This window comes from Kitasatospora sp. NBC_00458 (assembly GCF_036013975.1).
Classification (GTDB): Bacteria; Actinomycetota; Actinomycetes; order Streptomycetales; family Streptomycetaceae; genus Kitasatospora.
On record NZ_CP107904.1, the window covers coordinates 5,041,314 to 5,270,679 of the forward strand.

Genomic DNA, 229,366 nt, shown 5'->3' on the forward strand with positions numbered 1-229,366 from the left:
GCCCCCGTCGACTCGGCCCGCGCCGCGATGGACCGCATCGTCGCCCGGCTGGCGGCCTGCGGCTGCCACTGACCGGCCACTGTGGCTCCCCCCGGCGGACGAGAGCACGTACGGTGAGGGCATGACGAGCGCGAGCGGCGGTGTTGACATGGTCGACTGGAATCTCGCGGTCGCAACCGCGACCAGGCTGGTGCGGCCGGGACCGGAGGTGAGCCGTGCCGAGGCGGCGGCCGTGGTCGCCGAGCTGCGCCGGCACGCCCTGGAGGCCGAGGAGCACGTCCGGGAGTTCACCGGGATGCGCTCCAGCAGCCTGTCCGAGGCGGTCGCGACCCCGGTGCTGATCGTGGACCGCCCCGGCTGGGTGCGGGCCAACGTGGCGGGCTTCCGCACGATCGTCCAGCCGCTGGTGGCGAAGCTCCAGGCGCGCCGGGCCAACGGCTCCGGCCCCGGCGTCTTCGGCACGGTGGGGGAGAAGGCCACCGGCATCGAGGTCGGCGCCCTGCTGGCCTTCCTCTCCACCAAGGTGCTCGGCCAGTACGAGACCTTCGCCCCGGCCGAGTCCTCGCTGGAGGCGCCGGACAGCCCCGCCGCCCTGTTCGACAAGCCGCGCCTCGGCCCCGAGAGCGCCGGCCCGGGCCGGCTGCTGCTGGTGGCGCCGAACATCGTGCACGTCGAGCGCGAACTGGACGTCGATCCGGCCGACTTCCGGCTCTGGGTCTGCCTGCACGAGGAGACCCACCGCACCCAGTTCACCGCGGTGCCCTGGCTGCGCGACCACATCCAGTCCGAGGTGCAGTCCTTCCTGACCGAGACCGACGTCGACCCGGGCGCGCTGCTCGACCGGCTGCGGGACGCGGCGGGCACGCTCGGCGGAGGCCTGCCCGGACTCGGCGGGCGCGCCGAGAGCGCCCCGTCCGCCGGACTGCTGGAGATCGTCCAGTCGCCCGCCCAGCGCGAGATCCTCGGCCGGCTGACCGCCGTGATGTCGCTGCTGGAGGGCCACGCCGACGTGGTGATGGACGGCGTCGGCCCGGCCGTGGTGCCGAGCGTCGCGGAGATCCGGGAGAAGTTCCAGCAGCGCCGGGACCGCGGCGCCAACCGTCTCGACCTCGTCCTGCGCCGGCTGCTCGGCATGGACGCCAAGCTCCGCCAGTACCAGGACGGCGCGGTCTTCGTCCGCGGCGTGGTCGACCAGGTCGGGATGGACGGCTTCAACCGGGTCTGGACCTCGCCGAACACCCTGCCGACCAAGGACGAGATCCACGACCCGGCCGCCTGGGTGGCCCGGGTCGCGCGGTAGTCCGGGGGTTTCGGCCCGCAGGGTGGTCGCGGATGGTCAAACCCGTTCGTACGGGTGGTCCAGTCGTGCAGATGGCGGGTGAAGATACGTTTCTCCATTCACCCGAACGTGGGACGGTGGTCGTACCGGTGGCGCGGGTGGCGTAGCGGCTGCCTCCTTTCTGCCACCATCTGTGAGCGCCCGGTAACGCGGCGCTCATGGAAGCGCGGCCCCCGCCGCGCCCGCAGCCGTCCTGTCCCCTCAGTCGAGGAGTCGTCCGCCGTGGGCCCACACCCCGCCGTCGCAGCGATACGCCTGGCCGTCCGCCGTACCCTCACCGACCTCGCCGCCGAGGCCGGCTCCACCTTCACCGCTCCGGTCCGCGAGCCGCGCGAGCGCACCAGCGGTGCGCCGCTGGCCGTCGCCGCCGTCGGCACCACGCTGATCGGCAACGCCCACCGCCACCCGTCCGGGCTGCCGCGCACCCCGGCCGCGCCCGGTTCGCCGCTGGTCCTGGTCGCCGTCAGCGGCGGCGCGGACTCCATGGCGCTGGCCATCGCGACCGCCTTCGAGGCCCCCAAGATCGGTCTGCGGGTCGGCGCCGTCACCGTCGACCACGGCCTCCAGGCCGGCTCCGCCGACCGCGCCGCCCAGGTCGCCGAGCGGCTGCGCGAACTCGGGCTCGACCCGGTCGAGGCGATCCCGGTCCGGGTCGGCCGCGAGGGCGGCCCCGAGGCCGCCGCCCGGGACGCCCGCTACGCCGCCCTGGACGAGGCCGCCGAGCGCCACGGCGCGGTCGCCGTCCTGCTCGGCCACACCCGCGACGACCAGGCCGAGACGGTCCTGCTGGGCCTGGCCCGCGGCTCCGGCTCCCGCTCGCTGGCCGGGATGCCGGCCCAGAAGGGCCGCTACCGCCGCCCGCTGCTGGAGCTGGACCGGGCCGCCACCCGGCAGGCCTGCAGCGCGCAGGCGATCCCGGTCTGGGACGACCCGCACAACTGCGACCCGGCCTTCACCCGCTCCCGCGTCCGCCACGAGGTGCTGCCGGTGCTGGAGAAGCACCTGGGCGGCGGCGTGGTCGAGGCGCTCGCCCGCACCGCCCGGCTGTTCCGCGACGACGCCGACGCGCTCGACCAGTGGGCCTCGCTGGCCGAACGCGACCTCCGTACGGGCGAAGGCACCCTGGACGCCGCGAAACTGGCCGAACTGCCCCCCGCCGTACGCCGCCGGGTGCTGCGCCGGGCCGCGCTGCGCGCGGGCTGTCCGGCCGGCGACCTCTTCGCCCGCCACCTCGAAACGATCGACCTGCTGGTCACCGGATGGCGCGGCCAGGGACCGCTGCACCTACCCGGGGGCGTCGAAGCCACCCGGCGGTGTGGCACGCTGGTCTTTCGGCGACAGGGCGACTGACGGGCTGGTGTGCCCCGGGGGAGCCGGCCGCCGGCCATCCAGACCCCGACACGTTTGAGGACGTATCCCCGGTGGACCAGAACGACATGGGCGCTGACCTCGCGAAGGTGCTCATCAGCAAGGACGAGATCGACGCGAAGCTCCTGGAGCTGGCCGAGCGCATCGACCGGGACTACGCAGGCAAGGACCTGCTGATCGTCGGCGTCCTCAAGGGTGCCGTGATGGTCATGGCCGACCTCGCCCGTGCCCTGCACTCGCAGGTCACGATGGACTGGATGGCCGTCTCCTCCTACGGGATGGGCACCAAGTCCTCCGGTGTGGTGCGGATCCTCAAGGACCTCGACACCGACATCGCCGGTCGTGACGTGCTCATCGTCGAGGACATCATCGACTCCGGTCTGACGCTGTCCTGGCTGCTCGGCAACCTGGGCTCGCGCGGCCCGGCCTCGCTGGAGGTCTGCACCCTGCTGCGCAAGCCCGACGCCGCCAAGGTCGAGATCGACGTCAAGTACGTCGGCTTCGACATCCCCAACGAGTTCGTGGTCGGCTACGGCCTCGACTACGCGGAGAAACTGCGCAACCTGCCGTTCATCGGCACCCTGGCCCCGCACGTCTACGGCGGCTGATGACCCCGTTCGGACGACGGGCGGGAACAGTTGGCCGTTCCCGCCCGTTGGGTCGGTGGGGACATAGAAACACGTCGTGTCGCTGTGCTCCCGCCACGAGCGGGTCGTACTGCGGTACGGTCCAATAAAACCGCTCTTCACATGAGCACAGACCGGATGCGCCGGCGGCCCACAGCCCCGCGGCGCCGTTGAGTGGCAGGAGGGACGGGGCGGCAACGCCCCGCATGGATGGACGTCAAGCGATACTTCCGTGCGCCGATCATGTGGATCGTGCTGGCCGTCCTCGCCGTCATCGTGCTGATGCAGGTCGTTTCGGATTCGAACGGCTACAAGACGGTGGACACCGGGCAGGTCGTCGCAGCGATCGACGCGAAGCAGGTCAAGTCGGCGCAGATCACCACGGGTGACTCGAGCACAATCAAGATCCAGCTGAAGGACGGTGCCAAGCTGCCCGCAGTGGGCACCGGCAAGCCGCAGTCCGGCACCAAGTTCCAGGCCTCGTACATCGGCGACCAGGGTGTTGCGATCGCCGACAAGCTGCAGGCCCAGATCAACGACAACGACCAGAGCACGCTCACCGAGGGCTACACCGTCAGCCCGGAGAAGCAGAGCACCCTCGTCAGCCTCCTGCTGTCGATGCTGCCCATCGTGATCATCGTCCTGGTCTTCCTGTTCCTGATGAACCAGATGCAGGGCGGCGGCTCGCGCGTCATGCAGTTCGGCAAGTCCAAGGCCAAGCTGCTGACCAAGGACACCCCGAAGACCACCTTCTCCGACGTCGCGGGCGCGGACGAGGCGGTCGAGGAGCTCCACGAGATCAAGGAGTTCCTGCAGGAGCCGGCCAAGTTCCAGGCCGTCGGTGCCAAGATCCCCAAGGGCGTGCTGCTCTACGGCCCGCCCGGTACCGGCAAGACCCTCCTGGCGCGCGCCGTCGCGGGCGAGGCCGGGGTGCCGTTCTACTCGATCTCCGGCTCGGACTTCGTCGAGATGTTCGTGGGTGTCGGCGCCAGCCGCGTCCGCGACCTCTTCGAGCAGGCCAAGGCGAACGCCCCGGCGATCGTCTTCGTCGACGAGATCGACGCCGTCGGCCGGCACCGCGGTGCGGGCCTCGGCGGCGGTCACGACGAGCGTGAGCAGACCCTCAACCAGCTGCTGGTCGAGATGGACGGCTTCGACGTCAAGGGCGGCGTGATCCTGATCGCGGCCACCAACCGTCCGGACATCCTCGACCCGGCGCTGCTGCGCCCGGGCCGTTTCGACCGCCAGATCGCGGTGGAGCGCCCCGACCTGCAGGGCCGGCTGGACATCCTCAAGGTGCACCAGAAGGGCAAGCCGATCGCGCCCGACGTCGACCTCTCGGCCGTCGCCAAGCGCACCCCCGGCTTCACCGGTGCCGATCTGTCGAACGTCCTGAACGAGGCGGCGCTGCTGACCGCCCGCTCGGACAAGAAGCTGATCGACAACAACATCCTGGACGAGGCGATCGACCGCGTCGTGGCGGGTCCGCAGAAGCGCACGCGGATCATGTCCGAGAAGGAGAAGAAGATCACCGCGTACCACGAGGGCGGTCACGCCCTGGTGGCGGCGGCCTCCCCGAACGCGGACCCGGTGCACAAGATCACCATCCTGTCCCGCGGACGGGCCCTCGGCTACACCATGGTGCTGCCGGACGAGGACAAGTACTCCACCACCCGCAACGAGATGCTCGACCAGCTGGCGTACATGCTGGGCGGCCGCGCGGCGGAGGAGCTGGTCTTCCACGACCCGACCACCGGCGCCTCGAACGACATCGAGAAGGCCACCGCCACGGCGCGGGCCATGGTCACCCAGTACGGCATGACCGAGCGCCTCGGTGCGATCAAGTTCGGCAGCGACAACTCCGAGCCGTTCCTGGGTCGCGAGATGGGCCACCAGCGCGACTACTCGGAAGAGGTCGCCGGGCTGGTGGACGAAGAGGTCAAGAAGCTCATCGAGAACGCGCACAACGAGGCCTGGGAGATCCTGGTCGAGAACCGCGACGTGCTCGACAACCTGGTCCTGGAGCTCCTTGAGAAGGAGACCCTCAACAAGGAGCAGATCGCCGAGGTCTTCGCCCCGATCGTCAAGCGCCCGGCCCGTCCGGCCTGGACCGGCTCCGCCCGCCGGACGCCGTCCACCCGCCCGCCGGTGCAGTCCCCGAAGGAGCTGGCGCTCACCAACGGCGCCGCCGCCGTCGAGGCCGCCCCGTCCGACGTGGTGAAGCTCCCGCCGCTGCAGGCCGACCCGCCCGCCGAGGGCTGATCGACAGCACCGGCACCCCGCGGAATGGATGCCGCGTCACCAGGGTTTGTACCCTGGAGGCGCGGCATCCGTGCTGTTCAGCCAAGTCAGTCCCACGAGACCAGTCCCATGAGAAGCGAGGCCCGCATGATCGACCCGGTGACGCTCGACGGTCCGCCCGCCGTCGGCACCTTCGACCAGAAGCGGGCCGAGAACGCCATCCGCGAGCTGCTGCTGGCCGTGGGCGAGGACCCGGACCGCGAGGGCCTGCTGGAGACCCCCGCCCGGGTGGCGCGGGCGTACAAGGAGATATTCGCGGGCCTCTGGCAGGAGCCCGAGGACGTCCTCACCACCACCTTCGACCTCGGCCACGACGAGATGGTGCTGGTCAAGGACATCGAGCTGACGTCCGTCTGCGAGCACCACCTGGTGCCGTTCCGGGGCGTCGCGCACGTCGGGTACATCCCGTCGACCAGCGGCAAGATCACCGGCCTGTCCAAGCTGGCCCGGCTGGTCGACGTCTACGCCCGCCGGCCGCAGGTGCAGGAGCGGCTCACCAGCCAGGTCGCCGACGCGCTGATGCGGATCCTGGAGCCGCGCGGTGCGATCGTCGTGGTCGAGTGCGAGCACATGTGCATGTCGATGCGCGGGATCCGCAAGCCCGGGGCCAAGACCATCACCTCCTGCGTGCGCGGCCAGCTGCGCGACCCGGCCACCCGGGCCGAGGCGATGAGCCTCATCATCGGGCGCTGACCGGGCCGCCACGGGTCAGATGGCCTCCTGCGCCTCCGCCGCCGCGTGCGGGGGTGCGGGGGTGCCCAGTGCGTCGCGGCGCGCGGGCATCCGCAGCCGCACCATCCGCCGCCAGCCGTAGAGCAGGTCGTACAGGTAGAGCGCGTGCACGCCCGCGGTGACGACGGCCAGCTGCCAGCGCGGCCACCGCAGGATCCGCGCCATCCTGGACGTCACCGCCAGTCCGACGTCCCGGTGGGTGCGGATCTCGCCGCGGGCGCTGGTCTCCAGGACGTGCCGGACGTACGGGCCGTGGCCCTCGGCGACCAGCCGGAGCAGCTCCTCGTGGCAGTAGGCGAGGTGGTTGTCCTCGTCGGCCGAGATCATCCGCATCGCCCGGCCGACGTCGGGGTTGTCCCCGTAGACCTTGACCAGTTGGCGCATCTGCTCGGCCGCGCGCTGCTCGGTGACCCGGCTGTGCGCCAGGTAGGTGATGATCTCGCGTTCGGTCAGCGGGACCTCGCCGGTGAGCCGCTCGTGGGCGAGGCCGACGCCCTGGCGCTCCAGCAGCATGCAGTAGTCGGCCTCGGCGGGGACGTCGATCCTCGGCAGGCCGCGCTTGTTCAGCAGCTGGGTGAAGATCCGGCCGTGCTTGCGCTCGTCGGCGCCGTGCCGGGCGATCTTCGGGGCGAGCACCGGGTCGAGGGTGAGCTCGGTGATCCGCTCGTTCTCCCAGCCGCCCTGGTCCTCGCCGCCGGCTGCGATGCTGCAGAACAGCTGATAGGCCTCGTCGTTCCGGTAGATCTCGTCGAAGAGTGATCGGGTGCTGAGCATGGGGCCTCCTGCCCGGATCCGGGACGGTGCCGGCCGTTGCGGCCGGGCGGTCCCGATGCGTTCCCCCGGCTCGCCGGCCGGTCCGCCCGACCGGCCGGTAATCACCCGGCTGACCCAGTGGACGTGACCCCCGGGGCGCGCCCCGGGCGGTCCGCGGGACGCCTCAGCCGAGGTGGTGGCCCATCCACTCCAGCGAGGCGGGCAGCTCGCGCACCCAGCTCTCGAAGTTGTGGCCGCCGTCGTCCAGGTAGAGCGACTCGACGGTGAACTGCGGATTGGCGGCCGAGACCTGCTGGGCGAGGTCGACGAACTGGACGGTCCGCGGGTAGTCGGCCTCCTTGCGGGTGGAGACCACCAGCATCGACAGGGCCGGGACGAGCAGGTTCTGCAGCCGCCAGGTGAGGTCGCTCTGGTCGGCCAGGGCCTTGTCGCCCCCGAACAGGCTGGCCCCGGTGAACTGGTCCTCGACCACCTTGAAGTCGCCGTGCAGGCCGCCGGCGACGCCGTAGACGTTCGGGAACCGCATCGCCAGCCGGAACGCGCAGCTGCCGCCGGTCGAGTAGCCGAAGGTCCCCCAGGCGGCGGGCGAGCGGCTGGTCCGGTACACGGAGCGCAGGGCCTCCGGGACGTCCTTGGTGAACCAGGTCTCGGCGGCCGGTCCGCCGGGGACGTCCACGCACTCGGTGTTCCGCGGCGCGGCGACGGTCGGACGGGCCAGCACCACGATGGTCGGCTGCATCCTCCCGGTGCGCTGGAGCTCCGCGGCGGTCTGGATGACCGGCAGGTCCTTCATCAGATTGAGCGTCGTGCCCGGGTAGCCGGCGATGGACAGCACCACCGGGAAGCGGACCAGGGCGAACTTCGGGTCGAAGTACTCCGGCGGCAGGTAGACGAACATCTGGTCGGACAGACCGGTCTCCTTGCCGGTGACCCGGACCGACTCGACCTTGCCGCTCTCCTCGGGCGGGCCCTTCGGCAGGTCGCCGACGGTCTCCATGCCGCCCTCCTCGGTCGGCTGGAGCAGTGCGTCCGAGGCCGGCACGCCCTTGTGGGCCTCGTTGCTGGTGAGGGTCAGCTTGGTGCCGCCGGAGCTGAGCAGGTCGTCCCATGTGGTGTAGAAACCGAAGGAGTTGTTGACGGCGAGCGCCAGCACGGCGAGCACCGAGACCTGAGTGACCGTCATCAGACCGACCCGTCCGAGCACCGGGAGCGGGCGCTGCCGCGCCAGCCGGGGCCAGATCCAGAGGGTCGTGACGAGCGCCGCCGAACCCAGGGCGAGGAGCGAGTTCATCAGGGCGTCGCTGGTCAGTTCCATGCCGTGGGCCTTCCGGTGGGACACTGTCGGTGCAGGCTTCATCGTCTGGCGGTGCGTCAGCCGGGGCCAGCGCGGCTAGGCTGTCCGGACGCCGGGAGGGCCCGGGGGACCGCCGGTCCGCGGCACGCAACCGGCGCCCTAGAATGCGGCGTCCACCGTACGTACCGCGTACGCGGGGCCCCGTCGCGCCACGCGGCGAGGAGCCCCGGCACCCACCCCTCGGCTCAATCGCAGTGCCCCCAGAGCGCCGGTCCGCCCTCCGTTTCCGGCTCCTTGGTGTGCGTACTGCCTGATGAAGGAAATGGCATGAAGGTCCATCACGGCTCCTCCCCGGGAGTGACCGGACACCGCTCCGCAGCCCCTACGCTGAACCTCCATGAGCGTTCCCGTGTCCGTTGAGCCGAGCCCCGAGCAGCCGCCCCGCCGTCGCGGCCTGCAGACGCTTCGTACCCAAGCGGCCGCCGTACCGAGGGCCTGGCTGCCCGGTGCGGTCGGCTACGCCTGTCTGCTGATCGGGCTGGTGGACATCGCCAGTGCGGTGTTCCCCAAGCTCCGCCACACCAAGGTGCACACCTTCGCCGGACAGCTGCCCGGCGGCACCACCACCCTCGCCGCCGCCGGCACCCTGATGGTCGGCCTGCTGCTGGTGCTGCTCGCGCACGCGCTGCGCCGGCGCAAGCGGCGGGCCTGGCGGGCCGTCTGCGTGCTGCTGCCGGTCGGCGCCGCGCTGCACCTGCTGCGCTGGCACCAGCTGGGCCCGGCGGTCATCTCGCTGGTGCTGTTCGTGGTCGTGCTGGTCCACCGGCGCGAGTTCTACGCCAAGGCCGACCCCCGCACCCGCTGGCGGGCGCTGGTCAACCTGGTCGTGATGGGCACCGTGAGCGTGCTGCTCGGCCTGCTGGTCGTCTCCACCCGGACCGGGTACGAGCTCGGCCACGCCGGTCTGTACGAGCGGCTGGAGCACGTCGTCTACGGGCTGTTCGGCTTCGAGGGACAGGTCCACTACACCTCGGACCGGGTCTCCGACCTGGTGGCCTACCTGCTCGGCGGGATGGGCCTGATCACCGCCTTCACCACCGCCTACCTGGCGCTGCGGCCGGAGAAGCCCAAGCCGGAGCTGACCGCCGAGGACGAGGAGAAGGTCCGCGGGCTGCTGGAGCGGCACGGCGAGCGGGACTCGCTCGGCTACTTCGCGCTGCGCCGCGACAAGAGCGTGCTGTTCTCGCCCAGCGGCAAGGCGGCGATCTCCTACCGGGTGGTCTCCGGGGTGATGCTGGCCTCCGGCGACCCGGTCGGCGACGTCGAGGCCTGGCCCGGCGCGATCAAGGTCTTCATGGCCGAGGCCCGCGAGCACGCCTGGGTGCCGGCCGTGATGGGCTGCAGCGAGGTCGGCGGCGAGGTCTGGACCCGCGAGGCGGGCCTGGACGCGCTGGAGCTGGGCGACGAGGCGATCGTCGACACCGCCACCTTCTCGCTGGCCGGGCGGGCCATGCGCAACGTCCGCCAGATGGTCAAGCGGATCGAGCGCAACGGCTACTCCTGCCAGGTCCGCCGAGTCTCCGACCTGACCGCCGAGGAGAAGTACCGGATCGCCGAGGCCGCGGCCCGCTGGCGCGGAACCGACACCGAGCGCGGCTTCTCGATGGCGCTCGGCCGGTTCGGCGACCCGGGCGACGACGCCTGCGTGGTCGTCACCGCCCACAAGGCCCCGGAGGAGGGCGAGACCGGCGACGACCTCAAGGCGGTGCTGCACTTCGTCCCCTGGGGGCCGGACGGCATCTCGCTGGAGCTGATGCGCCGCGACCGGGCCGCCGACCCGGGCCTGAACGAACTGCTGATCGTCGCGGCGCTGCAGGCGGTGCCCGCGATGGGCGTCCGCCGGGTGTCGCTGAACTTCGCGATGTTCCGCTCGGCGCTGGCCCGCGGTGAGCGGATCGGTGCCGGTCCGGTGCTGCGGGCCTGGCGCGGACTGCTGGTCTTCCTGTCGCGCTGGTTCCAGATCGAGTCGCTGTACAAGTTCAACGCGAAGTTCCAGCCGGAGTGGGAGCCGCGGTTCCTGGTCTTCCCGAACACCCGCGACCTGCCCCGGATCGGCTTCGCCGCGATGCAGGCGGAGGCCTTCATCACCCTCGGCATGCCCCGTCTCGGCCGCAGGCGGCAGCGCCAGGGCCTGATGCCGGCCGAGGCCAGGCCGGAGGTCACCGAGGCCGCCTGAGCCGTGCTGCGGCCCGCCGGGCCGCCGCGCCCCCTTCCGCCGGCCCCGCCGAGGACCTCCTCGGCGGGGCCGGCGGCGTCCTGCCGGGCGGTGTTCGCGGGTGGGCTGCCGGGTGACCGGCTGGCGTCGGCCAGATAATGGGGTTATGAGCGATTCGGTGCCCCTCCCCCTGCCGGCCGGACTGCCGCGGCTCGACCGCTGCGCCGTCATGGGCGTGGTCAACGTGACCCCCGACTCCTTCTCGGACGGCGGTCTGTGGCACGACCCCGCCCGGGCCATCGCCCACGGGCTGGCGCTCCGGGCCCGCGGCGCGGACCTGGTCGACGTCGGGGGCGAGTCCACCCGCCCCGGCTCGCAGCGGGTGCCCGAGGACGAGGAGCTGAAGCGGGTCCTGCCGGTGGTGCGGGAGCTGGTGGACGCCGGGGTGGCCGTCTCCGTCGACACCATGCGCGCCTCCGTCGCCGAGCAGGCCGTGGCCGCAGGCGCGGTGATCGTCAACGACGTCTCCGGCGGGCTGGCCGACCCGGCGATGGCCCGGGTGGTCGCCGAGACCGGCGCCCCGTTCGTGGTGATGCACTGGCGCGGGCAGTCCGCCGGGATGGACCGGCTGGCGGTCTACGACGACGTGGTCGCGGACGTGGCCGCCGAGCTGACCGCCAGGATGGAGGCGCTGCTGGCGGCGGGGGCCAAGGAGGAGCAGCTGATCCTCGACCCGGGCCTCGGCTTCGCCAAGACCGCCGAGCACAACTGGGCGCTGCTCGGCCGGCTCGACGCGCTCACCGCGCTCGGCCGGCCCGTCCTGGTCGCCGCATCGCGCAAGCGGTTCCTGGGTACGCTGCTCGCCGACCCGGAAACCGGGGAACTGCGCCCGGCCCGAGAGCGCGACGACGCGACCGCTGCCGTGTCGGTGCTGTCGGCCCGGGCCGGGGCCTGGGCGGTGCGGGTGCACGACGTGTCCGGCACGGCGGACGCGGTCCGGGTGGTCGCGGCCTGGCAGCGCGCGGCCCGGCAGGGGTGACCGGCAGGGAGGACGGGAGGGTCATGGCAGGTGACGGCAGGTTGAGCGGGGAGACCGCGGGCCGACGGGCCGCCGAGGCGGACCGGGAGGCGGCCCTGGAGGCCAACCGGGCACTCTACGAGGCACTGGAGAACGGGGACCTCGCGGCGGTCGAGGACGCCTGGCTCGGAGCCGGCGAGGCCGACGACAAGGGGGGCGTGGTCTGTGTCCATCCGGGCTGGCCGGTGCTGCGCGGAAGGGCACAGGTGACCCGGTCGTACATGCTGATCATGGCGAACACCGAGTACATCCAGTTCATCCTCACCGACGAGGAGGCGGAGGTGCACGGCGATGTGGCCCTTGTCACGTGCACCGAGAACATCCTTTCCGGCGGCGAGGCGGAGGAGGAGGGCGAGCTCGGCCCGCTGGTCGGCGGAAAGGTCGTCTCGACCAATCTCTTCCGCCGCACCCCGGCCGGGTGGAAAGTCTGGTCGCACCACGGTTCACCCGTTCTGACCAGCGCCGAAGAGGACGAAGAGGACTGATTCCGCGGGCGGGCGGGAAATGTCGCCCGGTAGTGGCCCGGGAATTCCCGGACGGCCACCGAACGTTCACGTCAAGCGCCATTCCGGCGCGCGTGGCGTCGGTTCGTGCCGGGTAGGACGGTCAGGTGTTGTCGGCGCGCGCGGGTAGATTCGAAAACGGAGCGGCGGGCGCGACGCCCGTCTTCGCCCTGCCTGCCCACATCCTTCCGGGGTGGGGCCCGTCCGACTGGGAGCAGTGATTCGTTTGCTGGACCGCGTCACCCTGCGGGGCCTGCGTGCCCGGGGCCACCACGGCGTCTTCGAGCGCGAGCGGGTCGAGGGCCAGACCTTCGTGGTGGACCTGGTGCTGTACCTGGACACCCGCCCCGCCGCCTCCGGTGACGACCTCACCCGCACGGCGCACTACGGCATCGTGGCCGAGGAGGTCACCGCGATCATCTCCGGCGAGCCGGTCGACCTGATCGAGACCCTGGCCCAGCGGATCGCCGACCAGTGCCTGAAGCACGAGGCGGTCGAGGAGGTCGAGGTGACCGTGCACAAGCCGGACGCCCCGATCACCGTGCCGTTCGACGACGTGACCGTGACCATCCACCGGGCTCGCGGGTGACCGCCGCCGTGCGCCCCGCGGCAGCCGCCGAGCCCGTTCCAGCAGTAGAGGAAGTCCGATGAGCGACCGTAGCGAGCGAGTCACCGAAGGGCCCGTGCGGGTGTCCCCGGCCGGCCGGGACGGGGTGGGCGCGTGAGCACGACCGACCCGACCGCCGCGCCGAGCGCGTTCGACCTGGAGAGCCGGCTGGACTCGGTCGACACGACCCTGCACGGCCAGCGCTGCGCCGTGATCGCCCTCGGCTCCAACCTCGGCAACCGCCTGGACACGCTCCAGGGGGCCGTGGACGCCCTGGCGGACACCCCCGGGCTGCGGATCAAGGCCGTCTCCGCCGTCTACGAGACGGCGGCCGTCGGCGGCCCCGAGGACCAGCCCGCCTACTACAACGCGGTGGTGGTGCTCCGCACCTCGCTGCCCCCGCGCGACCTGCTGGAGCGCGGCAACGCGATCGAGGACGCCTTCGGCCGGGTCCGCACCGTGCACTGGGGGCCGCGCACCCTGGACGTCGACATCCTCGCCTACGAGGGCGTCACCAGCGACGACCCGCAGCTGCTGCTGCCGCACCCGCGCTCGCACGAGCGGGCCTTCGTGCTCGCCCCCTGGCTGGACGCCCAGCCGGAGGCCGAGCTCCCCGGCCACGGGCCGGTGGCCGACCTGCTGGCGGCGCTCGGCGGCCCGGACGCCCAGGGCGTCCGGCGGCGCGAGGACATCGGGCTGACCCTGCCGGAGTAGCGGACGCTCCGCCCCTCCCCGGACCGGTGCCGGCACCGGTCCGGGGAACTCGGGCGGGGTCCCGGCCGTACGAACCGGTGGGCGCCGGTCAGGTGGACGCCCTGGTGCGGGGTGCCTTTCGAGCCCGGCCCGGTACGGTGGCCTGGCGCCGCCGTGCCAGTGCCCGGGGGCGGCCGCCCGTCACCGCTGCCCGGGGAAAGGACCTCGTCCGCGTGAAGCCGCTTCGCCTCCGCCTGCTGGTCGGCATCACCGCCGTCACCACGGCGCTGTCCTGGGCCGGTGCCAAGCTCTGGTCCTCGCTGGACACGCTGCCCGCCGTGCCGGGTGCGGCGCCGGTGGTGCTGGCCGCGGTGGCGGTGATCCTGCTCGCCACCGCGCTGTCGCTGCGCTCGCGGCTGAAGGCGGCGCGCGAGCGGCAGCCCGGCGCCAAGCGGGTCGACCCGCTGGGCGCGGCCCGGGCGGTGGTGCTGGGCCAGGCGAGCGCGCTGGTCTCGGCGGTGGTCACCGGCATCTACGCGGGCGCCGGGATCCACCTGCTCGGTGAGCTGGACGTGCCGGCCCGCAAGGATCAGGCGGTCACCGCCGGCTTCGCGGTGCTGGCCGGCGTCGCGGTGATCGCGGCGGCGCTCTGGCTGCAGCACGTCTGCAAGCTGCCGGAGAACCACGACGACCCGGGGAACCACGGGCCGGCGGCCACCCACCGCTGACCGGCCGCTCCCGCGGTGATCACGGGTGATTTCCCGGGGGCTTCCGGTAAAGCCCGTGCGGTGTCAAGGGCCAAAGCGGACCCTGGGCTGACACGGCCCCAATTCGCACGCTAGTTTCTTGGCATGTCTCGCGGACGCCACCGTCATTCCTCCGTCCTCGGCCGGATCCTCCCCCCCACCGCCGCCGGCGTGCTCATCGTCGCCGCGCTGGCCGCCCTGCTCTTCAGTCAGGACACCGTCCTGGTCCGCTCGCTGGGCGTCGCGGCGGTGCTCGCGACGCTCGGGATCGCGGTGCTGCTGCGGCAGCGCGACCGGGCCGCGCGGGCGGCCGCCGAGGTCTCCGTCGCGCAGCGGCTGCGGGCCGAGGAGCGGTTCGAGGAACAGCTCGCCGAGGCCGAGTACGCGGCGGAGGTGGCCGAGGAGCGGGCGACCCGGTTCGGGCGGCGCCTGACCGCCGAGAAGTCCCGGCTGGCGAAGGCCGAGACGGAGATCGCCCGGCTGCTCAAGGAGCGGGCCGTGACGGTCGCCGAGCAGGCGCTCAAGGAGGCGGAGGCGGCCCAGCGGGCGCTCGCCGCCGCCCGGCCCCGGTACCCGGCCAGTCCGGCCGCGTTCGTCCGTGCCGGGGCCGCGCTGCGGCAGCTGGAGCGGCGCGCGGCGCAGCAGCAGGCGCAGCGGGAGCGGGAGGCCGAGCGGGAGCGCGCGGCGGGCGCGGAGCTCGCGCTGCGGGCCGGTGCGGCCCCGGCGACGACCTCGTCGACGGGTTCCCCGTCGGCTGCCGGGACGGCTGTGGTGGCCGCGGCCGCGGCCCCGGCGGTTTCCCCGCGGATGGTGCCGGCGGTTCCGGCCCCGGTCGCCCCCGCGGTGCCCGCCCCCGGCGTGGCGGGGCCGTCCGCGGCCTCGGTCCGGGCGGCCTCCGCCCAGGAGGGTTCCGGCGTTCCGGCGGTCCGGGCGGTTCCCGCGGCTCCCGCGGCCCCGGTCCGTCCGGTGCTGACGGCGACCGTCGGACAGCTCGGCGGGGCGCCCGCCGTCCCGCCCGCGGGTGCGGCCGAGCGGCAGCGTCCGCGTCCGGTGCAGTCCTCGGCGGTGCGCGGGCAGGGGTTCAGCTTCTTCGGCCGCGGCTCCGCTCCGGCGGTCAGGGCGGCCGCTCCGGCCCCGGCGGTCGGCAGCGTCGCGGAGCTCGGCGAGCGGGCCGACCTGGCGGACGTGGTCGGGGACGAGGCGGTCGCGGCCCAGGCCCGGCAGCAGGCGGAGGCCCGGCGGCAGGCACAGGAGCGGACCCCGGAGCCCGGCACCGTCGCCGGTGGGGAGCGGTCCGAGGCGGAGACCCAGGTGCTGCCGCAGGTCGGGGCCCCGGCGGCGGACGCCGGGGAGGCGGCCGGTCCGGAGGTGGTCGACCTGACCCCGCACGACGAGACCGAACTGATCCAGCTCCCGGAGCTGCGCGCCTCGCGCTGAGCCGGCGTGGGCAGGCCGGCGCGGGAGAACGGCGCGGGAGGACGGCGTACCGTCCTCCCGCGCCGCTCCCGTTCCGGGGCCCGTCTCCCGGACGGCGCCCGGCGGGCGCGGGAACGACGGAGCGCCCGTCCGCCGGGTGGCGGGACGGGCGCTCCGGGGCGTTCGGCCCCGGGCGTCGGGACGCCCGGGGACCGGAGTGCCGGGACGTCAGATCTGGACGCCGAAGTCCTGGGCGATGCCGGCCAGGCCGGAGGCGTAGCCCTGGCCGACGGCGCGGAACTTCCACTCGGCACCGTTGCGGTAGAGCTCGCCGAAGATCATGGCGGTCTCGGTGGCGGCGTCCTCGGAGAGGTCGTAGCGGGCGATCTCCGCGCCACCGGCCGCGTTGATCACGCGGATGTAGGCGTTGCGGACCTGGCCGAAGTTCTGCGACCGGGCGACGGCGTCGTAGATCGAGACCGGGAAGGTGATCCGGGTGGCCTCGGCCGGCAGCGTGGCGAGGCTGACGTTGATCGCCTCGTCGTCGCCCGCGCCCTCGCCGGTGCGGTTGTCGCCGGTGTGGACGACGGTGTTGTCCGGGCTGCTCGTGTTGTTGAAGAAGACGAAGTGCCCGTTGGACAGCACCTTCCCGTCCGCGTTCAGCACGATCGCGCTGGCGTCCAGGTCGAACTCGGCACCGGTCGTGGTGCGGACGTCCCAGCCGAGGCCGATGGTGACCGCGGTCAGGCCGGGGGCCTCCTTGGTCAGCGAGACGTTGCCACCCTTGGAGAGGCTCACTGGCATGGTGTGTGCTGTCCCTTCGATTGCTTTTGCCGTGATAACGCGGGAACCGGCGGGGATGGTTCCACGCGGTGGGCGGATTTCCGCCACCGGCACGGGTTCGGGTATTCCCCGTCAGATTCGACGGAACCGGCCCTGAAGTGACCAGATGGCCGGATTCTCGGCGAGATCGGGGTGCATGTCGAAGAGGTCGGCGAGAGTGTCCTGGAGAAAGTCGCGGGCCTCGCGCCTCAGGTCGCCGTGCCGGACCACGGCGGGCGGCTCGTCCGGCAGCCAGGTGGCGGTGACCTCGACCCAGTTGAACCGGCGGGCGAACCGCAGCAGCTCGGTGTTCTGGGTGAAGTCGAGGTCGGCGGTCTGCACCCGGGCGGCGCGGCCGCCGGCCGGGTCGCGGTCCAGTTCCTCGGCGATGTCGCAGAGGGCCCAGGCGAAGTCCAGCACCGGGACCCATCCCCAGGCTGTGGACAGCTCCGCGCCCTCGGCGTCGAGGTAGACGTCGCCGCAGAAGAGGTCGTACCGCAGCGCGTGGGTGGTCGCGGTCCGGTAGTCGGTCTGCGGGGGGTCGGGGAAGCGGTTGGAGAGGGAGTAGCCGAGCTCGATCACACAGGCCATTGTCCGGGCTGCGCGGCGGGTCGGATAACCGGGTGACCGGCGGGGCCCCGGCGCGGGATGATGGGCGCATGCCCGAGCCCATTCGCGTCCGGGGATCGGTGGTCGTCCCCGACGCCGAGCTCGTCTGGCGCTTCTCCCGTTCCTCCGGCCCCGGTGGCCAGCACGTCAACACGTCCGACACCCAGGTCGAGCTCCGCTACGACCTGGCGGCCTCGGCCGCGCTGCCCGAGGTCTGGAAGCAGCGTGCGCTGGAGCGGCTGGGCGGCCGGCTGGTGGACGGGCGGGTGCTGGTGGTCCGCGCCTCCGAGCACCGCTCGCAGTGGCGCAACCGCGAGGTCGCCGCGGCCCGGCTGGCCTCGCTGCTCGGCGAGGCGACCGCCCCGCCGCCGAAGGCCCGCCGGGCGACCAGGCCCAGCAAGGGCATGGTCGAGCGGCGGCTGTCCAACAAGCGGCACCGCTCCGAGCTGAAGCAGGGGCGGCGCTCGCCGCGGGGCGAGTAGACGCCGCGGGGGGCGCGCCGGCCGCCGTACCGGGCGGGTCTCAGCCCAGGGTGCGGTAGCCGCCGCGGAAGTAGAGCAGCGGGCGGCCGCCCGGGTCGGGGACCAGCGCCTCCAGGACACGGCCGAGCAGCAGGGTGTGGTCGCCGGCCGCGATCCGCTGCTCGGTGCGGCACTCGACGGTGGCGAGCGCCCCGTCGATGAGCGGGGCCCCGCTGAACGGTCCGCGGTGGTGCGGGGCGTCGGCGAACAGCAGCCGGTCGCTGAGCCGGCCCTTCATGGCGAACCGGGAGCCGAGCGCCCGCTGTCCCTCGGTGAGCAGCGAGACCGCCCAGGTGTCGGTCCGCGAGAGCACCTCGTCCATCCTGGAGTCCTCGCGGACGGAGATCAGGACCAGCGGCGGCTCCAGCGACACGGAGAGGAAGGACGTGGCGGTCATGCCGAGGTCCTCTCCGTCCTCCGGGTCGTGGACGGTCACCAGGCTCACTCCGGCGGCGAGCTGGGAGAGCGCCGCCCGGAACTCGTCGGGCGTTGCTTGGGAGGCAGCTTCGGGCTGCGGGGACGAGTACACGTACCGCACGGTAGCCCGGGAGCGGAGGTAACGGCATCGGGCCCTGGTCGTAGGACCAGCGGCGCAGGCGCCGGTGCGGACGCCCGGTGGGCGGGAGGTTACGGTTCGCGGCCGCTCTCACTCGCAGGAGTGAAGGGGAGGGCCTGCCCGGCGGGCAGCCGGCTTCAGTGCGCGGCCCTGGCGACCGACCACCAGAAATGTTCCGATAGCGGCTTATGTCCGCTTAGGGAACGGATGAACTGATTAAGGGCGCATAAGTGTCGTGTGATTTAAGTCACAAGTGATGACCTATTGCTGACCGAGCGTGCCGAACGCTGTGCTCCCTGTGATTCAGTTCTTCTGGCAATCGGACGATAACCAATCAAGACCTATCCGAAGCAGCCGGGGAGCCCCCGCATGGAAGCCGAGTCGGAGCCGTACGTCCGTCTCGCGACCCTCCGCACCTTGCACCGGGTCGTGGCGGACCTCAACGCTGCCCGCAGCCTGGCCGGAACCCTGCAGGCCGTGGTCGAGGGTGCGGTGCACGGACTCGGATTCGACGCCGCGGCGGTCAGCCTGGTCCGGCCGGACGGGGACCTCGTGGTGGCGGCCGTCTGGGAGCTTGAGGAGAGCGCCATGGGCGGCCCCTCCGTACTGCTCGGCCAGGTGGGCTCCCGCGAGTCCTGGGACCGGCTGCTCGGCGTCAGCGACCACTGGGGCACCCTGCGCTTCCTCCCCTACGACCGGGGCTGGGCGGTCGCCAGCGACATCCCGCGCTGGATCGGGGACGGTCCGATGCCGGTCTACGCCAACGACTGGCACCCCGCCGACGGTCTGCTCGCCCCGATGTACAGCGCCGGCGGCGACCTGCTCGGCGTCCTCTCCGTGGACCGCCCGCGCAGCGGCAAGCGCCCCGGGGCCTGGACCCGCGAGGCGCTGGAGATGTTCTCGCTGCAGGCCTCCATCGCGATCGGCAACGCCCGGCTGCGGGCCGAGATGCAGCGCGCCCTGGCCCGCCTGGAGAAGGAGCAGCAGGCCCTGCGGGCCAGTGAGGAGAGCTTCCGCCAGGCGTTCGAGTACGCGCCCAGCGGGATGGCCATCACCGAGCTGCACGGGGCCGGGCGCGGCCAGCTGACCAGGGTCAACGACGCGCTCTGTCGTCTGCTCGGCCGCCCTCGCGCGGTGCTCCGCCAGCAGAGTTTCGCCGACCTCGTCCACCCGGACGACCGGGCGCTGCTGGAGCGCACCAGCGCCGAGAGCGGCCGGGCTGAACTGCGCCTCTCCCGCCGGGACGGCGGCTACCAGTGGGTCTGCCTGCGCAACTCGATCGTCGCCGACGCCGCCGAGGGGCCGAGCTTCCTGCTCACCCACGTCGAGGACATCGAGGACCGGAAGCGGCACGAGCTCCAGCTCGCCCACCGGGCCAGCCACGACGCGCTCACCGGTCTGCCGAACGGTGCCGAGCTCAAGGCCCGGCTCGGGCGGCGCCTCTGCGGCCAGCCCCAGAGCGCCGCCGCCGTCGCCGGGCCCCAGACCGGGCCCGCCGACCTGCCCTACGGGGGCGGCGGCTTCCCGGCCGCCGGCTACCCGGGCGCCGGGTACGCGGTGGCCGACTCCTACAGCGCGCACACCGCGTACGACGGCCTGGAGGGGGGCGATCCGCGCTCCGGACCGGCGCACGGGTACGGCCCCCCGGAGGGGTACCCGCTGCCGGCCGCCGGCGCGGCGCCCGGGCCGGCGGCCGGCTACGGCGAGCACGTGCACGCGGTGGTCCCCGCCGACCACGGATCCGGGAACGAGGCCTGGTCGGGCCCGTTCCGCTCGGGCGCACCGGCCGTCGTCGAGAAAGGGCTGGCCGTCCTCTTCTGCGACCTCGACGGCTTCAAGTCGATCAACGACCGGTTCGGGCACAACGCGGGCGACGCCGTCCTGGTCGAGGTCGCCCGCCGGCTCAGCGGGGCCGTGCGGGACGGCGACACGGTGGCCCGGCTCGGCGGTGACGAGTTCGTGGTGCTGGCCGACGGCATCGGGCGGGACGAGGCCAAGGACCTCGCCCACCGGCTGCGGAACGCGATCATCCCGCCGATGCGGATCGACGGCCGGGCGATGCGGGTCGGCGTCAGCCTGGGGATCGGCTGGGCGGGCTGCGGGATGAGCACCGAGGAGGTGCTGCACACCGCGGACGAGCGCATGTACGACGAGAAGCGGGCCCGGGGAGGCTCGGTGCGCGGGGCCAGGGGCGAGCGTTCGCACCGGCGGGCCGGCTGAGGTCCGGCCGCCCGGAGCGGTGGGGGAGCGCGGCGGACGGGCCCGGACGAGGTCCCCGGCGCGGGCCCCGGGACGGGTCCCGCCGCAGGTCCCGGGCGGGTTTTCGGGCCGCGGGGCGGGCGGTTCCGGACGAAAGCTACCCGCCGGTTGTCAAGGGGTCTTTTCGGGCCGTCGCCGACGGCAGGTAGTGTTCCCGGGTACAAGCGACCACGACCAGCGCCGGGGGCACGGCAGCCCGGCGGCGCGACCGCGATGGGGGAGTTGACCACCGTGACCACCGCCGGCAGCAGCGGAGTGCCCCAGGGCCCGGAGGGCGGCACCCCGCAGGACGACGATCCGTTCGGCTACCTGTACCGTCCGGCCGAAGGGGAGGCGGCCCAGCCGTCCGAACCCCAGCAGGGCGTGCCGCGCACGTCGTACAGCCGCCCGATGGAGGTCGGCCGCGCCCAGTACGGGCAGCAGGCCCGGCCCCAGCAGCCGTACCCGGCGCAGCCCGGCTACCCGCAGGGCCAGGCCGCCCAGCCGTACCCGCCGCAGGGCGAGTACGGCGGCCAGCCCACCCAGCAGGCCGAGTACGCAGGCGCCCCGACCCAGCAGGCCCGGTACGCCGAGCACTCCCGCCCGCAGCCGGGCGAGGAGCGGCCGGGCGGCGGCCGGGGCAAGGGGGCGGTCATCGGTGCGGTGGCGGTGGTCGCGGCCATCGCGATCGGCGCCGGGATAGCCCTCTCCACCGGGGACCCGGACAAGGACAAGGACAAGGACAAGGACGCCAAGGGCGGCACCGCCTCGGTCAGCGCGCCGGCCACCCCGGGAGGCACCGGCAGCGCGAGCCCGACGGCCAGCGCCCCGGCGACGGCCTCGGCGACCGCCACGGCCGGGCCGGGCACGGTCGACGCGAGCCAGCTCCAGGCGCAGAACGCGCCGTCCGGGAACACCGTCAAGGGCGCCAGGTCGGCGGACGGCTCCTACCTGACCCTGCAGCCCGGCGGGTCGGTCAGCTGGACCGGCGACGTACCGACCGCCGGCAGCTACAAGTTCTGGGTGTACTACAACAACCCGGGCGCCGACGTGAAGGGCCCGGCGGCGGTGAACGGCAAGGACTGGCCGGGCGGGCTGTCGTTCAAGAACTACTCGCCGGGGAAGGACCCGGCGTCCTCCTGGTTCAAGACGTACATAACCCCGCCGTTGCAGGCCGGGACGAACACGATCACGATCACCGTGCCGGCGGGCAGCGGGGCGATCCTGATCGACCAGGTGGTGCTGGACACCTCCGGCTGAGCCGGCCGGACCCGGCGCTGACGTGGGACGGCCGCCCGCTCCCCTCGGGGAACGGGCGGCCGTCCCACGCGTGTGCGCGGGGAGCGGACCGGCTCAGCCGGCCGCGATCGGGGCGAAGAGGTCGCCGCCGGTGATCCACTCGCCCTGGCGCATGACGGCGACCAGGTCGTAGGTCGCGGAGTCGAGGACGACGAGGTCGGCGTTCTTGCCGGTCTCCAGCGTGCCGACGGTGTCGGCGAGGCCGAGCAGGCGGGCCGGGACGGTGGAGAGCGACTCGACGGCCTGGTTCGGGGTGAGGCCGTTGACGGTGACCGAGCGCTTGAACGCCACGTCCAGGGTGAGCGTGGAGCCGGCGATCGCGCCGCCCTCGACCAGCCGGGCGACGCCGTCCTTGACCTCGACCTGGAGGGGGCCGAGCGGGTAGAGGCCGTCGCCCATGCCGGCGGCGCCCATGGCGTCGGTGATCAGGGCGACCCGGGAGGCGCCGGCGGTGCCGTAGGCGAGGTCGAGGACGGACGGGTGCAGGTGGACCCCGTCGTTGATGAGCTCGACGGTGACCCGCTCGTCCTCCAGCAGCGCCACGATCGGGCCGGGCGCGCGGTGCGCGATGCCGGGCATGGCGTTGAACAGGTGGGTGGCGACGGTGGCGCCGGCCTCGATGGCTTCGAGGGTCTTGGCGTAGTCGGAGTCGGTGTGGCCGACGGCGGCGATCACGCCGAGGTCGGCGAGCATGCGGACGGAGTCCAGGCCGCCGGGCAGCTCGGGCGCGAGGGTGACCATCCTCGCGTGGCCGCGGGCGGCGTCGACGAGCTTGCGGACCAGGGCGGGGTCCGGGTCGCGGAGCAGGTCGGGGCGGTGGGCGCCGCAGCGGTTGTGGGAGATGAACGGGCCCTCGAAGTGGATGCCGGCGAGGACGCCGTCCTCGACGAGCTCGGAGAGCACGGCGGCCTGCCGGGCCACCTCGTCGATCTCGCCGGTCACGGTGGAGGCGATGGTGGTGGTGGTGCCGTGCTCCAGGTGGGTCCGGGCGACCTTGAGGGCCTCCTCGGCGATCCCGGAGGCGTAGGAGGCGCCGCCGCCGCCGTGCACGTGCAGGTCGACGAAGCCGGGGACGACGGTGTACCCGGTCAGGTCGAGGTCACCGGCCGTGGTGGCGCCGCCGACGCCGGCGATCCGGGTGCCCTCGACGGCGAGGCGGTCGCCCTCGACGATGCCGCCGGGAAGGACCAGCCGGGCACCGGCCAGTGCGGTTCGCCGCGGCAGGGCCGCAGATTGATTCCGCGCGGTCACGCGGTCACCTCCATGGAGAGCAGATCCCAGGCGAGCAGGCCCGCGCCCAGGGACGCGGCGGTGTCTTTGAGCATGGCCGGTACGACCTCGGGGGGCATCTGGAAGGTCAGACGCTCGGTGACCGCGGCGCGCAGCGGGGTGAACAGGGTGTCCCCGGCCTCGGCGAGCCCGCCGCCGACGATCACCGTGGACGGGTCGAGCAGGCTCTGGGCGAGCACGATGCCGTCGGCCAGGGCCTCCACGGCGCCCTGCCAGACCGCGACCGCGCGGGCGTCCCCGGCGTCCACCGCGACGGCGCAGGATGCCGCGTCGGCGTCGGGGTCGCCCACGGCCTCGGCCCAGGCGCGGGAGACGGCGGAGGCGGAGGCGAGGGTCTCCAGGCAGCCGCGGGCGCCGCAGCCGCACGCGGGACCGCCGGGGCGGACCACCACGTGGCCGATCTCGCCGCCGTAGCCGTGGGCACCGGACTCGATCCGGCCGTCGATGCCGATGGCGCCGGCGATGCCGGTGCCGAGGGCGATGAAGAGGAAGCGCCCGACGCCCCGGCCGGCGCCGAGCCGGCCCTCGGCGAGGCCTCCGGACCGCACGTCGTGGCCGAGTGCGACCGGCATCGCGCTGCCGCCCGGCCCGGCCAGGCGCTCACCCAGCAGCTTGCGCAGCGGGAGGTCGCGCCAGCCGAGGTTGGCGGAGAAGACCGCGATGCCGTTCTTCTCGTCGATCGTCCCGGGGACGGCGACTCCCGCCGCCAGTGGGGCGACGCCGAAACGGCTCCGGCCTTCGTCCGCCAGGTCGGCGGCGAAGTCGAGGATGGCGGTGACCACGGCGTCCGTGCCGTGTTCCCGCCCGGTCGGGCGTCGTGCTTCGAACAGCACGGAGCCGTCCTGGGCGAGCAACGCGGCTTTCATGCCGGTGCCGCCTACATCGAGTGCGATGACGTGCTTCACGGGGGACAGTTTCCCTTGGGGGCTCGGAGAGGTCTAGTCCAGTTGTCGGATTGGTCTGGTCCAACAGAGTGAGCTTTGTCGCAGAAGCGTGCGGTGTGCGGCACTTTGCACGAGCCCCGTCAGGCTCCTCGGGGGCGGGTTCGGCAGGTTCGGCGCCGGATTTCGTTGCGCATCGTGCAACGACCTCCGCACTTCGATAACTACCCGGCGCGGACCGGCCAGAGGTGTGGACCACTGAGTGGCGGGTTTGGCACCCTTGCCGCCTCCCCCCGGCCGGATCCCCCCGATCCGGTTCGTCGCTCCCCCAAGACTCCCCCTCGAAGGCGGTACCCGCGTTGGACAGGCGCGCCCAGGTCCCCACCCGGTTGTCCGGCATCGCACTGGCCGGAGCAATGGTGCTCACCGGCTGCGGCGGCCAGGACGACGGTCCGGTCACCATCCGGCTGGTCGCGGCCGACTACGGCGAGAGTGCGGACACCAGCTCCAAGCTCTACTGGGACGACGTCGCCCGCCGCTTCGAGGGCGCCAACCCGGGCATCAAGGTGGACGTCCAGGTGGAGAACTGGACCGACATCGGCAAGAAGGTCGACGACCTGGTCAAGAGCGGCAAGTCCCCCGACCTGCTGCAGACCGGCGGCTTCGCCGACCAGGCCGCCTCCGACCGGCTGTACACCGCCTCGGACGTGCTCTCGCTGGAGACCCAGGCCAACATCATGGAGTCGTTCTCGCACGCCGGGCAGGTACTCGGCACGCAGTACGGCATCCCGTTCGTCTCCTCCTCCCGGGTGCTCTTCTACAACAAGGCGGTCTTCCAGAAGGCCGGCGTCGACAAGCCGCCGACCACCTGGAACGAGCTCAAGCAGGCCGCCGAGAAGATCAAGGCCAAGGTGCCGGGCGTCACGCCGTACGGGCTGCCGCTCGGTCCGGAGGAGGCTCCGGCCGAGTCGATGCTGTGGACGCTCAGCGGCGGCGGCAGCCTCTCCGACGATGTCGGCAACTACACCATCGACAGCAACCAGAACCAGGCGACCTTCAACTGGCTCAAGACCAACCTGGTCGCCACCGGTCTGACCTACCCCGAACCCGGCAAGATGAACCGCACCCCGGTGTTCACCGACTTCGCGGCCGGGAAGGTCGCGATGCTCAACGGGCACCCGACGCTGCTGCGGATGGCCACCAAGGGCAAGATCGACTTCGGTACGGCGCCGATCCCGAAGAAGGACGGCCTGGCGAAGACCGGCAGCCTCGGGGTGGCCGACTGGATGATGGCGTTCAAGGCCAACGGGCACAAGAACGAGATCAAGAAGTTCCTGTCCTTCGTCTACACGAAGGACAACCAGCTCAAGTTCGACGAGACCTACAACCTGCTGCCGGTCACCCAGGACGCCTTCGACGCGATCAGCAAGGACCCCAAGCACGAGGACCTGAAGCAGTTCGCGGCCGGGCTCGGCAACGCGAGCTTCTACCCGTTCGGCGACCCGGCCTGGGCCGAGGTGTCCAACCGGATCAAGGCCGGGATCGGGGCGGCCGCGACCGCCGACCCCAAGCCGGTCCTGGAGGACCTGCAGCAGACCGCCGTCAAGGAGGCCGCCCGGGCCCGCAAGTAGGCTGGCCGGCATGGGCGCGGGTGAGCTGGACGAGCGGGACCGGGCGGTGCTGGAGCTGGAGGGCCGCTCCTGGCGGACGGCCGGGGCCAAGGAACGGGCGGTCCGGGAGGAGCTCGGGCTCTCCAGTACCCGGTACTACCAGCTGCTGAACGCGCTGCTCGACCGGCCGGAGGCGCTGGCGCACGCGCCGGTGCTGGTCAACCGGCTCCGGCGGGTCAGGGACGCCCGGCGCGCGGCGCGGTAGCGCGCGACCGCGCCGGGCCCCGGCGCGCGCTCCGACGGGTGACCCCCGCCCAGCCTGGGTACGGTGCCTGGCATGGGCCTTGCAGACATCGCGCGACCGACGACGGACGACGGACGGGCGGGCCTGGCGGCGCTGCTCGCCGAACCGCGGACGGCGGTGGTCGCCCTGGACTTCGACGGGACGCTGGCACCGATCGTGGCCGACCCGAGCCGCGCCCGGGCGCACCCCGGCGTGGTCGACGCGCTGCGCGGCGTGGTGCCGCACGTCGGCGCGGTCGTGGTGGTGACCGGGCGCCCGGCCGGGCTCGCGGTGGAGTACGGGGGCCTCGCCGCGGTCGGCGGGGTCGTGGTGCTCGGGCACTACGGTGCGGAGCGCTGGGAGGACGGCGAGCTGTCGGCGCCGCCGGTGCACCCCGGGGTCGGCGCGGCGCGGACGGCGCTGCCGGACGTCCTGGCCGCGGCCGGGGCGCCGGACGGCACGTGGGTGGAGGACAAGGGCAGGTCGCTGGCCGTGCACACCCGGCGGACGGCCGCGCCGGCCGCCGCGTTCGAGCTGCTGCGGGAACCGGTCGGCGCGCTGGCCGCCGCGCACGGGCTGGTCGTGGAACCGGGCCGGCTGGTGCTCGAACTGCGGCCGCCGGGGGTCGACAAGGGCGCTGCGCTGGAGGGCTTCCTGCGGGAGCGGGCGGCCCGCTCCGTGCTGTACGCGGGGGACGACCTCGGCGACGTGGCGGCCTTCGAGGCCGTGGAGAAGCTGCGCGGGCAGGGCCTGGCCGGGCTGCTGGTCTGCAGCGGCGCGGTGGGGGACGCGCCGGTGCGGGAGCTCGCCGACCGGGCGGACCTGGTGGTCCCGGGCCCGGCCGGCGTGGTGGAACTGCTGGCGGCGCTGGGGGAGGAGCTCAGCGCAGCGCGTTGAGCTGGTCGAGGAACCACTGCTGGGGCGGGAGCGCCGTCGCGGCGGCGGCGAGCCGCTTGGTGCGGTCGGCGCGCTCGCCGGCCGGCATGGTGAGCCCGGCGTGCAGGGCCTCGGCGGTGGCGACGACGTCGTACGGGTTGACGGTGAGCGCGTCGTCGCCGAGCTCGGCGTGGGCACCGGCCTCACGGGACAGCACGAGGGCGCAGCCGTCGTCGGAGACGACCGGGACCTCCTTGGCGACCAGGTTCATGCCGTCCCGGATCGGGTTGACCAGGGCGACGTCGGCCAGCCGGTACGCGGCCAGCGAGCGCGGGAAGTCGTCGTCGACGTGCAGGATCAGCGGCTGCCAGCCGGGGGTGGCGAACTCCTCGTTGATCTCCTCGGCGAGCGCCCGCACCCGGGCCGTGTAGGCGCGGTACTCGGCGAGGTCGGTGCGGGACGGGTAGGCGAAGGCGATGTGGACCACCCGGTCGCGCCACTCGGGGCGGGTGCGCAGCAGGTGCCGGTAGGCCTGGAAGCCGCGGACGATGTTCTTGCTCAGCTCGGTGCGGTCGACCCGGACGACGGTCCGGCGCCCCCCGACGGCCTCGCGCAGGGTGGCGAGCCGCTCGTCGACGTCGGGGCGGTGGGCGCGCTCGCGCAGGAATCCGGCGTCGGCGCCGAGGCCGTGGACGCCGAGGCGGGTGGTGCGGCCCCCGTGCGTGACGGTGAGGGCGGCGCGGTCGACGGCGGCGCCGAGGACGCTCTCGCAGCAGTCGGCGAAGGCGAGCGCCCAGCGGCGGGTGAGGAAGCCGGCCCGGTCGGCGCCGAGGATGCCGGTGAGGACCGTCCGGGCGACGTCGTCGGGCAGCAGCCGGAAGTACTCGGGCGGCGCCCAGGGGGTGTGTGAGAAGTGGCCGATCCGCAGGTCGGGGCGGGCGGCCCGGAGCAGTGCCGGGGTCAGCGAGAGGTGGTAGTCCTGGACCAGGACGGCCGCGCCGGGGGCGGCCTCGGCGGCGAGGGCCCCGGCGAAGGCGGCGTTGTACGCGGTGTAGGCCTGCCACTCGGTGCGGAAGCCGGCGTCGAAGGCGGGTGCGGTCGGGGTGTCGTACAGCAGGTGGTGGATGAACCAGAGGGTCGAGTTGGCGACGCCGTTGTAGGCCCGCGCGAAGGTCTCCGGGTCTATGTCCAGCATCCGGACGGCCTGCCCGCCGACGTCGTGGCCGGCCCGGTCGAGGCGGCCGTCGGGGGCCTCCCGGGCGGCCCGGCGGTCGGCGTCGGAGAGGGCGGCGCAGACCCAGACGGCGTCCGGGTCGTCGATGGCGGAGAGGCCGGAGACGAGGCCGCCGCCCCCTCTGCGGAGGGTCAGCGTGCCGTCGTCCGCGGTGCCGAACGACACTGGTCCCCGGTTGGACGCCACCAGGACGGGGGCGGTGCCGGTCGGATTCGAACGTTCGGTCGTGAGATCGCCCATGGTTGGTTGGTTGCCGGGGGGTCCGGGCCGCAAACCCGTCGGGGAGGCCCTAACGCCGGGTGGCGTATTCGGGGACGGTGTGCATCGGGGGGCGTTCGGTGGCGGTGACCGGGTGGGTGTGGGCGGTGAAGGCGCGGGTCTCCGGGTCGCGGGTGAACTGGGTGAGCAGCGGGTGGACCAGGTCGGCGGAGGCCTTGAGCCGGTGGGTGCGGTCGAGCCGTTCGAGGGCGGTGCGGTAGATGGTGGCGGCCATCCGGCCGAGGGCCTGGCCGTCCTGGTGGCGGTGGTGGCGGACCCCGACGTCCACCTGGGCGAGCGCGTCGAGTCCGGCCGTCTCCAGGGCGTCGACCAGCAGGCCGAGTTCGACGCCGTAGCCGGTGGGGAAGGGCAGGCGTTCGAGCAGTGAGCGGCGCGCCGCGTACTCGCCGCCGAGGGGCTGGACGAAACCGGCGAGTTCCGGCCAGTGCAGGTTGAGCAGCGGGCGGGCGACCAGTTCGGTGACCCGGCCGCCGCCGGAGGGGATGACGGCGGCGTCGCCCGTGGCGGAGTCGCCCGGCGCCACTGCCAGCGGGCGGTCGTACATGGCCTTGACCAGCTGGATGTGCGCGTCGGTGAGCAGCGGGCCGATGATGCCGGAGACCAGGGCGGGGTCGAACTCGCGCAGGTCGGCGTCGACGAAGCAGACGATCTCGCCGTGGGTGACCAGCAGCGAGCGCCAGAGCACCTCGCCCTTGCCGGGGGCGGCGGGCAGCCGGGGGAGGATCGCGTCGCGGTGGAACACGGTGGCGCCGGCCTCGGCGGCGACCGCGGCGGTGGCGTCGGTGGAGCCGGAGTCGACCACGACCAGCTCGTCGACCAGCGGCAGCCGTTCCACCAGCTCGCGGCGGATGATGCGGACGATGTCGCCGACGGTGGCCTCCTCGTCCAGCGCGGGCAGGACGACGCTGACCGTGCCGGCCGGGCCCAGGGCGCGCTTGGCCGCGAGCAGGAGGTCCACCGGGCGGTCGGCCGCGCTCCACGAGCGCCGGCGCAGCCAGGACGCCGTCTCGGGGAGGAGCTCGGGGATCGGTTCGGCGGGCACTGTTCTCTCCTCGGCGGGTTCGGATGGGACGGGTCATCTCGCGTGGCGGACGGTCCCGTTCGGGGTTGACGCCTTCGGTTACAGTCTTCGTACAGCGGTCGGACCTTCGCACGCCGGGGTCTCCGCTGAGCACGACCACAACTTCACAGAGCTCATCCAGAGGGACTGAGGGAACGGCCCGTCGACGTCCCGGCAACCTTCTCGCGCGGCTGTCTTCGACAGGCCCCGGCGGGACAGGTGCCAATTCCGGCCTGTGGCGCGACCGCGTCACGGGGAAGATGAGGAGAGAGGCCTCCGCCATCATGGCTATCGACACCGCCGCACCCGTCACCGTTGACCTCGGCCCCGCCGCCGCGCTGTCCTGTCGCGAGTGCGGCACCCGGTTCCCGCTCGGCCCCAGCTTCGCCTGTGTGGAGTGTTTCGGCCCGCTGGAGATCGCCTACGAGTTCGGCAGCGAGGGCGCGGAGGAGCTGCGCAAGCGCATCGAGGCCGGTCCGGCGTCGATCTGGCGGTACGCGCCGCTGCTGCCGGTGCCCGCCGACGTCGCCACCAAGCCGAACCTGAACCCCGGGTGGACCCCGCTGGTGAAGGCCGACAACCTGGGCCGCGAGCTCGGGTTCACCGCCCAGCTGCACGTCAAGGACGACTCGGGCAACCCGACCCACTCCTTCAAGGACCGTGTGGTGGCGTGCGCGATCGAGGCGGCGCGGGCCTTCGGCTACACCACCCTCTCCTGCTCCTCGACCGGCAACCTGGCCGGTGCGGTGGGCGCGGCCGCGGCCCGGGCCGGCTTCAAGTCCTGCGTGTTCATCCCGCACGACCTGGAGCAGGGCAAGGTCGTCATGGCCGGTGTGTACGGCGGCGAGCTGGTCGGCATCGAGGGCAACTACGACGACGTGAACCGCTTCTGCTCCGAGCTGATCGGCGACCCGGCCGGCGAGGGCTGGGGCTTCGTCAACGTCAACCTGCGCCCCTACTACGGCGAGGGCTCCAAGACGCTGGCGTACGAGATCTGCGAGCAGCTCGGCTGGCGGCTGCCGGAGCAGATCGTGATCCCGATCGCCTCGGGCTCGCAGCTGACCAAGATCGACAAGGGTCTGCAGGAGCTGATCAAGCTGGGCCTGGTCGAGGACCGGCCGTACCGGATCTTCGGCGCCCAGGCGGCGGGCTGCTCGCCGGTGTCGGCGGCGTTCAAGGCCGGCCACGACGTGATCCGGCCGGTCAAGCCGGACACCATCGCCAAGTCGCTGGCGATCGGCAACCCGGCCGACGGCCCGTACGTGCTCGACATCGCCCGGCGCACCGGCGGTGCGGTGGAGGACGTGACGGACGAGGAGGTCGTGGCGGCGATCCGGCTGCTGGCCCGCACCGAGGGCGTCTTCGCCGAGACCGCGGGCGGGGTGACCGTCGGCGTGCTCAAGAAGCTCGTCGAGACCGGGCAGCTGGACCCGTCGAAGGAGACCGTCGCGATCAACACCGGCGACGGCCTCAAGACGCTCGACGCCGTCTCGGAGGCCGGCATGACCGCCGTGATCCGGCCGACGCTGGCCTCGTTCCGCGACGCCGGCCTGGCGTCGGCCTGACCGGCCCGTTCCGGGCCCTGCGCCCGCCGCCGTCCCAGCCCCGCCCCGCCCCCCCGCAACGAGGAGATGACCCCCATGAGCGCCAACGTCCGCATCCCGACCATCCTGCGCACCTACACCGGCGGCGCCAGTGAGGTGGCCGCCGAGGGCGCGACCCTGGGCGACGTCATCGCCGACCTGGAGAAGAACCACGCCGGGATCGCCGCGCGCATCCTGGACGACACCGGCAAGCTGCGCCGTTTCGTGAACGTCTACGTGAACGACGACGACGTGCGGTTCGCCGAGGGCCTGGCGACGGAGATCAAGGACGGCGCGAGCGTCTCGATCATTCCGGCGGTGGCCGGCGGCTGCTGAGCGCCTTTTCGCCGTTCCCGGCCGTCCGCAGCACGGAATTCCGTGCCGCGGACGGCCGGTCGTATTTTGGCGGGAATATTTTCTGTCCGAGTCGGAGTAAAGTGTCGCTGTACCGGGAACAGCGCCACCCCTCCCCGCTCTCCCCGCGACCCGATCCGCCCGCACCCGTACCGCCGCCGACCGTCCGGTCGTTGAGACCGGCGACCGGGCCGCGGCGGGGAAACATGTCAGGCCGGTGTCAGAATTCTGGAGTGGATTTCGGGCATTCCGTCCGCTATGTCCGGGAGGAAAGGCGGCTTTCCTTCCGATTGCTCCCGGACTGTCCCCCGATTGTCCCGGGGAATTCCCAACCTTTGACCCTGTTGCAGAGGGCGTCGATCCGGATACATTCAGCCGCGGTCGACGCAATCGCCCGTTCGCCGGATGTCCTCCGGCGGCGCCCGGGGGATTGCGGCGTGCACGGCTGCGTCCAGGGGGGGTTCCCCGGGCCGGCCTCCAACCAGACCCGGGCCCGCAGACCTGCGGGCGCGTGAAGGGCCAGCACAGCACTAGGGGAGTTCGGAATGGCTCAGGGCACCGTCAAGTGGTTCAACGCGGAGAAGGGCTACGGCTTCATCGCGGTCGACGGTGGTGCGGACGTCTTCGTCCACTACAGCGCGATCCAGATGGACGGCTACCGCACCCTTGAGGAGGGCCAGCGGGTCGAGTTCGAGATCTCTCAGGGGCAGAAGGGCCCGCAGGCGGACATGGTCCGCGCGGCGGTCTGACCTTTCCGACACCCAGGGGTTCGGCTCGGCCCATCGGCTGGTGCACCTCTCGCTTCACGACGGGCCCGTACGGCACTCGCCGTACGGGCCCGTCGGCGTGCCCGGCCGCGGTCGGAGGGCGGCCGGGGCGGGGCCGTCGGGGCGGTGCGGCGGGGCCGCGGGCGCGGTGTCGAGCGGCCGCGGGCGCGGTGCGCGGGGGTGGCCGGGGCGGCGGGCGGAGGGGTTCGCCGGGGCTCGCGGATCGCCGATTGGGCTTGCACTCGCCCACCCAGAGTGCTAATCATTGGCGTTAGCACTCACAGCTTGAGAGTGATAAGCGGACCGGGTCGGTGAGGCCCCAGGGAGCGGTAGGGGAATGGGACCCCCGCATACCAGGGCCGTCCGTCGCGGGCACCCCTTGGTCCGAGCAGTCGACCGTGTCCCGGAGGACCACTTCAGATGGCCAAGATCATCGCCTTTGATGAGGAAGCTCGCCGCGGCCTTGAGCGTGGCATGAACCAGCTCGCCGACGCGGTGAAGGTCACGCTCGGCCCCAAGGGTCGCAACGTCGTTCTGGAGAAGAAGTGGGGCGCCCCCACCATCACCAACGACGGTGTCTCCATCGCCAAGGAGATCGAGCTCGAAGACCCGTACGAGAAGATCGGTGCGGAGCTCGTCAAGGAGGTCGCCAAGAAGACCGACGACGTCGCGGGTGACGGCACCACCACCGCCACCGTGCTGGCCCAGGCGCTCGTCCGCGAGGGTCTGCGCAACGTCGCCGCCGGCGCCAACCCGATGGCCCTGAAGCGCGGTATCGAGAAGGCCGTCGTCGCCGTCTCCGACCAGCTCCTGGCCCAGGCCAAGGACGTGGAGACCAAGGAGCAGATCGCCTCCACCGCCTCCATCTCGGCCGCCGACACCCAGATCGGCGAGCTCATCGCCGAGGCCATGGACAAGGTCGGCAAGGAAGGCGTCATCACCGTCGAGGAGAGCAACACCTTCGGTCTGGAGCTTGAGCTCACCGAGGGCATGCGCTTCGACAAGGGCTACATCTCGGCCTACTTCGCCACCGACCTGGAGCGCATGGAGGCCGTCTTCGACGAGCCGTACATCCTGATCGCCAACTCCAAGATCGGCTCGGTCAAGGACCTGCTCCCGCTGCTGGAGAAGGTCATGCAGAGCGGCAAGCCGCTGGTCATCATCGCCGAGGACGTCGAGGCCGAGGCCCTGTCGACCCTGGTCGTGAACAAGATCAAGGGCACCTTCAAGTCCGTCGCCGTCAAGGCCCCGGGCTTCGGTGACCGCCGCAAGGCCATGCTGCAGGACATCGCCATCCTCACCGGCGGCACCGTGATCGCCGAGGAGGTGGGCCTGAAGCTGGAGAGCGCCGGCCTCGACCTGCTGGGCACCGCCCGCAAGGTGGTCATCACCAAGGACGAGACGACCATCGTCGACGGTGGCGGCGACGGCGAGCAGGTCGCCGGCCGCGTGAGCCAGATCCGCGTCGAGATCGAGAACAGCGACTCGGACTACGACCGCGAGAAGCTCCAGGAGCGCCTCGCCAAGCTGGCCGGCGGCGTGGCCGTCATCAAGGCCGGCGCGGCGACCGAGGTCGAGCTCAAGGAGCGCAAGCACCGCATCGAGGACGCGGTGCGCAACGCCAAGGCCGCCGTCGAGGAGGGCATCGTCGCCGGTGGCGGCGTCGCCCTGCTGCAGGCCGCCGTCGCGTTCGACAAGCTGGAGCTTGAGGGCGACGAGGCCACCGGTGCCAACATCGTCAAGATCGCGCTGGAGGCCCCGATCAAGCAGATCGCGGCCAACGCCGGCCTCGAAGGCGGTGTCGTGGTGGAGAAGGTGCGCAACCTCCCCGCCGGCCACGGTCTGAACGCCGCGACCAACGAGTACGTCGACCTCATCGCCGAGGGCATCATCGACCCGGCCAAGGTCACGCGCTCCGCGCTGCAGAACGCCGCCTCCATCGCGGCGCTCTTCCTCACCACCGAGGCCGTCATCGCCGACAAGCCGGAGAAGGCTGCGGCTGCCGGCGGCGGCATGCCGGGCGGTGACATGGACTTCTGATCCTCCGGGGTCGGACGGTTCCTCGTTCGCACGGGCGGTTCCCTCCGGGGGGCCGCCCGTGCGGCGTTGTGCGGGGGCGTGCCCCCGGGTTTGGGAGAATGGGCCGATGGCTTCGACTGACGACATCGAGACGGCGCTGCACACCGCACGGGCGCTGATCCTGGCCGACCTGACCGCACGGGACGTGGCGGACGCCGCCGTGGTGTCGCTGGTCGAGCAGGCCGTGACACACCGGCGCTGGTGGCTGGAGCAGTGGCCGGACGGCACCGAGTACGTGCTCGGGCTGGTGGCCCAGGACGTCCAGGACGCGCTGCTGGAGAACTACGGGCGCTGGCCGCTCTGCGCCGAGTGCGCGGCGGACGGCGACCCGCACGCGCTCGGCGTGGAGCCCGAGCTGGGGCCGGAGCCGCACTGGGTCTGCGGCAAGCAGGGCGCGGTGGTGGCGCCCGTCGGGCGGCTCGCCTGACGTCCGGTCCGCCCGGGGCGCGCCGTCCGTCGCGCTGCTCCTCGCCCGCCTCGCCCGCCGCTCCACCTGCTCCGCTCCTCGCTCCTCGCTCCTCGCCTTCGCCGCCGTCGCGCCTCCGGGTGCGGCGGCGGCTTTTCGCTGGTCGGGGCCCCTGTCGTGGTGTGGTCGTGCATCTGCATATGTAGTCTACCGACTTATGCCGGATACTTGAGTCATCCCCCTCGGGCGATGTATACATACTCGGTATGTAGGGCGTCGGTGGCCGCGAGGCCGCCCGCCCCCGCGAAACGAGGGGGAGAACCATGTCCCAGCCAGATTCCGCCCGACCCGTCCTGCACCTGCGGAACGTCATCCGGGTGCACGGACAGGGATCGGTCCAGGTGTACGCGCTGCGCGGCGTCGAGCTGGCCGTCCACCCGGGCGAGTTCGTCGCCGTGATGGGGCCCTCCGGCTCCGGCAAGTCCACCCTGCTCACCCTGGCCGGCGGTCTCGACCGGCCCACCGGCGGGCAGGTGGTGGTCGAGGGCGTCGAACTCGGCGGGCTGAACCGGACCGGGCTCGCGGCCCTCCGCCGCCGCTCGGTCGGCTACGTCTTCCAGGACTACAACCTGATCCCGGCCCTCACCGCCGCCGAGAACATCGCGCTGCCCCGGGAACTGGACGGCACCTCCGGGCGGGCCGCCCGCCGCGAGGCGCTCACCGCCCTGGAGGAACTCGGCATCCCCGAGCTCGCGAACCGCTTCCCCGAGGAGATGTCCGGCGGCCAGCAGCAGCGCGTCGCCATCGCCCGCGCCCTGGTCGGCGACCGCCGCCTCGTCCTCGCCGACGAGCCCACCGGCGCCCTCGACTCCGCCACCGGCGAGGCCGTCCTCGGGGTGCTGCGCGCCCGCTGCGACGCCGGCGCCGCGGCCATGATGGTCACCCACGACCCCCGGCACGCCGTCTGGGCCGACCGCGTCGTCTTCCTGCGCGACGGCCGGATCGTCGACGAGAGCATCGGCCGGGACGCCGAGACCCTGCTGCAGCTGTCCAGCCGGAACGGGGCCGGCCGATGAGACTCCCCGCCCTGCGCGTCGCGCTGCGCATCGCCCGCCGCGACGCCCTGCGAGCCAAGGGCCGCAGCGCCCTCGTCGTCGCCATGATCGCGCTGCCCGTCCTCGGCGTCACCGGCGCCGACGTGGTCTACCGCAGCGGCCAGCTCACCCCCGGCGAGCGGGTCGAGCGGGTGATGGGCGAGAGCGACGCCCTGCTCACCGCCTACCGTCCGGGCCGCTCCGTCGAACAGGCCCCGGTCGCCGAGGACGGCGTCCGGGTGCTGCCGGCCGCCGAGGGGTCCACCGCCGAGCAGCAGCGGGCCGCCGGGACCGCCCCGGCCACCCTGGCCGCCGAGCTGCTGCCGCGCGGCACCGTCCTGCTGCCGGCCACCCCCGGGCCCGAGGTGAGCGCCTCGACCCGGGAGGGCCTCCTCACCACCGCGACCGCCGAGGCCGACCTGACCACGCCGGTCTGGTCCGGCCGGCTCGACCTGGTCGACGGCCGGGCGCCGGCCGCGCCGCACGAGGCCGCCGCCACCCGGGCCTTCCTCGACGAGGCGGGGCTGCGGCTCGGCGACTCCACCACGCTCAAGGGCGTGGACGCGCCGTTCACCCTGACCGGCGTGGTCGAGCACCCCGGTGACCTCGGCAAGGTGGAGCTGATCGGCCGGCCCGGCGAGGTGATCGCCCCGCTCACGGCGGCGCTCGCACCGGCCGGGACCCCGGGGCTGACCGCGTCCGGCACCGACGAGGGCGCCCCGCCCGAGCAGTGGCTGGTGCGGCTGCCGGCCGGCGAACGGCTCGACTGGGACGAGGTCCGGGAGTTCAACCGGTACGGCTTCACCGTCACCTCCCGGGCCGTCACCCTCGACCCGCCGGACCCGTCCGCCGTCCCGTACCGGCAGAACGCGTGGGCGGGCGTCGCGTCCGCCTCCGACGACCGGACCGTCGTGCTCGTCACCGTCGTCGGGATGGCACTGCTGGAGGTCGCGCTGCTGGCCGGCCCCGCGTTCGCCGTGGGCGCCCGCCGCTCGCGCCGCCAGCTCGCCCTGATCGGCGCAGCCGGCGGACACCGCGGCCACGTCCGCGCCGTCGTCCTCGGTGCCGGACTGGTGCTCGGGCTGGCCGGCGCCGCGCTCGGCGTCGGACTCGGCACCGTCCTGGTCGCCGCGGTGCGGCCCTGGGCGGAGGAGGCGGGCGGCAGCCGTTTCGGGCACTTCGCGCTGGCCCCGCTCGACCTGCTGGCGATCGGCGGCGTCGGTGTCCTCACCGCACTGCTGGCCGCCGTGCTGCCGGCCGTCCAGGCCGCCCGCCGCGACGTGGTGGCCGGCCTGACCGGCCGGGACACCGTCACCGCCCCCAGCCGCTGGGTCCCCGTCCTGGGCCTGCTGCTGGTCGGCACCGGCGCGGCCGTGGCGCTCTACGGCGTCGGCACCTACGAGACCGGCGGCATGCCGGTGGTCGGGACCTTCAGCGCCCGGACGCTCTCGGTGCTCGCCGGCGCGGCCACCGCCGAACTGGGCCTGCTGCTCTTCACCCCGATGCTGATCGCCCTGTTCGGCCGGCTGGCCCGCCGGCTGCCGCTCGGGCCCCGGCTCGCCCTGCGCGACTCGGCCCGCCACCGGGGCCGCACCGCACCGGCCGTGGCCGCCGTGCTGGCCGCCGTCGCCGGGGCCGTCGCCGTCGGCGTCTACACCACCGGCACCGAGGCGCAGGACCGCGCCGACTACCGGCCGTCGGCCCCGATCGGCGCCGTCGTGGTCGACGCCGCCCTCAAGGCGGACAGTCCGCAGCTGGCGCGGCTGCGCAGCGGTGTCGAGAAGGACCTGCCGGGCCTCGGCGCCCGCGCCGACGTGTACGACGTCGTCTACGTCTTCTGCCCGGAGTGCTCCTCCAGCGTCCTGCTCAAGGGGACCGGCCGGCCCGAGCCGGGCATGGCCCGGGCGCGGACCCTGGCGGGGGACGCGACCGTCCTGCACAACCTCTTCGGGCTGCACGACCGGACGGCGGAGGAGGCGCTGGCGGCCGGCAAGACGGTCGTCTTCGACCCCGCCTACCTGCACGACGGCCAGGCCGTGCTGACCATGCAGGGCGGTGCCGGGGCGGCTCCGCTCCAGCCCGGCGAGGTGCCGAAGCCGGACCGGCGGGAGGTCGGCGTCGAGGCCGTGCTCGTCGCGAACCCGGAGGCCGCCCGGTTCGGCGCGGCGCTGATGAGCCCCGAGGCGGTGCGGAAGGCCGCCCTCGACGCCCGCCCGGCCGGGTCGGTCTGGCTGCCGGAGACCGCGCCCACCCCGAAGGAGCAGCAGCGGGCCGAGGCGACCGTGGCGCGGATCGTCCCGTTCGCCCGGCTCCAGGTGGAGCGCGGCTACCAGCCGAAGGGGGACCTGAACACCCTCGCGCTCACCGGGTTCGCCGCCGTCGTGGTGCTGGGCGCCGCGGCCGTGGCCACCGGGCTCGCCGCCGCCGACTCGCGCAACGACCAGGCCACGCTGGCCGCGGTCGGCGCGCCGCCGCGGATCCGGCGGGTGCAGGCCGGGCTGCAGTGCGTGCTGATCGCGGGGATCGGGGCGGTGCTCGGCACGGTCAGCGGGTTCGTGCCCGCGATGGGACTGCTCCGGGCGCACGGCGCCGGGCACTCGGGGGCGGCGTCCTTCGCCGCGCCCTGGGGGGTGATCCTGCTGGTCACGGTGGTGCTGCCGGTGGTGGCGGGGCTGGGTGCGGCCGCGTTCACCGGTGGGAGGCTGCCGTTGGCGCGGCGGGCGGGGTGACGGACGGCGCTCCGGCGCCCTCGTCCGGTGGCCCCGCACCGACGGGCCCGGCCGCTTCGGCGGCCGGGCCCGATCCGGTGTCCCGGTCCTCCGGTGTCCCGGTCTTTCGGCGTCCGGTCCTTCGCCGCCCCGGTCCTCCGGCTTGCGGGGCCTCCGGACGCGGGGCGGGGTCAGGCGCCGGTCGGTCCGCTCGCGCCGGTCGGTTCGGCGAGTTGGGCGAGTTGGGCGAGTTCGGCGGTCAGGTTGGCGCGGGCGGGGGCGTCGAACCGCTCGCGCGCGGTGGGCGTGCGGTAGAGCGCGGGGAGCGCGAGGAGTCGGCGGAGCACGGCCGCGCGCCCGGCCCGGAAGTCCGGCTCGGGGACGAAGGCGTACTCCTCCCGGACGGCGGCCGCGTACGCGGCGTAGGCCTCCGGGGTGCCGCCGAGGACGGCGAGGTCGGCGTCGCAGAGCACCTCGCCGTCGCGGTCGCCGGGCCCGGGGTGGTGGGTGACGGTGAGCCGGACCAGCCGGGCGACCTCGTCGACCCGTGCGGCGGGGAGTCCGGCCCCGGCGAGGGCCCGGACGGCGAGGACGGCGCTGCGTTCCTCGTTCTCGGACCGGTCCGGGCGGTAGACGGCGTCGTGGAACCAGGCGGCGAGCCGGACGGCGTCCGGGTCGTCGGCGTGGCCGGCGAGCGCGTCCACGTGGGCCAGCACCGCCCGCAGGTGGCCGGTGGAGTGGTAGCGGCGCTGCGGCTCGGCCCAGCGGCGCAGCAGCTCCCGGCCGGCCGGTTCGGGGTCGTCCGCGGCGCCGCAGCGGCGGAGCAGGGCGGTCCAGGCGGCGAGGAGGTCGGGATCGGGCGCGTCGGGCATGGGGCCATTCTGTCCGGGCCCGGCGGACCGGTGAGCGGTTCTACTGGACTGGATATGCCGGTGGACGGTATATGTAGTCACATGACAGAACGGGCCATGCAGGAGCCGACGCTGCTTCTGCTCACCGCGCTCGCCGACGCCCCCAGGCACGGCTACGCGCTCATCCAGGAGATCGCCGCGATTTCCGACGGCCGGGTCAAGATGCGCACCGGCACGTTGTACGGCGCGCTCGACCGCCTGCTCCAGCAGGGCCTGATCGAGGTCGCCGCCGAGGAGATCGTCGACGGCCGGGCCCGTCGCACCTACGCGCTCACCGAGGGCGGGCGGGGCGCGCTGGGCGCCGAGGCCGAACGCCTGCGCTCCGTCGCGGACGAGGCGCAGCGGCGGCTCGCGGCCGTCCGTCCGGCCGCCGTCCGACCGGCCGGGCCGGCGCGCCCGGCGTTCCTGAGGGTCAGGGGGGCCTTCGCATGACCCATCAGACCTTTCCCGGATTCCTGGCCGAGCCGGTGGCCTTCCGCGCCGCGCTCCGGCTCTACCCGGCCCGCTACCGGCGCGAGCGCGGGGACGAGCTCTCCGCCGTCTTCGCCGACAGCACCGCCGAGTCGGGCAAGCTGGCCACCGCCCGCGAGGCGGTCGACCTCGGGGCGTACGGCCTGCGCATGCGCACCGGGCTGACCTCCTCCTCCGTCGTGGGGCGGCTGCTCGCGGTGGCCGCGCCGCTGATCGCCGGGGCGATCGCCGGACTCGGGGTCGCGCAGGCCCTGGGCAGCGCGCTCGGCCAGCACCGGTACCGGCTGCTGATGACGCCCGACCGGCTCACCCACGTCCCCGGCTTCCTCGCCTCCGTCGGGGAGATGCTCGTCCCGCTGCTGCTGCTGGGCTTCGTGCTGGCGGGCCGCTGGCAGGCGGCCCGGGTGACGGCGCTGGTCGTGGCGCTCGCCGGGGTGCTGCGGATGGTGGAGGTGGTCGGGGTCTCGGACGACGGGTGGCAGCTCTTCGAGGGGTCCAGCGCGGCGACGCCGCAGCTGGTGTCCGGCGTGCTGTTCGCGCTCGCACCGCAGGAGCTGCTGGAGCGGCCGACCTGGCGGGTCCGGGCCGTGGTGGCGGCCTCGGCGGTCGGGGGCGGACTGGTCCTGCTGGCCGAGGACTTCTACAGCTCCTACGTGCTGATGGACGGGCCGACGGCCCTCGTGCTGCTGGCCGTTCCGCTGGTCGCGATGCTCGCCCTGGCGCGCGGGTGGCTGGTGCCGGCCGCGATGGGGCTGACGGTGCTGGCGCTGAGCGCGGAGTTCAGCCTCTTCCGCCTCTGGCAGGTCGTCGGCGGGATGTGGCGGCTGGCGCCGCTGGTGGCCGGCGGTCTGGTGGTGCTGCTGGTGCTCGGCCGACTGCTCGGCCGGGGTGGAGCCGGGGCGGGAGGTGGCCGGAGCCTCGCCTGAGTTCGCTCGGGTCCGCCGGGGACCGTGCGGCCCGACGGGGTCCGCGTGAAACCTGCGGAGCGGGGACGGCCGGGGCTTCGCCGCCCCTGAACGGCCGGACGACCGGTTGTGGGACCGGTCGCCCGGCCGTTCCGTCTTTCCGGGTCCGGGCCGGTGGCTCCGCCGGACGGTTCCGGCGGGCGGCCCGGTCGGGGGGTTCCACCGGGCGCCGCCGGGCGGGCCCGGTCCTCCGGGTGGCTGCACGGGGCTCGCCGGGGGCTGCCCGATGTGGCAGGCTGTCTGATATGTCTAGACCAATTTTCGAAGTCATCGCGCTGACGCCCCAGGACGCCCAGGCCGCCGAGTCGGGCGGCGCCGACCGGCTCGAACTGGTCACGGACATGGCCGCCGACGGGCTGACCCCCTCGGCCGAGGACTTCGCCAAGATCCGCGAGGCCGTCGAGCTGCCGCTGCGCGTCATGCTGCGCATCCGCGACGGCTTCGCGCCCGGTGACCTCGACGAGCTGCGCGCCCGGGCCGCCGCCCTCCGGGCCGAGGGCGCCGAGGAGTTCGTCTTCGGCTTCCTCGACGCCGGGGGCGGCGTCGACCTCGCCGCCACCGAGGCGGTCGCCGACGCGGTGGCCGGCTGCCGCTGGACCTTCCACCGCGCGATCGACCACAGCGCCGACCGCGCCGCGGTCCGCGCGGCCGTCGGCGCGCTGCCCGGACTCGACACCTTCCTCACCTCCGGCGCGGCCGGCGGCGTGGACGCGGGCCGCGACGTGCTGCTCTCCGAGCTGGCCCGGGCCGGCGAGCCCGGTTTCACCCAGCGGATCCTGATCGGCGGCGGCCTGCGCGCCGAGCACCTGCCCGGGCTGCGGGCGGCCGGCTTCGACGCCTTCCACGTCGGCGGCGCGGTGCGGGTCGAGGGGTGGCAGTCGCCGGTGGACGCCGCCAAGGTCGCCGAGTGGCGGGCGCTGATCGACGGCTGAGCACCGTTCGAGCAGGGCCCCGTTCGAGCAGGGCCCCGTTCGAGCAGGGGCCCGTTCGAGCAGGAGCCCCGGAGCGCAGGCGTTCCGGGGCTCCGGCGTTCCGGCCCGCCGTGCCGCCGGGGCCCGCCGCCCGCCGCCCGCCGTCCGTGAGCGGCGGGCGGCCGGGTGTCAGCGCAGCTGTTCGGGCAGCGGCTCCGAGTGCAGCACCTCCAGGCCGGAGACGGCACGGGTCAGCGCCACGTACAGCCGCCGCAGGCCGGTCCGCTCGTCCGGCTCCCCGGCGATCACCGCGGCCGGCTCGTCGAGCACCACGTAGTCGTACTCCAGACCCTTGGCCAGCGAGGCGGGGACGAGCGTCAGCCGGGCGTCCGCACTGGTCTCGGTGCCCGGGGCGAGATGCGGCAGTCCGGCCGCCGCCAGCGCCTCCGCGAGCAGCGGGACGTGCGCGTCGGCCGCGATCAGACCGGTCGACCCCTCGTTCCCCAGGGCCCGGCGGCAGGCCTCGATGACGGCCTCCGTCCGTCCCTCCCCGGCGACGTGGCGGACGGTCAGGGAGCCCGGGGCGTCGCGGACCGAACCGGCCGGGGCCAGGCCGGGGGCGATCGCCGGCAGCAGCCGGGAGGCGTAGGAGATGACCTCCTCCGGCACCCGGAAGCCCTTGGTCAGCTCCTCGATGTGGGCGCCGGACTTGCCCAGGTGGTGCAGGGCCTCCGGCCAGCTCGCGGTGGCCCAGGGGGTGGTGCCCTGGGCGAGGTCCCCGAGCACGGTCGCCGAGCCGGTGGTGCAGCGGCGGCCGACCGCGCGGTACTGCATCGGCGAGAGGTCCTGCGCCTCGTCCAGGACCACGTGGCCGAGCGAGGGCGTGCGCTGCACCAGGTCCGTCGCCTCGTCGACGAGCACGGCGTCGGCGGCCGTCCAGCGGGCGGTCCTCACCGAGCGGCCCGGCTTCGGCCACAGCACGGCGGCCTGCTCCCCGGGGGTCAGCACGCCCTCCGCGCAGGCGGCCAGGAACTCCGGGTCGGACAGCAGCCGCAGCACCAGCTTCGCCGGGTCGACCTGCGGCCAGCACTCCTTGACCACCGCCTTCACCGCGGCGTTGCGGGCCACCGCGTCCTGCACCCGGTCGTCCGGGGCCTCGCCGCCCTGCTCCATCTTCAGCAGCACGGCGTGCGAGATCCGCTGCGGCAGGGCGTCCCGGGCGGCGCCGTACCGGATGTCACGGTCCTTCAGTTCCTCGATGATCGAGACCAGTTCGTGCACCGGGACGCGCCAGCGGCGCGAGCCGCGGACCACCACGCACGGCTCGGTGGGCAGCGCGATGCCGGACCGGACCGCCCGGCGCAGCACCTCGGCCATCCGGGCGTCGCCCTTCAGCCGGGCCGCCTCGGCGGGCTCCTCGGCCCGCACCTCGACGTGCCCGACCAGCTGCTGCACGGTCGCCTGCGCGACGTCCAGCTCGCCGAGCGCGGGCAGGACCTGCTCGATGTAGGAGAGGAAGGCGCTGTTCGGGCCGATCACCAGGGTGCCGGTCCGGGCGAGCCGCTCGCGGTGCGCGTACAGCAGGTACGCCACGCGGTGCAGGCCGACGGCGGTCTTCCCGGTGCCGGGCGCGCCCTGCACGCAGAGGCTGCCGGAGATGTCGGCGCGGACGATGACGTCCTGCTCCGGCTGGATGGTGGCCACGATGTCGCGCATCGGGCCGACGCGGGGCTTCTCGATCTCGGCGGCCAGCAGTGCGGAGGAGGTGTCGTGCTCCGCGGGGTCGGTGAGGTGCTCGTCCTCGTACGCGGTCAGCTCGCCGCCGGTGTAGCCGAACCGGCGGCGCCGTTCGACGTCCAGCGGATCGGTCCGGCTGGCCCGGTAGAACGGCTGGGAGACCGGCGCGCGCCAGTCGATCACCATGGGGTCGCCGTCGGCGTCGTGCACGTGCCGGCGGCCGATGTAGAAGCTCTCGCCGCCGGAGCCCTCGGACAGTTCCTCGCTGATCGCGTGGAGGTAGTCGAGGCGGCCGAAGAACAGCGGGGTGTGCGAGAGGTCGGCCAGGGCGGCGATCCGGGCCTCGATCTGGTTCTGGAGCACGACGGCGGTGACCCAGGTGCCGGTGACGTCGCTGATGTCCAGCGACTCGACGTCCTCGCGCATCGCGCGCAGGGCGGCCCGGGAGGAGGCCAGGTGGTCGCGTTCGCGCTGCAGGGGGTCGGTGGTGGGGGTGGCGGGCACAGCGAACCTTTCCGGCTGCCCCGGACGCGGCGCAGCGGATCGTAGGAGCTCACGGTGGATACGGCCGACCGGTTGCCGAACGGTCGACGCCTCCCCCGGCTGCCTGCGCGACTACAGCAGGTACCACGGTGCGGGAGGGGGCAGACGGACGATCCTAGTCCGGTCGGCCTCCGGGTTCCAGCCCCGGGATCCCCCGGGGCCTCCGTACTCCCGGAGGACGACCTCCGTCCTGTCGGACACGGCCTTTGGGGTGATGTGCCCGGCGTGTCCGGAACCTACCGTTGAAGCATGAGCTCCGTACACGTCACGGCGCCCCGAGTGCCGTCCCAGAAGTCCACCGACCGCCCCGCCGGCGCCACCGCGACCGGCACCCCCGGCCGCCGCCGCGGCCCCCTGACCACCGCCGTCCGCAACGTCGGCATCGCCCTCGACACCGCCGCGCGCGTGGTCCTCCTCGGGCGCGACGGCGTCGGGTACTGAGCGTCCCCGCGCGTTACAGCACGTCGTCCGCGTCGATGATGCGGTAGGCGTAGCCCTGTTCGGCGAGGAAGCGCTGGCGGTGGGCGGCGAAGTCCTGGTCGACGGTGTCACGGGCGACCACGGAGTAGAAGTGCGCCGCGTGGCCGTCGGCCTTGGGGCGCAGCACGCGGCCGAGGCGCTGGGCCTCCTCCTGGCGGGAGCCGAACGTGCCGGAGACCTGGATCGCGACGGTCGCCTCGGGCAGGTCGATGGAGAAGTTGGCGACCTTGGAGACGACGAGGACGCTGATCTCCTTGTTGCGGAAGGCGTCGAACAGCTTCTCGCGCTGGGCGTTGCTGGTCTCGCCCTTGATCACGGGCGCGTCCAGGGTCTCGCCGAGCTCGTCGAGCTGGTCGATGTACTGGCCGATGATCAGCGTCTGGTCCTTCTCGTGCTTCTTGACCAGGGCCTCCACCACACGGCGCTTGGTCGCGGTGGTGGCGCAGAAGCGGTAGCGCTCCTCGGGTTCGGCGGTGGCGTAGGCGAGCCGCTCGGAGTCGGTCAGGGTGACCCGGACCTCGCAGCAGTCTGCGGGGGCGATGTAGCCCTGGGCCTCGATCTCCTTCCACGGCGCGTCGAAGCGCTTGGGGCCGATGAGCGAGAAGACGTCGCCCTCGCGGCCGTCCTCGCGGACCAGGGTGGCGGTCAGGCCGAGCCGGCGGCGGGCCTGGAGGTCGGCGGTGAACTTGAAGACCGGCGCCGGCAGCAGGTGCACCTCGTCGTAGACGACCAGGCCCCAGTTGCGGGCGTCGAAGAGTTCCAGGTGGGCGTAGACGCCCTTCCGCTTGGTCGTCATCACCTGGTAGGTCGCGATGGTGACCGGGCGGATCTCCTTCCTGGTGCCGCTGTACTCGCCGATCTCGTCCTCGGTGAGCGAGGTCCGCTTGACCAGCTCGTGCTTCCACTGGCGGGCCGAGACGGTGTTGGTGACCAGGATCAGCGTGGTCGACTTGGCCTGTGCCATCGCCGCCGCGCCGACCAGGGTCTTGCCGGCGCCGCAGGGCAGCACGACGACGCCCGAGCCGCCGTGCCAGAAGCCCTCGACGGCCTGCGCCTGGTAGGGGCGCAGCTGCCAGCCGTCCTCGTCGAGCTCGATGGGGTGCGCCTCGCCGTCGACGTAGCCGGCGAGGTCCTCGGCGGGCCAGCCGAGCTTGAGCAGCACCTGCTTGATCTGGCCGCGCTCGGAGGGGTGCACGACGACGCTGTCCGGGTCGACCCGGGCCCCGACCAGCGGGGCGATCTTCCTGGAGCGCAGCACCTCCTCCAGCACCGGGCGGTCGGTGGTGGTGAGCACCAGGCCGTGGGTGGGGTGCTTGCTCAGCCGGAGCCGCCCGTACCGGGCCATGGTGTCGGCCACGTCGACCAGCAGTGCGTGCGGCACCGGGTAGCGGGAGTACGTGACCAGGGCGTCGACCACCTGCTCGGCGTCGTGGCCGGCGGCGCGCGCGTTCCACAGGCCGAGCGGGGTGACCCGGTAGGTGTGCACGTGTTCGGGCGCGCGCTCCAGTTCGGCGAACGGCGCGATGGCGCGGCGGCACTCGGCGGCCTTGGGGTGGTCGATCTCCAGGAGGAGAGTTTTGTCGCTCTGGACGATGAGTGGTCCGTCGTTCACGCGGGGGAGCCCTCCACTGGCTGACAGGTCTGCAGGGACGCAGACCCTCCAGTGTCGCGCATCCGGCGGTGTGGTCGGGAGGCTACTTCCACTCGTGGTACTTGCCGGTGGACGTGCCGTCCGGGGCGACCTCGTACTCGAACAGTCCGACGAGGCCGTTGAGGCGCTCGAACTGCGGTGACGCGGTGGAGAAGAAGAGCGATCCGCGCCAGCTGGTGCCGCCGCCCTCGGTGAAGTGGCCGACGCCGATGCCGTGCCAGGTGATCGTCTGGCCGTCGGCGGTCATGTCGACGCCCTGGCCCTCGCCGCGGAGGGTGCCGTCGGCGCGGAGCTCGGACTCGTAGGTGCCGAACCCCTTGACGGCGGTCCCGTAGTAGTCGCCGCTGCCCTCGAACGAGACCTCGACGACGACGTGTCCGTCCTCGGCGGCGAGGACTCGTCGGCCGGTGTCGCGGTTCCTGGTTTCACCGATCGGGTCGCCGAGCATGATGGCTCCTTCCGTCGCCCCCTCCCCCCTGTGCCCTTCCTCCGGACTACGCCGCCGGGCGGTGCGCGTCAACCGCAGCGCAGGGCGGACGGGGGCCGGGCCGGGGCGGGGACGGGCTCCGGCGCCCCGGCGTGCGGCGCGCGGGGGCGCGCGGGACGGGGTGACCAGGGTCGGGGCGGCTCGTTGATGCGGGTATGAACAAGTCGAAGCGCGTTCTCACCGCTCTCGCCCTGGCCGGCACGGCCTTCGCCGCCACCGCCTCCTCGGCCACCTCCGCGCACGCCCTGGCGGGTATCGGCGAGGGGCCGGGCGGTCCGCTCGCGGCGCCCGCGTTCCTGCTCGCGGACCTCGCCGGCGCCAACTCCGTGATGCCGGTCGGGCAGGGCGACCTCGCCGCCATGGCGGACAAGGCGATGAAGGAGAAGCAGGCGGAGCAGGCGGCCCAGCAGCAGGGGCACTGACCCTCCGCCGGTCGGCCCTCCGCCGGTCGGTCCGCCGTCGGCCGGCCCGGCCGGCGGCTACTCGTCGAGCTCGGCCACGCCGGTGATCCGGTGCAGCGCGAAGGTGCGCAGCTCCCCGTCGTGGTGGTCGAAGGCGGTGACGAAGCCGCCTTCGACCTTGACCGGGTCGATGATCCGCTGGCTGGCGAGGCCCTCCGCGTTGAGGTAGCCGATCCACATCCGTTCGCCGAGCAGGACGGCCGTCTGGAGCGAGGCGAGCGTCTCGGCGGCCGCCGTGCGCGGGAGTTGGCGCCCGGCGGTGGCGGTCGGCTCGCGGCGGGCGGCGGTGGCGGCCCGGTCGCCGGCCCGGATCGCCTTGATCGCGGCGGCGAGCAGCGTGTCGTCCGGCGTGGGCGGTCCGTCCGGGACGGGCACGGGGGCCGTCCGGGGCGGGGTGCGGTGGCTGTCGGGGCGGGTGATCAGCACGTCGCCCTCGGCGGACTCGGCGGCCGGCGCGTACCCCATGGTGCGCAGGGTGGCGAGCAGGACGTCGGGCGGGGCCTGGGAGGCCAGCACGGTGGGGGCGAGCAGCCGCAGGCGCAGTTCGGCGGAGCGGCGGTCCGCGAGCACCTCGTTGAGCAGCGCGGGGTCGTCGCAGCGCAGGTACGAGGAGGCGGCGCCGACCCGCAGGATGCCGTGCCGCCGGGCGACGTCGTCGATCAGGTAGCCGAGCGGCTGGGGGACCGGGGTCCGGGAGTGCTGCTCCAGGAAGGCCCGCAGGTCGGCGGCGCTCCGTCCGGCGTCGAGGGCGCGCCGGACCGACCCGGGGGTGAACCGGTAGACGGTGGCGCCGCCCTTGGACTCGATGTCGGCGCAGAGCGCGAGCGCGTGGGCGAGCGGGGTGAGCAGCGGGCCGGGGGCGACCGCGGTGAGGTCGGGCTGGAGGATGACGTGGTCCAGCGGCTGCGGCAGCAGCGGCGCCAGGACCTCGGCGGGGTCGGCCTCGGCGGTGAGCAGCGCGCGGGCGGGGGCGGCGAGGGCGCCCCGGCCGGTGACGCCGAGGAGTTCGGCCTCGGCGAGGGTCCAGCCGGCGAGGTCGTCGCGCAGGTCGCGGCCGTCGGGCGCGGTCGGACCGCCGCGCAGCGGGCGCTGCCAGCGGAGGGTGGGCAGCAGTTCGGCGGCGGTGGCCGGGGTGCCGGGCGGCAGCTCGGCGAGCAGGGCGAGGGCGGCGCGGCGGACGGACGGGGCGAGGGTGCGGTCCAGCTCCGGGCCGAGGACGGCGCGCGGCTTGCCCTTGCTGTCGGCGCTGCCGGCGAGGGCGGGGACGCGGGTGGCGGCGAGCCAGGCCTGGGCGAGGACGGTCCAGCGGGCGGCGGTGCCGAGGTGGAGCCAGTCGTCGTAGGCGGGGGTGGGCGCCCAGCGTTCGTCGGCCTCGCCGTCCGGGGCCAACAGGCCGGAGGTGTGGGCGAGTTCGATCCAGAAGGAGGCGAGCTGCTCGGTGGTCTCCAGCGCCTGCGCGGTGCGCTTGAGGTCGCGGACGCCGAGACCGCCGGCGCGCAGGGTGGGCGGCGGGGTGAGGCCCCAGAGGTCGAGCAGTTCCTCGACGGTGCGGACGGCGGTGTGCGCCTGGCCGGCGGCGGCGTTGTCCACAGCCTGTGGATCGCGCGGTGGAGCGGCGGGCGCGGGCTCGGGCTGGAGCGGTTCGACGACGCGGTGCGAGCGGCCGCCGCGCAGGTGGAGGGCGAGCTCGCGGGGGAGGACGACGCTGCCCGGGCTGGTGGGCAGCAGCAGGCCGCGGGCGAGCAGCCACTCCACCGGGCTCTGCGCGTCCTCGGCGGTGACCGGGCGGGTGGCGTCCGGGACGGTGCCGGTGGGCGGGCCCCAGACGAGCCGTTCGAGCAGCCGCAGCGCCGGTTCGGGGGCGGTGGCCAGCAGCCGGTCGCAGCGGGGGCGGTCGGTGAGCAGCGCGGCGAACGCGGCGACGGCGGAGACCGGGTCGGGCGTCGGGGGCTGCCCGGCGGAGTCGAGCAGCTGTTGGAGGCGGGCCGGGGACATCCCGGTGCTGGCCTCGGCGAAGGTCGGGCCGAGGCCGGTGCGGCCGGGGTTGGCGGCGGTCGGGGCGAGCGCCTCGCGGGCGGCGATGACCAGGCGCAGGCCGTTGTCGGGGCCCCAGAGCAGTGCGCGGTCGCGCAGGGTGGCGAGCGCGCGGGGGAGTGCGGCGGCGACGGCGGAGCGGTCGGCGGGGGTCAGCGGGGTGGCGCCGGGGTGCGGCTTCACCTTGGCCGGCCCGGCGAGCAGGGTGCGGACGGCGGTCGGGGTGGCGCCGTCCGGGAGGGCCGCGAGCGCCTCGGCGACCTGCAGGGTGAACCGGTCCAGCCGCTCCAGTGCGCGCAGGGCGGAGGCGCGGGAGGAGAGTCGGGCGGCGAGCTGGGTGAGGTCGCCGGGGACGGGGTTGAGCAGGTCGGGGCGGGACCGGAGCAGGGTGGCGAGGTCGTCGTCGGGCCGCGTGCGGAGTTCCTCGGCGAGGGTGCGGGGGCCGGCGGCGGACTTGGCCTGGCGTTGGGGGCCCTGCTGTGTGGTCATTCGACCTAGGTTAGTCGGGCCGGGGCGGGGTGGGGGATGGGGCGGAGGGCGGTTGGTGCGGGTCGCTTCGGCGGGGAGGCCGGGTCGGCTCGCGGTCCGGCCTACGGTCCGGCGGGGGGCCGCGGCGGGGGTTCGGAGCGGCGTCCGGTGTGCGGTTCGGCTCGCGTGGCGGGACGGCGGGTGGGTACCGTCACGGGCAGCGAGGACGGGGACGGGTTCCGGTCCGGGTTCGGGCAAGGCGGGGTGTGGTGGGGATGTCGGACGGCGAGTGGTGGCGCAAGCAGGGACCCTGGAGCGAGCCACCGGGCTCGGGGGGTGCCGCGGGCCAGACCGGAGCTGGTGACGGGGACAGCGTGTACGCCCAGGAGCCGGCGCCCGGGACGCCTCCGCGCCCGTCGGCACCGCCGCGCCCCGCCGCGCCGCCGCCCGCGCCCCCGTCCGCGCCGCCGTCCACGTCTCCCGCTCCGTCGCTGCCGTCGCCGTCCTCCGGCACCCGGTCGCTGGCCGCGCCGCCGCGCGGCGGGGACTCGTACGGCGGGGACTCGCCGTGGGTGGCGAAGCGGGTGGAGGGGGCGCCCGACGACCCGGAGGCGCTGCCCGCGCCGTACCGGGCGATGAGCACGGGCGACTGGGACTACGTGTCGATCGACTTCGGGGAGGGGCCGGCGGCGTCCGACAGGCCGATCCCCGGGCAGCGGACCGCCGAGGACGGCTCCGCCCCGGACGGGACCGCCGAGGAAGGCCCGGACGGTGCCGCCGGTACCGGCGGCGGTGCCGCCGAGTCGGGGGCCGCTGCCGCCCCCGGGAAGGGCAAGGCGGGCAAGGGCAAGGCGGGCAAGGGGCGGGCGGGGCAGGGCGAGGGCGCGTCCGGCAAGGGCGCGCCGGGCCGGTCCAAGGGCCGGAAGGCCGCTGCCGCTCCCGACGCCGCGGCCCCCGGCCCAGCGGCGAAGGCCGGGGCGGGGGCGGGCCGACGCCCCGCGCCCCTGCTGCTGCTGGCCGCCGCCGTCCTGGTGGGCGGAGCCGTCACCGGTCAGCTGATCGCCATGCTGGTGGGCTGGGCGCTCGGCTACCTGTCCCGCCACCTGACCGACTTCGCCCGCAAGTTGGCCGTCTTCGGGATCCCGCTGATGACGGTCAGCGGCAGCTCCCTCTGGTTCTGGGGGCGCGCACAGGGGCGTTGGGGCAGCGGACTGGAGCAGGGGCAGCAGCCCACCGACGCCGTGTGGAGCGCCGCGCCCGACGTGCTGCGGCTGGCGGCGGTGCTGTCGGCCGTCTTCCTGCTGGCGATGGCGGTCCGGCGGCGCCGGGCGGCCGAGCCGGCCCAGTAGACGACGGGCCAGTAGACGACGGGTCGGTGGACGGCGGGTCGGTGACGGCGGACCCGTGGACGGCGGACCGGTGGGCGGCGCGACGGCGCCGCCGCCGGGCGGGCCCGGGCCGGACCGGGGCGCCCGCGGGGTCAGGCGCCCAGGAAGTGCTGCAGCTCCGTCAGGACGTAGTTGGCCCCCGTGTAGCCGATCCCCTGGAACCACAGCTGGTCGTCGACCGGGAACGCGCGGTGCGCCCTGACCGCGCCGAGCCCCTGCCAGGCCGGGCTCGCCAGCGCGGCCGTCGTGCCGGCCCGCTCCGGGTCGCCGTACGTCGCGTACAGCAGCAGGTCCCCGTCGGCCCTGGCGAGCTGGTCCGCGGGGAGCTCCACCTCGGCCTGGTCGGTGTTCTGCGCGTCCGGCCGCCCCACCTGGGCGTCGGTCAGCACCGACCCCGGGAAGCTCTGCCTCCCGTACAGCCGGATGCCCCCGCCCTCGACGAACCGGACCAGGCTGACCTTCCGCCCGCTCGCCTTGGCGTCCGCCAGCGCCGTCACCACCTGGCCGGCGTGCCGCTGGTAGGAGGCCGCGAACGCCGCGGCCGCGTCCTGCCGGCTCAGCGCCTGGGCGTGCGTCTGGACGTTGGCCTTCCAGGGCGCGCCGGTGGTCTGGGTGAGGACGGTCGGGGCGATCGCCCGCAGCGCCTCGTACCGGCCGCCGTCCCGGCCCTGGTTGGAGAGGATGAGGTCCGGCCGGAGGGCGCGGATCGCGCCGAGGTCGGGGTCGCCGACGGGGCCGACGAGGGCGATCGGGGCGAGCCGGGAGGCCGGCCAGTAGTCGGGGAAGCCCGGGTCCGCCGCGGGCCGGGCCGCGCCGACCGGGGTGATGCCGAGGGTGAGCGCGGAGTCCAGTTCGGCGGTGTCCAGGGTGACGACCCGCATCGGCGCACCCGGTACGGCGACCGGTCCCACGGCGGTGGTGACCACGACGTCCGGCAGCGGCGAGGGGGTGGCCGACTCGGCGGTGACCACGCCGTCCACGGGCGGGGGCGGCGCGTGCCGGGTGGTGCAGCCGGTGAGGGCGGCGCCGCCGAGCCCGCCGAACGCGGTCAGCAGGGCGCGGCGGGTCATCGGGGTCATCGGCGGTCCTCGGACGGATCGGGACGGGACGGCAATCCGTCGATTATGTCCGAGTTCGATAAGAAAAAGGCGCTATGTGTCCGCCTTGGCCGCCCACGGCGCGCCCGGCACCACCAGTGGCGTACCCGTCACGGGATCCGGCACCACCACCGCGTCCAGCCCGAACACCGCGCGCACCAGGTCCGCCGTCACCACCTCCGCCGGCGGCCCCTCGGCGACGATCCGCCCGTCCCGCATGGCGACCAGGTGGTCCGCGTACCGGGACGCCTGGTTGAGGTCGTGCAGGACGGCGACCACCGTCCGCCCGCGTTCCACGTTCAGTCGGCGGACCAGGTCCAGCACCTCCACCTGGTGCGCGATGTCCAGGAAGGTGGTCGGCTCGTCCAGCAGCAGGACGTCGGTGTCCTGGGCGAGCGCCATCGCGATCCAGACCCGCTGCCGCTGCCCGCCCGACAGCTCGTCCACGCCGCGCTCCGACAGGTCGGCGGTGGAGGTCCGCTCCAGCGCCTCGGCGACGGCCGCCTCGTCCTGTGCCGACCACTGCCGCCACCAGCTCTGGTGCGGCTGGCGGCCGCGCGAGACCAGGTCGGCGACGGTGATGCCCTCGGGCGCGGTCGGCGACTGCGGGAGAAGCCCGATCCGCCGGGCGATCCGCCTGGTGGGGACGCGCGCCAGCTCCTCGCCGTCCAGCAGGACGGCGCCGCGGGTCGGCTTCAGCAGCCGGCCGAGCGCGCGCAGCAGGGTGGACTTGCCGCAGGCGTTCGGCCCGACGATCACCGTGACCCTCCCGTCCGGGATCCGCAGGTCCAGCCCCTCGGTGACGGTGCGGGCCTCGTAGGCGAGGGTCAGGCCCCGCGCTTCGAGCCGGTGGGCGGGGGCGGTCCCGGCGGGCCCCGGCGGTGCGGCCTCGGGGCGGGCGGGCTCGGGCTCGGCGGACACCGCGTCAGCGGTCATCGGGAACCTCCACGGCGGGAACGGACCAGCAGCCACATCAGGTACGGCGCGCCGACCAGCCCGGTCACCACGCCGACCGGCAGCTCGGTCGGCGCCAGCAGCCGCCGCGCCAGCAGGTCGGCCGGCACGACGGCCAGCGCACCGGTCAGCGCCGAGCAGAACAGCGGGATCTGCGCCGAGCGGGTCAGCCGCAGCGCGATCTGCGGGGCCGTCAGCGCGACGAAGTCCACCGGGCCGGCCGCACCCGCCGCACAGGAGGCGAGCACGGTGCCGAGCAGCGCCATGCCGAGCCGGATCCGGTCCAGCCGCAGGCCCAGCCCGACGGCGGTGGCGTCGTCGAAGGAGATCGAGCGCTGCGCCCGCGCCGCCCAGAGCGCCACCGGCAGGGCGGCGAGCAGCACCAGGGCCAGCCCGCCCGCCTGGTCGTACCCGGAGCCGTTGAGGCTGCCGGTCATCCACACCGCGGCGGCCTGCGCCTGGAGGCCGTCGCCCCTGGTGAGGAAGAGGGAGGTGAGCGAGGAGAGCGCGACCGAGACGCCGATGCCGACCAGCACGAACCGCTGCGCGTGCAGCCCGCGCCGCCACGCCAGCAGGTACACCAGCAGGCCGGCCGCCAGCCCGCCGGCCACCGCCGCGAACGGCACCTCACCGGGGGAGCCGACCACGCCGTACGCCGTCAGGCCGACCACCGTCGCCGTCGCCCCCCAGGAGACGCCGACCACGTCCGGGCTGGCCAGCGGGTTGCGGGCGACGGTCTGGACCAGCGCGCCGGCCAGGCCGAGCGCGGTGCCGACCAGCAGGCCCACCACCACCCGGGGCAGCCGGAACCCGCCGACCACCAGTTCGTGCGGACTCGGCCGCCCCAGCACAACCCTCACCACCTCGCCCGGCGGGACGGTGGACTCGCCCAGGCAGAGCGAGGCGACGACGGCGCAGGCGAGCGCCGCCAGCAGCCCGGCCGCGGTGGCGGCCGAACGCCGGTGCAGGAGGAACGAGGCCCGCCCGGCCCGCAGCACGGTGTAGCCCCGCAGCGAGACGGCGGAGGGGGTGCTCACGCGGCCACCACCTTCCGCCGCCGGACCAGCGCCACCAGCACCGGCACCCCGACCAGCGCGGTCATCACCCCGGCCGGCACCTCGGACGGCGGGAAGAGCACCCGGCCCAGGGTGTCGGCGAGCAGCAGCAGCGCCGGGCCGAGCACGGCGGAGAAGGCGAGCACCCAGCGGTGGCCGGCCCCGGCGACCGCGCGGGCGGCGTGCGGCACGGCCAGGCCGACGAAGGCGATCGGACCGGCCGCGGCGACCGCCGAACCGGTCAGCACGGTCGCGCCGAGCGCGCCCACCGCCCGGACCGGCCCGGTCCTCGCCCCCAGCCCCCTCGCGGTGTCCTCGCCGAGCGCGAGCGCGTCCAGTCCGCGCGCCACCGCGCACACCAGCACCGTGCCGACCAGCAGGAACGGCAGCAGCTGCCGGGCCACGTCGGAGGTGCGGTCGGAGAGCGAGCCGACCTGCCAGAAGCGGAACCGGTCCATGGTGGCGGCGTCGGTGGTCAGCACGAGGGTGTTGAGCGAGGCGATGAACGCGGACATCGCGGAGCCGGCCAGCGCCAGCCTGACCGGAGTCGCCCCGCCCCGGCCGCGCCCCGCCAGTCCGTGCACCAGGACGGCGGCGACCACCGCGCCGGCGAAGCCGAACCAGACGTAGCCGGTGAGCGTGGAGACCCCGAAGGCGGAGATCGCCAGCACGACGCCGGCCGCCGCGCCCTGGCTGACGCCGAGGATGCCCGGGTCGGCGATCGGGTTGCGGGTGACGCCCTGCATGACGGCGCCGGCCAGGCCGAGCGCCGCGCCGACCGCGAGGCCGACCACCGTCCGGGGCATCCGCAGTTCGCGGACGACGACGGCGTCGGGGGTGTCCCCGCCGTGCAGCAGGGCGTCGACCGTCCCGCCCAGGGGGACGGTGCGGCTGCCCACCGCGAGGCTCAGCAGCACGGCGGCGACCAGGACGGCCAGCGCGGCGGCGAGCCGGAGGGTCCGGCGGCGCAGCAGCCGCCGCCCGCCGGGCGCGGTGCTCTCGGTCACGGCTCTCCCCCCGCAGACACCTCAGGCAGGACTGCGTACCCACGGAGGTGCCGGGGCCAATCGTCCGGCCGGGCGGGTTGGATAGCCTGACGGCATGCCTGCGACCTCGAACGCCCCGCTCACCGTCGGCTTCGACCTCGACATGACGCTGCTGGACACCCGGCCCGGCATCCGGGCCACCTACCTGGTGCTCTCCGCCGAGACCGACACCTACATCGACGCGGACCTGGCGGTCACCCGGCTCGGTCCGCCGCTCCTGGACGAGCTGCGGCACTGGTTCCCGGAGGAGGGCCTGGACGCGGTCGCGGACCGGTACCGCACGCTGTACCGGGAGCACGCCTTCGCCCCGACCGTCGCGCTGCCCGGCGCGCACGCCGCCGTCGACGCGGTCCGCTCGCACGGCGGCCGGGTCGCCGTGATCACCGGCAAGTACGAGCCGAACGCCAGGCTCCACCTCGACCACGCGGGCCTGCACGCGGACGCCCTGGTCGGTGACCTCTGGGCGGAGACCAAGGGCGACGCGCTGCGCGAGCACGGCGCGAGCGTCTACGTCGGCGACCACCTCGGCGACATCCGGGGCGCCAGGAGCGCGGACGCCGTCGCGGTCGGTGTGGCCACCGGCCCGTACGGTGCGGCGGAGCTGCTGGCGGCGGGCGCGGACGTGGTGCTGGCCGACCTCACGGAGTTCCCGGACTGGCTGGCCGGGCACCTCGCGGGGCACTGACCGGCGGACCGCCGGTCGGCTCGGGCGGTCCGGGCAGTCGGCCGCCCGGGGGCGTCAGGCCCGGGCGCGCGCCCTGCGGCGCTGGTCGCGCGCCGAGAGCAGCAGCCCGGTCAGCGCGGACAGGAAGCCCAGCGGCATCAGCATGCTCAGCCAGTACGCGGCCGTCGGCAGCGGAGTCAGGTGCAGGAAGAGCGGGACGAAGGTCACCAGGGTGGCGAGCGCGCCGAGCCCGAAGACGATCGCTCCGGCCTTGACGTAGGAATCGCCGCGGTCGGCGCTCTGGCTGCTCACTGGGCTTGCTCCTCTGCGGGGTCGGCTGGCGTCCCAGTCTCGCAGAGGCCCGGAGGCCGCCGTCCCCGGCACCCGCGGCCGGCGCCGCTTCGCGGACGAGCGGCCCGTCACGTTGCGCAGTTTCCCGGGCGCTGGGAGTTTCGATCCCTGCTGGGCGGGGGTATGCAGGCTGTGCCGAGGGGCGCGCCAGTGCGCCCCGCTCTCTCCGACCGGGGGTGTGAACCTGTGGAAAGCGCCCAGCCGCGCCCCGGCCGTGCCGGTACCGGGTCGCCCGCGGTCGCCGGAGCTCCGTACGGATCTTTCGCGGAACGCGGATGAGACAGTGACGGACCGTTAGTCTGCTCTCTACAGCGTGCTGACCGTACGCGCCTCTCGGCGCGTCCCCCCAAGGTCGGTCCGCCCACCCACCACCCAGTGATCCCCGGCCAGGGCCGGGGGTCCCTCACACCCATATCGAGGACTGTTCGAGATGCCCACCGGCCAGGTCAAGTGGTTCAACGAGACGAAGGGCTTCGGCTTCCTGTCGCGCGACGACGGCGGCGACGTCTTCGTCCACACCAAGGCGCTGCCCGCCGGTATCACGTCGCTGAAGCCGGGTCAGCGGGTCGAGTTCGGCGTGGTCGCCGGCCACCGCGGCGACCAGGCGATGCAGGTCACCCTGCTGGAGGCGCTGCCGTCGGTGGCCGCCGCCCAGCGGAAGAGCCCGGACGACATGGCGGCGCTCGTCCAGGACCTCATCACGATGATGGACGCGGTGCTGCCGGGCCTCCAGCACGGCCGCTACCCGGCGAAGCCCGCCGGGCAGAAGCTGGCGGTGCTGCTGCGCGGGGTGGCGGAGCAGTTCGACGTGTAGTGCCGGTGTCCGGGCCCCGGGGAGTCCGCCTCAGGGCGGCCCGGGGCCCGGACACGGTCCGGAGGGCTCACGGGGGAGCTCCGGAAGGTCCTGGGGCCGGTCCGGCCCCGCCGGGCCCTAGAAGTCCAGCGCACCCGGGCCGAGCGGGGGCACCAGCCCTTCGGCGGCGGCCCGGGTGAGCAGTGCGCGGACGGCGGCGTGGCCCTCCTCGCCGAGCTCCGCGGTGAACTCGTTCACGTACAGGGCGATGTGCTGGTCGGCGACGGCCGGGTCCATCTCCTGGGCGTGCGCCAGCACGTACTCCCGGCTGGCGGCCGGGTCGTCCCAGGCCTGCCGGACGGAGGCGCGGACCGCCTCGGTGAGCGCCCTCAGCCGCTCGCCGCCCAGGGAGCGCTTGGCGATGATCGCACCGAGCGGGATCGGCAGCCCGGTCTCCCGCTCCCAGGCCTCGCCCATGTCGGCGAGGCGGCGCAGGCCGTAGTCCCGGTAGGTGAACCGGGCCTCGTGGATGACCAGGCCGGCGTCCACCCGGCCGTCCCGGACGGCGGGCATGATCTCGTGGAACGGCAGGACGACGACCTCGCCCAGGCCCCCCGGTACCGCCGTGGCGGCCCAGAGCCGGAACAGCAGGTAGGCGGTGGACCGCTCGGAGGGGACGGCGACCGTCCTGCCGCTCAGGTCGTCGCCGGCGTCGGGGCGGGTCAGCACCAGCGGGCCGCAGCCGCGTCCGAGCGCGCCGCCGCAGGGCAGCAGCGTGTACTCGTCCAGCACCCAGGGCAGGGCCGCGTAGCTGACCTTGAGGACGTCCAGCTCGCCGCGCTCGGCCAGCCCGTTGGTGACGTCGATGTCCGCGAAGGTGACCTCGGGGGCGTCCGCACCGGGGACGAGCCCGTGCGCCCAGGCGTGGAAGACGAAGGTGTCGTTCGGGCAGGGCGAGTAGGCGATGCTCAGCCGTTCAGCCACGGCCGGCCTCCTTCGACGCGTTCCGGCAGGATGTCAGCAGCTCGGGGTAGGGGAGGGCGGCGAAGGCGCGCTCCAGCGCGGCCAGTGCGTCGCCGATCCGCCAGGCGGCCCGGTCGCGCGGGCCCACCGGGTTGGAGACGGTCCGCAGCTCGAACACCGGCACCCCGTGCCGGGCGGCCGCCTCGGCGACCCCGAAGCCCTCCATCGCCTCGGCCGCCACCCGCGGGTGGCGGGCGGCCAGGGCGGCGGCGCGTCCGGCACTGCCGGTCACTGTGGAGACGGTGAGCACGGTGCCGGTGAGCACGGTGGCGGGCGCGGCGGCACCGGGTGCGGTGGGGCCCGTCGTGCCCGGCGCCCCGGTGGAGCCCAGGGCCTCCGCGACGAGTGCCACGGCGGCCGGCGCGGGGGTGTGGCGGACGGTCCCGAAGCCCAGCTCGGTGACGTCGGCGAAGCCCTCGGGGGTCTCCGCGCCCAGGTCGGCGGCGACGATGTGCTCGGCGATCACGGTCGCACCGACCGGCGCCTGCGGGGCGAACCCGCCGGCGATCCCGGCGGAGATCACCAGGTCGTAGCGGGTGGCGGTGAGGGCGGTGGCCGCGGCGGCCGCGGCGGCGGCCGGGCCGACCCCGCCGGCCAGCACGTCGACCGTCACCCCCGACGGGTGCTCGACCCGGTCCGGTGCGCCGCCGGGCCACGGCACTCCGCCGGCCGCCGGGGCGGGACCGGCGGCGGTGTCCGGGGCCGTGGCGGTCAGGCCGCGCAGCACCGCCGCGGCCTCGGCGGGCACCGCGACGACGACGAGCAGCCGGGCCCGCGCGGGGCCCGACTGCTCGTCGGGAGGTCGTACCGTCCGTACCGTCACCGGAGGACCGTCAGTTGTCCTGGGTGTTCAGCTGGAAGTACCAGACGCCGTAGATCGCGTCGGGCTGCTGCGGGTCGGTCTCCACCACGGTGACCAGGGTCTTGCCCGAGGCGTTGAGCGCCTTGCTGGCCGGGACCGAGCCCGAGTAGGTGGTGTCCTTGGCGGCCGAGGCCAGGATGAAGCGGCCGCCGGAGCCCTGCTGGCCGCCGTTGGTGTTGGCCCACCAGCCGCGGTCCGCCACCTCCGGGCTCACGCCGACGCCGATCCGGTCGCTGACGGTCACGTCGGACTTGGGGAGCGAGCCGTCCTCCAGGGCCTTGCCGGCCTTCTCCTGGCACTCCTCCTGCTGCTGGTCGGTCAGCGGGCTGCCGTCGTTGAAGCAGAACGGGTCCGCCGCGAACGAGGAGTTGCCGACCGTCAGGGTCACACGGTGGTCGCTGATCTCGTGCTGGTTGGACGCGAACGCGATGGACCCGCCGACCGTGCCGGCGCCGATCACGACGACGGCGCCGAGGGCGGCGATGACACGGGTGCTGAGGCTCATGCGTCAGAGGCTACCGGGCTTTCCCGATCACGCTACGCGGGGGTCGGCAACCGCGTGTTGTGCCCCGGCGCCGGCCGGTCCGGCCGGTGACCGGCGGCGCGCGCCGCCCGGGGCCGCCCGGCAGGGTTCCGGGAGACGCTGCCTACGCCACCCGGGGCGCGGCCGAGCGGTGCCGCAACCCCACCCGGAAGAGCGAGCGGACCGTCCAGAGCAGCACCGCGCCGATCACCGCGGCCGCCACCGAGAGGCCCAGCGCGCCGTTCAGCGGCAGCAGGATGCCGACCGCGCCGCCGGCCACCCAGGACATCTGCAGCAGCGTCTCCGACCGCGCGAAGGCGGAGGTCCGCACCGACTCGGGGACGTCCCGCTGGATCAGCGCGTCCAGCGACAGCTTGCCCAGCGAGGCCGCCACCCCGGACGTCCCGGCGACCAGCACCACCGTCACCGCGCCGTACCAGAGCGCGGCCGCCGCCGTGGCGCAGCCGGCCAGCAGCAGCATCGCGGTGACCGTCACCTCGGGGCCGCGGGTGCGGAGCATCGCGCCCAGCACCGAGCCGAGCGCGTTGCCCGTGCCGGCGGCCAGCGCCACCAGGCCGAGCGCCAGGGTCGGCTGGAGGTCGCCGATCGGCTCCTCGCGGAGCAGGAACGCCAGGAACATCACCAGGAAGCCGACCAGCCAGCGCAGCGCCGACATCGCCCGCAGCGCGAGGATCACCGACGGGCCGACGGTGCGCAGCGACGCCTTGGGCCGCTGCTCGGCGGGCGCCTGCCCGGCCGCCTGCCCGGGTGCCTGTCCGGGCGTCCTGCCGTGCAGGACGCCCTGGTGCCCCGTCCCGTGCTCCTCGGCGTGCAGGACGGCCCGCTGCTCGCCCTTGGCCGAGTCCACCTTGTGCGGCAGGTGGAAGGCCATCAGGGTGCCGGCCACGAAGACCAGGAACGCCCCGCGCAGCGGCCAGCCCGGCCCGATGAGGTGCAGCAGCCCTCCCACCCCCGCCGCCACCATGGTGGCGAGCAGCCCGGCCAGGGTGACCCGGGAGTTCGCCTTCACCAGCGACAGCCGGCTCGGCAGCAGCCGGGGCACCACGACGCTGCGCACCACCCCGTACGCCTTGGACGCGACCAGCACGCCCAGGGCCTCCGGGTAGAGCGCCAGCCCGCCGCCGGAGACCACGCCGGCCATGGTCCAGGCGAGTACCGCGCGGGCCAGCATCGACATCGCCATGGCGGCCCGGCGGCCGTGCGGCAGGCGGTCCAGCAGCGGGCCGATCACCGGGGCGAGCAGGGCGAACGGCGCCATCGTGATCAGCAGGTAGAGGCCCACCCGGCCGCGGGCCTCGCCGGTCGGGACGGAGAAGAAGATGGTCGAGGCCAGCGCGACGGTGATCAGCATGTCGCCGAAGGAGTTCAGCGCGTGCAGTTCGATCAGTTTGGCCAGGCCCGACTCGCCGGCGCCCTCCGCGGAGGTGGCCCGGCGGATCCGGCGTCCGGTGCCGTGCACCACCTTGCCGGTGCGGGAGCCGGCGGCGGAGGCGGTGCGGACCAGGAAGTGGCGCCGGGGCTCCTCGCCCTCCTCGTCCTCCCCGCCGTCCCCCGCCTGATCCGTCGGCGCTCCGTCCCGCTCCGTCGGCGCTCCGTCCCGCTCCGTCGGCGCGGTCTCCGGGTGGCCACCCGACGGGGGCCCGTCGGACCCGGTGGGCTCCCCGGGCGCCGGATCTCCCGGGGCGGGGGTGGGGGCGGGCGCTGGGCCGGAAGGGTCGGCGGGCGTCGCGGAGGCGTCCACGGTCTGCGGTTCGCCCGCACCGTGGACCGGAGGTTGCTGTCGCGGCACGGCGTTCGCCTCGTCGGGGCTGCCGGCCTGCGAGGGGCGCAGTACGTGCTGCGACGGGTTCTCGTCCGCCACAAGCCCATCCTGCCCCAGAATCGGGACGGCAACGCGGGATTCCGCTCCGCGCGGCGCGGCCGGGCACGGTCCGTGAGCACGGCGGGTACCGCCCGTCCGGCGCTTTCGCGCACCGCCGTCCCGACCCGGTACGGCCCCGGACTGTGCCGGGTGGCCGACCGACGGGTAGCCTGCCCAGGGTCCGCCCGAGCGATCGGCCGGCGCCCGCCGGACCCGGCGAGCGGCGCGGCCGGTATCCGAGGCGGGCCGCGGTCGCGCAGAATGGACGAGGGACACCGAGCCGCGACGGACAGGCAACACGCCGTGGGTGACAGAAGAACTGGGAGAGAATCGACGCCGTGAGTGCTGCGATGCGAAGCCGTACCCCTGATCGGCTCTGTGCCGAGGCCGTCGAACTCGCCCGCCAGGCCGCGGAAGAGGCCGTCGGCGCGGAAACCGTGGGAGCGCACCTCGGCGCCCAGGCGGAGGCCGACCGTGTCGTCACCCACACCTTCGAGTGCCTCGACGCCGCGTACCGCGGCTGGCACTGGGCCGTCACCGTGGCCCGCGCCCCGCGCGCCAAGAACGTGACGCTGGACGAGGTCGTGCTGCTGCCGGGATCCGACGCGATCCTCGCCCCGCAGTGGGTGCCGTGGAGCCAGCGGCTGCGCCCGGGCGACATGGGCCCCGGCGACCTGCTCCCCACCGACGCCGACGACCTGCGCCTCGAACCCGGCTGGACCGGCGAGGACGAGCCCGCGCCGAACTCCGCGGTGGCCCAGGTCGCCCAGGAGGACGTGGTGGTCAGCGACCCGCACGTCCAGCCCGCCCCGGCCCGCGCCCAGATCGGTGCCGTCGCCGACGAGCTCGGCCTGGGCCGCAGCCGGGTGCTGTCCCGCCTCGGCCTGCACCTGGCCGCCGACCGCTGGGAGAAGGCGCACGGCTCGCAGACCCCGATGGCGCAGTCCGCCCCGGCCTCGTGCGTCAGCTGCGGCTTCCTGATCCCGATCGGCGGCACGCTCGGACAGGCCTTCGGCGTCTGCGGCAACGAGTTCGGCCCGGCCGACGGCCAGATCGTCTCCTTCGAGTACGGCTGCGGCGGCCACTCCGAGGCGGCGGTCATCCCGGCCCCGCCGGCGCCGTCCGAGCTGATCCTGGACGAGCTGGTGGTCGAGCCGCTGCAGCTGCACCCCGACCGCACCTCCGGCTCCGTCGAGCCCGACGCCCCGGCCGAGGAGCTCGGCCACTCCTGAGCCCGTCGCCGGCCCTGCCCCACGGGGCGGGGCCGCAGGTCGGCGGCGGCCGGAACGCCGCCCGCGGCCGCGCTCCCGCCGTCACCCGCGACCGCGCTCCCGTCGTCGGCCGCGGCCGTGCTCCCGCCGCCCCGCCACCGGACACCGGCACACCGTCGGACACCGTCGGATCCCCCCTCGTCGGACCGGTACGGCGCCACGGCCCGGGCCCGCGCCCACCCCGGTCGGCCGGGGGTCCCCGGGCGGGGGAGAATGCCCCGTACGAAGTACAGGGCGGCGGAAGGCGGCAGGTCCAGTGGAACCTCGGATCATCGGCAGCGGAACGGACGAGCACCTCGCGGACCACTTCGACAGCGCCGGGCTGCGCCGTCGGGTGCTGGACGCCTGGGCCGCCTCCCCGGCCCGGTTCCGGGAGGACGCCAACGCCGAGGAGGAACTCGCCCTCGGCGGCTACCGCGACCGGCTGGTGGTCGAGTTGGCGCAGAACGCCGCCGACGCCGCCGCCCGCGCGGGCGGTGCCCCCGGCCGACTGCGGCTCACCCTGGCGGACGGCGTGCTGGCCGCCGCCAACACCGGTGCGCCGCTGGACGCCGCCGCCGTCGAGTCGCTCTCCACCCTGCGCGCCTCCTCCAAGCGCGACTCCGCGGCCGCGGGCCGGACCACCGTCGGCCGGTTCGGCGTCGGCTTCGCCGCCGTCCTCGCGGTCACCGACGAGCCCGCCGTGCTCGGCGCCGCCGGCGGCGTGCGCTGGTCGCTCGGCGAAGCCCGCTCGCTGGCCGAGGCGCAGCCCGCGCTGGCCGAGGAGCTCCGCCGCCGGGACGGCCACGTGCCCCTGCTGCGGCTGCCGTTCGCGGCCGAGGGACCGGCGCCCCAGGGGTACGACACGGTGGTCGTCCTGCCGCTGCGCGACGCGGCCGCCGAGGACCTGACCCGCCGTCTGCTGGCCGCCGTCGACGACGCCCTGCTGCTGACCCTCGCGGGCCTCGCCGAGATCGTGGTGGAGACCCCGGACGGCACCCGCGTCCTCACCCGCAGCGCCGCCGAGCCGCGCCCGGACGGCGTCACCGAGGTCACCGTCACCGACGACGCGGGCGGCCGGCTGCGGCGGACCGTCTGGCAGACCGCCGGCGCCTCCGGCGAACTGGACGCCGCCCTGCTCGCCGACCGCCCCACCGAGGAGCGCACCCGCCCGTACTGGACGGTCACCTGGGCCGTCCCGGTCGACGCCGAGGGTGCCCCGCAGGCACCCGGGATCGACCCGGTGCTGCACGCGCCGACGCCCAGCGACGAGCCGCTCGGACTGCCCGCGCTGCTGATCGCCTCCTACCCGCTGGACTCCACCCGCCGGCACGTCGCCCCCGGCCCGCTCGCCGACTTCCTCACCGAGCGCGCCGCGGACTGCTACGCCGACCTGCTGCGCGCCCGGGGCGGCGACCTCGGATCGCTCGGGCTCGTCCCCGGGCCGCTCGGCCAGGGCGCGCTGGACAACGCGCTGCGCGCCGCGATCCTCTCCCGGCTGCCCGGCACGCCGTTCCTGCCGCACCCCGCGCCGGTCGAGCAGGGCACCCCCGCGCTGCGCCCCCGGGACGCGACGCTGCTGGAGGGCGCGGACGGCTCGGTGGTCGAGGCGCTGGCGCCGATCTTCCCCGGCCTGCTGCCGGCCGGCCTGGAGCGGCGGACCGAGCTGCGGGTGCTGAACGTGCGCCGGGTGCCGCTCGCCGACGTGGTCGACCAGCTCGGCGGCCTGGACCGTGAGCCGGCCTGGTGGCGGAACCTGTACGCGGCGCTCGGCGGCGCCGACCCCGAGGCGCTCGGCGCGCTGCCCGTCCCGCTCGCGGACGGACGGACCGTCACCGGTCCGCGCCGCGTCCTGCTGCCCTCCGACGACGCCGACTGGGCGACGTTCCCCGGCTACCCCGAGTCGCTGGCCGGCGCGCTGGCCGTCCTCGACCTGCGGCTCGCCCACGCCGACGCCGCGCACCCGCTGCTGGCCAAGCTCGGCGCAGGCGCCGCCACCCCCGCCGGAGTGCTGGACACCCCCGAGGTGCGGGCCGCCGTCGCCCGTTCCCACGACGTGGCCGAGGACGACCCGGACGCCGCCGCCGACCTCGCCGATGCCGTCCTGGCCCTGGTCAAGGCGGCCGCCCCGGCCGCCGGCGAGCACCCCTGGCTGGCCCGCCTCGCGCTGCTCGACGACGAGGGCGAGCCGGCCCGCGCAGGTGAACTCGTGCTGCCGGACAGCGCGTTCGCCGCACTGGTTCGGGAGGACGACGCGGGCTGGGTGGACGACGAGCTGCTGGAGCGGTGGGGCCCCGAGGTGCTCACCGCCGTCGGCGTGCTGGCCGACTTCGTGCTGGCCCGCGCCGAGGACGTCGTGCTCGACCCGGACGACCTGGAGCGGCTCGACCCCACCGCACCCGCCGACCGCGCCGCCGGCGGCCACGCCACCGGCCTGATCGACGAGGCGCCGGACGGGCTCGCCGACTGGGCCGAGGAGGTGCTGGAGACGCTGAACGCCGACTCCGGCGACCCGGTCGGGGTCCCGCCGGTCGCCGCCGAGCTGCTGGTCGTCCGCGACCTCGACCTGGTGGAGGACGACGCCTGGCCGCAGGCGCTGGCCGCCCTCGCCCGCCCGCCGTACCGGGACGCCGTGGTCAACCCCGTCCGCACGCTGCTGCCCGACGGCTCGTACGCCGACCTGCCGCCGTACACCGCCTGGTGGCTGCGCGACCACCCGGTGCTGGACGGCCGGGAGCCGGCCGGGCTGCGCGCGGCCGGGGCCGACCCGCTGCTCCGCGGCCTCTACGACGAGGCGCGCACCACGCTCGACGAGCAGTTCCTGCACGCGCTGGGCGTGCGCACCACGCTGGCCGCGCTGCTCGCCGAGGTGCACGGCCCGGACGAGGTGCTGGACCGGCTCACCGACCCGGAGGCCGAGGTCGGCCACCGCCAACTGCACGGGATCCACAGCGCGTTGGCGCGCGTCCCGGTCGAGCGGATCGAACCGCTGGACGTGGTACGGGCGTTGCCGCCGCTCGACCGGTCCACCGGTCGCCGCCCGGCGCACACGGTGATCGTGGACGCCGCCGACGCGGTGGTCGCCGACGCTCCCGACCTCGTCCAACTCCTGCACGACCACGCACTGTTGCCGGTCGCCCCGGCGCTCGCCGCCGACCTCGCCGAGCGGCTGCACGTCTCGCTGGCCAGCGAGGTGGCCGGCGGCCGGGTGCTCTCGGAGGGCGTTCTGCACCGGGTCCCTGCGGTGGTGCGGGAGTTGCTGCCCGGCTGTCCGGTCGCCTACGAGGAGCACGAGGAGCTGCTGGTGGTCGGCCCGGACGGCGACGAGGCCGCGGTCGACTGGCGCTGGGACACCGGCGCGCCGGCCCCGGAGGCGCCGTACGACCCGGAGGCGGCCGAAGAGGCGGACGAGGACGACGAGTTCGAGGTGCCGCCGGTGCCCGGGCTGCTGCACGCGGCCACTCCGGAGGGGCTGGCCGCGGGGCTGGCCTGGTCGGTCGGGCAGTGGCACCGGCGGTTCGAGGTGCTGGCCGCGCTCAGCGAGCCGGACCGGGCGTACGAGCTGTCCGCGGCCCGGGACTTCGAGGGCTGATCGGACGGTGCGGTCCGGTGCGGTCGAGTCGGCTCCGGCGCCGACCCGACCGCACCGCGGCGCCCCGCGCCGGCGTGCCGTCCCGCCGGTCGGCCCGGTGCTCAACTCCTGCGTTCAGCGCCTGCGTTCGGCTCCGGTGGCTCAGGAGCGGGAACCGGGGCGGGTGCGGCCCCGTGCGATCAGCCGCAGGTAGATCCCGAGCGTCACGACCACCCAGACCGCGCCCAGCACGGCCGTCGCCACCTTCACCAGCAGCGGTCCGGCGTGGATCCCGGCCAGCACGCCGAACCCGGCCATGACCAGACCCAGCAGTCCGGTCGCCAGCAGGCCGCCGAGGAAGGCGGTGAACGCCTCCAGTTCCCCACCCCTGCGCGCCATCCGGCACCCCCCGTTCGGGCTCGATCCGTCCAGTGGGGTCAATCATCCGCCGTGCGCCGCATGATCCGCCAGGTCACTTCCAGCAGGATTCCGGCGACCAGCGCGATGCCGACGCCGATCCACGGGTCCCGGGTGCCGGACAGCGAGAGCTGGAAGAAGTCGGAGAGCCACGGCACGGTCAGCACCAGCGTGAACGCCCCGCACATCGTCCCGATCAGCAGCAGCCGCCACCAGTTGTACGGCCGGGCCACGATCGCCAGCACCCAGATCGCGACCAGGAAGAGCGTCAGGGTGGCCACGCTGGTGTCCGACTCCAGGTCGGTCGCGTGGTCCGCGCGGGCCAGCGCGTACGCGGTGAAGGTGGCCGTGCCGGCGATGACGCCGCCGGGGATCGCCAGCCGCAGCACCCGCCGGACGAAGCCCGTCCGGGCCCGTTCGTTGTTGGGCGCCAGTGCCAGGAAGAAGGCCGGGACGCCGATGGTGAGGGTGGAGAGCACGGTCGAGTGCCGCGGCAGGAACGGGTACGGCGAGTGGGTGAAGATCACCAGGAGCGCCAGCAGCACCGAGTAGACCGTCTTCACTAGGAAGAGCCCGGCCACCCGCTCGATGTTGCCGATCACCCGGCGGCCCTCGGCGACCACCGAGGGCATCGTCGCGAAGGAGTCGTTCAGCAGGACGATCTGCGCGACCGCCTTGGTGGCGTCGCTGCCGGTGCCCATCGCCACGCCGATGTCCGCGTCCTTGAGCGCCAGCACGTCGTTGACGCCGTCGCCGGTCATCGCCACGGTGTGCCCGCGCGACTGCAGCGCGCCGACCAGCTCGCGCTTCTGCTGCGGGGTGACCCGGCCGAAGACGGTGGTCCGCTCGGCGGTGTCGGCGAAGGCCTGCGGATCGGCGGGCAGGGTGCGCGCGTCCAGGGGGTGGTCGGCGCCGGGCAGGCCGAGGTGGGCGGCGACCGCACCGACCGAGACGGCGGCGTCACCCGAGATCACCTTGGCCTGGACGCGCTGGCTCTCGAAGTAGCGCAGGGTGTCGGCGGCGTCGTCGCGCAGCCGCTGCTGGAGCACCACCAGCGCGAGCGGCCGGAGGCCGGCGGCCGGGTCCGGGGCGTCCAGCGGCACGGCCGTGCGGCCGAGCAGCAGCACCCGCAGGCCCTGGGCGCCCAGCTCGTCGACCTCGGCCAGCGCCGGGTGGCCGGCCGGCAGCAGGACGTCCGGCGCGCCGAGCAGCCAGGTGGCCTCGCCGCCCTGCGGCTCCAGCAGCTGCACGCCGCTCCACTTGCGGGCGGAGGAGAAGGGCATCGCCTCGATCACCCGCCAGCCGCCGGTGCGCTCACCGCTGCCGTCGCCGTAGGCGTCGATCACGGCCCGCATGGACGGGTTGGGGCGGGCGTCGGCCCCGGCCATCATGCCCAGGGCCTGCTTGACGGTCTCCTTGACGGTGCCGCGGTCGTCCGGTCCGCCCCGGCCGCGGGGGGAGTCCCCGGGGCCGGCGGGGCGCCGTCCGTCCGGGGCGGGGGCGTCGGGGGCGGGGCCGTCCGGGAGGGGGTGGTCCGGGTCCTCGCCGGTGTCGATCAGGCGCAGGTCGACGACGTCCATGCCGCCCTCGGTCAGGGTGCCGGTCTTGTCCAGGCAGACGGTGTCCACCCGGGCCAGCCCCTCGATCGCGGGCAGCTCCTGCACCAGGCACTGCTTGCGGCCCAGCCGGACCACCCCGATCGCGAAGGCCACCGAGGTCAGCAGCACCAGCCCCTCGGGCACCATCGGCACGATCCCGGCGATCATCCGGCGGACCGCCTCCCGCCAGTCCCTGCCCTCCACCGCCAGCTGGCTGATGATCAGGCCGATCGCGGTGGGCACCAGCAGCCAGGTGATGAACCGCAGGATGCTGTCGATGCCGCTGCGCAGCTCCGACTTCACCAGGGTGAACCGGCTCGCCTCCTCGGCCAGCTGCGCCGCGTAGGCCTCGCGGCCGACCTTGGTGGCGGTGAACGCGCCCGCGCCGGCCACCACGAAGCTGCCGGACATCACCTGGTCGCCGGGCTGCTTGAGGACCGGGTCCGGTTCGCCGGTGAGCAGCGACTCGTCGATCTCCAGGCCGTCGGCCTCGGTGACCTCGCCGTCGACGATCACCTTGTCGCCGATGCCGAGCAGCACGGTGTCGTCCAGCACGATCCCGCCGACCGCGACCTGCTGGACGGTGCCGTCCCGGCGCACCTGGGGCTTGGCCTCGCCGATCAGCGCGAGGCTGTCCAGCGTCTTCTTCGCGCGCAGTTCCTGGATGATGCCGATCGCGGTGTTGGCGACGATGACCAGGCCGAAGAGTCCGTCCTGGAGCGGTCCGACGACCAGGATGATCCCGAACATCACGCCGATGATCGCGTTGAAGCGGGTGAAGACGTTGGCCCGGACGATCTCCCTGGTCGAGCGGCTGGAGCGGACCGGGACGTCGTTGACCTCGCCGCGGGCGACCCGTTCGGCCACCTCGGCGGAGGTCAGCCCGCCGCGCCGGCCGGGCAACAGCCCGAGCGGGTGGGCGCCCTCGGACTTCTCCTCGGTGGGCTGGTCCCCGGCAGGCTGGGCGGGCTGCGTCATGGCACCGACTCTACGGGTGCCTTATGTCCGATGCGTGCTACTAAAGGACTATTCAGTCCGACTGGGTGGCCGGGTCGGCGTCGTTCCCGTTCGGGCCCCGCTTCGGCGCCGCGGCGGCCCCGGCGAGGTCGGCCGTCCCGGCGGCCCGGCTGCGGGCGATGGCGTCCCGGCGGGCGCGGCAGTACCAGAGGCCGATCAGGCCGAGGCCGCTGCCGGCCAGGCAGATCCACGGCCAGTTGCCGTGGCCGTGGTCGGAGAGGGTGCCCCAGAAGGGGAGCATCACCAGGAAGGCGACGAACCACAGCACCGTGCCGCCGCCGACGATGGCGACATCGTTGGCCTCCAGCGGCGGGGGCGAGGGGTGCAGCGGCGTCTTCGGCATGGGCCCTAGGGTACGGTGCGGCGGGCGCTTGTCCGATTCCGTGCGGTCGCTGTTCCCCTGCTTTCCGGGAACCCCTTCGTTCTACGCGCGAAGATAGCGAACGGGCGATCGAGGAACCCATACTTGTGACTCCGGTCGGCCGCGGCATGCTCAGGACACCTTGCTTCGTGCCCGTCCCACCGGGTCGCCCGGCCACCGTCGCTCCGGGCGGGACCCCCCCTCCTCAGCCCCCACCAGAGGACGCAGCATGCCCGTGGCCCAGCCGACCGACGAGTCGCCCGAGCCCATTGCCGACGCGCCGAAGCCCCCGACCGGCGCACTGGACCGCTACTTCCGGATCAGCGAGCGCGGCTCCACCCTGCCGCGCGAGATCCGCGGCGGAATCGCCACCTTCTTCACCATGGCGTACATCCTGGTGCTGAACCCGATCATCCTGGCCAGCGCCACGGACATGACCGGCGCCCACCTCGACAGCGCCCAGCTGGTCACCGCCACCGCGCTCACCGCAGGCCTCACCACCCTGCTGATGGGCGTCATCGGCAACGTCCCGATCGGCCTGGCCGCCGGCCTCGGCGTCAACACCATCGTCGCCCTCCAGCTCGCGCCCAAGATGACCTGGCCCGACGCCATGGGCATGGTGGTGCTGGCCGGCTTCGCGATCATGCTCCTGGTCGCCACCGGGCTGCGCGAGCGCGTCATGAACGCCGTCCCGCTCGGCCTGCGCAAGGCCATCGCGATCGGCATCGGCCTCTTCATCTGCCTCGTCGGCCTGGTCGACTCCGGCTTCGTCAGCCGCATCCCGGACGCCGCCCACACCACCGTCCCGCTCCAGCTCGGCACCGGCGGCCACCTGCTCGGCTGGCCCGTCCTGGTCTTCGTGCTCGGCCTGCTGCTGACCCTGGTGCTGATCGTCCGCAAGGTGCCCGGAGCGATCCTGGTCTCCATCGCGGTGATGACCGTCCTCGCCGTCGTCATCGACAAGATAGCCGACATCCCGGCCCTCAACTGGGGCCTCGCCGTCCCCGCCTGGCCCGGCAACCCGGTCGCCGCCCCCGACTTCGGCCTCGTCGGCCAGGTCAGCCTGTTCGGCGGCTTCGAGAAGGTCGGCGTCCTCACCGGCGTGCTCTTCGTCTTCACCGTGCTGATGTCCTGCTTCTTCGACGCGATGGGCACCATCCTCGGCGTCGCCGACGAGGCCCACCTGCTGGACGAGAAGGGCGACCTGCCGGGCATCAACAAGGTCCTGATGATCGACGGCATCGCCACCGCCGCGGGCGGCGCCACCTCCTCCTCGGCCAACACCTGCTTCGTCGAGTCGACCGCGGGCGTCGGCGAGGGCGCCCGCACCGGCTTCGCCTCGATCGTCACCGGCGGCCTCTTCGTGGTGGCCCTCTTCCTCACCCCGCTCGCCACCATGGTCCCCGCCCAGGCCGCCACCCCCGCCCTGGTCGCCGTCGGCTTCCTGATCCTGGCCAACTCGGTCAAGGACATCGACTGGGCCGACTACACCATCGCGATCCCGGCCTTCCTGACCATCGTGATGATGCCGTTCACCTACTCCATCACCAACGGCATCGGGTTCGGCTTCATCACCTTCTGCATCCTCCGCGCGGCCGCCGGCCGCGGCCGCGAGGTCCCGGTGGCGCTGTACGCGGTCTCGGCCGTCTTCGCCTTCTACTACCTGATGCCGGCCCTGGGTCTGCTCTGACCCCGCCGAGCTCCCGACGGCCCCGCACCTCCACCGGTGCGGGGCCGTCGTCGTCGGAGCGTGCGAGGGCCACCAGTATTCGTCAGTCTGACGCGAATTTGCCGGAGTGGGCCGTTGAGGTCGCTCTGCTCTGCGATGCTGAAGGTCCGTCGAGAGGGGCCGCGGCCATGCAGTGGAAGATCCACGGGGAACGTCCGATCTACGAGAACCCATGGGTGGACCTGTGGCTGGCCGACGTCGAGCAGCCCGACGGTCACCGGTGGGAGCATCACGTGGTCAAGCTGCGGCACCTGGCTGTGGCTGCCATCGTGAACAGCGAGAAGCAGGTCCTCATGATGTGGCGGCACCGCTTCATCACCGACACCTGGGCCTGGGAACTCCCCATGGGCCTGATCGAGTCGGACGAGACGCCGGCGGACGCGGCGGCCCGCGAGGCGTTGGAAGAGACGGGCTGGACGGTCGGCGAGGTCAAGCCGCTGATCTACGCCCAGCCGGCGAACGGGATCACCGACTCCGAGCACTTCGTCTTCCGGGCCGACGCCGTCGAGTACGTCGGGCCGCCGACCGAACGCAACGAGTCCGACCGGATCGAGTGGGTCGCCCTGTCCGAGCTGCGCGGCATGATCGACCGCCGCGAGATCGTCAGCAGCGGCTCGCTGGTGGGCGTGCTCTACCTGCTGCTGGATGAGGCCGGACTCTGATCAGCTGCCCAACTCGGTGATACGACTGACCAGTTCCATCGCTGCCGGAGTGTGGCGGTACGGCTTGAGTGACCGGCGGAACTCTCGAAGGTGTGCGACCACCCTGGGAGACTCCACGATGGCCGCGAGGTCGAGTGCCTGTCCGGCCGTGGTGCAGGCCAACTCGACTTTGAGGCCCTGGAGTTGCGTCCGAGCAAGCCAGAACGTGTGGAACGCTCGGCCTCGCAGGTTCGCCGTCGGCTCGGCTCGCAGAGCCTCGGCGATGAGAGGTTCGGCCGCGGTCGCGTCTCCGAGTTGACCGAGTGCGATCCCGGTGTCCACGGTGAGCTTGGTGTGATCGAAGTACTGCAACCAGGCCGGATCGTCGTCGGACGGGGCAATGCGTCCGAAGTGGTGCTGTGCCTCGCCGATCGCCTCGTAGGTGGCGGCTTGGTCGTGGGCGCTGGCGTGGCCGAAGGCTTCACGCATGTAGAGCATGGCCAGCAGCCTGGGCGTGCCGCCGTCGAGGCGCGCGCTGTCCTGCGCGGCCCGCGCAAGCGTGACGGCGTCTTCGGCCTTGTCCTGGTAGGTGGCCTGAAGGCTGAGGCAGGCGAGCACGTTGGCGATGAACGGGCGGTCATCGATCTCCCGCGCCAGTCGCAGCGACTCGGTGAAGTAGCCCCGGGCCGCGCTGTGTTGGCGGGCATCGAAGTATGTCCATCCGGTGAGGCGTGCAAGTTCTGCCGCGATGCCGTGGAGGCTGTGCCGGAAGGCTGGGTCCGCGGTGTCCCGCAGTATGCCCTTGACGTACTTGAGCTGCCCGATCACCGCTGGACGGAGAGCTTCCCCGCCGTGCTCGTCATCGTGCCTCCAGTAGTCCTCGATGGACGCCTGGAGAGATCGCAGCATGGTGGGCGTGACCCTGGTACCGGCCGCGACGGCAAGGATTTCGTCCAGATCGCCGCTCGCCCCCGCCGCCACCGGCCGATCTTCTTGAACCGGCCGGGCCACCGCGGTCGGCTGACGCTGCTCGGGGACTGCCGGACGCTCCCAGCTTCGATCGGCGAGGCCGAGCATGTGTCCCGGGATCCTGAGGCCGTCGGCGATCCGCTCGATGACGTCCATGGTGGTGATCTTCGGCTTGCCACGCATGACCTCCCCGACCCTGCTGGGCGTCAGTTCGCAGGCCCGTGCGATGCGGGACGGATGAAATCCGCCTCTGCGCTTGGCAAGTTGGAAGATCTGGGCGAAGTCCCTGGCTGCGCAGGCGGAGACCATCTCGGGGTCTGCCAGCAGTCGGCTCGGCAACCCCGGAGAGGCTGTGGCCTCGCTCACGTTCGGCACCCCCGGACTCGGGAAGGTCATCGCTGAGTGTCACGTGGGATGACTGACCGCGAGTTTATCCACCGTGGGTACACGCGCTGGCCTTATCTCGAAAGGGGCCGTCTCGCGATTCTGGGATTCCTCCGGGAGAAGCCCGGAGCACCCGACCGAGACGGAGGCGGTCCGTGCTGATCAGTCCGCTGAACACCGCCCGGTTCCCGGTGCCGTACGAGTGGGGTGTGGAGCCCGATCCGGCCGCTGTCCCGCCGGCACGTCGCCTGGTCGTGGAGACCGCCCGGGACTGGAGCGTCCCGTTCTCGGACGACGCTTTGCGAGACGTGGACCTGTGCGCGGGCGAGTTGGTCGCCGACGCCGGCCTGCGGCCGGTCGCACCGTTCCCCCGGGGGCCGGTCGGCCTCCCCTGCACCACCGCGAATGACCGATGGAAGGAACACCACTGTGAGCACTGAGCCGAAGAAGCCGAAGCCGAAGCCCGAGGAGCGTCCGCCCGGCCCGTCGGCCCCGAACCACGGCGGTTCGGCGGCCTGAGCAAGCACACTCACCAGAAGCGAGAGAGGGGACGACCCATGGCATGGGGAACCGGCAAGGGTGGAAGCTCCGGCGGCGGTAAGCACGGTGGGGACAAGGACTTCAGCAAGGACAAGCCGTCGAAGGACGGCGCGCGACCGGAGCCGGAGCCGAAGCACAAGGGTGGCGACAAGAAGTGACGCTCGCCCGGCACGAGGAGCAGGCCGCTCTGCGCGGCCTGCTCCGCTCCGTCACTGACGATCTCGGCGGCGAGATCCGAGACGAGTGGGTCAAGGCGCTCACGGCCGTCCCCCGGCACCTGTTCATCCCGAACCGGATCTGGGTCGGCGAGAACAACGAGCCGCTGGACCGCGCCAATGACCCCACCGGATGGCTGAGCGCCGCGTACGCGAACGCCCCGGTGGTCACGCAGGTGAACGACGGGACCGACTCGGAGGACGGTGAGGTGTGGCCGTCGTCGTCGGCGTCGATGCCGTCGGTCGTGGTCCGCATGCTCGAAGACCTCGCTGTCCGTGAGGGCATGAAGGTGCTGGAGGTGGGGAGCGGCACCGGCTGGAACGCGGGCCTCCTCGCGTACCGCCTCGGCGATGCCAACGTGACCACGGTCGAAGTGGACGCCCGGGTGACCGCCGCCGCCCGGACCGCGCTCGGTCGGGCCGGGCTCCGTCCCGAGGTGGTCTGCGCCGACGGCGGCGCCGGATGGCCGGCCGGTCAGCCCTTCGACCGGATCATCTGTACCTGTGCCGTGAACCGTGTCCCGGGGGCGTGGCTCGATCAGGTGCGGCCCGGCGGGGTCATCCTCACGCCGTGGGAGAACCCGTGGATCGGCTGGGGCATGCTCCGCCTGACGGTGCGCGACGGGCTCGCCGAGGGCCGGTTCATGCCGTACGGCTCGTTCATGCTGATGCGCGGTCACCGGTCCGACCTGCGGATCTTCCGGGACGTGGTGCGCGATGACCACGTCCCGGACGAGTCGGCGACCGATCTGGACCCGTGGGCGGTCGCCGGCCAGGACCTCGATGCCCAGTTCGCCGTCGGCTCCCGGCTCGGGGATGTCTGGCACGCCCGCCAGCATGACCCGGACGTCGACGGGGTGGCGGTTCGGCTGTGGCTCGCCACCACCGACGCGTCGTCCTGGGCGGCCGTGGACTGGGACGGCGCCGAGGACGTCGAGCGCTTCACCGTGTGGCAGTACGGTCCGCGGCGATTGTGGGACGAGACCGAGGCCGCCTACCGCTGGTGGCTCGACCAGGGGCGTCCCGGTCCAGATCGGTTCAGCCTCACGGCGACCCGGGACGGACAGAGCGTCTGGCTCGACACGCCTGCCAACCTCGTCCGGGACGGGGATGGTTCTCCCGCAGCGCCGCAGAGCAGAGTTCGGGGGCCTCGATAGCTGCGGCCACGCATACCCTCCCGCGACCGGGGAGGAGGGGCGGCGAGCCGCTTCGTCGACCGGCCCCGGCCCCGGCCCCGGCCCCGGCGCCGCGGGGCGCCGGGGCCGGTGGCTTGCGGGGCGCCCCTCCGGTCGGGCCCCGCACCTCCACCGGTGCGGGGCCGTCGTCGTCCCGGAGGGGCGGGTGGTGGTTGTGACCGGGGAATCCGCGGTGGTCGGGTCGTCACCGGTACTGTGGGCGGGCGGTGGTGGGTGAAGGGGAGCGATGGGCATGGACGAGCGGGACGAGTTCGGCGAGGAGGAGGGGCAGCCGACCGATCCCGAGGCGGAGCGGCTCGGCAAGCGGGTCGAGTTCCTGTTCGCGTACGTGCAGCCGCTCGGGCGGCGCTACACCCTCCAGGAAGTGGTGGACGGGATCCGCGAGGCGGCCCGGCACGGTGACCCGAAGATCTCGGTCGGGCGGCTGTGGACGCTGGTCAAGGGGCGGGCCGGCAACCCCACCGTGGGCACCCTCCGTGCGCTGGGCGACTTCTTCGGCGTGCCGCAGGCGTACTTCATCGACGACGAGGTGGCGGACCGGGTGGCGGCGCAGCTGGAGCTGATCGCGGCGATGCGGGCCAACGACGTCCGCTCGGTGGCGCTCCGGGCGGCCGCGGTGGCCACCATGTCGACCCACGGGGTCGACGCCGTACGGTCGTTGGTGGAGCGCAGCGGGCTGCTGGAGGCGGAGGCGGCGGCTGGTGGATCGCATGCGGAAAAGCCGGACACCGGGCCGGGTCCGCTCGTCTAGACTCCGCTCGGGGACGTCGCCCGCGGGTGCTGCGGGCGGGTGTGCGGGGGGACGCGGGGGCGCGGATGGAGCAACGGGAGTGGCGCGGGTTCAAGGCGCGCTGTGACGCCCTGATCGGGCAGTTGGACGTCCCGGCGCGGTACACGGTCGAGAGCCTGGCCGACGCCGTGGCCCGGTGGCGTGGCCGGCCGCTGCGGCTGATCCCGCTGCCGAGGGCGGACGCGCGCGGGTCGGGGATCTGCGGGGCGTGGATCGCCCTCGGCGAATCCGACCACGTCTACTACTCGGCGGTCACCAGCCCGGTGCACCAGGCCCACATCGTGCTGCACGAGCTGGCGCACATCCTGCTGGACCACCGGCAGGGCGGTGAGCCGGACCACGAGGGACTGCGGCGGCTCTTCCCCGACCTGGACCCGGCGATGGCGGCCCGGCTGCTGGCCCGGGACCGCACCCGGACGACCACCGGCCAGGAGCGGGAGGCCGAGCTGCTGGCCTCCCTGATGTGGCAGCACTTCGACAGCGTCCCGGCGGCCCGCCCGGGCGCCTCGCGCGAGTCGGCCGACACGCTGTCCCTGGTGATCTGCACGTTCGCCGACGCCTACGAGTGGAGGGGGCCGGTTGAGGCCGTTTGACCTGGTGGCTCTGCCGTTGTGGCTGCTGGCCCTGTACGGCCTCCGCAACTGGAGTTCCCGGCCCCGGCGCAACCGGGTGCTGTCGGCGATGTGGGCCTGTTGGGCGCTGTCGGCGACGCTGGGGGCACCGGTGGTGCGGCGGGCGGTCGACGCCGTGCTCGGCATCGACAGCGGCACCAACCTGCTGGTGCACGTGATGGGGCTGGGCGGGACGGCGGCCATGCTGGAGTTCGTGCGGGAGATGACGGGGAGGGCGCCGGAGCGGGTGTCCCGGTTGAACCTGGCCGGGCTGGCGACCGCCTCGGTCGCCCTGGCGGCCTCGTTCGCGGTGATGCCGAGGCCGGACGGCGAGGTCGATCTGCTGACGTACAGTCGGCACTCGACGGCCGGCTTCCTGTACTGGATGGTGCTGACCGGTGGCATGGCGATCGGCCTGGCGGCGGCCGCGCGGCTCTGCTGGGTGCCCGGGGAGCACATCGGGCCCGGTTCGGCGCGGACCTCGCTCTGGCTGCTGCGCGTCTCCACGGTGCTCGCCACGGCCTACCTGGTGCACCGGTTGGCCTGTGTGACGGCGAGCCGGTTCGACCGGCCGTGGCTGGCCCCGGCGGCCGTGGCGGGCACGACACAGATCCTGCTGGCGCTCACCGTGGTGCTGTTCGGGCTCGCGGTGGTCTGGCCGTCCCTGGCCGAGTACCAGCAGAAGCGCGCCACCGCGCGGCAGGCCGACCGGATCGCGCCGCTCTGGCGGCTGTTGCAGACGGCGACGCCCGAGGTGGCCCTGCCGCTGCCGGAGGAGCTGCGGCGCAACAACCCCCGCCTGCGGCTGTACCGCTACGTGATCGAGATCCGGGACAGCGCGCTCGCGCTGGAGGGGCACGTCGGAGCGGCGCATCCGGCGGCCGCGTCGGCGGGGCTGGAGGCGGCCGGGCTCACCGGTGACCGGCTGGCCGCGGCGATCGAGGCCGTCCTGCTGCGCCATGCGGTGTCGTGCGAACTCGCCGGGAGGCACGGGCGGTTCGGAAGCCGCCCGGAGGGCCGGGAGGACTTGGACCTGGATGCCGAGATCCGCTGGTTCGAGCGGGTGGCGGCGGTGGTGGAGCTCCCCGCGGTGGTGGCCGTCGCCCGGAGCCTGGACGCCGTGCCCGGCGCGCCGGTGAGCGGCGCGCCGGGCGACGGCGGTGTGCGGGGCGGTGGTGTGCAGGGGCGGGGTGACGGCGTCAGCGGGGCTGGCCCCAGTCGAGCTTGACGAGGGAGCCGTCGTCGTTGCGGAGGTGGAACTGTGCGGTGGAGGGGCGCCAGATGCCGACGTTGGTGGCGGGGGCGCCGTTTCCGCCGTCGAAGTTGGCGGCGACGGGGAGGTCTCCTGCCTGGCCCCAGTCGAGCTTGACGAGGCTGCCGTCGTCGTTGCGGAGGTGGAACTGTCCGGTGGAGGGGCGGAAGACGCCGATGTTGTCGGGGCCGGAGCCGTCGAAGTTGCCGCTGATGGGGAGGTCTCCTGCCTGGCCCCAGTCGAGCTTGACGAGGGAGCCGTCGTCGTTGCGGAGGTGGAACTGTCCGGTGGAGGGGCGGAAGATGCCGACGTTGCCGGCGGGGCCGCCGTCCCAGTTCCCGGCGATGGGGAGGTCTCCTGCCTGGCCCCAGTCGAGCTTGACGAGGCTGCCGTCGTCGTTGCGGAGGTGGAACTGTCCGGTGGAGGGTCGGAAGATGCCGATGTTGTCGGGGCCGGAGCCGTCGAAGTTGGCGGAGACGGGGAGGTCTCCTGCCTGGCCCCAGTCGAGCTTGACGAGGGAGCCGTCGTCGTTGCGGAGGTGGAACTGTCCGGTGGAGGGTCGGAAGACACCGACGTTGCCGGCCGGGCCGCCGTCCCAGTTCCCCGCCACCGGCTGGTCGCCGGCGCCGGATGCGCTGCCGAGCAGGGCCCTGACGATGCGCTCGCCGTCGGCGGCCTGCGGCTGGTACTTGGCGGGGAAGGCGGATATCTGGACGGCCTGGCAGACCTCGCCGATCGGCCGCGTCTGCCAGTTGCTCACCCGGAGCATCGAGTTGAGGAAGGCGGTGGTCGCCCAGGTCGGGTTCATCCGGTTCTCGAACGAGCCCCAGCTGGCCCGCTGCTGGAACAGGCCGACGCTGTCGTGGTCCTCCGTGTTGGGGTTGTTGCGCAGGGTCGTCTCGACGATGGAGGTGGTCACGGCGATGACGGCGGCGCGCTCGGGGAGGCCGCGGCTCTGGACGGTGTTGACGATCGCGCGGGCGCAGGAGAGCCGGTAGGGCGTCATCCAGTTGTGGAGCGTGCCGGTGAGGGTGGGGTTGAGCGCGTCGACGACGGCCTGGTCGGTGCTCTTGACCGGGCCGCAGGAGTAGTCCGCGGCGGCGGTGACGGCGGCCGGGTTGGAGAGGTCCACCCCGGCGGCCTGGGCGGCCGGGGCGGTCGCGAGGAGGCCGGCGGCGAGGGCGGCGGTGACGGTGGCCGCGGCGAGGTGGTGGCGCAGGGTGCGGTTCACGGTGAAGTACTCGTCCTTCGTGGGGAGTTCGGTCGGGGGGCGCCGGATGCGCTCCCCCGTGCGCGCGGCAGGCGGCCGCGCGCACGGGGGAGGTGGTCAGCGGGGCTGGCCCCAGTCGAGCTTGACGAGGGAGCCGTCGTCGTTGCGGAGGTGGAACTGTGCGGTGGAGGGGCGCCAGATGCCGACGTTGGTGGCGGGGGCGCCGTTTCCGCCGTCGAAGTTGGCGGCGACGGGGAGGTCTCCTGCCTGGCCCCAGTCGAGCTTGACGAGGCTGCCGTCGTCGTTGCGGAGGTGGAACTGTCCGGTGGAGGGGCGGAAGACGCCGATGTTGTCGGGGCCGGAGCCGTCGAAGTTGCCGCTGATGGGGAGGTCTCCTGCCTGGCCCCAGTCGAGCTTGACGAGGGAGCCGTCGTCGTTGCGGAGGTGGAACTGTCCGGTGGAGGGGCGGAAGATGCCGACGTTGCCGGCGGGGCCGCCGTCCCAGTTCCCGGCGATGGGGAGGTCTCCTGCCTGGCCCCAGTCGAGCTTGACGAGGCTGCCGTCGTCGTTGCGGAGGTGGAACTGTCCGGTGGAGGGTCGGAAGATGCCGATGTTGTCGGGGCCGGAGCCGTCGAAGTTGGCGGAGACGGGGAGGTCTCCTGCCTGGCCCCAGTCGAGCTTGACGAGGGAGCCGTCGTCGTTGCGGAGGTGGAACTGTCCGGTGGAGGGTCGGAAGACACCGACGTTGCCGGCCGGGCCGCCGTCCCAGTTCCCCGCCACCGGCTGGTCGCCGGTGGTCTGCGGCGGCTGCCCGTCGTCGACGATGCTGTTGTTGCGCGCCGGCTTGAAGGTGCCGTGGCCGGAGAAGTAGGGGTACGGGATCGTGCGGTGCTGCACCCCGCTGCCGGTGAACTCGTAGCCGTAGTACGAGCCCTTCGAGGAGTCCACCCAGCCCTCGAAGAGGACGATGTGGCCGTCGTAGCCGGCCGCGTCGTTGAGCAGGGCGTCGCCCGGCTTCAGGTCGCCCTTGCTGATCCAGGAGGCGACCCCGCTCGGGACGAAGCTGGTGGTGTCGAGCCCCGGGGTGCCCAGGCGCCACGCCATCGAGGCGTAGCCGGAGCAGTCCTTGCGGTACCCCTGGTAGGTCTCACCGGTCTTGGTGTACTTGAGTCCGATGCCGTACCAGGAGGCGGCGCGGCTGATCACCTCGCTCCGGCCGATCCTCGGCCCGGCGGCCTGGGCGAGCGCCACGGACGGGCCCTGGCCGGCACCGCCCTTGTCGAGGTCCTGGACGGCGGTCGCGGACGGGGGCGCGTCGTGCTGGGCGGCGAAGGCCGGGGTGGCGGCGACGACGCCGGCGATCAGGGCGGCGGCGGCCGCGACGGCCAGCCCCCGGTTCAGGGCGTGCGTGGTGGACATGAAGGGTTCTCCCCTGGAGCGACGGATGTGGGAATGCGGTGGGCCTGCCCTTCGGGCGGGCCGTTCGTGACCTGCGCCCCGTGGTGTCCGCGGGGCCCCCGATGCCGATGTGACGGCGGGTCACTTACGAGCATCATTCATGCGTCGCTCAGGAGGGGTCAATCTTTAGTGAAAATGATCAACGAGCTCGCTGGCGCGATTTACGCGCGTTGACTCGGCGCTTTATGAGGCCTTGTCCGCACAAAATATCGAGAGCCGCAGGCGGCTGACGATGCGCCTGCGGCTCTCTTCTGGCTTGAATTTTTTCACTATGAGTTCACTGTGGAGGGCTGGGGGCGCCCTCGGCGGGACTAGTGGACGCAGAACTCGTTGCCCTCGGGGTCCTGCATGACGACCCAGGAGCCGGCGGGCTGGTCCACGCGGTCGAGGACGGTGGCGCCGAGGGTCTGGAGGCGCTCGACGGTGGCCTCGCGGGTGCCGGGTTCGCTGTGGACGTCGAGGTGGAGGCGGTTCTTGCCCTGCTTCGCTTCGGGGACCTGCTGGAAGAGGATCCGGCGGCCGAGACCGGTGTCGGTGGCGGGGTCGTGCGGGTCGCCGGGGTGGCGGACGGCGGCCAGGGTGCGCCAGGCGTGGCGGCCGTCGACCTCGGTCACGAGGTCCGGGCCGGCGGCCCCGGCGGCGAGCAGGCGCTCGATCAGGGAGCTGTGGTCCTCGACGGTGTAGTCGAGTGCGGCGGCCCAGAAGGCGGCCTGGCGGTGCGGTTCGGCGCAGTCGATGACGAGCTTCCAGTGCAGGGGCATGTAACCGGTTATACCGGTAGTCGTGGCCGACGGGCAATCACCCGCCGCCGGGCGGTGTCAAAAAGGTGCCCGTGTAGGGCAGTTGGTGGAGGGAATACTCGCTGGACGGATAGCGTCGAGGGGGAACGACTGATGGTGCGAGAGGATCCGCCGGCGGGGGTCGAGGCACAGCTGCTGCCGGAGCTGTTCCGGACGGCCGACGAGGCGTCCCTGGAGGGGCAGCAGCAGACGCTGCGCTGGTACCGGGGTCTGATCGGGATGCTGGTGATCGCGGCGGCGATCGGGTCGCTGCCGGGCCCGGACGACCGCGGGGAGCCGGACGTCATCCCCCTCTTCTCGGTGGCCGCCTTCCTGATCGCCGGCTACTTCTGGTCACGGCTGCGCCGCAGCAACCCGCAGGGCCGGTGGTACGAGGCGCGGGCGGCGGCCGAGTCGGTGAAGACGCTGGCCTGGAAGTACTCGGTGCGGGCCAGGCCGTTCGAGGGTGACGCGGACTCGGCCGACGTCGACCGCGGCTACCTGCTCCAGGTGGAGGACGTGCTGAGGGCGTTCGAGGACCCGGAGATCGTGCCGGCGGGCACCGTCCCCGAGATCACGCCGGAGATGCGCCGGGTGCGGGCGGAGTCGCTGACCGCCCGGCGGACGCTCTACCTCCGCACCCGGGTGGAGGGGCAGCGGACCTGGTACCGCTCGCGGGCCGAGTCCTGCGAGTCCCAGGCGGTCTCCTGGGGGCTGGGCATAGCGACGCTGATCATCATCGGTGCCGCGGCGGCGATCGCGCAGGCGACCGGCGCGCTGGAGGTGCACGTCTTCGGGGCGAGCTCGGCGGCGGCCGCGGCGATCATCGCCTGGACCCAGCTGAAGCAGCTCCGCCCGCTGGCGGCGGCGTACCAGCTGGCGGCGCGCGAGCTGGAGAACGTCGGCAACCAGCTCTCGGACCTCGACGTGCGGGCGCCCGACGCCGAGCAGCGGTGGGCCCGGCTGGCGGCCGAGGCGGAGGACGCGGTGTCGCGCGAGCACACCACCTGGCGGGCTCGCCGCGCCTTCCCGCGCTGAGCGGACGGGGCGGGGCGGCCGGGGCGGGGCCAGGACGGGGGCGCGGGAGGAGGGGTCGCCCGGGCGTGGACGCGGCCGGGGCCGGAGGCGCTCCGGCCGGGAGGCCCGACCGGGTCAGGACTCCAGGGGCGCTAGACCGAACGGGTGGCCGGCCGGGTCGATCAGGACCTTGAGGGTGCGGCCGTGCTGGTACGTGGGTTCGGTCGCGCCGAGGGCCAGCGCGCGGGCGGTGGTCTCCTCCAGGTCGTCGACGTAGAAGTCCAGGTGGAAGTGCTTGCCGCCGTCCGGTTCGGTCCAGGGCTCCGGACGGTAGCCGTTGACGCGCCCGAAGCCGAGCGGGCTGCCGCCCTCCGGGTTGTCCAGGATCGCGAACTGCTCGTCCACGTGCCGGGTCTCCCACCCGAGCAGCTCGCCGTAGAAGGCGGCCAGCGCGACCGGGTCGGCGCAGTCGATGGTGACCATGGCGAGGCGGGCGAAGCCGGTGTCGTTCTGCTCGGTGGCGAGGTCGGACATGGTCTGGTCGGCCCTTCTCCTGTGGGGCGGGCGGGTAACCCGTACGTCCAGCATCCCGCTCGGCGCGGCAGGCGGCACGGCGGACGGCCGGTGGGCGGCGGACGGCGGGCGGGCGGACGGCCGGTGGGCGGTGTGACTCCCGGGGCGGGTGGGAAACCGATTTTCTTTAGCGAGAGTAATGACATAGGCTAAAGAACATGCCCGAGATGTCCGAGCAGGACCTCGCAGCCGTCAGTCAGCTGCGGTCGTCCGCCATGCGCCTCTCCCGTCGCCTGCGTCACCAGCGGGTCGAGGAGTCGCTCAGCCCTACCGAGATCGGAGTGCTGGGCACCCTCGCACGGTGCGGGAAGGCCACGCCGGGTGAGCTCGCCCGGAAGGAGCACGTACAGCCGCCCTCGATGACCAGGATCGTCGCGATGCTGGAGGAGAAGGGCCTGGTGCGGCGCGAGCCGCACCCGGAGGACCGCCGCCAGGTGGTCGTCAGCAGTACCGAAGAGGCCGAGGCGATCCTCGCGGAGAGCCGCAGCCGCCGGAACGCCTGGCTCGCCGAGCTCGCCCAGGGGCTCGACGAGGAGGAGTGGGCCGTCCTCCGCGAGGCCGCGCCCGTGCTCTACAAGCTCGCACACCTCTAGGCACAGCCATTCCGGTCAGCCGCCGGGGGACGAAGGAGAACCGCATCACCGCAGGACCGATCACCGGAACCAGGAGCGCGACGGCCATGCCACGGGCCGTCGCGCCGCGAGGGGAGACCACCGTGACACCGCCGGCCGCAGCCAGCGCCGCCGCCATCCGTACCGACGAACCGACCACCGACCCCGCCGCGGCGAGCGCCGCGGCCGCCGACACCCGGGCACCCGCTCCGACGGGCCTGCCGGGCAGCGGCGACGACGACCCCGACGAACGCACCGCGGCGGACGACCCCGCCGCTCACGGCGGCGCCCGCCCGTCGCCCGCCGCCACCCCGGCGGCGTACCCCGCCCGGTCCCTCCCGGTGACCGCGGCCTCCGCGACCCCCGCCGTCCCGACGGCCGCGGAGCCGGACGCCGCGCCCTCGAAGGCCGCCCCGGCGGCGGGCACCGACTCGCCGACCGGCGCCCGCTTCACCCGGCCCGGGGGGATGTTCTCCTCCCTGCGCGTGCGCAACTACCGCTACTACTTCGCGGGCCAGGTGGTGTCCAACACCGGCACCTGGATGCAGCGGATCGCCCAGGACTGGCTCGTGCTCAGCCTCACCGGCAGCCCGCTCGCCGTCGGCATCACCACCGCCATGCAGTTCCTGCCGATGCTGCTGCTCGGCCTGTTCGGCGGCGTGCTCGCGGACCGGATGCCCAAGCGCCGGCTGCTGATCTACACCCAGGGCGCGATGGGCCTGCTGGCCGCCGGCCTCGCCGTGCTGACCGTCGGCGGCGTCGTGACGCCGTACTACGTGTACGTCTTCGCGCTGCTGCTCGGCCTGGTCACCGTGGTGGACAACCCGACCCGGCAGGCCTTCGTCTCCGAGATGGTCGGCCCGAAGGACCTCGCCAACGCGGTCAGCCTGAACGCCGCCAACTTCCAGACCGCCCGGCTGGTCGGCCCCGCCGTGGCGGGCCTGCTGATCGCCGCGGTCGGCAGCGGCTGGGCGTTCGCGGTGAACGCGCTCTCCTTCGCCGCCGTGATCGGCGGGCTGCTGGCCATGCGGCCGGCCGAACTGCGGCCGACCGCGCCGATCGCCCGCGAGAAGGGGCAGTTGCGCGAGGGCCTGCGGTACGTGAAGGAGCGGCCGGAGCTGCTCTTCCCGATGGTGCTGGCCGGGTTCATCGGCACCTTCGGCTTCAACTTCCCGACGCTGCTCTCCGGCTTCGCCTCCGACACCTTCCACGTCGGCGCCGGGCAGTACGGCCTGCTGAACACCGCGATGGCGGTCGGCTCGCTGACCGGCGCGCTGATCGCGGCCCGCCGGGGAGCGCCGAGGCTGCGCCGGCTCGTGGGCGCCGCGCTGGCCTTCGGGCTGCTGGAGGTGGTGGCCGCGTTCGCGCCCGGCTACTGGACCTTCGCCGCGCTGCTCACCCTGATCGGGGTGTTCGGGCTGAGCTTCAACACCTCGGTCAACGCCGCGCTGCAGCTGGCCACCGAGCCGGCGATGCGGGGCCGGGTGATGGGCCTGCTGGTGCTGGTCTTCACCGGCGGCACGCCGATCGGCGCGCCGATCGTGGGCTGGGTGACCGCCTCGTACGGGCCCCGGCTCGGCCTGCTGGCCTGCGGACTGGTCTCCGCGCTGGCGGCCGGTGTGGTCGGCCTGGTGCTGGCCCGCAGCGCCGACCTGCGGCTCCGCTTCGACCTGCACCCGGGGCACGGCGGACGCGTGGTGGCCTTCGTGCCGCGGACCGCGGCCCCGGCCAGGTCCGAGCTGGCGGCGGCCTGCTGATGCCGGGGCGGCCCGGAACCCGCGCGGGGTCCGGGCCGCCGGCGGGTCCGGACCGCCCGCGCGGGTCCGGGCCGGAGGCGGTGCCCGGTCAGACCCGGATCGCCAGGATCTGGCCCTGCCAGAGGCCGCCGTCCGGCTGCTCGACCTCGAAGTACTCCGTCTCGGTGAAGCCGAGCTCCCGGTACCGGCCGACCAGTCTGCGGTCGCCCCCGGCGTAGCAGTCCACCCGGAGCAGGCCGACGCCCCGGCGGCGGGTCTCCTCGACCGCGTCGGCGACCAGCGCGGCGCCGATCCCCGAGCCCTTCCGGGCCCGGTCGGTCACCAGGTTGCGGATGTACACCTCGGGCTCGTCCGCCGCGGTGGCGTAGCCGGGCCGGTCCCCGGAGAGGACGCAGGAGCCGACCGTCCGGCCGTCGTCGGCCACCGCGAGCCGGAGCAGGAACGGTTCGGCGGCGTACTTGGCGATGTGCTCGACCCTGGCCGGGGTGGCGCTGAACGGCTCGCTGCCCCACTGCCGGGTCCGGCCCAGGGCGGCCAGCCAGGCCACCGCGCCGTCGAGCAGGGCGAGGATGTCGGGGATGTCCTCGGGACCCCCGTTGCGGATCTCCATGGAAAACCGTTCTAGCCCAAACCGTCGCGCGCGGGAAGATGGCCCCATGAGGCTCTTCGTGGCGGTGCTGCCGCCGGTGGCGGCGTTGCAGGGGCTGGTCGACGCGGTGGCGCCGTTGCACGCGCTGCCCGGGGCGGACCGGCTGCGCTGGACGGCGGTCGAGGGCTGGCACCTCACGCTGGCCTTCCTCGGCGAGGTGCCGGTCGAGCGGCTGCCGGAGCTGGAGGAGGGACTGGCCGCGGTGGCCGGGGTGCACTCCGTGCACACGCTGCGGCTGGCCGGCGCCGGACGGTTCGGGGACCGGGTGCTCTGGGCCGGGGCGGAGGGGCAGACCTGGGCGCTGCGCCGGCTGGCCGAGGCGGTGAACGACGCCACCGCCGGGACGGTCGGCGAGGTGGACGCGTTCAGCTTCCACCCGCACCTGACCCTGGCCCGGGCCGGCTCGACGCGCGGGCACCGGCGCGCGGTGCAGCGGGTGGCGGCGGCGGAGCTGGAGGGGCTGGCGCTGGCGCTCGGGGAGTACCGGGGGCCGGAGTGGGAGGCCGCCGAGCTGCACCTGGTGAAGAGCGAGCACGACGGCGGGTTCGCGCACTACGAGACCGTCCGCTCCTGGCCGCTGGCCCGCTGGAGCTGAGGCCGGGCCGCCCCGCCCCGCCCCGCACGGCGCGGTGCCGGGCGGGGCCCGTACGGCCGGGCGGTGCCCGGTCCGTCAGGGCCACACCCGCATGGCGTCCGCGGCGACGCGTTCCAGTTCGGCCCGGGTCGCACCGTCGCGGGCCCGCTGCGACATGCCCTGGACGACGGTCGCGGTGAACCGGGCCAGCGCCGCGGGGTCGGTCCCGGCCGGCTCGTGCCCGGCGGCGACGTCGGCGCGGATCAGTGACTCCAGGGCGCGGACGTTGGCGTTGCGCAGGGCCCGGACGGTCTCGGCCACCTCGGGCGAGGTGCAGTTGACGGTGGAGCTGATCAGCAGGCAGCCCCACGGGTGGTCGGGGTCGGTGGCCTGGGCGGCGGCCTCGCGCAGCATCCGGGCCACCCCGGCCCGGGCGGTGGGCTCCTCGGCGAGCGCGCGCGCGGAGTAGGCGCCGTGGCTCTCGCGGTAGCGGGCGACCACCTCGTCGAAGAGCGCGCGCTTGTCGCCGAAGGCCGCGTAGAGGCTCGGCGGGCGGATGCCCATGGCGCCGGTGAGGTCGGCGACCGAGGTCGCCTCGTAGCCGCGTTCCCAGAACAGCCGGAGCGCCTGCTCCAGGGCGGCCTCGCGGTCGAAGGAGCGGGGCCGGCCGCGCTGCGCGGTGCCCGCGCCGCCCCTGCCGGCCGCGTCCTTCGCGCCCTTCGCGTCCTTCGTGCCGGTCCGCGGGCTGCTCGTCGTCGCCATGGGCAGATTCTATATCGACCACTACACAACGCGTGCTACGGTTCCTTTCATTAGCGACCGCTACAGAAATTGGGGGCGTATCCATGGGTTCGTCGACGGGCAGGCTGGCGGGGAAGACGGCGCTGGTCACGGGTGGCAGCCGGGGGATCGGGCGGGGCATCGCCGAGCGCCTGGGGCGGGACGGCGCACTGGTCGCCGTCCACTACGGACGGAACGCGGCGGCGGCCGAGGAGGTCGTCGAGACGATCGAGCACGCCGGCGGCCGGGCCTTCGCGATCGGTGCCGAGCTGGGCGTCCCGGGGGGCGCCGAGGCGCTCTGGGCCGCCTTCGACGCGGGGCTGGTCCGGCACTGGCAGGCCGGGCCGGAGCCGGCCGCGGGGGAGGAGCCGGGGGAGCTGGACATCCTGGTCAACAACGCCGGGACCGGCGCGTACGGGCGGATCCACGAGGTGACCGGGGCCGACTTCGACAAGGTCTTCGCGGTCAACGCGCGGGCGCCGTTCTTCGTCGTCCAGCAGGGCCTCGGCCGGCTCCGCGACGGCGGCCGGATCGTCAACGTCTCCTCCGGCGTCACCCGGGTGGCGTTCCCGACGGCGGTCGCCTACGCGATGACCAAGGGGGCGCTGAACACCCTGACGCTCACCCTCGCCGAGGAGCTGGGCCCGCGCGGGATCACCGTCAACGCGGTGCTGCCGGGCGTGGTGGACACCGACATCAACCCCTGGCTGGACGATCCGCGGGCGCGCGCCGGGGCCGCCGCCTACTCGGTCTTCGACCGGATCGGCGAGGCGGCCGACGTCGCGGACATCGTCTCGTTCCTGGCCTCCGACGACGCCCGCTGGGTCACCGGCCAGAACCTGGACGCGAGCGGCGGGTCCAACCTCGGCGTCTGACCGGTGGCGGGCCGGGGGTACGCTCGTTGACCGTGGATCCCAAGACTCGTATGCGTATCGTGACCGGAGCCCTGGTGCTGCTGCTGGTCGTCGTGCTGGTCAGCTCACTGGTCGGCCGGTAGCGTCCCCGGCGAACGAAGAGGGCCACCGCCCGGAGGCGGTGGCCCTTCGTCCGTCGTGCCGGTCGGTCAGAGCTGTCCGACCACGTAGTCGATGCAGGCGGTGAGCGCCTCGACGTCGGCCGGGTCGACGGCCGGGAACATCGCGACGCGCAGCTGGTTGCGGCCGAGCTTGCGGTACGGCTCGGTGTCGACGATGCCGTTGGCACGCAGTGCCTTGGCGACGGCGGCGGCGTCCACCGCGTCGTCGAAGTCGATCGTGCCGACGACCTGCGAACGCTCGTCCGGGTTCGCCACGAACGGGTTGGCGAACGCGGACTTCTCGGCCCAGCCGTACAGGCGGGACGCGGAATCAGCCGTACGGGCGACGGCCCAGTCGAGCCCGCCGTTGCCGTTCAGCCATTCCAGCTGGTCGGCCAGCAGGAACAGGGTGGCGATCGACGGGGTGTTGTACGTCTGGTCCTTCGACGAGTTGTCGATGGCCGTCGGCAGGTCGAAGAACGGCGGGATGTAGCGGCCGGAGGCGGCGATCGCGGCGGCGCGCTCCAGGGCGGCCGGGGAGAAGGTCGCCAGCCAGAGGCCGCCCTCGGCGGCGAAGGACTTCTGCGGGGCGAAGTAGTAGACGTCGGTCTCGGTGATGTCCACCGGCAGGCCGCCGGCGCCCGAGGTGGCGTCCACCAGGACCAGCGAGCCCTCGTCGCCGCCGGCCGGGCGCGCGATCGGCATCGCGACACCGGTGGAGGTCTCGTTGTGGGTGAGCGCGTAGACGTCCACGCCGGCCTCGGCGACCGGCAGCGGGTGGGTCCCGGGGGCGGTCTTGATCACGCTCGGCTCGGCGAGCCAGGGCGCGGCCTTGACCGAGGAGGCGAACTTGGAGGAGAACTCTCCGAAGTCGAGGTGCTGGGACTTCTCCCGCACCAGGCCGAAGGCCGCGATGTCCCAGAAGGCGGTGGACCCGCCGTTGCCGAGAACCACCTCGTACCCCTCGGGGAGGGAGAAGAGGCTGCTCACGCCCTCGCGCACGCGCTTGACCAGGTTCTTGACCGGGGCCTGGCGGTGTGAGGTGCCGAGCAGGGAGGTCTCGGTGGCGGCGAGGGCACTCAGGGCCTCGGGGCGCACCTTGGACGGGCCGCAGCCGAAACGGCCGTCTGCGGGCTTGATGTCAGCGGGGATCTGGATCTGAGCCACGGGGCGCAGCCTACCGGCCGGGGCGCCCGGGATTCGACGGCAGTCCGCCCGCTGAGATGCCGTCCTCCCGGCTGCGAGCTGCGGAAACAGCGGGTCCGGTCGGTACCGGACCCGCCGTTCGTCAGGCGGCTCGGCCCGCTGTGCGCAGGGCCTGCGGGGGTGCCGTGCGTCAGTGCACGATGGCGTCGTAGCCCTCGATGTCGCGGGGGCTGCGCGAGCCGGGGCCGATGTAGCGCGCGGCGGGGCGCACGAGCCGGCCCGTGCGCTTCTGCTCCAGGATGTGCGCCGACCAGCCGGCCGTCCGGGCGCAGGTGAACATCGAGGTGAACATGTGCGCGGGGACCTCGGCGAAGTCCAGCATGATGGCGGCCCAGAACTCGACGTTGGTGGCCAGCACGCGGTCCGGACGCCGGTTGTGCAGCTCCTCCAGCGCGGCCTTCTCCAGCGCCTCGGCGACCTCGAAGCGCGGCGCGTCGAGCTCCTTGGCGGTGCGGCGCAGCACGCGGGCGCGCGGGTCCTCGGCGCGGTAGACGCGGTGGCCGAAGCCCATCAGGCGCTCGCCCTTGTCCAGCGCGTTCTTGACCCAGGCGGTGGCGTCGCCGGTGCGCTCGATCTCCTCGATCATGCCGAGCACCCGGGACGGCGCGCCGCCGTGCAGCGGGCCGGACATCGCGCCGACCGCGCCGGAGAGGGCGGCCGCGACGTCGGCGCCGGTGGAGGCGATGACGCGGGCGGTGAAGGTCGAGGCGTTCATGCCGTGCTCGGCGGCGGACGTCCAGTAGGCGTCGATGGCCTTGACGTGCTTCGGGTCGGGCTCGCCCCGCCAGCGGATCATGAACCGCTCGACGACGGTCTCGGCCTTGTCGATCTCGCTCTGCGGGACCATCGGCAGGCCCTGGCCGCGGGCGGACTGGGCCACGTACGAGAGGGCCATGACGGCGGCGCGCGCGAGGTCGTCGCGGGCCTGCTCGGCGTCGATGTCCAGCAGCGGCTTGAGGCCCCAGACCGGGGCGAGCATGGCGAGGGCGGACTGCACGTCGACCCGGATGTCACCGGAGTGGACCGGGATCGGGAACGGTTCGGCGGCCGGCAGGCCGGGGTTGAACTTGCCGTCGACCAGCAGGCCCCAGACGTGGCCGAAGGAGACGTGGCCCACCAGGTCGTCGATGTCGACGCCTCGGTACCGCAGGGCGCCGCCTTCACGGTCGGGTTCGGCGATCTCGCTCTCGAAAGCGACGACACCTTCGAGCCCGGGTACGAAGTCGGACATGGCACGGCTCCTTCAGTTCTGCGATCGGCGGGCCTCCGTGGTGGGGAGGCACACCAGTGACCGAATGGTGGTTGGCACTCGGTGCCAGGGTGACAGGCACGGGGTGCATTGCGCCATACACCACCGTGGTGATGTTTCCCGTGGGCCCGCTTGACTTTTCGCCCGGGGGCCGGTCGTGCCCGGCGAATCTCCGGAACCAAGCCCCAGGTTCCGGACAAATCACCGTACGACGGGCGGCCAGGCGGTGGCGAGTCACCTTATCTCCCACCGGGGTTTGTCCGGAGGTAGCGGTGCCGGTTGCTTGTCGTACGGGATGATGTTGACGTGCAGACCCCGGACCGCGCCCAGTCGACGCCCCTGACCCCCGTCACCCGGATCCTGGCCGACGAGGCCCGCCCCGGACCGGACCTCACCGTGATGCGCAAGCACTACGCGCACGAGGGACTGGTCGAGGACGGACTCGCCGCCGAACCGGTCGCCCAGTTCACCCGGTGGTTCCACGACGCGGACGGGGCCGGGGTGGTGGAACCCAACGCGATGGTGCTCTCCACCGCCGACGCCGCGGGGCGGCCCAGCTCGCGGACCGTCCTGCTCAAGGGGTTCGACGCCCGCGGCTTCGTCTTCTTCACCAACTACGGCTCGCGCAAGGGCACCGAGCTGGCCGCCAACCCGCACGCGGCGCTGCTCTTCCCGTGGATCGCGCTGGCCCGCCAGGTGATCGTCCAGGGCCGGGTGGAGAAGGTCGGCCGGGACGAGACCGCCGCCTACTTCCGGACCCGCCCGCACGGTTCCCAGCTCGGCGCCTGGGCCAGCGAGCAGTCCAGCCCGGTCGCCTCCCGCGAGGTGCTGGAGCAGCGCTACGCCGAGCTGGAGCGGCGCTACCCGGAGGGCGAGGGGGTGCCGGTGCCGCCGTTCTGGGGCGGGTACCGGGTGGTGCCGGAGAGCGTCGAGTTCTGGCAGGGCCGGGAGAACCGGCTGCACGACCGGCTGCGCTACCTGGCAGACCCGGCCGCGCCGACCGGCTGGCGGGTGGAGCGGCTCTGCCCGTGAACGGCCGGGCGCGGCGCCGCCGCGGAGCTGATGGGGCGTCAAGATCAGGTGTAGGATGCGCGTCGCAGGCCGGGGCCCCGGCCCCGGCCGTCGGCCCCTGGGCCGAGACGATCGAGTGAGGGACTGATGGGCGTCAGCGGCGCGGAAACCGCCTCCGGGCTCGGCTCCGACCTGGTGGACGTCACCGCCCTGCCGCTCGGCGAGCTCGACGCGCTGCCCGACACCGTGCTCGGCGAACTCCTGCGCCGGGTCGTCGCGGACGCCCTCGCCCCCGGGGCCGAACCGTTCGCGGCCTTCCAGTCCGCGCTCTAGGACCCCTCCTCCGGAGCCTGCCGCCACCGCCGTCCCGGTGCGGTCGCCCCTGGTCCGTCCCTGGTCCGTCCCTGGTTCGGTGCTGCTCCGGCACTGCTCCGCCGGAGTCGTGCCCGCCGTTCTGCACCACGGCCCGCCCCGCGCGGTAGCCTCCCCGCATGCGGCCGGGTTCGCCAACTCCCCGGCGCGACCGGTGGAGTTCGGGACAAGCTTGGGTATGACAGCAGCGCAGGCGCGGCACAGTCAGGCCCGGGGGGTGCAATGCGGCCGTACTTCTTCTTCAGCTACGCGCGTCGCGACTACGAGGCGGAGGACGCCTTCGTCGACCAGTTCTTCAACGACCTGAGGGACGAACTCGGCCTGATCGAACCCTCCGCCGGCGCCGACGAGATCGCCTACCGGGACACCGAACGGCTCCGCCTCGGCGACAACTGGGAGCAGCAGCTGGCCCGGATGCTGGCCCGCTGCCGCACCATGGTGGCGCTCTACTCCCCGGCCTACTTCGCCAGCCTCTATTGCGGCAAGGAGTGGACGGCCTTCCGCGGCCGGGTCCGCCGGCACGAGGAGCTGGCCGGCGACGTCGTCCCGGCGCTCATCCCGGTGCTCTGGGAGTCCCTGCCCGACGCGCTGCCCGACGAGGTCCTGAAGATCCAGTACGTCCAGCAGGGCATGGGCGAGACCTACGTCCGCTCCGGCCTGCGCGACCTGCTGCGCACCGACCCGCTCGGCGCCGAGTACCGGCAGGTCGTCCGGGTGGTCGCCGAACGGGTCCGGGACGCCGCCGGCCGCCGGCTCACCGAACTGCCCGACTTCGACCTCGGCGCCGTCCGCGGCTACTTCCCGGTGGCGCCCCCGGTGCGCTCCGCCCCCACGGCCGGGATGGTCCGGCTCTTCGTCGCGGCCGGGCGGGCCTCCGACCCGCCGCCCGCCCGGAGCGCGGACCGGGAGCCCGGCGACGCCGCCGCCGACCGGGACGGGCCCGTCCGCCGGGGCGGCTGGTACGGCGCCAAGCCCTGGCACTGGGCCCCGTACCACCCGCCGACCCACCCGTCCCTGGTGGTCCGCGCGCAGCAGGTGATCACCGCGGCCGGGCACACCACCACGCTGGAGGAGGTCGCCCCGGGCCTCGGCGACCGCCTCGACCAGGCCCGCGAGGACAACCAGGTGAGCGTGCTGCTGGTGGACCCGTGGGTGGCCGGCAGCGACGCCTACCGGACGGCGCTGCGCGAGTACGACGAGCAGAACCACCCGGTCACCGGAGTGGTGGTGCCGGTCGGCAGCGGCGACCCGGCCGCCGGGCCGGAGCGCGACGCGCTCTGGTCCGGCGTGCGCGGCGTGTTCCGCCGGAGCTGGCTGCGCCGGAGCGATCCGGAGCAGTTGTTCCGCGTCGCGGTGCCCCGGGAGAGCTTCGACAACCAGCTCACCATCATGGTGACGGTCGCTCAGAACAAGCTCATGGACGACAACTTCGATTGGGGGGACGATGGCGAGGGTGCCGTCTTCGGCCTCGGTCCGGGCGGCGCGGAGGCCGGTCCGGCGATGCCCGGGCTGGCCGTTCCGGCGTGGCCACCGGGCCCTCGCCGCAGCCCGGACGGCGCGGCAGTGCCGCTGAAGGGGGAGCACGACGATGTTCGCTGAGCCCGGCCTGGCGCCGGAGCGGACCGGACCGGGAACGGTCGTCACCTTCTACTCCTTCAAGGGCGGCACCGGCAGAACCATGGCGCTGGCCAACGTCGGCTGGATCCTCGCCAGCCGCGGCCTGCGCGTCCTCGTGGTGGACTGGGACCTGGAGGCGCCCGGCCTGCACCGCTACTACCACCCGCTGCTGGTCGACCCCGAGCTGCACGCCACCGACGGGCTGATCGACCTGCTGCGCGCCTACGTCAAGCAGGCGCTGCCCTCCGCCGCCGGGCCGACCGGCCTCGCCCCCGGCGCCTGGCTGGACGAACCGGGCCGGCTCGACGCCTACATCTGCGGCCTCGCGCTCGACCTGCCGGACGGCGGACGCCTCGACTTCCTGCCCGCCGGGCGGCAGAACGCCGCTTACCCCGCCGCCGTGACCAGCTTCAACTGGCGCAGCTTCTACCACGGCAGGGACATCAGGGGCGGCGAGTTCCTGCGCGAACTGCGCGAACGCTGGGCCCTGGCCTACGACTACGTGCTGATCGACAGCCGTACCGGGGTCAGCGACACCTCCGGCATCTGCACCGTGCTGATGCCCGACACCGTCGTCGACTGCTTCACCTTCAGCGCCCAGAACATCCGCGGCGGCGTCGACGCGGCCCGCACCATCGCCGAGTCCGAGGAGCGCGCGATCCGGGTCCTGCCCGTCCCGATGCGGGTCGAGGACGCCGAGCAGGAGCGGCTGGAGGCCGGCCGGGACTACGCCCGCGAGGCCTTCGCCCCCTACCTGGGCCGCTGGCTCGCCGCCGACCGCCGGGCCGCCTACTGGAGCGACATCGAGGTCCCGTACAAGCCGTTCTACGCGTACGAGGAGGTGCCCGCCACCGTCGCGGACCGGCCGCAGGAGGCCCGCAGCCTGCTCAACGCCTTCGAGCGGCTGGCCGGCTGGATCACCGACGGCCGGGTCCGCACCCTGCGCCCGCTCACCGGTGAGGCCCGCCGCCGGCTGTACGGCGCCTACCTGCGCTCCACCCGCACCACGCCCCGCCAGGTGTACGTCAGCTACGCCCCCGAGGACCGGATGTGGGCCGAGTGGGCCGCGGCCACCCTCACCGGCTTCGGCTACCAGACCTCGCTGCACAACGCCGCGGAGACGCACCCCGGCACACCCCCGGAGGCCGCCGGGCCGCTGGAGGGGCAGGGCCGGATGCTCGCCCTGCTCTCACCCGAGTACACCGCGCTGGCCCGCGCCGCCGAGGCCTGGCAGCTGCTCGGCGGGCGCGACCCGGCCAGCGGCTCGCCGCTGCTGGTCGCGCTGCGGCTCCAGGGCTCGGACGAGCCGGTGCCCCGCCCGTTCGTCGGCCCGGCGGTGCCCGACCTGGTCCGCTCCTCCGCCCTGCTCGCGGAGTCCCAGCTCTACAACGAGCTCGGGCCGCCGCCCGGCTCCAACCGGCAACCGGGCAACGACAGCGGCGAGTTCGCCGCGCCCGCGCGCTTCCCCGGCGCCGCGCCGCAGATCCAGGAGGTGCCCTCGCGCAACGCCTCCTTCACCGGCCGCGGCCGGCTCCTCGAACTGCTCCGCAACCGCTTCACCGCCGGGTCCGCGGCCGTCCTCAGCCAGGTCCTGTACGGCTTCGGCGGCGCGGGCAAGTCGCAGATCGCGGCCGAGTACGCGCACCGCTTCAAGGCCGGTTACGACGTGGTCTGGTGGGTGCCCGCCGAGGAGCCCGCCAACATCCCGCAGAAGCTCGCCGAACTGGCCCCCCGGCTCGGGGTGGAGAGCAGCGACGACGTCGCGCACACCGCCGCCGCCGTGCTGGACGCGCTGCGCCGCGGCCAGCCCTACCGGCGCTGGCTGCTGGTCTACGACAACGCCGGCACCCCCGACGAGCTCGCGCCCTGGCTGCCCGCCGGCCCCTCCGGCGGCCACGTGCTGATCACCTCCCGCAACCAGGGCTGGTCCAAGCACGCCGGGCTCGCGGAGGTCGACGTGTTCCTGCGGGAGGAGAGCATCCGGCTGCTGCGCCGCTTCAACACCGGCCTCGCGCCCACCGACGCCGACCAGGTCGCCGACCGGCTCGGCGACCTCCCGCTCGCCATCGGGCAGGCCGCCGTCTGGCTGCAGGAGACCTCGATGCCGTTCTCCACCTACCTCGAACTGCTCGACGACGCCCTCACCGAGATGCTGGAGCGCACCCGGCTGCGCCCCGCCGAGTACCCGCACTCCGCCGCCGCGACCTGGCGGATCTCGGTCGAGGAACTGCGCGGCGTCAACGCGCCGGCCGCCCAGATCCTGGAGATCTGCGCCTTCTTCGGCCCGGACGCCATCCCGATGCGGCTGCTCTACAGCCGGCCGGTGACCCACGCGCTGCGGCTGCCGCCCCGGGCGCCCCGCGACAAGCTGGCGATCGGCGAGTTCCTGCGCGCCATCAACCGGTTCGGCCTGGCCCGCACCGACCAGGGCAGCGGGACCATCACCGTGCACCGGCTGGTCCAGGCGGTGCTCCGCGACCAGGTGGGCGGCGGCGAACGGGCCGAGATCCGCGCCGTGGTGCACGCCGCGCTCGCCGCCGCCAACCCCGGCGAGCCGGACATCCCCGCCAACTGGCCGCAGTACGCCGCCCTGCTGCCCCACCTCTGGCCGTCCGGCGCGACCGGCAGCGCCGACGAGGACGTCCGGCAGTGGATCATCGACTCGGTGCGCTACCAGTGGAAGCGCAGCCTGCACGAGTCCGGCCGGGACCTCGCCGAGCGCACCCTGGAGCACTGGCGCCGGCCGGGCTTCGGCGGCCCCGGCTTCGACGCCGACAACGACGCGCAGACCCTGATGCTGCGCACCCAGCTCAGCAACATCCGACGCTCCCAGGGCGCCCTGCACGAGGCGTACGCGATGGACGAGGACATCCTGGAGCGGTTCACCGCCACCCTCGGCCCGGAGCACTCGCACACCCTCGCCGTCGCCAACAGCCTCGGCGCCGACCTGCGTTCGCTCGGCCGCTACCAGGAGGCCCGCGCGCTCGACCGCCGGACGCTGGAGGCCGCCCGGCGCACGCTCGGGCCCGACCACCCGCGCACCCTGATGATCACCAACAACCTGGCCGTCTCCGACTACCTCGCCGGGGACCGCCGGGCCGCCCTGGAGCTCCACCGCACCAACTACCTGCAGCAGCGCGACGCGCTCGGCGCGCACAGCCTCTACGCACTCTCCTCCGCCTCCAACTACGCCCGCGACCTGCGCGAGACCGGCCGGCTCCGGGAGGCGCTGGACCTGCTGGAGGAGACCGTCCGGATCTACCAGCAGACCATCGGCGACGGCCACACCGACACCCTGCGCGCCCGCAAGAACCTGGCGGTCGCACTGCGCCGGGCGGGCCGCTACAACGAGGCGCTGGAGATCGACGAGGACATCTACCAGCGCTACCTGGACATCAACGGCCCCGAGCACCCCGACACCCTGGCCGCCGCGACCAACCTGGCCAGCGACCTCAACGCGCTCGGCGACACCGACCGGGCCATCCAGCTGGCCGAACGGGCCCTCGCCCGGTACCGGGACTACCTCGGCGAGGAGCACCCGGTCACCCTGGCCGGGGCCAACAACCTCTCCGTCTACCTCCGGCTCGCGGGGCGCGGCCAGGAGGCCCGCGAGCTCTCCGGGCGGACGCTGGAGCAGTTCCGGGCCGTCCTCGGCGACGACCACCTCTACATCCCGATCGCGATGATGAACCACGCCAACGACCTGGTGCTGATGGGGGAGCCGGCGGCCGCCCGCGCACTGGAGGAGGAGGCCCGGCCGCTCATGGTCGAGACCCTCGGCCCGGACCACTACGACGCCATCGGCATCGGCTCCAACCTCGCGCTCTCGCTCGCCGCCGCGGGCGAACGGGAGCGCGCGGCCCAGCTGCGCGCCGACTGCGTCCGCCGGGCGCGGCGCACCCTGGGGGAGGAGCACCCGACGACGGTGGCGGTCATGGCGGGGATGCGGCTGGACTCGGACATCGAACCGCCGTCCGTGTGACGGCCCGCCGGAGCACCTTGGGGAGGCTGTCGCGGCACGGCTAGGCTCGCCGCCATGGTGCCGTTCCGGCAGTATCTGCTGAAGATCCACAGTCGGTGCAACCTGGCCTGCGACTACTGCTACATGTACGAGGCGGCGGACCAGAGCTGGCGCGACCGGCCGCGGCGGATGGCGGTCGGGACGGCCCGCCGGACGGCCCGGCGGATCGCCGAGCACGCGGACCGCTGCGGGCTCGACGAGGTCGGGGTGATCCTGCACGGCGGTGAGCCCCTGCTCGTCGGCGCGGGCCACCTGGACGAGCTGCTGGGCGAGTTGGCGTCCAGCGCACCGCGGGTGCGGTTCAGCCTGCAGACCAACGGGCTGCGGCTGCTCACCGAGCCCGCGCTCTGGGAGGTGCTGCACCGCTACCGGGTCGGCGTCGGGGTGTCGCTGGACGGCGCGGCCGCCGACCACGACCGGCACCGGCGGTTCCGCTCCGGCGCGGGCAGCTGGGCGCGGACGGCGGAGGCGGTCCGGCTGCTGGGCTCCGCCGAGCACCGGGAGCTGTTCGCCGGGCTGCTCTGCGTGGTCGACCTCGCCGCCGACCCGGTCGCCACCTACGAGGCGCTGCTGGAGTTCGCGCCGCCCCGGGTCGACCTGCTGCTGCCGCACGGCACCTGGGAGGCCCAGCCGCCCGGACTGCGGCGGGCCGTGCCCACCGCCCCGCCGCCGGCCGGGGCCGCCACCGGGGCCGCCGCCGGGGAGCCCGCGCCGTACGCCCGGTGGCTGATTGCGGCCTTCGACCGCTGGTACGGCGCACCGCGCCGGGAGACCGGCGTGCGGCTCTTCGAGGAGCTGGCGGTGCTGCTGCTCGGCGGGCGGGCGGCCAGCGAGGCCGTCGGCCTCGCCCCGGTGGACCTCGTGGTGGTCGAGGCGGACGGCTCGATCGAGCAGGCGGACAGCCTCAAGGCGGCGTACGACGGTGCGCCCGGCACGGGCCTGGACGTCTGGCGCCACGACTTCGCGGACGCCGCCGCCCACCCGGCCTTCCGGGCCCGCCAGCGCGGCCTCGCCGGGCTCGGGCCGGTCTGCGCCGCCTGCCCGCTGGCCCGGGTCTGCGGCGGCGGCCTCTACGCCCACCGCTACGGGGACGGGCACTTCGGGTGGCCCTCGGTGTACTGCGCGGACCTCGCCCGGCTGATCCGCCACATCGGGGGGCGGCTGCGGGAGGACGTGGCGCGGCTGGGCGGCGCGCCGGTGACGGGAGCGGCGGGTTGAGGAGGCGGGCGATGGGTGCGGGTACGGGTTCCGGCACGGACGTGGACGTGGACGTGGACGGCGACGTGGACGTGGACAGCGGCAGGGACGCGGGAGCGGGCGGCGGCGGGTCGGCGCCGGGGGTGCCGGCGGCCCGGGGAGGCGCCGGGCTGCCCCGGCACGGGGTGGACGGGGCCACCTTCCGGGAGCTCGCCGCCGCGCGCGGCGGCGCGGAGGCCGTCCGGCTGCTGCGGGCCGGGCAGCTGAGCAAGCGGGCCCTGCTGCTGCTCGCCCTGCGGAGGGGGCTGCCGGCGGCCGACGGCGGCTTCGCGGCGGCCTACCGGGAGCTCGGGGCGCTCCGGGAGACCGACCCGGAGCGCTGGGAGCAGGTGCTGCTGCGGCCGGAGCTGGACGCGTGGGCGGCCGACCGCCTGCGCGCCCTGGCGGCCGGGGCCGGGGCCGGGGTCGGGGCCGGTGCCGGTGGTACCGGTGTTCCGCTCGGCGGGCTGGGGGAGTTCGTCCGGGGCGGGCCGGTCGGTGAGCCCGTCCGGCTGGAGTGCGACGGGCTGCGCTGGACGCCGCTGCTGGACCACGCCGGTCCGCGCCGCGCCGACTACGGCCGCCCCGTAACCGGACCGCTCGGCGCCGCCGGACTCGACTCCTGGCGCGGGGCACTGGCCGGTGCCTGGGAGGTCCTGGTGCGCCGTCACCGCCCGCACGCGGAGGCGGTGGCGGCCTGCGTCTCCGTCCTGGTGCCGCTGCGCCCGGCTCCGGACGGGTCGGCGGTCAGCGCCGCCGCCCGGCGGGCCTACGGCGCGGTGGCGGCCTCCCTCCCGGCCGAGCCGGTGCTGCTGGCGCTGGCCCTGGTGCACGAGTTCCTGCACGTCCAACTCGGCGCGCTGCTGGACCTGGTGCCGCTCCACCACCCCAACGGGGCCGCCGTCCACCACGCGCCCTGGCGGCCCGACCCGCGTCCGGTGGGCGCCCTGCTCCAGGGGGCCTACGCGCACCTGGGCGTCACCGGATTCTGGCGGGCCGAGCTCGCGGCCGGAGCGCCGGGCCGGGAGCGGGCCGAGCGCGAGTACCTCCGCTGGCGGGTGCACACCGGGGCCGCCCTGGCCACCCTGGCGGCGAGCGGCGAACTCACCACCGCCGGAAGCGCGTTCGTGGCGGAAATGGCACGGGCGGTGCGCGCGTTCGAGTGATCGGGCCGCTCCCGCCCCGGGGTGCGGTCCACCGGGGGCCGGGCCGGGTCCCCGGGTGCGGCGGGAGGCCCCAGGGCGTAGGAACCGGCGGATGCGCGACCGCTGGACGAGTGAATTTCCGGGGTCGAGGGGCCCGGTACCTGGGCCGACGCCGATTCGCCCGATGCGGGGTACCGCGTCGGGCCCTTCCAGCCACTACATTTGTCGAGCGAGTGGGGTACCCACTGTCGGCAGGTTCTAACCGCGCCAGAAGGAACGAATATGACACCGGTAACCAGCACCATGCCACGCACCGACCTGACGGACACTCAGAAGCCGGTGGAGCGACTCTCGCTCGCCGACCTGACCGCGCTCGGCACGGAGGAGCTCGCCGCCCGACTGCATCGAGCCCTGCCCGGGGCGGACTCCGGACTGGTGCCGGTCGCCGCCTTCAATTCCTCGATCTGACAGACCCGACCCCTCTCCGGGCCGGTTCCCCTCCGAGCGAATCCGATCGAATCCGATGCCGCGATGACGCCAATTCCGGTGCCACTGACGCAATTCGTCGTCAAGGTGCACAGTCGCTGCGACCTGGCCTGCGACCACTGCTATGTCTACGAGCATGCGGACACCAGCTGGCGCGGGCGCCCCAGGGCCGTCGGCGACCGGGTCCTGGCCAAGGCCGCCGAACGCGTCGGCGAGCACGCGGCCGCGCATCGGCTGCCGTCCGTCCGGGTCGTCCTGCACGGGGGAGAGCCCCTGCTGGCCGGCCCGGAACGGATCCGCCGCGCCGCCGAGGGGTTCCGCGCCGCCCTGCCGCCCGGCTGCGCCCTCGACCTGCGGATCCACACCAACGGCGTGCTGCTCGACACCGCCTTCTGCGACCTCTTCGACGAGCTGGACATCAGGGTCGGCGTCTCGCTGGACGGCGACCGCGCCGCCAACGACCGCCACCGCCGCTACGCCGACGGCCGCTCCAGCCACCCGCAGGTGCTCCGCGCGGTGGCGCTGCTCCGCCGGCCCGGGTACCGGCACCTCTACGCGGGCCTGCTCTGCACCGTCGACGTCGAGAACGACCCGGTCGCGGTCTACCGCGCGCTCGCCGAACTCGACCCCCCGGCCGTCGACTTCCTGCTCCCGCACGCCACCTGGGAACAGCCGCCGAAACGTCCCTCCACGCACGGCCCGACCCCGTACGCGGACTGGCTGCTCACCGTCCACGACCTCTGGGAGGCGGACGGCCGCCCGTTCGCCGTCCGCACCTTCGACTCCGTCCACCGCACCCGGCACGGGCTCTCCAGCCTCACCGAGTCGCTCGGCCTGGAGCCGTCCTCGCTGGTGGTGCTGGAGACCGACGGCAGCTTCGAGCAGGCCGACAGCCTGAAGACCGCGTACGACGGGGCCCCCGCCACCGGGATGGACGTCTTCGCCCACAGCCTCGACGAGGTCGCCCTCCACCCCGGCATGGCCGCCCGGCAGACCGGCCTGGCCGGGCTCAGCGCCACCTGCCGCGCCTGCCCGGTGGTCCGTTCCTGCGGGGGCGGGCTGTACGCGCACCGTTACCGGGACGGCGGCTTCGACCACCCGTCCGTCTACTGCGGGGACCTCATGACCCTGATCAACGGCATCGCCGACCGCTCCGGCGAGCCCGTGCGGCCGGCCGCCGTCGCCGCCGTGTCCCCGGCCGCCGCCGTGTCCCCGGCCTCCGCCGTCGAGCCGGCCGCAGCCGCGGCCGTGCCGGTCCAGGGCGGCGAGCCGGTCGTGCCGGCCGGACTCACCGGCGCGCAACTCGACGAACTGGCCCGCGGCCACGGCGGCGCCGACACCGTCCGCGCCCTCAACCGCGCCCAACTCGCCCTGGGGCGCGCCATGCTGGCCGCCGTCCGGAGCACCGCCGGGCTGGCCCGCTCGGCCGCCTGGGAGCTGCTCGCCGAGCTCGACACCGCCGCGCCCGCCGCCGTCGACGCGGTGCTCGCACACCCGTACGCCCGCGCCTGGGCCGCCCGCCGGCTGGGCGGCGACCCGGCGGCGGGCCTCGCGCCGCTGGCCGGGCTGGCCGCCGTCGCGGCGGTCCGGGCCGGACGCGGGGACGCCGTCGCCGTCCCGCTCCGGGACGGCGTGCTGCACCTGCCCACGCTCGGCCGGATCGACCTCGGCGCCGGAGTCCGCGAGGCGGTCGTCACCGGGGAGCGGAAGGGGTTCACCGTCCGCGCCGACGACGGTGCGCTCGTCCGCCCTGGCGACGGCGACCCGCGCTGGCAGCCGGTCCGGCGGGTCGCCCTGGCCGGTGGCTGGACGCTCGCCCTGGAGGACGTCGACCCCCAGCGGGACAGCCACCAGTGGCCGGTGGCCGACCGGCTCGGCGAACCCGAACTCGCCGCCTGGAGCTGGGCCCTGCGGGAGGCGGCCGAACTGCTGGACCGCGACCTCCCGGAGTACGCCCACGGGCTGCGGGCCGGTCTGACCACCGTCACCCCGCTGCGCCCGGGCCCGCCCGGCCGGGACGTCAGCGCCGCCGCCCGGCAGGCCTACGGCGCGGTCGGGATCGCCCGCCCGGCGACCGCGCCCACCCTGGCGCTGCTGCTCGCCCATGAGTTCCAGCACGTCAAGCTGGGCGCGGTGCTCGACCAGGCCGACCTCTACGACCCGGCCGACACGTCGCTGTACGACGCGCCCTGGCGGCCCGACCCGCGCCCCCTGGAAGGACTGCTCCAGGGCACCTACGCCCACCTCGCGGTGACGGCGTACTGGGGCACGAGGGTCCGGGCCCACGACGGCCTGCCCGGCGGGAGCGCCGACCACGCCCGGGCCCAGTTCGCGCTCTGGCGCCGCTACACCGCCGACGCCGTGGAGCGGCTGGCCGGCTCCGGATCGCTGACCGCCCTCGGCCTGCGCTTCGCGGAGGGGATGCGGGAGACCGCCGACCCCTGGCTTGCGGTCCCGCTGCCGAAGTCCGCCGAGGACGCCGCCGAGCGGGCGCGCCGCGACCGCCTCCCGGCGGCGGCCGGCTGACCGCCGCGGGCCGGGCCCCCGTCGGCCCCCGCCCGGCGGGGGCCGATCCGCGGCCCGGCCCTCCGCCGGGCGCACGCCGGTGCCCGGCGGCCGGGAGCCGACGCCCCGTTCCCCGCCGCGCCCCCGCCGTCTACCCTGGCCGCGGATCCCCCGTCCGTGGCCGTCACCCCCGGGACATGCCATGACCACCGAGACCCGTGCCGCCGTCACCCCCGTGACCACGGCAGCCCCGCCCGTGCACGCCGCCGCCGGCCGCGCGTCGCCGACCGGTGCGCCACCACGGTCCGCGCCGCCGCCGCCGACCGGTGCGCCACCGCTGACCCGGGAACGGCTCGCCGACCGGTTCGCCGGGCTCGGCGTCCGGCCGGGCGGCGTCCTGCTCGTCCAGGCCTCGCTGCGCGCCCTCGGCCCGGTCGACGGCGGCGCCGCCACCGTCGCCGACGCCCTGCTGGACGCGCTCGGCGGCCAGTCCGACGGCACCCTGGTCGCCTACACCGCCACTCCGGAGAACTCCTCGACCTCCCGTCTCCACCTCGCCGCCGTCGCCGGCCTCAGCGAGGCGGAGGCCGCCGCGCACCGGGCCCGGATGCCGCGCTTCGACCCGGCCCGCACGCCCTGCTCGCCGACCATGGGCGCGCTCTCCGAGGAGATCCGCACCCGGCCCGGCGCCCTGCGCAGCGCCCACCCGCAGACCTCCTTCGCCGCGCTGGGCGCCCGGGCCGGGCAGGTCGTCCGCGACCACCGGCTCACCTCGCACCTCGGACCGGACTCCCCGCTCGGCCGGCTGTACGAGCTGGACGCCCGGGTGCTGATGGTCGGCGTCCCGATGTCCCGCTTCACCCCCTTCCACCTGGCCGACCTGCGGATGCCGGACGTCCGGCTGCGCGAGTACCGGTGCTCCGGCCCCGGGGGCTGGGTCTCCTTCACCGCCCCGGACCTGGACGACCTGCACTTCGCCGAGCTGGGGGCGGAGGTGCTGTCCCGCGCAGGGGGAGCGGCGGACCGGCGGATCGGCGGCGCCGGGTGCCGGCTGGTCCCCGTGCGCGAGGCCGTCGACCTCGCCGTCGAGGTGCTCCGGGAGCGGCGCGGGCGGTAGACCGCGGACGCCCGCCGGGGTGCGGCGGGCGTCCACGGGCGGCGGTCAGGGCGACAGGCGGTGCAGGTCGCGCGGGAACAGGGTGCTGCGGCGGACGTTGTCGGCGCGGGTGAGCCGGGTGGTCCAGCGCTCCAGGCCGAGGGCGAAGCCCCCGTGCGGCGGCATCCCGTGGGCGAAGGCCGCGAGGTAGCTCGCGTACGGCTCCGGCGACTCGCCCCGGGCGGCGAGGGCGGCCAGGTAGTCCTCGTGCCGGTGCAGGCGCTGCCCGCCGGTCACCAGTTCCAGACCCCGGAACAGCAGGTCGAAGCTGTTGGAGTACTCGGGCCGCCCGGGCTCCGGGTGGGTGTAGAACGGGCGCTTGCGCATCGGGTAGCCGACCACGAACAGGAACTCGCTGCCGTGCTCGCGCAGCGCCCACTCGCCGAGGGCGCGCTCGTGGGCCGGGGCGAGGTCCGGCTCGTCGGCGCCCAGCAGCCGCATGGCCTCGGAGAAGTGGATCCACGGGATCTCCTCCGGCACCCGCGGGAGCTCCACCGACAGCAGTCCGACGGCCCGGAAGGCGCGTTCGGCGACCGCGGCGACCATCCCGGCGACGGCCTCGCGGACGACGGCCATCACCTCGCGGTGGTCGGTGATGAAGCCCAGCTCGGCGTCCAGGCTGGTGTACTGCGCCAAGTGCCGGGCGGTGTCGTGCGGTTCGGCCCGGAAGACCGGTCCGGTCTCGTAGACCCGCTCGAAGACGCCGACCATGGTCTGCTTGAAGAACTGCGGCGACTGCGCGAGGTACGCCCGCTCGCCGAACCAGTCGAGGGCGAAGACGTTCGCCCCGGACTCGGTGGCCGAGGAGACGACCTTCGGGGTCTGGATCTCGGTGAAGCCGAGGCCGTCCAGGGTGGACCGGAAGCCGGCCACCGAGGCGGCCGAGACGCGGTGGACGGCGCTGAGGTGCGGGTGCCGCAGCGCCACCGGCGCGTGGTCCAGGACGACCGGCAGCGCGGCCGGCACGGTCGGCCGGAACAGGCTGAACGGCGGCGGCTCGGCGAGGCTGGACAGCACCTCGACCTCCGGCCCGGTGAGCTCGACCCCGTCAGGCGCCTGGGGGTTGGCGGTGACGGTGCCGCGGACGCGCAGCACGGTCTCCTCCGGGAGGTCGGGGCCGCCCCCGGCGGTCACCACCTGGGCGAGGCCGGAGCGGTCCCGGAGGATCAGGAAGGTGACGGACTTCAGTCCGCGGCGGCGGTGCAGCCAGCCGCTGATCTCGACGGATTCGCCGACGCGGCCGGGTAGTTCGGCGGCCAGGACACGGGTGGTCGGGTGGATCATCGCAGCCCTCCGGGGGCGTTCGCCGTGATCCCTTGGGAGTGCGGGCGAGAAGGGACTCGCGGTGCCACCGCACTTTCGCCGGCGCCACGGAGGGCACCGGCCTCGTTCGGGCCCGGTGACGGGGGCCGGCCGGCGGGGCATTGCCTCCCCGCACTCAGGAGTGTCTTCCCCCCGGGGCGCGGGGCCGCGTTCCCAGCTGCCGGCGGCTCTCTCCGCCCGCGGTGACCCGGAGGTACTCGTCTCCCTCGACGTGTTCCGACGAGCGTAGGTGCGGGCCGGGCGCCGGGCAACGCGATTTCACCGGTGCGGGGCGGTCGCCGTGCTCGGCGCGCCCGTCGCCGGAGGGGACGCCCGCCGCCCCGCGTCCGATGCGCCGGGGTCCACCCGTCCGGACGGGGCCCAGGACCCGCGCGCGCGTGCGACCGTGCGCCCCCGGTCGTTTCGGTCATGTCAATCCGGCGGCCCCCATGTGCTATTCCCATGCCCCCCGGGTCGTTCCTACACTGAAGCCCCGCGAACGGGGACGCGCGGGAAAGAGGTTGCCGGGGGGCCAGGGGGAGGCGCGTGTGAACGACCACGGCTGGGACGAGGACGCGGCCCGGCCCTACTTCTTCCTCAGTTACGCGCACACCCCGAAGGCGGGCGCGCGCGGAGCCGGTGACCCCAACCACTGGGTGCGCCAGCTCTACCGGGACCTCTGCGAGGCGGTCCTCCAGCTCACCACCGTGCCGGCGGGCGTGCCGGTCGGCTTCATGGACGAGTCCATGCACCAGGGCGAACTCTGGGCCGAGCGGCTCTCCGAGGAGCTGGCCAGCTGCCGGGTGTTCGTGCCGCTGTACTCGCCGCGCTACTTCAACAGCATCCCGTGCGGCCAGGAGTGGCACGCCTTCACCCGCCGCCCGGTCTACCCGGCGACCATCGACTCCGAGCGGACCAGCGGCATCGTCCCGGTGCTCTGGGCACCGATGAGCCGCTACAAGCTGCCCAAGGTGGCGAGCGAACTCCAGTTCAACCACGCCAGTTTCGGCCCCGACTACGCCGCCGAGGGACTGTACGCGCTGATGAAGCTCAGCTACTTCCGCTCCGCGTACGAGCTGGCCGTGCACCGGCTGGCCGCGCGGATCGTCGAGGTGGCCGAGGAGACGGTGATCCCGGTCGGGCGGCGGCTCGACTTCAACGCCCAGCCGAGCGCCTTCGACGTCGCCGCACCGACCAAGCGGCTGCGGATCTCGGTCCTCTCGTACCACCAGGGCGAGGTGCCGGTCGACCGCAACCCGGACTACTACGGCACCCGCCGCACCGACTGGCACCCCTACCGGCCGGCCGCCAACCGCCCGCTCGCCGAGCACGCCGTCCGGCTGGCCCGGCAGTTGGGGTTCCAGCCGACCGTGCACGAGTTCGACGACGAGGCCGAGGCACTGCTCGGCGGCGGCGAGCCCACCGCCCCCGGCCTGCTGCTGCTCGACCGCTGGGCGCTCTGCGACGAGCGGCGCCGCGAGCTGGTGCGGCGGTTCGACCGCTCCGACTCGGCCTGGGTCAGCGTGCTGGAGCCGTGGAACGCGGACGACCCGGACTGCGTCGAACGCCACCGCGAGATGGCCGAACTCGCCGACCAGGTCCTGCGGCTGACCCACCGTGCGGCCCGTCCCAGCTTCCTCGGCGTGATCGGCGGCACCCCCGGGCTGGCCAGCCTGGAGGAGTTCGACGACGCGCTGCCGAGGGCCGCGATGAAGGCCAAGTACGCCTTCGAGGGCCGCACCAGGACCGAACCGGAGGCGCCGCCGGCCCCCCGCCCGAGCCTGCGCGGCGCCTTCCGGCCGCAGGGCGGACGAGCCGGCCCCGACCGCTACGGCGGGGACCCGTCCGAACCGGACGACCCCTTCGGCCAGGACGACCCGTTCGGTCACGACGACCACCCTGCACGCCAGAGAGGCGACCGCCCGGACGACGGGACGCCCGGGGGAGGAACCACATGAGCGAGAACCGCACCAGGAACCTCCGCATCGGCGGACTCACCGCCGAGGAACTCGCCGCCCAGCGCGAGGCGGAGCGGGACCGGCACGGACGGATCATCACCTTCTACTCCTACAAGGGCGGCACCGGCCGCACCATGGCGCTCGCCAACACCGCCTGGATCCTGGCCGCCAACGGCTTCCGGGTGCTCACCGTGGACTGGGACCTGGAGGCGCCGGGCCTGGCCAAGTTCTTCCACCCCTTCCTCGACCAGGCCGCCCTCGCCGGGACCACGGGGATGATGGACCTGATCGCCGAGTACCGGGAGGAGGCGCTCCGCCCGGTCGAGCACGCCGAGGGCTGGCACCTGGACTTCGCCCGGGTGCACCCGCACGCGCTCTCGCTCTCCTGGCCGCTGTTCCCGCTCGGCGGCAGCCTGGACTTCCTCTCCGCCGGCCAGTTCAACCGGGACTACTCCGAGGCCGTCACCCACCTCGACTGGGACATCTTCTACGACCGCTTCGACGGCGGGCAGTTCTTCGACGCCCTGCGCGCCGACATGAGCAAGCACTACGACTACGTGCTGATCGACTCCCGCACCGGCCTCTCGGACATCGCCGAGATCTGCACCGTCCAGATGCCCGACGACCTGGTCGTCTGCTTCACCCTCAGCGACCAGTCCATCGACGGCGCCTCCCGGATCGCCCAGCACATCCACGACCGCTACCGCGAGCGCGGCATCCGCATCCTGCCGGTGCCGATGCGGATCGACGAGGGCGAGAAGGAGAAGGCCGACGCCGGCCGGGCACTCGCCCGGATCCGCTTCGACGGCCTGCCGGCCGGCCTCGACGGCGAGGCGCTCGCCCACTACTGGGGGTCGGTGGAGATCCCCTACCGGCCGTTCTACGCCTACGAGGAGATCCTCGCCACCTTCGGCGACCAGGGCGGCACCCAGACCTCGATGCTGGCCGCCTGCGAGCGGCTCACCGCGGCGATCACCGAGGAGCGGGTCGTCTCGCTGCCGCCGATCGACGAGGAGATGCGGCTGCGCTACGTGGACGCGTTCACCCGGCGCCGTCCGTCCGTCCCGGCCGACCTCTACCTCTCCTACGTCCCCGAGGACCGGATGTGGGCGGACTGGATCGAGTCGGTGCTCACCCGGGCCGGCTTCCGGGTGCTGCCCCGCGACCTCAGCGCCGGCACCGACCCGCGCCAGGACACCGAGCGCGGCATCGACGCCGCCTACCGGACCGTCGCGGTCCTGTCGCCCGCCTACCAGCGCTCGCCGCAGGCCCGCGCCCTCTGGGAGTCGGTGGTCAGCTCCGACCCGTCCGGCACCCGCCGCCAGCTCGTCCCGGTCCGGGTCGGCGATGTCCGGCTGACCGCGCCGTTCTCCAACCGCAACCCGGTCGACCTGGTCGGCCGCGACGAGGCCCAGTCGGTGCAAACCCTGCTGCGCGCGCTCGGCCGCGGCGACGTCGCACTCGCCGAGAGCCCGGCCGGCGGACCCCGGTTCCCCGGCAGCAAGCCGCAGGTCTGGGACGTCCCGCCGCGCAACCCCTCCTTCACCGGGCGCTCCGCCGTCCTGGAGCAGCTGCGCAACCAGCTGCGCGGCGGAATGGCCGCGGTGCTGCCCACCCCGCAGACCCTGTACGGGCTCGGCGGCGTCGGCAAGACCCAGGTCGCGCTGGAGTACGCGCACCGCTTCATGTCCGACTACGACCTGGTCTGGTGGATCGACGCCGAGCAGACCGAGCTGGTCGCGCCCGCGCTCGCCGACCTGGCCCGCCGGCTCGGCCTGCGGGTCGGCGACTCGGTGACCGAGGCCGCCGAGGCCGCCCGGGAGGCGCTGCGGCGCGGCGTGCCCACCTCGCGCTGGCTGCTGATCTTCGACAACGCGGACGAGCCGGCCGAGATCCGCCGGTTCTTCCCCGGCGGGTCCGGCCACATCCTGGTCACCTCCCGCAACCAGGCCTGGTCCGGGCACGCCGAGGCCCTGGAGGTGGACGTCTTCACCCGCGGCGAGAGCGTCGAGCACCTCTGCCGGCGCGCCCGCGGCCTCTCCCGGCCGGACGCCGACCGGGTCGCCGAGGCGGTCGGCGACCTGCCGCTGGCCGTCGAGGTCGCCGCCGCCTGGCTGGACACCACCGGCACCCCGGTCGACACCTACGTCGCCCAGCTGCAGGCCGAGGCGGCCCGCGCGCTGGCCGGCACCCGCCCGGCCGACTACCCGACGCCGGTCGGCGCCACCTGGAACGTCTCGATCGCCCGGCTCCGCGAGCAGTCCCCGGCCGCCGTCCGACTGCTCCAGCTCTGCGCGTTCTTCGCCCCCGAGCCGATCTCGATGAACCTGTTCTACAGCGACCAGATGATCCGCGCCCTCGTCCAGTACGACGCGGACCTGAGCGACAAGTTCATGCTCGGCAAGGTGATCCAGGCGATCGGCCGGTACGCGCTGGCCAAGGTCGACGCCGGCACCAACAGCTTCCAGGTGCACCGGCTGGTCCAGGCCGTCATCCGGGCCGAGATGACCGAGGACGAGCAGGAGGTCGCCGTGCACGAGGTGCACCGCATCCTCACCGGCGCCCGGCCCTCCCTCGGCGACACCGACGACCCGGCCAACTGGCCCGCCTTCGACGAGATCTGGCCCCACCTGTCGCCCTCCAAGGCCCACAACTGCGACGAGGCCGACACCCGCCAGCTGCTCATCGACCGGGTCCGCTACCTGTGGAAGCGCGGCGAACTCGACCGGGCCCGCGACCTCGGCCACGCACTGGACGAGGAGTGGACCAGGAAGCTCGGCGAGGACGACCGCCAGACCCTGCTGCTCCGCTTCCAGCTCGCCAACGTGCTGCGCTCGCAGGGCAACTACGCCGAGGCGCTGGCCCTCGACGAGTCCACCCTGGAACGCCAGCGGGCGCTGCTCGGCGAGCACCACCCCTACACCCTGATGACCGCGGGCTCGCTCGGCGCCGACCGGCGGGCCCTGGGCCGGTTCCAGGCCGCCCTCGACCTGGACCGCGAGATCCTCGACCAGTTCCGGGAGCTGTTCGGCGACGACAACCCCCGCACGCTCTCCATGGCGAACAACCTGGCCATCGACTACCGGCTGGTCGGCGACAGCGAGGCCGCCCGCGAACTCGACCAGGAGACCCTGGACCGCCGCACCGCCGTGCTCGGGCCGCGCCACCCGTACACCCTCTCCACCAAGTCCAACCTCGCCCGCGACCTGCGCGAACTCGGCGACTACCGGGGCTCGGTGGAACTCCTCCAGGAGGTCACCGACGACCTCGGCGACGTCCTCGACCCGGACCTCCCGGAGAACCTGCGCAACGCCAAGTCGCTGGCCGTCTCACTGCGCCGGATCGGCCGGCTCGCCGAGGCCCGCCGGATCACCAAGGAGACCTACGAGCGCTACCTGGAGCGCTACGGCGCCGACGCGCCCGACGCGCTGGCCTGCGCGCTCAACCTGGCCGCCGACCACAGCGCGTCCGGCGACAAGGAGGCCGCCCGCGACCTGTGCGCCACCGTCTACGAGGGCCACCGGCGGCTGTTCGGCGACGAGCACCCGTTCTCCCTCGCCTGCGCCAACAACCTCGGCATCTACCTGCGCGGCAGCGGGGACGTCCCCGGCGCGATCGCCCGCGGCACGGCCACCGTGGAGGGCCTCACCCGCTCGGTCGGACCGGACCACCCCTACACCCTCATCGCCATGATCAACCTGGCCAACGCCCACGGCGACGACGGCCGGACCGACCTCGCCGAGGAGCTCGGCCGCACCGCGCACGCGGGCCTCTGCAACCGCTACTCGGCCCGCCACCCCGACGCGGTCGCCTGCGAGGCGAACCTGGCGGTCACCCTGCGGGTGGCCGGCCGGCACACCCCCGCCGCCGAACTCCGGGCCCGGGCGATCGCCGAACTGATCCGCCAGTTCGGCGAGGAGCACCCCAACACCGTGGCCGTCCGGGGCTGGAAGCGGATCAACCGCGACCTCGAACCGCAGCCGGTCTGACGGGAGCGGCGGGGCCGGGCGGCACGGCTGCCCGTCCCCGCCCGGCCCCGAGCCCGCGCCGCCTCGGCGGCACCCCGCGTATGCTTCGGGCCTGATGAACGAGCTGCCCCCGGTCCTGGTCACCCGCCGCCTCGCACCCGGCGTCGTCGAACGGCTCACCGCGCACCACGCGGCCACCGTGCACGACTCCGAACTGCCACTGCCGCGCGCCGAACTGCTGGCCGCCGTCCGCGGCCGGGCCGCCCTGATCACCACCCTCGACGACGCGGTCGACGCCGAACTCCTCGACGCGGCCGGGCCCGGCCTGAAGGTCGTGGCCAACCACGCGGTCGGGCACCACAACGTCGACCTCGCCGCCTGCGCCGCGCGCGGCGTCCTGGTGACCAACACCCCCGGCGTGCTCACCGCCGCCACCGCCGACATGGCGTGGGCGCTGCTGCTGGCCGCCACCCGCCGGCTCGGCGAGGGGGAGCGGCTGCTGCGCTCCGGCCGGCCGTGGGCCTGGGCACCCACCTTCATGCTCGGCATGGAGCTGGCCGGCACCCCGCTGGGCGTCCTCGGCATGGGCCGGATCGGGCAGGCGGTGGCCCGCCGGGCCCACGCGTTCGACATGCCGGTCGGCTACCACAACCGCCGCCCGCTGCCGCCCGGACAGGCCGGCGGCGCCGAGTGGCTGCCGCTGGACGACCTGCTCGCCGCCTCCCCCGTGCTGGTCGTCACCTGCCCGCTCAGCGACGCCACCCGGCACCTGCTGGACGCCCGCCGGCTGGCCCTGCTGCCGCCCGGCGCGGTGGTGGTGTCGATGACCGCCGGCGTCGTCGACGAGGAGGCGCTCGCCGCCGCCCTGGAGTCCGGGGCGCTGTCCGCCGCCGCCGTCGACAACTTCGAGCACGAGCCGGCCGTCCCGGCCGCGCTGCTGGCCCAGGAGCGCGCCGTGCTCGCCCCGCACCTCGGCAGCGCCACCGTCCGCACCCGGCAGGCCATGGGCGGCCTCGCGGTCGACAACGTCCTCGCGGTCCTGGCCGGCGGAGCGCCGGTCACGCCGGTCGCCCCGGTCGGTCCGATCGGCTAACCCGCCGCCCAGTTGAGGGCGGTGGTCATCACCCGGAACGCGCCGAAGTGGGCGGCGCCGGGCTCCAGGAACAGCTCCGCACCGGGGATGTGGTCGGCCAGCCAGCGGGAGTGGTCGACCGGGGAGAACTGGTCGTCGGCGCCGTGCCAGAGCCAGGTCGGCACCGCGATGTCCCCGACCTCGAAGCCCCAGCCGGCGGTGAACGCCAGCACGTCGTCGATCCAGCCGTCGGCGCCGTGCCGGAACGCCTCCCGGTAGTTGCTCTGCAGCATCCGCCGCAGCCCGGTGTCGGCCACCACCTCCCGGTCGGTGGGCGGGAGTTCGGGCCGCAGGCCCTTGAGCAGGCTGATCGGGTCGGCCCTGATCTGCTGCGAGCGGAACAGCATGCCGGCCGCGATCCGGTCGTGCCCCCGCTCCGCCTCCCGGTAGGCCCGGACGTTGGACGGCGTCATCCCGCCGTACCAGTCGAGGCCGGCGGCGTCCCGGGGCGCCAGGCCGACCAGGACGGCCGCCCGGGTGACCCGGCCGGGCAGCAGCGCCGCGCAGGCCAGTGCGTGCGGTCCGCCGCCGGAGCGTCCGAGCACCGCGAAGGAGTCGATGCCGAGGTCGTCCGCGATGGTCCGGACGTCCGCGGCCGCCGCGGCCACCCGCCGGCCGGGCAGCCGGGTGGAGTCGCCGTAGCCGGGCCGGTCGAAGGAGACCAGCCGGACGCCGAGCCGGTACAGGACGGTGCTGCGCGGGTGCGGGCCGACCCGGCTGCCGGGCATGCCGTGCAGCAGGAACACCGGGCGGCCGCGCGGGTCGCCGTGGGTCTCGACCGCGATCGCGCGGCCGTCCGCCGCCTTGACCATCCGTAGCGCCACGTGCGACCTCCTCGGCTCTCGGGGCCCGGCCGTTCGGCCGGTGCGCCCGATCGGTGGATCCGCCCGGCGGGCCCGGTCGGGGCCCGGCCGGCGGTCCGGTCAGTGGTCCTGATCCCGGCGCCGGTCCCGGTCCCGGTCAGTGGTCCCGGTCGGTCGTGCCGCGGACCTCGCGGCGCGCCTGCCAGGTCGTGTGCTCCCGCGAGACGGCGTCCTCGGCGTCCCGGGCCAGCCGGGCCCAGAGCTCTTCGGCATCGGCCGAACCGACGTCCAGACGGGCGAGCTGACTGCTGATCAGCTCCAGCTCGTGGGCGGCCAGGCCGTACGCCGAGGCCAGCGGGCGGTACTGGCGCAGCTGGGCCCAGGCCGCGACCGAGGCGGCGACGGCCGAGACGCTGCCGAGCGCGTCGTAGGAGAACTCGCCCATCGCCCGCAGCGCCGCCAGCACCAGGCCGAGCAGCGGCAGCACCACGCCCAGCACCCCGGTCCAGAACCCGGCCCGGGCGCAGTAGCGGGCCTTGGACCGGTACCAGTCGTGCTGCACCCGGATCCGCTCGCGCAGGTAGACGTCCCGGCGGACCGCCAGCGGCTGGGCCCGCAGCCCGCGCATCGCCTCGGTGATCTGGGTGTCGGCGGGCCGGGCGCCGAGGCCCTGCCCGACCGCGCGGCTGCCCCGGAAGGCGTTCAGCACCCGGCCCAGCTGGAAGCCGTAGAGGCCCTCGGCGTCCGGCAGGCTGCGCGGCGGCGGCTGGAAGGCGTCGGCGCGGACGGCGAACTTCCAGGCGAGGGTCTTGACCGACTCGGCGGCGGCCCGGCCCTCGTACCAGAGGCCCTGGGGGTTCTGCCGGCTCACCACCACGGCCAGGCAGATCGCGCCGAGGTAGGCGGCGGCCGCCAGCCAGGCCCAGAGGCCGCCGTCGGCGGAGCCGGCCGCGGCGGCGGACACCAGCAGCACCAGCTCCCAGGCGGAGAGCCGTACGGCCCGCCGCTGCCCCTGCTGGGAGGCCGAGTCGGCGGCCCAGAACAGTTCGGGCAGCAGCTCGCGCTCCTGCACCCAGCCCATCGGACCCGCACCCGACGCCATCCTCGGCCCCCACCAGTCGCTCCGGTCGCACGCTCTCTGCCCCGGCGGGCGGGCCGGTACGCCTCGGCCGGCCCCGGTCCGTCCGCTTTGGCCGGGAAACCGCCGGAGTTTGTCCCGTATATCGGTGCCCGGGCCGCCGCAGCCCGTGGCCGCCCGGGCCCCCGCCCCGCCCCCGGCCGCCGGACCGGGTGCCCTCCCTGCGCGCCACAGCCCCGGGGGCGCGACGCGCAGGGCCCGACTCAGTAGGTGTAGAAGATCCGGTCGGTGTTGTCGGCCATCTGCTTGGCGTTCCACTCGGTTCCGCCGGGCACGTTGCCGGAGCGGAACAGCGGCGGCGCCGCACCGTCCCCGGCCGCCGCCGCCTCGGCCAGCCGGCCGACCGCCGAGGCGACCACCGCCTGCATCAGGGCACTGGTGACGATCGTGGAGACCGGGCCGAAGGTGGTCTCGGCCCCCGGGTGGGTCAGCTCGCCGTCGCCCACCGCGATCTTGTTGTCGAGGACGACGTCGCAGTGGTCCTTCAGGTAGGTGCCGGACGGGTGCGCCGACGAGACCTCCCCGGGGTAGGCGAGCGAGGTGACCCCGATCACCCGCAGGCCCCGGCCGCGGGCGTGCTGCGCCAGCTCGACCGGCATCACCTGGCGGCCGGAGAGCGAGATCACGAAGAGCAGGTCGCCGGCGGTGGCGGGGGTCAGGTCCAGGGTGGTGGTGGCCAGGCCGGAGACCCGCTCCAGCGCGCTGGAGAGCGGCGCGGGCATCACCGTCACCCCGGCCATGCCGGGGACCTCCAGGAGGTTGACGGGGACCAGCCCGCCGGCCCGGTAGACCACGTCCTGGGCCGCCAGCGAGGAGTGGCCCGCGCCGAAGGTGAAGATTCTGCGCCCCTCGGTGACGGCCTCGGCCAGCAGGGCGGCGGCCGCCTCGATGCCGTCCGCCTCCTCGGTCCGGACCCGCTGGAGGTGGGCGATCGCGGCGTCGAAGTACCGGCCGACCAGCTCGCTCATCTGCTGCCTTCGCTCTCTGCCGGTGGGGGAGCCGGCCGGGTGGGGCGGTCCGGGTGGTCCAGACCGCCGGTGGAGAAAGCTACGGCGAGCACCGTGCTGCCTCACCGGTGCCGCTGTCAACAGCGACGAAAACCCGCGACCGGCGCCCTCCGGCGGACCCGGTAGTCGGTGCGGTGCGTCAGAATTGGCGTGAGGACACCGAGGAACGGAGCCAGCGGCGATGTCTGGGCTGATCGACACCACTGAGATGTACCTTCGCACCATCCTGGAACTGGAGGAGGAGGGCATCACCCCGATGCGCGCCCGGATCGCCGAGCGCCTGGAGCAGAGCGGCCCCACCGTGAGTCAGACGGTCGGCCGGATGGAGCGTGACGGACTGCTCCAGGTCGCGGGCGACCGCCACCTCGAACTCACCGAGGAGGGGCGCCGGCTCGCGGTGCGGGTGATGCGGAAGCACCGCATCGCCGAGTGCCTGCTGGTCGACGTGATCGGCCTGGAGTGGGAGCAGGTGCACGAGGAGGCCTGCCGCTGGGAGCACGTGATGAGCGAGACGGTCGAGCGCAAGGTGCTCGCCATGCTCGGCCACCCGACCCAGTCCCCGTACGGCAACCCGATCCCGGGTCTGGACGAGCTGGGCGACGCCAAGGCCGAGGGCGAGGGCTACGACGCCGGGCTCGTCCCGCTGGACGCGGTGAAGCCCGGGGAGGACGGCGCCAGCGTGGTCGTCCGCCGGATCGGCGAGCCGATCCAGATGGACGGCGACCTCATGCGCACGCTGCGCCGGGCCGGTGTCCGGCCGGGCTCGACGGTGCGGGTCACCGCCGGGGTCGGCGGGGTGCTGGTGGGCAGCGGCGAGAACGCCGCGGAGCTGGGCAAGGAGATCGCGGCGCACGTGTTCGTCGCGCAGACCTGACCGTGCGGACCTGACCGCGGAGACCTGACCGTGCTGACCCGACCGCGTGGCCCCGGTCGTGCGGTCCGGTCGTGCGGACCTGACGAGGCCCCGGCCTCCCGGGACGGCCGACAGGGCCCGGTGCCCCGTGCACCGGGCCCTGCTCGCCCCTCCCCGTCCCTCCCTGCCTTCCGTGCCACCGGCCTCCCCGAACCCGGCCGGTGACACGGCCCCCGCCACCCCTCCCGTTCCCTCCCGTCCCCTCCGTCCCGCCTCGCCCGGCTTCCCCGTCCGAGCGCCCCGTCCGGCGGCCCCTCACGGTGGAATTCCTCCCCTCGGTCGATCATGGCAATCCTTGAGCGTCGTCACTCGTACGAGCGGCTTCGCCCGTTGACCAGCGGGTACACGGAAGCCTTATCCGGACATGCGTATGACGGACCCCGTCTCCGGTGGGAGACAAGGCCCGTCACTCGCGCGCGGGGTCTCGCGCACTGCACGCCCTCACCCGATAGGCGTAGGGCGGCCGTTCAGGGGCGGCCGGCCGGGGGTTCGGCCGACCGGCTCAGCGGCCCGGTTCGGCGGCCGGTTTCAGCGGACCGCCGCCGGCTGGGCCGGGCGGTCGGGCAGCGAAGGGGCCTCGCGTCCGCACGCGTACGCCAGCGGGCTGATCAGCTCGGCGGCGTCCGGCAGCCAGCGGTTGAGCGCGGAGGGTGAGCGGGCCCACTGGGCGAACCCGGTCGGGCCGACCCGGGACGGCGGGGCCACCGTCCAGTCGCCCTCGCCCCGGGCCACCAGGTCCAGCCGCCCGGAGGGCCAGCCGAGCTTGCGGAGCATCTCCGGCAGCTTGGCCGCCACGCCCGGCAGGACCAGGAAGTGCAGCCGGCGGCCGGACCGGCCCGACGCCGCCGGGGCGACGACCACCGGGCCGAGTTGGAGGCCCATCCGCTCCATCCGGGCCAGCGCCAGGCAGCCCGCCATCTCCGGCACGTCCAGCACGTCGAAGGACCGCCCGGTGGGCAGCAGGATCGACGCCTCCGGGCGCTCCGTCCACCAGCGCCGCACCGCCCCCGGCCCGGCGCTGGCCTTGCGCGCCCAGTCCGAGTCGATCGGATGGGCGCCGGGCAGCGGGCAGCGCGGGTCCGCGCAGGAGCAGTGGGCCGGGCCGTCGCCGTCGATCAGCCAGGCGCCCGGGGCGACCTCCCAGTGACGGTTCTCGGCGTAGCCGACGGCTTCGATGAGCAGCGGGGGCAGTTCGGCGCTGCCGCCCTGGTCGGGGGAGTCGGGGATGTCTTCCACGGGCTGCTCAACTACCGTGCGTGAGGCGGGTTACGGTCCGGTGCCGGACGGTCCGCCGCTCGGCGGCAAATCACCCGAATCGGTGAGGTGGACCGGGTCGGAGAGCGCCGGGGGTGGCGGGGTGGGCGCAGTGGGGGCGCACGGGAGCATTTTCCCGGGCGCGTGGGGGGTGGGGATCGTCACCGTGGGTATCCCGCTGGCGTTGCTGATCGCTAACCTGGTGTCAGATTCCTTGGATGGTCGGACAGTCGGCAACAGAGATCAGCAGAAAGCGTCGCCCGCCGGCCGGACCGGAGGGTGTGGGGAGGCGAAGCCAATGGCCGCGAGACCACTTGTCGCACGACAGCCCAACGAGCGCCTGCAGCAGCTGATCCAGGAGGCCAGCTGCTCCAACGCCGGTCTGGCACGGAGGGTCAACCTCTGCGGTGCCGAGCACGGTCTGGACCTGCGCTACGACAAGACCTCCGTCGCGCGCTGGCTCCGCGGCCAGCAGCCGCGCGGGCAGGCGCCGGCGGTGATCGCCGAGGCGCTCGGCCGCAAGCTGGGGCGGAGCGTGTCGGTCGAGGAGATCGGCATGGCCGACGGCAAGAACCTCAGCTCCGGGATCGGGCTGCAGTTCGCGCCGACACTGGGCGCCGCACTGGAGCAGGTCTGCGAGCTGTGGCGCAGCGACGTCGGGCGCCGGGACTTCCTGACCGGCGCGACGGTGGCGGCCTCCGCCCTGGTCGAGCCGAGCCGGGACTGGCTGATCACGCCGCCCGACCCGGTGGTGGCGCGGACCGGCGGCACGCGGGTCGGCCCGACCGACGTCGCGGCCATCAAGGCGACCACCGCGATGCTGGTCGACCTGGACCACCGGTTCGGCAGCGGGCACGTCCGCCCGGTGGTGGTGCACTACCTCAACAGCGTGGTCTCCGGCCTGCTCGGCGGCGCCTACCGCGAGGAGACCGGGCGTCAGCTCTTCGCGGCCGTGGCCCGGCTGACGGAGCTGGCCGGCTACATGGCGGTGGACACCGGTCAGCCGGGCCTGGCCCAGCGCTACTACATCCAGGCGCTGCGGCTGGCCCAGGCCGCCGACGACCGCGGCTACGGCGGGTACGTGCTGGCGGCGTCGATGAGCCACCTGGCGGCGACCCTCGGCAACCCGCGGGAGATCGCCCAGCTCGCCCGCGCCGCGCAGGAGGGCGCCCGTTCGGTGGCCACCCCGACGGCGATGGCGATGTTCTACGCGGCGGAGGCGCGCGGGCACGCCCTGCTCGGCGACGCCCGGGCCTGCGAGGCGGTGGCCGCCAAGGCGCTGGAGATGATGGAGAAGCGCCGCCCGGAGGACGACCCGGACTGGATCGTCCACTTCGACGACGCCTACCTCGCGGACGAACTCGCCCACTGCCACCGGGACCTGGAACAGGCCGGCCAGGCCGAGCACTACGCCCGCCGGGCGCTCGACCTGCACCCGCCGACCCGGGTCCGGCGCCGCGCCGTGGACCTCGTCCTGCTGGCGACGGCGCAGCTCCAGCAGCGGGACGTCGAGCGGGCCTGCGAGACCGGGGCCCAGGCGGTCCGGCTGCTGAGCGGGCTGCGGTCCAACCGGGGCGTGGAGTACCTGGACGAGTTCCGGCGCAGGCTGGAGCCGTTCCGGGAGCAGCGGGTGGTCCGCGAGTTCCAGGCCCGCGCCGAGGCGGAGGCCGCCTGAGCGGGGGGTCGGCGGGGTGCGTGCAGGGTCGGTGAGGGATGGACCGCCCACGTGGTCGGCCGGTTCGTCGAACCGGTAGCGTGGGCGCGACGTCCAAGGAACTGTGATGCCCCCAAGAACCGACGAGATGTGGTCCGCCGTCAGCGCGCGGTCCTGCACAGGTGAGGAATCGCGTTGAGCCAGCGCCGCTCGTACCCCAACTCGGGTGACTTCAACCTGGACGACCTGTTCCGACCGGAGCCCGGTCAGCAGCAGGGGCCGCCGCAGGGACAGCCCCCGGTGCAGCCGGGTCCGCAGCCGGGGCACCCGCAACAGGGGCACCCCCAGGCGGGGCACCCCCAGGCGGCGCCGTCCCCCGGGCAGCCGGAGTACCTCGGCGACAGCGCGTTGCCGACCCAGGCCATCCCGGCCCAGCCGGGCGCCTGGGGCGGCGCACCGCAGCCCGGCTACCCCGGGGCGCCGCAGTCCGACCCGGCGCCGGCGACGCAGTACCTGCCGCCGTACCCGGCCGGCGGCCCGCCGCAGGGCGGCGGCTACCCGGCCGCCCAGCCGGGCTTCGCGACCCAGCCGACGCAGGCCTTCCCGCAGGTCGAGCAGGGCTACCAGGGCTACCCGCCGGCCGTCCAGGAGTACCCGGGGCAGGAGCGCCAGGACTACCCGGCCCAGGCCGCCCCCGGCGGACGCGGCGGGCGCTCGTCCACCAAGCTGGTCGTCGGCGGGGTGGTGGCCGGCTGCCTGGCGGCGGCCGTGCTGGTCGCCGTGCTGATGGACAAGGACGAGCCGAAGAGCCAGGAGCCGAAGGCCGCCCCCGCGGTGACCGGCAGCGGCACGCCCGCCGCCACCCCGACCGCCGGCGCGTCGACGGCCACCGTCAGCCCCGAGGTCAAGGCCCAGGCGCAGGCGCTCTCCGACCTGCTGGGCACCGCCAACGACAGCCGCCAGGCCGTGATCGGCGCGGTCGGCTCGGTGCAGAAGTGCGAGAAGCTGCCCGAGTCGCAGCAGGCGCTGACCGCCGCCGCCGGCCAGCGCCGGGAACTGCAGACCAAGCTGGCCGCGCTGAAGACGGACAAGCTGCCCTCCGGGCAGCAGCTGGTCGAGCAGCTCAACGCCGCCTGGACGGCCTCGGCGACCGCCGACGACGAGTACGCGGCCTGGGCCGGGGACGCGCAGGGCGGCTGCGAGCCGAAGAAGACCGACAACCAGCACTACAAGAACGCCGTGCAGTCCAGCGGGACCGCCACCAACGCCAAGAAGCAGGCGGCCGGGCTCTGGAACACCGTCGCGGGCCAGACCGGCCTGCCGACCCGCACCGACGGCGACCTCTGAGCCGTCCGCCCTCTCCGCTCTCCCCGCCCGGACGCGGGGCGGCGCCGGTGTGCCGGACGGCCGGGACCGGCGGCCCCGGAAACGGCGAAGGGCCCGGACCTGGTCCTTGGGTTCAAGGGGTCGTCGCAACACCACTTGGTTTTAGGTGGTGAGTAGATCACGTAGACGCTCGGCTGGGGTATCCCAGCCGAGCGTCTTGCGTGGGCGGCCGTTGAGTTCTTGGGCGACGTGTTCGAGGTCTTCGGGGCTGTGCGGGCTGAGGTCGGTTCCCTTCGGGAAGTACTGCCGCAGGAGCCCGTTCGTGTTCTCGTTCGAACCGCGTTGCCAGGGTGAGGCGGGGTCGCAGAAGTAGACGGGCATGCCGGTGGCCATGGTGAACTGCCTGTGGCGTGCCATCTCGCTGCCCTGGTCCCAGGTGAGGGAGCCGCGCAGGTGGGCGGGCAGGGTCTGGATGGTGCGGACGAGGCCGTCGCGGACGGTCTCGGCGTCGTGGGCACCGCCCGGCAGGTGGACCAGCATGGTGTAACGGGTGCTGCGCTCGACCAGGGTGGCGATCGCGGAGCGGCCGCCCGCGCCGATGATCAGGTCCCCTTCCCAGTGACCGGGCACGGCCCGGTCCTCGACGTCGGCGGGTCGGTCGCTGATCATCACCATCGGGTCGATGAACCGCGGGGTGCGCCGCTCGGGGTCGCGGCGGGGTTTGCGGCGGGTCCGGCCGGAGCGGACGGCTGCCTGTACTTCCCGTTTCAGGCCGCCACGGGCCTGGAAGTACAGCGCCTGGTAGATCGTTTCCACGCTCACCCGCATGCTCTCGTCGTCGGGATGCTCCGTCGGTAGAGCGTGGCAGATCTGTTCCGGTGACCACCGGACGCGCAGTCTGTCCTGCACGAAGCCGCGCAGTCGTCCCTCGCGCAGCAGCTTGCGCTCCTTGGGCCGGGGCCTGCGTGCGGCGGCCGCCCGGTGGGCCGCGTAGGGCTGGTATCCCTTGCTGCCCGAGTTCGCGTCGATCTCCCGCTTGACCGTGCTCGCCGGCCGCCCCAGGGCACGTCCGATCGCCCGCAACGACTGACCGAGTGCCTGGAGATCCCGTATCCGTTCGCGCTCGGCCAGTGTCAGGAACCTCGGGTGCAGTTGCTGTTCCAGGGCCGTCAGGCCCACTGGTGCCGTGGTCACACCGCACATCGTGACGGTCCCGGTGGCGTAGTCGACACGGCGGCCGTCGGGATAGGTCCGCGTCATGGCACTCTTCTTGACGCCCTGGTCCCAGTCCCTGGCCGTGCGCTCGCTCACACCGACCCGCCGGGCCGCCTCCTGACGCGCGACACCCCCGGCCCGGAGCCGCTCGTACTCGTCGCGCCCGGGGTGCCGCCGTGGCAGGCGCACCGAGCTCTGTCCGGCCTTCCGGGCCCAGCCGAAGGCGGTGTTCCGGTTCATCCCCAGCTCACGCGCCACCACGGTCACGTTCCCCACGGCATCCAGCCGCGCAAGGAAACGCTCCCTCAACCCCGAAAGATCATCGCGTCCAACGCCCACGGTCCCCGCAACTCCCATCGATCACGGGTGTTGCGAGGACCGTTAGAACCCAAGGTCGGTCGGGGCCCCTCCGTGCGGGCTGGGTCAGGCCGGCGGCTTGCCCCCGGTGAGGACCCAGCGCACGTCGACGAAGCCGGGCCGCTGGAGGGTCATCTGCCCGCCCTTGACCACCTGGTAGGTGACCCAGGTGTTCACCAGCCGGGGCGACTCCGTGCTCGGCAGCATGTTGGTGGTGCCCCAGTTCAGCGGCGGGGTGAGCCCGACGTCGATCTGCTCGCCGCTGTCCAGCAGCGAGGAGACGGCCTTGCTGCCGATCGGGCGGCCGGCCCCGTTCAGCCGCTCGGCGACCTGCTGGAACACCTGGTACGCGACCCAGGTGGTCTGCACCCCGGGGTCGGCGGCGTCGATGGTCTTGCCGGCGGCGCTGTCGGCGCGGATCACCGCACGCAGCCCGTCCCAGATCTTGGCCGACTCGGGCGGGAACCACCCGGTCACGAAGGCACCCGCCAGCGGGCCGGTGTCGCCGCCGGTGGAGTCCACCACCGACTGCTGCACGCTCCCGATCACCGAGGCGATCCGGGTGTTCTTCGAACCGGTCCGGCGGAAGGCGTCGAGCAGGTTGCCGGTCGGCTCGGCGCCCAGCGCGCTGGTGACGCAGTTGCCCGGCTGGTCGGTGCCGACCGCCTTGCGGACGGCCGGGGAGTAGTCGTTGGACTTCTCCGGGGCCTTGACGTCCAGCAGCTTGATGCCGGCCGGCCGGAGCGCGTTGCCCAGGTAGCCGAGCAGGTTGTCGCCGGCCGGGGTGTCCGGCCGGATCAGGGCGACCGACTTGCAGCCGGCCTCCACCAGCTGGCGCCCGCTGCCGCCGATCAGGGCGGGCATGCCGCCGCCCACGGGGTAGGAGAGCGGGCTGCTGAACTCCGGCTGGGAGAGTCCGTAGCCGCCGATCAGCGGGATGCCGGCGCGCTCCAGCGTGGGCATGAAGTCGTCGCCGTACTGGCTGTAGGAGCCGATCACGGCGACCGCCTTGGCGTCCACCGCCTGCTGCGCGCAGGCCTTGGCGCCGTCGGAGGTGTTGTGCTCGTTGCAGGTGATCACGCGCAGCGGGCGTCCGGTGAGGCCGCCCTTGACGTTGATGTCCCGGCCGATCGCCTCGGCCAGCGCGGTCATCCCGGGCCGGTCGGCGGAGCCGGTGCCGGACGGGGCCCACGTCATCACGGTGAGCTCGCCGCTGCCGGTCGCGGCGTCGGCCGGTCCGCCGCACGCGGAGGCCGAGAAGAGGGTCGGGAGCAGCACCGCGGCGGTGGCCGCGGCGGCGATCGGGCGCCGGCGGCGCCGTCCCGCGTTGGGGCGCATGTCCTGGGACGAGCCCTTTCGGCTGGTCATCGGTCTTCCCTCCCTGGGCGCTGTCCTGCGCACGGACACCAGCCAAGCCCCGGCGCCGCAAGCCGAGAGGGCCTAAAAGCGAACGGCCGGGAAACGGCGACAGAACTCCGGGCACGGACGCGTGTAGACCGGGAGTGGAGTACGAACGGTGGGGGAACGTACGATCGTTGACCATGTCCGCCAGCACAGAATCTTCGTATCGGTCTGCCCGAAACCCTTCTCGTCCGGGCCACCGCTCCAGCACGATGGGCGGCATGTCGCTCAACGACCTGCCCTGGTGGCGCTGGCGGGCCCGCCTGCGCTCGGCGCTGCACATGCTCTCCGACCCCGCGTTCCAGCAGGACACCTGGCTGGCCGGCCGCGAGGGGTACGGCGACGTGACCGACGCCGTCTACCGGCTGGTCGAGGACACCTGGCTGGACCGCTGGTCGGCGGAGAAGTACGTCGGCACGATCTTCCGGGACTCCGCGGAGGCCGCGCTGGTCGACGTCGCGGTGCTGAGGGCGGTGGGGATACTGCACCAGGTCGGCGCGGACGCCCCGGCCTCCGCGTACCTGGCGCACCACGGCTGGCCGGAGGCGGTCCGGGCGGCCCGCGAGGCGCACGCCAAGCTGGCGGTCAACGACGGTGAGGACCCGGACGTCCCGCCGCGCTCGCTGGACGTGCTGCGGATCCTGACCCAGGTCTGAGGCCGCGGGCCGGCGCCCGGTCGGGCCCGGGCCCGACCGGTCCCGGGGTCCGTTGCGGGGCCGCTCCGAGGTCCGTCCCGGGGTCCGTCCCGGAGTACGGGCAGCGGGGCCGGGCCCGTCCCCGAGTGTGAAACGCTGGGCCATTCACTCCAGCACGAGCTCAGGACGGGATACCACCACCGTGGAACAGCAGCCGGCGGCCAGCGCCCAGTACGTCCTCACGCTGTCCTGCCCCGACAAGCAGGGCATCGTCCACGCGGTCTCCAGTTACCTCTTCATGACCGGGTGCAACATCATCGACAGCCAGCAGTTCGGCGACGGGGACAGCGGGCTGTTCTTCATGCGGGTGCACTTCTCCGCCGTCGAGCCGGTGACGGTCGACAAGCTCCGGGCGAGCTTCGCCGCGATCGGCGCCTCGTTCGGGATGGACTGGCAGATCCACCCGAGCGACGAGAAGCTGCGGATCGTGCTGATGGTCAGCAAGTTCGGCCACTGCCTCAACGACCTGCTGTTCCGCACCCGGATCGGCGCGCTGCCGGTGGAGATCGTCGCGGTGGTCTCCAACCACACCGACTTCCGGGACCTGACCGAGGGCTACGGCATCCCGTTCCACCACATCCCGGTCACCCGGGACACCAAGGACGAGGCCGAGCAGCAGCTGCTGGACCTGGTCGCCAAGGAGAACGTCGAGCTGGTCGTGCTCGCCCGCTACATGCAGGTGCTCTCGGACCGCCTCTGCACCGAGCTCTCCGGCAAGGTGATCAACATCCACCACTCCGTGCTGCCGAGCTTCAAGGGCGCCAAGCCGTACCACCAGGCGCACACCCGGGGCGTGAAGCTGATCGGCGCCACCGCGCACTACGTCACCGCCGACCTCGACGAGGGCCCGATCATCGAGCAGGAGGTGGCCCGGGTGACCCACGACGTGACCCCGGACCAGCTGGTCGCGCTCGGCCGGGACGTCGAGTGCCAGGCGCTGGCCCGCGCGGTGAAGTGGCACAGCGAGCACCGGGTGCTGCTGAACGGGACGCGCACCGTCGTCTTCGCCTGAGGCCGGTCCGGCCCGCGGGGTCCACGGCCGGTCCGGCTCCGGGTCCACGGCCGGTCCGGCTCCGGGTTCAGGGCCGGGAGAGCAGCGGCGTCGCGCGCAGCACCTCGCGGATCGCGGCCCGGTCGCCGTGCTCGCCGACCGGCACCCGGTCCGGGTCGCGGTGCGCGGCGGCCAGCTGGCAGAACTCCAGCCCGTCCAGCACCAGCGACGCCACCGGCTCGCCCCCGGGCGGGCCGGACTCCGGGCCGTCCAGCGGTATCAGCCACTCGCCGGCGGCCGGTCCGTCGATCACCAGCCGGACCAGGCGGCCGGTCCGCCCGCCGCCGTCGGCCCGCCCCTCCGTCCGCCCGTCGGGCGTGCCGGCCGTGGCCCCGGCGTGCTCGGGCCGGGCCGCGCGCTGTCCGGCCAACACCAACGGCAGCATCCGGACGGCCAGGTCGATCATCTGCCGCAGGTGCTGCGGGGCCGGCGGGGCGTACGGGTAGGCGACCGCCCGGGCCACGTCCTCGCCGTGCACGTAGCACTCGAAGGCCCGGTCGACGAAGGCGTCCCGCAGCGGGACGGTCGCGAAGCCGAAGTCGACCGGGGTGTTGCCCTGCGGGGTGAGCGCGGCGGAGCGGACCAGTTCGTGGCAGTGCCGGCGCCACCGGGCGCGCACCCGCTGCGGCGGCTGGCCCGCCTGCTCGGCGGTCAGCCGGGCGGTCCGCTCGGTGATCCCGGCCCAGCGCGGGCCGCCCTGCGCCGGCACCCGGGGGAGCGGCGGGACGGCCTCCTGCGGCGGCACCCGTCGGGTGACGGCCTGCGCGGCGCCGCCCGGAACGGGGTCGGGCAGGCCGAGGGCGACGGCCAGGTAGCCGTCCACGGCGGCGAGGTGGCAGAGCACCTCGGCGGGCCGCAGGTAGTCGGTGCCGCCGTGCCAGGGGAGTTCGGCCACCTCCTGCCACTCCTCCGGGCCGAGGTCGCGGAGCAGCGCGTCGAGCTTGGCGGTCTCGGCGGTGTACGGCGCGCCCCAGGCCGGGACGGGCAGGTCGGCCGGGCGCCGTCCGAGGCACCAGTCGAGCACCTGCTGGCGCAGCGGGCCGGGCTGGTCGAGGGGTTCGTCCACGCCGAGCCAGCCGGCCGCCTCGCGCAGCCGGGCGGCCTCCGCGGCGCACTCCGGGCAGGACCGCAGGTGCTGTTCCAGCTCGGCGGCCTCGCGGTGCGGGACGGCGCCGAGGGCCCAGGCACCGAGCAGGGAGCGCAGGGCCTCGTGCTGATCGTCGGTGATCGTCACGTTCCCCCGCCCTCCGTCCGCCGGCCGTTGCCGCATCCCAGGTCGTCCGTCCCGCCGGTCGTCCCGCCAGTCGTCCCGTCGTCCTGCTCGCCGTGCTTCCCGCTCCGCTTCCCGTCGTGCGCTGCGCCGGGTCGCCCGGGCGCCGGGGTGCCCCGGTGCCGGGCGCGTTCCTCTTCGAGTTCGGTGGCCAGCAGATCCAGGCCGAGCCGCATCCGCTGCTTGGCGGTCTGTTCGCTGATGCCGAGCCGGCGGGCGGTCTCCTGGTAGGTGCGGCCGTCGTAGTACGACTCCGCGATCGTCTCACGCAGCGGCTGCGGCAGGGAGGCGACCACGTACTGGACCCGCGCGGCGGTGGCGACCGTCCGGATCTCCTCCTCGGCGGCGCCGTCCTCGCCGGGGCCGACCGGTCCGGCCTCCGCCAGGCGGCGGGCCCGCAGCCGGTCCACCGCCCGGCGGTGGGTCAGCGCGCCGAGCCAGGAGCGGAGCGATCCCCCGGCCGGGTCGAAGGACTCGGGGTGCTCCCAGACGTGGGCGAATATCTCCCGGGTGAGCTGGGCCGCGGCGGTCTGATCGGCGAGGATCCGCCCGGCCAACCCGTGGACCATCGGGGCGAGTTGGTCGTAGAGCTCGCCCAGGGCGGTCTCCTCGCCGCGGGCCAGGCGCCGCTGGAGCTGTTCGTCCCAGCGCGGGGCGCCGTCGGTGGTGGCCATCGGTCACCACCCCTCCTGCCGTACCGACCGCTGACCCGACCCACGGTATCCCGCGCCGTTCGGGCGGTGGAGGGAATCCGTGAAGAACGGAGGAGCCTGCCCCGGATCGTCGGACCGCGGGATGGGCGGCCGATCCGGCCGCCCGGGCCGGGCCCCGTTCGAAGGCGGTCGGACATATGTCGTACGGGTGGTTCGCGAGTGGCGGGTGCGGCGGCGGGGGCGGACGGCGGTAGGTTCACCTCTGCGTCTTCGGCCGGTCGGCCGGGGCCGGGCGGTCGCCGGTCCGAGGCTCGCCAGGGTGAGCGGGACAGTATGCCCTGCCCTGTCCCCCGATCGCTGGAATATGCCTGAAGCGCTTGCTGCGGCCGGTCCGCCGAATCATCCTGAGGCGTATTCGTGTCGCGGCCGGTGCGCGACGGACGAGGAGACACGGGTGCGCCGTACCCGAAGCGACGTGCGGCGGCCCGGTGGGCGGCGGCCCGACGGACGGCGGCCCGGTGAGTGCCCGGGCAGGCCGGGCGATCAGGCGAGGCCGGACGATGGCCGAACTGCGAGTGCAGGTGGTGGAGCAGTGCAGGTTCTACAGGTACAGCTGGCGGTGCAGGCGGACCCCGCCGAGGTCGGCCGGGCCCGTCGGTGGGTGCGCTCGCGGCTGCTCAACCACGGCGTCGACCCGGACGCGCCGATCGCCGAGACGGTCGTGCTGGTGGTCTCCGAACTGGTGACCAACGCGGTGGTGCACACCGGCTGTCCGGCCGTGCTGCGGCTCTGCTTCCCGATCGGCGAAGGCCCGGGCGGTGACGGCCCGGGCGGGTCGGCACCGCCCGTCGGCGTGCGCGAGTCGGCGACGGTCGGCCCGCTGCGGGTCGAGGTCGCCGACGCCAGCCAGGCCGCCCCCGCCCCCCGGCACGCCGGGCCGGACGTGGACGCCACCAACGGGCGCGGTCTGGAGCTGGTCGAGCTGCTCTGCGACCGCTGGGGCTGGTACCCGGACGGCGCCGGCAAGCGGGTCTGGTGCGAGATCAGTCCGGACGTCCGGCCGGCGGATCCGCTGCTCACCGTGGACTGGGCCGCGCTGGCCCAGTGACGGGTGCTCACCCGGGCGCCGAGGGTCGGTACCGGGGCCGATACGGGGTCGGTACCGGGCCGGGGTGCGACCGGACGGTGGTCCCGGAGCCGGTCCGCGGCGGTCCGGTGATCGCCGGGCCGAAACCTGACGCAACCATTCCGAATTTCGGACAACCCATTGACGTGACGTATCCGACTGATCACTCTTGGGTGCAGCTCTTCGTTGCGAGGGGACGCCGAGGGAACACCCGAACGCCGCTGTGGTGCTGCTGTCCAGGGGGATCGTGTCAGCAGGGGGGCCGCAGTCTGCCGGTCGTGCGCTGGCTCCTTGGCGAGTGCGGAGGGTGCAGCGCGGGTTCAGGGCCCGCGCGTCGAGGTTGGATGGCGGTCGGCCGTGCCGTGCTCGGGGTGCGTGCGGCCCGCCGCCATCCGATCCGCCCTTCGTGAGCGGTCGTTTCCGGCCACCGGGTCCGCCAGCCGGACGCCCGGATCCGGTCGGCCGGTAACCGCCCCTCGTTGTCCCGATTCCGACGAAAGCTGGCAGTCGCGCCCCTCGCCGCCCACGGGGCGCGCCGGGAGACTCGGCCGGGTGAACGAACCGCCCGCCCCCGCCCGCCCCGCCCCCACCGGGCACGCTCCGGCCGGACCCGCCCCCGCCCGCCCCACACCCGCCGGACCCGCGCCGAGCCGTCCGCCCCGGCTGCACTACGCCTGGGTGGTGGCCGCGGTCGCCCTGCTGGTGCTGCTCGGCTCGGCCGGATTTCGCTCCACGCCCAGTCTGATGATCGGCGCGCTGCACCACGAGTTCGGCTGGTCGACGGGCACGATATCCAGCGCCACCTCGGTCAACCTCACCCTCTACGGCCTCACCGCCCCCTTCGCCGCCGCCCTGATGGACCGGTTCGGCGTCCGGCTGGTGGTGGTCTGCGCGCTGCTGACCATCTCGGTCGGCGCCGGTCTGACCATGCTGATGCGCGAGCCCTGGCAACTGGTGCTCTGCTGGGGCGTGCTGGTGGGCCTCGGCAGCGGCTCGATGGCCGGCGCGTTCGCCACCACGATCACCGGCCGCTGGTTCCAGGCCCGCCAGGGGCTGGTCACCGGGGTGCTGACGGCCGCCGGCGCGGCGGGCAACCTGGTCTTCCTGCCGGTCGGCGCCTGGCTGGTCGAGCAGCACGGCTGGCGCTCGGCCGTCGTGGTGGTCTCGCTGGCGGCGACCGCGGTCGCCGTCCCCGTGCTGGTGCTGATGCGCGAGCGGCCCGCCGACCTCGGCCTCCTCCCGTACGGGGCGACCGAGGAGCCCCCGGCCGCGGCGGCCGACGGGCGGGCGATGGCCCGTTCGCTGCGGGTGCTCCGCACCGCGTCCCGCAGCCGGGCGTTCTGGCTGCTGGCCACCTCGTTCGCGATCTGCGGCGCGACCACCGCCGGACTGGTCGGGACCCACTTCATCCCGGCCGCCCACGACCACGGCCTGCCGGTCACCACGGCGGCGAGCCTGCTGGCGCTGATCGGCGTCTTCGACGTGGTCGGCACCGTCGCCAGCGGCTGGTTCACCGACCGCTACGACTCCGGCGGGCTGCTGGTCGTCTACTACGCGCTGCGCGGACTCTCGCTGCTCCTGCTGCCGCAGCTGTTCGCCGGCTCGCTGGAGCCGCCGATCCTGGCCTTCGTGATCTTCTACGGGCTCGACTGGGTGGCCACCGTGCCGCCGACCGTCGCCCTCTGCCGCCGCCACTTCGGCGACGACGCGCCGATCGTCTTCGGCTGGGTGCTCGCCTGCCACCAGATCGGCGCGGCCGTGGTGGCCGGACTGGCCGGCCTCGCCCGGGACGCGCTCGGCGACTACGACCTCGCCTGGTACGCCGCCGGCGGGCTCTGCGCGGTCGCCGTCGTGCTCTGCCTGGCGCTGCGGAAGGCCGGACCGGAACGGCTCGCTCCGGCCCTGTCGTGAGGGACGGCTAGGCTCCGAGGCCATGGCGCCCACCTCCACCCTCGACTTCACCCTCGACCCCGGTCTCGACCCCGGCCTGCGCGCCGAGATCACCCGGCTGTGGACCGACGCCAGCAACGCCGGCGGTGCGGTGGGCTTCGTCGCACCGGTCACCGAGGACGAGGTCCGGGTCACCGCGGAGAAGCAGTTCGCCGGGATCGCGCCGGCCGGGCCGGACCGCCTGCTGGTCGCCCGGGAGGGCGGCACGGGCCGGCTGGCCGGCCTGCTGGTCTTCGAGTCGGTGCGCTTCGCGCCGATGGACCACTGGCGGGTGCTCTCCCGGGTGATGGTCCACCCCGAACTCCAGGGGCGCGGCTACGGCGCGGCACTGCTGGCCGAGGCCGAACGGACCGCCCGGGACTGGGGCCTGGCGGGCCTGCGGCTGTACGTGCGCGGCGGGCTCGGCCTGGAGGAGTTCTACGGGCGCAGCGGCTACGTCGAGGTCGGCCGGGTCCCCGGGACCATCCGGGTCGCGCCCGGGGACGACCGCGACGACGTCACCATGTGGCTCGACCTGCGCTGACCGGGACCCCCGCCGGAACGCCTCCGGGCGGGGGGACGGCGGACCCGTTCCCCGCCGGCCCGTCCGGGCATGCTTCACTGGGAGACCGGCCAGCCCCGCGCAGAGAAGGACGTGTCCCCGGTGAGCAGCAATGTGAGCAAGAAGTCGCACGCCACGCTCCGCTACACCTCCATGCGGGTCTCCATCTTCCTCGGCTGCCTGCTGGTCGCCCTGCTGCTGGGGCACTTCCAGGTGATCCCGGTCAAGGGCCAGTCGGGCATGGTCTTCCTGTTCCTGCTGGCCGCGGTCGTCTCGGCGCCGCTCAGCTACGTGCTGCTGCACCGGCAGCGCGACGAGATGTCCGCCGAGATCTCCGGCCGGGTGGACGGCATCCGCTCGCGGACGTCCCAGCGGATCGCCGCGCAGAACGCCGAGGAGGACGCCGCGGACGACGCCGCCCGCTCGGCCGCCCCCTCCGCCTCGGCCTCCCCCGCGCAGAGCTGACCCGCGCCGCCGCCGTGCCCCGTTCCAGCTCCGCCGAGCCCGGCGACGCCGACACCGGTGCCGCCGTGCCCGAGGATCGTGCTCCCGGTGCCGGTGCCGGTGCCGGCGCCGGTGCTGCCGGTGACGCGGTACCGCGGCGGCAGCCGGACGATCCGGCCCCGGGGGCCGGAGCACCGGAACCCGCGGCCGACGGCGCCGGGCCCGCGGCCGGGACCTGGCCGGCCCCCGTCCGACGGCCCACCGGGCGGGACGTGGCACGCCTCGCCGGGGTCTCCCAGGCCACCGTCTCGCTGGTGTTCTCCGGCTCCGAAGCCGGCCGCCGGGTCTCCGGCGCCACCCGGGAACGGGTCCGCGAGGCCGCCCGCAGCCTCGGCTACCGCCCGCAGGCCGCCGGGCGCCAGCTGCGCCTGGGCCGCAGCGGCATGATCCTGCTGGCCGTGCCGAACATCCTCGGGCCGTTCTTCGGGCGGGTACTGGAGGGCGTCCACGAGGAGGCGGGCCGGCACGGACTGGCCGTCGTGGTGAGCTCCGGGTGGGGGAGCGCGACCCTCGCCGAGGCCGCCACCACCAGCCGGTTCGACGGTCTGCTGATCTGCTCCCCGGACGACAGCCAGCTCGGCGAACTGCCCGCCGACACCCCCGCCGTCTTCCTGGACGCCGACCCGGGCACCGACCGGGCCCGTCCGACCATCGAGCTGGACGTGGCGGGCGGCATGCGGGCCGCCGTCGAGCACCTGGCCGCACTCGGCCACCGCCGGATCGGCCGGCTCCGCTCCACCCACTCCGCCTACACGTTCCGGATCCGCCAGGCCGCGTTCGAGGAGGCCGTCCGCTCGTTCGGCCTGGACGTGCTCGAACTCGGCGTCAGCCTGAACGAGGGGCAGTCCGCCGCGCGGGTCGCCGCCCACCGGCTGCTGGAGCACCCGGCCCGCCCGCAGGCGGTGATCTGCGACGACGACGTGGTCGCCTCCGGCGTCTACCAGGCCGCCGCCGAACTCGGCCTGCGGGTGCCCGCCGACCTCTCGGTGGTCGGGATCGACAACGTCCCGGTGGCCGCGCTGCTCGCCCCGCCGCTGACCACCGTCGACCTGCCGGGCGAGGAGCTGGGACGGGCCGGTGTCGCGGCGCTGGCCGGGCTGCTCCGCGGTGAGCCGGTCGCACCGGTGGCCCCGCTCGCCACCGCGCTGGTGCTGCGTTCGTCCACCGCGCCCGGTCGGGCGGCCTGACCGGCGGCACGGCTGCTGCGCCCGGCACGCCCGGCGCACCCGCGCCACCCGCGCCGACTCCCGGGTCCGGCGCACCCGCCGGGCCAGGACCGGTGCGGGTCGGCCCGCCACCGCTCTCGACACCGGCCGCACGAAGACGTGCGTGAGTGACTGCGCCCGCCGGCCAGACCACCGGCCCGACGGGCGCAGCCACGTTCTCGGGGTGGGCTCAGCCCACCGGTACCGGTGCGGCGGGCGCCGCCTCGGCGGGCACCGGCCGGTCGGCCGTCGTCGCGGCGGCGGCCGGCCGGATCCAGCGGCGCGCGCCGAACAGCAGCAGCCCGCCCAGGCCGATCCCGCCCGCCGCGCAGAGCGCCACCGAACGCAGCGACCCCTCGGCGAGGTGGCCGGAGACCGCGTAGCCGAGCGAGTTGCCGGTCGCGAAGAGCGTGACCAGCCAGGCGAAGGCCTCGGTCACGGTGCCGACCGGGGCCAGCTCGGCGACCAGGACGAACGCCGCCGCCAGCAGCGGGGCCAGCGCGATCCCGGAGAGGAACGCCAGTCCGGCCATCGCGGCCGGCCCCGGGACCAGCAGCAGCGGGAGGTAGGAGACGGCCATGCCGAGCGCCATCAGCCAGGTGCGGGTGGCGGTGGTGCTGCGCCACTTCACGGCGCCGTAGGCGAGCGCACCGAGCAGTCCGCCGAGCGCGGCCAGCGCCAGCAGGGTGCCCGCGCCGCCCGGCAGCCCGTCCGCTCCGTGGGCCTCCGCGTAGGCGATGAAGAGCACGTTCTGCGCGCCGACCGCCCAGCCGGCGCCGGCCAGGCCGACCAGCAGCAGCACCAGTCCGGGGGAGCGGAGCGGCCCGAGCAGGCCCGCCGAGTGCTCGCGCGGCGGGGCCTGCCAGGAGCGGGCCGGTCCGGTGGTGGCCACGACCAGGGCTCCGAGCAGTCCCAGCCCGGCCGCCACCCAGAGCGCCGCGACCGGGCTGAACGCGCCCGCGATCCCGGCCACGGCGAGCGGACCGGCGACGTAGAGGATCTGCTGGGACGCCGAGTCGAAGGCGTACGCGGTGTCGAGCTGCTCCTCCTCGACCACGTCGGGCCAGAGCGAACGCAGGCAGGGTTCCAGCGGCGGCATGGCGAGGCCGGCGATCGCGGCACCGATCGGCGCGGCGATCGCGGAGCCGGGAGCCAGCGCGAGCAGCGTGTACCCGCCGCCGGCGACCACGGCGGAGGCGAGCAGGACGCGCGGCTGCCCCGTCCGGTCCACGATCCGGCCGAGCACCGGCCCGCCGACCGCCGCGGCGATCGCGTACGCGGCGGTGGCCAGCCCGATCCGGCTGTACGGCGCGCCGGCGTCGCGCAGGGCGAGTGCGATCACCAGGGCGGTCATACCGGCCGGGAGGCGGCCGAGCAGGGTGCCGAAGAGCAGTCGGCCGACGTGCGGGGCGCGGAGCAGGGCGAGGTAGCCCATGGGCGGGGTTCTCCGGTCTGGGCGGCTGGGGGCGTGCGGGGGCGCCATCCAAGTTATACGTATAACCACCGAGCGGTCAATCGGGGCCGCGAGTCGATCTGATGGTGTGTCAGCTTCGTTCGTGTCCGGACTCCGTCGGGGCGCGGAGGCGAGGGGTGTCCGGAACTCAAACAACTACTTTGAACATCTCAAACCTTTACTGCTAACGTATCGGCCATGACCACCTCAGACGCACTCCGGATGCACGGCCTGGGCTCGCAGCCCCGCGCCGCCCGCGAGTGCTGTCTGCCCGGTGCTGTGGACAGCCCGCGCCGTTGTCGCGCGATGAGCTGTATTCCGGCGGCACGCCCCTGACCGGGGCCGGACCTCCCCTCCCGGCCCTCGCGCCGTGTCGCCTTCCCCGCCCCGCCTCACCGTCAGCAACGCCTCCCCCGGAGCCGCACCGTCATGTCCACAGCGCCCGAGGCGACCTCGTCGCCGTCCGTGCTCGCCAGAATCCGCAAGACCCCCTTCTGGGTCCAGATCGTCGCCGGCCTCGTGCTCGGCATCGGCCTCGGCTACCTGGCCCGCGCGGCCGACATCTCCTGGCTGGCCACCACCCTGGAGACCATCGGCAAGATCTTCGTCCAGCTGCTGAAGCTGGCCGTCCCCCCGCTGGTCTTCACCGCGATCCTGGTGAGCGTCGCCAACCTGCGCAACGTCACCAACGCGGCCCGGCTGGCCGTCCGCACGCTGCTCTGGTTCCTGATCACCTCGCTGATCGCGGTGGCCATCGGCCTCGGCCTCGGCCTGCTGACCAACCCCGGTGAGGGCACCAACCTCAAGACCGAGGGCCTCAAGGCGCCGAAGTCCACCGGCAGCTGGATCGACTTCCTGACCGGGATCTTCCCGACCAACATCGTCACCGCGTTCACCGAGGTCGAGGTTCTGCAGATCGTCTTCCTGGCGGTCGTGGCCGGTGCGGCGATCCTCAAGCTCGGCGCCAAGGCCGAGCCGGTGCTCAAGCTCAGCGAGTCCGTCCTGGAGCTCGTCCAGACCGCCCTGTGGTGGGTCATCCGGCTCTCGCCGCTCGGCACCCTCGGCCTGATCGGCAAGTCCGTCGCCAAGTACGGCTGGGACCTGCTGAAGCCCTTCACCGCCCTGACCGTCGACATCTACGTCGGTTGCGCGCTGGTGCTGTTCGTCGTCTACTCCCTGCTGCTGAAGTTCGCCGCGGGCCTCAACCCGCTCAACTTCTTCAAGGGTGCCTGGCCCGCGATCCAGCTGGCCTTCGTCTCCCGCTCCTCGGTCGGCACCCTGCCGGTCACCCGCCGGGTCACCGAGCGCCTCGGCGTGCCGAGCGAGTACGCCTCGTTCGCGGTGCCGTTCGGCGCCACCACCAAGATGGACGGCTGCGCCGCGATCTACCCGTCGCTGGCCGCGATCTTCGTCGCCCAGGTGTACGGCATCGACCTCGGCATCAAGGACTACCTGCTGATCGCCTTCGTCTCGGTCATCGGTTCGGCCGCCACGGCCGGTCTGACCGGCGCGATCGTGATGCTGACCCTGACGCTGTCGACGCTGGGCCTCCCGCTGGAGGGCGTCGGCCTGCTGCTGGCCATCGACCCGATCCTCGACATGATCCGCACCGCGACCAACGTCGCCGGCCAGGCCCTCGTGCCGATCGTGGTCGCCGCCCGCGAGAAGACCCTCGACCTGGCGGCGTACAACAACCCCACCGGCGACCTCTACGCGGACGCCCCCGCGGCCGTCGTCCCGGCCCAGGCCGGTGCGAAGGCCCCGGCCACGGCCTGACACCGGTCCCGCGCGAAGGGCCCCCTCCCCCGTCCTCGGGGAGGGGGCCCTTCCGCGTTCGCCGGGCGGGCGGCGGGGGCGGTGCCGGCCCGTCCGCGGGCTGCGCGGCACGCTGCTGGTGGCGGCGCCGGGGCGCTGCCCCGCGCTGGTCCCGCTCGCCTGCTCCCCGCTCGCCTGCTCCCCGCTCCCGGCTCCCTGCTCCCGGCTCCCCGCTCCCGGCTCCCCGCTCCCGGCTCCCCGCTCCCGGCTCCCGGCTCGGGCGGATCGGGCGGGAGCTGCCGGCGGAGGCGTGACGGGGAGGTCGCGCGGAGGGCTCCGCGGCGGCGCCGGACGAGGCAGGGGGCCCACCGGAAACGGCAGGCCCCCTTGGGTGTTGCTCTTGTGCTCACGGTGACGGCCGGCGGCCGTCGGCGGACCCGAGGGGGTCCCGAGCGATCAGGACATCATGAGGATGGTCAGATAACGGTGACGTTCTCCGCCTGCGGGCCCTTCGGACCCTGGGTGACGTCGAAGCTGACCGCCTGGTTCTCCTCCAGCGAGCGGAAACCGCTCGCGTTGATGGCGGAGTAGTGGACGAAGACGTCGGGGCCGCCGCCCTCCTGGGCGATGAAGCCGAAGCCCTTCTCAGCGTTGAACCACTTGACGGTTCCCTGAGCCATGCCGTTCTCCTTGCGAGGGACGTGTCGGGGACCACACCGTGTGGCGCCCGGTCCGCTGCGCTGATCGCCCTGCCTCCGGACGGGTCCGGAGTTTTTCGATATTGCTGAAAAACTACAAAAAGCCTGCGGTTACATGCTCCGCAGGCTTCAAGTACTGCAAGGGGAATCAAACTGCAACTGAGGGCAACGCTAGCATGCGACTGCTGTGACGACCAGGGGTGACTTGCGGGCCGGACGGCACGTGTCGCAAGGCCGTTCCGGCGGCCTGCACGGCTCGTTGGGGAGATCGGCGCGTCGCGTCGGGCCGCTCCCGCGAGGGCCGTGGCGCCGGTCCCCGCGGTCCGTCGCGGCCCTGCCGCAGCGCTCCCGCGGCGTGTCCGGCGGCGCTCCTGCGGTGTGTCCGGCGATGCGGCCCCGCGGTGGTCCGTGCGGTGGTCCGCGGGGGGAGGGCCGGGACGGCGCGAGCGCGTGTCGGAAGGCCGGTGCCGGACTACCGCAACGTCGGGCATACCCTGCGGGGGAAGCGCACGAACAGCAAGGGAGCGGCGCAGTGGCAGCACCGGATGCGGGAACGCTGGACGCCGGGGAGAACACCGTCCCGGTCCGGCCGCGGGTCGGGCACATTCAGTTCCTGAACTGCGTGCCCCTCTACTGGGGACTGGCCAGGACCGGCAACCTGCTCGACCTGGACCTCACCAAGGACACCCCGGAGAAGCTCAGCGACCAACTGGTCGGCGGCTCCCTCGACATCGGGCCGATCACCTGCGTGGAGTACCTCCGGCACGCGGACGAGCTGCTGGTGATGCCCGACATCGCGGTCGGCAGCGACGGCCCCGTGATGTCCTGCGTGATCGTCAGCAAGGTGCCGCTGGCCGAACTGGACGGCCGGAGGGTCGCCCTCGGCTCCACCAGCCGGACCTCGGTACGGCTCGCCCGGCTGCTGCTGGAGGAGCGGGAGGGCGTGCGCCCGGAGTACTTCAGCTGCCCGCCCGACCTGGACGCCATGCTCGCGGAGGCCGACGCGGCCGTCCTGATCGGCGACCCGGCGCTCCGCGCCTACCTCGGCCAGGCCGCCGCGCAGGGACTGGCGGTCCACGACCTCGGCGAGATGTGGAAGGAGTGGACCGGCCTGCCGTTCGTCTTCGCGGTCTGGGCCGCCCGCCGCGACTTCGCCGAGCGCCGGCCGGAGCTGACCGCGGCGGTGCACCGGGCCTTCCTGGAGTCCCGGGACCTCTCGCTGGTGGAGGCCCGCGAGGTCGCCGCGCACGCGGCCCGCTGGGAGGCGTTCGACGCGGGTGTGCTGGAGCGGTACTTCAGCGAGGCGCTGGACTTCTCGCTCGGCGAGCGGCAGCTGGCCGGGCTGGCCGAGTTCGCCCGCCGGGTCGCGCCCGACAGCGGCTTCGCGCCGGACGTGGCGGTGCGGCTGCTGGAACCGGCGCCCGTCGTGGCCTGACGCCGTCGGGGCCGGACCCTCCCGGGGCCTGGCGCCGGGACGGACCGGTCCCGCAGGCGTCAGGCGGCAGGCATCCGGCGTCAGGCGTCAGGCGTCACGCGTCCGAGGATCTCCGGCGTCCGGCGATGTCCGGCGTCCGGCGCGTCCTGACCGTGGACCGGAAGGGGCGGGCCGCGTGATGTGGCCCGCCGCGGTTCCCCGCCCGGTAGCGTCTGCACCCGGAATCCGTGCCCCGGAGGCGGGGCCGTGCGGCGACGGGAGCGTGCGGGGGATGCAGGCACTGGGATCGGACGATCCGCGCCGGGTGGGCGCCTACCGGCTGCTGCGGCGGCTCGGCGCGGGCGGCATGGGCCGGGTCTACCTCGGGCGGACCGCGGGCGGCCGCACGGTCGCGGTCAAGGTGGTGCGCGGGGAGCTGGCCGAGGACGCCGAGTTCCGCGCCCGGTTCCGGCAGGAGGTGGACGCCGCCCGCCGGGTCGGCGGCTCCTGGACGGCACCGGTCCTGGACGCCGACACCGAGGGCGAACACCCCTGGGTGGCCACCGGCTACGTCGCCGGCCCCGCGCTCGGCGCCGCCGTCACGGAGCACGGGCCGCTCTCCGAACCGGCCGTCCGGACCCTCGGCGCCGGTCTGGCGGAGGCGCTCGACCACGTCCACGGCCTCGGGCTGGTCCACCGCGACGTCAAACCGTCCAACGTGCTGCTCACCCTCGACGGCCCGCGGCTGATCGACTTCGGCATCGCCCGGGCGCTGGACGCCGCCAGCGGGCTCACCCAGTCCGGCTACGTGGTCGGCTCACCCGGCTTCATGTCGCCCGAACAGGCGAACGGGCAGCTCGCCGGTGCGCCCAGCGACGTCTTCTCGCTCGGCGCCGTGCTCGGCTACGCCGCGACCGGGGCGCACCCCTTCGGCGAGGGCGTGAGCGCCGCCGTCCTCCTCTACCGGGTGGTGCACGAGGAGCCGGACCTCTCCGGTCTCGCCGAGGGTCCGTTGCGCTCGACCGTGCTCGCCTGCCTGGCCAAGGACCCGGCGGCCCGGCCGACACCGCGGGAGCTGCGCGCCCGGTTGGATCCGGACGGCTCGGCCTTCGCCCGGCTGGGACAGGGCGGCTGGCTGCCGCCGGCGCTGGCCGCGGCGGTCGGACGGAGCGCGGTGCAGCTGCTCGACCTGGAGGCGGAGGAGTCGTCGTTCGTGACCGCGCCGGGGGCGGACCGGACACCGACCTTCGTCCCCGGGCCCGGTCCGGGTGCCGGAGCGGGGCCGGGTGCCGGAGCGGAGCGGGGCGCGGGTGCCGGGGAGGTGCCGACGGGCGGGGCGGGACCCCGGCGCCGGTACGGGGCCGCGCTCGTCGCGGGCGCGCTGCTGCTGGTGGCGGCCTGCGGGTACGGCGCCTTCCAGCTCTGGGGGAAGGGGGACCCGCCGGCCTCCGTCACGGGTGCGGGCACGGGGACTGCGACTGCGATCGGGACCGGGGCTGCGACCGGGACGGGGACTGCGACCGGGACGGGCTCGGGTTCGGGATCGCCGAGTGGCCCGGCCGTCGGGGGCGCGACCCGGCCGCCGCCGTCGAGCACGTCCGGCGGGCCCTCGCGCGGGGCGACGCCGACGGGCGCGGCCACACCGTCCGGCAGTGCCTCCGCGAGCGGTGCCCCGGCCGGCGGGCCGAGCGTCGTCCCGGAACCCTTCCTCGGTACCTGGCGCGGCGAGATGGCCACCCAGAAGGGGGTGCCCGCCGGTACGACCACCGTGGTCGTCGGGAAGGCGGCGCTCGGTCAGGAGGCCACCACCAGCCGAAACGAGCTCACCGGCCTGCTCTCGGTCAGCTGCGAGGGCGCCTGGACGCTCACCTCGGCCGAGCCGGAGAAGCTGGTGTTCACCTCCCGGCTGGTCCGCTCCTCGCTGCCCGGCGCGTGCACCGGCGGCTCCTACTCCGAGACGCTGACCCTGCAGAAGGACGGCACGGTCCTCTTCACCTCGGCCGACCCGAAGGCCGGAAACCCCTCCGGGACGCTGCGGCGGGCGGGCTGACGCGGGGGAGCGGAGGCGCTGGCGTAGGCTGAACCGGATGCAGCCCGGTGTCGCGGCCCGGCGGTTCGGTCCGCCGCTGCGACCCGACGGTGCAGCCCGGGACCGTGCCCGTCCGGCAGCGCCCGCAAGACCAGCAGTACCCGAGAGAGAGAAGGCCGTCAGGTGTCCGAGCTCGCAGCGACCACCCTCGATGCGCCCAGCACCGACCTGCAGGCCGTGCTCGACCGGGCGGCCGGCGGCGGCCGGATCAGCCCGGAGGAGGCGCTGGAGCTCTACCGCTCGGCCCCGCTGCACGCGCTCGGCTCCGCCGCCGACGCGGTGCGCCGCCGCCGCTACGCCGGCACCGAGCACATCGCGACGTACATCATCGAGCGCAACATCAACTACACCAACGTCTGTGTGACGGCGTGCAAGTTCTGCGCCTTCTACGTGGCGCCGAAGAGCACCAAGGGCTGGTCCCGCGACCTCGACGAGATCCTGCGCCGCTGCGCGGAGACGGTCGAGCTGGGCGGCACCCAGATCATGTTCCAGGGCGGCCACCACCCGGACTACGGCGTCGAGTACTACGAGACCGCCTTCTCGGCGATCAAGGCGGACTTCCCGCAGCTGGTGATCCACTCGCTGGGCGCGTCCGAGGTCGACCACATGGCCCGGATCTCCGGCGTCTCGGTCGAGGAGGCCATCACCCGGATCCACAAGGCGGGCCTCGACTCCTTCGCCGGCGCCGGCGCCGAACTGCTGCCGGAGCGCCCGCGCAAGGCGATCGCCCCGCTCAAGGAGTCCGGCGAGCGCTGGCTGGAGATCATGGAGACCGCCCACGGCCTGGGCGTCGAATCCACCTCCACCATGCTGATGGGCACCGGCGAGCCCAACGCCGAGCGGATCGAGCACCTGCGGATGATCCGTGAGGTGCAGGACCGCACCGGCGGGTTCCGCGCCTTCATCCCCTACACCTACCAGCCCCAGAACAACCACCTGAAGGGGTCGACCCAGGCGACCGTCTTCGAGTACCTGCGGATGATCGCCATCGCCCGCCTCTTCCTGGACAACGTGGCCCACATCCAGGGCTCCTGGCTCACCACGGGCAAGGAGGCCGGCCAGCTGTCGCTCCACTACGGCGCGGACGACCTGGGCTCGGTCATGCTGGAGGAGAACGTGGTCTCGGCGGCCGGCGCCAAGCACCGGTCCAACCTCACCGAGCTGATCCACCTGATCCGGGCCGCCGACCGCGTCCCCGCCCAGCGCTCGACCACCTACGAGCACCTGCGGGTGCTGGACGACCCGGCGAACGACCCGGTCGACCCGCGGGTCGCCTCGCACATCGCCTCCACCGCGATCGAGGGCGGTACGGCGCACCCCGAGCTGAAGATCCTCGACAACGGCTGAGCGCGCCCACCGTCGTGCTGACCCTGCACCGGGCGGCCCGTGTGCTGCCCGATCCGGCCGATCCCACCGCCCCGTCCCACGCCGACGGGGCGGTGCTCGTGCGCGGCGGGCTGATCGCCGCCGTCGGCCCGTACGCCGGGCTGGCGGCGGATCACCCGGCGGCGCGGGTGCGGGACTGGGGCGACGGGCTGCTCGCGCCCGGCCTCCGCAACCCCCACGGGCACTGGCTGCTGGAGTGCGCGTACCACCCGGACCCGCGCGAGGAGATCGGGGACGAGCCGGTGCCCGGGGGCCTCGGGGGCCTCGGGGGGCTCGGGGAGCCGGCCGACGAGGCGCGGTGCGGCGCGAGCGCCCGGCGCGGGCTGCAGCGGATGCTCGGGTTCGGGGTGACGGCGGTGACCGGGCCGTTCGAACGGGCCTCGGTGCGGACGGCCGTCGCGCGGTCGGGGCTGAGCGTGCCGGGTGGACCGGGTGGACCGGGTGAGCTGGGTGAGCTGGGTGGCGTCGGCGGCGACGGTGGTCACGGCGGCTCCGGTGCGGCGGGGATCGGCGAGGGGCCGTTGGACCCGCTCCTGGTGCTTCCGTTCGCCGAGGCCGTGTACGGCCGGCTGGGCGTCGGGGGCCGGGCGGACTTCGCCGTCTTCGAGCCCGGCCCGGACGGGCCGCGGGCCGGTGGCTGCCGGGCCACGGTGCTGGCCGGGCGGCTCGTGTTCCGCCGACGCTGACGCGGAGGGCCGGGGCGGGTGAGGGCGGGGGTCGGGGCCGGTGAGAGCGGGGGCCGGGGCCGGCCGCCGAGATCGACGCGGCGCCGATGTCCCCGTGCTACTCATTGGTAGTCCTACCGTCATACTGCTGCTTTCCGCTGGGCGGCGGTACTCCCGTGCGGTGCAGGGGACTTGCTTCGTGTGCCGTCGAACTGTGCGGGCGGCCGGGTCGCCTGATTCACCCTTCGCCGTGACCTGAGGGCCCGCCAGCGGATAGCATCCGGCTCAGCTCAGTCCGTACCCTCACCACACTCCCGCCCGGGTCCTCCGGGTGGCGGGGCCCCGCCCGAGGTCCCGAACGCAAGCCAGGACAGGAACCATGCGATCCGCGACCGTCCCCCCGCCGCGCTTCCCGCGGTTGGGCCGTGGCTGGTACCTCACCGCCGTGCTCAGTGCCGTGCTGGCCGTCGGCATGTGCCTGCTGGGCTGGCGTCAGGCCGAGCAGGCCGACCGGATCGGCGCGCACCCGGTGAGAGTCGAGGGCACCGTCACCCAGCTCGCCGCCGGCGGCGGCTCCTACAGCACCGTCAGCTACCGGGCCGTCGGCCAGCAGCACACCGCGGCCGCGCTGCCGCTCGCCGACGGCGTGAAGGTCGGCGACACGGTCTGCCTGGAGCACGCGGCCGACGACGCGGGCGCGGTCCGGGTCTGCGGCGACACCTACCCCCAGCCGTTCGGCGTCGGGCTGGCCCGGTTCAGCGTGCCGGTGGCGATCGTGCTCCTCGTCGTCTGCCTGATGAGGATCCGGCGGCACCGGCGGGACGTGGCCGTCCGGAGCGGGCAGAACCGGATCGCCACCACCGTGGCCCTGGCGACCGGCGCGCTGGCCGAAGGAATGCCGGCGATAACGCACGGCAAGCGCTCGCGTCGCAAGCGCCGCTCGGCCGGGCGGCGCGGCCTGCACTGACGCGCCGCCCGCGCCGGGACGCGGCACGGGCGGACGCCCGCGCACCGGGACTCCGCCGCGCGGGCCCCGGCCTCCGCCTCCGCGGGGGAGGGCCCGGCCCGCACCGCCCGGATCGCCTCGGACGTGCCCCCTTGCCCGGATCGTCGGGCCCAGGGTGAACAATGGGGTCGTGACCCGAGCCTCCCTGGACAAGCAGCCGCACGAAGTCGCCGCCATGTTCGACGACGTCGCGGCCAAGTACGACCGCACCAACGACGTGCTCTCCCTCGGCCAGGCCCGTGCCTGGCGCCGGGCGGTGGCCGAGGCGGTGGCCGCCGGACCGGGGGACCTCGTACTCGACCTCGGCGCCGGCACCGGCACCTCCTCGCTGCCCTTCCTGGAGGCGGGCGCGCAGGTCGTCCCCTGCGACTTCTCGGTCGGCATGCTCGCCGAGGGCAAGCGCCGTCACCCCGAGCTGGCGCTGACGGCCGGCGACGCCACCAGGCTGCCGTTCGCCGACGACACCTTCGACTCGGTGACGATCTCCTTCGCACTGCGCAACGTCCACGAGACCGAGACGGCGCTGCGCGAGATGCACCGGGTGACCAAGCCCGGCGGCAAGCTGGTGATCTGCGAGTTCTCCACGCCGACCTGGACGCCGTTCCGGACGGTGTACACCGAGTACCTGATGCGGGCACTGCCGCCGGTCGCCACCGCGGTCAGCAGCAACCCGGACGCGTACGTCTACCTCGCCGAGTCCATCCGGGAGTGGCCCGACCAGCCCGGGTTGGCCGGGATGCTGCAGGAGGCGGGCTGGTCCAAGGTGGCCTGGCGCAACCTGACCGGCGGCATCGTGGCGCTGCACCGGGCCTACAAGGTCTGACCGTCAGGTCCGGCCGCCCGGCGCCGCGGTGCGCGGCGCTGCGGTGCCCGGCGGGGCGCGGAAGGGCCCGTCGGGCCGGGGCGGCCCGCCGGGGCCGGTGCCCCGGTGCCGACCGTGGCTCCGGCCGGCGCCCGGTCCGGAACTCGTAGACTCGTCCAAGCCCAGCCGCGCCGGCCCCCGACGGCCGGCCGACCCCAGCAGGAGTGTGCCCACCGTGTCCGAGACCGCCGTTGACCTGAGCGCAGGCGTTGTGGAGAGCACCGCGGACGTCATCGTGGTCGGCGCCGGCCCGGCCGGCTCCGCCACCGCGTACTACCTGGCCCAGGCCGGTCTGGACGTGCTGCTGCTGGAGAAGACCTCCTTCCCCCGGGAGAAGGTCTGCGGTGACGGGCTCACCCCGCGCGCCACCAAGCAGCTGGTCGACATGGGCATCGACGTGTCCACCGCGAACGGCTGGCTCCACAACAAGGGGCTGCGGATCATCGGCGGCGGCGTCCGGCTGGAGCTGGACTGGCCGGAGCTGTCGGCCTTCCCCGACTACGGGCTGGTCCGCAAGCGGGCCGACTTCGACGAGCTGCTCGCCCGTCAGGCCGAGAAGGCGGGTGCCCGGCTCTACGAGCGGTGCAACGTCAGCGGCCCTGTGCTGGACGACCGGACCGGCCGGATCGTCGGCGTCACGGCCCGCCTCGGCGACGAGAAGCGCGCGGTGACCTTCCGCGCGCCGCTGGTGGTGGCCGCCGACGGCAACTCCACCCGGCTGTCCCTCGCCATGGGTCTGCACCGCCGCGAGGACCGTCCGATGGGCGTCGCCTACCGGACGTACTTCACCTCCCCGCGCCACGACGACGACTACCTGGAGTCCTGGCTGGAGCTGTGGGACACCCGCGGCAGCGAGCGGAAGCTGCTGCCCGGCTACGGCTGGGTCTTCGGCATGGGCGACGGCACCTCCAACGTGGGCCTCGGCATCCTCAACTCCTCGCCGGCCTTCGGCGAGCTGGACTGGCGCGAGGTGCTCAAGGCCTGGTGCGCCAGCATGCCCGAGGAGTGGGGCTACACCCCCGAGAACATGACCGACCCGATCCGCGGAGCGGCCCTGCCGATGGCCTTCAACCGGCAGCCGCACTACACCCGCGGCCTGCTGCTGGTCGGCGACGCCGGCGGCATGGTCAACCCGTTCAACGGCGAAGGCATCGCCTATGCGATGGAATCCGGTCAGATCGCCGCCGGGGTCATCGTCCAGGCCCACGCCCGGGTCACCGAGGCCGGTCGCGAGCGGGCCCTCCAGGCCTACCCGCGCATCCTCAAGGACGTCTACGGCGGCTACTACACCCTCGGCCGCGCCTTCGTGAAGCTCATCGGCAACCCGAAGGTCATGCAGCTCGCCACCCAGCGCGGGCTGACCCACCCGATCCTGATGAAGTTCGTCCTCAAGATGCTGGCCAACCTCACCGACCCCCAGGGCGGCGACGCGATGGACCGCATCATCAACGGCCTCGCCAAGGTCGCGCCGAACGCCTGATCCCCCGGCGTCCCGGCGGCCCGGCGGCCCGGCGGCCCGGCGTCCCGGCGTCCCGGCCTCCCGGCGTCCCGGCCTCCCGGCCTCCCGGCCTCCCGGCCTCCCGGAGCGTGGAACTGCCGCGCCGGGGTGATGGGTGCTGGGTTCTTGGTGCCGGGCTGCCGTGCTCTCGGGTCTCAGGGTGACCCGGTGAGGGGTCGCCCGGGCCGCCGGGCGGGCAGGCCGGTCCGGCGCGGCGCGGGCCTGCCGAACGGGGGCAGGCCGCGCAGGCCCGGCAGGACCGGCTGCAGGGGCGGCTGGGTGCCTCGGCGCCGTGCGTCACCCCGCGATCAGTGCCGCTCCTCCCCGGGCCGGCGGTTGGCGGCGGACCGGTGCTCGACGTAGGCGAGGCGTTCGGCGAAGACCCGGGCGGCGTCGGGGGTGAGTGTGCGGAGCGCCACCAGGGCGGAGAAGACGACGTCGCAGAGCTCGTGCTGGACGTCCTCCCAGGTGTGGGTGACCCCCTTGCGCGGGTTCTGGCCGGTGGCGCCGATCACGGCGGCACTGACCTCGCCGACCTCCTCGGAGAGTTTGAGGATGCGGGCCAGCCGCTCCTCCTGCGGAGGGAGCGGGCTCTCCTCGTCGAGCCAGGCGACCACGTGGTCGACGCTCTCCCAGATCCTGCTGTCCATGCGGCGCTGCTCCCGTACGGTGTCGATGGCGTGGTCCACCGTACGGGAGCGGTGGCATGGGGCGGCGACGAGCCGGACCGTCGTCAGTCCTTGGCGATCCGGACGTCGCGGATCTTGACGAAGAGGTTCGGGTAGCCGTCGCCGGGGTTGTTCTGGTCGTCCTCGCCGGCGGCGGCGATCTTCTGCAGGACGTCCAGCCCCGCGGTGATCCGGCCGAACGGGGTGTAGGCGGGGGAGAGCTTGGTGTCCTTCCAGACGAAGAAGAACTGGCTGCCGTTGGTGTTGGGCCCCGCGTTGGCCATGGCCACGGTGCCGGCGGGGTAGGTGGCGCCCTCCAGGTTCTCGTCCGGGAAGGAGTAACCCGGGCCGCCGCTGCCGGTACCGGTCGGGTCGCCGCACTGCAGGACGAAGATCCGCTGGGTGGTCAGCCGGTGGCAGTGGCTGCGGTCGAAGTAGTCGTGTTCGGCGAGGAACCGGAACGAGAACGTGGTGCAGGGGGCCTTGTCGGTCAGCGCCTGGAAGGTGATCGCTCCCTGGGAGGTCTTCAGGGTCGCGCTGTAGGGCTTGGCGGCCTTCTTGGCGTCGAAGACGGGGATGCCCTTGAAGTTGTCGGCGGGGACCGCCGGGGTGTACGCGCAGGTGGCGGCGGTGCCGGCCGACCGGGTCTCCGCGACGGCGGTGCCGGTGCTCGCGGCGAGCGGCAGGACGGTGGCTGCGGCGATCAACGCCCAGTGTTTGCGCCTCACTTGACGGGCCTTCCGGTGTGTGGGGGATGACTGCATTGTCATGGCGACATCATCCACGGCGGGCTGGGGATCCGGTAGAGGGTGGAATGCCGTTGATCGTTCGGCCTCCGGTGCGCAAGGATGGCGGACCCCCGGTTCCGCCCCGGCCGGATTTCGCGTCCGGCCGTCATGGCGGTCCGCTGCTCAACCCCGGGATCCGTCCGACGTCGTGCGGGACTCTCGCCTGCCGGTTCCGTGCGCTTCGAAGAGGTCCTGCCCATGCGTGCTTCGTCGTCCGTTCTCAGAGATGCGCCGGTGCTGTTGGTGGCGGTGGTCTGGGGGTCGAGCTTCCTGGCGGTGCAGCGGGTCGCCGAGCCTGACACGGTGGTGGCCATGCTGGTGCTGAGGTTCGGCCTGGTCCTGCCGCTGCTGGGTCTGTTCGCCTGGCGGGGGCTGCGGCGGATGGGGCACGCCGAGTGGCTGGGCGGAGCGTCCCTGGGGCTGGTGCTCGGCGCGATCTTCCTCCTGGAGACGTTCGGCGCGGTGCACACCTCGGCGACCAATGCCGGTCTGATCATCAGCCTCACGATCGTCTTCACCCCGCTCGCGGAGAGCGTCCTCGCCCGGACCGCGCTGCCGCGACCCTTCCTCGCGGCGGCCGGCCTGGCCGTGGTGGGCATCGCGCTGCTCACCGGGGACGGCGGGCTGCGGACACCGTCCCCGGGCGACCTCCTGGTGCTCGGTGCAGCCGTCGTGCGGACGGTCAACGTCCTGGCCACCGCCCGCGTCCGGGCGATCCGGGAGACCGACACACTCGCCCTCACCTGGGTCCAACTCGCCACCGCGACCGTGGTCTTCTCCGTCGTCGCCCCCTTCGTCGGTCCGATGCCCTGGACGGTCGCCGCGACGTACGGGCCCGCCGAGTGGGGCTGGCTGCTGCATCTCGCGCTGCTCTGCACGCTGTTCGCGTTCTTCGTGCAGATGTGGGCCGTCCGCACCACTTCGCCCTCCAGGGTCAGCCTGCTGCTCGGTACCGAACCACTCTGGGCCGCGGTCTTCGGGATCACCCTCGCCGGCAACCACCTCGGCCCGCTCGCCCTGCTGGGCGGTGCCCTCGTCCTGGTCGCCACCGAATGGGGACGCCGTACGGCGGTGGCTTCGCCCGGGGAGGTTGCCCGCGCGCCGCGTACCGGGGCAGCGGATGCGGGTGCGGACACGGTGCCGGAGCGGGCTCCGGTCTGACCGGCGGGCGTCGCCGGGGCCGGGGTGCGGCCGTTGCGGCCGTCGGGCTTCCGGCCGAGCTCGTCATCGGCGCCCCAGGGTGCGGCGGGTGTAGGCGACGGTGACGGCTGCGACCAGCGGACCCCAGGCGACCAGCGGCAGGTAGCACAGGGTCATGATCACTCCGGAGGTGCCGTGGGGCGCCTCCGGATCGCTCATCGACGAGGCCCAGCCGCCGAACAGGCCGCTCAGGCCGATCCAGGTCAGTACGGCGGAGCCGACGGCGGCCGGGACGATCGCGGCGAGCGGGCGGACGGTCCGGCCGCCGATCAGCGGGATCCAGCGCGGCACCACCTCTCCCCAGGGGCGGACCAGTCCGAGGGTGAGGAGGGCCAGCGCCTCGCCCAGGGTGCTCAGCAGGAGGAGGTAGGCGGTACCCCAACCGGGGAGGGGGTCGAGGGCGGCGGCCAGCTCGCCGCTGAAGCCGACCGGGACGCCGAGCCCGAGGGCGATCCGCCAGAGTCCGGACGGCACGGTGGTCCAGACGGCGGCCTTCGCGGCGACCTCGGCCCAGCGCGGGGTGCCGTCGGGGCGGACGGCGCGGACGGCGCCCCGCCGGTTCGCCCCGGTCCCGGTGGTCGTGGCGGTGGCCCCGGCGGGAAGGGCGGTTGCGGTGGTCATGGTGGTCGTGGTGGCGGACATGCTGGTCGGCTCCTCTCCGGTCCGGCCCCTGCGGCCGGTCCGACGGGATCAAGACTGGCCCTCGGGGCTGGGGCTCCGTCAGTGCCGATCGGGCTGTCTTCGCTGCTGGGAACGGCCGTGCAAATGTGCCGAACGGCACAGGCGGAGCCCCCTGGTGATCCGTAGGCTTCCCGTACGAAGGGAGGCGAGTATGAGTCAGATCCTGTCTCTGGTGGTCCCGGTGGCCGTTCTGCTGGGCTGGCCGCTGCGGTCGCGGTTCGGGGCCGTGGCGTCGGCCTGTGCGCTCGGCGTGCTCGCGCTGTCGGTCACGCTCGCCGCGCGGGCCGCGGGAGGCTGGGGTGAGGAGCACCAGTGGGTCGGCGTCGTCGGGCTGGTCGAACTCGCCCTCCTGGCCGTGGTGGTGGTGGTCACGTTGCGGGCGGAGGACGGCTGGCGTTCCGCGACGGCGGCCTGGACGATCCTCGCCGCGGTGGCACTGTGGCCGGCCCGGTTCGACACCTCCGGCAATCCGGTGGAGGCGCTGACCCTGTTCGGGTTCGGGTCGATGGTCGGCCTGCCGACCGTCGTCATCGCGCTCTACCTGCGCAAGCTGGACGACACCCGGCGCCGGTCGGTGGCCGCCGCCCGCCGTGCCCAGCGGCTCGAACTCGCCCATGACCTGCACGACTTCGTGGCCCACGACGTCAGCGGGATGGTCGCGCAGGCACAGGCGGGCACGATACTGGCGGCCTCGGACCCGGCACGGGCGGCGGCACTGTTCGAGCGGATAGAGCAGGCCGGGCTGCAGGCCCTGGCCTCCCTCGACCGGACCGTTCGGCTGCTGCGCAGCGAGGACGCGGACGGTCCGGGGCGCGTCCCGCAGCCCGGCCTGGCCGAACTGGTCGAGCTCACCGAGCGGTTCGCCGAGTCGGGTGGGGTGACGGTGCGGCTGGACACGCCGGGCGGAGAGTCCGAGGTGCCCCGGGAGGTGGCGGCCACCGCCTACCGGATCGTGGTGGAGGCACTGACCAACGTCCGCCGGCATGCATCCGGTGTCCGTGTGGTCGACGTCCGGGTCCGCTACCAGGGGCCGCGGTTGGTCGTGGTGGTGCGTGACGACGGCGGTGGCGCGCCGGTACCCGGATCGCGCCGGGGCGGCAGCGGGTTGGTGGGGCTGGCGGCCCGGGTGGAGGCTCTGGGCGGGACGCTCGATTCCGGCCGGGAGGGCGACGGATGGCAGGTGACGGCGACGATGCCGCTGAGGGAACGGTGACGCGGGCACCGTACGGGGCCCGTCCCGAGGCTTCGGACGCAGGGTGTCGGGGCGCCGACGAAGGCGACAGGAACAGGACAGGGGCCGTACCGGCCGGTGGAAGGAGTGCGGACCGATGAGTATCAAGGTGCTCCTCGCCGATGACGACGAGGCGATCCGCAGTGCGTACCGGATCATCCTGGACGCCCAACCGGACATCGAGGTCGTCGGTGAGGCCGCGGACGGGGAGGCGGCCATCGGGCTGGCCCGGGGACTGCGTCCGGACGTGATCCTCGCGGACATCCGGATGCCGCGACTCGACGGCCTGGAGCTCACCCGCCGGCTGGGTGAGGACTTCCGGGTGGTCGTGGTCACCACCTTCGACCTCGACGAGTACGTGCACGAGGCGCTCCGCTCGGGTGCGGCGGGATTCCTCCTGAAGCGGTCGGGCCCGGCGCTGTTGGCGGAGGCGGTCCGGGCCGCCGTCGCGGGGGACGCGTTGATCAGCCCCCAGATCACCGTCCGACTGCTGCGGCAGCTGTCGCGAGCGGGAGAGCAGAGGTCGAGCGAGGCGGAGAAGGGGTGGGGGAGGCTGGGGCGACAGCGGAGGCAGGAGAAGCAGGAGAGAAAGGAGCCGGCGCGCGTCGGTCCGGTCGAGGAACTCACCGCGCGCGAAATGGAGATCGCGACGCTTGTCGCGGACGGTGCGACCAATGCCGAGATCGCGTCGGAGCTGTTCATCACCGCAGGTACGGTGAAGAACCACCTGGCCTCCATCCAGCGAAAACTCGGGACGCGAAACAGGGTCGGCATCGCGGCCTGGGCCTGGGAAACCGGGGCCTGAGCAGGAGATCCGGCCGCCACCACCGCACGAAACGCCCTGCGACCCGCCGCCGCCCACAACTGGTGCCGCCCGCAGTCGACCCCGCTGTGCTCCGGGCGCCCACCGCCACCACCGCCCGCAGTGGCCGAGGTCCGGTCCCCTGCGGTCGGCCGGGCCCCTCCCGCCGATCGAGCCCCCGCCGTCGCCGACCACCGTCGACCCTTCGCGCCTTCGCCCCCTCGCCGTCCGGCCGCCCGCAGTGCCGACCGCTCCCAGGGCCGTGTGCCCGGCCGCCCCCAGGGCTGCTCCCAGTCCCCGACACCTCCACCCTGACACCCGCGCCCTTGCCCTCGCCCGCGCCCCGTCCCGCCCCGAACCCCGCCCCGACACCCCAACTCCGCTCCCTGTTCGCGCGCTTGTGAACGAAGGGTCAAGCGGGCGTTCGGGAGGCCGCCACCCCTGAGGGTGAGCCGCTATAACACGTCAACATGGAGCCCAGAAATTTGCCCATCGAGTCGCATAGTTGATATAGGAGCGCAGCTCTGACCTGCCGCTTCGCAGATAAATGCGACTGGTTGTGATCATTTGACTTCTTTGTGTCGACAACTCTCGCCATGTTCACTTTCACCACCATTCGCGAGGTGGCGGAGATCACAAAGATCGTCCTGAACTGCGTGTCGCAGATCACAAGCCGACGGGCATAGGATGCGCTCGTTCCAGGCTTTGTGAACTGCCTCACATGAGGTGGATCACGGGAACTGGAACGCCGGGTTCACCACAGCGTGACCCGTCGGTTCCGATCTGCAGTCAAGGACGACTGGACGGAGGGAGCGGGGGCTATGAATGCCTACGCGCCGATCCTCGTACTCGGTGCCATCGCGGCGGCGTTCGCGGTCGGCTCCGTCGTGATGGCCTCACTGACCGGGCCCAAGCGGTACAACCGGGCCAAGTTGGAGGCGTACGAGTGCGGCATCGAGCCGACCCCGCAGCCCGTGGGCGGCGGTCGGTTCCCGATCAAGTACTACCTGACGGCGATGCTCTTCATCGTCTTCGACATCGAGATCGTCTTTCTCTATCCGTGGGCGGTGAGCTTCGACGCCCTGGGGATCTTCGGGCTGGTCGAGATGCTCCTGTTCATCGCCACCGTCTTCGTTGCGTACGCCTACGTCTGGCGGCGCGGCGGTCTGGAGTGGGACTGAGCCCGGAACGGGACTGGGTGCCGGGCGTCCGCCGGAGCTTGTGAACGAGCGGACAAGCCTGAACAGGCGGATGAACCACAGGACTTGAGGGCATTGAGAGGGATCTGATGGGAATCGAGGAGAAGCTGCCGAGCGGCTTTCTGCTCACGACCGTGGAGACGGCCGCCGGCTGGGTGCGCAAGGCGTCGCTCTTCCCGGCCACTTTCGGGCTGGCCTGCTGCGCGATCGAGATGATGACCACGGGCGCGGGCCGCTACGACCTGGCCCGGTTCGGCATGGAGGTGTTCCGGGGCTCGCCCCGGCAGGCCGATCTGATGATCGTGGCAGGCCGGGTGAGCCAGAAGATGGCCCCGGTGCTGCGCCAGGTCTACGACCAGATGGCCAATCCGAAGTGGGTCATCTCGATGGGCGTCTGTGCCTCGTCGGGCGGGATGTTCAACAACTACGCGATCGTCCAGGGTGTCGATCACATCGTTCCGGTGGACATCTACCTGCCGGGTTGTCCGCCCCGCCCGGAGATGCTGATGGACGCGATCCTGAAGCTGCACGACAAGATCCAGCACGAGCCGCTGGGCGTGAACAGGCGCCGGGCCGAGGAGCTGGGCGAGGCGCTCGCGCTGCAGGCCACCCCCGTGAGCGAGATGCGGGGGCTGCTGCGATGAGCGACCAGGTACCCGGGACCCGCCGCGAGGAGCCGCGCCGCGAGATCCCGGTCGAGGTGGTCGGCCGCCGGCAGGGCATGTTCGGCGCCCAGGACAGCGGCGACACCTCCGGCTTCGGCGGGCTGGTCGCCCCGATCGCGCTGCCGCCGGCGAGCGAGCGCCCTTACGGCGGCTGGTTCGACGAGGTGGCCGACGAGCTTGAGGGCGCGCTGGAGGAGCAGGGGCTCGACCCGGCCGAGGTGATCGAGAAGACCGTCGTCGACCGCGCCGAACTCACCTTCCACATCGCCCGCGAGCACCTGCTCCGCACCGCCCGCACGCTGCGCGACGATCCGGCGCTCCGGTTCGAGCTCTGCCTCGGCGTGAGCGGCGTGCACTACCCGGGCGACCACGGCCGCGAGCTGCACGCGGTCTACCACCTGCGCTCGATCACCCACGGCAGGCTGATCAGGCTGGAGGTCACCGCACCGGACGCCGACCCGCGCGTTCCGTCCGTGGTCAGCGTCTACCCGACCAACGACTGGCACGAGCGCGAGGCCTACGACTTCTTCGGCCTGGTCTTCGAGGACCACCCGGCGCTCACCCGGATCATGATGCCGGACGACTGGCTGGGCCACCCGCAGCGCAAGGACTACCCGCTCGGCGGCATCCCCGTCGAGTACAAGGGCGCCCAGATCCCGGCGCCCGACCAGCGGAGGTCGTACAGCTGATGAGCACCCAGCACTACGAAGAGGCGCAGGAGGCGGCGGAGGCGGCCGCCCGGGAGACCACCGAGGGCCGGGTCTTCACGGTCACCGGCGGTGACTGGGGCGAGGTGGTCGAGGCCGTCGGCCGGGCCGACGACGAGCGCATCATCGTCAACATGGGCCCCCAGCACCCGTCCACCCACGGCGTGCTGCGGCTGATCCTGGAGATCGACGGCGAGACGGTGACGGAGGCCCGCTGCGGCATCGGCTACCTCCACACCGGCATCGAGAAGAACATGGAGTTCCGCAGCTGGGTCCAGGGCACCACCTTCGTGACCCGGATGGACTACCTGACTCCGCTGTTCAACGAGACCGCCTACTGCCTGGCCGTCGAGAAGCTGCTCGGCATCACCGACGACGTCCCCGACCGGGCCACCGTCATCCGCGTCCTGATGATGGAGCTCAACCGGATCTCCTCGCACCTGGTCTGCCTGGCCACCGGCGGCATGGAGATCGGCTCCACCACGCTGATGATCTACGGCTTCCGGGACCGCGAACTGATCCTGGACGTCTTCGAGCTGGTCACCGGCCTGCGGATGAACCACGCGTACGTCCGCCCCGGCGGCCTCGCCCAGGACCTCCCGCCGGGCGCGGTGGACCAGATCCGCGAGGCCGTGAAGACCATCCGCTCCCGGATGCACGAGTACGACAAACTCGCCACCGGCAACCCGGTGTTCAAGGCGCGCCTGGTCGACGTCGGCTTCCTCGACCTGCCCGGCTGCCTGGCCCTCGGCGCCACCGGCCCGATCCTGCGCGCCACCGGTCTGCCGCACGACCTGCGCAAGACCGACCCGTACTGCGGCTACGAGGACTACGACTTCGAGGTCGCGGTCGCCGACGGCGCCGACTCGTACGGCCGCTTCCTGATCCGCCTGGAGGAGATGAAGCAGTCGCTGCGGATCGTCGAGCAGTGCCTGGACCGGCTCCGCCCCGGTCCGGTCATGGTGGCCGACAAGAAGATCGCCTGGCCGGCCCAGCTCGCCGTCGGCCCGGACGGGATGGGCAATTCGCTCGACCACATCCGGAAGATCATGGGCACCTCGATGGAGGCCCTGATCCACCACTTCAAGCTGGTCACCGAGGGGTTCCGGGTCCCGGTCGGCCAGGCGTACGCGGCGGTCGAGTCGCCGAAGGGCGAGCTCGGCGTGCACGTGGTCAGCGACGGCGGGACGCGCCCGTACCGGGTGCACTTCCGGGACCCGTCGTTCACCAATCTGCAGACGATGGCGGCGATGTGCGAGGGCGGCCAGGTGGCCGACGTGATCGTCGCGGTGGCCGGGATCGACCCGGTGATGGGAGGCGTGGACCGGTGACAGACGTCCAGTTGGGGATGCCGGCACTGCCGGCCAGGCCGTACCCCGAGGAGGTGCACGCCAGGCTGGTCGCCGACGCCGCCGAGCTGATCGGGCGCTACCCGGTGGCCCGGTCCGCACTGCTGCCGCTGCTGCACCTGGTGCAGGCCGAGGAGGGCTTCGTCAGTCCGACCGGCATCCGGTTCTGCGCCGAGCAGTTGGAGCTCACCACCGCCGAGGTCACCGCCGTCGCGACCTTCTACACCATGTACCGGCGCCGGCCGGCCGGCGAGTACCACGTCGGGGTCTGCACCAACACGCTCTGCGCGGTGCTCGGCGGCGACGAGATCTTCGCCGAGCTCCAGCAGCACCTCGGCGTCAAGAACAACGAGACCACCGAGGACGGCCGGATCTCGATCGAGCACATCGAGTGCAATGCGGCCTGCGACTACGCACCCGTGGTGATGGTCAACTGGGAGTTCTTCGACAACCAGACCCCGGAGAGCGCCAAGCAGCTGGTCGACGACCTGCGGGCGGGCCGGGAGGCCACCCCCACCCGAGGCGCCAAGCTCTGCTCCTTCAAGGACACCGCCCGCATCCTGGCCGGCTTCCCCGACGAGCGGACCGGGGCCGTCGACGAGTCCGGCGCCGGCGGCGCCCCCTCGCTGGCCGGCCTGCGGCTGGCCCGCGGCGAGGCCCTGCCCGGCACCGGCGGCACCCGCGTCGTCTCGCCCCGCCACGAAGGGACCGAAGCGTGATGACCTCCGCCGAGCCGGCCGAGAAGCTCCTCACCCCCGTGCTCTCCGCCTCCTGGGACGACAGCCGGCCCTGGACCCTTGCCACCTACCGCCGCCACGCCGGGTACGAAGGGCTGAAGGCGGCCCTCGCGATGGCACCGGACGAGGTGATCGCGCTGGTCAAGGACTCCGGCCTGCGCGGCCGCGGCGGCGCCGGGTTCCCCACCGGCATGAAGTGGCAGTTCATCCCGCAGAACGACGGCAAGCCGCACTACCTGGTGGTCAACGCGGACGAGTCCGAGCCGGGCACCTGCAAGGACATCCCGCTGCTCTTCGCCAACCCGCACTCGCTGATCGAAGGCATGATCATCGCGTCCTACGCGATCCGCTGCGACCACGCCTTCATCTACCTGCGCGGCGAGGTCGTCCCGGTGCTCCGCCGGCTGCAGGCCGCCGTCGCCGAGGCGTACGCGGCCGGGCTGCTCGGCAAGGACATCCTCGGCTCCGACCTGGACCTGGACATCACCGTCCACGCCGGCGCCGGCGCGTACATCTGCGGCGAGGAGACGGCCCTGCTCGACTCGCTGGAGGGGCGCCGCGGCCAGCCGAGGCTGCGTCCGCCGTTCCCGGCCATCGCCGGCCTCTACGCCTGCCCGACCGTGGTCAACAACGTCGAGTCGATCGCCTCGGTGCCGCCGATCCTGGCCAAGGGCAAGGAGTGGTTCAAGGGCCTGGGCACCGAGAAGTCCCCGGGCTTCACGCTCTACTCGCTCTCCGGCCACGTCACCAACCCCGGCCAGTACGAGGCCCCGCTCGGCGTGACCCTGCGCCAGCTGCTCGACATCAGCGGCGGCATCCGGTCGGGGCACCGGCTCAAGTTCTGGACCCCGGGCGGCTCGTCCACCCCGATGTTCACCGACGAGCACCTCGACGTCCCGCTCGACTACGAGGGCGTCGGCGCGGCCGGCTCGATGCTCGGCACCAAGGCACTGCAGGTCTTCGACGAGACCACCTGCGTGGTCCGGGCCGTCACCCGGTGGACGGAGTTCTACGCCCACGAGTCCTGCGGCAAGTGCACCCCCTGCCGCGAGGGCACCTACTGGCTGGTCCAGCTGCTCCGGCGGATCGAGGCCGGCGAGGGCGTCGACGGGGACCTTGAGAAGCTCCTCGACATCGCCGACAACATCAACGGCAAGTCCTTCTGCGCACTGGGGGACGGCGCGGCCAGCCCGATCGTCTCCTCGCTCCAGCACTTCCGGGCCGAGTACGAGCAGCACCTCGCGGAGCGTCGCTGCCCCTTCGACCCGGCCGCCTCCACCGTCTGGGCCGACGGCCCCCGCCCCGGCCACCAGTCCGCCACCGAAAGGGAGGTGCACGCGTGACGATCACAGAGCCATCCACCTCCAAGGCCGCGGTCGAACTGGTCACGCTCACCATCGACGGCGTCGAAGTGCAGGTCCCCAAGGGGACGTTGGTGATCCGGGCCGCCGAGCAGGTGGGCACCCAGATCCCGCGCTTCTGCGACCACCCGCTGCTCGACCCGGCCGGCGCCTGCCGCCAGTGCATCGTCGAGATCGAGGGCCAGCGCAAGCCGGTCGCCTCCTGCACCATCCCGGTGGCCGAGGGCATGGTGGTCCGGACGCAGGTCAGCTCGCCGGTCGCCGAGAAGGCGCAGCGCGGCGTGATGGAACTGCTGCTGATCAACCACCCGCTGGACTGCCCGGTCTGCGACAAGGGCGGCGAGTGCCCGCTGCAGAACCAGGCGATGGCGACCGGTGACGCCGACTCCCGCTTCGAGGGGATGAAGCGCACCTACGAGAAGCCGGTCCCGATCAGCACCCAGGTGCTCCTGGACCGCGAGCGGTGCGTGCTCTGCGCCCGCTGCACCCGCTTCTCCCAGCAGATCGCCGGCGACCCGTTCATCGACCTGGTCGAGCGCGGTGCGCTCCAGCAGGTCGGTACCGGTGAGGGCGACGACTTCGAGTCGTACTTCTCCGGCAACACCATCCAGATCTGCCCGGTCGGCGCCCTCACCTCGGCGGCCTACCGCTTCCGCTCCCGCCCGTTCGACCTGGTCTCCTCGCCGAGCGTCTGCGAGCACTGCTCGGCGGGCTGTGCCCAGCGCACCGACCACCGGCGCGGCAAGGTGCTCCGCCGGCTGGCCGGCGACGACCCGGCGGTGAACGAGGAGTGGAACTGCGACAAGGGCCGGTTCGCCTTCCGCTACGCCCAGCAGCGCGACCGGATCACCGCCCCGCTGGTGCGGCGGGACGGCGAGCTGGTCGCCGCCTCCTGGCCGGAGGCGCTGGCGAGGGCCGCCGAGGGACTGCGCGGTGCCCGCACCGGTGTCCTGACCGGCGGCCGGGTCACCGTCGAGGACGCCTACGCGTACGCCAAGTTCGCGCGCGTGGTGCTCGGCACCAACGACGTGGACTTCCGGGCCCGCCCGCACAGCGGTGAGGAGGCGGACTTCCTGGCCGCGGCCGTCGCCGGGCGCGGCGTCGACGTGGACGGCACCGGCGTCTCCTACGAGGAGCTGGAGTCGGCTCCGGGCGTGCTGCTCGCCGGTCTGGAGCCGGAGGAGGAGTCGCCGATCGTCTTCCTGCGGCTGCGCAAGGCGACCCGCAGCCACGGGCTGCGGGTGTTCTCGATCGCCACGCACGCCTCCCGGGGCCTGGGCAAGCTGCGCGGCGCGCTGCTGCCGGCCGCCCCCGGGACCGAGGCCGAGTGGCTGGCGGCGCTCGCCGCCGACGAGCCGCTCAACGACGACGCCGGCCGGGCCGCGGAGCTGCTCCGCACCCCCGGTTCGGTCATCCTGGCCGGTGAGCGGCTGTCCGCCGCCCCCGGAGCGCTCACCGCGGTGCTCCGGCTGGCGCACGCCACCGGCGCCCGGATCGCCTGGGTCCCGCGGCGGGCCGGCGAGCGCGGCGCGGTCGAGGCGGGCGCGCTGCCCGGGCTGCTGCCCGGCGGCCGCCCGGTGACCGCTCCGGCCGCCCGGGCCGAGGCCGCCGCGGCCTGGGGGGTGGTCGAACTCCCGGCCCGGCTCGGCCGGGACACCGACCAGATCCTCGCGGCCGCCGCCCACGGCGACCTGGACGCGCTGCTGGTCGGCGGTGTCGACCCGGACGACCTGCCCGACCCGGCGCTGGCCGAGGAGGCGCTGACCGCCGCCCGGTTCGTGGTGTCGCTGGAGCTGCGCCCGTCCGCGGTCACCGCGCACGCGGACGTGGTGCTGCCGGTCGCCGCGGTGGCGGAGAAGGCCGGCACCTTCCTCGACTGGGAGGGCCGGGTGCGGATGTTCGAGGCCGCGCTCAAGCCGGACCAGCAGATGGGCCGTCACCTGCACCCGGACCTGCGGGTGCTGAACATGCTCGCCGACGCGCTGGGCCACCGGCTCGGCCTGCCGGACGTCCGGTCCGCCCGGCTGGAGCTGGACCGGTTCGCGCCCTGGACCGGCGACCGCCCGGCCGCCCCGGCGGCCCACCCCGGTCTGCTGCCGCGGCCGGCCACCGGTCAGGCGGTGCTGGCCGGCTGGCGGCTGCTGCTCGACCGGGGCACCCTCCAGCAGGGCGATCCGCACCTGGCCGGCACCCGGCACCCGGCGGTCGCCAGGATCTCGCCGACCACCGCCGGGGAGCTCGGCGCCGACGGTCCGCCCGCCGCACTGCGGCTGACCGGTCCGGCCGGCTCGCTCACCCTGCCGCTGGAGATCACCAAGGAGATGCCGGACCGCACGGTCTGGATCCCGCTCAACTCCACTCCGGGCGGCGCCCACCGCGCGCTCGGCACCACCACCGGCCACCTGGTCACCATCGCCGCGGCGGAGGCCACCGAGCCCGACGAGGAGGAGAAGTGAGTCTCGCCGCACTCGACGTCTCGGCGTTCGACGCCGCCGCGTCCCTGCTCTCGTCCCACGAAGCCGCCGTGTCCGCGGCGGCGGCGCAGGACGTCGCCGCGTACGGGACGCTCGGCTTCTTCGGCCGCGACCCCTGGTGGCTGGTGCTGCTCAAGGCGGTCTTCTGCTTCGCCTTCCTGGTCGGCACGGTGCTCGTCGCGATCGTCTGGGAGCGCAAGGTGGTGGCCTGGATGCAGTTGCGCATCGGGCCCAACCGGCACGGCCCGTGGGGGCTGCTGCAGTCGCTCGCCGACGGCGTGAAGCTGGCGCTCAAGGAAGACCTGGTGGTCAAGGGCGCCGACAAGGCGGTCTACATCCTGGCCCCGATCGTCTGCGCCATCCCGGCCTTCATGGCCTTCGCGGTGATCCCGTTCGGTCCGGCCGGCGACGAGGTGTCGATCTTCGGCACCCGGACGCCGCTCCAGCTGACCGACTTCCCGGTGGCCCTGCTCTACATCCTGGCGACCGCCTCGGTCGGCATCTACGGCATCGTGCTGGCCGGCTGGTCCTCGGGCTCGACCTACCCGCTGCTCGGCGGGATCCGCTCCTCCGCGCAGATGATCAGCTACGAGATCGCGATGGGCCTGTCGTTCGCGGCGGTGTTCATCTACTCGGGCTCGATGTCCACCTCGGAGATCGTCTCCTCGCAGCAACCGACCTGGTTCGCGGTCCTGCTGCCGGTGTCGTTCATCGTCTACATCATCGCGATGGTCGGGGAGACCAACCGGGCGCCGTTCGACCTCCCGGAGGCCGAGGGCGAGCTGGTCGGCGGCTTCAACACCGAGTACTCCTCGCTGAAGTTCGCGATGTTCATGCTGGCCGAGTACGTCAACATGGTCACCGTCTCGGCGGTGGCCTCCACCCTGTTCCTCGGCGGCTGGCGGGCCCCCTGGCCGGTCTCCACCTTCTGGGAGGGCGCCAACCACGGCTGGTGGCCGATGCTCTGGATCATCCTCAAGATCCAGCTGCTGCTCTTCTTCTTCATCTGGCTGCGCGGCACCCTTCCCCGGCTCCGCTACGACCAGTTCATGAAGCTCGGCTGGAAGGTGCTGATCCCGGTCTCGCTGGTCTGGCTGGTGATGGTGGCCAGCGTCCGGGCACTGCGCAACGAGGGCTACGAGTTCGGCCAGGTGGTGCTCTACGTCGGGGCCCCGGTGGGTGTCCTCCTGCTGCTCGGTCTGGTCCGGGACATCGTGAAGCGCAAGCCGGAGGACGAAGCGGCCGCCCCGGAGCCCGAGTTCGACCCGATGGCGGGCGGGTACCCGGTGCCGCCGCTGCCCGGGCAGCAGCTTCCGCCGGTCCCGCGCCGGCCCAGCCGCGCCCCGAAGCAACTCCAGGACGCCCTCAACGGGGCCGACCATTCCGAAGGGAGCTGAACCGAGATGTCGTCCGACCAGAACGCCCGGGCCGACCGGCCCGAGCCGACCGAGAAGCCGTCCGTCCTCGGGCCGGCCGCCGGCTTCGGCGTGACCTTCAAGGCCATGTTCAAGAAGCGGCTCACCGAGCAGTACCCGGAGCAGAAGAAGCCCACCGCTCCGCGCTTCCACGGCCGCCACCAGCTGAACCGGCACCCGGACGGCCTGGAGAAGTGCGTCGGCTGCGAGCTCTGCGCCTGGGCCTGCCCGGCCGACGCGATCTACGTCGAGGGCGCCGACAACCGGGAGGACGAGCGCTACTCGCCCGGTGAGCGGTACGGCGCGGTGTACCAGATCAACTACGCCCGCTGCATCCTCTGCGGCCTCTGCATCGAGGCCTGTCCGACCCGCGCGCTCACCATGACCAACGAGTACGAGCTGGCGGACTCCTCCCGCGCCGACCTCATCTTCACCAAGGAGCAGCTGCTGGTCGGCCTCTCCGAGGGCATGGTCGACAGCCCGCACTCGATCTTCCCGGGCGCCGACGAGGGCGCGTACTACCGGGGCGAGATCACCGCGGCGGCGCCCGGGACGGTCCAGCAGGAGCGCACCGACCGGGAGAAGGAGGAGCTGTCGTGACCGCCGCCCCCGCCGCCCTCGCCGCCGTCACCGGCGCGACCTCCACCGGTGAGGCCGTCCAGTTCTGGGTCCTCGCGGTGATCGCCGTCGGCGGCGCGCTCGGCATGCTGCTGATGAAGAAGGCCGTGCACAGCGCGCTCTGCCTGGCCGCCACCATGCTCGCCCTGGCGGTCTGTTACATGGCCCAGGGCGCGGTGTTCCTGGGCGTGGTGCAGATCGTCGTCTACACCGGCGCGATCATGATGCTGTTCCTCTTCGTGGTGATGCTGGTCGGCGTGACCAGCGCGGACTCGCTGAAGGAGCAGCTGAAGGGCCAGCGGTTCGCCGCGGTGTTCTGCGGCCTCGGCTTCGGGGTGCTGCTGCTCGCCGGGATCGCCAACGCCAGGCTGGACACCTTCACGGGCCTCGGCGAGGCCAATGCCGAGGGCAATGTCCAGGGGCTGGCCAGGCTGATCTTCACCAAGTACGTCTGGGCCTTCGAGGTCACCGGCGCACTGCTGATCACCGCCGCGATCGGTGCCATGGTGCTGACCCACCGCGAGCACGTGAAGCCCCCGAAGACCCAGCGCGAGCTGGCCGACCAGCGCGTGCGGGACAACATCCAGCTCCCGCCGAAGCCCGCGCCCGGCGTCTACGCCCGGCACAACGCGGTGGACGTCCCGGCGCTGCTGCCGGACGGCACCATCGCCGAGGACTCGGTGATGGCGACCCTCCGCGAGCGCGGCCAGATCCGCGACGTCAGCCACGAGATGCTGGCCCGGATGGCCGAGCTGGAGGCCGCCACCGCGGACTGGCTGGGACGCCCGTCGTCCGAGCGCCCGCCGGTGACCGGCCCCCGCAAGGAGCTGGAGCACCCGGAGGGCCGGCGCAAGACCCTCGAACCGGTGCCGAACGGCCACCAGGCACCCGACCACGACGAGGAGGGGGCGGAGTGAATCCGGTCAACTACCTCTATCTCTCCGCCCTGTTGTTCACCATCGGCGCCTCCGGCGTACTGATCCGGCGGAACGCGATCGTCCTGTTCATGTGCGTCGAGCTGATGCTCAACGCCTCCAACCTGGCGCTGGTCACCTTCTCCCGGCTGCACGGCAACCTGGACGGCCAGATCATCGCGTTCTTCACCATGGTGGTCGCGGCGGCCGAGGTCGTGGTCGGCCTCGCCATCATCGTCTCCATCTTCCGGACCAGGCATTCCGCTTCGGTCGACGACAGCAACCTCATGAAGCTGTAGGCGGAGGGCCTTCGGTGAACTCTCTCATTCCGCTTCTGGTCGCGGCCCCGCTGGCCGGCGCCGCCCTGCTGCTGCTCGGCGGCCGGGTGTTCGACCGGTTCGGCCACTGGCTGGCCACCGCGCTCGCCGCGCTCTCCTTCGGCTTCGGCGTCGTCCTCTTCTCGGACATGCTGGGCCGGGAGGCCGAGGACCGCACGCTCACGGAGAACCTGTTCAGCTGGATCCCGGTGAACGGCTTCCAGGCCGACATCGCGTTCCAGCTCGACCAGCTCTCGATGACCTTCGTCCTGCTGATCACCGGCGTCGGCACCCTGATCCACCTCTACTCGGTGGGCTACATGGCGCACGACGAGCGCCGGCGCCGCTTCTTCGCCTACCTGAACCTCTTCCTGTCGGCGATGCTGCTGCTGGTGACCGCCGACAACTACCTCCTGCTGTACTTCGGCTGGGAGGGCGTCGGCCTCGCCTCCTACCTGCTGATCGGCTTCTGGCAGCACAAGCCGAGCGCCGCCACGGCCGCGAAGAAGGCCTTCATCGTCAACCGCGTCGGTGACATGGGCCTCTCGATCGCGATCATGCTGATGTTCGTCGAGTTCGGCTCCTTCACCTTCGAGCCGGTCTTCGGCGCGGCGGACCAGGCGAGCGAGGGCAAGCTGACCGCGATCGGCCTGATGCTGCTGCTCGCGGCCTGCGGCAAGTCCGCCCAGGTGCCGCTGCAGTCGTGGCTCGGGGACGCCATGGAGGGTCCGACCCCGGTCTCGGCCCTGATCCACGCGGCCACCATGGTGACCGCCGGCGTCTACCTGATCACCCGTTCCGGGGCGATCTTCAACCTGGCGCCGGACGCCCAGACCGCCGTGGTGGTGGTCGGGACGGTCACCCTGCTGTTCGGTGCGGTCGTCGGTTGCGCCAAGGACGACATCAAGAAGGCGCTGGCCGGCTCGACCATGTCGCAGATCGGCTACATGATCCTCGCGGCCGGCCTCGGCCCGATCGGCTACGCCTTCGCGATCATGCACCTGGTGACCCACGGCTTCTTCAAGGCCGGGCTCTTCCTCGGCGCCGGGTCGGTCATGCACGGCATGAACGACGAGGTGAACATGCGTCACTACGGCGGCCTGCGGAAGTTCATGCCGGTCACCTTCGTGACGTTCGGCCTCGGCTACCTGGCGATCATCGGGTTCCCCGGCCTCTCCGGGTTCTTCTCCAAGGACAAGATCATCGAAGCGGCCTTCGCCAAGGGCGGCACCGAGGGCTGGATCCTCGGCTTCTGCACCCTCCTCGGCGCCGCCGTCACCGCGTTCTACATGACCCGGGTGATGATCCTGACCTTCTTCGGGGAGCGCCGCTGGCAGCCGGACGCCGAGGGCAACGACCCGCACCCGCACGAGTCGCCGAAGACCATGACCGCGCCGATGATCGTGCTGGCCTTCGGCTCGGTCTTCGCCGGCGCGATCTTCGCCTACAACAGCTCCTTCGTCACCTGGCTGGAGCCGGTCACCGGCCACGCCCACGGCGACTCGCCGCTCGGCGAACTCACCGTCACCCTGCTCACCACCGCCTGCATGGTGGTCGGCGTCACCGTCTCGTACCTGATGTACGGGCGCTCCGCCGTCCCGGTGCTGCCGCCGTACGGGTCCCCGCTCACCCGGGCCGCCCGCCGGGACCTCCTCCAGGACGACTTCAACCACGCGGTCCTGGTGCGTCCCGGTTCGGCGCTCACCGCGGCGCTGGTCTACTTCGACAGCCGCGGCCTGGACGGCTTCGTCAACGGCCTGGCCGCCACCATCGGCGGCATCTCCAGCAGGCTGCGCCGGATCCAGAACGGCTACGTCCGGTCGTACGCGCTCTCCATGTTCGGCGGCACGCTGGTGCTGGTCGCCACGACTCTCCTGATGAGGTCCGTCTGATGGATTGGGATTACACGCACCGTCGGGAGGTCCGGCCATGAGCGCCCTGCTCACCGCCACGTGCGCCGTCCCGGCGGCAGGCGCGGTGCTGACCGCCGCCCTGCCCGCCGGGTCCACCGACGCCAGGCGGCGGACCACCAAGACCGTCGCGCTGGCCGTCTCCGTCGTCACCCTGGCGCTGGCCGCCGCGGTGACCGCGCGGTTCGACCCGGACGGCGCGCGCTACCAGCTGACCGAGTCGTACAGCTGGATCCGCTCCTTCGGCATCACCTTCTCGCTCGGCGTGGACGGCATCGGCGCGGTCCTGGCCCTGCTCACCGCGGTCCTGGTGCCGATCGTGATGCTCGCCTCCTGGCACGACGCCGACCCGGCGCCCGCGGCCCCGGACGGCACCTTCGAGAACAGGCGGCGCACCCAGGGCTTCTTCGCCCTGATCCTGGCGGTGGAGGCGATGGTCGTCGTCTCCTTCTACGCCACCGACGTCTTCCTGTTCTACGTCTTCTTCGAAGCCATGCTGATCCCGATGTACTTCCTGATCGGCGGCTTCGGCGACCGGGCCGGCGGCCCCGAGTCCGCCCGCCAGCGCTCCTACGCGGCGGTCAAGTTCCTGCTGTACAACCTGCTCGGCGGCCTGGTCATGCTGGCCGCGGTGATCGGGCTGTACGTGATCGCGCAGGAGCAGGGCTTCGGCACCTTCGACCTGCGGACCCTGACCGGCGCGATCGCCGACGGCCGGCTGGAGATCGGCGGGACGGCCGAGAAGGCGCTGTTCCTGGGCTTCTTCTTCGCCTTCGCGGTGAAGGCCCCGCTCTGGCCGCTGCACACCTGGCTGCCGAACGCGATGGGCGAGTCCACCGCCGGGACGGCCGTCCTGATCACCGCGGTGGTGGACAAGGTCGGCACCTTCGCGATGCTCCGCTTCTGCCTCGGGCTCTTCCCGGACGCCTCGAAGACCTTCGCCCCGGCGATCCTGGTCCTCTCGGTGATCGGGATCGTCTACGGCGCGCTGCTGGCGATCGGTCAGAAGGACATCAAGCGGCTGGTCGCCTACGCCTCGATCTCGCACTTCGGCTTCATCATCATGGGCATCTTCGCGCTGACCAGCCAGGGTCAGAGCGGGGCCACCCTCTACATGGTCAACCACGGGATCTCCACCGCCGCGTGGATGCTGGTGGCCGGCTTCCTGATCTCCCGCCGCGGTTCGCGCCTGATCGCCGACTACGGCGGCGTCCAGACGGTCGCCCCGGTGCTCGCCGGGACCTTCCTGATCGGCGGACTGGCCACCCTCTCGCTGCCGGGACTCGCGCCCTTCGTCAGCGAGTTCCTCGTCCTGGTGGGCACCTTCACCCGGTACCCGGCGGTCGGCATCGTCGCCACCTTCGGCATCGTGCTCGCCGCGCTGTACGCCCTGCTGCTCTACCAGCGCACCATGACCGGCCCGGTCAAGGACGGGGTGCGCGGCATGCACGACCTCAAGGTGCGCGAGCTCGCGGTCGTCACACCGCTGATCGCCCTGACCATCCTGCTCGGTGTCTACCCGAAGCCGCTCACCGACATCGTCAACCCGGCGGTGGACGCGACCCTCTCGCAGGTCCACGAGACCGACCCGGCGCCGGCCCACCCGGTCGCCGCCGACAACGGAACGCCGGGCGACGGGTCCGCCCGCTCAGGAGGTGAGCACAAGTGAGCACCACCGGATGGCTCGCCGCCGCGGGCGGCAACACCCAGAGCATCCCCGCGCCGCATGTCGAGTACGGCCAGCTCTCGCCGATGCTCGTGGTGTTCGGCGCCGCCGTGGCCGGCATCCTGCTGGAGGCCTTCCTGCCCCGCCGGTACCGGCACTGGGCCCAGGTCGTCCTCGCCCTGGTCGGCCTCGCCGGCGCGTTCACCGCCGTGGTGGTGCTCGCCTCGCAGGGCTACGGCTCCACCAAGTTCGACCTGCTCGCGATGGGCGCGGTGGCGCTGGACGGCCCGGCGCTCTTCCTGCAGGGCGTGATCCTGCTGGTCGCGGTGGTCGCGGTGCTGACCTACGCCGAGCGCGGCCTCGAACCCAAGGCCGGGGGGGAGCCGGCCGACGCCTTCGCCTCCCAGGCCGCCGCCACGCCCGGCGGCGAGCAGGAGCGCTCCGCGATCCGGGCCGGCTTCACCACCAGCGAGGTCTTCCCGCTCACCATGTTCGCGGTCGGCGGGATGCTGCTCTTCCCCGCCGCCAACGACCTGCTGACCATGTTCGTCGCGCTGGAGGTCTTCTCCCTCCCGCTGTACCTGCTCTGCGCGCTGGCCCGGCGCCGCCGGCTGCTCTCCCAGGAGGCGGCGGTCAAGTACTTCCTGCTCGGCGCCTTCGCCTCGGCGTTCTTCCTGTTCGGCACCGCGCTGCTGTACGGGTTCGCGGGCAGCGTGCGGCTCGGCGAGATCTCGGACGTCATCTCCGGCAAGGCACTGGCCACCCCGGCACTGCTCTCCACCACGCAGAACGACGCGCTGCTGCTGGTCGGCCTGGCGCTGCTGGCGGTCGGCCTGCTCTTCAAGGTCGGCGCGGTGCCGTTCCACTCCTGGACCCCGGACGTCTACCAGGGCGCGCCGACCCCGGTCACCGGCTTCATGGCGGCCGCGACCAAGGTGGCCGCGTTCGGCGCGGTGCTGCGGCTGTTCTACGTGGCCTTCCCCGCGCTGCGGCTGGACTGGCGGCCGGTGATGTGGGGGGTCGCGATCCTCACCATGGTGGTCGGCGCGGTCCTGGCCGTCACCCAGCAGGACGTCAAGCGGCTGCTCGCCTACTCCTCGATCGCGCACGCCGGGTTCATCCTCACCGGGGTGATCGCCACCAACAAGCAGGGCCTGAGCTCGGTGCTGTTCTACCTGCTGGCGTACTCCTTCGTGACGCTCGGCGCCTTCGCGGTGGTCACCCTGGTGCGCGACTCCAAGGGGGAGGCGACCCACCTGTCCAGCTGGGCCGGCCTGGGCCGGCGCTCCCCGCTGGTCGCGGCGGTCTTCGCGCTCTTCCTGCTGGCCTTCGCGGGCATCCCGTTGACGTCCGGCTTCACCGGGAAGTTCGCGGTCTTCCAGGCCGCGGCGGCCGGCGGGGCGACCCCGCTGGTGATCGTCGGTGTGCTCAGCTCGGCGGTGGCGGCGTTCTTCTACATCAGGGTCATCGTGCTGATGTTCTTCTCGGACCCGCAGCCGGGCGGTCCGACCGTCGCGATCCCGAGCGCCTTCACGGCCGCCGCGATCGGCATCGGGGTCCTCGCCACGCTCGTCCTCGGACTGCTTCCGCAGTACTTCCTGGACCTGGCGTCGAAGGCCTCGATCTTCGTCGGCTGAGCGGCCGCCGAACGCCCACCGCCCGTCCGGGCCGCGCCCCTTGCGCGCGGCCCGGACGTGTCGCGTCGGCATCCCCGCTGGCCAGCGCGGACGCCCGGACCATGACAGACCCGCACGCCCGTGCAGTGATCCACTCGCGACCGGATACCCTGCCTGTATGGCCAGCGGCGCCACTCAGGGACCAGGCCGCTAGATCGACCAGGGACAGAGGAGTGGTCTTCGTGACCGTCGTGGGACCCTTTGGGCTCAGCGTGCAGGACCGCGATCTGACCCGCGACGTCCAGGCCGGGATGGACGCCGTCGAGGTCGCGCTCGCCGAGGCCGTGAAGAGCGACGTTCCGTTCATCACCGTCACCGCCGGTCACCTCATGGCGGCCGGCGGCAAGCGGTTCCGCCCGCTGCTGGTACTGCTCGCCGCCCAGTTCGGCGACGCCAACGCCCCCGGCGTGGTGCCGGCCGCCGTCGTCGTCGAGCTCACCCACCTCGCCACGCTCTACCACGACGACGTCATGGACGAGGCCCCGGTGCGCCGTGGCGCCCCCAGCGCCAACTCGCGCTGGGACAACTCGGTCGCCATCCTGACCGGCGACTTCCTCTTCTCCCGCGCCTCCCAGGTGCTCGCGGACCTGGGACCGGAGGCCGTCCGGGTCCAGGCCGACGCGTTCGAGCGGCTGGTCACCGGCCAGATCCTGGAGACGGTCGGCCCGGCCGCGGACGACGACCCGCTCCGTCACTACCTCGACGTCCTGGCCGGCAAGACCGGCTCGCTGATCGCCGTCTCCTGCCGGATAGGAGCACTGCTGGCCGGTGCCGAGCCCTGGGTGATCGACACCCTCAGCGCCTACGGCGAGCGGATCGGCATCGCCTTCCAGCTGGCCGACGACGTCCTGGACATCGCGAGCGACGGCCACGAGTCCGGCAAGACCCCCGGCACCGACCTGCGCGAGGGCGTGCAGACCCTGCCGACCCTGCTGCTCCGCCAGATGCCCGCCGACCCCGCCGACCCGTCGGACACCCGGCTGCGCGAGCTGCTGAGCCGTGACCTCAGCGGCGACGACGAGCTGCACGCCGAGACGCTGCGGCTGCTGCGCCGCCACCCGGCGCTGGAGCGCGCGCGCCGGGAGACGCTGCGGCACGCCGAGGAGGCCCGCGCTCTGCTGGAGCCGCTCCCGGACGGCGCGGCCAAGGAGGCGCTCCGGGCGCTCTGCGACTCGGTGGCCATCCGCACCATGTGAGGCCGGCGCGGTCGGCTCCGGTCCCCGCCCCGCCGGGGGGTTCCGGCGCGGCCGACTCCGCGGGCCGCCCCGCCGGGCCGCCCCGGTGGACGGCGTGAATTCCCGCCCGGCCGCCCTCGGGGGCGTGCGGATGGGGGAGACTGACACCCGTCAGCTTCGCCCGCAGCTCCGCCCATCCGGAAGGCCGCCATGCTTCGCGTCGTCATCGCCGAGGACTCCGTACTGCTGCGGGAAGGGCTGACCAGGCTGCTCACCGACCGCGGCCTGGAGGTCGTCGCGGGCGTCGGGGACGGCGACGCCCTGGTCAAGACGATCCACGACCTCGCGGCCGCCGACGCGCTGCCGGACGTGGTGGTCTCGGACGTGCGGATGCCGCCCTCCCACACCGACGAGGGCCTGCGCGCCTGCGTCTCGCTCCGCGGCCTCTACCCGGAGCTGGGCGTGCTGGTGCTGTCGCAGTTCGTCGAGGAGCGCTACGCCTCCGAACTGCTGGCCGGATCCACCCGTGGCGTCGGGTACCTGCTGAAGGACCGGGTGGCCGAGGTCCGCGAGTTCGTGGACGCCGTGGTCCGGGTGGCCGAGGGCGGCACCGCGCTGGACCCCGAGGTGGTGCAGCAGCTGCTCAGCCGCAGCCGCAAGGGTGACGTGCTGGCCGGGCTGACCCCGCGGGAGCGCGAGGTGCTGGGCCTGATGGCCGAGGGGCGGACCAACACCGCGGTGGCGAAGCAGCTGGTCGTCTCGGAGGGCGCGGTCGAGAAGCACGTCAGCAACATCTTCCTCAAGCTCGGCCTGACGCAGAGCCCCGGCGACCACCGGCGGGTTCTCGCGGTGCTCACTTATCTGAATTCCTGAATGCACCGCCCCCCGGCGGGAAGGGCATTCCCGAACAGTCGGTTGGCATTCGAACGAACCTCCCCCGTTCGGGTATGGGCCGGGTCACCCGGAGTGTTGTACCGGCATGCGGCGGTGATTTTCCGCCGCATCGGGTAGTTCCGTCCCAGGCAATCCTTACCCGCATAGGATGCGAGAGGTGCACCAGGCGGACGGGGCACACGGCTCACGCCCGCGGCTGGTGCCCACGAGGAGGTCCGCGGCAGTGACCAGTCAGGTCGATCAGTCAGAAGCAGTGGACGGCTCGGACGGCGACGAGGGCCGGTCCGGGCCCGGCGGTGGCCGCTCCGGCCCTGCCGTGCCGGTCGGTCCACAGCCCAGGCGCGCCAAGCCGATCCGCAAGTTGGACCGGGTGATCATCAGATTCGCCGGAGACTCCGGCGACGGCATGCAGCTCACCGGCGACCGTTTCACCTCCGAAACGGCGTCCTTCGGCAACGACCTCTCCACCCTGCCCAACTTCCCGGCCGAGATCCGGGCACCCGCCGGGACCCTGCCGGGCGTCTCGTCCTTCCAGCTCCACTTCGCCGACCACGACATCCTGACCCCGGGGGACGCGCCCAACGTCCTGGTGGCGATGAACCCGGCCGCGCTCAAGGCCAACCTGGCGGACCTGCCGCGCGGTGCGGAGATCATCGTCAACACCGACGAGTTCACCAAGCGCGCGCTGGCCAAGGTCGGTTACGGGGCGGACCCGCTTGACGACGGTTCGCTGGAGGGCTACCACCTGCACAAGGTGCCGCTGACCACGCTCACCCTGGAGGCCCTCAAGGACAGCGGTCTGGCCCGCAAGGACGCCGAGCGGGCGAAGAACATGTTCGCGCTCGGCCTGCTCTCCTGGATGTACCACCGGCCGACCCGCGGCACCGAGTCCTTCCTGCGCAGCAAGTTCGCCAAGAAGCCGCAGATCGCCGAGGCCAACATCAGTGCCTTCCGGGCCGGTTGGAACTTCGGTGAGACGACCGAGTCGTTCGCGGTCTCCTACGAGGTGTCGCCGGCCAAGCTGCCGCCGGGCCGCTACCGCAACATCTCCGGCAACCTGGCCCTGTCGTACGGCCTGATCGCCGCCTCCCAGCGGTCCGGGCTGCCGCTCTACCTGGGCTCGTACCCGATCACCCCGGCCTCGGACATCCTGCACGAGCTCAGCAGGCACAAGAACTACGGGGTGCGCACCTTCCAGGCCGAGGACGAGATCGCCGGCATCGGTGCGGCGCTCGGTGCGGCCTTCGGCGGCGCGCTCGGCGTGACCACCACCTCCGGGCCGGGGGTGGCGCTGAAGAGCGAGACCATCGGTCTGGCCGTCTCGCTCGAACTGCCGCTGCTGGTGGTGGACATCCAGCGCGGCGGCCCGTCCACCGGTCTGCCGACCAAGACCGAGCAGGCCGACCTGCTGCAGGCGATGTTCGGCCGCAACGGCGAGGCCCCGGTGCCGATCGTGGCCCCGGCCACCCCGGCGGAGTGCTTCGACGCGGCGCTGGAGGCGGCCCGGATCGCGGTCACCTACCGCACCCCGGTGTTCCTGCTCTCGGACGGCTACCTGGCCAACGGGTCCGAGCCCTGGCGGATCCCGGAGGTCGACGAACTGCCCGAGATCAACCCGGACTTCGCCACCGGACCGAACCGCGAGGACGGCACCTTCTGGCCGTACCTCCGCGATCCGCAGACGCTGGCCCGGCCGTGGGCGGTGCCCGGCACACCGGGTCTGGAGCACCGGATCGGCGGTATCGAGAAGCAGGACGGCACCGGCAACATCTCCTACGACCCGGCCAACCACGACTTCATGGTCCGTACCCGCCAGGCCAAGGTGGACGGCATCACGGTGCCCGAGGCCGAGGTCGACGACCCGTCCGGGGAGGCCCGGGTGCTGGTGATCGGCTGGGGTTCGACCTACGGCCCGATCACGGCGGCCGTCCGCCGGGTCCGGGCGGACGGCGGCGAGATCGCCCAGACGCACCTGCGCAACCTCAACCCCTTCCCCGCCAACCTCGGCACGGTGCTGCGGAGTTACGACAAGATCATCGTTCCGGAGATGAACCTCGGCCAGCTGGCGCTGCTGCTGCGCGGCACGTACCTGGTGGACGCCCAGTCCTACAACCAGGTGCGCGGACTCCCCTTCAAGGCGGCGCAGTTGGCGGACGTGCTGTGGGCGGCGATCGGGAACCTGGACGAGGAGGACAACCGATGAGCGAGAAGTTCCCCTCGTTGAAGCTGGTCCCGAAGACCGAAGCGCCGCAGAGCGCGAAGGACTTCAAGACCGACCAGGAGGTGCGCTGGTGCCCCGGCTGCGGTGACTACGCGATCCTGGCGGCGGTGCAGTCGTTCATGCCGGAGCTGGGGATCAGACGGGAGAACACCGTCTTCGTCTCCGGGATCGGCTGCTCGTCGCGCTTCCCCTACTACATGAACACCTACGGGGTGCACTCGATCCACGGCCGCGCGCCGGCGATCGCCACCGGGCTGGCCTCCTCCCGGCGGGACCTGAGCGTCTGGGTGGTGACCGGCGACGGCGACGCGCTGTCGATCGGCGGAAATCATCTGATCCACGCGCTTCGGCGGAATGTGAATCTGAAGATCCTGCTGTTCAACAACCGTATCTACGGCCTGACCAAGGGGCAGTATTCGCCCACCAGTGAACTCGGGAAGATCACCAAGTCCACGCCGATGGGTTCGCTGGACGCCCCGTTCAATCCGCTCTCGCTGGCGATCGGTGCGGAGGCGAGCTTCGTCGCCCGGACCATCGACTCCGACCGTCAGCACCTCCAGTCGGTGCTCCGGGCGGCGGCCGAGCACGAGGGCACGGCGCTGGTCGAGATCTACCAGAACTGCAACATCTTCAACGACGGCGCCTTCGAGGTGCTCAAGGAGGCCGGCACCCGGGACGAGGCGCTGATCAGGCTGGAGCACGGGCAGCCGGTCCGCTTCGGCGCCGACCGGGCCCGGGGCGTCTTCCGCGGCGCCGACGGCGAGCTGTTCGTCGACACCGTCACCGCTTCTAACGAGTCCGCCGTCCTGGTCCACGACGCCCACGCCGCCGGCCCGTCCACGGCGTTCGCGCTCTCCCGGATCGCCGACGCGGACACCCTGCACCACACCCCGATCGGCGTGCTGCGGAGCGTTCGCCGTCCGGTGTACGACGAGCTGATGAGCAGCCAGCTGGAAACCGCCGCCGCCCAACGCGGCCCGGGTGACCTCGCGGCGCTGCTCTCCGGCAGCGACACCTGGACGGTCGACTGACGGCAGCCCCTGTACGACGGGCCCCGTACGGCGGCCCAGTACGACGGCCCCCCGTACGACGGAACGGCGCCCCCGGCCACAGTGGCCGGGGGCGCCGTCGTCATCCGTGCGGTCGTGGCGCCGTCGATGCGCCGCCGCCGTGGCGGCGTCGGGTCGGCGCCGTGCCGTCCGACGGGCGGCGCCGGAGCGTCAGTGCGTCCGGGGCCGACCCGTCACGACTGCTCCGCCCACTCCACGAGCTGGAGCACCACCCCGTTCGGGTCGGTGACCTGGAACAGCTTCTCGCCCCACGGCTCCTCCCGCAGCGACATGGTGATCTCCACGCCCGCGGACCGCAGCCGTGCTTCCTCGGCGGCCACGTCGGTGACGACGAAGGCCAGGATCAGCCCGGTGGCGACCTGGTCGCGGAAGCCCTCCGGCAGCACCTCGATGCCGCGCCGCAGGAAGACCACGTTGACCCCGGCGTCCTCCCGGCCGAGGGAGACGAACCCGTCCGACGCCATCTGCTCGGTGAACCCGAAGTGCTCCCGGAGGAACGACGCCGAGGCGTCCACGTCCGCGACGGTGAGCGAAACGGCGGAGGAGGTGATCTGCATGCTGTGAACCCTCTCGTCGGTGATTATCCCGTACGCAGTACACTGTACATGGTACGGAGAATTGTGCAAGGGGTGTTCCGGGATCCGTGGGGTGATGCGTGTGGCGGCGGTCCCGGGTGGGCCGGGGCTGCGGTTGAGGGTCGGCCCCGGGGCCCGGCAGTGCCGGGCCCCGACCGTCAGGACGTGGCCTGGTCGATCCCCGGCAGCGGATCCTGGTCGACCTCGTGGCGGGCGACGCGGTCGGCCGGGTCCCGGCACTCGGGGCCCAGGCGGAGGATGCGGGACTCGGGGTCGTGCAGCGGGCGGTGGCAGCGGCGGCAGGTGACCCGGGGTCGGACGGGGCCCGGGGTGGCGGCGAGCGGGAGGGGTTCGGGGGTGGCGTCGGTCATGGGGCGACGGTAGTCGGGCGGTGGGGGAGGCGGGCGTGAAAGGATCGGCGCATGGCCAGTGACCGCAGTGGTGCCGGAGATCCGGCGCGGACCCTCGCGCTGCTCTGGGGCGTGACGGCGCAGGAGAAGCCGGGCCGGCGCGGGCCCCGGCAGGCGAAGTCCCCGGCGGAGATCGCCGCCGCGGCGATCGCGATCGCCGACGCGGAGGGCGTGGAGGCCGTGACCATGCGGCGGGTGGCCCAGGAGCTGGGGGTCTCGCCGATGGCGCTGTACACCTACGTGCCGGGCAAGGCGGAACTGCTCGACCTGATGCTGGACACCGTCTTCGCGGCCGTGCCCCGCAGTGCCCCGGTCGACGGGGGCTGGCGTGCGCGGGCCACCGCCGTCGCCGACGACAACCGCGCGCTGTACCGGGCCCACCCGTGGATGGCGGCGGTCGCCACCAGTCGCCCGCCGCTCGGTCCGGGGCTGATGGCCAAGTACGAGTACGAGCTGGGCGCCCTGGAGGGGACCGGTCTGCCGGACGTCGAACTGGACGCCGCGCTCACCCACCTGCTGGGCTTCGTCGAGACCTGCGCCCGGATGGCCTCCGACGAGCGCGCCGCGCGACAGGACAGCGCGATGACGGACGCCCAGTGGTGGGCCGCCAATGCCGAGCTGCTGGCGCGGGTCTTCGACGCCGGGCGCTACCCGGTGGCGGCCCGGGTGGGCAGTGCCGCCGGCGAGGCGCACGGGGGCGCGTACAGCCCGGACCACGCGTACGCCTTCGGGCTGGCGCGGGTGCTGGACGGCCTGGCGGTGCTGATCGAGGAGTGCCGGGAGGGCTGAAACGGCCGGCCGGCGGCCGACCGGTGGCCGACTGCCGGGCGGATGCCCACGGCCGGACCGGCGCGGCAGAATCTGTAGACCGGTCGGTATAAGTAGACCGGTCGACATAAAAACGGCCCCGCCTGGCTCAGCGTCCGCGTGCGTCGTACTCGTCGCGGGCGGCCAGGACGGCGCCGACCCGGGCCTCCGACCAGTGCGCCAGGGTGGAGACCAGCCGGGCGGCCTCCCTGCCGAGCGGGGTGAGGCTGTAGTCGACCCGCGGCGGGATGACCGGGTGGGCCTCGCGCAGCACGAAGCCGTCGCGTTCCAGGGTCTGCAGGGTCTGCGCGAGCATCTTCTCGCTCACCCCGGTGATCCGGCGGCGCAGCTCGCTGAAGCGGTAGCCGCGCTCGTCGAGCGCCCCCAGCACCAGGACGCCCCAGCGGCTGGTGACGTGCTCCAGCACGCCCCGGGACGGACACATGCGGTCGAAGACGTCGGGCAGGGGCAGGGCGCAGGGCGGCGCGAGTGCCGGCGGGGCCGGCGGTTCGGCCGCAGGCTCGGCGGCCGCCGCGGGGTCGGCGGAGTTCATTACCTTCATGTCAGTACCCTACTTTGAAGTGCGTACTTACGAAAGGTTAGTGCCACCCCTAGAGTGAGTGTCGTAGACGGAAGTTCAACGGACAACCACCCCAGGGAGCAACATCATGTACGTCGTCACCGGTGCCACCGGACAGCTCGGCCGCCTGGTCGTCGAGGGCCTGCTGGCCAAGGTCCCCGCGAGCGAGGTGGCGGTGGCCGTCCGTTCCGCGGAGAAGGCCGCCGACCTCGCCGAGCGCGGTGTGACGGTCCGGGTGGTCGACTACGGCCGGCCGGAGAGCCTGGAGGGCGCCTTCGCCGCCGGTGACCGGGTGCTGCTGATCTCGGGCAGCGAGATCGGCAGCCGGATCCCGCAGCACACCGCCGTGGTCGAGGCGGCGCGTGCCGCCGGTGTCGCGCTGTTCGCCTACACCAGTGCGCCGGGCGCGGCCACCTTCAAGCTGGCCGACGAGCACAAGGCCACCGAGGCGGTCATCCGCGAGTCCGGGCTCCCCTTCGCCCTCCTGCGCAACGGCTGGTACACCGAGAACTACCTCGGTGACGCGGTCGGCACGGTCGAGCGCGGTGCGGTGGTCGGCAGCGCCGGCGACGGCCGGATCGCCTCGGCCCCGCGCCGGGACTACGCCGACGCGGCGGTGGCGGTCCTCACCGGCGAGGGCCACGAGAACACGGTGTACGAGCTCAGCGGTGACGTCGCCTGGAGCCTCCCGGAGCTGGCCGCCGAGCTGGCGCAGGCGTCGGGCAAGCCGGTCGGGCACCGTGACGTGACCCCGGCCGAGCACCTCGCGGTGCTGGTCGGCGCCGGTCTGCCGGAGGGCTTCGCCGGGATCCTGGTGGACGTCGACGCCGGCATCGCGCGCGGTGAGCTGGCCGGCACCCCGGGCGACCTGGCCAAGCTGATCGGCCGCCCGACCGCCCCGCTGGCGGAGAGCGTGAAGGCGGCGCTCGGAGCCTGAGGCGCCCGGACGCGCCCCATCGCGCTCCACCGCGTCACCGGCTCCCGCCCGGGACGGCTCCGCGTCCGGAGCCGTCCCGGGCCCGCCGTCGTGACCGCACCCGTTCCGCGTCCGGCTCCGCTTCCGTGCCCGTGCCCGCGCCCGGGGCGCCCGGCCGGGGTGTCCACCAGCGGAGTCCCGCCGCGGTGATCGAGCCCCTTTGCCTGTCATGACCAAAATCCGGATACGGAGATGACAGCCTGCCCCCGCGCCCGCTACCGTCGCCTCGACACAGGTGCGCGCGGAGGGCAGGCGGTCCATGCCAGAGACAACCCAGCAGGAGGCCGGCCGAGGGCTCTGGTTCGGCGTCGCGGCGTACGGGATCTCGGGGCTCTTCCCACTGTTCTGGCCGCTGCTGGAGCCGGGCGCCGCCGACGACATCCTGGCCAACCGGATGGTCTGGTCGCTGGTCGCCGTGGTGGCGCTGCTGCTGGTCCAGCGGCACTGGGGCTGGATACGCCCGCTGCTGGGCCAGCCCCGCCGGCTGGCCATGCTGGGCGGCGCGGCCGTGGTGATCTCGGTCAACTGGGGCGTCTACATCTGGGCCGTCAACGCCGGCCACGTGGTGGAGACCAGCCTCGGCTACTTCATCAACCCGCTGGTCACCATCGCCTTCGGCGTCCTGGTGCTCAAGGAGCGGCTGCGCAGGGCGCAGTGGGTGGCGGTGGGGATCGGTGCGCTCGCGGTGGCGGTGCTGACCGTCGGCTACGGGCGCCTCCCGTGGATCGCGCTGACCCTGGCGCTCTCCTTCGCCACCTACGGCCTGCTGAAGAAGACGGTCGGGCTGAGCGGCTTGGAGAGCCTGGCGGCCGAGAGCGCCTTCATGTTCCCCTTCGCGCTCGGCTACCTGGTCTACCTGCAGGCCACCGGCCGCGGCACCCTGGGCCACACGGTGGCCGGCTCGTACGGCTGGGGCCACTCGGGGCTGCTGGTGCTCAGCGGGGTGATCACCGCGGTCCCGCTGCTCTGCTTCGGGGCGGCGGCGGTCCGGGTGCCGCTGACCACGCTCGGGCTGCTGCAGTACCTGGCACCGGTGTTCCAGTTCCTGATCGGCGTCGCCGTCTTCCACGAGTCGATGCCGCCCGCCCGCTGGGCCGGGTTCGCCCTGGTGTGGGCCGCGCTCGCGGTGCTCACCTGGGACGCGTTGCGGCGCGTCCGGGCGGACCGGGCGGCCGACCGGGCCCGGGCGGCGGCGACCCCGGCCGACGCCGTGCCCTCCGGCACGGCGCCGACCACGCCGACCACGCCGGCCACCGAACCCGCCCGGGCCGCCACCCGCTGAGCCCACCGCGGCGGCCCCGTCCGGGCGGTCCGGTCCGCCGCCGCGCAGGCGCGCACCCCGGGCCGGAACGGATCAGAACGGACCGGCTCAGGCCGTGATGTCCCGCGCCGTGAACCGGGCCCACGCCGCCGATCCGAACACCGCCACGTAGGCGGCCTGCAGCCCGAGGTTCTTCAGCACCCCGTCCCAGTACATCGGCTCCCGCAGGAGGTCGCCGAAGGTGAGCCAGTGGTGGGTGAAGAGGAACGGCTGGATCGCGTGCAGCTGCGGGAAGCTGTCCAGGATCTGCACGGTGATCACCAGTCCGACGGTGGCCGCCATCGCCGCGATCCCGCTGCCGGTGAGCGTCGAGACGAACAGCCCGATCGCGACCAGTCCCGCCAGTGAGGCGGCGACCACCGCGGCCACCAGCACGGCCCGCAGCAGCGCCGAACCCAGGCCGATGGTCTCCCCGGAGATCAGCGTGACGTCGCCGACCGGGAACAGCGCCGCCCCGGTGGCCACCGCCGCCAGGGCCACCGTCGCGGTGGCCGCCAGGCAGAAGGCCAGCCCGGCGGTGAACTTGGCGGCCAGCAGCCTGGTCCGCCCGGCCGGGGCGACCAGCAGGTAGCGCAGGGTGCCGGTGGCCGCCTCGCCGGCCACCGAGTCCCCGGCGACCACGCCGACCGTCATCGGCAGGAAGACCGGCAGCGCCACGGCGAGCGCCGTGAACACCAGGAACAGGCCGTTCTGGGTGACCTGCGCGATGAAGGCCGGACCCTCGCCGCCGCGCGGTCCGTCCGTCTCGATCTTGACCACCGTGCCGATCAGGACCGGCAGTACGGCCAGGATCCCCAGCAGCGCGATGGTCCGCACCCGGCGGAAGGTCAGCACCAGCTCGTTGCGGAACAGCGCCAGGAACCCGGCCGCCGTCTGCGTCCTGCGCCCGGGCACGGCGGCCCCCGGGGCCGCGGCACCCGGCCCCGCGACCCGCGGCACCGCCGCCCCGGCCCCGGCCCCGGCCGCGCCGGCCCCCGTCGCTCCGGCCGTCTCCGGCGCCTCAGCCCGCGACATCGAAGCCCTCCCCGGTCATCGCCACGAAGGCGTCCTCCAACGTGCCCCGCTCCACCCCGAAGCCGTGGATCCGCACCTCGGCCGCGACCAGTGCCGCGCAGAGGCCGGGCAGTGCGTCCTCGGCCAGGGTCCCCAGCTCGCCGTCGACCCGCTCCTCGCCGACCTGGACCCCGGTCACCTTGTGGGCGAGCAGCACCTCCGCGGCCCGGTGGGTGTCCGGTGTCCGGACGACCAGCCGGCCGCGGGCCCGGGCGGCGAGTTCGGCGACGGTGCCCTGCACCACCAGCCGGCCGCGCGACATCACCGCGGCGTGCGTGCAGACCTGCTCGATCTCGTCCAGCAGGTGGGAGGAGAGGAAGACCGTCGTGCCCTCCGCCGCGACCTCCCGGATCAGCGCCCGGATCTCCCGCATGCCCTGCGGGTCGAGTCCGTTGGTCGGCTCGTCCAGGACGAGCAGCTCGCGCGGCTGGAGCAGGGCCGACGCGAGGCCGAGCCGCTGCTTCATCCCCAGCGAGTAGGCCCGGGCCTTCTTCCCGGCGGCGGCGGTCAGCCCGACCCGGTCGAGGGCCTCGGCCACCCGCTGCTTCCGGGTGCGCGGGTCGGCGGTCGGATCCGCGGCGTCGAAGCGCGCCAGGTTGTCCCGGCCGGAGAGGAAGCCGTACAGGGCCGGGCCCTCGATGAGGGCGCCGACCCGGGGGAGCACCGTGGAGACCGACTGCGGCATCGACTCGCCGAGCACGGTCGCCACCCCGGACGTGGGGGCGATGAGGCCCATCAGCATCCGGATGGTGGTGGTCTTGCCGGAGCCGTTGGGGCCGAGGAAGCCGAAGACCGAGCCCCGGGGGACGGTCAGGTCCAGCCCGTCCACGGCGAGCTGGCCGCCGCGGAACCGCTTGGTCAGCCCCCTGGCTCTGATCACGTCGTCGGAGGGTGGGGAGACGGGGGAGGGCGAAGCGGCAACGGGGGCCGGGCGCGCGATCGCGCCCCGGCCCCCGGCCGGCTCCGTAACGTCCCCCGTTACCGGAGCCTGGGTCACCTACTTCACCCCGGCCGCACTCTGCAGCACCGGCAGGGTCACCGCGCCGGCGAAGACCCGGCCGTCGTCGGTGACCAGCACGTTCAGCACCTTGGTGCTGATCTGCGAGCCGCCCTTGACCGGCTTGCCGAGCGACTTGGCCAGCGCCAGCGGGTTCTGCGCCTTGCCCTCGCCCGCACCCGGGCCGTGCCCGCCCCTGCCGCGCGGGCCCCTGCCCTCGGCCGGGACGAAGACGTCGCCGCCGGGCAGCTGGGCGGAGAGCACCGCCGTCCAGCCCTCGCCGACCACGTTCAGACCCTGCGCGGCGGCCGCGGCCTCCGGGGAGGCGCCGGCCTTGGCACCGTCGGCCCTGCGGCCCTCCGGCGCCTTCTGCTCCGTCACCTTGGCGCCCTTGGGCACGGTGAACTCGAAGGTCTTGGCCGCGGGCTTGGCGAACGACACCTCGGTGAAGTGGACGTCCAGCACCGTGCTGCCGTCGGAGCCCTTGACCACGACGGCCAGCGGCACGCCGTTGTCGGCGGCCACCGCGACCCGCACCTCGCCGATGGTCGAGCCCGGCTGGGTGGGCTTCACGCTCAGCTGGTACGCCTTCTGCCCGGCCACGCTCGCGGTGCCGTCCACCGTCACGGCGGTGGTGCCCGCGCTCGCGGTGAGGAACAGCCGGGCGGCCTCCTGCGGGGTGGTCGGCACCCCGGTCAGCGGCGCCTTGCCCTCGTGGCCCGTGCCCGGGCGGCCGCCCGGGCCGTCGGACCCGACCCCGCTCAGGTGGACCGCCTCGTTGCTGGCGCTGTCCCAGGCCCAGGCCTGGTCGCCGTTGCGGACCAGCTCGTACCCGGCGAGCTGCTCCAGCAGGCCGATCCGCTGCTTGTCCGGACCGTCCACCGCGACCCGCAGGGTGTGCTCGCCGCCCAGCAGGCCGGTGAGCTTGGACTCCGGAGAGGCCCCCGACGGCTTGCCGGCGCCGGGGCCGCCCGAGCCGATCCCGCCGGCCGCGGCGCCGAGCAGCTGGCTCGGCACGCCCAGGTCGGCCGAGACCGACACGGTGCCGGAGAGCGTCTCGGCCTGCGAGCCGAGCGCCTTCGCCACCACCTGTTCCGCCGTCAGTGCGGGCAGGTCCGGGGGCGAGGAGTCCGCCAGCGCCGGTACCAGCCCCACCCCGGCGGCGATCGTGGCGGCCACGGCCAGCGGCACCGCTACCCGGATCATCGTCCGGCGGCCGGACCGGTACGGCACGCCCTCCCGGAGTCCGTCCTGGAAGCCGCCCCGGACCCCGTCCGCCGAACCACCCGCCGCGGTCGTCCTGTCGTCCGTCATCACGTCCAACCCCTCCGTCAGTGACCGACTGTCCCTGTCCCTCCATTAGACGGCCCCGGGCCGCTTCCGTCATCGCCCTGCAGGGTCAGATCCGGCTCGGTCTCGCGGCGCAGCCGACCCTGATCGCACCTCAGGGTCGGCTCCTCCGAACGTACGAGGAACGTACGAGAACTGGCGTAGGGTCGCGGGCATGGACGCAACCAACATCCCGACCGCGAACGCGATGCGGCGAGCCCTGCGCCGGGCCCGGGACGGTGTCGCGCTGGACGCGACCGAGGCGGCGGTACTCCTCCGGGCCAGGGGCGAGGACCTGCGCGACCTCTGTGCGAGCGCCGCCCGGGTGCGCGACGCGGGCCTCGAAGCGGCCGGCCGTCCCGGCGTCATCACCTACTCCAGGAGCGTGTTCATCCCGCTCACCCGGCTCTGCCGGGACAAGTGCCACTACTGCACCTTCGTGACCGTCCCCGGCAAGCTCCGCCGGGCCGGCCACGGGATGTTCATGTCGCCGGACGAGGTGCTGGAGGTCGCCCGCCGGGGCGCCGAGCTGGGGTGCAAGGAAGCCCTGATCACCCTCGGCGACAAGCCCGAGGACCGCTGGCCGGAGGCGCGCGAGTGGCTGGACGCGCACGGCTACGACGACACCATCGCCTACGTCCGGGCGATGTCGATCCGCATCCTGGAGGAGACCGGGCTGCTCCCGCACCTCAACCCCGGGGTGCTGAGCTGGACCGACTTCCAGCGGCTGAAGCCGGTCTCCGCCTCGATGGGCATGATGCTGGAGACCACCGCCACCCGGCTCTGGAGCGAGCCCGGCGGTCCGCACCACGGTTCGCCCGACAAGGAGCCGGCCGTCCGGCTGCGGGTGCTGGAGGACGCCGGCCGCAGCTCGGTGCCCTTCACCAGCGGCCTGCTGATCGGCATCGGCGAGACGTACGAGGAGCGCGCCGAGTCGCTGTTCGCGCTGCGCCGCGTCTCCCGGGCGTACCACGGCATCCAGGAGCTGATCCTGCAGAACTTCCGCGCCAAGCCGGACACCGCGATGCGCGGCATGCCGGACGCGGAGCTGGACGAGCTGGTCGCCACCGTCGCGGTGGCCCGGCACATCATGGGCCCGTCGGCCTGCCTCCAGGCCCCGCCGAACCTGGTGGACGGCGAGTACGGGCGGCTGATCGGGGCCGGTGTCGACGACTGGGGCGGCGTCTCGCCGCTGACCCCCGACCACGTCAACCCCGAGCGTCCGTGGCCGCAGATCGACCGGCTCGCCGAGCAGTCGGCGGCGGCCGGCTTCGAGCTGCGCGAGCGCCTCGCGGTCTACCCCGAGTACGTGCGGCACGGCGAGCCCTGGCTGGACCCGCGGGTGCTGCCGCACGTCCGCGCGCTGGCCGACCCGGAGACCGGTCTGGCCCGCCCGGACGCGGTGGTGACCGGCCACCCCTGGCAGGAGCCGGAGGACCTGCCGGACTCGTACGGGCGCACCGACCTGCACACCGCGATCGACACCGAGGGCCGGACCGGCGACCGCCGGGCCGACTTCGAGGACGTCTACGGCGACTGGGAGGTGCTGCGGGAGCAGGCCGCCGCCGTCCCGGGACCCGCGGGGGCGCCGGAGCGCCTCGACGGCGACGTCCGGGCCGCCCTCGCGGTGGCCGCCGACGACCCGGAGAAGCTGACGGACGAGCAGGCGCTGGCCCTGTTCCACGCGGACGGCCCGGCGCTGGACGCGCTCTGCCGGATCGCCGACGCGGTGCGCCGCGACGCGGTGGGGGACGAGGTCACCTACTGCGTCACCCGGAACATCAACTTCACCAACGTCTGCTACACCGGCTGCCGGTTCTGCGCCTTCGCCCAGCGCCGCACCGACGCGGACGCGTACAGCCTCTCGCTGGACCAGGTGGCCGACCGGGCCGCGCAGGCCTGGGAGGTGGGTGCCACCGAGGTCTGCATGCAGGGCGGCATCCACCCGGACCTGCCCGGCACCGCCTACTTCGACATCGCGCGCGCGGTGAAGGAGCGGGTGCCCGGCATCCACGTGCACGCCTTCTCGCCGATGGAGGTGGTCAACGGCGCCACCCGGACCGGCCTCTCGATCCGCGACTGGCTGCAGCGGGCCAAGGAGTCCGGCCTGGACACCATCCCGGGCACGGCCGCCGAGATCCTGGACGACGAGGTCCGCTGGGTGCTCACCAAGGGCAAGCTGCCGGCCGCGACCTGGGTGGAGGTCGTCACCACCGCGCACGAGCTGGGCATCCGCTCCTCGTCCACGATGATGTACGGCCACGTGGACACCCCGGCGCACTGGCTCGGCCACCTGCGGCTGCTCGCCGGGATCCAGCAGCGCACCGGCGGCTTCACGGAGTTCGTGACGCTGCCGTTCATCCACACCAACGCCCCGGTGTACCTGGCCGGCATCGCGCGGCCGGGCCCCACCGCCCGGGACAACCGGGCGGTGGTCGCGATGGCCCGGCTGCTGCTCCACCCGCACATCCGCAACATCCAGACCAGCTGGGTGAAGCTGGGCGCCGAGGGTGCGGCCGAGATGCTCCGCTCCGGCGCCAACGACCTGGGCGGGACGCTGATGGAGGAGACCATCTCGCGGATGGCCGGTTCGGCGTACGGCAGCTACAAGTCGGTCCGGGAGCTGCAGGCGATCGCCGAGGCGGTGGGCCGTCCGCACCGGCAGCGCACCACCACCTACGGCGAGGTGCCGGCCGAGCGGCTGGCCGCCGCGCTGGCCTCGGACGGGCACCTGCCGGCGCTGCTGCCGCTGGTGGACTGACGCGCGGGCCGGGGGTCCGGCCTCAGCCGACGAGCAGCTGGCTGCGCAGGTCGCGCAGGTCCCGCTGGTCCAGGCCGAGGCCGGACCGCAGGTAGCCGTCGAAGGAGCCGAACCGCTTCCCCACCTCGTCGAAGCCGGCGTTCAGGTACTCGGGCCGGACGTCCAGCAGCGGCTTGTAGACCGCCTGGTAGGCGGGCGGCAGCTGGGCCAGGGTGGCGGCGATCTCGGCGGCCCGGTAGGTGTTGCTGGCCAGGTAGTCGGCCTCGACGGTCTCGCGCGGCACGCCGAGCGCGGTGAGCAGGGCGGCGGAGGCCCAGCCGGTGCGGTCCTTGCCGGCGGTGCAGTGGAACAGGACGTTCTCGTCGTCGCGCTCGACCAGGGAGTTCAGCACCGAGCGGTAGGCGGTCCGGGCGCTGTCGGCGGAGACCATGGTGCGCTCGGCGTCCACCATGACCTGGACGGCGGCCTGCGGGGTGGTGACGTTGAACGCGCCGGTGTCGGCGACGCCGAGCACGTTGGCGGAGACGGCGGTGGCGCCGGCCGGGACGCGGTCCGGGGCGCTCTTCTGCTCGGCGGGGGTCCGCAGGTCGAAGACGGTGCGGATGCCGAGGCGGCGGAGCTTGGCGAGGTCCTGGTCGGTGAGCTTGGAGAGGTCGCCGGAGCGGTAGACGACGCCGGTGCGCACCCAGTGGCCGTCGGTGGTGCGGTAGCCGCCCGCGTCGCGGAAGTTGGGCGCGGAGGCGAGGTGCAGTGAGCGGTCGGCGACGACCAGCGGGGCGCCGCGGTCGGGGACGAGCTCGAAGTACCAGCGGTCGGCGGCGGGCAGGCCGGTGACCGTCACGGTGGCGCTGCCGGCGCCCTTGGCGACGGCCCTGCGGTGGCCGATGTCCTCCGGGTCGGTGCCGGCGTAGACGGTGACGCCCCGGGTGCCGGGGGCGGTCCAGGTGAGGCTGAAGCTCCCGTCGGCCTGCTGGGTGGCGGTGGCGGCGGTGAACGGGATGGCGCGGGCGGTGTGCCGGGCGGCGGCCGGGGCGGGGGAGCCGGCCGGCGCGGCGGCGGCGAGCGCCGGGGTGCCGAGCGTCAGTGCGCAGGTCAGGGCGACGGCTGCGGTCAGGCGGGTGCGGGAGATGGTCATGGCCCGGGACGGTAGGCAGCTCCGGGTGGCGACCCGTGGACGAGGCATGACGGATCGGCGACATGGTGTTGAAGTGCTGGTGTTCCAGGGAGGCCCGCGACCCGTTCGGGCCTTCGAATACAGTGCGAGGGCGCGCGACCGGCCGTGCGTCGCGCGCGCCCCGCCCGCTTTCGGATGAAAGGCGCCCGTCGTGATGCCACTGTGGTCACGCGCACAGCAACAGGACTTCCGCAGTCGGGTGCGGGGCTGTCTGCTCGGCGGGGCGATCGGGGACGCACTCGGCGCGGGCATCGAGTTCGACTCGCTGGAGAAGATCCGCGCGGCGCACGGCCCGCACGGGGTGACCGGCTACGTCCCGGCGTACGGGCGGCTGGGCGCCGTCACCGACGACACCCAGATGGTGCTGTTCACCGTCGACGGCCTGATCCGCGCCCACATCCGGCGGGACACCGGGAGCTGGCACCCGCCCACCGACGTCCATCGCGCCTACCTGCGCTGGGCGGTGACCCAGCGGGACTGGGGGCCGGACGAGCGCCGGGCCGACCTCGGCTGGCTGGGCCGGGAGGAGTGGCTGTACGCGCAGCGGGCGCCCGGCCAGGCCTGCCTGTCCGGGCTCTCCGGCCCCGACGCCGAGCGGCTGGGCACCCTGGAGGCACCGAAGAACCCGCATTCCAAGGGGTGCGGCACGGTGATGCGGGCGGCGCCGTTCGGCCTGCTCACCACCTGGGAGCCGGGGCTGGTGTTCCAGCTCGCGGTGGAGTGCTCGGTGCTGACCCACGGCCACCCCACCGGCTACCTGTCGGCCGGCGCGCTGGCGGTGATCGTCCAGACCGTGGTCCGGGGCGGCACCCTGGAGGAGGGGGTCCACCTGGCGCTCGCGCTGCTCTCCGAGCGGGCGGGGCACGAGGAGACGACGGCGGCGCTGCGGGCCGCGCTGGACGCGGTGCGGGCCGGGGAGCCGTCCGCGGAGCGGGTGGAGGCGCTGGGGGAGGGCTGGGTCGCCGAGGAGGCGCTGGCGATCGGGGTGTACTGCGCGCTGGTCGCGCACGACGTCCGGTCCGGACTGCTGCTGGCGGTGAACCACTCGGGGGACAGCGACTCCACCGGTGCGATATGCGGCAACCTGCTGGGGGTGCTGCACGGGGACACCGCGCTGCCGCCCGGCCTGGTGGTCGGTCTGGAGGGGCGCGGGGCGCTGCTGGAGCTGGCGGACGACTTCGTGCTGGAACTGGTGCACGGCCCCGAGCTGCACAGTGCGCGGACCCCGGAGGGCGCGGCCTGGTCGGCCCGCTACCCGGTGCTGGGCTGAGGACCCGCCCGGACTCGCCGGGGCACGCCACCGTCGGGGGCACGCCACCATCAGGGAGCACGTCACCGTCCGGGGGCACGTCACGATCCGGGAGCGCGCCGCCGTCCGGGGACCACGCCCCCCGGACGCCCAGATGCCCGCAGCGGTGTCCGCCGCCCCGGGGAGGGGGACGGACACCGCTACGGGCACCCGGGCCGAGAAGCGGTGCGGGGCGGGGTCAGATCCCGCCGAACACCCCGGCTCCGGCGTCGGCGGCGAAGGCGCTCCAGGCTTCGGCGGAGAAGCGCAGCTGCGGGCCCTCCGGGTCCTTGGAGTCCCGGACCGCCACCGCGCCGGCGGCGGGCACCCTGATCTCCACGCAGGCGCCGTTGCCGCCGCTGTGACTGCTCTTGTGCCAGGTCGTCCCGTTCTCGAAGGCGGTGCTCATCCGTGGTATCCCTCTTCAATCGTGGCTATCAGTGACCGGCTCTCCGCCACCCCGAGGGCGGCTGCCCGCAGGTGGTCGTAGAGACTGGTATAGCGGCGCACGTCGGCTTCCTTCTCCAGGTAGAGATCGCTCGTCACCCCTTCGAAGTAGACAACCGTGGAATCGGCTGACTCGGGGAACTCAAGCAGGGAGAATGTCCCGGTCATGCCGGGGTGGGCGCCGTGCGCGAACGGGATGACCTGGATGGTGATGTTGGGGCGCTGGCTCAGTTCCAGCATGTGCTTCAGCTGGTGGGCCATCACCTCGCGGCTGCCGACCTCGCGGCGCAGCACCGCCTCGTCTATGACGGTCCAGAGGCTGCCGAGCTGGTTCTCGCCGTGGACCCGGTCCTGGCGCTTCATCCGGACCTGGACCCGGCGCTGGACGGAGAGCGCGTCGGTGTCCGGCTGGGTGCCCTCGACGACGGCCTGGGCGTACTGCTCGGTCTGCAGGAGTCCGGGGACGAAGGAGGACTCGTAGGCGCGGATCGAGGAGGCCTCGGCCTCCAGGCCGATGTACACGCTGTAGGGGGTGGGCATGTCGTTGAAGTCGTGCCACCAGCCGCGCTGCCGGGACTCCCGGGCCATCTCCATCAGGCTGGCCCGCATCGCGTCGTCGGTGACGTTGTAGACGTCGCAGAGGTCGCGGACGTCCCGCTGGCTGATGGAGCGGCGGCCGTTCTCCAGTCGGCTGATCTTCGACTGGGACACCATCAGTCGGCCCGCGACCTCCTCGGCCGTCATGCTGAGCCCCTCGCGGAGCTTGCGCAGCTCCGAGCCGAGGCGCCGGCGGCGCACCGTGGGATTGATGTTCGCGGACACGTCGGCCTCCGGTCGGACTTCTGGTGATCGTTGGAACGGAAGTCCTCGGAACACTGTGGAAATCGGGATCAACCCCCCTGACGTTGAGCAGCATGTCACCTTGGATCAGGTCGGCGCCGGGGAATCACAGGAGCGCAGTAGAACAGATCATCGGAAAAGCGCTTCGGTGAGACAGCGGGCCCTCCGAGGTGGTAGAGCGGCCCGGCGGCCCGTTCCGGTGGTGCTGCGACGGCGGTGCGGACACGGTGTGAACGCGGCGCGGGGCCGCGCAGGTGCTGGTGGCACGTGCGGGGGCGGTATGCGGCCGAGGTGCGTGCGGTGGCTCGATGGGCTTCGGGTCGGGCCGGATGGGGGCCGGACCGCCCGTGGGGACGGCGGAGGGGCGGCCGCCCGGCGACTTCCGTCGCGGGCGACCGCCCCTCGTCACTGCCGGTTGCTCGGCGCCGCCGTGCGGCGCGAGCTGTGCGGCGAGCGCCGCTCTGCGCGCTGGTGTGCTCCCTGCGCGCGGGTGGTTCGCGTGCCGGTCCGGCGGCCGGGCCCACCCGGTCGGCCGGACCCGTCCCGTCGTGTCAGCGGACGCCGACGCGGGGGGCCGCGACCCGTCCGCCGGATCCGCGCCCGGACGCCGCGCGCTGGCCCGGTCGGCCACCGCTCGGAGCCGGCACGGCACTGCTGCTCTGGGCGGAACGGTTCTGCTGGCTCGGCAGGCCGTTCTGCACGTCCATGACGGCGTGCGCGACCATCCCGCCCAGCGGGTCGTACCGGATCAGGTCGCGCAGCCGGGACCGCGAGGACCGGCCCTCGTTGCCCGGGTAGAGGTGCTTGCCCAGGCCCACCGAGTGCGCGAGCGCGGCGAGCGCCGCCGTCCGCGGGTCCGGCGGCACGCCGGTGCGGATCGCGGTGTCCAGCCGTTGTTTGATCGCGGCGTTGGTGCAGTCGTCGGACGCCTGGTAGCGCGTCGTCGGCAGCACCCCGCACACCTGGCCCGGCACGGCCGTGACCATGCCGCACCGTTCGAGGTGCGCCAGATAGGTCTGCCGGAGCCCCAGCCGGGGCCCGCCGATCCAGTGTGCGGCGCGGACCGGACTGCCACGTCGCCGCAGCAGCTCCAGCGCGTGGTCGAGTGTCGGGTCCCCGGTCGGCCGTGGCAGTACCACGGCGATGCGGTCTCCCTCCGGAACGATCCGTCCGGCCAGGGACAGCTCGACGAGCTGGGCCCCGGCGAGTCCGAGGTCGAGGGTCTGCGGCTGCGCGGTGGTACCCGTGGCCGGGTCCAAAGCGAGCAGCAAGAGCTCCTCGGGAACAGTTCTGCGGCTCTTGCCCATCCAAGCCTCCCCGCGTGGATGGGAAACAGCGTGACGCCTCTCACACGGGCTTGTCGAGTACGCCTCCGAATCGTGACCTTGCGATCGAGTGGGGGAACCGGCCGCAGCGGGCCCGGCGTCTGATCGTTGAACAGGCCGCGGCGCGGCCGTGCCACGGTGATAACCGCCGGTCGGGCGGGGTGTGGGCGACCGGAATCGGTCACCGGTGGCGGAGACTGTACAGGTACACGGGGCGGGGTACCGGCTTCCCGAAATCGGGTCTGCCGGTGCCCCGCCGGGCGTTGAGGAGGCTGGGTTACGTGGGCGAGTCCCCCGACAGGGTGCTGCGGGACGTCGAGCGGACGCGGGAGCGGGACGGGGAACGGACCGGTACCGCGGCGGCCGCGGAGGCCGTCGAGGCGGGTGCCGCGGAGGCGGCCGGAACCGACGGCGCCGACGCCGCGACCGGCTCGACCGCGACCGGCTCGACCGAGACCGGGCCCGCCTCCCGGGCCGAGTCCGGGCCCGACGCCGCGCCCGTGCCGGACTCCGGGCCCGCCTCAGGTTCCGGACCGGCCTCCGGGTCCGGCGCCGGTTCCGAGCCGGACTCCGTGACCGCGGCCGGCCCTGCGTCCGGGTCCGGCGCAGACGCCGCACCGACCGGCGGGGAGCGCTCCGGGGCCACCGCCTCCGGGGCGCCGGGAACGCCCCGGACCGGCTCCACCGTGCAGCTCCGCGTCCGGGATTCGGACACCCGCACGACCATGCTGCGGCTGCCCTCCGACGACGCGACCACCGCTCTGAGGCTGCCCGCCGACGACGCCACCACCGCGCTCCGCCTGCCCGGTGACGTGCGCGGAGCCGCCGGGGGCGCCGACGGACCGGACGGGGGCGAGCCGGCGCCGCGCCCGTCCGCGGCCGACCCCCGTCTCGCCATCCGGACCGCAGCCGGAGCGGCCGTCGACACCGCCGGCGATGCCCCCGCCGCCCCCGCCGCCCCGGAGACCGAGCAGCCCGTACCGGCGGAGAAGTTCGAGAAGCCGGAGCACGCGGAACGGACCCGGGCCCTGCGCGCCTTCCGCACCCCCGCGGCCCCGGCCGCGCCCGGAGCCCCCGCCGCCCCCGGAACGGGCACCGTCCCCGAGCCGCCGGCGCCGCACCCCCTGCCCGAGCCGGGCCCCGAGCCGCACCCGGCACCGCGGCCCGTCCCCGAGCCCGAGCCGACCCCCGGACCGGAACCGCTGCCCGAGCCCGTACCCGCGCCGGAGCCCGGGCCCGCCCCCGCCCCCGAACCCCTGCCCGAGCCCGACCCGCGGCCGGTACCGCCCGTGCCACCGCTGCCCGCACCCGAGCCGCTCCCCGCCGCGGCCCCGGCCCGTGCCCCGGAGCCCGCCCCGGCCCCGCAGCCTGCGCCTTCCCCGGAGTCGACCTCCGAGGCGATGGAGGTGCTGGCCGCGCTCAGCGCCCGCCCCGTCTCGCCGCTGCGCCGCGCCCTCAAGCGGATCACCGTCTGGACCCTCTTCCTGGCCGTCGTGCTCGGCGCGCTGGTCACCGCCCAGCTGCTCCGCCCGCTGCCGGACACCAAGGTGAGGTTCACCGCCCCGGGCGGCTTCACCTTCGCCGGCGACCCGCTCGACCTGGCCTGGCCGGCCAAGGGCCAGTCCGCCGCCGAGGTGGTCGGGATCGGCAGCCTGGGCAGCTCCGGACCGGAGACCCCGGCCTCGATCGCCAGCGTCACCAAGGTCATGAACGCCTACCTGATCCTCCAGGCGCACCCGCTCAAGAAGGGCGAGAGCGGCCCGAAGATCACCGTCGACAAGCAGGCCGCCCAGGAGTCCGGCAACGTCGACGAGTCCAGGGTCACCCTGACCGAGGGCCAGCAGATCAGCCAGTACCAGGCCCTGGAACTGCTGATGCTCCCGTCGGCCAACAACGTGGCCCGGCTGCTGGCGCGCTGGGACGCCGGATCCGAGGACGCGTTCGTCAGGAAGATGAACGACACCGCCGCCCGGTTCGGCATGACCAGCACGACCTACACCGACCCGGCGGGCTTCAGCCCGGACACCAAGAGCACCGCCAAGGACCAGCTGAAGCTGGCCGGGCAGGTGATGCAGGACGAGATCTTCCGGCAGATCGTCTCGACCCCGGACACCACCTTCAACAACCAGAAGGTGTCCAACACCAACACCCTGATCTCCCCGAAGAACGGCATCATCGGCGTCAAGACCGGCTCCAGCACCCCGGCCGGCGGCTGTCTGATGTGGGCCGCCTACAAGGAGATCGGCGGGGTGCGGCGACTGATCCTGGGCGTCACCCTGGGCCAGCCGGCGACCACCGCCGAGCCCAGCATCCTCAAGGTGGTCCAGAACGTCAGCGCCAAGCAGATCCAGGCCGCCCAGAACGGACTGACCGGGCAGAGCCTCGCCAAGCAGGGCGAGGTGCTCGGACGGGTCGAGGACGGGCTCGGCGGCACCGTCCCGGTCGTCGCGGGCAAGGACCTCACGGTGGCCGGCTTCCCCGGCATCACCGCGACCCTCGTGCTGGACCCGCTCAAGGTCGGCCACCGGGCCAAGGCCGGCGACCGGGTCGGCGTGCTGCGCTCGGGAGACGGCGACAACCGGGTCGAGATCCCGGTACTGCTCCAGGCCGACCTGAACCCGCCGTCCATCCTCTCCCGGCTCACCCGCACCCTCTGACCCCCGACACCCCGGCCTCCTGGCCTCCTGGGCGACGCCCCGGGCGGAGCGGGACCCACCCGCCCCGCCCGGGGTTCAGAACCGTGCCCCGCCCCAGTGGCCGGGCTCGGTGCGCGACCCCAGCAGCTCGGCGACCGGCTCCTCCTCGGACAGCACCCGGCCCAGCGCGATCGCCAGCGTCAGCCCGGTGAACATGACGATCAGCCAGGACAAGCCGGTGAAGACCACCCCGTACGGCCCGAACTGGCCGATGCTGCGCGTCATCGCGCCCGGCAGGTAGACCCGCGAGGCCACCCCCAGGCCCACCGACACCGCCCCGCAGAGCAGCGCCCCCGGCAGCAGCGGCAGCCAGCGGACCCGGGCACCCAGCAGCAGGTGCTGCGTCCACCACCAGATCGCCGTCCCGCCCAGGAAGGTCAGCGGGATCCCCAGCCAGGCACCCAGGCCGAAGCCGTCCCGGACCGGGGTCTGCAGCACCAGGGTGACCAGCCAGACCAGCAGCCAGACCAGCCAGCGCCAGGCCGCCACCCTGGTCCCCGACTTCGGCAGTTCCCAGCAGCGCTCACAGACCCGCTGCATCGCCCGGCTCAGCGCGGTCGCCGACAGCAGCGTCACCGCCGCGCCGAGGATCCCGAAGCCGGTGTCCTGCTCGTGGCCGGTCCCGAGCAGCTGCTGGACGGTCTGCGCCGCCTCGCCCTGCAGACCCAGCTCCTTGCGGAGCGACTGCACCACGCCGTCCCGGACCGCCGCCGGGGTGAAGACCGCCACCACGAACAGCGCCGGCAGCGCACTGAGGAAGGCCTGGGCGGCCAGCCGGGTCGCGCAGTCCAGCAGGTTGACCCGGATCAGCTGGCGGACGGCCCGGCCCACCAGCGGCACGTGCACGGGCAGCTCGCGCGCGTATCCGGCCAGCTCCGCCGACCGCACCTTCCACCGCGCCCTCCGCCGGGCCTTCCGGCCGGTCGGCTGCTCGCTCACGGGCTCGTCCTCCCGACCTGGTCGCTGCGCACCATGATCGCCCGGTCCGGGGGAGCACGCATCCGGGCGGCGCGGAGACACTCCGCCGGCCCCGCCCCCTGCTCCGGATCCGCCCCGACGGTCTGACCTCCCGTCGGTCCACCCACCCCGCCACCCCTCCGCCTGCAGATCCGCTAGGCTGTCAGCGGTCTTCCTCGCCTCAGTAGCTCAGGGGATAGAGCACGGCTCTCCTAAAGCCGGTGTCGCAGGTTCGAATCCTGCCTGGGGCACAGCGGAGAACGCAGAAGAGGCCCAGGCCGGAGGGTGACTCCCTCCGGCCTGGGCCTTTCTCCTGCCCGGCCGCCGGTCCTCCCGTGCCGATGACGTGCCACCGCCGTACCCGAGGCTCCCGGCGGAGCCTGCCCGCTGGCCCCCCCCGCGGACCGTCGTGCCCGTGCGGTCGGTGAGGGCACGGTCCCGGCCGCGGCCGTCTCCCGATCCCGGCCCGGGCTCCCGGGCGGTCGACCCGCCTCGCGAGGGTCCCCGAGCGCGGGGTCGGGCCACTCCTGGAAGCACTGCACGAGGCCACGGGAGGTGTGGTCCCCGAGGACGGGGCCGATGAGCCGCCCACACGGCGTTGGCCAGGCGGCGTGAGCCATCCACGCGAGCGCGGGGCCGGAACATCCCGAGCCGCTTCCGCAGGGCTCCGCGAGAGCCGCCCCCGCGGATGTGGGCGCGGGGCGGTGCCCGGCCCTGGGCGGGGCCGATTCCCAAGAGCGATTCCCAGGGCCGGTGGCCGATCGGCGCGGCGAGGCGTCCCCGCTGGCGCGCGGTGATGCTTCTTGAGCCGCCGGGTCGTCGCCGGGACGTCGCCGAGCCGATCGGCTCGGCGGAGCCGAGCGTCCCCCCTCCGCCTTCGACCGGTTCCGGACGGGACGTGCGGACTGGGCGGGCGGGTGAGGTGTTCGGGGGATGCCGGGCTCGACGGCCCCGCAGCTCACCGCCGGGGTGTCGGTGCGTCTTGTCGGTGCGTCCTGTCGGGGGGCCACCGCGGAGCGGGTCACGCCGGCCGGGGGCCCGGGCCGGCGGCGGGTTCGGGGCGAAGGGGGGTCAGCGGATCAGCCTGTCGGGGTGGCCGGTGGGCTCCTCGGCGTCCTGGGGGAGGTCGGTGGGGGAGACGAGGACGCGCTGGACCCGGGGGCGGGTGCGCCAGTCCACCCGGCGGACGTCCCGGGCCAGGGCGCCGGGGCGGGACAGTTCGATGACGACGGTGACGGTGCCGAGGACGATGCCGGCGGCCAGCCAGCCGGCGAGGACGTCGCTGGGCCAGTGCACGCCGAGGGCGACCCTGGTGAAGCCGATCGCCAGGACGGTGAAGGCGGAGACCGAGCAGGCGGTGATCTTCCCGGCGCGGCGGACCCGGTGCCAGAGCAGGCCGACCAGGACGGCGCAGGTGATCGCGGAGGCCATCGCGTGGCCGGAGGGCAGGGCCGGGCCGCCGGCGTGCGAGACCGGATCGGGGAAGGCCGGTCGCTGACGCCCGAAGGAGAGCTTCAGGACCCACAGGCCGCCCCACCCGATCAGGGTCTGCGCCGCCACCCAGCCGGCCAGCACCCGGGCGCCGATCAGCCAGAGCCAGACCGCGACCAGCCCGAGCACCGTGCGCATGGTGACGGTGCCGCCGATGTTGGAGAGCATCTGCACCGCGGCGGTCCAGACGGTGTGCTCCGTGGCGTAGCGGTGGAGGCCGTCCACCAGCCCGTGGTCGAACCGGTCGAGCGGGCGCCAGCGGGTCTGCACCAGGGCTGCCAGGACGGCGAACAGCGCGGCACAGCCGACCGCGAGTGCCGTGTGCCGGAGCAGGTGGCGATCACGCGGGGTGATGGTGGGCGAGCTGTTGGTCAGGTGCATGGCTGACACCTTCCCAGCAGGTCGTGCCGATCGAGCGCGCAGCCGATAGCGATTTGGCATCTTTTGTGCGGAGGACCTGCGTGCGCCGGGGGGCGGGTGCCACGCGCGCGGGAACGCGGGTGGCGGCCCGGGGGTTCACGGAAGGGGGAGGCGCGCGGGCGTGCGCCGTGGGCGGTGCCGGAGCGTGTCCGACGGAAGGCCGGCCGCCACGGAAACGGCACCTCCGGTGCCCGGTCGGTCACCCTCCGTTCGATGGTGGGGTGAAAACCGGCAGGATACTGCATCGCGGGAAGAATCTGAGCGACTTGGGAATGTTGTCCGGAATCTGTTCGTTGGATCGTTACGTGTGAGGCCCTGCGGGCCCGCACTTCTTGCCCTCTCCGGGCAGGCAGGCAGACCTCGGCAACACCAGCAAAGGGAGCAAGCATGGCCACCCGTGCCGTCGTTCGCGACAGGGCCGACCGGACTCGCGCGGCCCGCCCGACCAACCTTGAGGCCGACCGTGACCTGGTCGGCATGTACCTCGACGAGATCGCCAGGACGCCCCTGCTCGATGCCGCCGAGGAGGTCGAGCTCTCGCTGCGGATCGAGGCCGGCGTGTACGCCCAGCACCTGCTGGAGGAGGACGGGCTTCCCGCGGGCATGAAGCGCGAGGAGCTGGAGGCGATAGCCGAGGACGCCGAGCGCGCCAAGGACGTCTTCATCCGGTCCAACCTCCGTCTCGTGGTGGCCGTCGCCCGGCGCTACCCGCGCAGCGGACTGCCGCTGCTGGACCTCATCCAGGAGGGCAACGCGGGCCTGGTGAGGGCGGTCGAGAAGTTCGACTACGCCAAGGGCTTCAAGTTCTCCACCTACGCGACCTGGTGGATCCGGCAGGCGATCACCCGGTCGATCGCCGACCAGTCGCGCACGATCCGGCTGCCCGTCCACCTGGTGGAGGAGCTGGGCCGGATCCGCCGGGTGCAGCGGGAGAAGTCCAAGGAGCTCGGCAGGGAGGCCGACCCGTCCGAGATCGCGGCCGAGCTGGACACCACCGAGGCCCGGATCAAGGACGTGCTGGACTGGGCGCGCGACCCGGTCAGCCTGAACATGTCGGTCGACGACGAGGGTGAGACCCAGTTCGGGGACCTTGTCGAGGACACCGGCGCGACCTCCCCGGAGGACGCCGTGATGGTCATGCTCCGCCGCGAGGAGCTGGACGACCTGATCGGGCGGCTGGACGACCGCACGGCCTCGATCATCCGGTCGCGGTACGGGATGGAGGACGGCCGCGAGCGCACCCTGACCGAGGTGGGCAAGCAGCACGGACTGACCAGGGAGCGGATCCGCCAGATCGAGAAGCACGCGCTGGCCGAGCTGAAGAAGATCGCCGATCACGCGGGCTTCGAGGCGGCGTGACGGCCGTCGGCCGGAGGGCCGGGGCCCAGTGGGCCCGGTGCGGAGCGCTCCGCACCGGGCCCACGTCCGTGTGGCGGCGGTGGTGGGGGCGGGGCTTCTAGGCTGTAGGGGCGGGCGGGGGATCGACGAAGGCGGCGGACGGCATGGGTGACGGTGTGAGCGGCGTGGACGGCGGAGACGGGTCGGTGGAGAAGGTGCGGACGGACACCGCGGCGGAGGACGGGCGGGAGCAGGTCGGGGACGACCGGACGGGGGCCCGCACCCCGGAGCGGGCCCGGCTGGTCTTCCGCGACCCGCTGGACCAGCAGTCCCGGGACGACACCGACGCCGGCTGGGGCAGCCGCCCGGGGGCGGGGGAGAGCGGTGGACGGGGGCTGGACTGGTACCTGAGCCAGCGCCCGCCGCACCACGGCGACTGAGCGGCGACGGCGACTGAGCGGCGGCCGGCGCCGGTCGCTGCGCCTCAGCGGGCCTGGGAGACCAGGGCGTCGCGGATCTCGGTGAGCAGGGTGACCTCCTTGACCTCGGCCTCGGCCTGGACCTCCTCCAGGGTCTTGCGGTTGGCGGTGTACCTGGTCATCGGCAGGATGAGGCAGAAGTAGACGACGGCGGCGGTGATCAGGAACTGCAGCACCGCGCTCAGCACGCTGCCCCAGAGGATGAGGATCCCGGACGCGACCTCACCGTTCGCGCCCAGCTCGCAGGGGCCCTTGAGGCAGGAGCTGTAGGACGCGAGGTCCTTGGCTCCGAACAGGCCGACGATCGGATTGATCACGCCCTTGACGAAGGCGTTGATGACGTTGGTGAAAGCCGCGCCGATGACCACGGCGACGGCCAGCTCGACGACATTTCCACGCAACAGGAATTTTTTGAAGCCTTTCATGCCGCGTGAACGACGAAGTCGTTTTCCGGTTACGGGTGATCTTTCGCTCCCTCCGATTGACAACCCGTTCGGTCGACGGGTGGCGTCCCGGGTGGGGGGAGACCCGCCCGCGCGGGGCCGAGGGCGAGTGCCGCGGCCGCGGCGAGCAGGAGCAGGAGCGGCACCCCGGGGCGGTGCCGGAGCGCCTGCCGGAACCGGTGCCCGCGCCCGCCTCCCTGCCTGATCGGCGGGAACGACGGCACCGGCTGCCGCGGTGGGACGCTCGGCGCGGGCAGTGGAGGGAGCGGGAGGGGCAGCGGGCGGGAGGGGCTTCTGGTCGGCATGGGCACCACCGGTGGTCGCAGGGTGCCGACCCCCGGCCGGTCCGTCTCCGGTCGGCCTCGGGTCGGCTGCTCGTGACGCACACTCTGGGCCGCCCGCGCGACGGGCGGGATTCTTTGTCCTCAGCCTGTGGATAACCGGGGGCTGTGGATGACACGTGTCGCCCGGACGTGTGAATGCATGGGCCGTTCGGGGGAGCGTCGGAAATCCGGGAATGCGAACGGCCCGCCGCACCCGCATGCTCGCGGGTTCGACGGGCCGTTCGATGATCTGGTCCGGCAGTCCGGCAGTCCGGCAGTCCGGCAGTCCGGCAGTCCGGCGGTCCGGCAGTGCCGGGTCCGGTCGCTGTCGCGGAGGTCAGCCTGCCGCGGGAGCCGGGCTCGCGGCGGGGGCGGAGCCGCCCGAGGACGAGGACGGGGCCGGGGTCGACGACGAGGACGACGCCGACGAGGACGTGGACGACGAGCTCACCGAGCTGCTGGAGGAGGAGCGGCTGTCGGTCCGGTAGAAACCGGAGCCCTTGAAGACCACGCCCACGGCGGAGAAGACCTTGCGAAGGCGTCCCTCGCAGTCGGGGCAGGTGGTCAGCGGCTCGTCGGTGAACTTCTGCACCGCCTCCAGGCCGTTGCCGCACTCGGTGCACTGGTACTGGTACGTGGGCACTTGTCTTCCTCCTGGCACTCTCGCCTGATGAGTGCTAACGATGGTCAATGATGCGGCATTCCGCTGGATCAGTCCAGCGACTCGGGTGTGAGATGAGTCCGGCCGGTCGCCGGGACGCCGCCCGCCCCGCCCGGCGCTCAGCCCTTGGCGGCGCCCACCAGCTGCGGAGCGACGGCCGTGCCGGTGCCCGACCCGGACCCGGTGCCCGCACCGGCGGCCACCGCGCCCCCGGCTCCGGCGGAGGGCGCGACCAGCAGCCCCCGCAGGGCGACCAGCGCGGCCAGGCCCAGTCCGGCGCCGGCCACCGGCACCAGGAACCCGGCCGAGGGCCCGTTCCCGTCGACCAGCTGGCCGGCCACCATCGACCCGACCGCCAGGCCCAGGCCGATGGCGCCGGTCAGCCAGGTGAAGGCCTCGGTCTTGGCGCCGTCCTCGACCAGCGTTTCGACCAGCGTGTACCCGGTGATCAGGGTCGGCGCGATGGCCAGGCCGCAGAACAGCCCGGCGACCGCCAGCGAGACCAGGTCGGGCATCGCCCAGAGCGTCGAGCACCCCAGCACCAGGAGCGCGTAGCTGGCGAGCATGCGGTGCCGGGCGGCGGGCCGCCAGGCGACCATGCCGTACAGCACCCCGGCCAGCATCGAGCCGCCGGCGAAGATCCCGTACACGGTGCCGCTGGCCCCGGGCCGTCCGACCGACTCGGTGAACGCGGCCACCGAGACCTGCATCGCGCCGAAGACGGTGCCGACGCCCAGGAACGCGCCGGCCAGCAGCCTGACCCCGGGCGAGGCGAGGGCGGAGACCCGGCGGGCGCCCGGAACGTGCGGGTGCAGCGCGGGCGCGGTGCGCCGCTGGGCGGCGAACGCGAGCCCGCCGACGACGGTGAGCGCGGCCTCGGCGATCAGTCCGGTCGCCGGGTTGACCGTGGCGGCGATGGCCGAGGCCAGCACCGGGCCGATCACGAAGGTGAACTCGTCGGTCACCGACTCGAAGGCGAAGGCGGTGTTCAGCTTGGCCGGCGGTGCGCCCTCCGCGGAGAGCTTGGCCACCCAGCGGGCCCGGACCATCGCACCGATCTGCGGCACGGAGGCACCGGCCGCCGCGGCGGCGAGGAAGAGGCTCCAGACCGGGGCGTGGCCGAGTGCCAGCGCGATCAGCGCACCGACCGAGACGGCGTGCACCAGCACGGTCGGCACCAGGACGGCGGCCTGGCCGAAGCGGTCGGCCAGCCGGCCGGTCTGCGGCCCGATCAGGGCCTGGGCGACGGCGGAGACGGCGGCGGCGGTGCCGGCGGTGCCGTAGGAGCCGTGGGTGTCGCGGATCAGCAGCAGGATGCCGAGGCTGAGCATCGCGTAGGGGAGCCGGGCGGCGAAGGCGGGGACGAGGAACGTCCAGGCTCCGGGGGTGCGCAGCAGCGCGCCGTACCCGACCCGGGCGGGGGCGGTGTCGGCGCGGTCCTCGGGCGCGGCGGGCAGGTCCTGCCCGGGCATGGCGTCGTCGACCGTTCGGCGGGCCGTCACGGTCGGTCCTTCCTGCTGCCTGGTAGCGCGGCAGGGCATGAAAAAGCCCCGACGGCGCCGAGAGTCGTCCTCTCGCGCGTCGACCGGGGTAGATACCGGGCCGGCCGGCGGGGTCACCGCGGGTCGGACCGCGGCCGCCGAGCGGTCGCGCCAACTCTGCATCAGGCAGATGCTGGGGATGTGTCATCCAGAGTAGCTATACGCGCGTAGATGGCGCGCTTCCCTCCACAATACAGGGCATGTCCAAAGCTGTCCTGCCTATCGAAGGTGAATGCCGGCCGAACGTCCCATAGCCGGAACGTCGGCCCGGCACCCCGGAGCGCTCACTCCCGCCCGTACAGCCAGCCGGCCAGCTTGCCGCCCCTGTCCACGGCCCGGAGCCGCCGCTCCGCCGCCTCGCCGACCTCGTCCGTGGTGACCACCAGCAGCTCGTCCCCGCCGCGCAGCACCGTCTCCTTGTCCGGCACGAAGCTGCTCCCCTCGCGGACCACCAGGGTCACCGCCGCGCCGGCCGGCAGCCGCAGCTCGCCGACCTCCACGCCGGACATCCGGGAGTCCGGTGCCAGTGCCACCGACAGCAGGTGGCCGTGCAGCTTCTCCAGCGGCGCCGACTCGATGCCGAGGTCCTGGCCCATCGAGCCCTCGCCGATCCGCAGCCACTTGGCGACCCAGGGCAGGGTCGGGCCCTGGAGCAGGGTGAACACCACGACCAGGATGAAGACGATGTTGAAGACCTCCTGCGCCATCGGCGTCCCGGAGACCATCGGGATGGTGGCGAGCACGATCGGCACCGCCCCGCGCAGGCCGGCCCAGCTCAGCAGGGCCTGTTCGCGGACGGGCAGTCGGAACGGCGTGAGGGTGAACACCACCGAGAGCGGCCGGGCCACGAAGACCAGCACCGCGCCGATCACCAGTGCGGGCACCACCGCCGAGCCCATCGTCTCGGGGGTGCAGAGCAGGCCGAGCAGGACGAACATGCCGATCTGCCCGATCCAGGCCAGGCCGTCGGCGAAGCCGCGGACGGCGGGTCCGTGCGGCAGTTTGGCGTTGCCCAGGATGACGGCGCTGACGTAGACGGCGAGGAAGCCGGAGCCGTGCAGCAGCGCGCCGCCGGCGTAGGCGAGCACGGTGAGCGCCATGACGGCGATCGGGTAGAGGCCGGAGGACGGCAGGGCGACGTGCTTGATGCCGTACGCGCCGATCTTCCCGACCGCGAGGCCGACCGCGAGGCCGATCGCGAGCTCGGCGAGGATGGTGCCGACCAGCACGTACCAGGAGTCCAGCTCCCCGGTGGTGGCGAAGGCGACGACCAGGATGACCACGGGCGCGTCGTTGAACCCGGACTCGGCCTCCAGCAGGCCGGTCAGCCGTTGCGGCAGCGGGACCATCCGCAGGACGGAGAAGACGGCCGCGGCGTCGGTGGAGGAGACGATCGCGCCGAGCAGCAGCGAGGTCCGCCAGTCGAGGCCGACCAGCCAGTGCGCGCCCGCGGCGGTGACGAAGACGCTGACGCCGACGCCGACGGTGGCGAGGACGGTGGCGGCCGGCATCACGGGCCTGACCTCGCGCCAGTTGGTCTTGAGTCCGCCCTCGGCCAGGATCACCACCAGGGCGGCGTAGCCGAGCACCTGGGTGAGCTCGGCGTTGTTGAAGGTGATGCCCAGGCCGTTCTGGCCGAGCGCCACGCCGATGCCGAGGTAGATCAGCAGGCTGGGGAGCCCTGATTTGGTCGAGATGCGCACGGCGGCCACCGCGACCAGCAGGATCACGGAGAATTCGAGGAGCAGCTGGTTCAGGTGGTCGACGTTCACGCAGGGGCACCTCGGGCTGGCAGCGGGCGGGCGGGGTGTCTGGTGGCGGTGAGGCCGGGGGCGCTCGATCGGCGGGGGCGGGGTGGGCACCCCGATTACTCCCCTTGCGGATCGTTACGCAGTCTAACATTTTGCCATATCTTTAGGTTTCCCCGTCACATCGCCCGTCACCTCCGGGTCTGACCTCGCCCGATCCCACCGTGAGCGTCCCCCGTGCACGCCCGCCAGCCGAGTCGGCCTAATGTGGTGCCCTGTCACGGCCCCGTGCTCTTGACATGTCCGCCCGCCCCCCAGTGAGGACCGCAAGGACCCAGATGCCCCGCTCGAAGAAGTTCCGGCGCGCCCGTCTGATCGTGATCGTGCTGGTCGTGCTGCTGGTGGCCGGCGCCGGCTACGGCGGCTACCGGGGGGTGGCCGCGGTCCGCGCGTCCTTCCCGGAGGTCGACGGCAGCGTCAAGGTGGCGGGCCTGAGCGCGCCGGTCGACGTCAAGCGGGACGCCAACGGCATCCCCCAGCTCTACGCGGACACCCCCGAGGACCTCTTCCGGGCCCAGGGCTACGTCCAGGCCCAGGACCGCTTCTGGGAGATGGACGTCCGGCGGCACATCACCGCGGGCCGGCTGTCCGAGATGTTCGGCGACGGCCAGGTCGAGACCGACTCCTTCATCCGCACCATGGGCTGGCGCCAGGTGGCCCAGAAGGAGTTCGACAGCCAGCTGTCGGCCGACACCAAGAAGAACCTGCAGGCCTACGCGGACGGCGTCAACGCCTGGCTCGCCGAGCACCCGGGCGGGGCGAGCGCCTCCCTGGAGTACAGCCTGCTCGGCGTCGTCAACGGCGACTACAAGCCCGAGCAGTGGACCCCGGTCGACTCGGTGGCCTGGCTCAAGGCCATGGCCTGGGACCTCTCCGGGAACCTCCAGGAGGAGATCGACCGCTCGCTGCTGGCCCAGGACTACAGCCCGGAGAAGATCGCCGAGCTGTACCCGGACTACCCGTACGCCCGCAACGGCACGATCGTGAAGACCGGCACCGTCAGCGGCGACAGCTACCGGCCGGCCGACGGCCCCGCCCCGGCCCCCGGCGCCACCGGCACCACGGCCCAGGGCGCGGCCGCCACCAAGGCGCTGCTCAAGGGCGTCACGGACCGGATCGACGGGCTGCCCGAGATGGTCGGCCGCAACGGCCAGGGCATCGGCTCCAACTCCTGGGTGGTCGACGGCAACCACACCACCACCGGCAAGCCGCTGCTGGCCAACGACCCGCACCTCGGTCCCGGCCTGCCCTCGGTCTGGTACCAGATGGGCCTGCACTGCCGGACCGCCTCGCCCGCCTGCCAGTACGACGTCTCCGGCTTCACCTTCGCGGGCATGCCCGGCGTGGTGATCGGCCACAACAAGGACATCGCCTGGGGCCTCACCAACCTCGGCGCCGACGTCACCGACCTCTTCCTGGAGAAGGTGACCGGCCCGGAGACCTACCTGGTGGACGGCAAGGAGGAGAAGTTCGAGCTCCGCAAGGAGACCATCAAGGTCGCCAGCGGCGAGGACCGCACCATCACCGTCCGCACCACGAGGACCGGCGCCCCGCTGATCTCCGACCCGAGCACCGAGCAGCAGAACGTCGGAAAGTACGCGCCGAACGGCGGCTCCGCCCCGGACCGCGGCACCACCGGCTACGGCGTGGCGCTGCAGTGGGCCGCGCTCGTCCCCGGCAGGACCATGGACGCCGTGTTCGCGCTCGACCGGGCGAAGAACTGGGACGAGTTCCGCGCCGCCGCCAAGGACTTCGCCGTCCCGGCCCAGAACCTGATCTACGCCGACGCCAAGAACATCGGCTACCAGGCCCCCGGGTACATCCCGGTCCGCGGCAACGGCGACGGCCGCAACCCCGCGCCGGGCTGGGACTCCTCCTACCAGTGGAAGAAGGACCCGGTCCCGTTCAACGCCCTGCCGTACAGCCTCAACCCCTCCGCCGGCTACATCGTCACCGCCAACCAGGCCGTGGTCGACCCGTCGTACAAGTACCTGCTGACCAAGGACTGGGAGTACGGCACCCGGGCCAAGGAGATCACCGAGCAGATCGACGCCAGGCTCAAGAACAACGGCAAGATCTCGCCGGACGACATGCAGGAGATGCAGCTCGACAACACCAGCATCCTCGCGAAGACGCTGGTCCCGATGCTGCTCAAGGTGCAGGTCGACGACTCCTACGTGCGCGAGGCGCAGGACCTGCTGAAGGACTGGAACTACCACCAGGACGCCGACTCGGCCGCCGCCGCCTACTACAACGGCGTCTGGCGCCAGCTGCTCACCCTCGCCTTCGGCCAGAAGTTCCCGGCCGACCTGCGGGCGGAGGACAACTGCCTGCTGGTCCGCCAGCAGGCCGACCCGACCAAGCCGGACAGCAAGTCCACCATCGTCACCGAGTGCGGCACCCGCGACCCGGGCAAGGCCCAGCCGGACGGCGGCGACCGCTGGACCGAGGTGGTCCGGCAGCAGCTGGAGAAGCCCGACAGCAGCTGGTGGACGTACATCGACTCCCAGCACAAGGAGCAGAAGGGCCTGGACAACCTCCTCCGCGAGGCGATGAAGAACGCCCGCCAGGAGCTCACCGCCCTGCTCACCAAGGACATCTCCACCTGGAGCTGGGGCCGTCTGCACAAGCTGGAGCTGCGCGAGCGCACGCTCGGCACCGACGACTCCTCGATCGCCTCCGGCGCCGTCCACAAGCTGCTCAACCGCGGCCCGTACCGGCTCTCCGGCGGTTCGGCGGCGGTCGACGCGGCGGGTTGGAACGCGGCCGCCGGCTACCAGGTCGACTGGGTCCCGTCGATGCGGATGGTGATCGACCTGAGCGACCTCGACGCCTCCCGCTGGATCAACGTCGGCGGCGCCTCGGGGCACGCCTTCCACCCCAACTACAACGACCAGACCGACCTCTGGCTCAAGGGCAAGCTGCTGACCTGGTCCTTCTCGCCTGACGCGGTCGAGAAGTCGGCCAAGCACAAGCTGACGCTGACCAACGGCTGACGCCCGCCGCCGGCCGGGCCCCGTGGGCACCGACCGGCGCCGGGCTCCCGAGACGGCCCCGCGCCCCCGGACCTCCGGGGGCGCGGGGCCGTCGCCGTACGCCTTGCGGAAGCGGTTCACCCCAACCGGTGCGACCCCGACGGGGTCAGCGCGAGGTCCACCGGCCGGTCGTGCGGCTCCGCCGGCACCCGCTCCAGCAGCTCGTGCTCGTAGAGCAGCACCGCCAGCACCGGCCGCGCCCCGGCCCGCTCCAGCCGGGCCAGCACCCGGTCGTAGGAACCGCCGCCCCGCCCCAGCCGCAGCCCCCGGCGGTCCACCGCGAGCCCCGGCAGCAGCACCAGCCCCGCCCCCGTCACCGCCTCGGGCCCGAGCCGCTCGCCGGCCGGCTCCAGCAGCCCGCGCCCGGCCGGGACCAGCGCCTGCGGGCCCGCGTACTCCGCCCAGTCCAGGTCGTTGTCGGCCAGCAGCACCGGGAGGAGCACCCGCACCCCGCGCGCCCGCAGCGCGTCCAGCAGCGGCCGGGTGCCCGGCTCGCCGCCCACCGACACGTACGCGGCCACCGTGGCGCCCGGCCCGGCCAGCTCCCCGGCGTGCCCGGCCAGGGCGCCGGCGGCCCGCTCCCGGTCCTCGGCCGACAGCGCCCGGCGCTCGGACAGCAGCCGTGTCCTCAGCGCGCCCTTCTCGTTGTGCATGGGATGCTCCACCGCTCCTCCACTGCTCCGACCATCGCTCCGGCCCGGGCGGCGACCCGGCCCCGGGCCCGTGACGGTCAGAGCCTGACACGCGGAAGGCGCCCCGATGTCCACCCCTCTGCTGGTCCAGGCCCTGGCCGTGCTGAGCGCCCCGGCGCTGGCCGGCGCCGCCGTGCTCGGCGTCCGGCTGCGGCGCGGCGCGTCCCGCGCGGCCGACCGCGAGGCCGGGCTGCGCGAGCGGATCACCGGACTGGAGGACCGCTGCGCCGAGCTGGAGCGCACCGCCTCCTGCGACCCGGTGACCGGCGTCTGGAACTACCGGCACCTCCAGCTCACCCTCGACCGGGAGATCGACCGGTCCCGCCGGGCCGGGCAGCACGGGCAGCAGGACGGCCCCCGCCCGCTGGCGGTCCTGCTGCTGGAGATCGCCGGCTTCGACGCGGTGGTCGCCGAGCACGGCCGGGCCCGCGCCGGGACGGTGCTGCGCGACCTCGCGCAGCGGCTCGGCATGGAGATCCGCCGCTCCGACACCCTGGGCCGGTACAGCGGCGAGGAGTTCCTGGTGGTCCTGCCGGACACCGGCGCCGAGGGCGCGGCCCAGGTCGCCGACCGGCTGGTCTGGTCGGTCCGCCGCCACCTGCTGCTGGACTGGTCCTCGGGCAGCCGGGAGGGCCGCCGCCCGCAGGGCAACGGGCTCACCGCCGCGGTGGGCCTGGCCGTGCTGCCCGGGGACGGCGTCCACGCGGCCGTCCTGCTCCGGGCCGCGGACCGGGCGCTGGCCGCCGCCCGCGGGGCCGGGGGCGACTGCTGGCGCGGCACCGCGGCCCGGGCCGGCACCGCCGATCCGGCCGATCCGGCCGACACCGCGGCCGACGTCCCGGCCGGGGACGGCACCGGGGTTCCGCCCGTCTCCCCGGCGGTATCCCCAGGTGTCTTCTCGTGTGCGGACGGTGTCCTCGCAGCCGAACGTAACCGTTCGGAAAAGCCGGGTAGTCTGTCGCCCTGTGCCGGAGGGGACCCCCTCGCCCCAGCCGTCACGTCCCCTTTGCCTGCCATAGCGGCCGGGTCAGGCGACGTGCTTTCCCAGCACCGCTCAACTGCGCCCGGCCAGGCGAAACACGTGCCTTAGTAAGGTAAACGCATGACGACGACGAACTCCCGAATCCCGGTAACCAAGGCCGTGGTCCCCGCGGCCGGACTGGGCACCCGCTTCCTGCCGGCCACCAAGGCCACTCCGAAGGAGATGCTGCCCGTCGTCGACAAGCCGGCGATCCAGTACGTCGTCGAGGAGGCAGCCGCCGCCGGGCTGTCCGACATACTGATGGTCACCGGCCGTAACAAGCGCGCGCTGGAGGACCACTTCGACCGCGCCTACGAGCTGGAGGAGCTGCTCGCCCGGAAGGGCGACGAGGACCGCCTCCGCCGGGTCCGCGAGTCCGTCGAGCTCGCCAACATGCACTACGTCCGCCAGGGCGACCCGAAGGGCCTCGGCCACGCCGTCTCGGTCGCCGAGCAGCACGTCGCCGGCCAGCCGTTCGCCGTCCTCCTGGGCGACGACCTGATCGACCCGCGCGACCCGCTGCTGTCCCGCATGATCGAGGTCCAGCAGGAGCTCGGCGGCTCGGTCGTCGCGCTCATGGAGGTCGACGCCTCCCAGATCCACCTGTACGGCTGCGCCGCCGTCAAGCCGAACGGCTTCGGCGAGGACGTCTTCCAGGTGACCGACCTGGTCGAGAAGCCGGACACCGCCGACGCCCCGTCGAACTACGCGGTCATCGGCCGGTACGTCCTCGACCCCTCGGTCTTCGACGTGCTGCGCGAGACCCAGCCGGGCCGCGGCGGCGAGATCCAGCTCACCGACGCCCTGCGCGAGCTCACCACCCGTGACGCCTCGACCGGCGGCCAGGTGCACGGCGTGCTCTTCAAGGGCCGCCGCTACGACACCGGCGACCGCGCCGACTACCTGCGCGCCATCGTCCGACTGGCCTCCGAGCGCGAGGACCTGGGCCCGGGCTTCCGCAGCTGGCTGCGCGAGTTCGTCGCCTCCGAGCTGCAGGACTGACACACCGACCGAGAGCGAGTGCGCCGATGACCGGGTCCACGGAGAGCAGTACCACCCCCGCAGCCTGCTGCGACGGCTCCGCGGACCCGGTACCGGCCGCCCGCCCGGCCGCCGGACCGGCGGACCCCGCCGGTCTCTGGACGGTCGACGAGCACCTCGCCGACGTGCTGGCCGCCGTCGGCCCGCTGCCCGCCATCGAGCTCCAGCTGCTCGACGCGCAGGGCTGCCGACTGGCCGAGGACGTGCTCGCCGAGGGCGACCTGCCGTCCTTCGACAACAGCTCGATGGACGGCTACGCCCTCCGCACCGCCGACACCGCCGGCGCCACCGGCGAGTACCCCTCGGTGCTCGCCGTGGTCGGTGACATCGCCGCCGGAGCGGACGAGCTCCCCGTCGTCGGCCCCGGCCAGGCCGCCCGGATCATGACCGGCGCCCCCGTCCCGCCCGGCGCCCAGGCCGTCGCCCCGGTCGAGTGGACCGACGGCGGCTCCGGCACCGGCCTCGCCGCCGACGCGATGACCGCGCCGGTGGAGGACGAGGAGGTCCGGGTGCTGCGCCCGGTCGCCGAGGGCGCCCACATCCGCCGCCGCGGCAGCGACGTCGCCGCCGGCACCCGGGTGCTGACCGCGGGCACCCGCCTCGGCCCCACCCAGCTCGGCCTGCTCGCCGCCGTCGGCCGGCCCACCGTGACCGTCCGCCCGCGCCCCCGGGTCGTGGTGCTCTCCACCGGGAGCGAACTGGTCCAGCCCGGCGAGCCGGTCGGTCCCGGGCAGATCGGCGACTCCAACAGCTTCACCCTCACCGCCGCCGCCCTCGACGCCGGCGCGATCGCCTACCGGGTCGGCGGCGTCCCCGACGACGCGGCCCGGCTGCGCGCCGTCCTGGAGGACCAGCTGGGCCGGGCCGACCTGATCGTCACCAGCGGCGGCGTCAGCGTGGGCGCCTACGACGTGGTCAAGGAGGTCTTCGCCGAGTACGGCGGGGTGGACTTCCGCCGGCTGCGGATGCAGCCCGGCAAGCCGCAGGGCTTCGGCCGGATCGGCCCCGGCGCCGGGGTGCCGCTGATGGCGCTGCCCGGCAACCCGGTCAGCGCGTACATCTCCTTCGAGCTGTTCGTCCGCCCGGCGATCCGGACCATGCTCGGCGCCGACGACGTGCACCGCCCGGTGGTCCGGGCCGTCTGCCCGGTGGCGCTGCGCTCGCCCGCCGGACGGCGGCAGTTCCTGCGCGGCCGGTACTCGGCGGCGGACGGCGTGGTGGAGCCGGTCGGCGGCGCGGGATCGCACCTGGTCGGCGCGCTGGCCCGGGCGGACTGCCTGATCACCGTCCCCGAGGACGTCACCGAACTGGCCGCGGGCAGCGCGGTGGACGTGGTCCTGCTCGGCGGCTGAACCCCGGCGCCCGGCGCCCGGAGGCTCCGCGGGGCCCGCCCCGACCCGTGGCGGGACGGCCCGTCTCATCGGCGCGGCCCGTCCCACGCACCGGCCGGAGCGGGGGGTACGGTAGCGCGGTATTCGACCTGCGCGCCCCCTGGAGCCACCCGTGACCACCTCACCACCCGGCGACCGCCGCACCCCTGTCGGCCTCACCCACGTCGACGAGCAGGGCGCCGCCCGGATGGTCGACGTCTCCGAGAAGGCCGTCACCGCGCGCACCGCGGTCGCGGCGGGCCGGGTCCGGGTCGCCCCCCGGGTGGTCGAGCTGCTCCGCGGCGAGGGCGTCCCCAAGGGCGACGCGCTGGCCGTGGCCCGGATCGCCGGGATCATGGGCGCCAAGAAGACGCCCGAGCTGATCCCGCTCTGCCACCCGATCGCCGTCTCCGGCGTCGAGGTCGAGCTCACCGTGGCCGACGACGCGGTGGAGATCACCGCCACCGTGCGGACCACCGACCGGACCGGCGTCGAGATGGAGGCGCTGACCGCCGTCGCGGTGGCCGGGCTGACCGTGATCGACATGGTCAAGGCCGTCGACAAGGGCGCCGCCGTCGAGTCCGTCCGGGTGCTCAGCAAGACCGGCGGCAAGAGCGGGGACTGGTCGGCACCCGGGGCGTCCGCGTGAGGGCGCTGGCCGTCACCGTCTCCAACCGCGCCTCGGCCGGCGTGTACGAGGACAAGGGCGGCCCGCTGCTCGTCGCCGGCCTGCGCGGGATGGGCTTCGCCGCCGACGGCCCCCGGGTCGTCCCGGACGGCGAACCGGTCGAGGCCGCCCTGCGCGAGGCCGTAGCGGCCGGGTACGACGTGGTGCTGACCACCGGCGGCACCGGCATCTCGCCGACGGACCTCACCCCCGAGATGACGGCGCGCGTGCTCGACCGCGAGATCCCCGGCATCCCCGAGGCGATCCGGGCGTACGGGCGGGACAAGGTGCCCACCGCGGCGCTCTCCCGCGGGCTGGCCGGCCTCGCCGGACGTACCCTGATCGTCAACCTGCCGGGCTCGACCGGCGGCGTCAGGGACGGTCTGGCCGTCCTGGAGCCGCTGCTCGCGCACGCCGTCGACCAGCTGGCCGGCGGCGACCACCCCCGGCCCGACGCACCAGCTTCCGGGAGAGCGCACTGAACGCCGGCTGGCCGGTAGAGCTCCACGAGGGGGACGTCGCGCTGCGCCCGATCCGGGCCCGCGACCAGCGCGACTGGCAGGAGGTCAGCCGCCGCAACCGGGACTGGCTGCGGCGCTGGGAGGCGACCGTGCCACCGGGCCCGGCGGCCCACGGCGCGGGCTCGCGCCCGACCTACCGGCAGATGGTCCGCTACCTGCGCGGCGAGGCCTCGGCGGGCCGGATGCTGCCCTTCGTCGTGCTGTACAAGGGCCGGCTGGTCGGCCAGCTGACGGTCGGCGGCATCACCTGGGGCTCGATGTGCTCGGCCAACGTCGGCTACTGGATCGACGAGGCGGTGGCCGGGCGGGGCATCATGCCGACCGCGGTCGCGCTCTCGGTCGACCACTGCTTCCGCGGCCTCGGTCTGCACCGGATCGAGGTCTGCATCCGTCCGGAGAACACCCCGAGCCGGCGGGTGGTGGAAAAGCTCGGCTTCCGCTCGGAGGGAATGCGCCCGCGCTATCTGCACATCGACGGCGACTGGCGGGACCACCTGGTGTTCGCGCTCACCGCCGACGAGGTGCCGGAGGGGATGCTGGACCGCTGGCGGACCCTCAGTTCGAGTCGGCGTCCGAGAAATTGAATACATGTTCGAAAGAAATATCGATATGGCATCGGCCCGGCGACGGACGGGCACAAATACCGGCAAAATAGTCGGAGAATCAGCTTGATCACACGACACGCCGTGCCAAATTGCTACCAGGCCTTCCCCCGCGCCCGTACGGTGTGAAACGTGAGCAGTAGCGGCCTTATCTACGCCGTCATCGTAGGGGCCTGGGCCGCCTATCTGGTGCCGATGTGGCTCCGCAGGCAGGACGAGCTCAACGAGGCGCGCCCGACGGAACGCTTCAGCACCGCCATCCGCCTGCTGGCCGGGCGTTCGGCGCTGGAGCGGCGGGCGTCCCGGGCCCTGAGCGACGAACCGCGTGACGACGAGCAGAGCAGCGACGACGGCCCTCCCGGACGGGACGCGGCCGCGGTCGGCGACCCCTCCGGCGGCGCCGCCGACGACCCCGACGCCGGGCCCGACGCCGGACCTCCGGACGGAGCCGCGGCCGAGGACGGACCGGCGGACCGGCCGGCGCCCCGTCCGGCCGACCGGGCCGAGGGGCGGTCCGCGGCCACGAGCGGCGGCGTCGAGCGCCGGGCCCGGCTACTGGCCCGGCGGCGCCGGATGGTCACCGTCCTCTTCCTGGCCTTCGCCGTCGGCGCGGTGGTCGCGGCGGTGGCCGGACTGGCCTTCCTCTGGGTCCCCGCCGTCCCGGCGGCCCTCCTCACCCTCTACATCGGGCACCTGCGGCGGCTGGAGCGGCAGCGGTACGCCGTGAAGCTCGACCGGGTGCGGGCGGCCCAGGCCGCCGAGCGGCTGCGCAAGCGCGAGCACCAGCGGGCCGAGGCCGCCCGGGCGGCCGCCGAGGCCCCCGCCGCCGAGCCGGAGCCCGAGGCGCCCGCCGGGCGCGGCCGCCCGCACCTGCGGCTGGCCACCGACGCCGACGCCGTCCGGGCGACCGCCGGGGCCCCCGGTTCGGCCTCGGCCGTCGCCGAGGCGACCGAGCACGAGGAGTGGGTCGACGGCATGCGCGAGCGCGGTGCGGCCGGTCCGGACTCCTGGGAGCCGGTGCCCGTCCCGCTGCCGACCTACGTGACCGCGCCGGTGGCGCCCCGGGTCAGCCGCGGCCTCGACCTGTCCGCCCCCGGCACCTGGAGCGCGGGCCGCCCGGCCGAGGCCCGCAACACCCCGCTCTTCGACCAGTACGCCGAGCCCCCGGCCCCGGAGGTCCGGCCCCGCGCGGCCAACGAGTGACCGGTCGGGGGTGCCGCGGCGCCCCCGACCTGGGCCGCCGTCCGGGGGTGGTCACGAGCCCCCTCCGAAAGGTGCTAGAGTTTCATCTCGTTGGGGCTGTGGCGCAGTCCGGTAGCGCACCTCGTTCGCATCGAGGGGGTCAGGGGTTCGAATCCCCTCAGCTCCACCCAACGGAAGTCCCGCCCGGTCATCGACCGGGCGGGACTTCTGCGTTGCGGGGGGACGCGGATCGACGGGGCGTCAGCCGCACGGCGCGCGGCGGCCGGGGTGCCGCGGCGGGCGCCCTGTGAGACGGATCACTCCCGGACGACGACCACGGTGCAGGGGGCGCGGTCGACGCAGTGGAGGGCCACGCTGCCGAGCGGGGCGCCGGGCGGGGCGGAGCGCCCCCGGGAACCGACGACCAGTGCGGTGGCGCCCCGCGCGGCGGCCACCAGGGTGGGGCCGGGGAGACCGGCCGGGAGCAGCCGGCGGACGGCCGTACCGGGGGAGAGGGCCGCGGCCAGGGTCTCGTCGAGGATCCTGGCGGCGTGGCGCTCGGACTCGAAGCCGTCCAGCGGGGGCGGGACCGTGCCGTGCTCGTCCTGCGGCAGCGGGAACTCCCAGACGGCCACCGCCTCCAGCGGGCCGCCGGTGAGGGCGGCCAGCCGGACGGCCCAGCGGACGGCGGCGCGGGAGAGCCGGGAGCCGTCCACGCCGACCACGATCCTGCCGTCCGGCCGCGAGGTCACGGGTCGAGCCTAGGGTTCGTGCGGCAGGGACGCCCGGCGGCCCGCCGGGGGTGGCGCAACGGCCGAGGGCCGGCCGGAGCGGGTGCTCCGGCCGGCCCTCGGGGGCGGGCTCCGTCAGGACTGGCCGGAGCCGGCGTACGGGCCCGGCTGCGGGGCGCCGGACTGCGGCGGCACCGAGCCGTAGCGGGCGGGACGGCGGCCGCGCGGGTGCCGGGTGAGGGTGTAGCCCGCGACGCCGGCCAGGGCGGCCAGGACGCCGCCGGCCAGGGTCCAGAACCAGCGGCTGTTCCAACCGGAGAACCAGCCGGTGTACCAGTGGTCCTCGGGCTCCTCGGGTGCGGCCGCCTTGGCGGTCGCGGCGCCGCCGCCGGCCGGCGGGACCAGCGGGGCCCTGAGCTCGCCGCCCTCCGGCTGGGCGTTGTCGGCGTCGCCCTTGGCCGCCACGTGCAGCTGGACCGAGGCGGCCAGGCCGAGGTCCGTCTGCTGGGCGTCGGCGACCGAGAGCCGGACGTAGTAGGTGCCGGGCAGCGGGTCGCCGGACCACGGCTCGGCCCAGGAGCGGACCTCCCGCAGGGTGCAGCTGAGCGCGAGCGAGGCGGTGGCCTGCTCGGCGGTCGCGTTCTGGGTGCCGGCGGTGCAGGACTGGCGGCGGCGCAGCCCGTCGAACACCTCGACGCTCCAGGTCTGCGGGCCGTGGCGGTCCGCGGACGGGGGCAGGGTGACGGTCAGGCCGACGGTCGCGGTCTGGCCCTCGGCGGCGCCGAACGCCCAGTACAGGTAGTCACCGGTGGAGGCGGCGACGGCGGCGTCCTGGCCGGGGGCCAGGTTGACGGCGGTCAGGAAGGAGGTGCCGGCCTTGTTGGCCGGCGCCGGGGTGCCGCTCGCGCTCGGGGAGGGCGAGGCGGCGGAGGCCGCCGGGGTCGCGAAGGCGAGTGCCGGGAGCACGGCCAGCGCGGCCACCGCGGCGCGGAGCCGGGTACGGGTCGTCGAGTGGGCCATGGTCAGTTCTCCTGCCAGACAGCGATCCGCCAGCGGGCGATCCAACCGAACAGCAGACCGGCCACGAGGCCGGCCAGGGTGAGCACGAGCAGCAGGATCCAGCCGCGGCCGAGCCCCATCGCCGGGCCGTCCGGGGCGGGCGAGGCCGCGGTCAGGTCGACCGTCAGCTCCAGCGGCAGGCCGGGGTCGGCGGCGACGCCGGGCTGGGCGGCCAGCGAGTTGGTGATCACCAGGCAGACGGTGGTCTCCGGCTTCCCGCTCGGCGAGGCGGACGGGCTCGCGGTCGCGTAGCCCTTGGAGTCGTCGGTGGACCAGCGCAGGCCGGTGGAGATCACGTCGGTGCGGCCGCTCCCGGCGTCGGTGCCGCGGACCAGTTCCTGGCCGGTGGTGCTGGTGGCCTGGAGCAGGACGCCGTAGTCGCGGGCCACCGGGCGGTCCAGTGCGACGCTGACCGAGGCGCGGAGCTCCTGGCTGGCCTTGACCGGGACGCGGTACACGCGGTGCTCGGAGAACTTCTCGCGGTCGCTGTAGACGCCGGGGGCGAGGACCGGCGCGGACTCGCACCGGTCGGTGCCGGCGGTCTTCACCGGGGCGACCGTGTAGGTGTCGTTGGAGCGGTCGACCAGCTGCTTCACCTTGTCGGTGAGCTGTTCCTGGGTGCGCACGTCGGTGTAGGTGCCGCCGGTGGCGTTGGCGATGCAGAGCAGCTGCTGGCGGGTCTTGTCGTCGTGGGCCAGACCGAGGGTGTCGATCACCAGGTGGATGCCCTGGGCGGCGAGTTCACGGGCGACGTCGCAGGGGTCGGGCGGGGCGCAGGAGTCCTCGCCGTCGGTGATCAGCACCACCCGGCGGGTGGTCTCGCCCTTGCCGAGGTCCTCGGCCGCGCCGCGCAGGGCCAGGCCGATCGGGGTCCAGCCGGTGGGGCGCAGGGTGGCGACCGCCGTCTTGGCCTCGGTCTTGTTGGTCTTCCCGACGGGGAAGAGCTGCTTGGTGTCCAGGCAGCCCTGGGCCTTGTCGTTGCCGGGGTAGGTGGCGCCGAGGGTGCGGATGCCGAAGTCGGTCTCGGCCGGCAGGGCGTCGATCACCTCGTTCAGCGACTGCTGGGCCACCGCGATGCGGCTCTTGCCCTGGATGTCGGCTTCCCGCATGGAGCCGCTGACATCCAGGACCAGGTCGACCCGGGGGGCTTCCTTGCCGGCGGAGCCGGCTGATGGTTCGTCGGCATGGGCTGGCAGGCCGCTGAGCAGCGCCCCGCCCGTTATCGCCAGGGCGGCCAGCAGGCTGCCGAGCCTGGCCTTCGGTCGTCGTCCGGTAGTCACCCGCCGATCCTAGGGATCATCAGTTCCCCGTGGCCAACACGGTCCAGTGCGCGGGGGGCCGGACTCCGGCGCGAACTCGCGGGCGCCGGTGGGTGATCGGTGGCGGGGGTGCCCGGGCGTGCGCCGGGTCGTGCGGGGGAGGGGGCGGGGCCGGGGCGGGTGCACCGGGTGGCGGACCGGACGGTGGGCGGGCAATACGTGACACACCGGACGGATGAACCGATAAACATGGATAGTGCCCGTTAGGGTGACGAGCGGGCCGAGGGGGCCGCCGTACCGGCGCCCGGGCCCGGCCGGCACGTCCGACTGAGGGAAGGACCCGCACGTGAGCAACCTCTTCGCGATCGCCTATCCGGATCTGGCGACCGCCCAGGCCGTGCGCAGCGCGGCGGTCGGACTGCAGACGCAGAAGCTGATCGAGCTGGAGGACGCGGTCGTCGTCGAGCGCCGTGAGGACGGCAGGATCAAGCTGCACCAGCAGGTGAGCACCACCGGCGCGGGAGCCGCCTCGGGGGCGCTCTGGGGCGGTGTGATCGGTCTATTGTTCTTCATGCCGTTCCTCGGTGCGGCGGTCGGCGGCGCGGCCGGGGCCGCGGTCGGCGCCTCCACCGACATCGGGGTGGACGACGACTTCATGCGCCAGGTCGGCGAGCACCTCCAGCCGGGCACCGCCGCGGTGTTCCTGCTGGTCCGCAAGGCCACCGCCGACAAGGTCGTCCCCGAGCTGGCCCGGTTCGGGGGCAAGATCATCCAGACCTCGCTCTCGGCGGCCGCCGAGGCCGAGCTGAAGGCGACCGTCGAGGCGGCCCGGGGGAACGCCGCACCGGCCTCGGTCTGAGCCCCCTCCGGAGGGGCCGGACCCCACCTGACCAGCCGCTCACGTCGGGGCGGACGGGCCCGTCGCCCGTCCGCCCCGATCGTCACACGCCGGTCCGCCGCGCCCCGCCGGTCCGCACCGGGGCGACCGCGCAGCAGGACGACCCGCAGCAGGACATCCCGCAGATCGACACCCAGGACGGTCCGTGGCGACACCCTCCGCCGTGACGAGAACCGCCGGCCGGCCGCGCCGGACGGTGCGGACCCGGCGCAACACCGAACTCGCGCTGGTCCTCGCCGCGGTGCTGACCGCCGTCCTCGGCTACGCCGAGGTCGGCCTCAACGTCGACGGCACGGTGCCCGCGGACGCGGGCGAGTACGGGGCCGCGCTCGGGGTGCTCGCCCTGCTGGCGCACGCCGCGGTCCGTTGGAGGGCGCCGTACGCCGACCCGCTGCCGCTGCCGATCGGGGTGCTGCTGAACGGCGTCGGACTGGTGGTCATCTACCGGCTGGACCGCTCCACGCCGGGCAACGCGGCCCCCGCCCAGCTGCTCTGGTCGGCGCTCGGGGTGGGCCTGTTCATCCTGGTGGTGCTCCTGCTGCGGGACCACAGGCGGCTGCAGCGCTACGCGTACATCGGGGCGCTGGCGGCCCTGGTCCTGCTGGTGCTGCCGATCTTCTTCCCGCCGGTGTACGGCTCGCGGATCTGGATCACGCTGGGTCCGCTCTCCTTCCAGCCGGGCGAGTTCGCCAAGATCCTGCTGGCGGTCTTCTTCGCCGCCTACCTGGCGGTGCACCGGGACGCGCTGGCGCTGACCGGGCGGCGGGTCCGGCGGTTCCGGCTGCCGCCGGGACGGGTGCTCGCCCCCGTCCTGGTGATCTGGGCGGCGTTCGTCGGCGTGCTGGTGCTGGAGACCGACCTCGGCACCTCGCTGCTCTTCTTCGGCCTCTTCGTGGTGATGCTGTACGTGGCGACCGCGCGGACCGGCTGGATCGTCATCGGGCTGTTCCTGGCCGCGGTCGCCGCGGTCGGGGTGGGCTGGCTCTCGCCGCACGTGCACAGCCGGGTCGAGGACTGGCTGGACCCGCTCGGCTCGATCGCCGCCGGGCGCGGGGCCAACCAGATCGCCCAGTCGCTGTTCGCCTTCGCCTGGGGCGGGGAGCTCGGCACCGGGCTGGGCAACGGGTACTCGGCGCTGATCGGCTTCGCCGCCAAGTCCGACTTCATCCTCGCGACCATCGGCGAGGAGCTCGGACTGACCGGGCTGATCGCGCTCCTCCTGGTGTACGCGCTGCTGGTGTCCCGCGGGTTCCGGACCGGGATCGCGCTGCGGGACCCGTTCGGGCGGCTGCTGGCGATCGGGCTGGCGGCGATCGTCGGCCTCCAGGTGTTCGTGGTGGCGGGCGGGGTGCTCGCCCTCATCCCGCTGACCGGGATGACGCTGCCGTTCGTCGCCCAGGGCGGTTCCTCGGTGGTCACCAACTGGATCATCGTCGCGCTGCTGGTGCGGATGAGCGACACCGCCCGGCGGCCCGCCCCCGAGGAGGCCTGATGGCGCGCGGCCGTTCCGGCGACCGCTCCGGCGGCGGTCGCGGCGACGGGCCGCAGGGCCTGCCGGGGATCTCCGTCACCGGCCGCCGGGCCGGCACCTTCTGCCTGCTGCTGATCGTGGCGCTCTGCGTCCAGGCCACCCGGGTGCAGGTCTTCCGGGCCGAGGAGCTGAACCACAACAGCGCCAACCAGCGGCTCACCGTCGAGCGCTACTCGCAGCCGCGCGGCGACATCCTGGTGGGCGCCGAACCGGTCACCGGCTCCGTGCCGACCGGTGGGCGCTACGACTACAAGCGCACCTACACCGACGGCCCGACGTACGCGGCCGTCACCGGCTACTCCTCGCAGGCCTACGGCAACACCCAGCTGGAGGGGACCGAGGACGAGCTGCTCTCCGGCACCGACACCCGGCTGGCGAGCTGGGCGGTCTGGGACGCGGTGGCGCGCCGGCGGAACCCCGGCGGGGACGTCCACACCACCGTCGACCGGGCCGCCCAGCAGGCCGCGATGCGGGGACTGGGCCGGCAGAAGGGCGCCGTCGCCGCGATCGAGCCCGCCACCGGGCGGATCCTGGCGCTGGCCTCCACCCCGTCGTACGACCCGGGGAGCTTCGCGGGCGCCTCGGCCGACGACCGGGAGGCCTGGAACCGGCTGCAGGCCGACGCCGGTCAGCCGATGCTCAACCGGGCGCTGCGGCAGACGTACCCGCCCGGCTCGACCTTCAAGGTGGTGACCGCGGCCGCGGCGCTGGAGGGCGGCGTGGTCACCGACGTCGACGCGCCGACCGACACGCCCTTCCCGTACGTCCTGCCGGGCACCACCACGCCGCTGGTCAACGACACCCGGGCCTGCGACGAACCCGGGCAGTCGTTGGCCACCGCGATGGTCCTCAGCTGCAACAGCGTGCTGGGCCACCTCGGGGTCCAGGTCGGGCTGGAGCGGATGACGGCGATGGCGGAGGCCTTCGGCTTCAACGACGCCGGGCTGGACACCCCGGTCAGGGCGGCCCGCTCGAACTTCGACACCCGGATGGACGAGGCGCAGCTGGCGCTCTCCTCGATCGGGCAGTTCGACACCGCCGCCACTCCGCTGGTGATGGCGATGGTCGCGGCCGGGGTGGCCAACGACGGCACGGTGATGCGTCCGCAGCTCGTGGAGAAGCTGACGAGGAGCGACGGCACCGCTGTGCAGCTGATGGAGCCGTCCGTGTACCGGCGGGCGATGAGTCCGGCGACGGCCGGGCAGGTGCGGCGGCTGATGACCGACGTGGTGGAGAAGGGCACCGGCCGGAACGCCCGGATCGCCGGAGCGGTGGTCGGCGGCAAGACCGGTACCGCCCAGAACGGGCCGGACAACAGCGGGACGCCGTACGCCTGGTTCATCTCCTGGGCCGCACCGGCCGACTCGGACGGGGTGCCGCCGGTGGCGGTCGCCGTGGTGATCGCGGACAGTGACGCCACCGATGTCACGGGCGGCGGGCTGGCGGCGCCGGTCGCCCGGGCGGTGATGCAGGCGGTGCTCGCCCGGTGAGACCGTTACCGACCCGTCCGACCTGCTGCTTTATCCGCTCGATGGCAGATCCGCCGTTTGCGAAGTGTCCGGTTTGTACATGCCGATGCGACGGTTCGTACAATGCGCGGCGCGGGACTGTTCGTTTGCGACACTGGTGCTTTCGCGGGGTACTGTCCCATCTTTGTTCGGTTGGTCCCCGATGGCACCCCGTGGCGCGTCGAGTGACCGACCGCTAGGACACCCTCCCTCGCCTAGAAGGACCCTCGTTTTGGCCAGCAACACCCTCGGTGCGCGCCTCCTGAGGCGCAAGCCCGTCTCCACCCTGATCGCCGAGAGCGAAGGCCGCGACGGCCTGCCCGCCGGAGCGCCCGAGGAGGGCGGACGCTCCGGCATCCACCTGCGCCGCTCGATCGGACTCTGGCAGCTGTCCGCGATCGGCATCGGTGCCACCATCGGCACCGGCATCTTCTTCGTGCTCAGCACGGCGGTGCCCTCGGCCGGCCCGGCCGTCATCCTGTCCTTCGTGATCGCCGCCGTCACCGCCGGCCTGACCGCGCTCTGCTACGCCGAGATGGCCTCCGCGATCCCGGTCTCCGGATCGTCCTACTCCTACGCCTACGCCACCCTCGGCGAGGGCGTGGCCTTCGGCGTCGGCATCTGCCTGCTGATGGAGTACGGGGTCTCCGCCTCGGCCATCGCGGTCAGCTGGGCCGAGTACCTCAACAAGTTCTTCGACCTGGCCTTCGGGTTCGAGATCCCCGAGGCGCTCTCCGGCGCCCCCGGTGACGGCCACTGGTTCAACCTGCCCGCGCTGCTGCTGGTCGCGATGGTCTGCTTCCTGCTGATCCGCGGCGTCAGCGAGTCGGTGAAGGTCAACGCGGCGATGGTGGCCGTCAAGCTCCTCATCCTGGTGCTCTTCATCTGCGTCGCGCTGACCGGCTTCCACTCCGGCAACCTGACCCCGTTCATGCCGCTGGGCATCGGCGGCGTGCAGGTCGCGGCCTCCAGCATCTTCTTCTCCTTCATCGGCCTGGACGCCGTGTCCACCGCCGGTGAGGAGGTCAAGAACCCGCGCCGCACCCTGCCGATGGCGATCATCATCTCGCTGGTCGTGGTCACCGTGCTGTACATCCTGGTGGCGGTGGCCGGCATCGGCGCCCAGCCCTGGGAGAAGTTCGACGGCCAGGAGGCGGGCCTCGCCCAGATCCTGCAGGACATCACCGGCCAGAGCTGGCCCGCGATGGTCTTCGCGATCGGCGCGATCATCTCGATCTTCTCGATCACCCTCGTGGTGATCTACGGCCAGACCCGCATCCTGTACTCGATGGGCCGCGACGGGATGCTCCCCAAGCGCTTCGCCCAGCTCTCGCCGCGGACCGGCACCCCGGTCTGGAACACCATCGTGGTCGGCATCGGGGTCGGCGCGCTGGCCGCGTTCATCCCGCTCCACGTGCTGGCGGACATCACCAGCCTCGGCACCCTGATCGCGTTCTCGGTGGTCTCGATCGGCGTGATCATCCTGCGTCGCACCCAGCCCGACCTGCCGCGCGGCTTCAGGGTGCCCGGCTACCCGGTCGTCCCGCTGATCAGCGTCGGCTTCTGCGTCTACCTGATCACCGGCCTGCACGCCGACACGTTCCGGGCGGGTGCGATCGCCCTGGTCGTCGCGGTGGTCGTGTACTTCGGCTACAGCATCAAGCACTCCAAGCTGGAGCGGGCCGGGCAGCCGGCCGGCCCGGGGCGGTCGACCGGCACGAAGGCCGGCTGACCCCTGTGAGCAGAGGACCGGGCCGTCCGGGGGTTCCGTCCCCCGGGCGGCCCCGTTCGTACCCGCGGACACCGGCGTCGCAGACATGGCGACAGGGTGCGGCCCCCGGCCCTAACCTTCCACCATGGTGAGCACCCGCACGCCCGGCCACTCCCGCCCGCGCGGCCGCTTCACCGGCCGGGGCGGCGCCCCGGCATCCCCCGGCCCGGCGGTCTCCCCGGCGGTCCCCCCGGCCGGACGCGGTCGCCTGCGTGCCGGCCTCGCCCCCCGCCCGTTCCCCCGCCAGCGTGGCGGGGGCGGTGTCCAGGCACCGCCCGATCGGCTGAATCCGGCCCGGACCGCCGGGCACCGCGGGGTCCAGCTGCTCGGCTGCCTGATCGCGGCCGGCTGGGCCGCCGCCTTCCCGGTCGTCTCGGACCTGCCCAACCAGCGGCTCTGGGGCGCCGTCGCCGCGCCCTCCTACCTGCTCGCCGGACTGCTCTGCATGATCCTCCCGCGCCGCGCCGCCGCCCGGACCGCGGCCGCGGTCGCCCTGGTGGGCGCCGTCCTGGTGCCGCTGGCCGTGCTCTCCCTCCAGGGGCGGCACCAGTCCGAGGTCATGGTGGTCGAACGCTCGGCGCACCTGCTGTTCACCACCGGCAGCCCGTACCTGCCGCACCCCGTGGTGGTCACCGACTACAACCCCTACCTGCCGGGAATGGCGCTGTTCGGCGTGCCGCGCGCCGTGCTCGGCGACGGCAACGCGGTGGCGCGGCTGGCCGGGGACGCCCGGATCTGGTTCGCGCTGGCCTTCGTGGTCTGCCTGCTGGCCGGCTGGCGGCTGCTGCGGCCCTCGCGGGACCGGGCGCCGCTGCTGCCGCTGACCGTGCTCACCGCCTCGCCGCTGGTCGCGCTGGCCCTGGTGGGCGGCGGGGTGGACCTGCCGCTGATCGGGCTCTGCTGTCTCGCCATGGCACTGGCCGAGCGGGACCGGACCATCGCCGCCGGGCTGGTGCTGGCGCTCGCCGGCACCCTGAAGTGGACGGTCTGGCCGGCGTTGCCGGTGGCCGTCCTGCTGCTCTGGCGGCTCTACGGGCGGCGGCCGGCCGGCCGGGCCGGGATCACCGCGCTCGGCACCGGGCTCGCGGTGATGGCCCCGTTCGTCCTGGCCCGGGCCGACGAGCTGCGCGAGCAGGTGGTGCGCTTCCCCCTCGGACTGACCGCGATCCAGACCCCGGCCGGCAGCCCGCTGCCGGGCAAGGTGCTGGCCGGGTTCGGGCCGACCGGGCACACCGCCTCGCTGGTGCTGCTGACGGTGGGCGGCCTCGGCGTGACGGTCTGGCTGCTGGCCCGGCCGCCGGTCTCCGCGATCGCCGCCGCCGACCTGCTGGCGGCGGGCCTGGCGATCGCGTTCATGCTGGCCCCGGCCGGGCGGTTCGGGTACCTGGCGCTGCCGGCCGTCCTGGTGATCTGGCCCCGGCTGGCGGCCCGGCGCTGGAGCTCCCGGCCACCCGTCCCGGCCGGCTGCCTGCTGGCCCGGCCGGAACCCGCCCTGCCCGGACGCTGAGGCGCGCGGGCGGGGCGGGCTCCGGGAGCCGGGACCGGGGGGCGGGACTCAGCGGTTGCCGGCCGCCTTGATGATGGAGGCGACCGCCGGACCGGCCGCGTCGACCCCGTGACCGCCGCCCTCGACCTCGGCGGCGACGGCGAGGTTGCCCCGGAACGCGGTGAACCAGCTGTTGGTGGTGGTGATGCCGGTCGCCTCGGCGGAACCGGTCTTGGCGCCGGCGTTGTCCGAGATCCCGGCCATCACGTCCTTGGCGGTGCCGTCCTTGGCGGTGGCCGCCATCATCGCCTTCAGCTTCGCGGCGGCGTCGGGGGAGAGGTCGCGGGCGGCCTTCTGCTGCGGCAGCTCGGCGACCAGGATCGGCTGCTTGAAGGTGCCGCTCTGCACGGTGGCCGCCACCGAGGCGATGGCCAGCGGGTTCATCTGGACCTTGCCCTGGCCGATCGACTGCATGGCCTGCTCGTCCTTGTTGGTGCCGGCGTCCGGCACCTGGGCGTCGCTGCTGCGCAGACCGGTCTGCCAGTTCAGGCCGAGGCCGAAGACGTCCTTCGCGGTGGTGGTCAGCGCACCCGGCTTGAGGCTGGCCAGGCCCTGGTCGATGAAGGCGGTGTTGCAGGACATCATGAAGTCCTGCTGGAGGGTGTTGTTCGGGTACACCTCCTTGAAGGAGTTCGGGATCGCCTGCGGGTTGCTGCTCTTCGCCGGGCACGGCACCACGGTGTCCGGGTTGATCCCGGCCTCCAGCAGCGCGGCCGAGGTGACGATCTTCATCGTGGAGCCCGGGGCGAGCTGCCCCTGGAACGCCCGGTTCTGGCCGGTCGCGAGCGAGTTGGCGAAGGCCAGGATCTGGCCGGTGCTGGGCTCGATGGCGATGATCGAACCCTTCTTGCCCCCGAGGTCGGTCATCGCCTTCTCGGCGGCCGCCTGCAGGGTGGCGTCGATCGTCAGCTTGAACGGCTTGGCCGGCTTGGGCTCGACGATGGTGAACAGCCGGTCGGCGGCGGCGTTCGGGTCGGCCGGGTTGGTGATCACCACACCGCTGCCCGCGTCCTCCTGCGCCTTGTTCTGGTCCGCCAGGAGCTTCTGGACCTTCGCCTGCGCCTCGGTGATCAGCGCCGCGGTGATCGAGGGGCTGTTCAGCGCCTTGTTGTTGCGGTCCACCACGTTGCCGGGCGGGGCCAGCACCGGCTGGACCGCGATCACCTCGCCGGGGGCCAGGTGCGGGTGCAGCACCGTCGGAGCCCAGTGCACGGCCGGGGTGTCGTCGGACATCTTCACGACGCTGAGGAAGCCGTTGTAGTCCCAGACCCGGTTGGTGCCCTCGAACTCGGCACGGGCCTTGAAGCCCATCAGCACGCCCTCGGGCGCCGGGGTCGCGGCCGCCGACGGCGAGTCCGCGGCCGGGGTGGCCGGCGCCGTGGTGCCGGCGGCCGGGGCCGAGGGCTTGGCGCCCGGGGAGGGCGTGCCGGTCGCCGAGGCGAACGCCGCCGGGGTGGCCGGGCCGGCCGGGGCGAGCGTCAGTCCGCTCGGCTTCACCTGGTCCCGGAAGGCGGTCAGCGCGGTGGTGGCGGTCGCCGGGTCGTCGGTGAGCGAGGCCGCCTTGGCGATGTCGCCCGCGGCCCAGGCCGCCAGGAAGTCCTTGGCCCCGGCCGCCGCCTGCTCCGCGCTGGGGGGCTCGGCGACCACCGTGCGCGGCTTCTTGGCGGGTGACTCCTTCGAGTCGCCCGAGTCGCCGACGAGGCTGTAGGCCCCGTAGCCGCCCGCCGCCAGCATGGCGACGGCCACGCCGGTGATGATGCCGGTCTTCGCGCCACTGCGCATGGTGCTGCTCCCCCAAGGGTCAGGCGATCGGCCGCAGCCGGAGGTGGCCGGATGCGCGTTCGGTGCCCAGCCTAGGCAGCCGAACTCGGTGCGCCGACGAAACGCCGGGGTCTTGTGACGGATCTGGTACGTGTCGCCCACCACTCCGGTACCCTCCCCGCCCCCCGGCGGGACCCGTCAGATCCAGGTGTTGAACCACATCCGCTGCCGCCAGTCGTCCATCGGAATCGTCTCGCCCGTGTACAGGGGGTAGAAGAAGAGGAAGTTCCACATGATCAGCAGGATCACCAGGCCGGCGCCGGCCGAGCCGATGATCCGGCGGTCCCTGGAGGCCCCGGCGGGCCCGATCAGGGCACCGATCAGCATGGTCACCGCGAGCACCAGGAACGGCACGAAGCAGACCGCGTAGAACAGGAAGATCGTCCGCTGCTGGTAGACGAACCAGGGGAGGTACCCGGCCGCCAGGCCGCACAGCACCGCGCCGGCCCGCCAGTCGCGCCGGACCGCCCAGCGCCACAGGCAGTAGACCAGGGCGATGGCGCCGGTCCACCAGAGCAGCGGGGTGCCGATGCCCAGCACCTCGCGGGCGCACTCGCTCACCGTGCAGCCGGCCTGGCCCTGCTTCGGGGACTCGTAGAAGAACGAGACCGGCCGGCCCACCACCAGCCAGCTCCACGGGTTCGACTGGTAGGTGTGCGGGTCGCTCAGGTGGGTGTGGAAGTCGTAGACCGTCGAGTGGTAGTGCCAGAGCGCGCGCAGGCCCTCCGGGATCCACGGGTAGTCGGTCGACCGGCCGACCGCCCAGTCCCGGCCGTAGCCGCCCTGGTTCGGGACGGTGCTGCTGGCGAACCAGCCCCACCAGGAGGTGATGTAGACGACCACCGAGGTGACCACGATCGAGACGAAGGCGGGCACCGCGTCGCGCACCAGCGTCCACAGGTAGGGGCGCTCGGCGCCGGCCAGCCGGCGCGAACCCGCGTCCCACAGCACCGTCAGCAGGCCGAAGGCGGCCGCCACGTACAGGCCGCTCCACTTGGTCGCGCAGGTCAGGCCCACGCAGACGCCGGCCGCGATCCGGTACGGGCGCCAGCCCAGGTTGAGCCGGCGGGCGAGCAGGGCGTCCGGGGAGTCGCCGATCCGGGCCGCGATCCGGGCCCGGGTGCGGTCGCGGTCCAGCAGCAGGAAACCGAAGGCGGCGAGGATCCAGAACATCACCACCAGGTCCAGCAGCGCCGCCCGGCTGAGCACGAAGTGCAGGCCGTCCACCGCGAGAAGCAGCCCGGCCACGCAGCCCAGCAGGGTGGAGCGGAAGAGCCGGCGGGCGATCCGGGCCACCATCAGCACCGAGAGGGTGCCGAGCAGCGCCACCGCGAACCGCCAGCCGAAGGGGTTCATGCCGAACAGCTGCTCACCGGCGCCGATGATCCACTTGCCGACCGGCGGGTGCACCACGTACGAGGGGTTCGGCCGGTACGGGACCCCCGTGCCCGCCATGATCTGCTCGTTGGCGTTCTCCGGCCAGCTGATCTCGTAGCCGCCGTGCCAGAGCGCGTAGGCGTCCTTGGCGTAGTACGTCTCGTCGAAGATGATCGCGTGCGGCTGCCCGAGGTTCGTGAACCGGAGCAGCCCGGCGAACAGCGCCACCGCGAGCGGGCCGAGCCAGCCCGCCCAGCGGCAGAGCCAGGACCAGAGCGGCACCGGCAGGGATATGCCCAGTCGGAGCAGGAGCGGCGGGGACGGGACCCGCTTCGGCGTCACGCCCGGGCCGTCCGGCATCGGCGGCACCAGGCGCTCGGTCTGCTCGGCCCCGGCCGCCGGGGCGTAGCCGAACCGGGCCAGGCCGCGCAGCCAGGCCGGGCGCGGAGCCCGGGCGGCGTCGTCGGCGGCCGGGGAGGGCCCGGGGCCGGGGTCCTGGTCGGGGTCCCGACCGGTGTCCGGGCCAGGGTCCTGATCGGAGGTCCGAGCGGGGCCGGAACCGGGGCCTTGTGCCCGGTCGGCCTCGCGCGGGGACGGCAGGGCGGGCGACGGCTGGTCCGTCAGGACCGGCACGCCGACGTCACCTCGCGCGGTGTGGTCTGTACCAGTGGGCGTCTGCGCCGCCGTGTCGCCGTTCATCCGCCACATGGTAGGGGTGCTCCGTGAGTGCGGGACGGCTCCCTCCGAAGCTGCCCGAATCGTCACCAAAAGCGCCGGGCGGGCCGTTGCTGGAAGGATGGGGCACGTGACAGGAGTACTCGTATTGGCAGGCACCCCCATCGGCGACGTCTCGGACGCCCCGCCCCGGCTGCTCACCGAGCTGGCCGCGGCGGACGTGATCGCGGCCGAGGACACCCGGCGGCTGCGCCGGCTCACCCAGGCTCTCGGGGTGACCCCGGCCGGGCGGGTCCTCTCCTACTTCGAGGGCAACGAGGTCGGGCGGACCCCCGAACTGGTCGAGGCACTGCTCGGCGGCGCCCGGGTGCTGCTGGTCACCGACGCCGGGATGCCGTCCGTCTCCGACCCCGGCTACCGGCTGGTCGCCGCCGCGGTCGCCGCCGACGTCAAGGTCACCGCCGTGCCCGGGCCGTCCGCGGTGCTCACCGCGCTCGCCCTGTCGGGACTGCCGGTGGACCGCTTCACCTTCGAGGGCTTCCTGCCCCGGAAGACCGGGGACCGGGCCCGGCAGCTCGCCACCGTCGCGGCCGAGCCGCGCACCATGGTCTTCTTCGAGGCCCCGCACCGGATCGCCGAGGCGCTGGCCGCGATGGCCGAGGCGTTCGGCGCCGACCGCCCCGCCGCCGTCTGCCGCGAGCTGACCAAGACCTACGAGGAGGTCAAGCGCGGGCCGATCGGCGAGTTGGCGGCCTGGGCGGCCGAGGGCGTGAGGGGGGAGATCACGGTCGTGGTCGCCGGAGCCCCGCCGGCCGCGCCGCAGGAGCTGACCCCGGCCGAGCTGGCCCGGCTGGTGGCGGTCCGCGAGGAGGCCGGCGAGCGGCGCAAGGAGGCGATCGCGGCGGTCGCGGCGGAGCTCGCGCTGCCCAAGCGGGACGTGTTCGACGCGGTGGTCGCGGCGAAGAAGGCGGCGGCCGCCGGGGCCTGAGCGGTGGCCGGGGTCTGCGTGGTGGCGGGGGTCTGCGTGGTGGTCGGCCGGGCCGGGGTTCGGGTGGACCGGGGTGGGTCCCGGGCCGGGCCGGGCCGGCTGCGGAGCCCCGGGGTCGGGGCGGGGCCCGGGCGGGGCGGGGCCGAGCCGGGGCTGAGCTGCGGGAACGGGGCCCTCCGGTACGGGGGTGCCGCCCGGCGGAGGGGCGCGTACCTTGGAGAGAAGGCCCCGGTAAACGCCCGTCGAGCTGAAGCTTCGGTCGAGGTTTTCGGGTAGGACCCACCCTTTCGTATAGGGATTCCCAACCCGCCTCCAAGTCTTCACAAGGCGGGCATCGCCGGGGACGTTCCGGGCATTTCCTGGATGGAAAGACCCAGCCGGGCGAGCGTCCGGCGGGCGCTGGGAGACGGCTATGAGCGAGACGATCGGTAGCCCCCGCGGCGGCAACGCCCTGAGCGACCCCGGCACGAGCGGCACCGGCCCGACCGGCCGGGCGCAGACTCCCGTCGAGACCGTCCGGGAGGCCTACTCCTTCGCGTGCCTGAGCTGCGGGTACGGGTGGGAGCAGGCGTACGACATCGAGCACCACGTGGCCCGCGACGGGCACGTCGTGATCGAGTACCACGCCAACGGTGTCCGGGTGCCGTCGCCCCTGCTCAAGCCGACCTGCCCGGGCTGCGGCGGCCACACCGTGCGGATCATGCGCGAGGGCCGGGTGGCCGTCGCCGAGAGGACCGGCCAGCACGCGCCCGGCTACGCGGACCACGGCGAGCCCGCCGGTCCGGCGGTGGCCCGCCCGGTCCGGACGCCCGGAGCGGGCGGCGGGGCCTGGTCGCGGTTCTGGGCGCGGCTGCGGGGCTGAGAGCGGCGGACGGTCCGGCGGCGGCACCGTACGGCCGCGTGCGCCGCGCGGTCCCGCCGCCGTGCGGCCCTGCGGCCGGTGCGTGCCGTCGCACGGAGCGGCGCGCCCGCACCGGCGTGACCGACCGGCCCCGCTGACGGACCCCGAGCACGCCCCCGGCCCCCGCGGGCCGTCCCCGCCGAGCGACCGGTCGAGGGCGGTCCGCGCACCCGACTAAGCTTTCGGACCATGGCGGCCACTGCAGACCACAGCACCAGCAGCACCGGGGACACCACCCCCGCGTTCTACGTCACCACCCCGATCTACTACGTCAACGATCGCCCCCACCTCGGCCACGCGTACACCACCGTGGCGGGCGACGTCCTCACCCGCTGGCACCGCCAGCGGGGCGAGAAGGTGTGGTACCTGACCGGGACGGACGAGCACGGGCAGAAGATCCTGCGTACCGCCGAGGCCAACGGCGTCACCCCGCAGGAGTGGTGCGACAAGCTGGTCGAGGAGGCGTGGAAGCCGCTCTGGCAGCACCTGGAGATCGCCAACGACGACTTCATCCGCACCACCCAGGCCCGGCACACCGCCCGGGTGCAGGAGTTCGTCCAGGACCTGTACGACAAGGGCGAGATCTACAAGGGCGGCTACTCCGGCCCGTACTGCGTCGGCTGCGAGGAGTACAAGCTCCCCGCCGAACTGCTCGACGGCGCCACCGAGGACGAGAAGCTCTGCCCGATCCACAAGAAGCCGGTCGAGTGGCTTGAGGAGGAGAACTACTTCTTCCGCCTCTCCGCGTACGGCCCGAAGCTGCTGGAGTTCTACGCCCAGAACCCCGGCTTCATCGCCCCCGAGACGGCCCGCAACGAGGTGCTGCGCTTCGTCGAGCAGGGCCTCCAGGACCTCTCCATCTCCCGCTCCACCTTCAACTGGGGCGTGCCGCTGCCCTGGGACGAGAAGCACGTCCTCTACGTGTGGGTCGACGCGCTCCAGAACTACATCACCGCGGCCGGCTACGGCGCCGACCCGGAGCGGTTCGCCGAGCTGTGGCCGGCCTCCGTGCACCTCGTCGGCAAGGACATCCTCCGCTTCCACGCGGTGATCTGGCCCGCGATGCTGATGGCCGCCGGGCTGCCGCTGCCCAAGCGGGTCGTCGCCAACGGCTGGCTGATGGTCGGCGGCGAGAAGATGTCCAAGTCCAACCTGACCGGCATCGCGCCGACCGACCTGACCTCGCACTTCGGCGTCGACGCGTACCGCTACTACTTCCTGCGGGCGATCCCGTTCGGCACCGACGGCTCGTTCTCCTGGGAGGACTTCTCCGCCCGGTACACCTCCGAGCTGGCCAACGACTTCGGCAACCTCGCCTCCCGGGTCGCGGCCATGGTCGGCAAGTACTTCGACGGGGCGCTCCCGGCCTCGACCGCCCACGGCGACGCGGAGCAGGCCGTCGCGGCCGGGCTCGCGGCGGCGGTGGAGACCGCCGACCGGAAGATCGGCGAGGAGCTGGACTTCGCCGGCGGGCTCGCGGCGATCTTCGAGTTCGTCAAGCAGGTCAACGGCTACCTCACCGAGCAGGAGCCGTGGAAGGTCGCCAAGGACGACTCGGCCGAGGGCCGGGCCCGGCTGGCCACCATCCTCTACACCGCCGCCGAGTCGCTGCGCGCCACGGCCGTGCTGCTCAACCCGGTCATGCCGGCCACCGCCGAGAAGCTCTGGCTCTCGCTGGGCGCGGCCGAGGGCCTGGGCGCGCTCGCCGGTCAGACCGTCGCCGGTGCGGCCCAGTGGGGCCTGCTGCCCGTCGGCTCCACCGTCACCAAGGGCGAGATCCTGTTCCCGCGGCTTGAGGAGAAGCCGGCCTCCTGAGGCCCGCCCCCGCCGGTTCCCCGCCCCGCCGGGGGCGGGGAACCGGCGGGCGGGGAACCGGAGAGCCAGGGAAGACGACCGAGGGCGAAGGACGACTGATGCCGAAGAAGGACGACGACCGGTCGACCCCGCCGCCGCTGCCGGCCCCGCTGGCGGTGGCGGTGGCCGACTCGCACACCCACCTGGACATGCAGTCCGGCACCCCCGCCGAGGGCCTGGCGCGCGCCGCCTCGGTCGGGGTGACCACCGTGGTCCAGGTCGGCTGCGACGTGCCCGGCTCGCGCTGGGCCGCCGAACTGGCGGCCGAGTACGAGCAGGTGCACGCGGCCGTCGCCCTGCACCCCAACGAGGCGCCGCGGATC

General features: G+C 73.8%; 196 protein-coding genes, 2 tRNA genes and 1 riboswitch (2 of these 199 only partly in view). Of the genes, 127 read left to right on the forward strand and 71 right to left on the reverse strand.

What is annotated here, in order from left to right:
* The 6 genes from dacB to folE all read left to right on the forward strand — a co-directional run.
* On the forward strand, positions 1-72 hold the 3' portion of the coding sequence (gene dacB, locus OG550_RS20995) for a D-alanyl-D-alanine carboxypeptidase/D-alanyl-D-alanine endopeptidase (protein ID WP_327679776.1). Its footprint begins 1,464 nt before the window's first position; the window shows 72 of its 1,536 coding nt (coding positions 1,465-1,536); the start codon falls outside the window, past its left edge; it ends in the stop codon at positions 70-72.
* 49 nt (positions 73-121) lie between these two features.
* Entirely contained in the window at positions 122-1,300 is a 1,179-nt protein-coding gene (locus tag OG550_RS21000) for a zinc-dependent metalloprotease (protein ID WP_327679778.1), read from the forward strand.
* A 261-nt stretch (positions 1,301-1,561) separates the two neighbouring features.
* Complete coding sequence (tilS, locus tag OG550_RS21005; protein ID WP_327679780.1) at positions 1,562-2,689, forward strand: tRNA lysidine(34) synthetase TilS; 1,128 nt, start codon at positions 1,562-1,564, stop codon at positions 2,687-2,689.
* A 71-nt stretch (positions 2,690-2,760) separates the two neighbouring features.
* Entirely contained in the window at positions 2,761-3,315 is a 555-nt protein-coding gene (gene hpt, locus OG550_RS21010; protein WP_030059589.1) for a hypoxanthine phosphoribosyltransferase, read from the forward strand.
* A 228-nt stretch (positions 3,316-3,543) separates the two neighbouring features.
* Positions 3,544-5,595: an ATP-dependent zinc metalloprotease FtsH gene (ftsH, locus tag OG550_RS21015; protein ID WP_327679783.1), complete on the forward strand. Its 2,052-nt coding sequence runs from the start codon at positions 3,544-3,546 to the stop codon at positions 5,593-5,595.
* Positions 5,596-5,721: 126 nt separating this feature from the next.
* Positions 5,722-6,327, forward strand: coding sequence for a GTP cyclohydrolase I FolE (gene folE / locus OG550_RS21020; protein ID WP_030309924.1), 606 nt, complete (start codon positions 5,722-5,724; stop codon positions 6,325-6,327).
* Between the two features lie 15 nt (positions 6,328-6,342).
* Here the strand turns inward: folE and OG550_RS21025 are convergent, their stop codons facing one another.
* Together OG550_RS21025 and OG550_RS21030 are read right to left on the reverse strand one after the other, a co-directional pair.
* Positions 6,343-7,140 carry a ferritin-like domain-containing protein gene (locus OG550_RS21025; RefSeq protein ID WP_327679786.1) on the reverse strand — a complete coding sequence of 266 codons (798 nt, stop codon included), beginning with the start codon at positions 7,138-7,140 and terminating at the stop codon, positions 6,343-6,345.
* Positions 7,141-7,303: 163 nt separating this feature from the next.
* Positions 7,304-8,455 (reverse strand): alpha/beta hydrolase, encoded by a 1,152-nt coding sequence (locus OG550_RS21030; protein WP_327679788.1) that lies wholly within the window; start codon positions 8,453-8,455, stop codon positions 7,304-7,306.
* A 376-nt stretch (positions 8,456-8,831) separates the two neighbouring features.
* On the opposite strand from OG550_RS21030, the gene OG550_RS21035 reads away from it, so the two are divergent.
* From OG550_RS21035 to OG550_RS21065, 7 genes are all read left to right on the forward strand, one after another.
* A complete protein-coding gene (locus OG550_RS21035) occupies positions 8,832-10,670 on the forward strand; it encodes a phosphatidylglycerol lysyltransferase domain-containing protein (protein WP_327679790.1) in 1,839 nt (612 codons plus the stop codon).
* 145 nt (positions 10,671-10,815) lie between these two features.
* The gene (gene folP / locus OG550_RS21040) at positions 10,816-11,688 is read left to right on the forward strand and encodes a dihydropteroate synthase (RefSeq protein ID WP_327679792.1); all 873 of its coding nucleotides are present in this window, start codon (positions 10,816-10,818) and stop codon (positions 11,686-11,688) included.
* 23 nt (positions 11,689-11,711) lie between these two features.
* Positions 11,712-12,212 (forward strand): nuclear transport factor 2 family protein, encoded by a 501-nt coding sequence (locus OG550_RS21045; protein ID WP_442906043.1) that lies wholly within the window; start codon positions 11,712-11,714, stop codon positions 12,210-12,212.
* Between the two features lie 247 nt (positions 12,213-12,459).
* Positions 12,460-12,819 carry a dihydroneopterin aldolase gene (gene folB, locus OG550_RS21050; protein WP_327684016.1) on the forward strand — a complete coding sequence of 120 codons (360 nt, stop codon included), beginning with the start codon at positions 12,460-12,462 and terminating at the stop codon, positions 12,817-12,819.
* 132 nt (positions 12,820-12,951) lie between these two features.
* On the forward strand, positions 12,952-13,551 hold the full coding sequence (gene folK / locus OG550_RS21055) for a 2-amino-4-hydroxy-6-hydroxymethyldihydropteridine diphosphokinase (RefSeq protein WP_327679796.1): 600 nt from the start codon (positions 12,952-12,954) through the stop codon (positions 13,549-13,551).
* A gap of 212 nt (positions 13,552-13,763) precedes the next feature.
* Positions 13,764-14,258, forward strand: coding sequence for a DUF3180 domain-containing protein (locus OG550_RS21060; RefSeq protein ID WP_327679798.1), 495 nt, complete (start codon positions 13,764-13,766; stop codon positions 14,256-14,258).
* Between the two features lie 123 nt (positions 14,259-14,381).
* Positions 14,382-15,713 carry a hypothetical protein gene (locus OG550_RS21065; protein ID WP_327679800.1) on the forward strand — a complete coding sequence of 444 codons (1,332 nt, stop codon included), beginning with the start codon at positions 14,382-14,384 and terminating at the stop codon, positions 15,711-15,713.
* 207 nt (positions 15,714-15,920) lie between these two features.
* Here the strand turns inward: OG550_RS21065 and OG550_RS21070 are convergent, their stop codons facing one another.
* Together OG550_RS21070 and OG550_RS21075 are read right to left on the reverse strand one after the other, a co-directional pair.
* Positions 15,921-16,496, reverse strand: coding sequence for a TerD family protein (locus tag OG550_RS21070; RefSeq protein WP_327679802.1), 576 nt, complete (start codon positions 16,494-16,496; stop codon positions 15,921-15,923).
* A gap of 111 nt (positions 16,497-16,607) precedes the next feature.
* Complete coding sequence (locus OG550_RS21075) at positions 16,608-17,105, reverse strand: hypothetical protein (protein WP_442906044.1); 498 nt, start codon at positions 17,103-17,105, stop codon at positions 16,608-16,610.
* 68 nt (positions 17,106-17,173) lie between these two features.
* Here OG550_RS21075 and arfB point away from each other — a divergent pair, with 68 nt between their 5' ends.
* Positions 17,174-17,605 (forward strand): alternative ribosome rescue aminoacyl-tRNA hydrolase ArfB, encoded by a 432-nt coding sequence (arfB, locus tag OG550_RS21080; RefSeq protein ID WP_327679806.1) that lies wholly within the window; start codon positions 17,174-17,176, stop codon positions 17,603-17,605.
* Between the two features lie 40 nt (positions 17,606-17,645).
* Here the strand turns inward: arfB and OG550_RS21085 are convergent, their stop codons facing one another.
* Positions 17,646-18,173: a flavin reductase family protein gene (locus OG550_RS21085; protein WP_327679807.1), complete on the reverse strand. Its 528-nt coding sequence runs from the start codon at positions 18,171-18,173 to the stop codon at positions 17,646-17,648.
* Positions 18,174-18,569: 396 nt separating this feature from the next.
* On the opposite strand from OG550_RS21085, the gene OG550_RS21090 reads away from it, so the two are divergent.
* The gene (locus OG550_RS21090) at positions 18,570-20,420 is read left to right on the forward strand and encodes a GGDEF domain-containing protein (RefSeq protein ID WP_327679808.1); all 1,851 of its coding nucleotides are present in this window, start codon (positions 18,570-18,572) and stop codon (positions 20,418-20,420) included.
* Positions 20,421-20,690: 270 nt separating this feature from the next.
* Positions 20,691-21,698 (forward strand): hypothetical protein, encoded by a 1,008-nt coding sequence (locus OG550_RS21095; protein WP_327679809.1) that lies wholly within the window; start codon positions 20,691-20,693, stop codon positions 21,696-21,698.
* 93 nt (positions 21,699-21,791) lie between these two features.
* Here the strand turns inward: OG550_RS21095 and nagA are convergent, their stop codons facing one another.
* Together nagA and OG550_RS21105 are read right to left on the reverse strand one after the other, a co-directional pair.
* The gene (gene nagA / locus OG550_RS21100; RefSeq protein WP_442906045.1) at positions 21,792-22,988 is read right to left on the reverse strand and encodes an N-acetylglucosamine-6-phosphate deacetylase; all 1,197 of its coding nucleotides are present in this window, start codon (positions 22,986-22,988) and stop codon (positions 21,792-21,794) included.
* Positions 22,985-23,932: an ROK family protein gene (locus OG550_RS21105; protein WP_327679810.1), complete on the reverse strand. Its 948-nt coding sequence runs from the start codon at positions 23,930-23,932 to the stop codon at positions 22,985-22,987. The genes nagA and OG550_RS21105 overlap by 4 nt, the downstream gene beginning before the upstream one ends.
* A gap of 335 nt (positions 23,933-24,267) precedes the next feature.
* Here OG550_RS21105 and OG550_RS21110 point away from each other — a divergent pair, with 335 nt between their 5' ends.
* The 3 genes from OG550_RS21110 to otsB all read left to right on the forward strand — a co-directional run bounded on the left by OG550_RS21110 (position 24,268) and on the right by otsB (position 26,698).
* Positions 24,268-25,539 (forward strand): extracellular solute-binding protein, encoded by a 1,272-nt coding sequence (locus OG550_RS21110; protein ID WP_327679812.1) that lies wholly within the window; start codon positions 24,268-24,270, stop codon positions 25,537-25,539.
* 10 nt (positions 25,540-25,549) lie between these two features.
* Entirely contained in the window at positions 25,550-25,783 is a 234-nt protein-coding gene (locus tag OG550_RS21115; protein WP_327679814.1) for a DUF3263 domain-containing protein, read from the forward strand.
* A 72-nt stretch (positions 25,784-25,855) separates the two neighbouring features.
* A complete protein-coding gene (gene otsB / locus OG550_RS21120) occupies positions 25,856-26,698 on the forward strand; it encodes a trehalose-phosphatase (protein WP_327679816.1) in 843 nt (280 codons plus the stop codon).
* Here the strand turns inward: otsB and OG550_RS21125 are convergent.
* Together OG550_RS21125 and OG550_RS21130 are read right to left on the reverse strand one after the other, a co-directional pair.
* Positions 26,682-28,151 carry an alpha,alpha-trehalose-phosphate synthase (UDP-forming) gene (locus tag OG550_RS21125; protein ID WP_327679818.1) on the reverse strand — a complete coding sequence of 490 codons (1,470 nt, stop codon included), beginning with the start codon at positions 28,149-28,151 and terminating at the stop codon, positions 26,682-26,684. The genes otsB and OG550_RS21125 overlap by 17 nt on opposite strands.
* A 49-nt stretch (positions 28,152-28,200) precedes the next feature.
* Positions 28,201-29,232: a glucosyl-3-phosphoglycerate synthase gene (locus OG550_RS21130; RefSeq protein ID WP_327679820.1), complete on the reverse strand. Its 1,032-nt coding sequence runs from the start codon at positions 29,230-29,232 to the stop codon at positions 28,201-28,203.
* 149 nt (positions 29,233-29,381) lie between these two features.
* A riboswitch (SAM riboswitch) is annotated at positions 29,382-29,517 on the forward strand.
* A gap of 17 nt (positions 29,518-29,534) precedes the next feature.
* Between OG550_RS21130 and thrC the strand changes: the two genes are divergently transcribed.
* The 7 genes from thrC (at position 29,535) to OG550_RS21165 (ending at position 38,262) form a co-directional block, all read left to right on the forward strand.
* Entirely contained in the window at positions 29,535-30,815 is a 1,281-nt protein-coding gene (gene thrC / locus OG550_RS21135; RefSeq protein WP_327679822.1) for a threonine synthase, read from the forward strand.
* A gap of 75 nt (positions 30,816-30,890) precedes the next feature.
* Positions 30,891-31,169 (forward strand): ubiquitin-like small modifier protein 1, encoded by a 279-nt coding sequence (locus OG550_RS21140; protein WP_327679823.1) that lies wholly within the window; start codon positions 30,891-30,893, stop codon positions 31,167-31,169.
* A gap of 563 nt (positions 31,170-31,732) precedes the next feature.
* Positions 31,733-31,936, forward strand: a complete 204-nt coding sequence (locus tag OG550_RS21145) for a cold-shock protein (protein ID WP_030289665.1) — start codon at positions 31,733-31,735, stop codon at positions 31,934-31,936.
* A gap of 438 nt (positions 31,937-32,374) precedes the next feature.
* A complete protein-coding gene (gene groL / locus OG550_RS21150) occupies positions 32,375-33,994 on the forward strand; it encodes a chaperonin GroEL (RefSeq protein WP_327679825.1) in 1,620 nt (539 codons plus the stop codon).
* Positions 33,995-34,100: 106 nt separating this feature from the next.
* A complete protein-coding gene (locus tag OG550_RS21155; RefSeq protein WP_327679826.1) occupies positions 34,101-34,460 on the forward strand; it encodes a hypothetical protein in 360 nt (119 codons plus the stop codon).
* Between the two features lie 302 nt (positions 34,461-34,762).
* Positions 34,763-35,515: an ABC transporter ATP-binding protein gene (locus OG550_RS21160; RefSeq protein ID WP_327679828.1), complete on the forward strand. Its 753-nt coding sequence runs from the start codon at positions 34,763-34,765 to the stop codon at positions 35,513-35,515.
* Positions 35,512-38,262: an ABC transporter permease gene (locus OG550_RS21165; protein ID WP_327679830.1), complete on the forward strand. Its 2,751-nt coding sequence runs from the start codon at positions 35,512-35,514 to the stop codon at positions 38,260-38,262. Before OG550_RS21160 ends, OG550_RS21165 begins: the two co-directional genes overlap by 4 nt.
* 170 nt (positions 38,263-38,432) lie before the next feature.
* Here the strand turns inward: OG550_RS21165 and OG550_RS21170 are convergent, their stop codons facing one another.
* Positions 38,433-39,113: an HD domain-containing protein gene (locus OG550_RS21170; protein WP_327679832.1), complete on the reverse strand. Its 681-nt coding sequence runs from the start codon at positions 39,111-39,113 to the stop codon at positions 38,433-38,435.
* An 81-nt stretch (positions 39,114-39,194) separates the two neighbouring features.
* Between OG550_RS21170 and OG550_RS21175 the strand changes: the two genes are divergently transcribed.
* From OG550_RS21175 to OG550_RS21185, 3 genes are all read left to right on the forward strand, one after another.
* Entirely contained in the window at positions 39,195-39,584 is a 390-nt protein-coding gene (locus tag OG550_RS21175; protein WP_327679834.1) for a PadR family transcriptional regulator, read from the forward strand.
* Positions 39,581-40,549, forward strand: a complete 969-nt coding sequence (locus OG550_RS21180; protein WP_327679835.1) for a hypothetical protein — start codon at positions 39,581-39,583, stop codon at positions 40,547-40,549. Before OG550_RS21175 ends, OG550_RS21180 begins: the two co-directional genes overlap by 4 nt.
* Before the next feature lie 284 nt (positions 40,550-40,833).
* Complete coding sequence (locus OG550_RS21185; protein WP_327679837.1) at positions 40,834-41,520, forward strand: copper homeostasis protein CutC; 687 nt, start codon at positions 40,834-40,836, stop codon at positions 41,518-41,520.
* A gap of 168 nt (positions 41,521-41,688) precedes the next feature.
* Here OG550_RS21185 and OG550_RS21190 read toward each other — a convergent pair whose 3' ends face one another.
* Positions 41,689-43,740: a HelD family protein gene (locus OG550_RS21190; RefSeq protein ID WP_327679839.1), complete on the reverse strand. Its 2,052-nt coding sequence runs from the start codon at positions 43,738-43,740 to the stop codon at positions 41,689-41,691.
* 288 nt (positions 43,741-44,028) lie between these two features.
* On the opposite strand from OG550_RS21190, the gene OG550_RS21195 reads away from it, so the two are divergent.
* The gene (locus OG550_RS21195) at positions 44,029-44,220 is read left to right on the forward strand and encodes a hypothetical protein (protein ID WP_327679841.1); all 192 of its coding nucleotides are present in this window, start codon (positions 44,029-44,031) and stop codon (positions 44,218-44,220) included.
* Between the two features lie 13 nt (positions 44,221-44,233).
* Here OG550_RS21195 and OG550_RS21200 read toward each other — a convergent pair whose 3' ends face one another.
* Positions 44,234-45,871 (reverse strand): DNA repair helicase XPB, encoded by a 1,638-nt coding sequence (locus tag OG550_RS21200; protein WP_327679842.1) that lies wholly within the window; start codon positions 45,869-45,871, stop codon positions 44,234-44,236.
* A gap of 82 nt (positions 45,872-45,953) precedes the next feature.
* Positions 45,954-46,358, reverse strand: a complete 405-nt coding sequence (locus OG550_RS21205) for a hypothetical protein (RefSeq protein ID WP_327679845.1) — start codon at positions 46,356-46,358, stop codon at positions 45,954-45,956.
* A gap of 194 nt (positions 46,359-46,552) precedes the next feature.
* On the opposite strand from OG550_RS21205, the gene OG550_RS21210 reads away from it, so the two are divergent.
* Entirely contained in the window at positions 46,553-46,819 is a 267-nt protein-coding gene (locus tag OG550_RS21210) for a hypothetical protein (protein ID WP_327679847.1), read from the forward strand.
* A 57-nt stretch (positions 46,820-46,876) separates the two neighbouring features.
* Here OG550_RS21210 and OG550_RS21215 read toward each other — a convergent pair whose 3' ends face one another.
* Entirely contained in the window at positions 46,877-49,381 is a 2,505-nt protein-coding gene (locus OG550_RS21215) for a helicase C-terminal domain-containing protein (RefSeq protein ID WP_327679849.1), read from the reverse strand.
* Positions 49,382-49,734: 353 nt separating this feature from the next.
* On the opposite strand from OG550_RS21215, the gene OG550_RS21220 reads away from it, so the two are divergent.
* Positions 49,735-50,709, forward strand: coding sequence for a hypothetical protein (locus OG550_RS21220; protein ID WP_327679851.1), 975 nt, complete (start codon positions 49,735-49,737; stop codon positions 50,707-50,709).
* Positions 50,710-50,840: 131 nt separating this feature from the next.
* Here the strand turns inward: OG550_RS21220 and OG550_RS21225 are convergent, their stop codons facing one another.
* From OG550_RS21225 to OG550_RS21240, 4 genes are all read right to left on the reverse strand, one after another.
* A complete protein-coding gene (locus OG550_RS21225) occupies positions 50,841-51,827 on the reverse strand; it encodes an iron-siderophore ABC transporter substrate-binding protein (RefSeq protein ID WP_327679853.1) in 987 nt (328 codons plus the stop codon).
* 72 nt (positions 51,828-51,899) lie between these two features.
* A complete protein-coding gene (locus tag OG550_RS21230) occupies positions 51,900-52,781 on the reverse strand; it encodes an ABC transporter ATP-binding protein (protein WP_327679855.1) in 882 nt (293 codons plus the stop codon).
* Complete coding sequence (locus OG550_RS21235) at positions 52,778-53,836, reverse strand: FecCD family ABC transporter permease (RefSeq protein ID WP_327679857.1); 1,059 nt, start codon at positions 53,834-53,836, stop codon at positions 52,778-52,780. The genes OG550_RS21230 and OG550_RS21235 overlap by 4 nt, the downstream gene beginning before the upstream one ends.
* On the reverse strand, positions 53,833-54,861 hold the full coding sequence (locus OG550_RS21240; protein WP_327679859.1) for a FecCD family ABC transporter permease: 1,029 nt from the start codon (positions 54,859-54,861) through the stop codon (positions 53,833-53,835). The genes OG550_RS21235 and OG550_RS21240 overlap by 4 nt, the downstream gene beginning before the upstream one ends.
* 94 nt (positions 54,862-54,955) lie before the next feature.
* Here OG550_RS21240 and OG550_RS21245 point away from each other — a divergent pair, with 94 nt between their 5' ends.
* The gene (locus tag OG550_RS21245) at positions 54,956-55,585 is read left to right on the forward strand and encodes an HAD family hydrolase (protein ID WP_327679861.1); all 630 of its coding nucleotides are present in this window, start codon (positions 54,956-54,958) and stop codon (positions 55,583-55,585) included.
* Positions 55,586-55,639: 54 nt separating this feature from the next.
* Here OG550_RS21245 and OG550_RS21250 read toward each other — a convergent pair whose 3' ends face one another.
* The gene (locus OG550_RS21250) at positions 55,640-55,876 is read right to left on the reverse strand and encodes a hypothetical protein (RefSeq protein WP_327679863.1); all 237 of its coding nucleotides are present in this window, start codon (positions 55,874-55,876) and stop codon (positions 55,640-55,642) included.
* A 469-nt stretch (positions 55,877-56,345) separates the two neighbouring features.
* Between OG550_RS21250 and OG550_RS21255 the strand changes: the two genes are divergently transcribed.
* The gene (locus OG550_RS21255; protein WP_327679865.1) at positions 56,346-56,729 is read left to right on the forward strand and encodes a cold-shock protein; all 384 of its coding nucleotides are present in this window, start codon (positions 56,346-56,348) and stop codon (positions 56,727-56,729) included.
* 117 nt (positions 56,730-56,846) lie between these two features.
* Here OG550_RS21255 and OG550_RS21260 read toward each other — a convergent pair whose 3' ends face one another.
* The 4 genes from OG550_RS21260 to OG550_RS21275 form a co-directional block, all read right to left on the reverse strand.
* Positions 56,847-57,692, reverse strand: a complete 846-nt coding sequence (locus tag OG550_RS21260) for a 1,4-dihydroxy-6-naphthoate synthase (RefSeq protein ID WP_327679867.1) — start codon at positions 57,690-57,692, stop codon at positions 56,847-56,849.
* Entirely contained in the window at positions 57,685-58,554 is an 870-nt protein-coding gene (locus OG550_RS21265) for a futalosine hydrolase (RefSeq protein ID WP_327679869.1), read from the reverse strand. The genes OG550_RS21260 and OG550_RS21265 overlap by 8 nt, the downstream gene beginning before the upstream one ends.
* A gap of 10 nt (positions 58,555-58,564) precedes the next feature.
* Positions 58,565-59,098: a hypothetical protein gene (locus tag OG550_RS21270; protein WP_327679870.1), complete on the reverse strand. Its 534-nt coding sequence runs from the start codon at positions 59,096-59,098 to the stop codon at positions 58,565-58,567.
* Between the two features lie 142 nt (positions 59,099-59,240).
* Complete coding sequence (locus tag OG550_RS21275) at positions 59,241-60,641, reverse strand: MFS transporter (RefSeq protein ID WP_442906164.1); 1,401 nt, start codon at positions 60,639-60,641, stop codon at positions 59,241-59,243.
* Between the two features lie 707 nt (positions 60,642-61,348).
* On the opposite strand from OG550_RS21275, the gene OG550_RS21280 reads away from it, so the two are divergent.
* Together OG550_RS21280 and OG550_RS21285 are read left to right on the forward strand one after the other, a co-directional pair.
* A complete protein-coding gene (locus tag OG550_RS21280) occupies positions 61,349-62,230 on the forward strand; it encodes a DUF3027 domain-containing protein (protein WP_327684021.1) in 882 nt (293 codons plus the stop codon).
* Positions 62,231-62,525: 295 nt separating this feature from the next.
* The gene (locus tag OG550_RS21285; RefSeq protein ID WP_327679871.1) at positions 62,526-65,840 is read left to right on the forward strand and encodes a sacsin N-terminal ATP-binding-like domain-containing protein; all 3,315 of its coding nucleotides are present in this window, start codon (positions 62,526-62,528) and stop codon (positions 65,838-65,840) included.
* Positions 65,841-65,981: 141 nt separating this feature from the next.
* Here OG550_RS21285 and OG550_RS21290 read toward each other — a convergent pair whose 3' ends face one another.
* The 3 genes from OG550_RS21290 to OG550_RS21300 are packed head-to-tail and all read right to left on the reverse strand — an operon-like array spanning position 65,982 to position 69,194.
* Complete coding sequence (locus OG550_RS21290) at positions 65,982-66,218, reverse strand: hypothetical protein (RefSeq protein ID WP_327679873.1); 237 nt, start codon at positions 66,216-66,218, stop codon at positions 65,982-65,984.
* Positions 66,219-66,256: 38 nt separating this feature from the next.
* Entirely contained in the window at positions 66,257-68,812 is a 2,556-nt protein-coding gene (locus tag OG550_RS21295; RefSeq protein ID WP_327679875.1) for an HAD-IC family P-type ATPase, read from the reverse strand.
* A gap of 52 nt (positions 68,813-68,864) precedes the next feature.
* Positions 68,865-69,194 (reverse strand): DUF2530 domain-containing protein, encoded by a 330-nt coding sequence (locus tag OG550_RS21300; protein WP_327679877.1) that lies wholly within the window; start codon positions 69,192-69,194, stop codon positions 68,865-68,867.
* Positions 69,195-69,441: 247 nt separating this feature from the next.
* Between OG550_RS21300 and OG550_RS21305 the strand changes: the two genes are divergently transcribed.
* Together OG550_RS21305 and OG550_RS21310 are read left to right on the forward strand one after the other, a co-directional pair.
* Positions 69,442-70,902, forward strand: coding sequence for an NCS2 family permease (locus tag OG550_RS21305; RefSeq protein WP_327679879.1), 1,461 nt, complete (start codon positions 69,442-69,444; stop codon positions 70,900-70,902).
* Positions 70,903-71,069: 167 nt separating this feature from the next.
* Positions 71,070-71,603 (forward strand): NUDIX hydrolase, encoded by a 534-nt coding sequence (locus tag OG550_RS21310; RefSeq protein ID WP_327679881.1) that lies wholly within the window; start codon positions 71,070-71,072, stop codon positions 71,601-71,603.
* On the opposite strand, the gene OG550_RS21315 is transcribed toward OG550_RS21310, so the two are convergent.
* Positions 71,604-72,917: a hypothetical protein gene (locus OG550_RS21315; protein ID WP_327679883.1), complete on the reverse strand. Its 1,314-nt coding sequence runs from the start codon at positions 72,915-72,917 to the stop codon at positions 71,604-71,606.
* Between the two features lie 575 nt (positions 72,918-73,492).
* Between OG550_RS21315 and OG550_RS21320 the strand changes: the two genes are divergently transcribed.
* The 5 genes from OG550_RS21320 (at position 73,493) to OG550_RS21340 (ending at position 77,515) form a co-directional block, all read left to right on the forward strand.
* The gene (locus OG550_RS21320) at positions 73,493-73,633 is read left to right on the forward strand and encodes a hypothetical protein (protein WP_327679885.1); all 141 of its coding nucleotides are present in this window, start codon (positions 73,493-73,495) and stop codon (positions 73,631-73,633) included.
* Positions 73,630-74,847, forward strand: a complete 1,218-nt coding sequence (locus tag OG550_RS21325; RefSeq protein WP_327679886.1) for a methyltransferase domain-containing protein — start codon at positions 73,630-73,632, stop codon at positions 74,845-74,847. Before OG550_RS21320 ends, OG550_RS21325 begins: the two co-directional genes overlap by 4 nt.
* A gap of 271 nt (positions 74,848-75,118) precedes the next feature.
* Entirely contained in the window at positions 75,119-75,637 is a 519-nt protein-coding gene (locus OG550_RS21330) for a hypothetical protein (protein ID WP_327679888.1), read from the forward strand.
* 65 nt (positions 75,638-75,702) lie between these two features.
* A complete protein-coding gene (locus tag OG550_RS21335; RefSeq protein ID WP_327679890.1) occupies positions 75,703-76,269 on the forward strand; it encodes a hypothetical protein in 567 nt (188 codons plus the stop codon).
* Complete coding sequence (locus OG550_RS21340; protein ID WP_327679892.1) at positions 76,256-77,515, forward strand: MAB_1171c family putative transporter; 1,260 nt, start codon at positions 76,256-76,258, stop codon at positions 77,513-77,515. Before OG550_RS21335 ends, OG550_RS21340 begins: the two co-directional genes overlap by 14 nt.
* On the opposite strand, the gene OG550_RS21345 is transcribed toward OG550_RS21340, so the two are convergent.
* The 3 genes from OG550_RS21345 to OG550_RS21355 all read right to left on the reverse strand — a co-directional run bounded on the left by OG550_RS21345 (position 77,487) and on the right by OG550_RS21355 (position 80,968).
* On the reverse strand, positions 77,487-78,770 hold the full coding sequence (locus OG550_RS21345; RefSeq protein ID WP_327679894.1) for a hypothetical protein: 1,284 nt from the start codon (positions 78,768-78,770) through the stop codon (positions 77,487-77,489). The genes OG550_RS21340 and OG550_RS21345 overlap by 29 nt on opposite strands.
* Positions 78,771-78,866: 96 nt before the next feature.
* Positions 78,867-80,168, reverse strand: a complete 1,302-nt coding sequence (locus tag OG550_RS21350; RefSeq protein WP_327679895.1) for a hypothetical protein — start codon at positions 80,166-80,168, stop codon at positions 78,867-78,869.
* 350 nt (positions 80,169-80,518) lie between these two features.
* The gene (locus OG550_RS21355) at positions 80,519-80,968 is read right to left on the reverse strand and encodes a VOC family protein (RefSeq protein WP_327679896.1); all 450 of its coding nucleotides are present in this window, start codon (positions 80,966-80,968) and stop codon (positions 80,519-80,521) included.
* A gap of 132 nt (positions 80,969-81,100) precedes the next feature.
* Between OG550_RS21355 and OG550_RS21360 the strand changes: the two genes are divergently transcribed.
* On the forward strand, positions 81,101-82,024 hold the full coding sequence (locus OG550_RS21360; RefSeq protein WP_327679898.1) for a DUF4231 domain-containing protein: 924 nt from the start codon (positions 81,101-81,103) through the stop codon (positions 82,022-82,024).
* Between the two features lie 114 nt (positions 82,025-82,138).
* Here OG550_RS21360 and OG550_RS21365 read toward each other — a convergent pair whose 3' ends face one another.
* Complete coding sequence (locus OG550_RS21365; RefSeq protein WP_327679900.1) at positions 82,139-82,537, reverse strand: VOC family protein; 399 nt, start codon at positions 82,535-82,537, stop codon at positions 82,139-82,141.
* Between the two features lie 197 nt (positions 82,538-82,734).
* On the opposite strand from OG550_RS21365, the gene OG550_RS21370 reads away from it, so the two are divergent.
* Entirely contained in the window at positions 82,735-83,169 is a 435-nt protein-coding gene (locus OG550_RS21370) for a MarR family winged helix-turn-helix transcriptional regulator (protein WP_327679903.1), read from the forward strand.
* A gap of 86 nt (positions 83,170-83,255) precedes the next feature.
* Positions 83,256-84,944, forward strand: coding sequence for an MFS transporter (locus OG550_RS21375; protein ID WP_442906046.1), 1,689 nt, complete (start codon positions 83,256-83,258; stop codon positions 84,942-84,944).
* Between the two features lie 88 nt (positions 84,945-85,032).
* Here the strand turns inward: OG550_RS21375 and OG550_RS21380 are convergent, their stop codons facing one another.
* Complete coding sequence (locus OG550_RS21380; RefSeq protein WP_327679905.1) at positions 85,033-85,554, reverse strand: GNAT family N-acetyltransferase; 522 nt, start codon at positions 85,552-85,554, stop codon at positions 85,033-85,035.
* Between the two features lie 46 nt (positions 85,555-85,600).
* Between OG550_RS21380 and thpR the strand changes: the two genes are divergently transcribed.
* Positions 85,601-86,188: an RNA 2',3'-cyclic phosphodiesterase gene (gene thpR / locus OG550_RS21385; RefSeq protein WP_327679907.1), complete on the forward strand. Its 588-nt coding sequence runs from the start codon at positions 85,601-85,603 to the stop codon at positions 86,186-86,188.
* Between the two features lie 75 nt (positions 86,189-86,263).
* Here thpR and OG550_RS21390 read toward each other — a convergent pair whose 3' ends face one another.
* Entirely contained in the window at positions 86,264-86,929 is a 666-nt protein-coding gene (locus tag OG550_RS21390) for a TetR/AcrR family transcriptional regulator (protein WP_327679909.1), read from the reverse strand.
* An 83-nt stretch (positions 86,930-87,012) separates the two neighbouring features.
* On the opposite strand from OG550_RS21390, the gene OG550_RS21395 reads away from it, so the two are divergent.
* On the forward strand, positions 87,013-87,822 hold the full coding sequence (locus tag OG550_RS21395) for an SDR family oxidoreductase (RefSeq protein WP_327679911.1): 810 nt from the start codon (positions 87,013-87,015) through the stop codon (positions 87,820-87,822).
* Between the two features lie 188 nt (positions 87,823-88,010).
* On the opposite strand, the gene serC is transcribed toward OG550_RS21395, so the two are convergent.
* Complete coding sequence (serC, locus tag OG550_RS21400; RefSeq protein WP_327679913.1) at positions 88,011-89,129, reverse strand: phosphoserine transaminase; 1,119 nt, start codon at positions 89,127-89,129, stop codon at positions 88,011-88,013.
* Positions 89,130-89,298: 169 nt separating this feature from the next.
* Positions 89,299-90,399: a citrate synthase 2 gene (locus tag OG550_RS21405; RefSeq protein ID WP_327679915.1), complete on the reverse strand. Its 1,101-nt coding sequence runs from the start codon at positions 90,397-90,399 to the stop codon at positions 89,299-89,301.
* A 417-nt stretch (positions 90,400-90,816) separates the two neighbouring features.
* Between OG550_RS21405 and pdxH the strand changes: the two genes are divergently transcribed.
* The 9 genes from pdxH (at position 90,817) to OG550_RS21450 (ending at position 103,927) form a co-directional block, all read left to right on the forward strand.
* The gene (gene pdxH / locus OG550_RS21410; protein ID WP_327684024.1) at positions 90,817-91,449 is read left to right on the forward strand and encodes a pyridoxamine 5'-phosphate oxidase; all 633 of its coding nucleotides are present in this window, start codon (positions 90,817-90,819) and stop codon (positions 91,447-91,449) included.
* A 126-nt stretch (positions 91,450-91,575) separates the two neighbouring features.
* Positions 91,576-91,761: an FxSxx-COOH cyclophane-containing RiPP peptide gene (gene fxsA / locus OG550_RS21415; protein WP_327679917.1), complete on the forward strand. Its 186-nt coding sequence runs from the start codon at positions 91,576-91,578 to the stop codon at positions 91,759-91,761.
* 261 nt (positions 91,762-92,022) lie between these two features.
* The gene (locus OG550_RS21420) at positions 92,023-93,399 is read left to right on the forward strand and encodes a TIR-like protein FxsC (protein WP_327679919.1); all 1,377 of its coding nucleotides are present in this window, start codon (positions 92,023-92,025) and stop codon (positions 93,397-93,399) included.
* Positions 93,389-97,399: an FxSxx-COOH system tetratricopeptide repeat protein gene (gene fxsT, locus OG550_RS21425; protein ID WP_327679921.1), complete on the forward strand. Its 4,011-nt coding sequence runs from the start codon at positions 93,389-93,391 to the stop codon at positions 97,397-97,399. The genes OG550_RS21420 and fxsT (OG550_RS21425) overlap by 11 nt, the downstream gene beginning before the upstream one ends.
* Positions 97,400-97,453: 54 nt before the next feature.
* Positions 97,454-98,656: an FxsB family cyclophane-forming radical SAM/SPASM peptide maturase gene (locus OG550_RS21430; RefSeq protein WP_327679923.1), complete on the forward strand. Its 1,203-nt coding sequence runs from the start codon at positions 97,454-97,456 to the stop codon at positions 98,654-98,656.
* 11 nt (positions 98,657-98,667) lie between these two features.
* Entirely contained in the window at positions 98,668-99,840 is a 1,173-nt protein-coding gene (locus OG550_RS21435) for an aKG-HExxH-type peptide beta-hydroxylase (RefSeq protein ID WP_327679925.1), read from the forward strand.
* Positions 99,841-100,101: 261 nt separating this feature from the next.
* Positions 100,102-100,287: an FxSxx-COOH cyclophane-containing RiPP peptide gene (gene fxsA / locus OG550_RS21440; protein ID WP_327679927.1), complete on the forward strand. Its 186-nt coding sequence runs from the start codon at positions 100,102-100,104 to the stop codon at positions 100,285-100,287.
* 63 nt (positions 100,288-100,350) lie between these two features.
* Positions 100,351-102,831 (forward strand): FxsB family cyclophane-forming radical SAM/SPASM peptide maturase, encoded by a 2,481-nt coding sequence (locus OG550_RS21445; protein WP_327679929.1) that lies wholly within the window; start codon positions 100,351-100,353, stop codon positions 102,829-102,831.
* A gap of 181 nt (positions 102,832-103,012) precedes the next feature.
* Positions 103,013-103,927, forward strand: a complete 915-nt coding sequence (locus OG550_RS21450) for an aminoglycoside N(3)-acetyltransferase (protein ID WP_327679931.1) — start codon at positions 103,013-103,015, stop codon at positions 103,925-103,927.
* A 45-nt stretch (positions 103,928-103,972) separates the two neighbouring features.
* Here OG550_RS21450 and aspS read toward each other — a convergent pair whose 3' ends face one another.
* Positions 103,973-105,250 (reverse strand): aspartate--tRNA(Asn) ligase, encoded by a 1,278-nt coding sequence (gene aspS, locus OG550_RS21455; RefSeq protein ID WP_327679933.1) that lies wholly within the window; start codon positions 105,248-105,250, stop codon positions 103,973-103,975.
* Positions 105,251-105,816: 566 nt separating this feature from the next.
* On the opposite strand from aspS, the gene OG550_RS21460 reads away from it, so the two are divergent.
* From OG550_RS21460 to OG550_RS21470, 3 genes are all read left to right on the forward strand, one after another.
* Positions 105,817-107,226, forward strand: a complete 1,410-nt coding sequence (locus OG550_RS21460) for a TIR-like protein FxsC (RefSeq protein WP_327679935.1) — start codon at positions 105,817-105,819, stop codon at positions 107,224-107,226.
* On the forward strand, positions 107,223-111,215 hold the full coding sequence (fxsT, locus tag OG550_RS21465; RefSeq protein ID WP_327679937.1) for an FxSxx-COOH system tetratricopeptide repeat protein: 3,993 nt from the start codon (positions 107,223-107,225) through the stop codon (positions 111,213-111,215). The genes OG550_RS21460 and fxsT (OG550_RS21465) overlap by 4 nt, the downstream gene beginning before the upstream one ends.
* 94 nt (positions 111,216-111,309) lie before the next feature.
* Positions 111,310-112,287 carry a 2-hydroxyacid dehydrogenase gene (locus OG550_RS21470; RefSeq protein WP_327679939.1) on the forward strand — a complete coding sequence of 326 codons (978 nt, stop codon included), beginning with the start codon at positions 111,310-111,312 and terminating at the stop codon, positions 112,285-112,287.
* Here OG550_RS21470 and OG550_RS21475 read toward each other — a convergent pair.
* From OG550_RS21475 to OG550_RS21485, 3 genes are all read right to left on the reverse strand, one after another.
* Positions 112,284-113,138, reverse strand: coding sequence for an alpha/beta fold hydrolase (locus tag OG550_RS21475; protein ID WP_327684026.1), 855 nt, complete (start codon positions 113,136-113,138; stop codon positions 112,284-112,286). The genes OG550_RS21470 and OG550_RS21475 overlap by 4 nt on opposite strands.
* 148 nt (positions 113,139-113,286) lie before the next feature.
* Positions 113,287-114,210, reverse strand: coding sequence for a DUF4231 domain-containing protein (locus OG550_RS21480; RefSeq protein ID WP_327679941.1), 924 nt, complete (start codon positions 114,208-114,210; stop codon positions 113,287-113,289).
* Positions 114,211-114,470: 260 nt separating this feature from the next.
* Positions 114,471-115,235, reverse strand: a complete 765-nt coding sequence (locus OG550_RS21485; protein WP_327679943.1) for an SIS domain-containing protein — start codon at positions 115,233-115,235, stop codon at positions 114,471-114,473.
* 220 nt (positions 115,236-115,455) lie between these two features.
* Here OG550_RS21485 and OG550_RS21490 point away from each other — a divergent pair, with 220 nt between their 5' ends.
* Positions 115,456-116,148, forward strand: coding sequence for a metal-dependent transcriptional regulator (locus OG550_RS21490; protein WP_327679945.1), 693 nt, complete (start codon positions 115,456-115,458; stop codon positions 116,146-116,148).
* A 567-nt stretch (positions 116,149-116,715) separates the two neighbouring features.
* Here OG550_RS21490 and OG550_RS21495 read toward each other — a convergent pair.
* Positions 116,716-117,414 (reverse strand): bifunctional DNA primase/polymerase, encoded by a 699-nt coding sequence (locus OG550_RS21495; protein WP_327684027.1) that lies wholly within the window; start codon positions 117,412-117,414, stop codon positions 116,716-116,718.
* A gap of 325 nt (positions 117,415-117,739) precedes the next feature.
* On the opposite strand from OG550_RS21495, the gene OG550_RS21500 reads away from it, so the two are divergent.
* Both OG550_RS21500 and OG550_RS21505 read left to right on the forward strand, forming a co-directional pair.
* On the forward strand, positions 117,740-119,116 hold the full coding sequence (locus tag OG550_RS21500) for a transcriptional regulator (protein ID WP_327679947.1): 1,377 nt from the start codon (positions 117,740-117,742) through the stop codon (positions 119,114-119,116).
* 174 nt (positions 119,117-119,290) lie between these two features.
* Positions 119,291-120,442 (forward strand): hypothetical protein, encoded by a 1,152-nt coding sequence (locus OG550_RS21505; RefSeq protein ID WP_327679949.1) that lies wholly within the window; start codon positions 119,291-119,293, stop codon positions 120,440-120,442.
* A 141-nt stretch (positions 120,443-120,583) separates the two neighbouring features.
* Here the strand turns inward: OG550_RS21505 and OG550_RS21510 are convergent, their stop codons facing one another.
* Positions 120,584-121,819: an IS30 family transposase gene (locus tag OG550_RS21510; RefSeq protein ID WP_442906122.1), complete on the reverse strand. Its 1,236-nt coding sequence runs from the start codon at positions 121,817-121,819 to the stop codon at positions 120,584-120,586.
* 240 nt (positions 121,820-122,059) lie between these two features.
* Entirely contained in the window at positions 122,060-123,361 is a 1,302-nt protein-coding gene (locus tag OG550_RS21515) for an ABC transporter substrate-binding protein (RefSeq protein ID WP_327679951.1), read from the reverse strand.
* 254 nt (positions 123,362-123,615) lie between these two features.
* Here OG550_RS21515 and OG550_RS21520 point away from each other — a divergent pair, with 254 nt between their 5' ends.
* Positions 123,616-124,050, forward strand: coding sequence for an SCO4402 family protein (locus OG550_RS21520; RefSeq protein ID WP_442906047.1), 435 nt, complete (start codon positions 123,616-123,618; stop codon positions 124,048-124,050).
* Between the two features lie 181 nt (positions 124,051-124,231).
* The gene (gene purU / locus OG550_RS21525) at positions 124,232-125,101 is read left to right on the forward strand and encodes a formyltetrahydrofolate deformylase (protein WP_327679954.1); all 870 of its coding nucleotides are present in this window, start codon (positions 124,232-124,234) and stop codon (positions 125,099-125,101) included.
* Positions 125,102-125,168: 67 nt separating this feature from the next.
* Here purU and OG550_RS21530 read toward each other — a convergent pair whose 3' ends face one another.
* Positions 125,169-126,374, reverse strand: a complete 1,206-nt coding sequence (locus OG550_RS21530; RefSeq protein WP_327679956.1) for a zf-HC2 domain-containing protein — start codon at positions 126,372-126,374, stop codon at positions 125,169-125,171.
* On the reverse strand, positions 126,371-127,084 hold the full coding sequence (locus OG550_RS21535) for a sigma-70 family RNA polymerase sigma factor (RefSeq protein ID WP_327679958.1): 714 nt from the start codon (positions 127,082-127,084) through the stop codon (positions 126,371-126,373). Before OG550_RS21535 ends, OG550_RS21530 begins: the two co-directional genes overlap by 4 nt.
* A gap of 571 nt (positions 127,085-127,655) precedes the next feature.
* Here OG550_RS21535 and OG550_RS21540 point away from each other — a divergent pair.
* The 5 genes from OG550_RS21540 to OG550_RS21560 all read left to right on the forward strand — a co-directional run bounded on the left by OG550_RS21540 (position 127,656) and on the right by OG550_RS21560 (position 132,371).
* Positions 127,656-128,171 carry an ATP-binding protein gene (locus OG550_RS21540; protein WP_327679960.1) on the forward strand — a complete coding sequence of 172 codons (516 nt, stop codon included), beginning with the start codon at positions 127,656-127,658 and terminating at the stop codon, positions 128,169-128,171.
* A 570-nt stretch (positions 128,172-128,741) separates the two neighbouring features.
* Positions 128,742-130,100 (forward strand): MFS transporter, encoded by a 1,359-nt coding sequence (locus OG550_RS21545; RefSeq protein WP_327679962.1) that lies wholly within the window; start codon positions 128,742-128,744, stop codon positions 130,098-130,100.
* 22 nt (positions 130,101-130,122) lie between these two features.
* A complete protein-coding gene (locus OG550_RS21550; protein WP_327679964.1) occupies positions 130,123-130,662 on the forward strand; it encodes a GNAT family N-acetyltransferase in 540 nt (179 codons plus the stop codon).
* Between the two features lie 120 nt (positions 130,663-130,782).
* Positions 130,783-131,145 carry a DUF4229 domain-containing protein gene (locus tag OG550_RS21555; RefSeq protein WP_327679966.1) on the forward strand — a complete coding sequence of 121 codons (363 nt, stop codon included), beginning with the start codon at positions 130,783-130,785 and terminating at the stop codon, positions 131,143-131,145.
* Positions 131,146-131,396: 251 nt separating this feature from the next.
* A complete protein-coding gene (locus tag OG550_RS21560) occupies positions 131,397-132,371 on the forward strand; it encodes a LacI family DNA-binding transcriptional regulator (protein WP_327679968.1) in 975 nt (324 codons plus the stop codon).
* A gap of 208 nt (positions 132,372-132,579) precedes the next feature.
* Here the strand turns inward: OG550_RS21560 and OG550_RS21565 are convergent, their stop codons facing one another.
* The gene (locus OG550_RS21565) at positions 132,580-133,824 is read right to left on the reverse strand and encodes an MFS transporter (RefSeq protein WP_327679970.1); all 1,245 of its coding nucleotides are present in this window, start codon (positions 133,822-133,824) and stop codon (positions 132,580-132,582) included.
* Positions 133,825-134,040: 216 nt separating this feature from the next.
* Between OG550_RS21565 and OG550_RS21570 the strand changes: the two genes are divergently transcribed.
* Together OG550_RS21570 and OG550_RS21575 are read left to right on the forward strand one after the other, a co-directional pair.
* The gene (locus tag OG550_RS21570) at positions 134,041-134,178 is read left to right on the forward strand and encodes a hypothetical protein (RefSeq protein WP_327679971.1); all 138 of its coding nucleotides are present in this window, start codon (positions 134,041-134,043) and stop codon (positions 134,176-134,178) included.
* A gap of 93 nt (positions 134,179-134,271) precedes the next feature.
* The gene (locus tag OG550_RS21575; protein WP_327679972.1) at positions 134,272-135,618 is read left to right on the forward strand and encodes a dicarboxylate/amino acid:cation symporter; all 1,347 of its coding nucleotides are present in this window, start codon (positions 134,272-134,274) and stop codon (positions 135,616-135,618) included.
* A gap of 455 nt (positions 135,619-136,073) precedes the next feature.
* Here OG550_RS21575 and OG550_RS21580 read toward each other — a convergent pair whose 3' ends face one another.
* Positions 136,074-136,277, reverse strand: coding sequence for a cold-shock protein (locus tag OG550_RS21580; protein WP_327679974.1), 204 nt, complete (start codon positions 136,275-136,277; stop codon positions 136,074-136,076).
* A gap of 550 nt (positions 136,278-136,827) precedes the next feature.
* On the opposite strand from OG550_RS21580, the gene OG550_RS21585 reads away from it, so the two are divergent.
* The 7 genes from OG550_RS21585 (at position 136,828) to OG550_RS21615 (ending at position 145,197) form a co-directional block, all read left to right on the forward strand.
* Positions 136,828-137,730 (forward strand): menaquinone biosynthetic enzyme MqnA/MqnD family protein, encoded by a 903-nt coding sequence (locus tag OG550_RS21585; protein WP_327679976.1) that lies wholly within the window; start codon positions 136,828-136,830, stop codon positions 137,728-137,730.
* A gap of 271 nt (positions 137,731-138,001) precedes the next feature.
* Entirely contained in the window at positions 138,002-139,759 is a 1,758-nt protein-coding gene (locus tag OG550_RS21590) for a serine/threonine-protein kinase (protein WP_327679979.1), read from the forward strand.
* A 162-nt stretch (positions 139,760-139,921) separates the two neighbouring features.
* Entirely contained in the window at positions 139,922-141,145 is a 1,224-nt protein-coding gene (gene mqnC / locus OG550_RS21595) for a cyclic dehypoxanthinyl futalosine synthase (RefSeq protein WP_327679981.1), read from the forward strand.
* 14 nt (positions 141,146-141,159) lie between these two features.
* The gene (locus OG550_RS21600; RefSeq protein WP_442906048.1) at positions 141,160-141,870 is read left to right on the forward strand and encodes an amidohydrolase family protein; all 711 of its coding nucleotides are present in this window, start codon (positions 141,160-141,162) and stop codon (positions 141,868-141,870) included.
* 358 nt (positions 141,871-142,228) lie between these two features.
* Positions 142,229-142,816, forward strand: coding sequence for a hypothetical protein (locus tag OG550_RS21605; protein WP_327679983.1), 588 nt, complete (start codon positions 142,229-142,231; stop codon positions 142,814-142,816).
* 169 nt (positions 142,817-142,985) lie between these two features.
* Positions 142,986-143,678 (forward strand): demethylmenaquinone methyltransferase, encoded by a 693-nt coding sequence (locus OG550_RS21610; RefSeq protein WP_327679984.1) that lies wholly within the window; start codon positions 142,986-142,988, stop codon positions 143,676-143,678.
* 235 nt (positions 143,679-143,913) lie between these two features.
* Positions 143,914-145,197, forward strand: coding sequence for a geranylgeranyl reductase family protein (locus OG550_RS21615; RefSeq protein ID WP_327684031.1), 1,284 nt, complete (start codon positions 143,914-143,916; stop codon positions 145,195-145,197).
* A 326-nt stretch (positions 145,198-145,523) separates the two neighbouring features.
* Here the strand turns inward: OG550_RS21615 and OG550_RS21620 are convergent, their stop codons facing one another.
* The gene (locus OG550_RS21620; protein ID WP_327679986.1) at positions 145,524-145,865 is read right to left on the reverse strand and encodes a MazG-like family protein; all 342 of its coding nucleotides are present in this window, start codon (positions 145,863-145,865) and stop codon (positions 145,524-145,526) included.
* 83 nt (positions 145,866-145,948) lie between these two features.
* Positions 145,949-146,590 carry a peptidylprolyl isomerase gene (locus OG550_RS21625; RefSeq protein WP_327679988.1) on the reverse strand — a complete coding sequence of 214 codons (642 nt, stop codon included), beginning with the start codon at positions 146,588-146,590 and terminating at the stop codon, positions 145,949-145,951.
* A 279-nt stretch (positions 146,591-146,869) separates the two neighbouring features.
* Here OG550_RS21625 and OG550_RS21630 point away from each other — a divergent pair, with 279 nt between their 5' ends.
* Positions 146,870-147,832 (forward strand): DMT family transporter, encoded by a 963-nt coding sequence (locus OG550_RS21630; RefSeq protein WP_327684032.1) that lies wholly within the window; start codon positions 146,870-146,872, stop codon positions 147,830-147,832.
* Positions 147,833-147,895: 63 nt separating this feature from the next.
* On the opposite strand, the gene OG550_RS21635 is transcribed toward OG550_RS21630, so the two are convergent.
* A complete protein-coding gene (locus OG550_RS21635; RefSeq protein WP_327679990.1) occupies positions 147,896-148,513 on the reverse strand; it encodes a hypothetical protein in 618 nt (205 codons plus the stop codon).
* A gap of 190 nt (positions 148,514-148,703) precedes the next feature.
* On the opposite strand from OG550_RS21635, the gene OG550_RS21640 reads away from it, so the two are divergent.
* The 20 genes from OG550_RS21640 to OG550_RS21735 all read left to right on the forward strand — a co-directional run bounded on the left by OG550_RS21640 (position 148,704) and on the right by OG550_RS21735 (position 172,914).
* Positions 148,704-149,765 (forward strand): sensor histidine kinase, encoded by a 1,062-nt coding sequence (locus OG550_RS21640; RefSeq protein WP_327679992.1) that lies wholly within the window; start codon positions 148,704-148,706, stop codon positions 149,763-149,765.
* 115 nt (positions 149,766-149,880) lie between these two features.
* Complete coding sequence (locus OG550_RS21645) at positions 149,881-150,588, forward strand: response regulator transcription factor (RefSeq protein WP_327679993.1); 708 nt, start codon at positions 149,881-149,883, stop codon at positions 150,586-150,588.
* A gap of 818 nt (positions 150,589-151,406) precedes the next feature.
* Positions 151,407-151,766: an NADH-quinone oxidoreductase subunit A gene (locus OG550_RS21650; protein ID WP_014137597.1), complete on the forward strand. Its 360-nt coding sequence runs from the start codon at positions 151,407-151,409 to the stop codon at positions 151,764-151,766.
* A 107-nt stretch (positions 151,767-151,873) separates the two neighbouring features.
* On the forward strand, positions 151,874-152,428 hold the full coding sequence (locus OG550_RS21655; RefSeq protein ID WP_327679995.1) for a NuoB/complex I 20 kDa subunit family protein: 555 nt from the start codon (positions 151,874-151,876) through the stop codon (positions 152,426-152,428).
* Positions 152,425-153,138 (forward strand): NADH-quinone oxidoreductase subunit C, encoded by a 714-nt coding sequence (locus tag OG550_RS21660; RefSeq protein ID WP_327679997.1) that lies wholly within the window; start codon positions 152,425-152,427, stop codon positions 153,136-153,138. Before OG550_RS21655 ends, OG550_RS21660 begins: the two co-directional genes overlap by 4 nt.
* The gene (locus OG550_RS21665) at positions 153,138-154,487 is read left to right on the forward strand and encodes an NADH-quinone oxidoreductase subunit D (protein ID WP_327679999.1); all 1,350 of its coding nucleotides are present in this window, start codon (positions 153,138-153,140) and stop codon (positions 154,485-154,487) included. The genes OG550_RS21660 and OG550_RS21665 overlap by 1 nt, the downstream gene beginning before the upstream one ends.
* Entirely contained in the window at positions 154,484-155,224 is a 741-nt protein-coding gene (gene nuoE, locus OG550_RS21670) for an NADH-quinone oxidoreductase subunit NuoE (protein ID WP_327680001.1), read from the forward strand. The genes OG550_RS21665 and nuoE overlap by 4 nt, the downstream gene beginning before the upstream one ends.
* A complete protein-coding gene (gene nuoF / locus OG550_RS21675; protein ID WP_327680003.1) occupies positions 155,224-156,585 on the forward strand; it encodes an NADH-quinone oxidoreductase subunit NuoF in 1,362 nt (453 codons plus the stop codon). The genes nuoE and nuoF overlap by 1 nt, the downstream gene beginning before the upstream one ends.
* Positions 156,582-159,059: an NADH-quinone oxidoreductase subunit G gene (locus OG550_RS21680; protein ID WP_327680005.1), complete on the forward strand. Its 2,478-nt coding sequence runs from the start codon at positions 156,582-156,584 to the stop codon at positions 159,057-159,059. The genes nuoF and OG550_RS21680 overlap by 4 nt, the downstream gene beginning before the upstream one ends.
* Positions 159,060-159,127: 68 nt before the next feature.
* Complete coding sequence (nuoH, locus tag OG550_RS21685; RefSeq protein ID WP_327684034.1) at positions 159,128-160,474, forward strand: NADH-quinone oxidoreductase subunit NuoH; 1,347 nt, start codon at positions 159,128-159,130, stop codon at positions 160,472-160,474.
* Positions 160,475-160,480: 6 nt separating this feature from the next.
* The gene (gene nuoI / locus OG550_RS21690; RefSeq protein ID WP_327680007.1) at positions 160,481-161,092 is read left to right on the forward strand and encodes an NADH-quinone oxidoreductase subunit NuoI; all 612 of its coding nucleotides are present in this window, start codon (positions 160,481-160,483) and stop codon (positions 161,090-161,092) included.
* Positions 161,089-162,027 (forward strand): NADH-quinone oxidoreductase subunit J, encoded by a 939-nt coding sequence (locus tag OG550_RS21695; protein ID WP_327680009.1) that lies wholly within the window; start codon positions 161,089-161,091, stop codon positions 162,025-162,027. Before nuoI ends, OG550_RS21695 begins: the two co-directional genes overlap by 4 nt.
* A complete protein-coding gene (gene nuoK / locus OG550_RS21700; protein ID WP_209412994.1) occupies positions 162,024-162,323 on the forward strand; it encodes an NADH-quinone oxidoreductase subunit NuoK in 300 nt (99 codons plus the stop codon). The genes OG550_RS21695 and nuoK overlap by 4 nt, the downstream gene beginning before the upstream one ends.
* Before the next feature lie 14 nt (positions 162,324-162,337).
* Positions 162,338-164,233 carry an NADH-quinone oxidoreductase subunit L gene (gene nuoL / locus OG550_RS21705; protein ID WP_327680012.1) on the forward strand — a complete coding sequence of 632 codons (1,896 nt, stop codon included), beginning with the start codon at positions 162,338-162,340 and terminating at the stop codon, positions 164,231-164,233.
* 37 nt (positions 164,234-164,270) lie between these two features.
* Positions 164,271-165,920: an NADH-quinone oxidoreductase subunit M gene (locus OG550_RS21710; protein WP_327680014.1), complete on the forward strand. Its 1,650-nt coding sequence runs from the start codon at positions 164,271-164,273 to the stop codon at positions 165,918-165,920.
* On the forward strand, positions 165,917-167,554 hold the full coding sequence (gene nuoN, locus OG550_RS21715; protein WP_327680016.1) for an NADH-quinone oxidoreductase subunit NuoN: 1,638 nt from the start codon (positions 165,917-165,919) through the stop codon (positions 167,552-167,554). Before OG550_RS21710 ends, nuoN begins: the two co-directional genes overlap by 4 nt.
* Positions 167,555-167,775: 221 nt before the next feature.
* Positions 167,776-168,789 carry a polyprenyl synthetase family protein gene (locus tag OG550_RS21720; RefSeq protein WP_327680018.1) on the forward strand — a complete coding sequence of 338 codons (1,014 nt, stop codon included), beginning with the start codon at positions 167,776-167,778 and terminating at the stop codon, positions 168,787-168,789.
* A gap of 189 nt (positions 168,790-168,978) precedes the next feature.
* On the forward strand, positions 168,979-169,641 hold the full coding sequence (locus OG550_RS21725) for a response regulator transcription factor (protein WP_327680020.1): 663 nt from the start codon (positions 168,979-168,981) through the stop codon (positions 169,639-169,641).
* Between the two features lie 244 nt (positions 169,642-169,885).
* Positions 169,886-171,865: a 2-oxoacid:acceptor oxidoreductase subunit alpha gene (locus OG550_RS21730; protein WP_327680022.1), complete on the forward strand. Its 1,980-nt coding sequence runs from the start codon at positions 169,886-169,888 to the stop codon at positions 171,863-171,865.
* Entirely contained in the window at positions 171,862-172,914 is a 1,053-nt protein-coding gene (locus tag OG550_RS21735) for a thiamine pyrophosphate-dependent enzyme (protein ID WP_327680024.1), read from the forward strand. Before OG550_RS21730 ends, OG550_RS21735 begins: the two co-directional genes overlap by 4 nt.
* Before the next feature lie 212 nt (positions 172,915-173,126).
* Here OG550_RS21735 and OG550_RS21740 read toward each other — a convergent pair whose 3' ends face one another.
* Both OG550_RS21740 and OG550_RS21745 read right to left on the reverse strand, forming a co-directional pair.
* Entirely contained in the window at positions 173,127-173,510 is a 384-nt protein-coding gene (locus OG550_RS21740; protein ID WP_327680026.1) for a VOC family protein, read from the reverse strand.
* A gap of 176 nt (positions 173,511-173,686) precedes the next feature.
* On the reverse strand, positions 173,687-173,899 hold the full coding sequence (locus tag OG550_RS21745) for a DUF6011 domain-containing protein (protein ID WP_327680028.1): 213 nt from the start codon (positions 173,897-173,899) through the stop codon (positions 173,687-173,689).
* A gap of 51 nt (positions 173,900-173,950) precedes the next feature.
* On the opposite strand from OG550_RS21745, the gene OG550_RS21750 reads away from it, so the two are divergent.
* Entirely contained in the window at positions 173,951-174,727 is a 777-nt protein-coding gene (locus tag OG550_RS21750) for a TetR/AcrR family transcriptional regulator (RefSeq protein WP_327680030.1), read from the forward strand.
* A 127-nt stretch (positions 174,728-174,854) separates the two neighbouring features.
* On the opposite strand, the gene OG550_RS21755 is transcribed toward OG550_RS21750, so the two are convergent.
* Entirely contained in the window at positions 174,855-175,190 is a 336-nt protein-coding gene (locus OG550_RS21755; protein WP_327684036.1) for a winged helix-turn-helix transcriptional regulator, read from the reverse strand.
* A gap of 220 nt (positions 175,191-175,410) precedes the next feature.
* Between OG550_RS21755 and OG550_RS21760 the strand changes: the two genes are divergently transcribed.
* Together OG550_RS21760 and rarD are read left to right on the forward strand one after the other, a co-directional pair.
* On the forward strand, positions 175,411-176,262 hold the full coding sequence (locus tag OG550_RS21760) for an SDR family oxidoreductase (RefSeq protein WP_327684038.1): 852 nt from the start codon (positions 175,411-175,413) through the stop codon (positions 176,260-176,262).
* A gap of 298 nt (positions 176,263-176,560) precedes the next feature.
* Entirely contained in the window at positions 176,561-177,583 is a 1,023-nt protein-coding gene (rarD, locus tag OG550_RS21765; RefSeq protein ID WP_327680032.1) for an EamA family transporter RarD, read from the forward strand.
* Between the two features lie 87 nt (positions 177,584-177,670).
* Here rarD and OG550_RS21770 read toward each other — a convergent pair whose 3' ends face one another.
* The 3 genes from OG550_RS21770 to OG550_RS21780 are packed head-to-tail and all read right to left on the reverse strand — an operon-like array spanning position 177,671 to position 180,986.
* On the reverse strand, positions 177,671-178,636 hold the full coding sequence (locus tag OG550_RS21770) for an ABC transporter permease (protein ID WP_327680034.1): 966 nt from the start codon (positions 178,634-178,636) through the stop codon (positions 177,671-177,673).
* Complete coding sequence (locus OG550_RS21775; RefSeq protein WP_442906165.1) at positions 178,623-179,615, reverse strand: ABC transporter ATP-binding protein; 993 nt, start codon at positions 179,613-179,615, stop codon at positions 178,623-178,625. The genes OG550_RS21770 and OG550_RS21775 overlap by 14 nt, the downstream gene beginning before the upstream one ends.
* A 57-nt stretch (positions 179,616-179,672) precedes the next feature.
* Positions 179,673-180,986 carry a LolA family protein gene (locus tag OG550_RS21780; protein ID WP_327680038.1) on the reverse strand — a complete coding sequence of 438 codons (1,314 nt, stop codon included), beginning with the start codon at positions 180,984-180,986 and terminating at the stop codon, positions 179,673-179,675.
* Between the two features lie 190 nt (positions 180,987-181,176).
* On the opposite strand from OG550_RS21780, the gene OG550_RS21785 reads away from it, so the two are divergent.
* Complete coding sequence (locus tag OG550_RS21785; RefSeq protein ID WP_327680040.1) at positions 181,177-183,762, forward strand: bifunctional FO biosynthesis protein CofGH; 2,586 nt, start codon at positions 181,177-181,179, stop codon at positions 183,760-183,762.
* Positions 183,763-183,784: 22 nt separating this feature from the next.
* Here the strand turns inward: OG550_RS21785 and OG550_RS21790 are convergent, their stop codons facing one another.
* Complete coding sequence (locus tag OG550_RS21790) at positions 183,785-184,897, reverse strand: tyrosine-protein phosphatase (RefSeq protein WP_327680041.1); 1,113 nt, start codon at positions 184,895-184,897, stop codon at positions 183,785-183,787.
* Between the two features lie 193 nt (positions 184,898-185,090).
* Here OG550_RS21790 and OG550_RS21795 point away from each other — a divergent pair, with 193 nt between their 5' ends.
* Positions 185,091-186,206: an ADP-ribosylglycohydrolase family protein gene (locus tag OG550_RS21795; protein ID WP_327680043.1), complete on the forward strand. Its 1,116-nt coding sequence runs from the start codon at positions 185,091-185,093 to the stop codon at positions 186,204-186,206.
* A gap of 217 nt (positions 186,207-186,423) precedes the next feature.
* On the opposite strand, the gene OG550_RS21800 is transcribed toward OG550_RS21795, so the two are convergent.
* From OG550_RS21800 to OG550_RS21810, 3 genes are all read right to left on the reverse strand, one after another.
* Positions 186,424-186,633, reverse strand: a complete 210-nt coding sequence (locus OG550_RS21800) for a DUF397 domain-containing protein (protein WP_327680045.1) — start codon at positions 186,631-186,633, stop codon at positions 186,424-186,426.
* On the reverse strand, positions 186,630-187,493 hold the full coding sequence (locus OG550_RS21805; protein WP_327680046.1) for a helix-turn-helix domain-containing protein: 864 nt from the start codon (positions 187,491-187,493) through the stop codon (positions 186,630-186,632). Before OG550_RS21805 ends, OG550_RS21800 begins: the two co-directional genes overlap by 4 nt.
* Positions 187,494-188,062: 569 nt before the next feature.
* Positions 188,063-188,818, reverse strand: a complete 756-nt coding sequence (locus OG550_RS21810) for a GOLPH3/VPS74 family protein (RefSeq protein WP_327680048.1) — start codon at positions 188,816-188,818, stop codon at positions 188,063-188,065.
* Positions 188,819-189,117: 299 nt separating this feature from the next.
* Between OG550_RS21810 and OG550_RS21815 the strand changes: the two genes are divergently transcribed.
* On the forward strand, positions 189,118-191,493 hold the full coding sequence (locus tag OG550_RS21815) for a hypothetical protein (protein ID WP_327680050.1): 2,376 nt from the start codon (positions 189,118-189,120) through the stop codon (positions 191,491-191,493).
* 75 nt (positions 191,494-191,568) lie between these two features.
* On the opposite strand, the gene OG550_RS21820 is transcribed toward OG550_RS21815, so the two are convergent.
* Entirely contained in the window at positions 191,569-192,471 is a 903-nt protein-coding gene (locus OG550_RS21820) for a YhjD/YihY/BrkB family envelope integrity protein (RefSeq protein ID WP_327680052.1), read from the reverse strand.
* A gap of 196 nt (positions 192,472-192,667) precedes the next feature.
* On the opposite strand from OG550_RS21820, the gene OG550_RS21825 reads away from it, so the two are divergent.
* A tRNA-Arg gene (locus OG550_RS21825) sits at positions 192,668-192,740 on the forward strand.
* Positions 192,741-193,560: 820 nt separating this feature from the next.
* Here OG550_RS21825 and OG550_RS21830 read toward each other — a convergent pair.
* Entirely contained in the window at positions 193,561-194,361 is an 801-nt protein-coding gene (locus OG550_RS21830; RefSeq protein ID WP_327680054.1) for a phosphatase PAP2 family protein, read from the reverse strand.
* A 426-nt stretch (positions 194,362-194,787) separates the two neighbouring features.
* Between OG550_RS21830 and OG550_RS21835 the strand changes: the two genes are divergently transcribed.
* Both OG550_RS21835 and OG550_RS21840 read left to right on the forward strand, forming a co-directional pair.
* Positions 194,788-195,759: a sigma-70 family RNA polymerase sigma factor gene (locus OG550_RS21835; RefSeq protein WP_327680056.1), complete on the forward strand. Its 972-nt coding sequence runs from the start codon at positions 194,788-194,790 to the stop codon at positions 195,757-195,759.
* 143 nt (positions 195,760-195,902) lie between these two features.
* Entirely contained in the window at positions 195,903-196,178 is a 276-nt protein-coding gene (locus tag OG550_RS21840; RefSeq protein ID WP_327680058.1) for a hypothetical protein, read from the forward strand.
* A gap of 44 nt (positions 196,179-196,222) precedes the next feature.
* On the opposite strand, the gene mscL is transcribed toward OG550_RS21840, so the two are convergent.
* The 4 genes from mscL to OG550_RS21860 form a co-directional block, all read right to left on the reverse strand.
* Positions 196,223-196,642 carry a large conductance mechanosensitive channel protein MscL gene (gene mscL, locus OG550_RS21845; protein ID WP_327680060.1) on the reverse strand — a complete coding sequence of 140 codons (420 nt, stop codon included), beginning with the start codon at positions 196,640-196,642 and terminating at the stop codon, positions 196,223-196,225.
* 678 nt (positions 196,643-197,320) lie between these two features.
* Positions 197,321-197,626, reverse strand: a complete 306-nt coding sequence (locus tag OG550_RS21850; protein WP_327680062.1) for an FmdB family zinc ribbon protein — start codon at positions 197,624-197,626, stop codon at positions 197,321-197,323.
* Positions 197,627-197,763: 137 nt separating this feature from the next.
* The gene (locus OG550_RS21855) at positions 197,764-199,116 is read right to left on the reverse strand and encodes an MFS transporter (RefSeq protein WP_327684040.1); all 1,353 of its coding nucleotides are present in this window, start codon (positions 199,114-199,116) and stop codon (positions 197,764-197,766) included.
* 353 nt (positions 199,117-199,469) lie between these two features.
* Positions 199,470-200,957, reverse strand: a complete 1,488-nt coding sequence (locus OG550_RS21860; protein WP_327680064.1) for a potassium/proton antiporter — start codon at positions 200,955-200,957, stop codon at positions 199,470-199,472.
* Positions 200,958-201,271: 314 nt separating this feature from the next.
* Here OG550_RS21860 and OG550_RS21865 point away from each other — a divergent pair, with 314 nt between their 5' ends.
* Positions 201,272-203,989, forward strand: coding sequence for a penicillin acylase family protein (locus tag OG550_RS21865; protein WP_327680066.1), 2,718 nt, complete (start codon positions 201,272-201,274; stop codon positions 203,987-203,989).
* Positions 203,990-204,105: 116 nt separating this feature from the next.
* Here the strand turns inward: OG550_RS21865 and OG550_RS21870 are convergent, their stop codons facing one another.
* On the reverse strand, positions 204,106-204,681 hold the full coding sequence (locus tag OG550_RS21870) for a 5-formyltetrahydrofolate cyclo-ligase (protein WP_327680068.1): 576 nt from the start codon (positions 204,679-204,681) through the stop codon (positions 204,106-204,108).
* 106 nt (positions 204,682-204,787) lie between these two features.
* Here OG550_RS21870 and OG550_RS21875 point away from each other — a divergent pair, with 106 nt between their 5' ends.
* From OG550_RS21875 to OG550_RS21910, 8 genes are all read left to right on the forward strand, one after another.
* Positions 204,788-205,810: a GGDEF domain-containing protein gene (locus tag OG550_RS21875; protein ID WP_327680069.1), complete on the forward strand. Its 1,023-nt coding sequence runs from the start codon at positions 204,788-204,790 to the stop codon at positions 205,808-205,810.
* 12 nt (positions 205,811-205,822) lie between these two features.
* Positions 205,823-206,743 carry a UTP--glucose-1-phosphate uridylyltransferase GalU gene (gene galU, locus OG550_RS21880; protein ID WP_327680071.1) on the forward strand — a complete coding sequence of 307 codons (921 nt, stop codon included), beginning with the start codon at positions 205,823-205,825 and terminating at the stop codon, positions 206,741-206,743.
* Positions 206,744-206,769: 26 nt separating this feature from the next.
* Positions 206,770-208,134, forward strand: coding sequence for a molybdotransferase-like divisome protein Glp (gene glp / locus OG550_RS21885; RefSeq protein WP_327680072.1), 1,365 nt, complete (start codon positions 206,770-206,772; stop codon positions 208,132-208,134).
* Between the two features lie 226 nt (positions 208,135-208,360).
* A complete protein-coding gene (moaC, locus tag OG550_RS21890) occupies positions 208,361-208,801 on the forward strand; it encodes a cyclic pyranopterin monophosphate synthase MoaC (protein ID WP_442906166.1) in 441 nt (146 codons plus the stop codon).
* The gene (locus OG550_RS21895; RefSeq protein ID WP_327680076.1) at positions 208,798-209,301 is read left to right on the forward strand and encodes a MogA/MoaB family molybdenum cofactor biosynthesis protein; all 504 of its coding nucleotides are present in this window, start codon (positions 208,798-208,800) and stop codon (positions 209,299-209,301) included. Before moaC ends, OG550_RS21895 begins: the two co-directional genes overlap by 4 nt.
* Entirely contained in the window at positions 209,298-209,924 is a 627-nt protein-coding gene (locus OG550_RS21900) for a GNAT family N-acetyltransferase (protein ID WP_327684042.1), read from the forward strand. Before OG550_RS21895 ends, OG550_RS21900 begins: the two co-directional genes overlap by 4 nt.
* Positions 209,925-210,074: 150 nt before the next feature.
* Positions 210,075-211,145 (forward strand): divisome protein SepX/GlpR, encoded by a 1,071-nt coding sequence (gene sepX / locus OG550_RS21905; protein WP_327680078.1) that lies wholly within the window; start codon positions 210,075-210,077, stop codon positions 211,143-211,145.
* A gap of 92 nt (positions 211,146-211,237) precedes the next feature.
* Positions 211,238-211,311, forward strand: a tRNA-Ala gene (locus OG550_RS21910).
* Positions 211,312-211,441: 130 nt separating this feature from the next.
* Here the strand turns inward: OG550_RS21910 and OG550_RS21915 are convergent.
* From OG550_RS21915 to OG550_RS21925, 3 genes are all read right to left on the reverse strand, one after another.
* Positions 211,442-211,876: a universal stress protein gene (locus OG550_RS21915; protein ID WP_327680079.1), complete on the reverse strand. Its 435-nt coding sequence runs from the start codon at positions 211,874-211,876 to the stop codon at positions 211,442-211,444.
* A gap of 114 nt (positions 211,877-211,990) precedes the next feature.
* Positions 211,991-212,875, reverse strand: coding sequence for a peptidase (locus tag OG550_RS21920; RefSeq protein WP_327680081.1), 885 nt, complete (start codon positions 212,873-212,875; stop codon positions 211,991-211,993).
* A gap of 2 nt (positions 212,876-212,877) precedes the next feature.
* A complete protein-coding gene (locus OG550_RS21925) occupies positions 212,878-214,194 on the reverse strand; it encodes a VWA domain-containing protein (RefSeq protein WP_327680082.1) in 1,317 nt (438 codons plus the stop codon).
* A gap of 325 nt (positions 214,195-214,519) precedes the next feature.
* Here OG550_RS21925 and OG550_RS21930 point away from each other — a divergent pair, with 325 nt between their 5' ends.
* The 5 genes from OG550_RS21930 to OG550_RS21950 all read left to right on the forward strand — a co-directional run bounded on the left by OG550_RS21930 (position 214,520) and on the right by OG550_RS21950 (position 221,388).
* Positions 214,520-215,032, forward strand: a complete 513-nt coding sequence (locus tag OG550_RS21930) for a DUF1269 domain-containing protein (RefSeq protein WP_327680084.1) — start codon at positions 214,520-214,522, stop codon at positions 215,030-215,032.
* Positions 215,033-215,234: 202 nt separating this feature from the next.
* Positions 215,235-216,563: an FtsW/RodA/SpoVE family cell cycle protein gene (locus tag OG550_RS21935; RefSeq protein WP_327680086.1), complete on the forward strand. Its 1,329-nt coding sequence runs from the start codon at positions 215,235-215,237 to the stop codon at positions 216,561-216,563.
* Positions 216,563-218,092, forward strand: a complete 1,530-nt coding sequence (locus OG550_RS21940) for a penicillin-binding transpeptidase domain-containing protein (RefSeq protein ID WP_327680087.1) — start codon at positions 216,563-216,565, stop codon at positions 218,090-218,092. The genes OG550_RS21935 and OG550_RS21940 overlap by 1 nt, the downstream gene beginning before the upstream one ends.
* Positions 218,093-218,273: 181 nt before the next feature.
* On the forward strand, positions 218,274-219,842 hold the full coding sequence (locus OG550_RS21945) for an amino acid permease (protein WP_442906049.1): 1,569 nt from the start codon (positions 218,274-218,276) through the stop codon (positions 219,840-219,842).
* Between the two features lie 124 nt (positions 219,843-219,966).
* On the forward strand, positions 219,967-221,388 hold the full coding sequence (locus OG550_RS21950) for a glycosyltransferase 87 family protein (RefSeq protein WP_327680091.1): 1,422 nt from the start codon (positions 219,967-219,969) through the stop codon (positions 221,386-221,388).
* 48 nt (positions 221,389-221,436) lie between these two features.
* On the opposite strand, the gene OG550_RS21955 is transcribed toward OG550_RS21950, so the two are convergent.
* Together OG550_RS21955 and OG550_RS21960 are read right to left on the reverse strand one after the other, a co-directional pair.
* On the reverse strand, positions 221,437-223,209 hold the full coding sequence (locus OG550_RS21955) for a penicillin-binding transpeptidase domain-containing protein (RefSeq protein WP_327680092.1): 1,773 nt from the start codon (positions 223,207-223,209) through the stop codon (positions 221,437-221,439).
* Between the two features lie 177 nt (positions 223,210-223,386).
* Positions 223,387-225,258: a dolichyl-phosphate-mannose--protein mannosyltransferase gene (locus OG550_RS21960; RefSeq protein WP_442906050.1), complete on the reverse strand. Its 1,872-nt coding sequence runs from the start codon at positions 225,256-225,258 to the stop codon at positions 223,387-223,389.
* 172 nt (positions 225,259-225,430) lie between these two features.
* On the opposite strand from OG550_RS21960, the gene rsmI reads away from it, so the two are divergent.
* The 4 genes from rsmI to OG550_RS21980 all read left to right on the forward strand — a co-directional run.
* A complete protein-coding gene (gene rsmI, locus OG550_RS21965) occupies positions 225,431-226,288 on the forward strand; it encodes a 16S rRNA (cytidine(1402)-2'-O)-methyltransferase (RefSeq protein ID WP_327680094.1) in 858 nt (285 codons plus the stop codon).
* Positions 226,289-226,700: 412 nt separating this feature from the next.
* Positions 226,701-227,150 (forward strand): hypothetical protein, encoded by a 450-nt coding sequence (locus tag OG550_RS21970; protein WP_327680095.1) that lies wholly within the window; start codon positions 226,701-226,703, stop codon positions 227,148-227,150.
* A gap of 228 nt (positions 227,151-227,378) precedes the next feature.
* A complete protein-coding gene (gene metG / locus OG550_RS21975) occupies positions 227,379-229,004 on the forward strand; it encodes a methionine--tRNA ligase (RefSeq protein ID WP_327680096.1) in 1,626 nt (541 codons plus the stop codon).
* Positions 229,005-229,102: 98 nt separating this feature from the next.
* A protein-coding gene (locus OG550_RS21980; protein ID WP_327680098.1) for a TatD family hydrolase crosses the window boundary here: on the forward strand, positions 229,103-229,366 show its start. Its footprint extends 615 nt past the window's final position; the window shows 264 of its 879 coding nt (coding positions 1-264); its start codon is at positions 229,103-229,105; the stop codon falls past the right edge of the window.

Excerpts from the sequence above, each read along its gene's own strand:
- OG550_RS21000 (WP_327679778.1), top strand. The coding sequence starts at position 122 with ATGACGAGCGCGAGCGGCGGTGTTGACATGGTCGACTGGAATCTCGCG.
- ftsH (WP_327679783.1), top strand. The coding sequence starts at position 3,544 with ATGGACGTCAAGCGATACTTCCGTGCGCCGATCATGTGGATCGTGCTG.
- folE (WP_030309924.1), top strand. The coding sequence starts at position 5,722 with ATGATCGACCCGGTGACGCTCGACGGTCCGCCCGCCGTCGGCACCTTC.
- OG550_RS21025 (WP_327679786.1), bottom strand. The coding sequence starts at position 7,140 with ATGCTCAGCACCCGATCACTCTTCGACGAGATCTACCGGAACGACGAG.
- OG550_RS21030 (WP_327679788.1), bottom strand. The coding sequence starts at position 8,455 with ATGGAACTGACCAGCGACGCCCTGATGAACTCGCTCCTCGCCCTGGGT.
- OG550_RS21035 (WP_327679790.1), top strand. The coding sequence starts at position 8,832 with ATGAGCGTTCCCGTGTCCGTTGAGCCGAGCCCCGAGCAGCCGCCCCGC.
- folP (WP_327679792.1), top strand. The coding sequence starts at position 10,816 with ATGAGCGATTCGGTGCCCCTCCCCCTGCCGGCCGGACTGCCGCGGCTC.
- OG550_RS21045 (WP_442906043.1), top strand. The coding sequence starts at position 11,712 with ATGGCAGGTGACGGCAGGTTGAGCGGGGAGACCGCGGGCCGACGGGCC.
- OG550_RS21065 (WP_327679800.1), top strand. The coding sequence starts at position 14,382 with ATGTCTCGCGGACGCCACCGTCATTCCTCCGTCCTCGGCCGGATCCTC.
- OG550_RS21070 (WP_327679802.1), bottom strand. The coding sequence starts at position 16,496 with ATGCCAGTGAGCCTCTCCAAGGGTGGCAACGTCTCGCTGACCAAGGAG.
- OG550_RS21075 (WP_442906044.1), bottom strand. The coding sequence starts at position 17,105 with ATGGCCTGTGTGATCGAGCTCGGCTACTCCCTCTCCAACCGCTTCCCC.
- arfB (WP_327679806.1), top strand. The coding sequence starts at position 17,174 with ATGCCCGAGCCCATTCGCGTCCGGGGATCGGTGGTCGTCCCCGACGCC.
- OG550_RS21090 (WP_327679808.1), top strand. The coding sequence starts at position 18,570 with ATGGAAGCCGAGTCGGAGCCGTACGTCCGTCTCGCGACCCTCCGCACC.
- OG550_RS21115 (WP_327679814.1), top strand. The coding sequence starts at position 25,550 with ATGGGCGCGGGTGAGCTGGACGAGCGGGACCGGGCGGTGCTGGAGCTG.
- otsB (WP_327679816.1), top strand. The coding sequence starts at position 25,856 with ATGGGCCTTGCAGACATCGCGCGACCGACGACGGACGACGGACGGGCG.
- OG550_RS21125 (WP_327679818.1), bottom strand. The coding sequence starts at position 28,151 with ATGGGCGATCTCACGACCGAACGTTCGAATCCGACCGGCACCGCCCCC.
- thrC (WP_327679822.1), top strand. The coding sequence starts at position 29,535 with ATGGCTATCGACACCGCCGCACCCGTCACCGTTGACCTCGGCCCCGCC.
- OG550_RS21140 (WP_327679823.1), top strand. The coding sequence starts at position 30,891 with ATGAGCGCCAACGTCCGCATCCCGACCATCCTGCGCACCTACACCGGC.
- OG550_RS21145 (WP_030289665.1), top strand. The coding sequence starts at position 31,733 with ATGGCTCAGGGCACCGTCAAGTGGTTCAACGCGGAGAAGGGCTACGGC.
- groL (WP_327679825.1), top strand. The coding sequence starts at position 32,375 with ATGGCCAAGATCATCGCCTTTGATGAGGAAGCTCGCCGCGGCCTTGAG.
- OG550_RS21155 (WP_327679826.1), top strand. The coding sequence starts at position 34,101 with ATGGCTTCGACTGACGACATCGAGACGGCGCTGCACACCGCACGGGCG.
- OG550_RS21160 (WP_327679828.1), top strand. The coding sequence starts at position 34,763 with ATGTCCCAGCCAGATTCCGCCCGACCCGTCCTGCACCTGCGGAACGTC.
- OG550_RS21165 (WP_327679830.1), top strand. The coding sequence starts at position 35,512 with ATGAGACTCCCCGCCCTGCGCGTCGCGCTGCGCATCGCCCGCCGCGAC.
- OG550_RS21170 (WP_327679832.1), bottom strand. The coding sequence starts at position 39,113 with ATGCCCGACGCGCCCGATCCCGACCTCCTCGCCGCCTGGACCGCCCTG.
- OG550_RS21175 (WP_327679834.1), top strand. The coding sequence starts at position 39,195 with ATGACAGAACGGGCCATGCAGGAGCCGACGCTGCTTCTGCTCACCGCG.
- OG550_RS21180 (WP_327679835.1), top strand. The coding sequence starts at position 39,581 with ATGACCCATCAGACCTTTCCCGGATTCCTGGCCGAGCCGGTGGCCTTC.
- OG550_RS21185 (WP_327679837.1), top strand. The coding sequence starts at position 40,834 with ATGTCTAGACCAATTTTCGAAGTCATCGCGCTGACGCCCCAGGACGCC.
- OG550_RS21195 (WP_327679841.1), top strand. The coding sequence starts at position 44,029 with ATGAGCTCCGTACACGTCACGGCGCCCCGAGTGCCGTCCCAGAAGTCC.
- OG550_RS21205 (WP_327679845.1), bottom strand. The coding sequence starts at position 46,358 with ATGCTCGGCGACCCGATCGGTGAAACCAGGAACCGCGACACCGGCCGA.
- OG550_RS21210 (WP_327679847.1), top strand. The coding sequence starts at position 46,553 with ATGAACAAGTCGAAGCGCGTTCTCACCGCTCTCGCCCTGGCCGGCACG.
- OG550_RS21215 (WP_327679849.1), bottom strand. The coding sequence starts at position 49,381 with ATGACCACACAGCAGGGCCCCCAACGCCAGGCCAAGTCCGCCGCCGGC.
- OG550_RS21225 (WP_327679853.1), bottom strand. The coding sequence starts at position 51,827 with ATGACCCCGATGACCCGCCGCGCCCTGCTGACCGCGTTCGGCGGGCTC.
- OG550_RS21230 (WP_327679855.1), bottom strand. The coding sequence starts at position 52,781 with ATGACCGCTGACGCGGTGTCCGCCGAGCCCGAGCCCGCCCGCCCCGAG.
- OG550_RS21245 (WP_327679861.1), top strand. The coding sequence starts at position 54,956 with ATGCCTGCGACCTCGAACGCCCCGCTCACCGTCGGCTTCGACCTCGAC.
- OG550_RS21255 (WP_327679865.1), top strand. The coding sequence starts at position 56,346 with ATGCCCACCGGCCAGGTCAAGTGGTTCAACGAGACGAAGGGCTTCGGC.
- OG550_RS21270 (WP_327679870.1), bottom strand. The coding sequence starts at position 59,098 with ATGAGCCTCAGCACCCGTGTCATCGCCGCCCTCGGCGCCGTCGTCGTG.
- OG550_RS21280 (WP_327684021.1), top strand. The coding sequence starts at position 61,349 with ATGCGAAGCCGTACCCCTGATCGGCTCTGTGCCGAGGCCGTCGAACTC.
- OG550_RS21290 (WP_327679873.1), bottom strand. The coding sequence starts at position 66,218 with ATGGCGCGCAGGGGTGGGGAACTGGAGGCGTTCACCGCCTTCCTCGGC.
- OG550_RS21295 (WP_327679875.1), bottom strand. The coding sequence starts at position 68,812 with ATGACGCAGCCCGCCCAGCCTGCCGGGGACCAGCCCACCGAGGAGAAG.
- OG550_RS21300 (WP_327679877.1), bottom strand. The coding sequence starts at position 69,194 with ATGCCGAAGACGCCGCTGCACCCCTCGCCCCCGCCGCTGGAGGCCAAC.
- OG550_RS21305 (WP_327679879.1), top strand. The coding sequence starts at position 69,442 with ATGCCCGTGGCCCAGCCGACCGACGAGTCGCCCGAGCCCATTGCCGAC.
- OG550_RS21310 (WP_327679881.1), top strand. The coding sequence starts at position 71,070 with ATGCAGTGGAAGATCCACGGGGAACGTCCGATCTACGAGAACCCATGG.
- OG550_RS21320 (WP_327679885.1), top strand. The coding sequence starts at position 73,493 with ATGGCATGGGGAACCGGCAAGGGTGGAAGCTCCGGCGGCGGTAAGCAC.
- OG550_RS21330 (WP_327679888.1), top strand. The coding sequence starts at position 75,119 with ATGGACGAGCGGGACGAGTTCGGCGAGGAGGAGGGGCAGCCGACCGAT.
- OG550_RS21335 (WP_327679890.1), top strand. The coding sequence starts at position 75,703 with ATGGAGCAACGGGAGTGGCGCGGGTTCAAGGCGCGCTGTGACGCCCTG.
- OG550_RS21350 (WP_327679895.1), bottom strand. The coding sequence starts at position 80,168 with ATGTCCACCACGCACGCCCTGAACCGGGGGCTGGCCGTCGCGGCCGCC.
- OG550_RS21355 (WP_327679896.1), bottom strand. The coding sequence starts at position 80,968 with ATGCCCCTGCACTGGAAGCTCGTCATCGACTGCGCCGAACCGCACCGC.
- OG550_RS21360 (WP_327679898.1), top strand. The coding sequence starts at position 81,101 with ATGGTGCGAGAGGATCCGCCGGCGGGGGTCGAGGCACAGCTGCTGCCG.
- OG550_RS21365 (WP_327679900.1), bottom strand. The coding sequence starts at position 82,537 with ATGTCCGACCTCGCCACCGAGCAGAACGACACCGGCTTCGCCCGCCTC.
- OG550_RS21370 (WP_327679903.1), top strand. The coding sequence starts at position 82,735 with ATGCCCGAGATGTCCGAGCAGGACCTCGCAGCCGTCAGTCAGCTGCGG.
- OG550_RS21375 (WP_442906046.1), top strand. The coding sequence starts at position 83,256 with ATGCCACGGGCCGTCGCGCCGCGAGGGGAGACCACCGTGACACCGCCG.
- OG550_RS21380 (WP_327679905.1), bottom strand. The coding sequence starts at position 85,554 with ATGGAGATCCGCAACGGGGGTCCCGAGGACATCCCCGACATCCTCGCC.
- thpR (WP_327679907.1), top strand. The coding sequence starts at position 85,601 with ATGAGGCTCTTCGTGGCGGTGCTGCCGCCGGTGGCGGCGTTGCAGGGG.
- OG550_RS21390 (WP_327679909.1), bottom strand. The coding sequence starts at position 86,929 with ATGGCGACGACGAGCAGCCCGCGGACCGGCACGAAGGACGCGAAGGGC.
- OG550_RS21395 (WP_327679911.1), top strand. The coding sequence starts at position 87,013 with ATGGGTTCGTCGACGGGCAGGCTGGCGGGGAAGACGGCGCTGGTCACG.
- OG550_RS21405 (WP_327679915.1), bottom strand. The coding sequence starts at position 90,399 with ATGTCCGACTTCGTACCCGGGCTCGAAGGTGTCGTCGCTTTCGAGAGC.
- pdxH (WP_327684024.1), top strand. The coding sequence starts at position 90,817 with ATGCGCAAGCACTACGCGCACGAGGGACTGGTCGAGGACGGACTCGCC.
- fxsA (WP_327679917.1), top strand. The coding sequence starts at position 91,576 with ATGGGCGTCAGCGGCGCGGAAACCGCCTCCGGGCTCGGCTCCGACCTG.
- OG550_RS21420 (WP_327679919.1), top strand. The coding sequence starts at position 92,023 with ATGCGGCCGTACTTCTTCTTCAGCTACGCGCGTCGCGACTACGAGGCG.
- fxsT (WP_327679921.1), top strand. The coding sequence starts at position 93,389 with ATGTTCGCTGAGCCCGGCCTGGCGCCGGAGCGGACCGGACCGGGAACG.
- OG550_RS21430 (WP_327679923.1), top strand. The coding sequence starts at position 97,454 with ATGGTGCCGTTCCGGCAGTATCTGCTGAAGATCCACAGTCGGTGCAAC.
- OG550_RS21435 (WP_327679925.1), top strand. The coding sequence starts at position 98,668 with ATGGGTGCGGGTACGGGTTCCGGCACGGACGTGGACGTGGACGTGGAC.
- fxsA (WP_327679927.1), top strand. The coding sequence starts at position 100,102 with ATGACACCGGTAACCAGCACCATGCCACGCACCGACCTGACGGACACT.
- OG550_RS21445 (WP_327679929.1), top strand. The coding sequence starts at position 100,351 with ATGACGCCAATTCCGGTGCCACTGACGCAATTCGTCGTCAAGGTGCAC.
- OG550_RS21450 (WP_327679931.1), top strand. The coding sequence starts at position 103,013 with ATGACCACCGAGACCCGTGCCGCCGTCACCCCCGTGACCACGGCAGCC.
- aspS (WP_327679933.1), bottom strand. The coding sequence starts at position 105,250 with ATGATCCACCCGACCACCCGTGTCCTGGCCGCCGAACTACCCGGCCGC.
- fxsT (WP_327679937.1), top strand. The coding sequence starts at position 107,223 with ATGAGCGAGAACCGCACCAGGAACCTCCGCATCGGCGGACTCACCGCC.
- OG550_RS21470 (WP_327679939.1), top strand. The coding sequence starts at position 111,310 with ATGAACGAGCTGCCCCCGGTCCTGGTCACCCGCCGCCTCGCACCCGGC.
- OG550_RS21475 (WP_327684026.1), bottom strand. The coding sequence starts at position 113,138 with ATGGTCAAGGCGGCGGACGGCCGCGCGATCGCGGTCGAGACCCACGGC.
- OG550_RS21480 (WP_327679941.1), bottom strand. The coding sequence starts at position 114,210 with ATGGGCTGGGTGCAGGAGCGCGAGCTGCTGCCCGAACTGTTCTGGGCC.
- OG550_RS21485 (WP_327679943.1), bottom strand. The coding sequence starts at position 115,235 with ATGAGCGAGCTGGTCGGCCGGTACTTCGACGCCGCGATCGCCCACCTC.
- OG550_RS21490 (WP_327679945.1), top strand. The coding sequence starts at position 115,456 with ATGTCTGGGCTGATCGACACCACTGAGATGTACCTTCGCACCATCCTG.
- OG550_RS21500 (WP_327679947.1), top strand. The coding sequence starts at position 117,740 with ATGGCCGCGAGACCACTTGTCGCACGACAGCCCAACGAGCGCCTGCAG.
- OG550_RS21515 (WP_327679951.1), bottom strand. The coding sequence starts at position 123,361 with ATGACCAGCCGAAAGGGCTCGTCCCAGGACATGCGCCCCAACGCGGGA.
- OG550_RS21520 (WP_442906047.1), top strand. The coding sequence starts at position 123,616 with ATGTCGCTCAACGACCTGCCCTGGTGGCGCTGGCGGGCCCGCCTGCGC.
- OG550_RS21535 (WP_327679958.1), bottom strand. The coding sequence starts at position 127,084 with ATGGCCACCACCGACGGCGCCCCGCGCTGGGACGAACAGCTCCAGCGG.
- OG550_RS21550 (WP_327679964.1), top strand. The coding sequence starts at position 130,123 with ATGGCGCCCACCTCCACCCTCGACTTCACCCTCGACCCCGGTCTCGAC.
- OG550_RS21565 (WP_327679970.1), bottom strand. The coding sequence starts at position 133,824 with ATGGGCTACCTCGCCCTGCTCCGCGCCCCGCACGTCGGCCGACTGCTC.
- OG550_RS21570 (WP_327679971.1), top strand. The coding sequence starts at position 134,041 with ATGACCACCTCAGACGCACTCCGGATGCACGGCCTGGGCTCGCAGCCC.
- OG550_RS21575 (WP_327679972.1), top strand. The coding sequence starts at position 134,272 with ATGTCCACAGCGCCCGAGGCGACCTCGTCGCCGTCCGTGCTCGCCAGA.
- OG550_RS21580 (WP_327679974.1), bottom strand. The coding sequence starts at position 136,277 with ATGGCTCAGGGAACCGTCAAGTGGTTCAACGCTGAGAAGGGCTTCGGC.
- OG550_RS21590 (WP_327679979.1), top strand. The coding sequence starts at position 138,002 with ATGCAGGCACTGGGATCGGACGATCCGCGCCGGGTGGGCGCCTACCGG.
- OG550_RS21605 (WP_327679983.1), top strand. The coding sequence starts at position 142,229 with ATGCGATCCGCGACCGTCCCCCCGCCGCGCTTCCCGCGGTTGGGCCGT.
- OG550_RS21620 (WP_327679986.1), bottom strand. The coding sequence starts at position 145,865 with ATGGACAGCAGGATCTGGGAGAGCGTCGACCACGTGGTCGCCTGGCTC.
- OG550_RS21630 (WP_327684032.1), top strand. The coding sequence starts at position 146,870 with ATGCGTGCTTCGTCGTCCGTTCTCAGAGATGCGCCGGTGCTGTTGGTG.
- OG550_RS21635 (WP_327679990.1), bottom strand. The coding sequence starts at position 148,513 with ATGTCCGCCACCACGACCACCATGACCACCGCAACCGCCCTTCCCGCC.
- OG550_RS21640 (WP_327679992.1), top strand. The coding sequence starts at position 148,704 with ATGAGTCAGATCCTGTCTCTGGTGGTCCCGGTGGCCGTTCTGCTGGGC.
- OG550_RS21645 (WP_327679993.1), top strand. The coding sequence starts at position 149,881 with ATGAGTATCAAGGTGCTCCTCGCCGATGACGACGAGGCGATCCGCAGT.
- OG550_RS21650 (WP_014137597.1), top strand. The coding sequence starts at position 151,407 with ATGAATGCCTACGCGCCGATCCTCGTACTCGGTGCCATCGCGGCGGCG.
- OG550_RS21655 (WP_327679995.1), top strand. The coding sequence starts at position 151,874 with ATGGGAATCGAGGAGAAGCTGCCGAGCGGCTTTCTGCTCACGACCGTG.
- OG550_RS21660 (WP_327679997.1), top strand. The coding sequence starts at position 152,425 with ATGAGCGACCAGGTACCCGGGACCCGCCGCGAGGAGCCGCGCCGCGAG.
- OG550_RS21665 (WP_327679999.1), top strand. The coding sequence starts at position 153,138 with ATGAGCACCCAGCACTACGAAGAGGCGCAGGAGGCGGCGGAGGCGGCC.
- nuoF (WP_327680003.1), top strand. The coding sequence starts at position 155,224 with ATGACCTCCGCCGAGCCGGCCGAGAAGCTCCTCACCCCCGTGCTCTCC.
- nuoI (WP_327680007.1), top strand. The coding sequence starts at position 160,481 with ATGTCGTCCGACCAGAACGCCCGGGCCGACCGGCCCGAGCCGACCGAG.
- OG550_RS21710 (WP_327680014.1), top strand. The coding sequence starts at position 164,271 with ATGAGCGCCCTGCTCACCGCCACGTGCGCCGTCCCGGCGGCAGGCGCG.
- OG550_RS21725 (WP_327680020.1), top strand. The coding sequence starts at position 168,979 with ATGCTTCGCGTCGTCATCGCCGAGGACTCCGTACTGCTGCGGGAAGGG.
- OG550_RS21735 (WP_327680024.1), top strand. The coding sequence starts at position 171,862 with ATGAGCGAGAAGTTCCCCTCGTTGAAGCTGGTCCCGAAGACCGAAGCG.
- OG550_RS21740 (WP_327680026.1), bottom strand. The coding sequence starts at position 173,510 with ATGCAGATCACCTCCTCCGCCGTTTCGCTCACCGTCGCGGACGTGGAC.
- OG550_RS21745 (WP_327680028.1), bottom strand. The coding sequence starts at position 173,899 with ATGACCGACGCCACCCCCGAACCCCTCCCGCTCGCCGCCACCCCGGGC.
- OG550_RS21750 (WP_327680030.1), top strand. The coding sequence starts at position 173,951 with ATGGCCAGTGACCGCAGTGGTGCCGGAGATCCGGCGCGGACCCTCGCG.
- OG550_RS21755 (WP_327684036.1), bottom strand. The coding sequence starts at position 175,190 with ATGTGTCCGTCCCGGGGCGTGCTGGAGCACGTCACCAGCCGCTGGGGC.
- rarD (WP_327680032.1), top strand. The coding sequence starts at position 176,561 with ATGCCAGAGACAACCCAGCAGGAGGCCGGCCGAGGGCTCTGGTTCGGC.
- OG550_RS21770 (WP_327680034.1), bottom strand. The coding sequence starts at position 178,636 with ATGTCGCGGGCTGAGGCGCCGGAGACGGCCGGAGCGACGGGGGCCGGC.
- OG550_RS21780 (WP_327680038.1), bottom strand. The coding sequence starts at position 180,986 with ATGACGGACGACAGGACGACCGCGGCGGGTGGTTCGGCGGACGGGGTC.
- OG550_RS21785 (WP_327680040.1), top strand. The coding sequence starts at position 181,177 with ATGGACGCAACCAACATCCCGACCGCGAACGCGATGCGGCGAGCCCTG.
- OG550_RS21790 (WP_327680041.1), bottom strand. The coding sequence starts at position 184,897 with ATGACCATCTCCCGCACCCGCCTGACCGCAGCCGTCGCCCTGACCTGC.
- OG550_RS21795 (WP_327680043.1), top strand. The coding sequence starts at position 185,091 with ATGCCACTGTGGTCACGCGCACAGCAACAGGACTTCCGCAGTCGGGTG.
- OG550_RS21800 (WP_327680045.1), bottom strand. The coding sequence starts at position 186,633 with ATGAGCACCGCCTTCGAGAACGGGACGACCTGGCACAAGAGCAGTCAC.
- OG550_RS21810 (WP_327680048.1), bottom strand. The coding sequence starts at position 188,818 with ATGGGCAAGAGCCGCAGAACTGTTCCCGAGGAGCTCTTGCTGCTCGCT.
- OG550_RS21830 (WP_327680054.1), bottom strand. The coding sequence starts at position 194,361 with ATGCACCTGACCAACAGCTCGCCCACCATCACCCCGCGTGATCGCCAC.
- OG550_RS21835 (WP_327680056.1), top strand. The coding sequence starts at position 194,788 with ATGGCCACCCGTGCCGTCGTTCGCGACAGGGCCGACCGGACTCGCGCG.
- OG550_RS21840 (WP_327680058.1), top strand. The coding sequence starts at position 195,903 with ATGGGTGACGGTGTGAGCGGCGTGGACGGCGGAGACGGGTCGGTGGAG.
- mscL (WP_327680060.1), bottom strand. The coding sequence starts at position 196,642 with ATGAAAGGCTTCAAAAAATTCCTGTTGCGTGGAAATGTCGTCGAGCTG.
- OG550_RS21855 (WP_327684040.1), bottom strand. The coding sequence starts at position 199,116 with ATGCCCGGGCAGGACCTGCCCGCCGCGCCCGAGGACCGCGCCGACACC.
- OG550_RS21865 (WP_327680066.1), top strand. The coding sequence starts at position 201,272 with ATGCCCCGCTCGAAGAAGTTCCGGCGCGCCCGTCTGATCGTGATCGTG.
- OG550_RS21870 (WP_327680068.1), bottom strand. The coding sequence starts at position 204,681 with ATGCACAACGAGAAGGGCGCGCTGAGGACACGGCTGCTGTCCGAGCGC.
- OG550_RS21875 (WP_327680069.1), top strand. The coding sequence starts at position 204,788 with ATGTCCACCCCTCTGCTGGTCCAGGCCCTGGCCGTGCTGAGCGCCCCG.
- galU (WP_327680071.1), top strand. The coding sequence starts at position 205,823 with ATGACGACGACGAACTCCCGAATCCCGGTAACCAAGGCCGTGGTCCCC.
- glp (WP_327680072.1), top strand. The coding sequence starts at position 206,770 with ATGACCGGGTCCACGGAGAGCAGTACCACCCCCGCAGCCTGCTGCGAC.
- moaC (WP_442906166.1), top strand. The coding sequence starts at position 208,361 with ATGGTCGACGTCTCCGAGAAGGCCGTCACCGCGCGCACCGCGGTCGCG.
- OG550_RS21920 (WP_327680081.1), bottom strand. The coding sequence starts at position 212,875 with ATGGCCCACTCGACGACCCGTACCCGGCTCCGCGCCGCGGTGGCCGCG.
- OG550_RS21940 (WP_327680087.1), top strand. The coding sequence starts at position 216,563 with ATGGCGCGCGGCCGTTCCGGCGACCGCTCCGGCGGCGGTCGCGGCGAC.
- OG550_RS21945 (WP_442906049.1), top strand. The coding sequence starts at position 218,274 with ATGGCACCCCGTGGCGCGTCGAGTGACCGACCGCTAGGACACCCTCCC.
- OG550_RS21950 (WP_327680091.1), top strand. The coding sequence starts at position 219,967 with ATGGTGAGCACCCGCACGCCCGGCCACTCCCGCCCGCGCGGCCGCTTC.
- OG550_RS21955 (WP_327680092.1), bottom strand. The coding sequence starts at position 223,209 with ATGCGCAGTGGCGCGAAGACCGGCATCATCACCGGCGTGGCCGTCGCC.
- OG550_RS21970 (WP_327680095.1), top strand. The coding sequence starts at position 226,701 with ATGAGCGAGACGATCGGTAGCCCCCGCGGCGGCAACGCCCTGAGCGAC.
- metG (WP_327680096.1), top strand. The coding sequence starts at position 227,379 with ATGGCGGCCACTGCAGACCACAGCACCAGCAGCACCGGGGACACCACC.